Source organism: Sphingomonas sp. AC522, assembly GCF_979258125.1.
Window position 1 is genome coordinate 221759 of sequence record NZ_OZ409836.1, and the last position, 222107, is coordinate 443865.

Genomic DNA, 222107 nt, shown 5'->3' on the forward strand with positions numbered 1-222107 from the left:
GCACGACCAACAAGGATTATTGGAGCGACTGCGATGGCTGAGAACAAGACGCAGGCCACCCAGGTCAGCGTCGACGATTTTCTCGAGCAAGTGGCGCATCCAGTGCGGCGCACGACGGCAAGACAGTGCGCGCGCTGCTGGAGCGGGTGACAGGCGAGCCGGCGGTGATGTGGGGGCCGACGATCGTCGGCTTCGGCAGCTATCATTACAAATATGCCAGCGGGCATGAGGGCGACATGTGCCGGATCGGCTTCTCCCCGCGCAAGGCGGAGCTGGTCTTCTATGTCGGCGGCTTCCCCCAATATGACGAACTGCTCGCGCGGCTGGGCAAGCACAAGCGGAGCAAGGCCTGCCTCTACGTCACCAAGCTCGCCGATGTGGATGCTGCGGTGCTCGAGGAAATCGTGACCAAGAGTTGGGCAGCGTCGGCAGGCGCGGGCCATTGCGCAGTCTGCTGAGGGTCAGATCCCCGCATACCATTCGTACGCGTTCGAATCCTCCCAGAAGCCGCCCTTGCCACCCTGTATCCCGGCGAGCGAGTCCACGGCTTCGACGCGCATGACATATTTGGCGTGCTTGTAGCCAAGCTGGCGCTCGACACGCAGGCGGACAGGGGCGCCGTGGCCGATGTCGAGGTAGCGGTCGTTCAGCGCCCAGGCGAGGATGGTCTGGGGGTGGAAGGCGTCGATCAGATCGATCGATTCGTAATAGGGGCTGGCGCCGTAGCGATCGGCGCAGTGGAAGACGATGTAGCGAGCGGTGTCGCGGAGGCCGGCCAGCTGGAGCAGCGTTTCGAGCCGGGGGCCCTGCCATTTGCCGATCGCGCTCCAGCCCTCGACGCAATCGTGCCGCGTGATCTGCGCGCGCTGGGGGAGCGACTGGAGCTGGGCGAGGCTGAGGCTGAGCGGGCGCGCGACGAGGCCGTCCACCTGCAAGCGCCAGTCGGCGAAGCGGTTTGCGGCGAGGTCGTTATATTCGGGGGTGTTGGGATTGTGGGTGCCGTTGACGCGGAAGCGCGGGCTCATCTGATCGGCGCGATATTGCTTCGCCAGCGCGGCGCGGCCGGTGACCGAGCGCTGGAGGAAACGGTGCGCGTCCTCGGCCGAGAGCAAGGCCGGGTTGTCGGTGAGCGAATCGCACCCGGCGAGCATTGCCGCCCCGGTGCCGAGGATGACGCTGCGCCGCGTGATCATTCGGGCACCCTCCACCAGCCGGTGATCATCGAGCGGACTTCGTTGATCGTCCCGGCGAGAAAGACGAGTGCGAGGTGGATGACGATGAAGGCGCTCATCGCCGCCATCGCGATGAAGTGAATCGAGCGCGCCGATTGCCGGCCGCCGAACAGATCTACCAGCCAAGGCCACATGCCGGGTGCCAGGGCGAGGCCGGTGAGGATCAGCAACGGAGTGAGGATGAAGAGCACCGCGACATAGCTCAGCTTCTGGAAGACATTATAGGCGCGCGGATCCCTGGGATCGTGGAAGCGCAATGCCAGATGCTCGCGGGCATCGTGGGCCAGAACGGCGGGCGAAAGTTCGGCGGCGCGGATGCGAAGGTCGCGCTGGATGTGGCGGTTGATGAGGCTCAAGACCATGTAGACCAGTAGCCCGAAGGCCAGCACCAGCGCGAAGAACAGATGCCAGTGCCGCGCGCCCGCGAGGCTATAATGCGAGGGGATGGTCAGCCAGCCGGGAAAGCGCGGCAATTCGAGCCATGCGGGATCGAAATTCGCGCCATAATGCCCCCAATAGAGCCGCGGATGCGCGTTGAAGATCATCAGCCCCGACCCGATCAGGACGATCACCGCGAGCGCGTTGATCCAATGCCAGATGCGCGTGATCAGCCGGTGGCGAAAGACCTGCATGCCGATCTCCTAGCGCATCAGCTATAGGCGCGCACGAAGAACACGATCGTCGTGCTGCCGGTTACCAGCAGCGTCCAGGCGCGCACCAGCCATAGCGGCAGCTTCTTGCCCAGCTTCGCGCCCAGCCAGCCGCCGAGGATCCCGCCCAGCAGCATCGGCAGGCAGGCCCACCAATGCACCAGCCCGACTGCGACGAAGACAAACGCCGCGGCCAGATTGGCGATCGCGAGCATCAGCGTGCGGATCGCAAACAAGGATCGCGGATGCGCGCCGGCAAGCAATCCATAGACCGCCGTGGTGATCAGCCCGACTCCGCCGCCGAAATAGCCGCCATAGATGCCGAGCAGGCTCTGCGCCGTGATGAGGGTGGGCCGGCCGATCGTGACGCGTGCGTGCAGCCACTCCGACGCGCTCTTGCCGAACAGCATCACCGCGAAGGCGAAGAGCAATAGCCAGGGGATGATCAGGTCGAATGCGCGGCTGGGGGTGAGCGCGAGCAACACGCTGCCCACCAGGCCGCCGGCAAAGGTGATTACCGCGAGCGTCGGCACCGAAAGCCCGCCGACCGGGGCAAGCTCGTCGCGATATTCCCAGGCGCTCGCCCCGGCCCCTGGCAGCAAAGCGGCGTTGGAAGTGGCATTGGCGACGTTCGAGGGAAGACCCAGCGCGATCAGCGCGGGCAGGGTCGCGAAGGTGCCGCCACCGGCCAGCGCATTCATCGCGCCGCCAAGCACGCCCGCGCCGGCTGCCAAGGCGAGTCCGGCAGTGTCGATCACATCATTCGGCGGCGGCGAGATGCCATAAGGGGGGCTCCTCGAGCCCGCGTAGCCGCTCTTCTTCCTCGTGCATATAGTCGCGGGTCATCGGAATCGCGTCGCGGCGCTTGACGAACTGGATCTGCCAATTGACCAGCCCGCCATAGCGGAACGCCGCCTCTGCCCCCGCCAGATAGAATTGCCACATCCGGAAGAAGCGCTCGTCATACAGCGCGATCATCTCGTCCTTCGCGGCGCAGGTGCGGTTGTACCATTCCTCCAGCGTATAGCAGTAGTGATAGCGCATCGCCTCGACATCGGTGACGATCAGCCGGTGGCGCTGGCTCTCGGTCACGAGCTCCGAAAGCGCCGGGATATAGCCGCCGGGGAAGATGTATTTGCGCGTCCAGGCATCGGTGGTGCCCGGCCCGCCGGCGCGGCCGCAGCAATGCGAGAGCATCACGCCATCGGGCTTGAGCAAGCGGCGGACATTCGCGAAGAAGCCCGGATAATGCACCGTGCCGAGATGCTCGATCAACCCGACATTGATGATCCGGTCATACTCGCCGGTCAGGTCGCGATAATCCATCAGCTCGAACTTGACGCGATCCGCCACGCCTTCCGCCTCGGCGCGCTCCTTGCAGAAGGCGATCTGATCGGGCGCTAGCGCGATGCCCAGCACGTCGACATCGTACATCCGGTGGAGATACAGCGCGAGCCCGCCCCAGCCGCAGCCGATATCGAGCACCTTCATGCCGGGCTTGAGATAGAGCTTAGCTGCGACATGCGCCTTCTTGTCGAGCTGCGCCTGCTCCAGGCTGTTCGACGTGTCGTGGTAATAGGCCATGGTGTATTGGCGGTCGGCGTCGAGGAACAGCTCGTAGAGCCGCCGCGTGAGATTGTAGGTGTATTCGGCGTTGCGCTTCGAGCGCGCCTTCCAATTGACCTGGTCGATGCGGCCGAGCGTGGCATCGAGCATCTTGCGCCACTTGCCCTTGGGCTGGAAATGGCCGGGCTGCTCGAACGGCCCGTTCATGTGCGCGAGCAGGATAACTTCGCGGATATCGCCCTGCTCGACGATCAGCCGGCCATCCATCCAGGCCTCGCCGAGCCCGAGCCGCGGGTCGCGCATGATGTCGGACGCCACCTTGGCGTCGGCGAACCGCACGGTCAACGGGCCGTGGCGCGGATGCGGCGCCCCATATTGATGACGCGTGCCGTCATGCTCGATGACAGTGAGCTCACCCTCGCGGATGAGCCGGCGGAGCATCTTGTCCATCAGCCACATGAGCGAAACATATCCGCTGGTGGGTTCAGCGCAATAGCGTAACGACTTAGCCCAAAGCGGCGAGCTTCTCTTCGGACTGGCGATCGAGCTCGGCGCGGCTCTTCTTCTCCGCCGCAGTCTTGAGCTGGCCGCATGCCGCATCGATATCGCGCCCGCGTGGAGTCCGCGTCGGTGCCGAGATGCCGGCTTCGAAGATGATGTTGGAGAAGGCGCGGATCCGCTCGGGGGTCGAACATTCGTAGGGCGCGCCGGGCCAGGGATTGAACGGGATCAGATTGACCTTGGCGGGCAAATCATAATGCTTAAGCAGGCGGACCAGCTCGCGCGCATCGGCGTCGCTGTCGTTCTTGTCCTTGAGCATCACATATTCGAACGTGATCCGCCGGGCATTGTTGGCGCCGGGATAGTCTGCGCAGGCCTGGAGCAATTCCTCGATCCCGTATTTGCGGTTGAGCGGCACGATTTCGTCGCGCACTTCCTTGGTGACGGCATGGAGCGACACCGCGAGGTTCACGCCGATTTCTTCGCCAGCGCGCGCCATCATCGGGACGACGCCTGAAGTGCTCAGCGTGATGCGCCGCTTCGAGAGCGCAAGACCGTCGCCGTCCATCACCAGCTTGAGCGAATCGCGGACGTGATCGAAATTGTAGAGCGGCTCGCCCATCCCCATCATGACGATGTTGGTGAGCATGCGGCCCTCGGGCTGGCTCGGCCATTCACCGAGCGCATCGCGGGCGAGCATGACCTGGCCGACGATTTCCGAAGGTTCGAGGTTGCGCACCAGCCGCATCGTGCCGGTGTGGCAGAAGCGGCAATTGAGCGTGCAGCCGACCTGCGAAGAGACGCAAAGCGTGCCGCGATCCGCATCGGGGATGAAGACCATCTCGTAATCCTGCCCGTCCGGCGAGCGCAGCAGCCATTTGCGCGTGCCGTCGGTGGAGACCTGCGCCTCGATCACTTGCGGGCGCGAGATCACGAAGCGATTGGCCAGCCAGGGCTGCATCGTCTTCGAGATGTCGGTCATCAGCGAAAAATCGGTGACGCCGCGATTGTAGATCCAATGAAACAGCTGCTTGGCGCGCAATTTGGCCTGTTTCGGCTCGAGCTGCGACGTCTCGAGCGCCATGCGCAGTTCGAGCTTGGAAAGGCCGAGCAAGTCGATGCGTCCATCGGGACGCGCCAGACGGGCGCGCGGAACGGGCACGGGATCGATGTGCCCGGGAATGGGCATGAGGGCGGCCGACTCTGTCTGCATGCGCAGGCATATAGCGGATTCGGCTGCACTTTTCCACCCGGCCTTTGCGTGGCACCCCGACGCGCGTAGGATGACACCGGTTGACCATGGGAGAGCCAAGATGCGCGGTTGGGCGATTCTGACACTGGCGGCGGGCTTGGCGGCATGCTCGGGTGCCGAAAACAGCGAGCAGGCGAACGGCGTGCTGGGACAAGGGCCGCAGACCAACATCTCCGAAGTCGCCACGGCCGATCTGCCTCCCGAACTTGCCGCCGAGGTGCGTAAATGGGTGCCGGGCATCACGGTGACCGAGGCCGAGCGCAAGGAACGCGAAGGCCGCGTTTATTATGACGTCGAGGGCAAGCGGCCCGACGGCAGCGAAGTCGAGCTCGACATGCTACAGGAGGGCAGTGGCTGGAAGCTCGTGGAAATCCAGCGCGACCTGGCCTGGAAGGACGTACCCGCCCTCGCCACCGCCGCTGCCAAGCCGCCTTTCGCGCCCGAGCGAGTGATCGAAAGCACCCAGACCGACGGCAGCGTTATCTACGAACTGTTTGCGCCGGGCCGAGAGGACGAGCCGGCGATGGAAGTGCGGGTCAAGGACGGCAAGGCCGAATTGCTCAAGACGCGCTGGGCGCATTAGGATTCGGACCCATGGCGCTATCAGCGCCCCGCGCAGCCGATCCCCGCGGCATCGATCGCCGTCGCCGCGCCTTTCAGCGCATAGGTGTCCGCGAAAGGGGCGCCGTTCGCAGCCACCGTCTCGACGCTCATCGAGCGGCCCGAACGGATTGCCGAGACGATCGCCGCATCGGTGCGCGCATCGGGGCCCCAGGCATCGGCAGCGCCCGCCTTCAACTCGAAGCGCCGCTCGCCGATCGACAGCGTGACCCGGGCGTTGGCGGCGCGCGCGCGGCTGAGGCGGATGTGGAGCTGATTGCGCACCCGGTCGCGCGGCCAGGTGGCGATGCTGGCAAAGGGCTGCGGGTCGGCATGCTTCTCGACCGGCTTGGCGATGGCGAAGCAGCGCAGGGGGGAGGCGTCGCGAAACGCCCCCCAGCCCTGATAGGTGCCGAGTGCCTCGCGCGGGAGCAGCGCTAGGACCAGGGCAAGCGCGATCATGCGGGCGCGGAATCCCGCCCGGTGCCGGTATGGACCAGGGTCTCGACGCCCTTTTCGATCATGACGATCGATCCCTGCGGCAGATCGGGCGCCACCGGTGCATCGAATTGGGGCATCACGTCGCGGCCGGTCATCACGCCGCGCAGGATCCGGCTCGACATGCCGTGCATGATCACCAGCCGGTCGCCAGGGTCCTGATCGGTGTCCGAGAGCCAGGACGAGACGCGGATCGCAATCGCGTCATACCACTCGCCGCCCGGCGGCGGGCGGGTGTAGAGGCCCTGCGCGAGATCTAGGAAACCATTCTCCTCGCTGGCCAGGTCGGCATAATAGCGGCCGCTCCATTCGCCCATGCCGATCTCGATCAGCCGGTCGTCATGCTTGGCCTGGTGCCAATCCAGTTCGAGATGCTCGGTGATGACCGCCAGCGTCTGGAGCGCGCGCCCGGCGCTCGACGACCATAAAGTCAGTTTCGGCTTGGGGCCGAGAATCGCGCGCAGTGCTGCGCCCATCGCATCGGCCTGGGCAAAACCGGCACGGGTCAGCGGCGTATGCGGATGATGGCCCTGCATTCTTCGCGCGAGATTGAACACCGTCTCGCCGTGGCGCGCGATGAAGTCGCGGCCCAGTCGCTGGGAAGGATCGTGCGGCGCTTGTGGCTTGGAATCCATGGAGGCTCTTTCAAGCCCCTGTGGCCGGAAAGCAACGCCTTTCCTTGTTGTCTGAGGTTCATGCAACAGGCCGTCGGGAATGCCTATTTAGCTTCTGACCCGCGAGTGTTGCGGGCCAAGTCGAGTACCCAAGGAGTTAGTTATGCGTACCAAGATTCTCGCTGCCGCACTCATCGCCTCGTCGGCGCTGGCCGCTCCGGCCTTCGCGCAGGACGCCGGTTCGAGCTTCACCGGCCCGCGCGCCGAAGCGATCGTCGGCTGGGACCGCGTCGAGGACGGCGCAGCCAATGGCGGCGGCCGTGACGGCGTCGTCTATGGCGGCCAGATCGGCTATGATTTCCAGGCCGGCAGCGCAGTCTTCGGCGTCGAAGGCGAAATCACCGGCGCCACCACCCGCGCGACCGATTACGGCGTGCTCGCCGCCGGCGACCGCCTGCGCGTGAAGGCTGGCCGCGACCTCTATGCCGGCGCGCGCGTCGGCTTCACGGTCGGTGACCGGGCGCTGGTCTATGCGAAGGGCGGCTACACCAATGCCGGCTTCGAAACGCGCTATTCGACCGGCACCACTTCGATCGGCGGCAAGGACAATGCCGATGGCTGGCGCCTGGGCGCGGGCGGCGAAGTCAAGCTGACCGACAAGGTCTATGCCAAGGCCGAATACCGCTTCTCGAAGTATGAGGACGATTCGTCGGGGATCGACGCCAAGCGCCATCAGGTCCTTGGCGGCGTCGGCGTCCGCTTCTAAGCGCAAGAAGACAGTAAATTAGCTGTTGAAGGAAGGGCCGGGGCGCTTGCTCCGGCCCTTTTTGCCGTTAAGGTCAACCCCCAAATCTAGGCCCAGCTCAGCTGGATTCGGGCAGTTTCGGCCCCGGGGGTTTTCAAGATGAAGGCGACGATCGAACGCGCAACTCTGTTGAGGGGCCTCAGCCACGTCCAGTCGGTGGTCGAGCGGCGCAACACGATACCCATTCTCTCCAATGTGCTGATCGAAGCGCAGGCCTCGGGCGCGCTCCGCCTGATGGCGACCGATCTCGATCTGCAGATCGACGAGACGATCCCCGCCGCGGTCGATCAGCCCGGCGCGACGACGATTTCGGCGCACACCTTTTTCGACATTGTCCGCAAGCTGCCGGACGGGTCTCAGGTCGAGCTCGCCGCCGCCGAGGGCAAGATCACCGTCACCGCGGGGCGCGCGCGCTTCAACCTGGGCACGCTGCCACGCGACGATTTCCCGATGATCGCCGAGGGCGAACTGCCGACCGCGTTTGAGCTCCCTGCCGAGACGCTCAAGCAGATCATCGACAAGACGCGCTTCGCAATCTCGACCGAAGAGACGCGCTATTACCTCAATGGCATCTTCCTGCATGTCGCCGACGAAGCTACCCCGATGCTGCGCGCCGCCGCGACCGACGGCCACCGCCTCGCCCGCGTCACCGTGCCGCGCCCCGATGGCGCCGAATCGATGCCCGACATCATCATCCCACGGAAGTGCGTCGCCGAGTTGCGCAAGCTGCTGGACGAAGTCGACGGCTCAGTCGGTGTGTCGCTTTCGGCTTCGAAGATCCGTTTCGACATGGGCCAGGCGATCCTGACCTCGAAGCTGATCGACGGCACCTTCCCCGATTATTCGCGCGTCATCCCGACAGGCAATGACAAGATCCTCAAGATCGACCCCAAGAGCCTGATGGAAGGCGTCGACCGCGTCTCGACGATTGCCACCGAGAAGACCCGCGCGGTCAAGATGGCGCTCGACCGCGACAAGGTGACGCTGTCGGTGACCAGCCCGGAGAACGGCGCCGCGGCTGAGGAAGTGCCCGGCGACTATGCCGCATCGGGCTTCGAGATCGGCTTTAATAGCCGCTATCTGATGGACATCCTCGCGCAGATCGAAGGCGATCTGGTCGAGGTGCACCTCGCCGACGCCGCGGCGCCGACGCTGATCCGCGAGAATGACGCGTCGCCCGCGCTCTATGTGCTGATGCCGATGCGGGTGTGACGCACCACTATTGACATTGATGTAAGTAGCGCGTAGTTGAGTCGCATGGCTACGCAACCTGCACCCGCGCCGTTCAACCCCGGCATGCCGATGAAGCGCGAATGGGGCACAGCGCTCGCCGCGTTGCGGCGGCTGCTTTCGAACGGGGATGACACCGAGCAGGTGTTCCGGATCATGCGCGCGCTCAACGGCGATGTGACGCAGCGCAATTACCGCAAGCTGCTGACCACCTCTCAAGGCGGCGCGATTGCATATAATCGCGTCGAGCTGGCCGAGCGGCTGACCGATCGCGCCTGGATCGACAGCTTCGCAGAAGGCACGGTCGGCGCCGCCTATCGCAACTTTCTCGACACTACGGGCTATTCGGCCGACGGGCTGGTCGAAGTCAGCATGACCGAATTCGCCAATGCGCAGGTCGATCATCCCTATACCTGGATGGGCCGCCGTGAGCGTGACATCCATGATCTCTGGCACGTGATCACCGGTTACAAGGCCGATGAGCATCTCGGCGAAGCATGCCTGGTCGCCTTTTCCTATGCGCAGACCGGCGGGCTTGGCTGGGCGTTCATTGCGGCGGGCGCGGCGCTGAAGAGCATCCGCGTGACCGGCAAGCTCGATTTCTTCAAGGCAGTGACCGAGGGCTATCGCCACGGCAAGCAAGCCGGCTGGCTGCACGGCGAGGATTATGAGGCGTTGCTGGCTGAGCCGCTCGACGCGGCCCGCCGCCGGCTGGGCATCGCCGAACCGGTCAAATATCGCGTCGCCCAGGCCAGCCTCGCCGCGGCAGGCCTTAAGGGGATTTAGGGCAGCGGCGTCATTTCCATCGCGGGCATCGGGCCCATCGTCGACATGAACTCGGCGGCGCTGCTCACCGGAGCGGGCAGTTCGAAACGCTTGGGATCGATCTCCGTGGTCGCGACCGACTGAAGCTCGATCAATTTATCGATGCGCAGCGGCGCACCCTTGGACAGCAATTCGAGCGCCTGGGGAGCGAAGCCGGATGTTTCGGGAATGAGCAGGCCCAGCAGCGGCAGCGCCGATTCGAGCGTGCGCCGATAGATTGCGGCGATCGGCGTCAAAGCGGGGTCGGCACTGATGACGAAATCGAGCATTTCGCCCGGCCTGCCATCCTGCTCCTTCTCGGGTCCGAAACTCCACAGCGATCCCTTGCGCTCGCCGACCGTCACGTCGCCCTTGGCCTGCAGCACGAACTTTTCGACCCCCATGCCGCGCACTGCCTCGGCTGCCGCCATGTCCGCCATTGCGCTGCTCAGAAACGTGATAAAATCGACCAGTTCGACGACCTTGGTTTCGCTTCCGGGCCTTGTCACCACGATATAGTCGCTGTCGTCGCGGCGGATGATGCTGATCTTGCCCTCGATCCCGATCCGCGAATTTCCGCCATCGTCGGATTCAACGAGGAGCACCTCTTTTCCCGCCGAATAGCGCGCAGTGACGTCGGCGAGCGCCGGCAGCGGCAGCAATGCGAGGATCGCGGCGAAGAAGTGGAGGCGCATGGTCAATCCTTTGCGGGCTGGCGGAGGCGGTTGCGAAGCGCATCGCGGCCGAGCAGGGGCTCGGGCAATGCAAATCGGGCTGCGGGTATCGGGGCCTTGTCCAGGCGCTCGAGGCGGAGGATCTGATTGAAGCGCAGCACCGCGCCCTTGGCAAACAGATCGAGCATCGCTTTCTCGAAATTGCCCGGCCCGCCTTGGATCGCGCTGTTGCGAGTGATGGCGAAGCGCGTCTGCAGCGCCAGTGCCCGGCCGAGCGGCGCGAGCGCGGGATCGCTGCTCACCGCGCCTTCGAAGGAAGCGAGCGAGGGCACTTCGCGCGGATGCCCTTTCCAAAGCGTGCCCTTGATCCCCGCGACGGTCTCCGATCCTGCCTCGCTCAACGCATATTCGGGCTGGGCGCCGGGGGTCAGCGCGGCGCTCTTGTCTTCGCCGAACACTGCCAGGGCATCCTCGACACTGGCGCTGAAATCGCCTGCGGCATCGTGGAGCACGACATATTCCTTGCCGCCCTTGCGCAGGAAGATCGTGTCACCCGCTGAGACGCGCGCGTCGCCATTCGCGGCCGCCATCGCGACCAATGCCGGCTGGCCCTCGCGGACATAATGCGCAGTCATGTCCTCGGGCTTTGCCGACGAGCAGGCGCCGGCGAGCAACAGGGCCGCGGCGGCCAGGCAGATCCGGATCATGCGGCACTCCCCTTTTTCAGGCGCGATCATCCGCCAAGCGCTGTCCGGCGGCAAGGGGGTGCGCTAGGGAGGCCACAATGGCCGTAACCCGTCTCGTCCTGACCGATTTCCGCAACCATGCCGATGCCGTGCTGACGCCCGGCCCGGGCTTTGTGGTGCTGACCGGCGAGAATGGCGCGGGCAAGACCAATGTGCTCGAAGCCGTCTCGCTGCTGGCGCCGGGGCGCGGGCTTCGCCGCGCGGCGCTGGGCGAGATGGCGCGGCAGGGGGGCAATGGCGGATTCGGGGTGGCGGCGCGCCTCGATGACACCGAGATCGGCACCGGGGTTCAGCCTGGTGCGCCAGAGCGGCGGCTGGTGCGGGTCAACGGCGCGCCTGGCTCTGCCACAGCGCTGGCCGAGTGGTTGACCGTGCTGTGGCTGACCCCCGCAATGGACCGGCTGTTCGTCGAAGGCCCGGGCGAGCGACGCCGCTTCCTCGACCGGCTGACGCTGGCGCTGGCGCACGGCCATGCCCACCATTCGGCGCGCTATGAGGCGGCGATGCGCCAGCGCAACCGGTTGCTTGCCGCCGACGAGCCCGCCGATCCCGATTGGCTCGCCGCACTGGAGGCGCGGATGGCGGAGCATGGCGGCGCGGTCGATTCGGCACGGCGCGAAGCCATTGCACTGCTCGGCGAACGACTGGCGGCACAGCCCGAAAGCGTCTTTGCGCGCGCAGGGATCGCGCTGGAGGGCTGGCAGGGCGATGCCGCGCAGCTGGCGCGCGAGCTTGCCGAAGGCCGCCGCCGCGATGCCGCCGCGGGCCGGGCGCTGGCAGGTCCGCACCGGGCCGATCTGATCGTCACGCATCTTGGCAAGGGGCAGCCCGCAAATCTTTGTTCGACCGGCGAGCAAAAGGCGCTGCTGCTCGGGCTCGTCCTTGCCCATGCCGAGCTTGTCGCCGAGCGTACCGGCCGCGCGCCGATCCTGCTGCTCGACGAAGTCGCCGCGCACCTCGATCCGGGCCGTCGCGCCGCCTTGTTCGAGCGGCTGGCGGGCGCGGGCCAGGTGTGGATGACGGGTACCGAACCCGAACTGTTCGCCGCGGTCCCCGGCGATGCCACGCGCTATCAGGTGGCCGGCGGCGCGATCGGCTGAGCGGGTCTTTCGCGAGGCGGCGCAACGCGCTAGCTTGGCTGCATTCAAAGCAGAAACAGGGGTCTGCACATGCGTTATCTCATCGGGTTCGCCATTGCCGCCGCAGGTCTGACCGCCACCGGCCACGCCCAGCCGCAGGCCAAGGGCATCCTCGTCTATCCGGCGATGCGCCATGCCGGAGTCGCTTATGCGGTCCGCACGGGGGACAATGGCAAGATCGTCAGCTGCCAGCCAGTCGACGGCAAGCCCGACCAGGCGTCGCAGACGCTCGCTTGCGCCGCGCTGACCGCCAAGGGCGTGCCCGCCGCCGTGGTTCCTGCGCGCGCCACCAACAATCCCGGCGACTGGGTCACCTATGGCGATTATCCCAATACGGTGATCAAGACCAAGCGCTCGGGCACGCTCCAGTTCGTCTATGAAGTCAACGAGCAGGGCCGCATTTCGGCCTGCGAGGTCTTCGAGACTTCGGGCGTCCCTGAGATCGACACGGCGGTCTGCGCCTCGATCACGGCGCGCGCGCGCTTCACGCCAGCCAGCTACAAGGGCGCGCCGGTCGCCGCGATCGGCACCAATTTCTTCACCTACGAGATCCCCGGCGAAAAGTGACGCGCCGGTGCGTAATGGCGCTGCTGTCCGCGGCTGGCAGTCTGCTGCCCGCGGCCTCGCACGCCCAGGATATGCTCGGCTATCCGGCAATGCTGGAGGGCGGCGCTCAATACGCAATCCGAGCCGGTGACGGGAGTAAGATCACGCAGTGCGATCGCGTGACGGGGGAACCGGCGCCGTCGCTGGACGAAGCCGCTTGCGCCAAACTGACTGCCAAGGGCTTGCCTGCCGGACTGGAGCCGGCGAAATCGCTGACCAGTCCTCGCGACTGGATCACGTTTAGCGACTACCCGCAGGCCGCGCTTCAGCGCCGCGAAAGCGGCACCGTCGAATATCTGATCGAAGTGGATATTCAGGGGCGGGTGCGCGATTGCATTGCCCGGATATCATCGGGCAGCAAGACTATCGACTGGGCGGTTTGCCACGCGATCAAAACACGCGCGCGATTTTCACCCGCCACATATCGGGGCAAACCTGTACCAGCCGTGCTTGTCGGCCGGGCCGGAATGTGGATCCCCTGACAGGACCGCGAAACCGCCCATTTTGCTTTCGTTTCGGGGCTTGCGACCCTATATGCTGGGCATGGCAAAACCCGACGACACAACTCCCGAAAACATCCCCAACGCGAACGCTTACGGCGCAGACTCGATCAAGGTCCTCAAGGGCCTCGACGCAGTGCGCAAACGGCCTGGCATGTATATCGGCGACACCGATGACGGATCGGGCCTCCATCACATGGTGTTCGAGGTTTCGGACAATGCGATCGACGAGGCGCTGGCCGGGCATTGCGACAAGATCATCATCCAGCTGAACCCGGACGGCTCGGTCTCGGTCGAGGATAACGGCCGCGGGATTCCGACGGGCATCCATAGCGAGGAAGGCGTTTCGGCGGCCGAGGTCATCATGACCCAGCTCCACGCTGGCGGTAAGTTCGAGAACACCAGCGACGACAACGCATACAAGGTTTCCGGTGGCCTGCACGGCGTCGGCGTATCGGTGGTCAACGCGCTCTCGGAGTGGCTCGACCTCAACATCTGGCGCGACGGCGATGAGCATTACATGCGCTTCGCGTTCGGCGACGCCGTCGCCCCGCTTAAGGTGATCGGGCCGGCAGAAGGCAAGAAGGGCACGCGCGTGACGTTCCTGGCTTCGCCCGCCACCTTCAAGATCACCGATTATGATTTCGAGAAGCTCGAGCATCGCTATCGCGAGCTAGCGTTCCTGAACTCGGGCGTGCGCCTGTTCCTGCGCGACGCGCGGCATGAGGAAGTCAAGGAAGTCGAGCTCTATTACGAGGGCGGAATCGCCGCCTTCGTGAAGTATCTCGACCGCAACAAGATCGCACTGATGCCCGATCCCGTCGCGATCGCCGGCACCCGCGACGACGTGACGATCGACGTCGCGCTTGAGTGGAATGATTCCTACTACGAAAACGTCCTCTGCTTTACCAACAACATCCCCCAGCGCGACGGCGGCACCCATCTGGCCGCTTTCCGCGCCGCGCTGACCCGTACGCTCAACAATTATGCCGACAAGTCGGGCGCGCTGAAGAAGGAGAAGGTCTCCCTCACCGGCGACGACATGCGCGAGGGGCTGACGGCGATCGTCTCGGTCAAGCTGCCCGATCCCAAGTTCAGCAGCCAGACCAAGGACAAGCTGGTAAGCAGCGAAGTCCGGCAGCCGCTCGAATCGCTGATGGCCGACAAGCTCGCTGAATGGCTCGAGGAAAATCCGCAGACCGCGCGCCAGATCATCCAGAAGGTGATCGACGCAGCCGCCGCGCGCGAGGCCGCCAAGAAGGCGCGCGAGTTGACCCGGCGCAAGGGCGTGATGGATATCGCCAGCCTGCCCGGCAAGCTCGCCGACTGCCAGGAGCGTGACCCGGCCAAATCGGAGCTGTTTCTGGTCGAGGGTGACTCGGCCGGCGGATCGGCCAAGCAGGGCCGCGACCGCCATTTCCAGGCGATCCTCCCGCTACGCGGCAAGATCCTCAACGTCGAGCGCGCGCGTTTCGACCGGATGCTGTCGAGCCGCGAAATCGGCACGCTCATCCAGGCGATGGGCACCGGCATCGGACGCGACGATTTCAACCTCGAGAAGCTCCGCTACCACAAGATCGTCATCATGACCGACGCCGACGTCGACGGCGCGCATATCCGCACGCTGCTGCTGACCTTCTTCTATCGCCAGATGCCCGAGATCATTACCGCCGGGCACCTCTATATCGCCCAGCCGCCGCTCTACAAAGCCACCAAGGGCCGCAGCGAAGTCTATCTCAAGGACGATAGCGCGCTCGATCAGTATCTGGTCGATGCCGGCGTCGGCGGCACCGTGCTCGATACGCAGGGGCAGCAGCGCACCGGCCAGGATCTGCGCGAACTGGTCGAGCATGCCCGGCGGATGCGCACGCTGATGCGCTATGTGCCGCGGCGCTATTCCGCGGACATCATCGAAGTGCTGGCGCTCGGCGGCGGGCTCGATCCCAATGCCACGCGCGAGCAGCGGGCCGCGAGCCTGACGACCGTCGTCACGCGCCTCGACGCCGCCGATCAGGACGCGCGCTGGAAGGGCCGCGTCACCGAGGATGGCGGCTATCATTTCGAGCGGCTGTGGCGCGGCGTAACCGATCATCACATCGTCGAGGCCGCGTTCCTGGTCTCGGCCGAGGCGCGCAAACTGCATGCGCTCGCCGTCGAGCAGGCCCCGGCCTATCTGCTGCCCTCCAAGCTGATCTCGGCCAAGGGCGCCGTCACCGAAGTCGAAGCGGCGTTGGCCGCGGAAGCAGTGCTGGCGACGGACGGCGAAGAGCCCGAGGCTCCTGTCACGGCGGCCAAGGGTGAGAGCTTGGTCTCACGCCCGAGCCAGCTGCTCGATGCGATCCTCGCCTTTGGGCGCAAGGGCCTGGCGATCCAGCGCTACAAGGGTCTCGGCGAAATGAATGCCGAGCAGCTCTGGGAAACCACGCTCGATCCGCAGAACCGCTCGATGCTGGTGGTGCAGGTCGATCAGGCCGACGTTGCCGACGCGATCTTCACCCAGCTGATGGGCGACGTGGTCGAGCCGCGCCGCGAGTTCATTCAGGAGAATGCGCTCAGCGTCGCCAATTTGGACGTATAACGCACTGACTGAGAACTGACTCAATTTATTGCGGATAGACGGCAATTTATTGCGGAAAGTCCTGCAATCTATTGCGAGATTTAGAATTGAGTTATTCTTCCTCACTGGAGAACGGCTCGGGATCGTGCGTCGCACCGATTAGGCCCTCATGTTCCGGGATATAAAAGGCCGGCTCATAGACTTCTTCCTTCGGCCAGTATCCGTGGCCGCGAAGTCGAACGATCCTGTCGTCCCTGTATAGCATTGTCCCGAGCACCATTTCCGGGTCCTTGCCCGCGATTTCGACGCCGGCTTTGGCTAGCCGTTCGAAAAGGTCCCTTCTGGAAAGCGGTCTGCCGAATTTACGAATGATTTCCAGCGCCGCGCTGGCGACATCGCGGCGGTTCGGGTTCTTCGGTCGCGATGCAGGTATAGCCTCCGCGCCCGCCATGCTGCGCCACGACCCGATGAAACGCTCGATTCGGCGAAGTTCCACGGCGTCTGCGCGAATCTCGGTCTGAATGGCGGTAATCCGCTCCATCGCCCCATCGATGGCAGCTCGCAGCTCGGCTGCCCGAGCAACGGCATTCCTGAGCGCCAGATCGTCCGCGTCTTCCATTTCTTATCCCTACACGTTCAACATACAGATTCAACTTGTATGTAGCTACAACTCAAGATACAAAAATGGTTGCCGGAGCGACTCGCGCCGGTCCGGTCGGGCGTAGCCCGACCGGTGGCTTGAACTGCTGGTTCACGCAACGGGAGCGCTTGGTCCCGTAGAAAGGTCGTCCGGGATGGAAGTCCCCGTCCGTGTCGAGGGAGTGCGGCTGCTACCAACTCTCCCGACGCGATGGCTCTTGTTATAGAGCGCGACCGTCGCGCGCGGCCCGGGGCCGCGCGCGATCTCACCTAGCAGTTTCTGACAGGGGCGTCAGCCCCCTGCAACCGCGATCCGCCGATGGAGGCAACTGGCTTGAACGACGATGATTGGCAGAAGGCGATGAACGCCATCTCGGAAGTCGTGATGAACCGGCCGTTGCCGATTCGCGCCTACGACCAGATTTACATGCGCGCCGGCGATATGGTGCGTCAGGCCATACGCGTCGGTGAGTGGGCGAAGGGCCGCCGAATTGCTTTCATCGGCGACGGCGACGGAATAGCATTGTCGGTCGCCGTGCTCACGAAACTCGGCATCGTGGAGGGCGGCCCTGAGCGTATCAAGGTCTTCGATTTCGATGAGCGCATCGTCAATTCGGTCCGCCGGCTCGCCAACAAGGAGCGACTGCCTGGCGTGGAAGCGGAACTCTACAACTGCCTCGAACCATTCCCTGAGAAGGGAGCGTTCGACCGGTTCTATACCAATCCGCCTTGGGGAGAGAGCAACGATGGCAACAGCGTGGTCGTCTTCGCACGTCGCGGCATCGAGGCAATCGGCTACCGGGGCGAGGGCATGATCGTGATCGCTGACGATCCCGAGCTCGAATGGCCGAGCAAGGTGCTGCAGAAGGTTCAAGTTTACGCGATCGGGCGCGGGTTCTACGTGGCGTCGATGGAATCGCGCCTGCACGGTTATCACCTGCCGGAGGCGGAGCACCTACGATCATGCAACTTGGTCGTCGGTTCCGTGCCCGGCGGCGCCCGGGTGCATGCCGAGGACACCATCGAGCAGACTTTGCTAACCAACTTCTACGGGCGCTCCAAGGAGCCGAGGGTGCGATACATCAAGGACCGGTCGCGTCCGGACTATGACCGGGCGCTGGAGCAGGACTACACACTTGAGAAATGGGAGAACGAAAGTTGAGCGTGCTTGAAGCCGGAGCCGGACTGGTCTTCATGCGGGTTGGATCGCATGCTGGCGAGACGCTTGATGAAATCATCGAGCGCAAGCGGGCAGAGGTCGCTCAGGTGGGCCATGCTTTCTGGGGATACGGGGGTCTGAACTGCCATCCGCGAACGGTGGTGCAACCTTATGCCGAGGACGTCGCTCGGCAAGGCGGCGTAGTAAGGCTTTGCCTGGAGGAAGTGCCTCCTTCCAGGGAGACGTATTGGGCCGAGGATGAGCCGGCGCGCGAGTGGTCGATCGACGGCATCAACTTCAAGCCGCTGCCGCCGGGCATACGAGTGACCGGTTCGCGATACGCCTTCGTAATCACCGACCTCCGGGAGCAGAGCTTCGAGCTTTCGCTTACGAACGCCCGGGTCGCTGCCGGGCCAAGTCGTGGGAGGCTCGGTGCGAAATACGTGGAGCCAGTTGGCGGTCGCGTCGACAAGGCTGTGCTGCAGGTCGAGGATGAAAGCGGCGAGATTGAGCCGGGCGGAGGTGTCCAGACCGTTCCGATCTCCTTCGTCGCAGACCTATACCGACCCTATGCGGTTTTCCTGAGATAATCGCCGAATGGAGGAGCTGAAGATGACCGATATACTGAAGCCGGGTTCCGGCCTCCTCTACATGAAGGTCGGCATGCATGCGCAGGAGAGCCTGGACGAAATCGTCGAACGCAAGCTCGCTGAGATCGCGAAGAACGGGATCGCGACATGGGGGTATGGCGGCTCGTCCTGCCATCCACGCACTATGGTGCAGCCGTTCGCCGATCGCCATGCGGCCGCAGGGCGGCCCATCCACCTGGTCATGGAGTCGGTGCATTCGAAGCATGACCATTTGCCGGTTCGGGCTTCACACTGGTCTACCGACAACTTGAAGTGGGACGAGATTCCCGATGGCATTAACGCGCTCGGTTCGAAGTTCGCGCTGGTCATAGGCGACCTGCGCGTCGAGCAGTTCGAACTGCCGCTCGATCAGACACGCGTCGCCCTGGGGCCGAGTGAGGGCAAGGTCGGGGCGCTCTACATCAAGGGCCAGTGCGACAAGGCGTGCCTCGAGGTGGTCGCCAATTCGCCGCCGCCGAACGTCGATCGCAAGCAGGTGAAGTCGATCGGGCTCGTCGCGGAGCTGGTCGCGCCATACGCCGTGTTCCTGCGATAGGAGTCAGCGAACTCGCTGTCAGACTGGAAGGCACCGGCCTTCGCATAGCGCAGCGGGTGCCTGTTTGCGCAGATCCTCGACGTAGCTTTCAAGTCCTGGTCGAGGATCCGTTCCTGCTGGCGACGCGCACCCGCACGCCGAGAGCAGCGACTTGTCGACGAGCGGTTCGGCGCATACTGCGGAACGCACGGTTTCCGGCCCGAGCGAATCCGCAAGCGAACCGAGCAGTTGCTCAAGGCATGCGATCCGGTGCGGTGGAACGGGCGTGACCATGCGGCCGATCGCCCGGATCGCACGCTTGTCCCCCGTAAGCATGAGCGGCGCCGCTCTCAGGATGAGAATCGCTAGAAGCTGGCTTTCGCCACCATCGATCGCCAGATCAGCCGTCCGAGCCACCACTTCGAGCTCCGCCGCCAAGGCGGTTTCGTCCGCCGTGGGTTCGACGTCCTCCAGCAAGGGCGCGATCAGAGCGAGTTCCTCGGCGGCCGCTGCCCCATCGACTATCCTTCGAGCCTTGCCGATGTGCGAGGCGAGCATGTAGCGCGCGGCACCCAACACTTTTGGGCGCAGGCCGGCTGCACTCAGGTGCGTGAGCGTCGCGTCTGCGAGGCGGTAGGATATGGTCTTCAAGAGAACGTCGGTGTCGACGAGGGCCTCGTCACTCATCGGGAAGTCCAAGGACCCGTTGCAGGTAGCCCCTTGCCTCGTCGCCCAGCTCATCCAGGTCGAGTTCGAGAGCAGCTTGCTGGTTGGCTTCCCGGGCGGCGTTGGCGGGCTGGCCTTGAAGGCGCTGGCAAGCGGCCGTCGAGCGTGCCCAGTTGCCAGTGCGGAATCCATCGCAGAGCGCGATGGTGGCCGCATCGATGCCCTCAACGGCCCCGACGTCGGCTGCGGCGCGTGCGAGCTGTCCGGCTGAATAATCGTCCGTGCTGGTGGTGATGATCGGTTCGGGCCGCCCTGTGAGGAGCTCGAGCGCGTAAGCGTCGGCGTCACGCTCGTCCTGGTTCTTGGCTCCGCCCGACAGCGGATCGTCCATGTCCAGATATGCGGGCTCGCTGTCGAGGTGGCCCAGCATCACATGGCCGAGCTCATGGGCGATCGTGAAGGCCGCCTTCGCATACAGAGTGTCGTCGTGTGCCACCAGGATAGCAGCACGGGCCCCCTGCCCGGAGGCCATAGCGTGCATTCGCTTAGCCTGAAGGGGAGTGACCTGCAGGTAGACAAGCGGGATACCCATCCGCCAGCAGACTGCCGCGATTGACTGGAAGGACGGAACCGCTCCGTTCTCGAGCATGAACGCGCGCAGTCGTGCGGCGGTGACTTGAGGTGGCGCTTCTCCCGCAGGAGTGGCCGCCATAAGAAGGCGGGTCACCGACTGGCCGAAGGATATGATGGCCATCTGCTCGGACGCGTCGGCGGCGGTGAGCGACTTGAACCGCGCGCCGACCGTCCCTGCGAAGCGCACCTCATCGCTTTCAACCAGCGCCCTAGGATCCAGACCGAGAGCCCTTGCAAGCGTGAAGCGCAGCTCGTTTCTGGCGGACACCGATGCTTCCGCCGCATCGGTCCACCACTGTGGCCAAGCGGCGTCGATCATCGGCTTTGCCAGCCCCGATCGGCGCAACTGCCGCCTTAGATTTCTCTCGTCCGGACCCATCTGTCTCCCGCCGGCGCCGCTATACGACTTGGTGCGCGGGCGCAAATCCGCGATCGTTGCGCGCGAATAGCGTTGGAGGTCGGGGGCGCTCAACGCCTTGCCCGATCTTCAACTGTTCCACGAGCGCGATCCACCTGTCGCGGTTCAGGTCTTCGACGCCGTCCAAGCGGTCGAGCAGCGAAGTCGCGGCCGTCGAGGGAAGCCGGACGGAGTCCGTCAGGCGCACCCAATAGCCGCCGGTGAGGGTGGCTCGTAGGTTGGCCCGATAGCCCGCAACATCGCTTGGTCGCGGGTCGACGAGCCGCAGCATCGCGGTCACCTGCGAAGACCCGACCGGGGCCCCCCGCCCTCCTACGTTGCGGAACGCGCTGGGATCGAACGGACCGTGGTCGTGCAGCGAGAGCGGCTCGTCGGTGCGACACATCAGCGCGTAATGTGAGCGCGCACGTGCGTCCGCCGGGTGAGCCCTGCTCGTTATCAGCGCCCCCTGGGGAAGGACCTGCTCCACGCCGAACTGGTCGATGTAGCCTCGCCATAGCTGCAGCTCGGCCGGCTTGACGTCCTGCGGCTTCGGCTTCGACTTCATGATGGAGAACACCACGTCGATCGGGACCCGCTCCCGCGCGAGTCGCGCCGGTTCGCTGCCGGGCGCGTTGCCCACGCCCCAGAAGAACACGCCGTCGCCCGCCTGCCGCTCGAGCTCCTTGCGGGCGACAATCGCCTGCAGACCTTGGCCTGCTTCCGACTGCATGCGCGACCAGCAGACGATCTTCAGATCATCGTGGCGGAGTGCGTATTGCCGCTCAGGATCGTAGAACATCGAACCTCCCTTAATTATTCCCGATTATGGCATATCGGCTGGATGATCCAAAGCAATTAGATCAAAATGCGTGTTTTATCTGGACTAAAGTGCAGATAAATGTTCCCAATTAAAAATGACGGCGGGCCGGCCCCCTGCGTGGAACGCATTCCCCGCACAGAACGCGCGCGTGTGGACCGAGCCGTTGGTCCTCGCGACGAAAGACCGCGTCCATCTTCCAGTCAGTGTTCGCAACCTGCTGCCCTTCAAGGGTCCGGGTCGTCTTGTTGCCGATCTCTTCCACGACGGAATGGCCGAGTTGCGTTCGTTAGCCGATGCACAGGCCGACATCGATCGGCTCACCACGGCGGCCGGAATGGATGATGCGCTGGCGCTCGCGGCGATGGACAGGTTTCAGCTTGTGCCAGTGACGGCGGAGGGCCGGATGTCACTGTCGGTAACGATTCAGCTCCATCTCGAGGCGATCGAAACGTCCGTCGTCAGGCTGCTCATCGAGTCCGAACGCTTGTCATTGATCTCCGAGCGGCGCTGGCGTGAACAGAGGGCAGCGAGGATGGACCTCACGCAGCGCGCGCTTGGTCGAGTGTAGGCTGAAGCTGGTCGTTCGACCCGCTAACGACCTAGGCGTGGCGCCATCCAGGTCATGCCGAGATACAGGGCAACCGTGAGCGCGCAGCCCGCTACCAGCGCCAGCCAGAACGGCCAACCGTGGCGCAGCAAGACCGGAATCAGGAGGAACATCGGGAGCGAGGGGAGCACATACCAGAACGTGGCTCCGGCGTGGGCGGCCATGTTCTCCGCGTCGGGCTTGTCATGCCAGAGCCAGATCATCCCAAGCACGGAGATGAGCGGCAACGAGGCGACTAGCGCCCCCAGACCCGGCTGGCGCTTGGCGATCTCTGAAACGGCCGCGATTATGGCGCCCGAGATCAGTGCCTTCGCCACCAAGTAGAGCATCAGCGCACCTCGATAGTCAGATGGCCGAGTTCGTGAACCGGCTGCAGGCGGCGGCGAATGGTCTCGCTGTCACGGACGCCCGTTACGCTGACGATCGCGGCATGCGCGTCCGGTCCTACCCGCCAGACGTGGAGATCGGTGATTCTTGCGTCACCTGGGGCCTCGATCAGTTCGCGCACTTCGTCTGCGACGTGGGCGTCCGTAGTGTCGAGCAGGACTGCGGCGGTGTCGCGCATGAGGCTAAATGACCAGCGTGCGATGACGATCGCCCCGACGATTCCCATCACCGGGTCCATCCAGACCCAGCCGAGATAGCGTCCGGCGAGCAGCGCCCCGATGGCTAGCACCGAGGTCAGCGCGTCGGCGAGGACATGGACGTAGGCGGAGCGCAGGTTGTTGTCACCGGCGTGCCGGTCATGGTCGTCGCCGTGGCCGTGGTCATGACCGTGATGGTCGTGACCGTGACCGTGGTGGTGATGGCCACCTGACAGCAGGAAGGCGCTGGCGATGTTCACGCCGAGCCCGACCACGGCGATGACGGTGGCCTCGCCGAACGCAACGGTGATCGGTTGGAACAGCCGCAGCACCGACTCGATGCCGATGCCGAGCGCGACCAGTCCCAGAATCAGCGCTGAGGCGAAGCCAGCGAGGTCACCCACCTTGCCCGTGCCGAAGCTGTAGGTCGGGTTGCGGGCGTGCCGCTTGGCATAGGCATAGGCGGCAGCGGCGACGGAAAGCGCCCCCGCGTGGGTTGCCATGTGGAAACCGTCCGCGAGCAGCGCCATCGAGCCGGTGACGTATCCGGCGATGATCTCACCGACCATCATCAGGGCGGTGAGCAGAACGACCCACCGCGTCCGCCGCGCGTTCTCGTCGTGAGAGGCGCCTAGAAAGACGTGCTCGTGGGCGAAAGTATCGCTGTCTTGCAGGGTCGCCACTGTAATTCCTACTTCGAGTAGCGACGGATGACCGTCAGCAGTTCGTCGGCGCCGGCGGCCCGCTCGGCGTCGTCCAGGCCCGGGCGCGAGACGTGTGCCTCAAGGTGCTCGGCGATGATCTCGTCCATGAGGCCATTTACCGCGCCGCGCACGGCAGCGACGAGGTGCAGGATGTCCGAGCATGACGAATCCGACAGCAAGCCGCGCTCGACAGCGCCGACTTGTCCCGCGATCCGCCGGACACGGGCGACCAGGTCTGCATTGGTATGGGTCAGGTGCGACATACCCATACCCCCTATGCCTATAGGATCGGTATTGCAATCATTGTGCCCGGGTCACTGCTGCGGGGCTAGTAGGCAGCGGTGGCCCGGCTGGTGATATCGCTCGCCGGATCAAACGGCTTTGCCGCCGACTTCCGCTCGGAATAGCGATCGATAAGCTGCGCGGCGTGCGGCCGCATCAGCACGGTGAAGCGCACCAGCTCCTCCATCACGTCAACGATGCGGTCGTAGTAAGCCGATGGCTTCATTCGGCCGGCTTCGTCGAACTCCCTGTAGGCCATCGCAACGGACGACTGGTTGGGTATCGTGAACATCCGCATCCAGCGACCAAGCAGGCGCAGCGTGTTGACGGCGTTGAAGGACTGCGATCCGCCCGAGACCTGCATGACGGCCAGCGTGCGGCCCTGGGTCGGGCGGCGGCCCTTCATCTCGAGTGGCAGGTGATCGATCTGCGCCTTCATTATGCCAGTGATTTGCCCGTGGCGCTCGGGGCTGCACCATACCATGCCCTCGGACCAGAACGCGTGCTCGCGCAGCTCGTGGACGGCGGGATGGTCGTCGCCCGGCACCTGGTCGGGCAGCGGCAGGTCGGACGGGTCGAAGATGCGCGTCTCGGCACCGAACATCTGGAGAAGTCGCGCCGCCTCCTCCGTCGCCAGGCGCGAGAATGATCGCTCCCGCAGCGAGCCGTAGAGTAGCAGGATGCGCGGCGGCGGTTGGTTGTCGCCGAGGCCGACACCCGGGCGGCTGATGACGTAGGCCGGATCGAGCGCCGGAAGCAGCTCGGCGTCGGTCAACGGACGTAGTCGGCTCATGCTAGATCCTTGACGAGATAGGCTGCGCTGCCCGGGCACAGCGACGAGAACTGTGCGCTCGCGGCGATCGCCGGCGGTGCGTCCTCACGGTTAGCGGGGCGGTATCCCCGGGCGCGGAAGAATTCCGCCACGGTGGTAGTGAGCAGGTGGAGGCGTTCCACGCCATCGCGGCGCGCGAGCGACTCGACGTGGGCGACGAGCAGACCCCCGTGGCCTTGGCGCTTGCGGCTCGGGAGCACGACCAGCGAGCGCAGCAGGCGGTCGGCGCCATCGGCCTCGAGACCAACGAAGCCGATCAGGCCCTGTTCGTCGGTCAATTCAAAGAAGGACCGTCTGGGCTGGTCGAGGTCGTCGGTTGGCAGCTGCGCCGCATCGAGGGCCAGGCGCAGCACGTCGTGGGCACCTAGCGCGATCGGTGCGAAGATGGTGCGGCTCATGCGGTTCTTGCCTCATACCAGGGCCTTGTTCGCTTCACGATCGCGACGACTGAGAGCATCACAGGCACCTCGACCAGCACGCCGACCACGGTCGCGAGCGCGGCGCCGGACTTGAGGCCGAACAGCGAAATCGCGGCGGCGACCGCGAGCTCGAAGAAGTTAGACGCGCCAATCAGCGCGGCCGGCGCGGCGACGCACCAGGCGACGCCGAAGCGCCGCGACAGCCAGTATGCGAGGCCCGCGTTGAAATAGACCTGGATGAGGATCGGGATTGCGAGCAGCGCGATGACCAGCGGCTGCGCAATAATCTGCTCGCCCTGGAAGCCGAACAGCAGAACGAGCGTCGCGAGCAGGGCCACCAGCGATATCGGACCAAGCCGCGCCTGGACTTTGTCGAGGGCGAGCGTGCCGCCGGAGGAGAGGATGAGCCGACGCGCGATCTGGGCGATCACGACCGGGACGAGGATGTAGAGGACGACCGAGATCAGCAGCGTGTCCCAAGGCACTGTGATCGAGGCGACGCCCAGCAGCAGGCCCACGAGCGGGGCGAATAGGAAGATCATCAGCACGTCGTTCAGCGCCACCTGGCTGAGCGTGTAGGTCGGCTCTCCGCCGCAGAGATTCGACCAGACGAACACCATGGCGGTGCAGGGCGCGGCCGCCAAGAGGATGAGGCCCGCGATGTAGGACGGGCCCTCGCCTGCCGGCAGCCACGGTGCGAAGAGCCAGCCGATGAAGACTGTTCCCAGCAGAGCCATTGAAAAGGGCTTCACGGCCCAGTTGATGAAGAGGGTTACCCCGACACCCTTCCAGTGCTGACGCACGCTGCTGAGCGCTCCGAAGTCGATCTTGAGCAGCATCGGTATGATCATAAGCCATATCAGGGCGGCGACGACCAGATTGACGCGCGCCACTTCGGCGGAGGCGATCGTGGTGAAGACGGTGGGTAGGAATTGACCCAGCACGATGCCCGCGACGATGCACAGTGCGACCCATAGCGACAGCCATCGCTCGAACATGCTGATCGCGGGCGGCGGGGACGCGGCGGCCGAGACAGTGCCCATCAGCCGAGCCTCGTGCCGCTCTCGTCGATGACCCGTTCGCCGTCCTCCTTGGCGAACGCTCCGCGCTGCTCGGCAGCGATCAAGTCGAGGACCTCTTCCGATGGGCGGCACAGCCGGACGCCGAGGGGCGATACGACGATCGGCCGGTTGATCAGGATCGGATGCTCCATCATCGCGTCGATGAGGGCGTCGTCGCTGACCGTCTCGTCGCCCAGGCCGAGTTCGGCGAAAGGCGTGCCTTTCTCGCGGAGCAGTTGCCGTGGCGTCATCCCGCTGCGCTCGATGAGTTGCTGCAGCATCGCCCGCGACGGCGGGGTTTTGAGATACTCGATGACATGGGGCTCGATACCGGCGTTGCGGACCATCGCGAGCGCGTTCCTCGAAGTGCCGCATTCCGGGTTGTGGTAGATGATAAGGTCGACGTTCATGCCTGGGTCTCTCAACAGCAGGGGAGGAGTTCGGCGATCAGCGGCTCGCACAGTTCTGCGCGGCCATCGCAGCAGTCCTTCACGAGGAAGAGGGTGAGCGCCTTTAGGCCGTCGAGGTTCGCGCGGTAGATGACATGCCTGCTGCGCCGCTCGGTTCGGACTACGCCGGCGCGCTCGAGGACGGCCAGGTGCGCGGACATTGTGCTCTGGGGCACGTTGAGGGCGTCGTGCATCTGCCCTGCCGGAAGGCCTTCCGGTTCACGGCGCACCAGCAGGCGGAACGCGTCGAGACGCGTGGGGTGTGAAAGCGCCCCAAGCGCGCTCAATGCCGAATCTGTATCCATATAACCGGTTTAATGGATATAAAGCGCTATGCAATAGGCACCTCGACACCGAACGGTGCGCGGAGCTTTCGCACGGGTGTCGGCGCACCCTGGCCCTCAGCCACAGTCGCCAAATGCGCCGCTCCGGGCGGAGGTCATTGCACGCTTGCCACCCGTGTCGTATTTCATCGACGATGAAGGCCAGCAGATTTCCATGGCGCTCTGTGCGCAGTTTGGCCTTGGCCGCGTTCGCGCTTGCGATGCTTGTGCGCATCGGGCCCCTTTGCGAACCCGCAGTTGGCGCGACGCCGGCAGCCATGATGGCCATGTCGGTCGGCGACTGCCCTGATGCGCCTGTGCCAGCGTCCTCTCAAGATCACCAGGCGACCATGTCCTGTGCGACAGGCTGTCCCGTTCTGCCCGTCGGGTTGGGGAGCGCGCTGGTGGCTGAAGCCGGCGCGTCGGTCAAAGTCCCCATACCCGACGCAATTCAGCTTTTCGGGATTACCGGCGGGCCCTCGCCACCCCCTCCGCGCTCGTGATTTGGTTCGAAAAAATCAAACACGTCGATTGGAGTAGTTACATGACGAAGTTCAAAATTATCGCGGCCGCGCTTGCCCTGTCCATTCCGGGTGCGGCCTTCGCTGCGGCCGGCTGCTGCGCCGGTATGGCATGCTGCAAAGAAGGGACGGACTGCTGTAAGGACAAGGATGGCAAGTCCTGCTGCGACGGCATGAAGAAAGATGCCGGCGGCAAGGATGCCCCGGATAAGCATGCGGCCCACGATATGTCCAAGATGGATAAGAAGTAGAAGACTGCGACGGGGGGCGTGCGCGCCCCGTCGCTACCTCGAGTGCTGGCGGCAGATGCATTAGTCCGAAGGCAGCTCAGGCGGCGAGGCTGATCGGGTGTCCGTCGCAGGGGTGAACCTCAGCCGTGACATGCGGGTGTTCGTGCTCGCTCGCGTGATTGTGGTGCATGCCGTTCAGCCTCCGTGCCGCGCAAAGACGCGTCGCCCGCCCGGCCCGAAGGCCACTACCACATACGCCTGCGCCTTCATCCCCGGCATCTCCATGCCGGGGGAGCCCATCGGCATGCCGGCAACGGCGAGACCGGTCACGCCTTTGGGGCGCGCCGCCAGCACGCGCTTCATGTCGGCGATGGGGACGTGACCCTCGAAGGTCATGCCGTCGATGACTGCGGTGTGGCACGACGCGAGGTCGGCGGGGACGCCTCGCGCCTTCTGGAGGGTCATGCGTTTAGCGTCGTCGATCATGCGAACGGCCCGGCCGAACTGAGCCTTTACCTGCGCGGCCCACTTTTCACAGCACCCGCAGCCCGGATCGCGGTGGACGAGCACTGGGTCCGCAGCAATCGCAGCGACAGGAACCGCAAGCACGAAGGCGGCGGCGAGCAGGCGGAATTTGGTCATAGCCGGTTCCTAGGTTGAGCCCCTCCGCCGGTAAAGGCGGAGGGTGCCGAAGCAGTTACTGCGCGCGCTTTCCGTGCGTGCGAAGCCAGGTGTTAAGTTCGCTAATCTCGCGGGTTTGCCCGGTGATGGACTTGTTGGCCATCATCCGCACGTTACGGTCCCTGGTCTCCCGCAGCACGATGCGCGACATCGCGATTGCCCCGCGATGATGCTCGATCATCTTGCGAATCCATGTCTCGGTGGCGTCGGCACCTACGGCGGACATCATCTTCTTGTGCATGTCCATTTCGGCGGGCGGATAGGGGTTGGCCGGGGTCGGATGCATCATCTGGCCCATGTCCATTTTGGAATGGTCCATGCCCTGCATCCCGCCGCTCTGGGCGGCGGCGGGCACCGCCAGCGTGAGGGCGGCGACGACGGTTGCGATTGCTAGGTTTCTCATAGGTAATTGCTCCTGCGACGCCCCCGCGCTGCCCTAATTACGCGCTCACGCGCCACCGCCCTCGAAGAAGGTGGAAGAAATCCGACGCGCACGAGGAGGCTCGGCTATTTCTTCGCCAAGATCGCTTTCATCTGGTCGATCTCCTCGCGTTGCGACTTGATGATCTGACCGCACAGCGCCTTGAGTTCAGGATCCGACAGCGAGGCTTCCTTGCACATCAGGATCGCACCGGAGTGGTGGGGGATCATTGAACGAAGGAACTCGGTGTCGCCGATGGTGGTCTGGCTGCGGATCAGCGCGAACGAGCCGAAGAACGCGAGGAAGGACAAAGCGAGGATCGTCGCGTTCGTCGGCTTCGAAGGGAACATGTCTCGCATGGCCACGATCATGAGAACCACCATCGGGGCCACCATCATGACTGTCATGTAGAGCATGTTCAGGTTGTTGAAGAAGCTGCCGAGCCCGTCGATCATCACGAACATGACGAGATACATGATCACGCCGCCGATCGCCGTCTGAACGGCCAGGCTTACGTAACCGTTGGACATCCGCATTGTCTCTCGCATTTTAGATCTCCTGTTGGGTCAACCGTGATCGGACCGGTCGTCTTGTGCGGCGCATTCCGATACCGAGGTTGGGATCAAAACCACGTCCTCACGCCGGCGACGAAGCTGAAGCCTCCCGTCTGGTCTCCCCGCCGGCGCGTGAAACGGGCGGTGTCGCCGAACTGCCTCTCCCAGGACACGCCGATGTAGGGCGCGAACTCGCGCGACCGCTCGTATCGTAGGCGAAGGCCTAGCTCGAGATCGGTCAGGCCGGCGCCGATGCCGTTCTCGGGCACGTCCTGGGCCGAGAAGTTCGCCTCCACCCGGGGCTGGAGAACGAGATTCTGGGTGATGCGCTGGTCGTAATAGGTCTCGGCCCGGGCGGACACATCGCCCTTGTCCGACAGGAACAGCGCGCCTTCGACCTCGAACCAGTATGGAGCGAGACCCTCGATCCCAATCGTGGCGTAGGTGCGCGATGGGCCCGGTTTGAAGTCGTGGCGGATGCCGCCCTGGAGGTTCCAATACGGATCGATGGCGCGGCTGTAGAGCGCCTGCACCTCTACCCGCTCGATCGCATCGCCGAAGGTGCCTTCGCCTTCGCTCTTGAGCCAGAAGCGGTTGATGTCGCCGCCGATCGAGGCCTCGCCGTCCCAACGGTAGCCGTCACGGCCCGGCCGGGCCTGGTATTCGGCCAGGTTGAAAAGCACCTGATAGTAGGTCATTCCGCCGTGTTCTTTACGCAGCTGACGGTCCGCCCTGCCCATGGGCTCGGCGCCCCAATAACGCGATGCGGCGAGGCCAGGCTGCGGCGCGGGCGCTGGAGCGTTGCCGGGCGCGAGGTCGGTTCCGACCGGCACCTGGGGCATGTCGGGCATCGTGGCCATGTCGCTCGGCATCGCCTGGCCGGGCGGCATCGACGAGATGTCGTGCCCGGCGTGGGAATCCTGCGCCGGCGCATTGGATGCATCCATCTCCATGCCCTGCATCCCGGACATGTCATGGCCGGCGTGCGGGTCGGCCGCCGGGACTCGGGGCCGCTTGGCAGGTATAGCCCTTGCCGATGCTTTCGTTGTCCGTGGCTTGGGTGCCACCCTTCGTGTGGCTGGCTTCGCCGTCGGCTTTGAGGCGGGCATCTTCATGCCCGGCATGTTGCTGTGGTCCATGGTCTGCGCCGTGGCGGGAGCCGAGAGGGCCAGGGCGCCGATCCCGGCGAGGAGAAGCGCCTTCATGCCGCTTCTCCCTCCGGTGAGCGAACCTGGACGATGCTCATCATTCCCGCGTGCATGTGGTAGAGCATGTGGCAGTGGAACGCCCAGTCACCGAGGCTGGCGGTGACGTCCCAGCTGACCTTGCCGCCGGGCTGGACCATGACGGTGTGCTTCCTGGGGCTGTAGTCGCCGTGCCCGGTGACCAGTTCGAAGAAATGGCCATGGATGTGGATCGGATGGCCCATCATGGTGTCGTTTATCAGCGTCACGCGGACCCGTTCACCCGTCAGGAAAGGGATCGGCGCCTTGATCTCGGACAGCTTCACGCCATCGAAGGCCCACATGTAGCGCTCCATGTTGCCGGTGAGGTGAATCTCGAGCTCACGCGACGGCGCCCGCACGTCGGGGTTGCGATCGAGGGACACCAGGTCGCGATAGGTGAGCACGCGGTGGCCGACATCCTCGAGCCCCTGGCCTGGGTCGCCGGTGCGGTCCATCGGCATTGGTGCGATGGTCTGCACGCCCGGTCCCTTCCTGACGCCCGGCGCCTTCGAGAAGTCGCGCATGTTCATCGGGCCCATGTCCATGCCAGCCATATCGCTACCAGACGGCGAGCCGGGCGCGGTCTCCATGCCGGGCATCGGAGCTCCGGACTGCATCGCGCCATGATCCATGCCCGACATCCCGCCGGCCGTCGCGCCGTTCGCCGAGGGTATCTGACCGGGTTTCGTCGCATTGTTGCTCATGCCCGGCATGGCACCGTGGTCCATCCCGGGCATCGCCCCGTGATCCATGCCTTTCATGGAATCGCCGCTGGACATGTCCATGTCCATGTTCATGTCCATCCCCATGTCTTTCATCGAGGCCACCGGCCGCTCGCGCAGCGGCGGCACCTCGGCGGCCATTCCCTCGCGGGGAGCCAAGGTCATCCTGGCCATGCCAGACCGATCGACGCTTTCACCGACGAGCGTATAGGCGCGCTCGTCCGTGGGCGTGACGATGGCGTCGTATGTCTCGGCGACGCCGATCTGGAACTCGTCGACCTCGACCGGCCGGACGTTCAATCCGTCCGCCTGCACGATCGTCAGCTTCAGGCCTGGGATGCGGACGTTGAAGGTTGTCATCGCCGATGCGTTGATGATGCGCAGACGCACCCGCTCGCCTGGGCGGAACAGCCCGGTCCAGTTGTCCGTGGGCCCGTGGCCGTTGACCAGGTAGGTGTAGGTCGAACCCGTGACATCGGCGATGTCGGTCGGATCCATGCGCATCTTGCCCCACTCCATGCGCTCCTTGAGCGGCTGGTCCTCGCCCTTCAGCAGGGTCTCGAGTGTTTGCCGCTGACGGTTGAAGTAGCCGGCCTGCTTCTTGAGCTTCAGGAAGATGCTGTGCGGGTGGAGAGGGCTGTGGTCGGAGAGCACGATGACGTGCTCTCGGTCAGATGCGATCGGATCGGGGCCAGCGGGATCGATGACGATCGGACCGTAGTGACCCATCTGCTCCTGCAGACCCGAGTGGCTGTGATACCAGTAGGTGCCCGCCTGGACGATCGGGAACTCGTAAGTGAAGGTCGAGCGCGCCGCGATGCCGGGGAACGAGATGCCGGGCACGCCGTCCATCTGGAACGGCAGGATGAGGCCGTGCCAGTGAATCGAGGTCTCCTCGTCGAGTACATTCTCGACGTGCAGCCTGACGTTCTGGCCCTCGCGCAGCCGGATCAGGGGGCCAGGCACGGTGCCGTTGATGCCAATGGCGTGGCTCCGGCGGCCCTCGATGGTCATCATCTGGTGGGCGACGCGTAGACGAATGTCTTCGCCCGAGACGGTCGGAAGCGCCTTGACGATGCCGGCGGATACCGGCTGCGCCCAGGCGGGCATGTGGGAGGTCAGGGCCAGTCCGGCGCCGCCGAGGCTGGCGCTGCGGAGTAGTCGCCGCCTGTCGATTATCGTTCCCATCTGTTCCTCACTCATTCGGCGCTGTCGTCGTTGCTGTCTGCTACGCGCGCATCCGCTCCAACCCTCACCGGGGCGCCGGCATTGTTCAGATGGGGTCTGACACTGTGTCAGGGTCAAGAGCTTGCCAGGCCATGCCTAAACGGTCTCAAATTTGGGGCGCGACGCGAGCTTCGGTAATTAGTGCGCGAGCATCTCATGCAGCTTGATGCGGGCCCGCCGCAGGCGGGTCTCCACCGCCTTTTCCGTGATCGACAGCACCATCGCGGTCTCGGCCTGACTCATCCCTTCGACGGTGTGCAGCACAAGCGGCTCGCGCAGCGAGGCGGGCAACTCCGTGATGGCTCGGCGCAGCCGTTCAAGTTCCTGGCGGTCTGCCGCCTGGATGTCGTGGCCGGGCTGGTCGTCGGCCAGCACGTCAGACATCTCCTCGACGGGTCGTGCGAACCGCAGGAAGCGGCGGACAGCGCGCCGTCGGGCCCAGTCGCGGCATTTGTTGAGGGCGATGGCGGCTAGCCAGGCCCGCATAGGCCGCGCCCCATCGAAGCGGGCCATCGCCCGGTGGGCCGAGATGAAGGTCTCTTGGACGAGGTCCAGAGCCTCGTCCGTATCGGCCACATTGCCGGCGATGAGCCTATAGACTGCGCTCCGGTGGCGCCGCACCAGCTCGGCGAACGCCAGGTCGCGGCCAGCGACGGATAGCGTCGCCAGTTCTCCGTCGGAAAGAGTGCTGTAGTCCAGGCTCACCGTGCGTCGGCGGTCAGCGCCTTCACCACCGCGTGGTCGAAGGCGGCCGCTTGGTCGGGCCGCAGGATCTCTCGCATCGCGAAGATGTGCGCGAGCGTCTCCTTTTGGAGCTCCCCCATGGCCTGGTGGCAGGCGTCAACGGCAGCGGTGACGCGCGGGCCGTTGCCGTGCTCCGCCTCGATGGCGTCGGCCAGCCGCGCATTGTCGGCGCGCAGCTCGAGCTCGAGGGCCTGCCGGCGGACAGCGAACCGCTGCTCAATTGCGGTCAGCTTCGCCTGCTGCTGGGCGTCGAGGTTCAGGTCGTGGTGCAGCAGTTCGTGCAGCTCGGTTCCCTGCACGGGTCGCTCCGGGATCAACGTCCGGCCGATAAAAACGCCAGCTATCGCGGCGATAAATGCGATTACGGCAATGCCAATGGCCCAGCGGTAAGCCCTCATTGACTGGCCAGCAACAGGGTCGATGGAGCAAGCGGGCTAGATGCGCCGAACGGCGAAAGCGAGGGCGTGGAAGCCGTGGCCGGCGTTGGTCGAGAAGAGAACGTCCCGAGTGCGACCGCGCCGATCGCCGCGATCGCCGCAAGGCGAGGTCCGACGCCTGCACGGGGTGCGACATGCGCATGGATGCGCGCGAGCACGGTATCCTCAATGCCGTCGAGGCCGGGATGATCGGCGTGTGCAGCCATGCGGTGCAGCGCCGTGTCGAGATCGGAATTCATACTTCGGCTCCACATGGACTAAATGCATTACGCGCCGCCGCGCGATGGCCCTCGGAAACCGCACTGTAACCGTTCTGAAACCCGGAACGAAGACCCCGGCGTGCAGCTGGTGAGGGTTGCGCCGCGCTCGCACGTATTGATCCAAGTCGGCAACCAGCCGCTTTCGGAGTATCGCAATGCGTAGCAAACTTTTGACAATCGGCATCATTGCCGCCTTCATGGCCTCCCCCGCGCTGGCTCATCCCAAGCTAGTCACTTCCACTCCGGCAGCAAATGCCGTGGTTAAAGCCGCTACCACCATCCAGCTCAGTTTCTCCGAGCGGCTCGTCCCCCAATTTTCGGGGGTAGATGTGGTAATGACGAACATGCCGGGGATGAAGATGAGCGGCCCGGCGAAGATGCAGGCACGCAGCTCGATCGGTGCTGACCGAAAGTCGATAATGCTGACGTTCGCCAGGCCGCTGCCGCGTGGCAGCTATAAGGTAGACTGGCATGTCGTGTCCGCCGATACGCACCGGGTAAACGGCAGCTACGTGTTCAAGGTGGCTTGAGATGGACCCGCTCGGCGTCGCCGTCAGGTTTGGGCTCTGTCTCGATCTGATGGCTGCATTCGGGCTTGGGGCGTTCGGGCTACTCGGACCGCGCGGGACAGCGGAGGCGATGCCACTGCGCGCGGTCCTGCTGGCGAGCGGCATCGCCGGCATTATCTTGTCGACGATCGGGCTCTTCGCGCTCGCAGCTTCGATGGCGGGCGTATCGATACTCGAGGTCGATCGCGAGACGGTCTCGATGCTCGTCACCGAAACCGCGACCGGCACCGCCTGGATTGTGCGAACGATCGCCTTGGCGGGGGTCGTCGCTGTCACGCTGTCGGACGGACAACTTAAGCCCGCCCGCTTAGTCGCAGCGGCAGTTGCCGGCGGAATTGCGTTGGCTACGCTCGCCTGGACGGGACACGGCGCGATGGACGAGGGGGGTATTGGCTGGCTACACCTCCTGGCCGACATTGCCCATCTGCTTGCGGCTGGGGTGTGGATCGGCGCGCTGCTCGGCCTTGTGCTGCTGGTGACGCGGCGCCGTGCACTGATCGACGAGGTCCACCTCACACTCACCCACCGTGCGCTCCACGGTTTTTCCACGACCGGTGGCGTCATCGTCGCTACGATCGTGGTCAGCGGCCTCGTCAATTCCTGGCTCTTGGTGGGTTGGGCCGGTCTGCCACTCCTACCATCGACGTTGTATGGACAGTTGTTGCTAGCCAAGCTCGCGCTCTTCCTCGGGATGCTGGTCCTCGCGGCTGCGAATCGGTTCAGGCTGACGCCCGGTCTGCAGCGGGCGGCGGAAGGCGGCGATCATGGAGGGGCCATTCTCGCGCTCCGCAAAAGTCTTGCGGCAGAGGCGGCGTGCGCAATTGCGATCCTGGCCCTTGTGGCATGGCTTGGAACGCTCGAGCCGCTGGCAGCGATGGCCCCGTAACGCAGAGCTAGCCTGCTATTCCGAGCGTAGGCGCGGGGTGTTGCATGCCCGCGCGTAGTTATCTGTGCGGGCTAACGCTTTTTGGGCTTGACCCTGACATGATGTCAGACCCCATATGAGTTGCGCTGGAGGATCGACATGACCGACGAAGCGCAAGAACACGATGATGGACACAAGCCGGCGAAGAGCGGAGGCTGCTGCGGCGGCAAAGCGCCTGTCGCGCCGGCAGAAGCGGACACGCCGAACGCTGCCTGCTGCGGCGGTGGCCCTGACGCCGCCGGTGATCATCAGGGCGACGGCGACAAGACTGCTGCTTCGCCTGCCTTTGAAGGCTCCGTGAAAGATCCGGTCTGCGGTATGTTCGTGGACCCGGCCAAGACGCAGCACCATGCCGAGCACGCCGGTCACGAGTATCATTTCTGCTCGGCGGGATGCCGCACGAAATTCATTGCCGACCCGGACGCGTATCTCGGCGGGCGCGTGGAGCCTAAGGCATCGCCGGGTGCGATCTGGGTTTGCCCGATGCATCCGCAAATCCGGCAGGAGGGGCCGGGCACGTGTCCGATCTGCGGCATGGCCCTTGAGCCGGAGGAGCCGAGCCTCGACGATGGCCCAAACCCAGAGCTAGTCGATTTCACCCGCCGCACCTGGATCGCCGGGGCACTGACCGTGCCGCTCGTCACCATCTCAATGGTGGCGGAGCTGCTCGGCATGCAGTTCGTCTCCCCATCCGCATCACCGTGGATCCAGCTCGCGTTGACCGCACCGATCGTGCTCTGGGCCGGCTGGCCCTTCTTCGAGCGCGGCTGGATGTCGCTGCGCACGCGACATCTCAACATGTTCACACTGGTCGCGATCGGAGTTGGCGCGGCTTTCGCCTACAGTGTCGTCGCCACGCTCGCGCCGGGGCTGTTCCCCGGCTCGTTCAGGATGCACGGGGTGGTGCCCGTCTACTATGAGGCGGCCGGCGTGGTCGTGACACTCGTCCTGCTCGGGCAGGTGCTCGAGCTCCGGGCCCGTGCCGCGACGGGTCGCGCGATCCGCGCCCTCTTGGATCTGGCTCCGAAGACGGCGCGCCGCGTGCGTGCCAACGGTTCCGAGGAGGAGATCGATCTTGGGCATGTCGTCGCCGGGGACCGCCTGCGGGTGCGCCCTGGAGAGGCGATCCCGGTCGACGGTGTGGTCGTCGAGGGCCGCTCACCGGTCGACGAGTCGATGCTGACGGGCGAGCCGGCGCCGGTGCTGAAGGAGAGTGACGCCGATGTTACCGGTGGCACCGTCAATGGCACAGGATCGCTCCTGATCGAGGCGCGCGCCGTGGGATCTGACACCGTGCTCGCGCGGATTGTGAAGATGGTGGCCGAGGCGCAGCGCAGCCGGGCGCCGATCCAGGCCGTCGCCGACCGCGTGTCCGGCTGGTTCGTGCCCTTGGTCATCGCGATAGCGATCGCTACCTTCGTCGTATGGAACCTGGTCGGTCCTGAGCCCCGGTTCGGGCATTCGCTCCTCAATGCGATCGCGGTGCTCATCATTGCCTGCCCATGCGCGCTTGGCTTGGCGACGCCGATGTCAATCATGGTCGGCACGGGCAGAGGCGCGCGCGCCGGGGTGCTCATAAAGGATGCCGAGGCGCTCCAGCTCATGGAGAGGGTCGACACGCTTGTCATCGACAAGACCGGCACGCTGACAGAGGGGCGTCCAACCCTGGTTGCGGTCGAGACTGCGAACGGGTTCGACAGGAAGGATGTGCTAGCGGCCGCCGCAGCCGTCGAGGCACGTTCGGAGCACCCGCTGGCCCAGGCGGTGGTCATCGGTGCACGCAACGAGGGCTTTGAAGCAGGAACGCTGGAAGAATTCGCATCGCAGACCGGGCGCGGCGTGACCGGGCGCGTGAATGGTCGCATGGTCGCTGTCGGCAACGTCGCTCAGATGGTCGATGTGGGCGTGGACGTCTCGTCGCTGGAGGACGCGGCGGACCGCCATCGGGGCCAGGCCGCTGGAGTGATGTTCGTGGCGATCGACGGCGTGTTCGCGGGCCTGCTGGCAGTTGCCGACCCGATCAAGGCGTCGGCGCGGATGGCGATCCAGGATCTGCGCGCGGAGGGCCTGCGCATCGTCATGCTCACCGGCGATGCCGAAGGGACGGCGCGAGCTGTCGCTGATGCGATCGGCGGCATTGATGAGGTTCATGCCGGGCTCAAGCCGGAGGACAAGGCGCGCATCATCGGCGAGCTCAAGGCCGCCGGCGCTAAGGTTGCGATGGCCGGCGACGGCATCAATGATGCCCCGGCGCTTGCGGCGGCGGATGTTGGCGTCGCCATGGGGACTGGAACGGATGTCGCGATCGAGAGTGCAGGCATGACGCTGACGAAGGGCGACTTGGCGGCGATGGTGCGCGCGCGACGCCTCGCCCGCGCCACGATGCGCAACATCCGGCAGAACCTGTTTTTCTCGTTCCTATTCAACGGCATCGGCGTGCCAGTGGCTGCGGGCGTCCTCTATCCGGTGTCGGGCATCCTGCTGTCGCCAATGATCGCGGGCGCGGCGATGGCGCTGTCGTCCTTCACGGTCGTCGCCAACGCGCTGCGTCTCAACCGGGTGAAGCTATGAAGATCGGGCCGGCGTCCGAGGCCAGCGGCGTATCGCAGCGCATGATCCGCCACTACGAAAAGATCGGACTGGTCCCGTCTCCGTTGCGGCGGGATAGCGGCTACCGGGACTATTCCGACTCCGACGTCCACCGGCTGCGGTTCATCGCGAATGCCCGCGACCTGGGCTTCCCGATCGAGGAGATACGCAAGCTGCTCGGGCTGTGGGGCGATGGAGCGCGGGCGAGCGGCGACGTTAAGGCGATTGCGACCGCACGGGCCGACGAGCTTGGCCGCAAGGCGCTAGCACTCGAGGCAATGCGCGTCGCACTGCTCGACCTCGCAGCCCGCTGTCATGGTGACGACCGACCCGATTGCCCAATCATCGACGACCTGGAAGGTCGATCAAAATCGCTGGCCTAGGGCCGCTGCGGTCTCATGCCGCTTCGAAGCGCTCCTTGAAGGCTAGCAGCCGCAGAGCGTTGAACACGACGACGAGTGTCGAGCCTTCATGCGCAAGCACGGCTGGGCCGATGCCCAGGCCGAAAATCGTCGCCGGCAGCAGCACCCCGACGACGCCTAGACTGATGTAGACGTTCTGCCGGATGATGCGGCTGGTCTGGCGGCTGAGCCCGACCGCGAAGGGCAGGTGCGATAGGTCGTCTGCCATCAGCGCGACATCCGCCGTCTCCAGCGCGACGTCCGATCCGGCGGCACCCATCGCGATGCCGACGGTAGCGTTGGCCATTGCCGGCGCGTCATTGACGCCGTCGCCGACCATCGCGACCTTCGCCTCGGCCTTCAGCTTCTTGATCGCGTCAACCTTGTCCTCCGGCATCAGGTCGCCCCAGGCCTCATCGAGTCCAACTTTCTTGGCGATAGCGTCGGCGACGCGCTGATTGTCGCCGGAGATCATGATCATGCGGGTGATGCCGAGATCGCGCAGCCGCTTCAGGGTCGCCACTGCCGCCTTGCGCGGGGTGTCCATCAGGCCGATCGCGCCGAGATACCGCGAGCCCAGACGCACGACCATCGTCGTGCGCCCGCTCCCCTCGAGCCGGGATATCGATTCTCGCAAGGCGGCCGGGAGAGGCTCACCGCTGACCTCGCCGAACAGCTTGGGGCTGCCGATATGGACCTCCTTTCCCTCGAAGGTCGCCTCTACGCCGCGCCCGGTGATGCTGCGCAGGTCGCTAGCGGCGGGCACTGCGACATCGCCCAGACGCTCGCGTCCGTCCTTGGTGATGGCGGCGGCCAGCGGATGGTCGCTGAGGGCCTCCACCGCGACGGCCACGCGAAGCAGTTCTTCCTCGGTGACGCCGTCCGCAGCGACCACGTCGGTGATGCGCGGGCGCCCCTCGGTAAGCGTGCCAGTCTTGTCGAAGGCGATCGCGCTCAGAGTGCCGAGGTTTTCGAGCGGGCCGCCGCCCTTGACCAGCACGCCGCCGCGCGCGGCGCGGGCGACGCCCGACAGGACAGCGCTCGGCGTGGCGATGGCGAGGGCGCACGGGCTCGCTGCGACCAGGACCGCCATCGCCCGGTAGAAGCTGTCGCGGAACGGCTCATCTACGACGACCCAGGCGAACAGCATCACGACCACGAGGATCAGCACGGCGGGCACGAAGATACGCTCGAACCTGTCGGTGAAGTGCTGGGTCGGCGACTTCTGCGCCTCTGCCTCGCCTACCATCTTGACGACCTTCGCCAGCGTGGTGTCGCCCGACAGGCGCGTCACCTGCACCTCGATCGCGCCGGAACCGTTGATGGTGCCCGCGAAGATGCGGCTTTCGGTTGCCACCTTGTCGGGCTGTGCAGCCGCAGCGGCCGCGTCCGCGACCGGCTGTTTGTCGACGGGCACGCTTTCGCCGGTCACCGGCGCCTGGTTGACGCTGGAGGTGCCGACCACGACGAAGCCATCAGCGGGCATGCGCTCGTTTGGCTTCACCACGACGGTGTCGCCGACCTTCAGCTCCTCGACCGGGATCTCGGTCGTGCCGCCGTCGCGTCGCACCAGCGCCGTCTGCGGCGCGAGCTCGGCGAGCGCCTCGATGGCTCGCTTCGCGCGGCCCATCGCGTAGTGCTCCAGCGAGTGGCCGAAGCTGAAGAGGAACAGCAGCAGTGCCCCTTCCGCCCACGCGCCAAGCGCCGCTGCGCCAGCAGCGGCCACCAGCATGAGCGTGTCGATCTCGAACTTGCCGCCGCGCAGAGATGCGAAGGCCTCTCGAAGCGTAAAGACGCCGCCGAAGAAATAAGCGGTGACGTAGAAGCCTATCGGCACCCACTCAGTCGCATCCGTCAGCTTCTCGATGGCGAAGCCGATCGCGAGCAGCGCGCCGCAGATCAGCGCGAAGTAGAGTTCGGTGTTGGCGCCAAGCAGGCCGCCATGTGCGTGCGCGCCTCCGACGGTCTCGACGCCGTGTTCGTGCCCGGCCTCCGCATCGATTTCGGCGGGAGCCCCGGGGGTGTCAGCAGCCTTTGCTTCTCGCTGCTCTTCGGCGTGCTTGTCGACCAAGTGTGTGGTTCCTTCGGTAGCGTGGTTTGGGCCGGTTTCGTTTTCGGTCATCCGATCAGTTCCTCGAGCACCAGCAGGCCGAGGAAGCCGGCGAAGAACATTGCACTGATCAGCGGCGTGTCGGGATCCGCGTGCGCCTCGACCAGAAGCTCCTCGGTGACAAGGTAGAGCAGCGCCACCAGACCGAAGCTCAAGAATCCGACAATGATGGCGGCCGGCAGCTCGGCGACTGAAAGGCCGATGGAGGCGCCACCCGGCAGGAGCAGAGCGATGGCCGCGACGATCATGACGATCTTTGCCTTGGAGCGGATCGTTTTGCCCAGCTCGGTCGTCAGCGTCAGGCCCAGGAATAGCACCTCGAGCGTGAGCGCGATGGTCAGCAGCACGCCGGCCCTCGTGCCGGCAACGAAGGCCAGGCCGAGGACCAGGCCATCGATGGCGATGTCGATCGCGACCGCGCCTAAAAGCGCCGCCGGCCCCTTGAACTGGGCCTCGAACGTCTTGAGCCCGAGCATGGCCGCGACTCCGAGTGCGCCGCCGACAAGTGTCGCTATCGGCGAGTTCCCGTGCATGACTTGGGGAAGTATCTCGGTCGCGGCCGCCGCGAAGACGACGCCGGCCGCCAGATGCTGCAGCGCGCTTGTCACGCGTTTGCCTGGCGGCCGAGTGACGGCGGCGATCGACCCCAGCACGGTCGCGAGCAGTGGGATGAAGGTGTAGTTCAGCATGGGCATGGAAGATTCCTCCGTGTCGGCCACGCGGCAGGGGATGCCGAACGCCACACCGGCCAAGGCACCCCTAAGAGGTTGCGGAAGCTGATGCGGCGCGGGGGCGTCATGCCTTGATCGCCGTAGCGATGAGGCTGCTGTCGCCTCCCAGGACTTCGACTGCTTCCAGCGTGATCAGCCCGATCCCGTGCACGTCTGCAAGCGAGGCGGCGAATTCCCGGAGCCGGGCATCCTCGTCCACGATTTCGATGACGAGCGACTGGTCATCCTCAAGGAAGTGCTTTCGATGCTGGTGAGCGGAGTGCCCAAAGCCGAACAGGGCCTGAAGCACGGTCGCGCCCGCCATTTTCGCATCTCGTGCGCGAGATGCGACTTCCTCGAATAGCTTGCGGTCCCCGAAATACGCCGCCTCGTCGGTGTAGATGCGCAGCAGCTTGAAGTGATCCGACATTGGACTTCTCCTGTTCAGGCCGTGGCCGGTTCATCATGCTTGGGGGACCGGCGCCGCTGCCCGATGCGCTCGCCCAGGCCCAGGATGACCTTGGCTAGGGCGGGCAGCACCAGTAGCGTGAGGATTGTCGCGGCGATGAGGCCGCCGATCACGACCATCGCCAGCGGCTTTTGGACCTCGGCGCCGGTGCCGTGGGCCAGCGCCATCGGCACGAACCCGATGGCGGGAACGAATCCGGTCATGATCACCGGCCGCACCCGTTCGAAGGTTCCCTCGATGATCGCCCTGCCGAGTTCGACGCCATCCTCGAGCCGTTCGCGGATCGAGGACATGACGACGAGCCCGTTGAGCACCGCGACGCCGGCGAGGCAGATGAAGCCGACCGCCGCCGACACGGAGAACGGGATGCCGGTCATCAGCAGCGTGAACACGCCGCCCGCTAGACCCAACGGCACTGCCGCGAACACCGCCGCCGCCCGCGCGAACCCGCCGAGCGCCATGTAGAGCAGCCCGAAGATGATCGCGAAGCACAGGGGCACCACGATCGCCAGCCGGTCTGACGCCGCCTGCAGGTTCTGGAACTGACCACCCCATTCGAGATATGAACCGGTCGGCAGCGCCACCTTCTCCACCTTTGGCAGCGCCTCGGCGACGAACGACCCGACGTCGCGTCCACGCACGTTCGCCTGGATCACGACGCGGCGCTTGCCGTTCTCGCGGCTGATCTGGTTCAGTCCCTCGCTGAAGCGGAACTGCGCGACTTGGGCCAGTGGCACCGAGCCGCGTTTCTCGCCTGCCTCCTGCGGCAAAAGCACGGGCAGATTGCGCAGCGCGTCGAGATTGTCCCGCGCTTCCATTGGGACGCGGACGGAGACGGCGAAACGCCGATCGCCTTCGAATACCAGCCCGGCCTCGCGGCCACCCATCGCCGCCGCAACCGTGTCGGCGACGTCCTCGACGGTGAGCCCATATCGCGCGATGGCCGCACGGTCGAAGCGGATGTCGAGCGTCGGCGAGCCGGTGGTTTGCTCGGCCTTCACGTCGGCGGCGCCCGGCACCGACTGCAGCGTTTGGACGATGCGTGCGGCCGCCGCGCCCATCTTGTCGAGATCATCGCCGTAGAGCTTGATCGCAACGTCGCCGCGCACCCCCGCGATCAGTTCGTTAAAGCGCAGCTGGATCGGTTGGCTGACTTCGTAGGAATTGCCGATCTGGGCGCCCGACACCTTCTCGATGCGCTCGAGCACATCCTCCTTGGTATTGACGCCCGCAGGCCATTGGTCCTGCGGCTTGAGGATGACGAAGCCGTCCGAGATGTTCGACGGCATCGGGTCGGTCGCGACTTCGGCGGTTCCGGTCTTACTGAACATCATCGCAACTTCGGGCAGGCTGGTGATGGCGCGCTCGACGCCGCGCTGCATTGTCAGCGACTGCTCCATCGAAACCGAGGGAACACGGCTGGACGCCATCGCCACATTCTTCTCATCGAGCTGGGGTATGAATTCCTGCCCGAGGAAGCCGAACGCGATAATCGCCGCACCGAAGAAGGCGAAGCCTGCGCCGATGAAGGGCCACGGCCGCGCGACCGCCTTGTCGAGGATCGGAGCGTAGCGGTCCTTGATCTTGGCGACGACCCAGACTTCCTTTTCCGCCACCTTCCCACGGATAAGCAGCGCGACCATCGCCGGCACGAATGTAAGCGCCAGGATGAACGCCGCAGCCAGCGCGAGCATGATGGTGATTGCCATCGGCGAGAAGGTTTTGCCCTCAACTCCGGTGAACATCAGCAGCGGGGCGAATGCGAGGAAGATGATGGCCTGGCCGAAGACGGTCGGCTTGATCATCTCCTGGCTTGCCCGCATCGTCTCCTCCAGCCGCTCGCGCAGCTGCAGCAGTCGGCCCTCGCGGTGCTGCCGTTCGGCGAGTCTGCGGAGGCAGTTCTCGACGATGATGACGGCGCCGTCGACGATCAGGCCGAAGTCGAGTGCGCCAAGGCTCATCAGGTTCCCGGGCACGCCGAAGAAGTTCATGCCGGTTGCCATCATCAGGAACGAGAACGGGATGATGAGCACCGCGATGAGTGCCGCACGCCAGTTGCCTAACAGCAGGAACAGCGCGGCCGCGACGAGGATCGCGCCCTCGATCAGGTTTCTCTGGACCGTGCTGACGGTGGCGTTGACGAGCACCGAGCGATCGAGGGTTGGCGTGACCTTGATGCCGGGCGGCAGCGACTTGGAAACCGCCTCCATCCGCTCGGCGACATCGCGGGCGACGACGCGGCTGTTCTCCCCGATCAGCATCAGCGCTGTGCCGACCACGACCTCGTGGCCGTTCATGCTGGCGGCGCCGGTGCGCAGGTCGCCGCCGATCTTGACGGTTGCCACGTCCTTGACTGCGACGGGGACACCGCCGCGCGTCGCGATGATCGCGTCGGCGATCTCGCCGAGATTGCCTATGCGCGCGTCGGCGCGGACCAGGAACGCTTCGCCGCCACGGTTGAAGTAGTTGGCACCGACCGCGAGGTTGGCGGCCTCGAGCGCCTTGGCGAGTTCCGAATACGACACGCCGTAGGTGCTGAGCTTGGTGGGATCGGGCTCGACGACGTAGGTCTTTTCGAACCCGCCGATCGAATCGATGCCGGCGACGCCCTGGACGGTGCGCAGCTGCGGCCGGATGATCCAGTCCTGCACGGTGCGCAGATACGCGGAGCGCGAAACGTCGTCGCTCAACCTGTCGCCCTCCGGGGTGAGGAAGGTGCCGTCGCGTTGCCAGCCAGGCTTACCCTCATCGATCTTTGCGCCCTTGCCACCGGGGTTGGTGAAGTCGACGGCATACATGAACACCTCGCCGAGGCCGGTCGTGACCGGGCCAATCTGCGGCTGCACGTCGCCCGGCAGGCTGTCGCGCGCCTGGGCGATACGCTCGCTGACCTGCTGGCGGGCGAAGTAGAGGTTGGTGGAATCGGTGAAAATCGCCGTGACCTGGCTGAAGCCGTTGCGCGACAGCGAGCGCGTCGTCTCCAGCCCGGGTATGCCGGCTAGCGCGGTCTCAATCGGGAACGTCACGCGCTTCTCGATCTCGATTGGCGACAGGCCGCGTTCGACGGTGTTGATCTGCACCTGATTGTTGGTAATGTCAGGCACGGCGTCGATCGGCAGCTTAGTGAGCTGCCAAAGGCCGAGCGCCGCGATGGCGATGAAGAGGGCGACGACGGCCCAGCGCGCCCGGACGGACAGCGCCATGAGGTTGGCGATCATGAGATCAATGCTCCTCGCCGGCGGACTTGCCGAGCTCGGCCTTGAGCAGGAAGGCGTTCGTGGTCGCGATCGTCAGCCCCGGCGTGAGCCCGGACAGGATCTCGACCCGGCCAGCGCTGCGCTGCCCAGCCCGCACTGGGGTGGCTTTGAAACCTTGCGGCGTTCGAACGAACACCACGTCGGCACCATTCACCGACTGGACCGCTTCCTCGGGCACCACGATCGCCGTGGTTGATCCGCCTCGGCTTGGCATCAATCGCACACGGACGGCCAGACCAGGCTGCAGACCCGCGCTCGGGACATCGATCACCGCCGTTGCCGAGCGGGTTTCGCCGCTCAGCGTCGGGGTCACTGACCTAACCCGCGCCTCGATCGTCCGTCCCTCGGATAGCTCGATGACGGCGCGGTCGCCGGGTGCCAGCCGCGAGGCATCGGCCGGTCCGACTGCCGCCTCGATCTGGATCTGGCGGGGGTCCGAGATGCGGAACAGCTCAGTCTCGGGCGCGACGAAGGCGCCAAGCCGGACGGAGGTCGATGTCACGCGGCCCGAGATCGGGCTCGACAGCACGACGCCGCGTCCATCGCCGGTGACCCTCGCGGCGCTGGCAGCAGCTTGCGCCCGGCGGGATTCGGCAGCAGCCACCGCCGCCTCGGCCTCGGCCCGTTCGAGATCGACGCGTGGCGAAACCTTCTGCTGGTAGAGGTAGCGCTCACGCGCCAACCCCTTCTGCGCGAGGACGGCTCGGGCGTTTGCGGTGCTGCGTTCCGCCGAGATCTGGGCAGCGTCGCGGCTCTCGACGATGGCGAGCGCCTCGCCGGCGCGGACGGGATCGCCAAGACGCTTGAGGACCCGGGTAACCGCGCCTCCGGCACGTGCTGTGACGATGGCCTCGCCCGTTGGCGAGGCAGTGACCACGGCCTGGCTCACGATCTCGGTCGCCAGCCCGCCCGCACTGATGCTTTCGGTCGCGATGCCCGCGTCCTTGATGGCCGCCGCCGCGATCGCGACGGTGTCGGTCGATCCCTCCTCTTCGTGCTCTGCGGCGGCTTCGGTGGCAGGTGCGGTTGCGCCGTTCCCGGTCAGGCGGGCGATGCCGAAGCCGCCGGCAGCGGCCGCGAGCGCGATGGCGGCTGCTCCTGCGAGCAGTTGACTGCTGAATCGTGTCATCGGTGATCTCCGGAATTCTGAAGGTCGACGGGCGCGGGGCTGATAAGCCTGCGCAGCCGGGCCTGGGCGTCGTGGTATGCGGCGAGCGCGTCGATGGCGGCGGCTCGCGTCTCCGCCAGCGTCCGCTCGGCGTCGAGCAGTTCGAGCTGGCTGAACTTGCCCGCTCCGTAGCCGGTGCGGGCGATGCGGGCGGCTTCGAGCGCCGCCGCCAGCGCTGGCCCGTTGGCCGAACGTGCTGCGGCCTCGGCGTTCGCGACGTCGGCCTGCGCGCGCGCGATCGCCTGACCGGCATCAAGTGTGGCCAGTCGGCGGCGTGCATCCGCCTGATCCCGCTCGGCGCGCGCGACGCTGACGGCCGCGCTGCCATTGTTGAAGAACGGCAGGGGGATCGAGACGCCGAATACCGCCGCTTGGTCGCCGGTGTCGGAATAGCGCCGCGTGCCAGCGGAAAGCGTCACGTCGGGAATCCGCTGGGAGCGTGCCAGCCGCACCTGAGCGTCGGCCGTCGCAAGATCGGCGGTCGCCGCCGCCAGCGCGAGAGTCCCGTCGAGGTTGATGGCCGCAACAGGGCCGTATGTAGTCGTTCGTTCGAACCAGGCGGTGTCCAGTGAACCGCTCACGGGTTGGCCGAGCAACCCCGCCAGGATCCCACGGGTCGTTTCGACCTCCCGTCGGGCGCGTTCGACCGCAGTCCGTGCGTTGATCTGCAGCACCGCTGCGCGCTGCTCGTCTATCGGCGAGGCCGCGCCCACCATTACGCGGTCCGCAGCGACGCGCAGGCCTTCGTTGGCGATCCTCACCTGTTCGCCGGCCACTTCGAGCCGCCGTTCGGCTGTGACCGCCTCGATATAGGCTTGGGTGACGCGCAACCGCAGGTCGGCGAGCGTCATCGCCGCTTCCAAGCGTGCGCGGATGCCGCGCGCGTCGGCTACGGCGATACGAGCGGAACGCTTGCCGCCAAGTTCGATGGGCAAGGCGAAGCCGAGTGTTGTCTCGGCTTGGTTGAATCCGCGATACGGTCCGGTCCCGGTGACGTTCTCGGTCTCGACCGAGAGCTCGGGATTAGGCCGCAGGCCCGCGACAGTGCGATTGGCCTCGGCCGCGCGCACGCCGGCGGCGCCGATGTCGGTGGATGGAGATGCGGCGCCTGCCTGGCGCAATGCCTCCTCGAGCGAAAGGGAGCCATCGGCTACGGCCGGTGGCGAAGTCTGCGCCTGCGCGATGCTCGCGCAGGACGACGCGGCCAGGACGGCCGCGATGAATCGATGCATCTATTGAACTCCTGACGAACGACGTCGAGCGGGAGCTTCTCAGCTCCCGGCTTGGCGGGTCGTCAGGCTTGCGGAGGCCTCAGCGCGGGGTCGCCGCCGGTGGTGACGTAGCGCGCGGTGGCGTGCGCTGGCGCGACGGAACTATGCGCGGGCAGCTGGAAGCCGAGGGCGTCGTCGAGCGCCGCCGCGACATGATGGCCGTGGCAGCCGCCGTGGTGATGGGGATAGCCCTTCTCGGCATCGGCAGGGACTTGGTCTGCGTCCCCGTCGACATGATCGACATCGAGCGCCGCCGTGACTGTTGATTCGACGCACGCCGGCGGTTCCATGGCGTGCGCGACCGATCCACCCGCAAGCGAGAAGAGGACCGCCACGCAGGCGAACAAGGCGATGAGCCGATGCATCAGGTGCGACCGTAGCATCCCGGCGTGCTCTTCGCCACTGCGATGGTCATTCGGCCGCCATCGACGGCGCTGACGTCCGCAGCTCTGCCAGCGCCTGCGCGATGATCTGGGTGCCGCCCCATAGGCCGAGACCGGCCATGATTCCGGCGACTGCGAGATCGGGCCATGCGGTGCCCGTGCCGAACACGCCCGCCGCTGCGGCGACGACAGCGAGGTTACCGATGGCGTCGTTGCGCGAGCATACCCAGACGGACCGCATGTTGGCCTCGCCCGCCCGGTATCGGTAAAGCATCAGCGCGACGCCCGTATTGGCGGCAAGCGCGAGCACTCCGACAACGCCCATCGTCTCGGCCTGAGGCACGCCGCTGCCGAAGGCCGCGACCACGGTCGTGACCAGCACGTAAAGCCCGAAGCCCAGGATCGTGGCGCCTTTCACCAGCGCCGCTCGCGAGCGCCACTGCATCGCGAGACCGGCGACACCCAGACTGATGGCGTAGTTCGCCGAGTCGCCGAGAAAGTCGAGCGCGTCCGCCTGCAGCGCCCGGGACCCGGACGCGACGCCCGCGACTATTTCGCCAGCGAACATGGCGAGATTGACCGCCAGCGCGATCCACAACGCGCGCCGCCATCCTGGATTGGCCTTCGCGGGCGCATCTGACTGACAGCTGTTACAGACCATGATTGAGCATCGCATCGTGCGTCATGGAGCGTCCATGCACCCTCTAGTGACTACAGGGTCAAGAGGTATGTGGCGCAAGCGCACGGGGCTATCGCGCCGATGCCGCAGCGCGGCGCCGGTTCAAGAGGAAGCCGGCACAGACTGCGATCAGCATCACCGCCTGAGCGCCGAGGGACTGCAAGGTCGGGAAGATACCGAGCGCGGTGATGCGGGGACCGTCACTGAGGGGCGCGATGTCGATGATCCCGGCTTCCTGGAGGGCTGCGACCCCCTTGCCGGCGAGGACGACCGTAAGCACCGCCATGAGCCAGGCGCTGTAGGAGAAGAACTTCGCGATCGGTAGGTCGCGGCTGTAGCGCAGCATCGCCCAGGCGATCACTCCTAGCAGCAGCACGGCCGAGGCGGCGCCGGCGAGCAACATTCCGCCATTCCCTTGGGTCCAGAGCGCCGCGTAGAACAGGATCGTCTCGAAGACCTCGCGATACACGACGATGAACGCGAGGCCGAAGAGGAACCATGCCGACTGGCGCGACAGCGCCTGCGACATCTTCTGGCTGATGTAGCGCTGCCACTGGTCGGCTTGCGCCTTGCCATGCATCCAGATGCCGACGGACAGCAGGACGATCGCCGCGAAGAGGGAGCCGAAGCCCTCGGTGAGTTCTCGGCTCGCACCGCTGATGCCGATGACGTAGGTCGCCACCGCCCAGGTGAGGGCGCCAGCAACCAGCGCGCCGATCCAACCGCCGTGGACGTATGGCAGCACCTCGGTTCGATCGGCTTTGCGCAGGAAGGCGATCATCGCGACTACGATCAGGAGCGCTTCCAGACCCTCGCGAACGAGGATGGTGAACGCGCCGAGGAAAGTTGAGGCGCTGCTTCCGGCATCAGGTGACAGCGCGGCTTCGGCGTCGTCGAACAAGCTGTCGAGGACCTGGACCCGTATCGCCACCTCATCGGCCGGGCGGCCTTGCTGAAGCGCGGCTCGGAACTCGCCCATCGCGCCTTCGATGTTCGCCATCAGCGCGGAGTCGCGGGCGGTGAGAGTGGGTTCGACCGGCTCGAACCCGTCCAGGTAGGCGGACAGCGCCAGGTCCCGCGCCGATTGCAGGTTGCCGGCGCGATAGGCCGCTAGGCTTTGTGCGAGCTTCGTCCGGGCGATCGTGAGCGAGCCGGAGCTGGGCTGGACCACCGCTCCGGGATGTAGCCGGAGATACGCGATGACCGCGTCCGCCTTTGCTTCGCCGATTTCCCCCGCGAGTGTGCTGGGCGTCAGTCCAGCAAGCGCGGTCAGATCGGGTATGTGCTGCCGGAGGCTGGCTTCCGCTTTCCAGATGCGTTCACCCTCGGCCGAGAGCGCGCCCGGAAAAGCGAGGTGGCCGGCATGGAAGGCGAGCGCCCATCGGTCTTCCGCAGGCAGCGATGCGAAGCTCGGCATGGCGGTGCCGTCGATCCCTTGCTCGATCACCTGGTAGAGGGCGAACGGGCTTCTCTGGCGCGCTCTGGCGACATCGGTAAACGCGATCGGGGGCGTCGCGAGCTTGGCGGCGTCGGGGCCGCGTCCATCGCCGTTGGCACCGTGGCAGCTTGCGCAGTTCTGCTTGAACAGCGCGGCGCCGCGCGTCAGGTCCGGCGCGCGAGCCGGCGCGAGCGGTATGGGATATGCCTTCAGCAGCGTGCTCGCCATGGCGCGCGTCAGCTGTGCGACGTCCGCCGACGAGGCCTTCGCCGCGACGAGGGCCTTGAGCCGCGCGCCGTCGGCGAGGAGGCTCGTCCTGGCCGCCGTCGGGGGCAGCGACTGCAGGCGTTCGGCCACCGAGGCCGCGAATTCGGTCATCTCGGCATATTCCGCCGCGTTCGTGACGCGTCCGGCGTTGACCGCGCCGCCATAGTCGACGGCCATATAGTCGAGCAGCCGCCACGCGGTCGGCACGTCGGCGCTCTGTGCGAAGGCGGGTCCGCCGAGGACCAGCAGCAGGAACATGGCGAACAGTGCCGATAGCCGAGACAGGGCGTTCCCGGCGCAGCGTAGACCGGTCGCAAGTGGGTCGTGGATTGATGGATGCATCCCCGCTCGATAAACCTTGCAGCGGCTAGAGGGTCAAGCGTTTTGCGAGCTAGTTGCAATAACTTGCGCGCCAGCTTCTACGACGCGCCGGGTTATGCATCTGGTCCCAATGTCTCGATGATGCGGCAGTCGGATATGGTGCCCTGGCCGCATTGGACGATGAGGCTGTCTAGCTCGGCGCGCAACGTCGTCAGGTCGGCGAGCTTGCGGTCGATCGCGGCGAGGTGCTCGCGGGCGATCACGTCGACCGCCGCGCACGATCTGTCCTTCTGGTCCGCCAGTCCCAGCAGCGCCTGAATCTGCTCGAGGGAGAAGCCGAGTGAACGGGCGCGGCGGATGAAGCTGAGCCGCGCGAGGTGCGCCGGCGAATAGGCGCGGTAGTTGCTGGCAGTGCGCTCAGGTGCCGGGAGCAGGCCTATCGTCTCGTAGTAGCGGATCGTTTCGACCTTCGTGCCCGTAGCCGCCGCGAGTTTCCCGATGCTGAGCGAAGGTTGTGGCAACGACCGTTCCCCGTGTTTTACGCCTCCTTGTAGGGCCCGTCGCCGTCCCGGTCGATTGGCGTTCCAATTTGTCGCGTAGCGGGTTCGGCCGGCGGCTACACACGCCGCCGGCCACCCTTCCGGGCACTTCGGGACCTTCCACAAGTCCATCCGTGGACCCGGAGGTGATAGGATTGGGCGAATCTTTTCCAGATCTTTTCGGAATCTTTTTGGAAAGGGCGTCAGTACTGGACAGGTCACCAATGGTTTTGGCGCTTGCAAGAAGTAAGTTCGCGCGACGGGCGGCGACGGCGTCGCGGGCGTCCCTCATGCGCCGCTACGCTCCAGCGACGCCCTCCTGCAGCGAGCTTCCCCCCGACGGCCACGCGCGGTATCAGTCGGATTTGAAATACAGGGTGGTAATGGATGACCGAGCGTTGGGTGGGATTCGTGGTCGTTGGAGACTCGGTGACGATCGTCGACTGTGAGATCCCTGATGACGGAGACGCTCCTCTTGCCATCGTCGCGGATGACACTTGGAAAGTTCAGAAGGGCGACCGCGCGGAGGCGTATGATGTAATGTATAGGCGCTGCGCCAATTATCTAAAGGAGAACGGGATCGCGGAAGTGGTGGTGAAGGCCAGTGCTTTGACCATGGGGTCCACGAAGCTCGGCCACATGACCAGCGCCGAGCTGCGCGGGGTCATCATAGCGGCGTCGGCATCGGCCGCTTCCGTGCGGACGATCGCCAAGGCCCTCATCAGTCGGACCTACGGCGACCGCAAGATGGACGAGTATCTTCAGGACGACGATTTCTGGGCGGAAAAGACCACGGGGGGATCGCTGAGGAAGAACAGCCGCGAGGCGGCCATGATCGTCATCGCGGCGAGGAATGCGCGATGACGGGCCTGGTATCCGGTCTTCAGCTCGGGCCCCTGCTCGGTGCGGGCGCGTTCGGGCAGGTCCATCTTGGACAGGACGATGCCCACGGCCAGGTGGCGGTCAAGGTGCTCTCCCGCAAGGCGGACTGGGATGACGGCAAGTGGGACGCTTGGAAAGCGTCCTTCCTCGCGGAGGCGCAGAGCCTGTCGCGCGCGACGCACGACCATGTGGTGAAGGTCCATCACATCGTCGCTGCCGATGACGGTGAAAGCGTGCTGTTCTGCATGGCGTTCTGTCCGGGGGGGAGCCTGCAGGCCCCTTACGAGCGGGGCCCGCTCGAGACATCGGCGGTGCGCCGGGTCGGCACGGACGTCCTGCTCGGACTGTCGGCTCTCCATGCCCGGGGGATGATCCACCGTGACATCAAGCCCGCAAACATCCTGCTGGATGCCCGGGGAAATGCGCTGATCGGCGATTTCGGTCTTGTAACGGACGATATCGCCTTCGGCTACGCGGCGGACGCCGGCTATTACGACCACTTGGCATTCGAGTTCTGGCACGGGAGGGGAACCAGCGTTCGCACCGACATCTGGGCGCTCGGCGCGACGCTGTATCGCCTGCTGCACGGACGGGTATGGTATGAGGAGTCGCCCAGTCCGAAGGATCTGATCCAGCACGGGGGCTTCGCCGATGGCCTGAGGTGGCTGCCGCATGTGCCAAAGCGGTGGAGGCGGGTCATCCGCCAGATGATGGAGGACGACACCGTCAAACGCTACCAGACCGCCGAACAGGCCTTGGGGGCTTTAGGCACGCTGCCGATCACGCCTGCTTGGAAAGCCACCGTTACTCCGGATCTCGTCCGCTGGGAGTTCGACTCGGGCAAGCGGCTGAACGTAGTCGAATGGAAGCGCCTAGCCCGCGCGAACGAATGGGTCGCCTGGAGCGAACCAGTGGCTGGGGCCAACGGACGAAGGAAGACCTTGGGTGGATCCGGTGGCGTCGTGTCGTCGAAGCGGGCGATCCAAGAGCTGGAGCGCTACCTGGGCGCTTAGCGGTCGCGCAGCGCCCGGGGGAGCAGGTGCGATCCTTCGAAGCCGCCGGCCGGAATAGGCGTCAGTCCGAAGGTCGCAGCGGCTGCACTTCGACGATCCTTAGAGCACTTCGTGCAGAACGCCCGAGCAGCGACGACGCCCTGACGGGGTCGCCAGAAGCGGCCGCAGTTTCTGCATCTGGGCATGCCTAGGGTCAGATTTGGTGATCTATTCATGGCTCCACCATCAACCCACTCTGCGCATAAGCGGTGAACAAAACGTGAATCGTTTGACGCGCGATGTCAAGTTTTGGTGTAAGGCGCAATGACGCCGGAAGTGGAGATGGCGGCCTGAACAGGCGCTCCGCTCGCCGAACGTCAAGCTCCTTGCCTGGAGGACCACCTCGGCGCCGACCGACCTCCGCGCGACTGCCGAGCATCGGTTCCCGATCGAGCTTGCTCGACCCAGTGCAAGTCCTCGCTCGGGGTGCCGCAGTCGGACCGGGCTGGCCGGGTTCATCCCGCCTTCCGGATGCCTTGGCTAGAAGATCTACACTTGTTGAGATCGTCCTGCAGGTGGCCGCAGACCTCGGCGCACCCATCGCAACAGTCCTTGATGAGGAAAACCGTGAGCTGGCGGACTGCATCCGGCAGCGCGCTGTAGATGATGTTCCTTCCAGCGCGACGGGACGTCGCAAGGCCCGCTTGGGAGAGGATCGTGAGGTGTGACGACATGGTGTTGGCCGGCGTCCCCGTCTTTTCGGCGAGGTCGCCTGCTGTCATGCCTTCGCCGCCTGCCCTGGCGAGGAGCGAGAACACTGCTAGCCGGGTCGGTTGCGCGAGAGCGCTCATCACGGTGATCGCTTTTTTCATTTCCATAGCTCTAGAGTAAACGAACTGTCGCTGGAGGCAAGGCCGCTTTCCTCCGGTTTGCTGCGGTTCGCGACTTCGACTCATTCTGAGCCATAAGCGCGATATAGTTCGACATTTCTGGAAGGGTTGTATTATTCAAACTCTGTAGCTACTATAGGGTTATGGCCGCCTCCGCCGCTGAGGCAGCCGTCAATGGAAGCTAGCGGCAGGGAGTAGAGAGATGAACGCCTCCACCATCATCCGCGATGGCTTGAACCGCCCTGAATCCAACATGCCCTCTTTCGAGGATCCTCTCGAGCCCGATGCGCCCGACGACTTGAACGTCCCGGCCACGCGTCGGGGCCTGATCCGTCTCGCGATGGTCTCCGCCGAGGCGGGCGCTCGGTTCCAGCGGGAGGGCGACGGCGGCGATCCGATGGCATGGCTGCTCGCCTCGCGGCGGCTGTTTCATGGTGCTGCCGCGATCGAGGCTTGCCTGAACCGCGAGGACTTCGTGCGCGCGCTCGTCCTGCACGGCATCCAGATCGGCCTCGACGCCGATCCCGACGAGATGGACGAGTTGATCGGCGACGAGGCCCGCGACGACGCGGTCGCAGCTGGACCCAAGGCATGGGTGGTCCATGATGGAGGGGGCGATCGCTCGTCCCGCCGCCTCTTCACGTCCGTCGTGGTGCAGGAGAGCGACACGGCGACGGTGCATGCGTTCGCCGCCACGATGGCGCGGACGGCAGGTGAGGCTCGCGAGGGGTTGGTCCGCCGCTATGGCCTTAGGCTGGCCGAGCAGGCGCAGGTCTTCGACGGGTTCGACCCCAGCGGCCCCCTTGCTGGCGCGTTGGTTTCGGAGGCCATGGCGGACATGCTCGCGCAGATCGCCTCCGACCCCGCCTCCCCCCTCGCGGACGGCCTGGAGGTCGCGATCGAGCAACGGTTCGCGGCGTGATGGGCTCAGCCCTCATCGGCGTTCCTGTGCAGGCGGATGTCATCGCGCGGGCGCTTGCCCGTCACGAGGATTACCGCGTCATGCGGCGTTTGGGTCCCATGGACCGGAACCAGGGCGGCGGAGTGCGGCCCGGCATGTTCATCGGGTGCGCCATCGACGTGGAGACGACGGGCCTCGACTACCGACAGGACGCCATCATCGAGCTTGCCATCCAGCGATTCTGGGCGGACGATCTCGGAAGGATCGTCGTCACCGGAAAGCCGCAAAGCTGGCTCGAGGATCCGGGTATGCCGATTTCGGACGAGATCACCCGCTTGACCGGGATCACGGCGGCGGACGTGGCGGGAAAACGGATCATCGACGCGGTGGCGGCGTCGATGATCGCCGATTGCGATTTCGTCGTAGCGCACAATTCGGGTTTTGACCGGCCCTTCGTCGAGAAGCGTCTGCCGGCTGCTGCGGGCCGGCCATGGGTATGCTCGATGCGCGATGTCGACTGGCGCGGTTTCGGCTTCGAGGGGCGCGTGCTGTCTCATCTCCTGTCGCAGATGGGCTGGTTCTATGACGCCCACCGGGCAGAGACCGACGTGACCGCGCTGCTCCATCTGCTCGACTATCCGCTGGATGTCGGGGGCACGGTCCTGCGCGCGGCGGTGCGTGCCGCGTCCAGACCCACCTGGTCGGTGGAGGCGGCGGGTGCCCCGTTCGCCGCGAAGGATCTGCTCAAGTCCCGTGGATACCGCTGGGACGCCGAGGAACGGCTCTGGTCTCGCGAGGTGACGGACGATGCGCTGGACGACGAGGTCTGCTGGGCAGGACTGGAGATCTACGGCGGCCTCACCTCCCCCCGCGTTCGGGAGGTCACCTGGACGGACCGTTACGCGGTTCGCTGAACGGGCCGACTTTCCGCAGGCGCAAAAAAGGAGCTTTTGAATGGTGGATGGAAAAGAAACGCCGGCGCCGCCCAGCCGCACGTCATTCGCGCCCTATCTCATGGATGCACCGATCGAGGGTGCGCCGGCGAGCGTCGCGCTTGTGCGGCAGCTCCGTGGACGCGGAGGCGAGCAGGTCGCCGGCCCGGTCGTATGGAGCGTGCCGTTCCACACTGTCGAAGACGCTCGGGCTCGATACGCCTGGATGCTGACCAGGCCCGAGCGCTGGCAGGTATGGGGCCGGATGGCATCGATACTCGACAGCGAAACGCTCGCCGAGTTCGTGGCGGACGAAGCCGCCCGCGACGCGGCCAGCTTGGCCAAGGAGATCGAGCGGCAGCGCGAGGAGGAGCGCCGCAGGGACACGATTTCACTCTGGCCGGCGGAGGTCGATGGCCGGCCGACGTTGATGATGCAGCGGGGGGACGAGACGGTGCCGTTCCTGGTTTTGCGTCTCGATCAGAAGGCCGAACGCGACCGCGTCTTTGATTGGGCGCGGTGGCAGGCCCTCTCCTACCACGACTGGCGGGCACATTGGGAGGCGCATGGCTCGATCGCCCTCGAGCGCCTGATCCTGGAGGGGATGCTGCGCGACGAGAGAAGGATCAAGGCGGCTGGCCTTGGCGCGGGCGGCAGGCGTCCGCTGAGATTTTGGCGCGGCGCTACGAATGGCGAAAGTTGAGCCGATGAGCGCGCGGATTTCGAAGATCACTCCGGTTGCGAGGATTGAACCATGGCAGATCTGATGATCGTCCCTGCCGAGGGAAGCGGCTGGGAACATCCTTGTCCGACCGTGGTGGTCGGCAGCGGCTGGTCGCGTCGCAAGCTGCCGCTCGGTCTGGACCGGCCGGTGGAGTTGCGCGGCGGGGACAGGCTCACGCCCGACGGTATGGCAACGGCCCTGCCTTTGGACTGGTGCGCGCCTTTGCTGGATGTCGTCGTGGAGGAATGCCGCTCCCGGCTCGAAGCCGGCGACGTGTGGTTCCAGTTACCGCCTTTGGCCCTCGAGGGTCGGGCGGGATCTGGGCGTGGCCACGTGGCGCGGCAGATCGCGCGGTATGCGGGTGTGCCCTTCTTGCTGATCGACATTGCCGGCGAGGCCGGGGTGCGCCGTCTTCGGGACGCCAGCGTGGCACATTCGGTCGCCCTCCCCAACTCCGTGGTGGTCGCGATCGCTTCCACCTGCTGCGCGAACCCCGTTGTCTACGTGACGGGCGCCGACGGGGCCACGGGTGAGGCGCTCGGCCTGCTTGCCGCGATGGTCGACGCGCTGGTGGGGGCCCGCTGGGTGGAGGAATCGATCGAGGCGTCGGTGGACCTGAGCCATGTCACCTGGCTGGTGGAGACGACCGATGTCGGTGGTCTCCCGCTCCAGCTGGCGTCGAGACTGCGCACCGTCGGGGTTACCAGCGACCTTGAGGCTGGCGAACTGGTGCTGCTTGGGCTGCTCGACGAAGTGGTCGCGGAGCTGGGGTGCAGCCCTCCCGACCGAGGGACATACGAATGGTTGCGGGACCGGCTGGAGCATTACGAGTGGCGCATTCACCGGGACGTCGCGGCGCTCCGCGCCCACGTCGTGGCTGCTTGCAGCAGATAGTTCGCCTTTGTCGGGGCGCGGCAGCGACCGCAGAATTGATTCACGGTGGTGAGGAGGAAGAACATGGATGGAACGCGGATCATGGATGAACAGGCGGCGACGGCAGGGCGGAGCTCCCCTGTGTCAGGTCGACGTGTGTCGGTCCTCGTGAATGGTCGGAAGTGCGAGGTTGAAGGAGATGAAGTGAACTTCGCTCAGCTCGCCGGCCTCGCATTTCCCAAGGTCGCCCCTGCGGCAGTCCGGACGTTCACCGTTGCCTTCACGCGTGGACCGGCCGCCCGCCCGGAAGGCTTCGTCACGCCGGGCGAGCGCGTGCATGTCATCGAGGATCAGCGGTTTGTCGTCGTCGTCGCCGATCAGTCGTAGCGCCGACCTGCAGCGGCTGCGGGACGAGGGATATGTGTTGTCCCTCGTCTCGGGCATGCTTGCGGTCGATGACGTCCCTTTCGTGGACGAGCGCCGGAACGTGCGGCGTGGGCGGCTGCTCGTCTGGCTCGAGTTGGCGGGCGACCGGACCACCCGACCTAAGTGGCATGCGGTCTGTTTCCTGGGGGGCATCCCGTGCGACAATCTGGGACGCCGGCTGCCGCAATGCCACGCCGGCGGGCGCGACCCGGCGCCCGGCGTCCGGGCCGACGCGCTGCTGTGCATCCACCCGGCGGGACGCGAGTTCGCGGATTTCCACGAGCTCGTCACCACCTATGTCTCCCTCCTGACTGGACATGCGCAACGACTGGATTCCGAGGCAACCGCGCGCACCCCCCGTGCCGTGCGGTCCGACGAGCGCGGCCCGTTCGCGTATCTCGACACCGCCTCCTCGCGGGCCGGTATAGCACATCTCTCCGAGCGCCTCGCCGGCGGCAGCGTCGGCATACTCGGTCTCGGCGGCACGGGGTCGCATGTGCTCGACCTCGTTGCGAAAACGCCGGTCGAGGCGATCCACCTCTACGATCACGACGTCTTCCTCCAGCACAACGCCTTCCGCGCGCCCGGCGCGGCGTCTGTAGATGACCTTACCGCGCGGCGGTCCAAGGTCGATCACTTCGCCCAGGTCTATTCCCGCCTGCATCGCGGCGTGTTCCCGCACCGCGTTAAGCTGGACAGCTCCAATCTCCATCTGCTCGACCGGTCCGACTTCCTTTTCATCTGCGTGGACGATTCTGCGACGCGTCGGCTTGCGGCGGTCTATCTCGAGAGCGGCGGAAGGAGCTTCATCGACGTCGGTCTCGGTCTGCAGCTATCCGGGACGGGAGTGTTCGGACTGGCTAGGGTAACTCTGAGCACGCCGGGCGCGCGGCGCCCCGAGCACCGCTGCGCCCAGGAGGCGCCGGACCTCGCCCACCCTTACCGGACGAACGTGCAGGTCGCGGATTTGAACGCGCTCAATGCCGCGCTGGCCGTGATCCGGTGGAAGCGGCTGAGGGGCTTCTACGCCAGCGAAAGGGACGAGAGCCTGTCCGTCTACTCGATCGGATCGAACGACATCGTGAACGAGGACCATCGGCCATGAGCGGGATCAAGTCACCCTTGGGCGCGACTCGGCTCCAGACGCGGAGCTTGGACCTCGACCCGGCTTTGCACGCCAGTGCCCCCGTGTTGCCGTTATCCGATGCCGTCCAGTCGGATGGCGAGGTCAAGGAGTGCGGTGGGGGGCGCCGTCGACTCGCGAGCGTCCTGGTCCCGCAGTCGCTCGAGCCGGCCTTCGTTGTGGACACTTACTGCGATCCCCAGCATGCGCTCGAATTCCGCACGGGGCATGGCCTCCATGGCGATGGCGCTCGCGGCATCGACCCGCAGCGTGGGTCCGGACGGTCCAGCAAGGTAGCGTGCGGTCAGGATCGGAATGCCTGCGAGCCGGGGTCCCGTCGCGCGCACTGCCCGGCGGCCCGAGCCGGGCCGCTCGGTCTTGGTGAGCACGGCCTTCGTGCCGAACCGGGCGAGGAGCCTCTCGATGCTTCGCCATGCGGCGCGATCTTTGTCCCAGTCCGCCTGCACGGTTGCGGGCGGCGCGGCTGTAGGCGCGACGTCGCTGAGATATCGCAGGGAACGGGCAAGCGATCGCGCCGCTTGGGGCGCCCAGGGACCTCCGTCGTCCAGTGCGTGGTCGAGGACTGCGCCCGTTGCCTCGTCTACGGTTACCACCGCCAAGGGGATTTCTGCCGGCGAACCCGTCATTCGCACCGGCACGCCCAGCGCCAGGCGGTCGACGAACAGGCTTCCGAGCGGCTGCGATTCCCTTGCCAGGCCCGTCGCGGCCACCCAGCCGCCACGCTCGTCCACGTGACGGCGCAAGCGGCGGGTCAGCGTGAGCCGGGAGGGACACGCGAGCCCGGCGAGGCCGCAGCGGCGGCGGACCTCGATCGCGAGTTCGAGCGCGGTGACCGTCGCGAGATCCGCGAGCAGGAACGAGATGGCCGAGTCGACGATGTTTACCACCTCAGCGGGGAGTTTGTCGGCGAGTCTTCGCGGTGTCGGGGAGTAGCCGCGCAGCGCATATCCCACGCCGTGCATGCGCATCGCGGCGGCGATTTGCCGCACGCGAGCGGGCGTCAGCTTCAATGCCGTCGCTGCACGGACGACGGTCGCGCCGTCGGGGACGTCGACCGCCGCGAGCGGGGACAGGATGTGGATCCTGGAGCGCGCTTCGGCCCAATAGCGCGGGTCGAGACGGACGACCTCTCGGTCCACCCCGTCCTTTGGCTCCGTCAGCGCAGTGCCACTGTTCATATGGCAATTTCCTCAAAGCCCTTGCAGTTGCCGTCAGGCGACGTGCATCCCTCCTTCCGCGCTGTCGCCGGACAGGCCGACGGCGCGGGGCTTCACCGGCCTGCGAATGGGGGGTATTCGGATCCCAAATTGGAGATCTGCGATGAACGACGACCAGCGGCTGCTGGAACAGGCGCTGGGGAGGCTGGCCGAACTGCGGATCGAGCGCGCGCGCCTTCAAGAGACGCTGGACGAAATCGACCGCCAGATAAGGGCGCTGGAGGACCATGCCACGTCCGAGGCTCTGCGCCACGCCGGATTCTTTGCGCCGCCGGGCCCGAGGGACGGTCAGCGGTATGGAGACGTGCGCAGAGAGGTGATCCGGCTTTTGGCAGGATCGGTCCAAGGCCTGGAGTCGGCGATCGTCGGTCGCTTGGTGCGCGACCATTTTGGAAAGCGGGTTTCCAACAGATCCCATCTCACCACTCTCTACCGCCTGCGGGACGCTGGACTCGCGAGCAAGGACGGCGACAGGTGGCGGCTGACGCATGCCGGCGTGAAGGAGGCCCTGGGCTTGCCATAACCACGACGACATGCGTGCCCATCCACATGTTGTATAAGCAACATGATGTGATACATGTGCGTAATCTTTCACCAGGAGTCGCCCCCATGGTCTCGTCGTGGTTGGGAAGGGTTCACCCGCCCGTCCCCATTTTTCTTCGGACCGCGTCGGCTGCGATTGTCGCGCAGGCGTTCGCGCGGGGCCTGCGATGACTCGCCCGCCTAAAAAGGCCCGCGCCCCGAGGCGCCTGCTCACGCGGCGAAGGTCCGGCACGGCGACGGGGCAGATGAACTCCGTGCGCGACGGCTCCGCTCACGTCTTTGAGAGCCGTCCGGAGCTTTTGGTTCTCACGATCCTGGATTCTGACCAGTCCGTGGCGCACTTTCAGGCCCAGCCGGAGACGTTCGCCCTCCCGCAAGCCCGGCGATACACGCCCGACGTGCGTATCGACTTCCGTAGCGGCCAGCGCCTCTATGTCGACGTCAAGCCGGTCTTCCGGCTAGTGCGAGACCCCGATTTCGACGGGCGCCTGTCGGATATCGTGGCGGCTTGCGCAGCCCGTGACGCCAGCTTCGAGGTCTGGACCGAGGCCTTTTACTGGGATCGCGCCCGCCTGCGGAACGCCAGCTTACTGCGGCACGCACGTCGTCGCAGCGAGCCGCTGCACATCGACATGGTCCGCGTGCTTCTGGCGGGCAGGGCGCGCGCGCTGGTGGAGATCGAGAGGGAGCTGGGATTGGGAATCGATGGTAGGTTCGCGGCGCTTGCGCTGTGCGCGACTGGCGAAGCCACGTTCGCGAAGGACGCTGTGATCGGGCCGGAGACGATCCTCCGCTTGGCACGGGAGATATTCTGATGGGTGTGCCACTTAAATTCGAGGTCGGGCACACCGTGCGCTCGTCCGACGTCCATGGTCGGGAATTCAAATACTACGTGCGCAAGGTCCGTGAGGACGGCTGGATGTTTGAGCCATACGACCGGCCTGGCGAGCTCGAGTTTCATAGCGGCGAGAGCATCTTCGAAGTCTATTTCGCCGGTCGTCTGCGCTATGACGGGTTCGACCCCGCCGGCCTCACTGAGGCTCGCCGTGCGGCGATGGAAATCGCCTACGAGAATCAGCGGCCGGAACGTCGCCTCCGCGCGGAGCGCAGACTGGTTTTCGTCCGCGCGATCGAGAAGGCGATGCGAAGCGGCGATCGCAAGGGCGTTGCGCTGGTGGATGCTGCTAAGGACGTTATCAGGCTGCGGGGCGACGAGTGGCGGCGCGAGGACCAGAAGCGGTTCGACCAAGCATTCGCGGTGCGCGTGGCTAAGGGATTGACCGCCCCCGGCGACTGCGCCGAAGTCGCCCAGGTCATGAAGGTGCCCGGCGAGCGGACGGTCTGGACTTGGGTCAAGGACTACGTAGCCGCCGGTCGTAGCATCATCGGCCTCGTGCCCGGTGCCGTCGGAAATCACGGCTCGCACCTCGCCGCTGAAAGCGAGGCGGTCGTCCGGGCGTTTATCGAAAGCCATGTGTCTTCGGATCAGCTCTTGCGGCTCGGCGCCGCCTACAAAAGATACCGCAAGCAGGAGTTGAAAAAAGAGCAAACTCCCGTCGGTCGGGCGGCGTTCATCCGGCGCGCGAAGGCGCATTTGGGCAGCAAGCGCATCGATGCCCTGACTTATGGCAAGCGTGACGCCAGGCGCCTGCACGCGGTCTCGCAGGCGGTTGAGGAGCCGTTCTGGGTGAATCAGCAGTCCGAGGTGGACCACGTCCTCTTCAACGTAAACCTCGTCGATGACGCCAGTGGAGTTGTGCTGGGCCGGCCGTGGATGTCAGTTGTCAGGGAGCGAATAAGCGGCGCGCCTAAGGGCGTGCACCTGTCGTTCCTCGCGCCAAGCTGGCCCACGCTCTCCCGCGCCTTGGCCCATTCGGTATGGCCCAAGGACCTGTCCGGATATCCTGACGTGAAGGGTGAATGGCCCCAGCACGGCATCAGCGACGAGATCATCACCGACCGAGGCATGGACATGATCTCGCACGCGGCCCGAGCCTCGGCCGCCAGGATGCTGTATGAGATCATCAACCTTCCCTCCTACATGCCATGGCTGAAGGGCGGCATTGAGCGCTGGAACCGCACCGCGAAGTGGGCAGTTCTGACCTACGCCGAGGGCATCGCCTCGTTCAAGAACCCGGACTATGACGGCCGGCGGTTGGCTCGGATGAGCGTCGCGGAGTTCAAGGCCGAGTTTGTGAAGTGGCTGGTCGAGGAGAACCTCGGCGAGCCCCGGGGCGCTCTGAACGGCCTGACCGCGAACCAGGTTTGGCTCGATGGCATCGCTCTGCACGGCGCACCGCGCGCGGTCACGGATCCGGCGCTGCTCCGCCGCTCGACGTGCATCCCAATGATGCGGACCATCCAGGGCTACGGCATCCGCGTGCTCGGCTATGAATTCTGGTCCCCCGAGCTCCAGGGGCTTCGCGAGCGCCTCGGCCACGCGCACAAGTATGAGGTCCTAATCGATCCCTACAACCTCGGTTACATCGAGGTGCTCGATCCGCATGGCGACTGGATCGTCTGCTTCAACAAGCGCCAGGACCTCTCCGCCGGCGTCACCTTGTATCAAAGCGAAATGCACTTCAGGCACGCCGGTGATCTGAAGCGGGGCGAGGCCGTCACGTATGACGACCTTGAGCGTGCGAAGCAGCATTGCGAGCAGGACAGGGACCGTGTGCAGGCCGTTGGCCGCAAGATGCTGACGCGCGGTGTCCAGAACGTCCTCGGCCGATATTTGGACATCGGAGCGTTCATGACCCCCGTGAACCTCGCGCCGGTGGCCCCGATCGCCCTTCCCGCCCAGATTCCCGGATGGATGGTCGACAACGGCGTCTATCGCCCGGTGATCCCGGGCCAGGTGCCGCAGAACGTCGTCAATGGATCCGCTCCTCCCGGTGCGATCCTCCAGGACCTCGCACCGGTCGCCCGCGCGGGCGCCACGCCGGCGCTGAAACCGGTGCCTGGCGGCGCCGTTTCGCTGCCGGACCTAGATGCCGCGTTCGCCCGCCGGCTCGCGGAGTCTCGCCGATGAGCCCTCCAGCCCTGCGCTTGGTCCGGACGCCGCTCGAGAGGGTGAAATCACTTCTCGTGCCACATGCGCAATATGAGGCCGGACTGGAGCGCCTGCTTGAACTCATGCGCTGTGGCGCTCCGGAAGTCGTTTTTCCAAGTGCCGACGAGCCTGCAGGGCGGATCGACTTCACCGGGGATGCGGATAGCTTGGAGGAGGATGGCTCGGATGAGGATGGCCCGCCCGAGAAGTCGTGTCTCCTGATGATCGGGCAATCCGGCACCGGCAAGACGCGGCTCCTGGAGACGCTGCAGATGCGGCCTGAATTCAAAAGTGTGGTGGGCGGTCTCGATGGCGACGTGCGCCCGATCGTATCCATCCGGGTTCCCGATCCCCCGACCCCTAAGGGCGTCATCCAGGAATTCTGCAGCGAGTTGAACGTGCCCCAGCCGAAGGGATGGACCCTCCGCGAGCTCGCTTGGTTTCTGCGGACCACGCTTCGCGATCTCGGCGTGCGTCTGCTGCAGATGGACGAGGCGCATGTGTTTGTAGATGAGCTGACGGCGCGTCAGGTGAAGATCAACGCGCGGTTCCTGAAGTTCCTGGTTGTGCACAGCGGCGTTCCGATCGCGCTCGCCGGTGAGGAGCCGTTGGAGGGGTTGCTCGCATACCCGGCGTTGAGGCGGCGGATGTATCCGCCAGTGCGGCTGCGACCTTACGGATGGTCTGCGGCCTCCGAGGCGACCGAGTTCCGCCTTCTGATTAGCGGGCTGGAGGCTGAAGTGGGCATGCCGGACCAAATCGAACTCGAGCCTGGCGGGAATCGAGCCGGCCGCCCGGCTCTACTACGCGAGCAAGGGTATCGTTGGGCTACTTGCTCAGCAGTTCATAGAAGCTGAGGTCGTCGCACGGGAGAATCGCGCCACGGCGCTCACCTTGGATCACTTCGCGAGCGCATGGGAGAGGTGGCGGAAGTCCGATCCCGTAAATTCGGCGGATCCGTTCAATTTCCACGCGAACGACGAATATGACCTCGACAACCCCTATTCCTGCGCTGTCGACCATTTCCGGACGCTTTGGACCAAACGCCTCGCCGATGCGGCCGTCCAGGCCGACACCTCCGGCTCAACGTTGCGCGGCCGCCGCCCTTCCACGCCTAAGCTCAAGGGATTCATGTCGTGATCGGGCCCCTCTCCCGCCGGGTCCGCGCGAAGCCGGCGGAGCCGGCGCACGCTTTGCTCGCGCGCCTTGCCCTTCGGAACCGCACTACTCTCGACGGGGTGGCGAGATACGCCGGAGCCGACGCCGACGGCCTTCGCCGGGGCGAGGGTCTCGACAGGCTCGGAGCGATCGCGGGGGTGGATGTCGACGCGCTTCGCCGCTGCTCGCCGGCGAGGGCCTCATCGTGTCGCACGGTCACGCTGGGCTGGGCGACGATGATGCTCGGCGATTGGACCACGGCGTCCAGGCGGCGCTGCCCCGAATGCCTGGCCCAAGACCGGCTTTCCGCACTCGGGTCGGGCGAGCTGCCGGAATTCGCCGTCTGGCAGCGCCCCGAGTGGGACGTGAGGTCGGTGTTCACGTGCGTTGCGCATGGCACGCTCCTCACCGACCGCTGTCCCACGTGCGGCTCTACTGTGCACTGGAGCGTGGACTCGGCAGATCGTTGCCAATGCGGAGCCGACCTTTCGATTGCCGATCCGGCTCCTGCCGAGAGCGCGGTGGACGCCGTCTTCGTGGCGGCGATCCGCTGCGAGCGGCCGCTGCCTCCGCAATTGGCGAACCTGCCCCTGGGCCAGTCATCCGGTTTCCTGGAGCGTCTCGGGTCACTGTCGGGTGGTTGGCATGCCGCTCGACCGGCGGGATCGATGGCCGAGCGGGTCATCACGCGCGACCGGGGCTGGTCGCTCCTGCGCGCGGGGGCGAGCGCGATCGATGCGCGGCTGAACGGCATCGTGGAGCAGGCTCCCGGCAAGCGCGGACTTCACGAGGCCTATGGCTGGCTATGGGGGACTTGGCTCGGCGTGCCGTCCCCCAATCCGCTGGTGGCGTGGCTCGCGGCCCTCGTGCGCACCAATGCGGTTCGTCATGGCGTAATTGCCCCCTTTGAGGGCGAAGGAGGAACGGTCTCGCTTCGCGAGGCGGGCGCGATGTTCGGGGTCGGCCATGCGCGCGCGCGCCGGATCGTGGAGGAGCTTGGGCTGGTTCATCCTGCCTCGCGCCAGGGCGTCGCGCTGGCACTTGACCGTGCTGCGGTGACGGCGGCGGCTCGGTCGATGGACCGGGTTCTAAGCAAGCAGGAGGCGGGAAGGCTGCTTGGGGTCGGCCGAACGCAGTTCCGTGCGCTCGCTGCGGCGGGCTGCGTTCCGTCGGCGCCGTGCAGCGCCGGTTCCGACGTTGCGCAGGCTTACGACCCGCCGGAGCTTCTCGCCTTCGTCAATCGGCTCGCTGGTGACGCTCCTTTCGTTTCGGCCATGCCATCCGAATGCGCCGGGTTGCCCGACGCTTGCCGGTTCGCCTCGGTGCCGCTGGCCAAGGCGGTCCAGGCTCTGAAGGCTGGCCAGCTGGTTCCGACGGCCCGTTCCGCTGCACCGGGACTGCGCGGCATTCTCGTGTGCACCCGCGACGTAGCGAAGCTGCGTCGGGAGAGGGTGACGATCGCGTGGGCGGCGCGGCGGTTGGGGCTGCATTACGAAGCGGCGCGGGCGCTGGCCGCATCCGGGGTCCTCGGTTCCGATTGTGGGCTGATCGATGGATCGGTCGTCGAGCGGTTCCGCCTAGCCCACGTCACGGCCGCCCAGGCAGGCGATCCCTTCGGGTTGAGTGGTGGGGCCGCCGCCCACCGTCTGGCGGCGGCGGGTATCGCGCCGCGCTTCGGCCCACCGGCGTGCCGACAGACGATCTACGATCGGGACGAGGCTCATCTGGCGTTGCGTCCGTCCGAGGGAAGAGCGTGAAGCCCGACATTCCTATCCAACCCCTCGGACTGCGAGTCCGCCACAAGGAGGGAGAAGGTGCATACAGCCTCGCCCTGCGACTTGCCCACCGCCTCGGTTATTCCCGGTTTTCGCATTTCGCTGCGCGCGTTGGCCTGCCCAAGGAGCCGGGGATGGTCGCAGCGGAGGTCGGGCGCGTGTCTGCCTTGTCTGGGGTGCCGCTTGAACGACTCGAGCAAGGGACCATCGCACGTGATGGTGACTATAGGCGCTTCGGACTAGCGAAGGTGGCTAGGAGGTTGGTGCGTCAGCGTTCACGGATCTGCCCCGAGTGCCTTGCCGAGGACCGGGCCCAGCCGGCGCCGGGTGAGAGGGCGGAGGACGCATGCTACCTCCGTGAGCACTGGCGCTTCATCTTTATCCAAGGTTGCGAGCGCCACGGTCGCGAGCTTTTGAGCCATTGTCCTGGGTGCACCGAGCAGTTGCGCTTTGAGGACTGCCCGTTTTGGCGCTGCCCGTGCGGGATGGATCTCACTGGCGTGGCTACCCCTAGGCTGAGCAGCGCGCAGGAGGAGTTTCTTGAATGGGCTTTGGGGCGTCTGGGGGTCGGGCCTTCGACCAATTTGCTCGTCGATCTGGCCGAGGTTGATCTCGGTGCCTCATTGGACTTGCTGCGATGCCTGGGACTCAGCGCTATGGGTGGCCGAGATAGGGCGGCGGTTCCGAGCACCCCTCCTGTCGATGGGCTCCCGGCGGTTCTGATCGCGGGATTCGACGCACTTTCCGATCTCCCGCGATCGTTCGAGCGATTCCTCGACGGGATCGCGGTCCTCGAGGACGACCGACAGCTCGGCGCCATTGGCATATACGGTAAGAGGTTCGTCGATTGGTTCCGCAGAAGCAAGGCGATGCCCGTGATTCTGAATCCGATCTTCGAAGCGCACTTGGCAGAGCGCAATCGGCATATCCGCTACAAGGATCGAACAGGCTGGCTCCCCCCGCAGAGCCTGCGGAGGGAACGACGGCTTGAGCGCCTCACGCTGGAGCAGCATGGGAGGCTGGAAGGCGCGGTTGGTTGGCCGCCGGGTGGCGAGCGGCCGCGACGCACTGACGTAATCGCCGCGCTAAGGCCTTCAGGCGAGATCTTCGTCGGCCGTATGGCCGCTGCCCGCCTCAATCTTTATTTGAAGACATTCGACGCGCTGGTGAAGAGGGGACAGATCGCGCCGGCATGGGGGCCATTCCATTCGACCCCGACCTATTTCTACCGCGCCGATCTCGATGAATGGCTAGGGCGTCTGCTCTGTGGCGCGCGCGATGTGCATGTCCGGCCTGATGGATACTTTACGATCGAGGAAAGCACACATCTGACGCGCCTTTCGGCGCATGCGTTGATCGAGCGATTGTTGCTGGAAGGGCCTGGGATAGCCTTGAAATGGACTGCCGGTAGCGGTGCGCGGGCTGTCCTTCTGCCGCGCGCTTGGCTGGGGCGTCCGCCCACGCTGGTGCCCGATGGCGCGCTTGGGATGGCACAGGCGGAGACGGCCTTGATGCTGGGCAACGACGCACTTCGTTCAGTGCGGGACGATGGACTTATCTCGATGGGGAAAGTGGGCAGAGTAAACTACGTGTTGCCCGAGGACATCAGCGCCTTTCGCGCACAGTTCGTTTCGCATTCGGAACTTGCTAAATTGGCGAGGATGAGTTGCCAGGCGTTGCGCGCGCGCGTCACTGCGCTCGGGCTCGCGCCGCTGCCCAGCAATCATTACTCCGTCTATGACCGCGCGGAGGCAATCGCCGCGTTGGCGGCGTAGGACTCTCGCCTGACCTAGTAGCCGTCACCATCGAAAAAATCGCAAGAAAGTAGTGCTGGAATCGAGAAAAATCGCAGCAATTTGCGTGCAAACCCCGAAAACATTTGAGGTGCGCTTTTCGCTAAGTGACTGTTACTCGACTATTTCGCTTCGCAAGAAATTGAGTCATCTATCACTGACCTCTGCCTCCCGGCTTGCTAGATAAAGCGAGTCGGGGAGCAAACCATGACGGAAGATGCGCAAGCGCAAGACGAGCCGTGCACCATTTCATTGGGCGCATTGCTCCTCGTCGTGCCGCCCATCTTCCTGTTCATCCTCGGCGACGTGCTGTTTCTTTATATCGGCTGGCAGGGCGGTGGCGACGCGCCGCTCGCAACTGCGCTGGCACAAGGCCGCGCCGAAGCCGCCGCAAGACTGTACGTTCTTACCGGCTTCCTGGCCGTGGTCGGCGTAAGCTTCTTCGCGCTGCTTTCGATGGGCGCCGATCTCAAGCGGCTCTTCGGCAAAAAGGGCCGCCGCCGCCTGATCACGGCCATGGCCTGCGGAATCGGGATCGCCGGAATCTATTTCGCGAACTGGGGTCAATTGGTGCCGATCCAGCAATATGTTGGCGGCACGCTGCTCCAGACGACCACGAACCAATATCAAAAGCTCGAAAGCTGCGTCCCCAAGGTCCAGCCAACTCCTGAACCTAGCGCCTTCGCGACGCCCAAGCCGGCGCCCGTGCCCGCGCCGCTCGAGTGTCAGCCCGGGAAACCCGGCAGGTATGGCGATCAGTCGCTCTATGATCGCTTCGCGACGATCATGAAGGCGATGCGGATCATCCTGATCTTCGGTGGCTTCGCGCTGATTGGCGGCGCCATATCCTGTCTCGCCGAACCTCATGAGAAGCTCACCGAGGTCGAGGCGGCGCGCTTCCTCGGCGGACAGCGCCGCCGGCTCAAACGATATATCAATCTGGCAGCCTTGCTGATGGTATGCGGCATGGCGTTCATGATCGCCTGGATGCGGTGGCCGCTCGCGCTGCTGCCCGACGACAAGGTATATGCGGCGCATATCGATGCGCTGGGAGTGTTCTTCGGAGTCACCTATTCGCTGATGATCGCTTCTTATGCCGTGCCGGTCAGCGCCACTTTGAGCGCGCGGATCGCGGCATTCCAGCGAGAGAATGCGGCAACCGAAGAGCCGGACCTGTTCGACAAGACGATGATCGAATCATTCTCTAAGATTCTCGTCGTGCTCGCTCCGGCTCTTGCCGGGCTCGTGCCGCCGGTGATCGATGCGCTGAACGGCCTTGGCTGAGCGACGCTGATCGTTTCGCCGCCCCACCGGCACTGCACGTCCGGTTCCGGCGGGCACGGGCTTGGGTTGATCGGGCTTTCGCGGCATGCCCCGCCGCGGGGAGATTCGGGTGGGGCGTTTCGGAATTCGGCTGACGATGCTGGCAGGCGCCTTGCTGTGCGCAGGCACGGCCTCGCACGCCAGCGCGCCGGGACTGGAAATGTCGATCGGCACCGCGAGCTATTATGCCGACCGTTTCGCCGGCAAACCGACCGCGAGCGGCGAAGCCTATGATCCCGAGGATTTCACTGCCGCGCACCGCACCCTGCCTTTCGGCACGCATGTTCGCGTCACCGACATGGCGAGCGGGCGCAGCGTCGTGGTCCGCGTCAACGATCGCGGACCCTGGGGCGGGGGGCGGCTGATCGACATCTCTCGCGCCGCTGCCCGCGAACTCGGGCTGATCCAGCGCGGCCATGGCCAAGTGCAACTGGATTCGGCCAGCGCCGGCGGGATCCCGCGTCCCGCGCGCTAACGGAACGCCCAGCGAAAGGCGCTGGCGATGCCCGCGGTGCCGGTCCGCACTACCGGCCTGGCCAGGCCCGGTCCCGAAAGCCCATGCATTTCGCGCGCCCAGCCGGGCAGCAGATCGACCGCGGCTTCGAAGATAATCGCCTGGAACGGCTTCATCGTCAGGCTCGGCGCCGGCTGGGCGAGGACGAGGCGGGCGACTTCGCGAGTGCGGGCATCGGTGACCAATTCGCTGCGCATCGACTGGATCAACGCCTCCGCCTCGGCGCGAGTGCGCGGGATCGGATCGGCGCCCAGCGCCTCGGCGATCCGCGCGAACTCGGCGAAATAGCGGTCTTGGTCGGCAATAGGCATGCGTGGCTCGGCATAGCGGATCCAGGCGTTGAGGAAGCACATCGCTTCGGTAACGTGCACCCAGGCGAGCAGCCGGGGATCGTCGGCGGCATAGGGCGTGCCATCGGGCAGAATGCCCTTCACGCGGGTGTGGACTGCGCGGACCTTCTGGATCGCGGCTTCGGCGGCCTCGCGCGAATCATAGCCCGTGACGGCGATGAAGCGGGCAGTGCGCCGCAGCCGCCCGAGCATGTCCTGCCGGAAGGCCGAATGGTCCCACACGCCCGCGAGCACCGCGGGATGGAGCATCTGGAGCAGCAGCGCGGAGACGCCGCCGACCATCATCGTCACGACATCGCCGTGGACGCGCCACGGCACCGACTGCGGGCCAAACAGTCCATCCGGCTGGCGGACCACCGGCTTCTCGCCCTTGGCCTGATCATTGAAGACCCGGCGGACCTGCGCGATCAGCGCGCGCTTGAGAGGATTGGGCGGCATCGCGCTCAAATTAGGGCTTCCCACAGCGTCCACAAGCCGATGGCGAGGAACAACAAGGCCGCGGCGCGGCGCACCCAATCGAAATCGACGCGCGCCAACAGCCGATTGCCGAGCAGCACCACCGGCACGTTGGCGAGCATCATGCCCAGCGTAGTGCCGGCAGTGACTGCGAGCAGATCATGGAAACGCGCGCCCAGAGCGACCGTCGCGATCTGCGTCTTGTCCCCCATTTCGACCAGGAAGAACACGACCACCGTAGTGAGGAAGGCGCCGTAGCGCGGCGTATTCTGCTCGCTCTCGTCCAGGGTATCGGGAACCAGTGTCCATGCCGCCATCGCGACGAAGGACAGGCCGATCGCGATGCGAAACCACGGGCTCGCGAGCCAGCCCGCGGCAACGCTGCCGACCAGAGCGGCGAGGAAATGATTGGCGATCGTCGCCGCGAAAATGCCTGCAACGATCGGCCAGGGCTTGCGAAAGCGGATCGCGAGCACGGCAGCGAGCAGCTGCGTCTTGTCGCCGATTTCGGCAAGCGCGACGAGCCCGAGCGAAGAGAAAAACGCTTCCACATGAATTCTCGGGGTCAGGCAGCACGGACACGACGGCATCGCCCTTCCCGCCCGACCCGAACGGAAAGCCGACGCCATCGGTCTCGCCTGAAAGCGGGTCTCCGCTCTCCGCGCGCGCCACGGTGTCTCCACCGAGCATGTTGACGCTGCGCTCCGCCAAAAAGCCGGCGGCGGCTACTCCCCGAAGGACGCCCGTTCGCTAGGCGACCGCCGCCGATTGGTCAATTCGCACGCTATGATTTCACAGTCGCAATGGTTAATGACGGGTTAGACCCAGCCCCCGGGGGACCTGCCATGCTGAGGACCAAGCCTAGCCGTGCGGTGATCCTTACCGCGTCCGTTGCCCTAATGGCGACTGCGGGCAGCGCACAGATGCAGCCGCTCGGCTCGGGCAGTGTGATGGAGGCGGTCGCGCGGCTCAAGCCCGGCCAATTTATCTGGGCGCCCGAGATCGCTCCCGAGGGTCCGATGCTCGTCATCGTCAACATCGCAACGCAGCGCCTGGTCGCCTATCGCAACGGCGTGCCGATCGGGGTTTCGACCATCTCGACCGGCAAGCCCGGCCACCGCACACCCTTGGGGGTTTTCCCGATCCTGCAAAAAGCGGCGCGGCATCGTTCGAGCAAATATTCGAACGCGCCGATGCCCTATATGCAGCGGCTCACCTGGTATGGGATCGCGCTGCATGGCGGATCGCTGCCGGGCTATCCCGCCTCGCATGGCTGCATCCGCCTGCCGCACGCATTCGCGCCCTTGCTGTTCGGCGAGACCGAGCTCGGCATGACCGTGGTGGTCATCAAGCAGCCTGCCGAGCTGCGCATCGCGCCGACGCCGCAACTGGCGAGCGCCGGCGCGTCCGGCCCGGCAGTGTGGCGGCCCGAACTTTCGCCGAGCGGCCCGGTGTCGATCGTGGTGAGCGCCGCGGACCGGCGGATGGTGGTGCTGCGCAACGGCGTCGAGATAGGCTCCGCGCCGGTGAGCTTCGACGGAGTGGTCGATCGCGTCCAGGCCTATGTTCTGCGCGACGTGATCGCGGGGGATTATCGCTGGGCGAAGGTGCCGCTGCCGGGCCAAGCCTATGCCGCCCCGGCCGCCGACATGCCGGCCCGGGCATCGGGGCGTTTCCAGGGCAGCGATCCCTTTCGCCGCGCGCTGGCCGGGGTAGTCGGGCCGGGGACGACGATGGTGGTGATTCCGGATTCGCTTGGCGTATCGGCGCGCGGCCAAGTCTCTCGCCAGCAAGTGGCAGTGATCGAGAACGAACCGACCGTCGCCAGCTGGCTGGAGGACGAGGAACTTAGCGGCGGTTCGGCCGCCCGATAAACTGCCGCAAGGGGATCGTCAGGCTACCGGATCCCCCGCAGGCGCCTCGGGCGATGGCAGCGCCTTCGGCTGGGTCTTGCTGACCAGCATCGTCGCATTGTCCGACAGCCATTTCGCGAACCGGTCCGAGAATCCGCCTGCCAGCATCCCGATCGCGCAGAAGGACAGGAAATTGTTGTTCCCGTTGAGGATCGCCTCGCTCGATCCGAGCACACCCACGCCGCCCGCGATCATCACGAACACTCCAACTGCGATCAGCCCGCCCAGCAGGATGCGGTTCCAGAAGCTGTTGGTGCTCGAGAAGCTGAGATCGTTGTTGGGGTAGACCAGCAGCACCAGCGTAATCAGCAGCGCTCCGAACAGGCCCGAGAGGAAGCAGAGCGTAATCTGCATCAGCGCCGGCGGGATGTGGGTGAAGCCGAACAGTCCGACAAAGCTCTTGTCGAGCAAAGTGACGATCTGCAGCGCGTTGCTCGCTTTGGATGCCTTGGCGATCGTATCCTGCGCCGAGGTCATCCGCGCGTCGCTGTCGGCGATCGCCATGTCGGCGCTCTGCAGATCGAACTTTATCCGATTGATCCGCTCGGTGAGCTTGGTGGGATCGACGGTCGGATCGATCAGCGCCTGGATATCGTCCTTGTCGCCCGCGGGCACCGTGCCGTCGCGATAACAGCCATAGACTGCCCCCCATTTGGCGAGACCCTGTGGCAGGCCATCGGCATTCATCCGCGCGCAGAGTTGCGAATGCTGGATGCTCTCGGCGATCTGATCGACGCTCGACATGCTCGAATAGAGGCTGGAATCCAGATCGTTGGTGCGCTGTTCGAGCCCGCGCTTCTCGATCTGCAGCGCGGCGCGACGGCGCAATTCCGCGCCGAGGTCCTTCCGCGCCTGCTCCGCGTCGCCCACGGTCTGCCGCGCAACCGAATAGCTGACGCCGGGATCGAGCTGGGACATCACTTGCTGCTGCGCCGAGGCAACGAGCAAAGCGAGCAGGAAGAAGAATGCGATGATCAGCGAGAAAAGCGCGCGCATCACGCCACGCCCCAGGACACTCCAATCCATCCCCTGCCCCCCGGCTATGCGGGCGCGCAATCGGCGGCACCGCTGTCAGAGAGGAGACTATGCCTGCATGCCGGCTTTGACCCGCAAGGAATGGTCCGATTTGGCCGCGGGATACTATCCACGGCTCAAGCCGTTCTACGTTGACCTCGAACCTTATTGCGGTGCAGCAACGAATTATGGCCAGCCTCGCAATCGCAAACAATTCCGATGTCCGCTTCCTCGGCAAGCTGCTGGGCGATGTAATCCGCGCTTATGGCGGCGAGGAGTTGTTCCGGCGGATCGAATATATCCGCGCGACATCGGTGGACCGCGCGCGCGGCGTGGCGGGCGCGGGCGCGATCGACCGCGGGCTCGATCGCCTTTCGCTTGACGAGACGCTCGATTTCACTCGCGGCTTCATGCTGTTCTCGATGCTCGCCAATCTTGCCGAAGACCGGCAGGGCGTGGCGGCCGAGGCCGACGCCGATATGCGCGGCGCACTGGCGCGGCTCGAGGCCGAAGGCATCGGGCATGCGGCAGTGATGAAGCTGCTCGATCATGCCCTGATCGTGCCGGTGCTGACCGCGCACCCGACCGAAGTTCGCCGCAAATCGATGATCGATCACAAGAACCGTGTCGCCGAACTGATGGCGCTCAAGGATCTCGGGCTCGAAGAAACCGAGGATGGCGACCGCATCGAGGAAGCGATCACCCGCCAGATCGCCTTGCTGTGGCAGACGCGCGTGCTGCGGCGCGAGAAACTGGGCGTTGCCGACGAAGTCGAAACTGCGCTTTCCTATCTGCGCGACGTGTTCCTGCCGGTGATGCCCGCGCTTTATGCGCGCTGGGATCGGGCGCTGGGCGAGCGCGCCCCGAGCTTCCTGCGCGCAGGATCGTGGATCGGCGGCGATCGCGACGGCAATCCTTTCGTCACCGCCGAATCGATGCGCCTCGCGCTGGCGAAGTCGGCCGCGGCCGTGCTGGGCTATTATCTGGGCGCGGTCCACGAACTCGGCGCCGAATTGTCGATCTCGACCGAGCATGTCCAAGTCAGCGAGGCGCTGCTGGCGTTGGCCGATGCGAGCCATGACGATGCGCGCAGCCGCGCTGACGAGCCCTATCGCCGCGCGCTTTCGGGCATCTATGCACGGCTTTCGGCGACGCATCAGGCGCTGACCGGGAAGCCCGCCCCGCGCCCGGCGCCACTGGCAGCAGAGCCTTATGGCTCTCCTTCGGAATTCCGCGACGAGCTGGTCACGGTGGCGCGGGCGCTCGCCGATGAGGGCGAGGGCCCGCTGGCGACGGGCGGCGCGCTCGGGCGGTTGATCCGCGCAGTCGAGACCTTCGGCTTCCATCTGGCTACGCTCGACATGCGGCAGAACAGCGCGGTGCATGAGCGGGTCGTTGCGGAATTGCTGAAAGCCGGCGGAGTCTGCGAGGACTATCTAGTGCTTGATGAGGACGCTCGCGAAACATTATTGCGCCGGGAACTCGAAAGTCCGCGCCCGCTGACCAGCCCCTATGCCGATTATTCGGAAGAGACCGCCACCGAGCTGGCGATCGTCCGCGAAGCCGCGGCAAGCCACGCCAAATATGGGCGGGCGTGCATCACCCATTATATCGTCTCGATGGCGCAATCGGTGTCGGACCTGCTCGAGGTCCATCTGCTGCTCAAGGAAGCCGGGCTCTATATCCCCGGCGCCGAGCCGCGCGCAGATGTAATGGCGATCCCGCTGTTCGAGACGATCGCCGATCTCGAAGGCGCGCCGGCGATCATGGAGGGCTGGCTCGCCATCCCCGAAGTCGCAGCGATTGCGGCCAAGCGCGGGCATCAGGAAGTGATGATCGGCTATTCGGATTCGAACAAGGATGGCGGCTACCTGACTTCGACCTGGCAGCTTTCGCGCGGATCGACTGCGCTCGAGCCGGTTTTCGCCAAGCACAATCTCGGCATGCAGCTCTTCCACGGCCGCGGCGGCGCGGTCGGGCGCGGCGGTGGCTCCAGCTTCGCGGCGATCCTCGCCCAGCCCAAGGGCACCGTGCAGGGCCGCATCCGCATCACCGAGCAGGGCGAAGTCATCGCCGCCAAATACGGCACCCGCGCCAGCGCGATGACCAACCTCGAGGCCATGGCATCGGCGACGTTGCTTGCCAGCCTCGAACCTGAAAAGCTCGCGCCCGCCGATGCCGAGCGATTCGCCGCGGCGATGGACCAGCTCTCCGACACTGCGTTCAAGGCGTATCGCGGATTGGTCTATGAGACCGAGGGCTTTCGCGGCTTCTTCCGCCAGGCGACACCGATCGCCGAGATCGCCGGGCTCAAGATCGGCTCGCGCCCCGCCAGCCGCAAGAAATCCGACGCGATCGAGGATCTGCGCGCGATCCCCTGGGTATTCAGCTGGGCGCAGGCGCGGATCATGCTGCCGGGCTGGTACGGGGTCGGCGCGGCGTTCGAGGCATTCGAGGACAAGGGGCTGCTCCGCGAAATGGCGACCACTTGGCCGCTCTTCGCATCGACGCTGGCGAACATGGAGATGGTGCTCGCCAAATCCGACATGGAGATCGCCGGACATTATGCGGCTTTGGTCGAGGACGAGACCCTGCGCGATGCGATCTTCGGCCAGATCCAGAGCGGCTGGCAGGCGGCTCATGACGGGCTGCTACAGATCACGCGCCAGACGCGCCTGCTGGAACGCAATCCCGCGCTCGAAGCCTCGATCCGCCTGCGCCTGCCCTATATCGAGCCGCTCAACCTGCTCCAGATCGAGTTGCTCAAGCGCCACCGCGCCGGCGAGGACGACCCGCGGATCGGCGAGGGCATCCTGCTGTCGATCAACGCGATCGCGACGGCGCTGCGGAACTCGGGTTAATCTGAAGAGGGCGCCCTTCAAAAACGGGGACAGTCCCTATTTCCTGCAAACGCCTTGCCCTGCTCGACCGGCGTGAGTGAAAATAGGGACTGTACCCATTTTTCCCTGACTCGCTACTTCATCACCGGCAGTGTCACCATCGAGCCGCTGCAAACCCGCTGGGTCGCCTTCACGAAGTCCGCTTCGCTGGCCTTGTAGATATTGGGCACGAACTTCTGCGGGTTGCGGTCGATCATCGGGAACCAGGTGGATTGGACCTGGACCATGATCCGGTGGCCTTTCTTGAAGACATGGTCGTGCGACCGCAGCGGCACGTCCCAGGCGATCACCTGGTTCGGCGTGAGGGGCGTCGCCTTCTCGAAGCTCTGCAGATAGCGGCCGCGGCGGACGTCCATCGCGATCGGGAATTGATAGCCGTTGAGTGTCCGCGGATAATCGCCGAGCGCCTGGTTCTTCGCGCGCTCATAATCGTCGGGCAGCACGTCGATCAGCTTGACCACCATGTCGCTGTCGGTGCCTGAAGTGGAGGCCATCAGCTTGGCCGCGACTTCGCCGGTGACGGTCAGGTCGGCTTCCAGTGGCGCGCTGACATAGCTGAGCACATCGGGGCGGTGATCGGCGAAGCGCTGATCTGCGGCTTCCCACCAGCGCCACTCGAGGGAGGGATAGGTCGGCGAGATCGGACGCTCGCGGAATGGCACCGGATTGGCCGGGTCCGAGACATATTCGCGGCATTCTTCGCCCGCGGCCGGCGCGGTGAAGGAGAGGCTGCCGTCGCCGCGTAGGTAGAGATTGGTCGCAGTGGCGCCCGGCGCAGGCCATTTGGCGTAGCTCTTCCACTCCCACGATCCGCTCTGGAACATTTTGGCTTCGGATCTGGGCTGCGTGCCCTTGCCGTGCAGCCAATAAGCGAAGAACGGCGCCTCGATGTCGCGCATGAAATCCACGCCGCTATCCTTGCCGAACGGCACATAGCCGACATTGTTGGCGGGCGTATGCCAGGTGCCGTGCGCCCAGGGGCCGGCAACGATCATGTTCAGGCCCTTGGGGTCCTGTTCCTCCATCTTTTCATAGATCTTCCAGGTGCCGAGCGGATCCTCCTGATCCCAGAAGCCGGCGACATGCAGCGTTGGCACAGTGGTCGCGCCCAGCCGGTCGGTCCAGCACTGGCCCTTCCAGAAGCCATCGTAATCCGGATGCTCGATCATCGCAGTCAGCTGCGGGACGCTGCCCTTGAAATATTTCTTGTCGAGATTTTCGACGGGGCCGAGCTTCAAGAACCAGTCATAGGTGTCGACCGGCTTGTTGCCGCCATAGTCGAAATCCTTGCCCTGGTCGTTGTTCTGGAGCGAGAACAGCCAGTCGGTCGCGTAGGACAGGCGCATCGCGCCATAGCGGTGCAAGTCATCATGCACCCACCAGTCGTTCCACGCCGCCTGCGGGCTCACTGCCTTGAGCGCCGGATGCGGCTTGGCCAGCGCGATGGCGGCGGCATAGCCGGGATAGGAGACGCCCCACATCCCAACCTTGCCGTTATTGTCCTTGGTGTTCTTCACGAGCCAATCGACGGTGTCATAGGCGTCGGTGGCCTCGTCGACTGCCTTGGAGCCCTTGGGTGCGAGTGCCATCGACATGGCGAAGTCGCCGCCCGACTTGAACTGGCCGCGCATGTTCTGGAAGACCATGATGTAGCCGTCCTCGCCGAGGAACTTCCACGACCCCGGCACCGCCGCCGGCGCCTGGCCGGGCACGCCATAGGGCGTGCGCTGGAGCAGGATCGGCAGCTTGCCCGTCTTGTTCTTGGGGCGGAGGATCACCGTTTGCAGCGTGATGCCGTCGCGCATCGGGATCATCACCTCCTCGAAGGTGAAGCCCTGATCGGCGGCGGGCGCGGTGGCTGGCGCGGTTTGCGTGACTGCAGGGGAAAGCGGGACGGCCAGTGCTACGAGTGCAACAGTGGCGAGCAAACGGCGCATTGGTATCTCCAGCGATATAGACGCCGAAGGTCTAGCGGGAGAGCGGCTGGATACAAGCGGCCCAGCCATCAAATTCGTCACCCCGGCCTTGTACCGGGATCCATCCATCCGCGAGCACAAGGCAGGAGGCTCAAGCGGCTCGCCAAGCTGCACCGTGGACCCCGGCACAAGGCCGGGGTGACGGCTCTGTGCGTCCCGGCCTAGGCCGTGCGGTGCTCGCCCTTGATCCAGCGGACTGTGCCCGAGCTGGCGCGCATCACTACGCTTTCGGTGGTCATCTTGCCCTTGAGGCGCTTGACGCCCTGGAGGAGCGAACCGTCGGTCACCCCGGTTGCGGCAAAGATGCAGTCACCGCGGGCGAGCTCGGTCAGGTCATAGATCTTGTCGAGATCCTCGATCCCCCATTTGCGGGCGCGGGCGCGTTCGTCGTCGTTGCGGAACAGCAGCCGGCCCTTGAACTGGCCGCCGACGCAGCGCAAAGCCGCGCAGGCCAGCACGCCCTCCGGCGCGCCGCCCGAGCCCATATAGACGTCGATCGTCGTGTCCGGATCGGTAGTAGCGATCACGCCGGCGACGTCGCCATCGCCGATCAGCATCACGCCGCAGCCGACTTCGCGCAGCTCGGCGATCAGCTTTTCGTGGCGGGGGCGATCGAGCACGCAGGCGATGATCTCGTTGGGCTGGACGCCCTTGGCCGCGGCGATCGCCTTGACGTTCTCAGTCGGCGATTTGGCGAGATCGATCACGCCCTCGGGATAGCCGGGGCCGACTGCGATCTTTTCCATGTAAACGTCGGGCGCATTGAGCAGCCCGCCTTCTTCGGCAACAGCGAGCACCGCCAGCGCATTCGGGCCGGCCTTGGCGCAGATCGTGGTGCCTTCGAGCGGATCGAGCGCGATGTCGATCTTGGGGCCGCTGCCCTGCGCCGCGCCGACCTTTTCGCCGATGAACAGCATCGGGGCTTCGTCGCGCTCGCCCTCGCCGATCACCACGGTGCCGTCCAATGGCAGCTTGTTGAGCGCGTCGCGCATCGCCTCGACCGCTTCATGGTCGGCCGCCTTCTCGTCACCGCGCCCGATCAGCGTCGAGGCGGCAATCGCGGCGGCTTCGGTGACGCGCACCATTTCGAGAACGAGAACGCGGTCCAGGGTCTGGCTGGCGGTCTGCTGCATGTGACGGAAATCCCCTTTGAGTCTTGGGCGCCGCGATAGGAGCGGCGCAAGGCAATGTCGATTCCGCTAACGTTGTCGGCATCGCAATTCGGCCACATCGTTGAGCAATGTTTCCGCCGGGGAGGCTCGTACATGCTGCCGATCATGTTGCTGCTTCAGGACACGACCAACGTTTCCGCCGCTTATGCCGAGTATCGCGCCAAGACGAGCGCCACGGTGCGCTGCGCCCGGCCCAAGGACGATAGCGAGGTCGTGGTCTGCGCGCGGCGCGAGGCCTATCGCTACCAGACGCCGCTCGTGGCTTCGTCGAATCGCGCGAACAATGCCAATGGGCAGGAAGCCATGGTGCTCACGCCCGAGGCGCAGGGCTTTGTCGAATGCGGCAAGGGCGCGTTCATGGTGCGTTGCGGCTCGGTGGGTGCCGGTGTCACGTTCAGTTCAGGCGGCGGCGTCAAGTACCGCCTGCGCGAGACCCCGCCCTGAGGGAGACTTTTCCGCCGAAGGACGTTGAGCATCCGCAACTAATCTCGCCGGAGCCAACGCAATGCTTCTCCTCGCCTTCGCACTCGCCAGCGCGACCATGGGCCCCACGCCCGACGTACAGCGCACCAAGCGCGTGAAGGTCGTCCGCGCGCGTGTCCCGGCCCGCTCGCGGCCCGGCGCGATGCGGATCCCCGTCCGTGCGGTCTCGAAAGATCCCAATGTTCGCTATCGCCTGACCGATCTTCCTTCCGAGAAGGTGGACGGCAAGGATCTCGCGGTGCGCAATACCGGCCTGCCCTGCGGCGTCACCGGCGCGCCAGTCTGTCCCAGCAAGGGCACGGCGCTGGTGAAGACTCCGATCGACGATTAATCGCCGAGAATGTGCATCCACATCGGTTCGCCGGCCAGAGCCTGCGAGCCTCGGAGCTTTTCGAGCGCCTGGGCGATCGACCGTTCGGGCGCTTCGTGCGTGACGATCGCGACCAGCACGCTGCCGTCTGCATTGGCGCCGCGCTGGATCAGGCTCTCGATCGAGACCCCTGCATCGCGCATCGCCGCCGCGATCTCGGCAAGCACGCCCACCTTGTCCGCCACGGTGAAGCGCAAATAAGCCCGTCCGCGCCGCTCGCCGCTATCCGCCGCTTCCTGCGTCGCCAAGGCATCGGCGGGCATTGCGTAAGGGGGACCGAACTCGCCACGGGCAATGTCGATCAAGTCGGCGACCACGGCGCTCGCAGTCGGCCCGTCGCCCGCCCCGGCGCCCTGGAACAACAGCCGCCCGACGAAATTGCCCTCCGCGACCACGGCGTTGGTCGATCCGGTGACGTGCGCAAGCGGATGGCTGATCGGCACGAGGTGCGGGTGGACGCGCTGGAACAGGCCGTGCGGCCCTGAATCGGCAACACCCAGCAGCCGCACGCGATAGCCGAGCGCTTCGGCCTCGGCGATGTCGGCGGCGATGACGTGGCGCACGCCGGTTACTGCGACTTGGCCGAATGCGGGCTGCGTGCCGAAGGCGAGGCTGGCCAGGATCGAGAGCTTGTGCGCGGCATCGACGCCGTCAATGTCGAAGCTGGGGTCGGCCTCGGCATAGCCAAGCCGCTGCGCCTCGGAGAGAATATCGGCGAAGTCGCGGCCCTCGGCTTCCATCTTGGAGAGGATGAAATTGCAAGTGCCGTTGAGGATGCCATAGACGCGGCCGATCACGTTGGCGGCGGCGCCTTCGCGCAGCCCCTTGATCACCGGCACGCCGCCCGCGACCGCCGCTTCGAACTTGAGGGCGAGGCCTGCACTCTCCGCGGCGCGCGCAAGCTCGAGGCCGTGATGGGCGATCATCGCCTTGTTGGCAGTGACGAAGCTCTTGCCGGCCGCCAGCGTGCCCCGCGCCAGCGCCAGCGCCGGTCCGTCCGAGCCACCGATAAGTTCGACGACAACGTCTGCCTTCGAATGCCGGGCGAGCTCGGCGGGATCGTCGATCCAGTCGAACCGGCCGATATCGACGCCGCGGTCCTTGGTCCGGTCCCGCGCCGAGACCGCTACGACCTCAATCCTTCGTCCCGCCCGCCGCGCGATCAGCTCGCCATTGGTGTCGAGCAAGCGAATGACGCCTGCGCCGACAGTCCCCAGGCCGGCCAATGCGATACGAAGCGGTTCGGTCATGCAGTCCCCCTTGAAGCGCCTCCCCTAGCCGGTGCGGAGAGGCGAGGGGAAGAAAGCTTTACTTCTTGATCAGGCCGATCTCGACCAGCCGCTGCTGCAGATAGTCATGCGAGCTGATCGGCTCGGGATAAAGGTTGGGCCGATCCGCTATGCAGCCCGGTAGCGTCTCGATGATGAAATCGGGCGCGGGGTGGAGGAAGAAGGGCATCGAATAGCGGGCATGGCCGCGGCGCTCGGGGGGGGGATTTACAACGCGGTGGGTGGTCGAGGGCAGAACATGGTTGGTGAGGCGCTGGAGCATGTCGCCGACATTGACGACCATCGCGCCTTCGGGCGGCTTGACCGCGAGCCAGCTACCGTCACGGTCGAGCAGTTCGAGCCCGGCCTCCTCGGCACCGAGCAACAGGGTGATGAGGTTGATATCCTCATGCGCGCCGGCGCGGACTTCGGGGGCATTCTCGTCGACCGGCGGATAATGGAGCAGGCGCAGCACCGAATTGCCATCGCGCACGGCATGATCGAACCAGTTGGGCTCCAGCTTCAGATAGCGCGCAATCGCCGAAAGCAGCCGGTCGCCGGCATCGTCCAATGCCTGGAACAGCGCGAGGAAGGTTTCCTTGAACCCCTCGGGCCGGTCGGGCCAGATATTGGCGGGCATGAATTCCTCGAAGCGGTGCCCCTTGGCCAGCTCGCGGCCGACATGCCAGAATTCCTTCAAGTCGACATAGGCCGCGCCCTTGGCGATCTCGGTCTTGAACGGAGTGAGCCCGCGTGCGCCGCCCTGGCCGGGGACGAAATATTGGCGCTTCTCGTCCTCGGGGAGCGCGAAGAACGCCTTGGTGGTCGCCCAGGCGCGATCGACGATATCCTGCGGCACGCCATGGTCTGAGACCATTGCGAAGCCGAAGCGCTGGAAGGATGCGCCGAGCTTCTGCGCAAAGCCTTCGGGATCTGCGGCCTGATCGGCCATCGAGATGAGCGGAACCTGCTCTAGGACGTTGGTGGACATTCGAGTCTCCTGAATGAGACCCGGATAGACCCGCAAGCGCCCCGCGGACAAGCGCGCCGCGCTACGGCAATTGTCCTCAGCCCTTCACTTGCATCCGCCCCTTGGCCTTGTGCTCGCCATCGGCGCTGAGCTCCAGGGTGAACGGCTCGCCATCCTTGGTCGTCCCCGCGAAGCCACTGCCTTTGGCCTCGACCTTGAAGCCTTGCTTGGCGAGATTATCGCGGAACCAGGCCTGGACGGTCGCGAGCGGCGCCGGGCTGTCGAACGCGACGGTGACGTGGCTGTCCTGCTTCTCGCCAAGCTTGTCGCTGCCCACGGCATTGAGTTCGCGGATCGCCGAATTGGGATAGAGCTTCAATCCGTTGACGTCGAAATCCTCGGCAGTGAGGTTGATCTTGGGCAGCTTGCTCGCGATCGACACGCCGGGCGCCTCGATCGAGACCTGCCCATCGGCGCCGGTCTTGATGCTGACATTGCCCTCGCCGTCTCCGCCGCTGAGCGAGATGTTTGTGCCGGCACCGTCGCATGCGGCGAGGGCAAGCGGCGCGAGCAGCAATGCGAAGCGATTCATGGCGGTTTCTCCGTGGGCGTATTATTCGTACAACACACTATAGGTTAGCCACTTTTCGGTCAAGCGGGGGTGACGCGGGCGGCGCGATCCCCCATTGGAGCCGCCATGGACAAGGAGCCGCATTTGAGTGCCCAGAGCGCGGACAAGGCGCCGCTGGGTTTTGCCGAATTCGTCTCGCTGATCGCAGCGATGATGGGGCTGACCGCGCTCGGCATCGATTCGATGCTGCCGGCATTGCCGGCGATTGGCGAAGCGCTGGGCGTCGCCAACCCCAATCACCGCCAATATGTCATCACCGCCTTCCTGCTCGGCTTCGCGATCGCGCAGCTGGCTTATGGGCCGCTTTCGGATCGCTATGGCCGTCGTCCGGTCCTCGCCATTGCGCTGGCATCCTATGTCGTGACCAGTGCGCTCGCCGCGATCTCGGGGAGCTTCGTGCTGCTGTTGATCGCGCGCGCTGCGATGGGCACGGCGGCGGCGGGTGCCCGCGTGGTCTCGGTCGCCCTGGTGCGCGATTGCTATGCCGGCCGGGCAATGGCGCGGGTGATGAGCCTGGCCTTCATCGTCTTCATGGCGGCGCCGATCTTCGCACCCAGCCTGGGCCAGCTCGTATTGTTCGTCGGCAGCTGGCGGCTGATCTTCTGGGGCGTGGCGATCGTCGCGGCGGGCGTCTGTCTGTGGTTCTGGCTGCGCATGCCCGAGACACTGGCGCCGCAGGGGCGGCTGTCGCTCAATCCGTCGCGCGTGCTGGGCGACTATGTGCTCGTCCTGCGCGACCGTTGCGCGATAGGATATACGCTGGCGATCGCTTTGCTTTCGGGCGGCATGTTCGGGTTCATCGGCTCGATCCCGCAGATCATGGACGACGTGTTTCACCGGCCCGAATTGCTTACGGTGATCTTTCCCTGCGTGGCAGGGACAATGGCGGTCGGCGCCTTCCTCAATTCGCGGCTGGTGATGAAGATCGGCATGCGCCGCATCTCGCACACCGCACTCAGCGGCATGATCGTGTTCGCCGCGGTGCACCTTGCCATCACCTGGACGGGGTTCGAGAATCTGTGGTCGTTCACGATCCTGCAGGCGCTGATGATGGGGTGCATGGGCCTGGCCAATGCCAACTTCTCGGCGATGGCGATGGAGCGGATGGGCGAAATCGCAGGCACGGCATCGAGCCTGCAAGGCTTCATCACGACGCTGGGCGGGGCCGTGATCGGCGCGCTGATCGGCCAATCCTTCGACGGCACCACCGTGCCGCTTTATGCCGGCTTCCTGGCGATGGGCCTGCTTTCCTTCGCCATCGTCGCGGTCACCGAACGGGGACGAATGTTTAAGGCAAGTTAGTCCGCAAGGGAACGAGTCCGCCCTTCTCGCCGTTCGCGCAGAGAGACCCGGCGATCCCCGCCTGGGCAGAGCAGAGGACAGGCGATGGGCGGCAATCAGGTTCCCCCGCATCCCACGGACAATTGGGACGAGGAAGGCTATGACGAGAGCCAGAGCGCCGAAATCATCGAGGTGACGCAGGACGGCCCGAGCAACGGCGTGATCCTCACCGACATTCCCCTCGGTCTCGACGATCCCGAGGCGGCGACTGCAGGCGAAGACGATCTGCAGATGGTCGATGACGAGATCGGCGAAGAGGATGACGACGCCGTGCTCACCCCCGGCGCGCAGCGCGAAGATGAGATCCAGGCCGATTTCGACGACGATGAAGTCGACGAGGACGAGCTGGACGAAGAGCTCGACGAGACCGACGACAGCGCCTTGCGCTCCTGAACGCTTGACGCCCCGGGCATGGCGCGACAGCATCGCGCCATGCCCCGCGATACCCGCATCGACGATTACATCGCCAGCCGCGCGCCCTTTGCGCAGCCGATCCTGACCTGGCTGCGCGAGCGCGTCCACGCCGCCTGTCCCGATGTGGAGGAAGCGATCAAATGGTCGATCCCCGCCTTCGTCTATAAGGGCAAGCCGCTGGCCAACATGGCCGCGTTCAAGGCGCACGCTACGTTCGGCTTCTGGCACCGGCAGGAATTAAAGACGGGCAAGGAAGGTTCGGCGATGGGGCAATATGGTCGCGTGGAATCGCTCGACGACTTGCCCGATGCAGCGGCGCTCGAGCGCCAGGTGACGGAGGCGATGGCGCTGACCGATACGGGCGCCACGCCAAAGCGCGCCGCCAAACCGCCGAAGCCAGAACTGCCCGTCCCGCCGGAGCTGGCCGAAGCGCTGGCGCAGGATGCAGCCGCATCCGCGACCTTCACTGCCTTCCCACCCGGCCAGCGCCGTGAATATGTCGAGTGGATCGCGGATGCCAAGCGCCCCGAGACCAAGGCCAAGCGCGTCGCCGAAGCGGTCGAGTGGATGCGCGAAGGCAAGCGCCGCAACTGGAAATACGAGAATTGCTGAATAGCCCGCGATGAGCGAGGCATTCGCCCGCGTTCCGGAGCTGCTCGCGCAGCATCTGCTGCTCGCCTTCGCGGCTTTGCTGCTCGGGCTGGTGGTGAGCTTGCCGCTGGTCGTGCTGTCCTCGCGGAATCGCAGCGTCGCGCGCGTGGCACTTGGCTTTGCCAGCCTTGTCCAGACGATCCCGTCGCTGGCCCTGCTCGCGCTCTTCTACCCCATCCTGTTATGGCTTTCCGCGCTGGTCGGGGGCGGCATCCCGGCATTGGGCTTCCTGCCCTCGCTGCTTGCACTGTCGCTCTATGCGCTGCTGCCGATCCTTCGCAACGGTGTCACCGGCCTCGCCAATCTCGATCCGGCAGTGATCGAAGCGGCGGACGGCGTCGGCATGACGCGCAACCAGCGGCTGTGGCTGGTCGAGACGCCGCTGGTCGCGCCGATGCTGATGGCAGGAGTGCGCACTGCCGCGGTGTGGACGATCGGTGCGGCGACGCTCTCCACCACGGTCGGCCAGCCGAGCCTCGGCGACCTGATCTTCGCCGGGCTGCAGACGCAGAACTGGACGCTGGTCCTTACCGGCTGCATCGCCGCGGCGGGGCTGGCGCTCGCCGCCGACGCGCTGCTGGGGCTGGCGGAATACGGGATTGCGAAGCGCCGGCGCGGGCTGGTGTGGGGGAGCCTGGGCGCGCTGCTGTTGGCGGTGCTCATCGCACTCGCGCCGGCCTGGCCGTCCGCGAAGGGCACCGTCACCATCGGCGCCAAGGGCTTTTCCGAGCAATATATATTGATCCGCGTGATCGGGCACCGGCTCGAGCAGGCGGGCTACAAGGTACGGTACCGCGAAGGATTGGGATCGGCAGTCGCCTTCAACGCGCTGGCGGGGAACGACGTGGACGTCCTCGTCGATTATTCCGGCACGGTCTGGGCAAATCAGATGAAGCGCAGCGAAGTTCCCAGCCGCGAGGCGATCGTGACCGGCGTCGGCGAGTGGGTGATGGCAAAGCACGGGGTTCGCATGCTCGGCTCGCTCGGCTTCGAGAACACCTATGCCTTTGCGATGCGCGGCGAGGATGCGGAGAGGCGCGGGATCCATAGCCTTGACGATCTCGTGCCCCAGGCCGGAGAACTCGGTTTCGCCACCGACCCGGAGTTCCTCGAGCGCCCGGAATGGGCTGCGGTGCGCAAGGCTTACGGCCTGTCGTTCAAGACCGCGCGACCCTATCAGCCGACCTTCATGTATCGCGCACTGGCGAGCGGCGCGGCCGACGTGATCTCGGCGTACAGCTCGGACGGGCGCGTCGCCGCCGACAAGCTCAAGGTCCTCAGCGATCCGCGCGGCGCGATCCCCGGTTATGATGCGATCCTGCTGCTCGCCCCCAAGCGCGCGAATGATGTGAAATTCACGAATGTGCTCAAGGATTTGATCGGGGCCATCCCCGTCGAGCAGATGCGCGAAGCCAATTACATGGTCGATCGCGATGTGGACAAGCGCACTCCCGACCAGGCCGCGCGCTGGCTGGCAAGTAGACTCGCCCGCTGACAATCTGATACCGATACCAAAACGATAAAGGGCCGGGACCGAAACCGGCCGAGCCACAAACGGAGAGTGAAGATGCGCCTGGGTTTCAAGCTGCTCTTATCGACCACCTGCCTGATCGCCGCGCCAGCTTTTGCGCAGCAATCGCCGACAACGCTGTCTGCACCGACCGTAGCCAATCCGGCGAACTGGCCGGCGGCGAAGAGCCAGGGACTGATCGATCCGGCGACCGAGAAGTTCGTCAGCGAGCTGATCGCCAAGATGTCGATCGAGCAGAAGGTCGGCCAGATGGTCCAGGGCGATATCGGCAATGTGAAGCCCGAGGATTTGCGCAAATATCCGCTGGGATCGATCCTGGCGGGGGGCAATTCGCCGCCGCTTTCGGGCAATGACCGCTCGCCGCGCCAGGACTGGATCGACACGTCGCGCGCCTTCGAGAAGGTCGCGATGGAAGACCGGGCGGGCAATCTCAAGATCCCACTGATTTTCGGAATCAATTCGGTCCACGGCAATGCCAATGTGATCGGCGCGACGATCTTCCCGCACAATATCGGGCTGGGCGCGATGCGCGATCCGGCGCTGATCCGGAAGATCGGCGAAGTCACTGCAATCGAAACCGCGGCTTCGGGCATCCACTGGGCATTCGGGCCGACGGTGGCCACCCCGCAGAACGACCGCTGGGGCCGCACCTATGAGGGCTATTCGGAAGACCCCGCGATCGTCGCCAGCTATTCGCCCGAGGTCGTCACCGGGCTCCAGGGCCCGGTCGGCACCGAGCATCGCATCCAGAGCGGGCTGGTCGCCGCGAGCATCAAGCATTTCCTCGGCGATGGCGGCACCACCGACGGCGTCGACCAGGGCGACACCCAGGTGGACGAAGCCACGCTCGCGAGCGTCCACGGTGCCGGCTATCCGCCCGCGATCAATGCCGGCGCGATGACGGCGATGGCGTCGTACAACAGCTGGAACGGCGTCAAGATGCACGGCAACCAGTCGCTGCTGACCGACGTGCTCAAGGGCCGGATGGGCTTTGACGGCTTTGTCGTCGGCGACTGGAACGGCCATGGCCAGATCCCCGGCTGCACCCCCACCGATTGCGCGGCGACCTTCATTGCCGGGCTCGACATGGCAATGGCGCCGGACAGCTGGAAGGGCCTGTTCGAATCGACCGTGCGCGACGTGAAATCGGGCAAGCTGCCGATGGCGCGTGTCGACGACGCCGTCCGCCGCATCCTCCGCGTCAAGGTCAAGCTCGGCCTGTTCGATCCCGCGCGTCCGCTCGAAACCAAAGCCGATGCCATGGGCACGCCCGAGCATCGCGCAATCGCGCGCGAGGCGGTGGCCAAGAGCCTGGTGCTGCTCAAGAACAACGGTGTCCTCCCGCTCAAGGCCAATGCCAATGTGCTGATCGCCGGCCCCGGTGCGGACTCGCTCCAGATGCAGACCGGCGGCTGGACGCTGAGCTGGCAGGGCGACGGCAATCCCAACGAGCTCTTCCCGGGCGCGACTTCGATCTATGCCGGCCTCAAACAGGCTGTCGAAGCGGGTGGCGGCAAGGCAGTGCTGTCGGTGGACGGCAGCTTTACTGCGAAGCCGGATGTCGCGGTCGTGGTGTTCGGCGAGCAACCCTATGCCGAGATGCGCGGCGATATCCGGACCTTGGAATTCCAGCCCGGCGACAAGCAGGCTCTGGCGATGCTCAAGAAGCTCAAAGCCGCGGGCGTACCGACGGTATCGGTGTTCCTGTCGGGCCGGCCGCTGTGGGTGAACCCTGAGCTCAACCAGTCCGACGCATTCGTCGCGGCCTGGTTGCCAGGGAGCGAAGGCGCGGGCGTGGCCGATGTGCTGGTGGGCGATGCGGCCGGCAAGCCGCGCCGCGATTTCCAGGGCACGCTGTCGTTCAGCTGGCCCAAGACCGCCGGCCAGTTCAAGCTCAACAAGCGCGACGCCGGCTACGACCCGCTCTTCGCGCTCGGCTACGGGCTGACTTATGCCAAATCGGGCACGGTCGCGGCGCTTAGCGAGGATTCGGGCATCGATGCCTCGCTGGCCAACACCACGATCTATTTCACTAAGGGGGTCACCCCTGCACCCTTCTCGTTCGCGACCGACAGCAAGGTGACTCGTCGCCCGGTCGACGGGCCGGCGACGCAGGAGGGGGCGCAGCTCTTCACCTGGCCCGCGACCCCCGCGGCGCTGCGCATCGGCGGCGGCGATCTCAATCTGCTGCGCGAAGCCAATGGCGATCTCTCGCTTCAGATCAGCTACAAATTGTTCACGCCTGCGGCGACGGGCAAGGTGCTGCTGCAGATGGAGGGCGGGACCAATAGCGGAGCGATCGACGCGACGAGCCTGTTTACCGGCCAGACCGACACCTGGCGCACCGCCAAGATCTTCCTGAAATGCTATTCGCAGAACGGCATTGATCTGAGCAAGGTCAATGCGCCGTTCGTGGTGACGGCCACCGGCCCGCTCAGCTTCGCGGTAGCGGATATTCGTATCGTCTCGGACCCCAACAGCTCGACCTGCCCCGGCGCGAAATGAGCCGGCTGGTCGAGGGCGGCCGGATCGAGGCGGTCGAGATCGGGCACGGGGCGTATCGCGCTCAGTTGCTCAATCTCGGCGCCACGCTTCGCCGCCTCGACGTGCCCGGGCGTGAGGGCAGGGTCGCCAACGTCACGCTCGGCTATGCCGATCTGGAGGAATATCGCAGCCATCCGCGCTTCTATGGCGCCGTCGCCGGGCGCTATGCCAATCGCATCGGCGGCGCGCGGTTTAGTCTCGATGGCAAGAAATATCGGCTGCCCGCGAACAGCGGCGGCGTGAACAACCTCCATTCGGGGCCACGCGGCTTCGACCAGCAGTTCTGGACGCTCGCGCATCACGACGCGCATTCGGCCGAGTTCACCTTATTGAGCCCCGCGGGGTATAATGGCTTCCCCGGCAACCTTCAGGCTTCGCTCCGCTACACGATGGAGGCGGACGGCCTGTATATGGCGTTCCGCGCTACCACCGATGCGCCGACCGTCGTCAACCTCACGCACCACGCCTATTTCAATCTCGCGGGCGAGGGAAACGGCACGATCCTCGATCACATGCTCCAGATCCCAGCAAGCCGGATCACCCCCGTGGATTCGACGCAAATTCCGACCGGCCAATTCCAGGACGTGACCGGCACCTCCTTCGACTTCCGCACCCCCAAGCCCGTCGGCCGCGACATCGGACACGAGGACATGCAGCTCAAGATCGGCCGCGGCTACGATCACAATTTCGTACTCGACGCGCCCGGCGGCAAACGCCGCCACGCCGCGACTCTCTATGATCACAGCTCGGGCCGCGTGCTGGATGTGGAATCCACCGCCCCCGGCCTCCAGCTCTACACCGGCAACCACCTTGCGGGCGGCGCGACGGGCACCAGCGGCACGCCTTATCCGGCGCGCGGCGGACTGTGCCTAGAGCCGCAGAACTTCCCTGACGCGCCTAACCAGCCCGGTTTTCCCTCGGCGCGGCTAGATCCGGGCGAGACCTACCGCCACGACATCGCGTTCCGGTTCCGAGTGACGGAGGATGCTGCGGAAGCTTTTGCCTGACCTGCTCCCCTCCCTGAGAGGGAGGGGAAGGCCTCAAAGCGTCGGCTTGCCGTCCACGCGGCGCGGGATGCCCGCCTCGCCGTCCTGCAGTTCCACCGGCAGCAGCGCTGCGGGCAGATCCTGATAGGCCACCGGGCGCAGGAAGCGGTCGATCGCCAGCGCGCCGACTGAAGTGCTGCGCCCGTCCGAAGTCGAGGGGAACGGCCCGCCATGGACCTGCGCGTCGGTCACTTCCACGCCCGTCGGCCAGCCATTGGCGAGGATCCGCCCGGCCAGCCGCTCGAGCGTCGGCAGCAGCTTCTGCGCGAGATCGGTATCGCCCTCATCGAGATGCAGTGTCGCAGTCAACTGGCCCTCGATCAGCGCCGTCACTGCCATCATCTCGTCGAGATCGGCGCAGCGCACGAGCAATGAAGCCGCGCCGAACACTTCCTCGGCATGGCTGGGATCGGCAATGAAGTCCTTACCGGTCATCGTGAACAGCGCCGCCTGCCCGCAGGTCGGGCCGCCGGGAACCTGCCCCTGCGCGATCTGGCTCAGCGCCGGCGCCGAGGCCCAGCGCGCCACGCCGCTGGTATAAGCCTTGTGGATGCCGGGGGTCAGCATGACCTGCGCCGGGGCGCCGGACATCGCATCGGTAGCGGCGGTCACGAAGCGGTCGAGCGCCGGGCCTTCCAAGCCAAGCACCAGCCCGGGATTGGTGCAGAACTGCCCCGCCCCCATCGTCAGACTCGCGACGAACGCCGTGCCCAGAGCCTCAGCGCGCGATTCGAGCGCGGCGGGAAGCAGGAATACCGGATTGACGCTGCTCATCTCGGCATAGACCGGGATCGGCACCGGGCGATCGGCCGCGGCCTTCATCAGCGCGATGCCGCCGCCGCGCGATCCGGTGAAACCCACCGCCTTGATCCGCGGATCGGTTACCAAAGCCTGGCCCACCGAATTGCCGGGACCGTTGATCAGCGAAAACACACCCGCGGGCATGCCGGTCTTTTCCGCCGCACGCGTAATTGCGCCCGCGACCAGCTCGGCAGTGCCCGGATGCGCCGAATGGCCCTTCACGACCACCGGGCAGCCTGCAGCCAGCGCCGAGGCGGTGTCGCCTCCGCCCACCGAAAATGCGAGCGGGAAGTTGCTAGCACCGAATACCGTGACCGGGCCCAGCGGCACCATCCGCATGCGAAGATCGGGCTTGGGCGCGGGCGCGCGATCGGGGATCGCATGATCGATCCGCGCGCGCAGATATTCGCCGAGGCGCAATTCGCGCGCGAACAGCCGCATCTGCCCCGAGGTCCGCCCACGCTCGCCGTTCAGCCGGGCCGCGGGTAGGCCGCTCTCGGCATTGGCGCGCTCGGTCAGCGCGTCGCCCAGCGCATCGATCTCGTCGGCAATGGCCTCGAGAAATTGCGCGCGCTTCTCGCGCGGCAGGCCGGAATAGATCGGAAAAGCAGCCTCAGCGGCGGCAACCGCAGTCTCGACGTCGTCGGTAGTGGCCAGGCTGAAGCTGGGCTCGATTTCCTGACCCGTAGCGGCAGCCACTGCGCGGAAGCCTTCGCCATCGCGTTTGACGCGCTTCGAAGCAATGAACAATTCCCCAGTCAGCGCCATTCGATCTCTCCCGGACACGCTACAAGTTAGCGGTAACATGAGCCAGGGATGTAGGGATCGACACGCGCCGGATCAACAGCAGACCGCACGAAGACCATGATGCCCGGAAGGGTCGCGCGCCTCCATCATATCATCGAGCCCGCGATCGACCAATTTTGCCATGGCGTCGTGCGCGCCCTGCGCATCGCGCGCCTCGATCGCCTCAAGCACGCGCAAATGTACGGGGAGCGCATCGTGCGGCGCCGGCAGGCGGTGCTGCTTGAAGGCAGTGGTGATCGCGATCGCCGCGGCGACGCCGCTGGTGAGCGAGACGATGAAGTCGTTGCCCGATGCTTCGAGCAGCGCCGAGTGGAAGCTCTCGTCGCAGCGCCGGCCCTCTTCCGAATCGAAGCCATGCTCGGCAACGCCTTCGAGCCCGGTCTTCATCCGCTCGAGCTGCTCGTCGCTGCGGCGCATCGCCGCCAGCCGCGCGGCATCGGGCTCGACGATCCGGCGAAGCTCGAAGAGATTCTCGATCAGCCCGGCATCGGGCTCGCCGGTAAAGATCCAGCCGAGCACATCGGGATCGAGCAGATGCCATTCGCTGCGGGGGGATACCTGGGTACCGATCTTGGGCCTCGAATGGACCAGGCCTTTGGCGGCCAGGATGCGGATTGCCTCACGGTAGGCAGTCCGCGAAACCTTGAACTGCTCGCTCGCGGCGATCTCGCCTTCCAGGATCTCGCCCGGCTTGAGCGCTCCGGAAACGATGCGGATACCGAGATCGCGTGCCACCGTCCCGTGGAGACGCAGCGAACGCGGCCGCGGCGTCCGCTGCCGGGGCTTTCTCGTCTGCGGCTTGATCTCGGCTTTTGGCATCCGGCTTTCTGGCTGGCGAGCAGGAGGTCCGCTCATGCGACATGTCGTCGCGCGCAGCATTGCCGCAAAGGCGGGATCGGCTGCAACCTTTTCCTCAGCCGCGCTCTACACGCCCAGTGGAAGGAGGAGGAGAATCGAACCTGCAGGGTTCGCAAGGCCGAACGGCCGCCCGAGCTTATGCTAGGCTACTGAACTCAGGGCCTGGCGGAGACGGAGAGATTCGAACTCTCGGTACAGTTTCCCGTACGACGCTTTAGCAAAGCGTTGGTTTCAGCCACTCACCCACGTCTCCGGAACGGCTCGAAGGCGGCGCTATAGCGGCGCCTTTCCGCGCTATCAACCGATAGTAACCACCGGACGCGAAATCGATTCGAGTCGTCGTGTGTTCATTGCGGGGTCAGGCGAGCGCGCATAGCCTCTGCAGGAGGTTTTCAGGGGTTCGGGGAATGCGGATGCGTGCGCGAAACACTTTGCTATGGGCAATGGCCGCGCTGCTCGGCATGGCCGCCACGCCCGCCGCGGCGCAACAGATGACGACGATCGATCCGAACAGCGCGATCGATTCGGACCTCAATACCCCGCCGCCCGCGCAGGATACGCCGCGCGCCGAGGATTATCGCCAGCCGCCGCTCGATTCCGCACCGGCCCAGGACTTGCCCGCACAGACCCCGCCGGCCGTGGATGCTCGCGCCCAGGCGCAGGAGCGCGTCAAAGCTGCGGACACGTTCGACCAGCAGGAGCTTGTCGTCGCCGCCGAGGGCGTATTCGGGAAAGGTGCCTCGGGCCTGGCCGGGATCATCGAGAACATCCTCAAGGATCAGGGCCGCCCCAATGCCTATATCGCCGGGGGCGAGGGCGGCGGCGCGGTCGGGGTCGGCCTGCGCTATGGCAAGGGCGATCTGTTCCACAAGGTCGAGGGACAGCGCCCGGTCTATTGGACCGGCCCGTCGATCGGCTTCGACTTGGGCGGCGACGCCAGCAAGGTCTTCGTGCTCGTCTATAATCTCTACGACAGCCAAGATCTCTACAAGCGCTTCCCGGCAGGCGAAGGCCGCGCCTATTTCGTCGGAGGCTTCTCCGCCGCCTATATGCGCCGCGGCGACGTGGTGCTGATCCCCGTCCGCCTTGGCGTCGGCTGGCGGGTCGGAGTCAATGCGGGCTATATGAAATTCAGCGAAAAGCGCCGCATCGTTCCGTTCTGATCCTCAAGGCCCGCGTTCGAACGCCCCGATCTTTGCCGAGCGCAGCCTGAAATCGAAGCCGTTCTCGCGCGTCCATATCTGCGTGATCCGCGCATGCTGCCAGTCCTTGGCGTTATCGCGCGACATGTCTTGCAGCCAGCCTTCGATCCGCACGCGATCGGGCGTCTCGCCGACGACGCGTTCGAGTCGCAAATGCCGATTCTGCATATGCGCGACCCAGGCGTCAGCGGCGGCGAGGCCCCCGCGAACGAGCGGCTTACCCGGCCACTCCACTTCGGCCTGATCGTAGAACAGATAGGCGATCGCGCTGCCCATTCCGGGATTGGGATTGGCGAACCAATTGCTTTCATACCGGTTCATCGCCAGCGCCCCGGCCGTACGGTCGCCCTCCAGCCGCGTGCACGCGCCGAGACGCGTCACGGTATTTCGGTGCTGCCCGGCATCGAGTAGCGCGCAGGCCGGAAGCAATTCGATCGCGGCCTCAGCCATCTCGAATGCCAAGTCCACTGCCATGCCCTCGCCGCACGCGTCCTGCGTCTTGCGCCGCACGCCGCCGCGCGTAGCCATCTTCGGCGTTGCCGCCTCGACGGTCACGACCCAGCTGTGCAAGCAGATCGGTGCCCGGTTCCTGTCTTCCGCCAGCGGCACAAGATCGCGGTCGAAATAGCGCGCCCGTGCAAACAGCCGACTCCAGGTCGCAGCTGGCACCAGGGCCTGCAGCGTTCTGGGCTTGCCGCCATCCGCGCCAGGGAAGGTCGCCACTATTTCGGCATCCTCGCCCTTTGCCCGAACGAACGCGATCAGCGCCTCGTCATGCCCATAGCCATTGACGAAGAACGCACGGATCGCCTGCGTGCCCTCGGCATCCAGCTTCTCGATCGGTGCCGCGCCAAACAATGCGCGCGTCTTGGCCTGCTGCGGAGCGGCGCAACGGTCGACGCCATTGTCGTCGCCGCATTCGGGGCTGGGGCGCGCGCGATCCGCCTGCGCCGCCACCGGTGCCGGAAACCAGAGCAAGGCGGCCAGTGCGGCGGCGGAAAGGGTCTTCATCAAGTCAGCTCTCCTTGTTGCCCGTCGCGTCACCGGCAAATGCGGCCAGATTTTCCAGCGTTGAGCGCAGGCCCGCAAGGTGATCCTTCCGGCGAATCCCACGCGGCACATCATCGCACGCCACCGTAACCCGCGTGCCTTCGGGCACCGAGTCGAACCGCCAGGTGATCGTCATCGTTCCCGCCATCGACGGATCGTCCGATTCGAAGCGGACGCGTTGCACGACGCGCTGGTTCGGCACCAGTTCGACGAACTCGCCCTCGACCTGATCGCTATCCTCGTCCGTCTTGCCCGGACCTCCGTCCGGATCGTCGTAGCGGAGGGTCATGCGGTATCTGCCGCCCGCGCGTGGCTCGAACAGTTCGACGCGTCCGGTCATTCCCTCGGGCGGCAACCATTGCGCCAGCGCCTCCGGATCGACCAGCGCGGCATAGAGCTTCGCCGCTGGCGCCGCGATCACGCGAAAGGCGGCGTCGGTCCGGCTCATCGTGCGCGCACTCAACCGAACTCCACGCTCTCGAACCGGATCGGCTGACCGATCGCCTGGGTTGCCAGCGCCCCGTCCCACATCACGCGGTTGCCGCGGATCACCGTCCCGATCGGCTTGCCGGTCAGCGCCATCCCCGTGAACGGCGACCAGCCGCAGCGCGACGCGAGCCAGCTTTCCTCCACGGTCCAGTGCGCCTTCAAATCCACCACTGTGAAGTCCGCGTCATAGCCCACCGCGATCCGCCCCTTGCCCGCAATCCCGAACACCCGCTGCGGCCCGGCGCTGGTCAAATCGATTAGCCGCTGGAGCGTCAGCCGCCCCTCGGCGACATGGTTGAGCATCAGCGGCAGCAAGGTCTGCACTCCCGGCATGCCGCTCGGCGAATCGGGATAGGGCTTGGCCTTTTCCTCGATGGTGTGCGGCGCATGGTCCGATCCGATCACGTCGGGCACGCCCTGGCGCAGCCAGTCCCACAGCCCGTCGCGGTGCGCGCTGGAACGGATCGGCGGGTTCATCTGGGCATAGCTGCCGAGCCGCGGATAGGCGTCCTCGCCGGCAAGCGTCAGATGCTGCGGCGTGACTTCACAGGTCGCGATGTCCTTATTCTGCCCGATCACTTCCAGCTCGGCCGGCGTGGTGACGTGCAGGATATGGATCCGGCGCTTGGCGGCGCGCGCCAGCCCCAGGATCCGTCGCGTCGCCAGCATCGCGCTCTCATCGTCGCGCCACACCGGGTGCGAGGAGGAGTCGCCCGGCACCCGCTCGCCCAGCCGGTCCTGCATACGGAACTCGTCCTCGGCATGGATCGCGACGCGGCGATGCCCGCTCGCCAGCACCCGCGCCAAGTTGCCGTCATCCGAGACGAGCAGATCGCCCGTCGAGGCACCCATGAAGATCTTGATCCCCGCCGTCCCCGGTATCTGCTCGAGCTCGGCAAGGCTCTCGGCATTATTGTTGGTCGCGCCGACATAGAATGCGTGGTCGCACCACATCCGCCCCTTCGCGCGGGCAAGCTTGTCGTTCACTGCCTCGGCAGTGTCGGTATTGGGCTTGGTGTTGGGCATCTCGAACACCGCGGTCACCCCGCCGAGAACGGCCGAGCGCGCGCCGCTCTCCAGATCCTCCTTGGCCTCGAGCCCCGGCTCGCGGAAATGGACCTGGCTGTCGATCACGCCCGGCAGCACGTCGAGCCCGGTGCAATCGACTGTCTCGCCCGCATCGCCCACCGTGCCGATCGCCACGATCCGCCCATCGCGCACGCCAACATCGACTTGCGCCGGCCCGCCCGGCAGATGAACCGTCCCGCCCGTGAGCTTGAGATCCATGTTCATTGGCCCGGCCTCTTCCGTTGTGGGTCCGCGCCTCCTACCTGTTCGCCATGCCCGATGCCACCCCGACTGCCCTTCACGACCGCGCTTTGATCCGCGTCAGCGGCGAGGATGTCCGCGGCTTCCTGCAGGGCCTTGTCACGCAGGATGTTGGAAAGGTCGCCGCTGGCGCCCCCCAATGGGCCGGCCTGCTGACGCCGCAGGGCAAGGCGCTGTTCGACTTCATCCTCTGGGATGACGGCGACGACATCCTCCTCGATTGCGAGGACGCGCAAATCGAGGCGCTGATCCGCCGCCTGACGATCTACCGCCTGCGCCGCTCGCTTTATATCGGGCTCGAAACCGCCCGCCACGTCCACTGGTCCCGCGAGAAGCGAGACAGCGCGGCCCGCGACCCGCGACTGAAGGAACTCGGCTGGCGCTGGCTGAGCGACACCGACGGCGCGGACGCCGCGGACGCGTGGCGCGCCCACCGCTTGTCGCTCGGCGTGACCGAAGGCGCAGCCGAGCTGGGCCAGGACAAGACGCTGTGGCTGGAAGCCAATGCCGCCGAGCTGAACGGCGTGAACTTCGCCAAGGGCTGCTATGTCGGCCAGGAAAACACCGCCCGCATGCACTACCGCGCCAAGGTCAGCCGCCGCCTGGTCGTCGCCCCGCTGGGCGAGCCTGGAGACCGCACCCGCGCGACCTATCCCGAACTGGGCCTGATGGTGGAACTGCGCCGCGTGGAGGCGCTCGGCGATGCGATTGTGCCGGAGTGGCTGGCGCCGGCTCTTGCACAAACGGCTTGAGTCCCGGCTTAGAGCTTGAAGCAGTTCTCGCGATGCCACTGAAGAAAAGCAGGATGCGGCCGATCCAATGGTCGTCTGGGCATGAGTATACGGCCCGTCGAGTTAATCAGTCCGTGGATACTGTCGGGATCATTGGTCTGTCGGGACACCAGAATGTCCAGGTCATCGCTGAGACCGATAAGGCCCCGGTCGAACATCCAATGGATCGTGCCTGACAGGGCGAGGCCGTTTCCGATCGCATCCGGACCACCGCTCGCCACCGGCCTAATATGCGCGGCCTCGGCTTCTGCACGACCACCACCGTTGATCAGCCGTAAACCCGTGATCGCGCAGCGTTCATCATAGGCGTTTAGAACGAGTTTCCTGAAAACCCGATCCCGGACGAGCCGCGAGCCTAGCACAGAGGTTCGATCGCGTTCTTGCTGGAACAAGAAGGGAGAGTGCGTGTCGCGTACGCCGGAGAACTCGCTTTCGCCAATCCGGGGGAGAAGCGGGGCTTGGTCGCCCATCGCGACGCCGATGATACGATTGAAATCGGCCGTCGAGATCGCCCTGATCGCCGCCTGTGCCCGGCCCGAGATGCGGCCAGCCTCATTCAACAACCCCTGCTCGATCGGGCCAGCCGGGCCGTTGAAGGCCACGGGCGTGTCGAAGTCGATATATTCGCCCGGCTCGATGAGCGCGTAGTACATTGAGGGATCTTGAGGATCCGGGACAATTTGGCTGATCTTCGCAGCCGCGAAATAGCCCTTGCTGCCGCGGACTTTGACCGGCTCATAGTAAAGGATCCAATCGCCCAGGCATGCGCGCGCCCGGCTTAGATACTGGGCCGGAAAATGATATCGCTCTGAGGGCGTGTCTTTGTAGATCGAATCTGCGCGGTGGATGAAAACACCATGCGCCACTCGTTTACCCCCGCCCCCCGTCGCAACCGGCCCTGTTGTGTCAAAAGCATCAGCAACCGTCGACAAAGAAAAAGGGAGGCCGGTTTCCCGGCCTCCCCAAATCTTGTCAGTCCGTATGGACCGCCCTGGCTCAGTAGCCCGAGCCGGGGCCGTACATGACTTCCACGCGACGGTTCTGCAGTTCGCGAACGCCGTCGGCGGTGTCGACGCGCGGGCGGCTTTCGCCGAACGCTTCGGTACCGATGACGCCACCCGGGATGCCGCGCGAGGTGAGGTAGCCCTTCACCGAATCCGCACGACGCTGCGAGAGACCAACGTTGTAGCTTGCCGAGCCCGAGCGATCGGCGTGGCCAGCCAGCATGACCTGCGCGTTACCGCAGTTCTGATAGTTGCTGATGGCGTTGTCGAGGATCGAGGCCGCTTCCGGCGTGATGTCCGACTTATCCCAGTCGAAGAACACGATGTACGGTCCGGGCGTGCACTGCACCACCACCGGAGCCTGGGTCGGCTCGGGGGTCGGGGTCCATGCCGGTGCCGGGGTCGGCTCCGGAGTGGGCTCGGGAGCAGGTGCCGGCGCGCCGAAGTTGAACGTCAGGCCGCCAAGAATGCTGTGCGAACGGAAACGCGAGTCGGTGCTGCGACCGCTGACATCGACGAAGTTCAGGTTGTCAGCGTTGAAGAAGCGATACTTCAGCGAGATGTCGACATTGTCCGACAGCGGAGCGCGCAGGCCGGCAATTGCCTGCCATGCGAACACGGTGTCCGAATCGTCGAGGAAGTCGTTGCGCACGCTGAAGCCGTAACGGCTCTTCACGCGAGCGACGCCGACGCCGCCGCCGACAAAGCCCTGCAGGCCATCATCGTCGCCGAAATCGAACATGCCGTTGACCATGAAGCTCAGAGCCGAGGTGCGGCCGCCAACATAGTTATAGGTGCCCGCACCATGGATGAAGGTGCCATTCGGAAGCGCGATGACCGACTTCAGGCCCTTAACGTTCGCCTGACGATAACCGACTTCGGCCTCCGCGCGGAAACCGCCGAAATCGTAGCCAACCGTAGCGTCGACGTCCCAACCCGTCGAATGATCGATCGAATAGGCGTTCTTCTGAGCGCCGACGTCGAACTGAATGTCCTCGACCAGCATCGTGCCGCCCTCGACACCCACATACCACGCATCGTCGCGAGCGAGAGCGGGCGTGCTGAGCGCGGTGGTCGCAAGTGCCAGAGTAATGGCGAGCTTCCGCATCTAAAATCCCCTTTCAAAGTTGTCCTTCCGGACAGCGACAAACTCACTACCGAAACGAGAGTTTCCACGCAAGCGCACAAATCCCGGCACTGTTGCATGAACGTCACAGTTTCAGTCCGTATCGACCAGCCCGTGTTCGCGCATAGCATTGAGCACTGCCAGGATCGTGGCCCGCGCTTCGGCATCAACCACTACCCCCCCACTCGGTTCCGCGATGGCAGGGCCGCGCGGACCAATAATTTGCATGCCATCGACGAACAGCCGGCCATAAGCGAAGCCAACTATCCAGTTTCCCTGGGAAAACACTGCAAATCCATCCGTTTCGCCTAGCCACAGCCGCATGCCTTCGCAGGGTTCAAGGAAGCGCCATCCGCCCTCGGTCCAGCCGGCAACCGCCTTCCCGTGCCCCGCCCAATCGCCTTCAGGGGCGTCGCCGAGCAACCAGCATTGCCCAGCTTCCGGTGCTTCGGGCGGAATTTGTGCACCCGCAGCGATGGCATGGCCGTGCAACGCGAGGTCGATCCGAGCCAGCGCCTCATTATGAGACATTTCCTTTTGAGCCTGCCCGGCCGCGAGCAACGGCAGTGCGAGGCGGGATGTGGTCGAATCGGTCATCAGGCTTCTCCAGTCGCTGGGAGTGTCAGGATCGCGGGCGGTGAAAGTCCGTGCGTGCCGATTTGGCGGACGGCGACAGTCAGCGCCTGCGCGCGCTCGGCCGGAGCCAGCACAAAGTGAGGCGAAATCACTTCGCCCATCCGCTGCGACCCGTGGTCGGAGCTGATGCAGACCTGATATCGCTCGCGGTCCTCGATCAGCGGGGCGTCGGTCCCATCTTCCCAGCGCCACCCGCTTCTGCTGCGCCGCACCCAAGTAATCAGGGTGGTGTCATAGGCATGCGGCCGGGCGGCCAGATGCACTGGCGCGGGGGGCACCAGCGCCGCGCCCGAAATGCCCCCCTCCCCGGCGACGCCCTCGCTGCCGTCCGCAACGCCCTGCGCAAGCACCTGCACGGCTCCGCCGATCACCCTCACCGGCAAGTCCCGGACCGCGAGCGTCTCGGGATCGACCAGCACGAAGCGGTCTCCCGCCAACTGTGTCCCTATCGCCGCCTCGGTCCCACGCCGCCCGCGCCACAACCGGCTCAGCCGCCAGCGCGCCGCGCCCAGCAGTTCGGCCCGGCCAAACTGGAGCAGTTCATCCCCCACCATCGCCAGATTGCTGCCAGCATCGAGCGCCGCCGTATCGGCATCGCTCAGTTCCATCTCCACATGCGCCAGTTCGACTTCGAGCGTGCCACGCAAATCCTCGATCCCCGCCGGCCCTGCATCCGGCGGCACCACCAGATGGCCGAGAATTGTGGGGGCCGCAGTCGATCCTGCCGCCGTCCAATGCCCTCCGCCATCGGTGCTGATTAGCAAAGCAGCGCTGCGCCAGTTCGGGCTGGTGCCTGCAGCCGCTATCGCCAGCCGCGGCACGCCGGCCGGCGCATCGTCGAGCATAGGTAGTTCGAAGGCATGCAGGATCGTCTCGCCCAGCGCATGATCGGGCGCACCCAGCACACGACCCCCGCTCGCCGCAACCGCCAGCGCCCCCGGCGCCACCGCCACGCAGTCGAGCGTCAGCACCATCGCTTCGAGCGACCAGCGCTCGACGCGCCAGATCCCCGGCGCCCCGGCGATCGTCACGCGCTCGCCCGGGCGCACGTCCAGCCGGTCCCAGCCAAGCGAGACGCTGCGCCGCTCGCGCTCGGCATCCATCCGGGCCAGCGCACTTTCCGCAATCGTCTTGGCCGCGCCCGCATCGATCGCCGCGGGCAGCTCGAGCCGCGCCTCGCGGCTCCCCGCCCCCGGGCGCACCGCGCGCTGCACCCCCGCCTGGTAATCGCGCGCCGGATCGTAATGCGTCATCGTCAGGCTCCGCGGCGCCGAATCTGCCGCCGCAACCGCGCGTTTGCCGCGCGCGCGCGCCTGCCCCCGCGTGCGCATACCTTTATCCTTGAGCGCCACCGCCGCGCCGTCGCCTCCGATCAGCGTTACCCCGCCATCGCTGCGGAACCACCCACCGCTCGCCCCCGCCAGCGCCTCCGCCACTGCCCGCACGCTTGCCCCATGCGCCGAAAAGCCATGGAGCGGCGGCGTCGCCTCATCACACGCGATCGCGCCCTCGCCGATTTCGCGCAGGATCGCTCCCGCTTCGACAGGCCCTTCATCCGCAGTCACTTCGAAAGTCAGCGAGGGGATGCGGTTGCCGAAATCGGCCAGCTCGAGATCTTCGAACACCGCATACGCAACCCCGCGATGCGCCGGCGCTACGCTCAGCCCTTCGGCGGCCGCGATCAGCGGATCGGCCTCCTGCTCCTCGCTGCCAGGATGCAGGCGAAATCCGGTCCGCGTCTTCCAGTCACCGCTTATGCCGCGCAGCAGCTTCCCGTCCGCCCAGATCCGCCCGACGGCCGCCACTCGCCGCGCCGACAGCGCCACTGCAAAGCTCGCCGTGTAGGAATAGCTGGTCGTCCCCGTCCGCCCCTTGCCCCCGCCGGTGGTGCTGCGATGCTCGACCAGATCGGTCGCCCAGATCACCGATCCCGCCACCCGCATCGTCCCGAACAATTTGGGGATCTGCGTGCCATAGCTGCTCGTCTGCAGCTTGAGTTCGCTCAGTCGCGGCCCTTCGCGCCCCTTGTGCTTGAACAGCACTTCGCGATCGATCACCCCGCCCAGCGTGCCGCCGATCGCCGCGCCCACCGGCCCGCCGATCAGCCCGCCCGCGACCGTCAGCACCAACGTCGCCATCTCAATTCTCCCTATGTCGCCAGCGACCGATCACTGGCCAGGGCGGCGCGCCCGGCCGCTCGACCACGCGCCGCAGCATCGCGTCGGCATGGATGATTCCCGCCCCGCTATCGATCGCCAGGTGCAGCTGCCCCGGACCCGCGCGCAGCAGCAGCAGGTCTCCCGCGCGCCGATCCGCGACCGCTTCAAGCCCGAGCGCAGCAATCACGCGGCCGACCCGCGCCACATCGCCGCTCCGCAACGCGTAATCGCGCGGCACCCTTGCGTCGTAGGCGAACGCCGCCAGCCCGACGCAATCGAGCCCGCTCGTCGGATCGCGCCCATGCAGCCTGAACCGCGCGCCGATCGCCGCGCGCGCCCGCTCCAGGCTCATCCGCCCGGATAGCGTGTCAGCAGGTCGGTCCCCGGCAGATACGGCTCGCCGCGAAAGTTCGGCACATTGCCGAACCGCGCAGCGCAGGTCGCCAGGCTCTTGTCGCACCCTTCGATCAGCTCGACCCGTCCACCCTCATCGAACCGCGGGGCCCGCCGCAGCGTCACCGTCGCGCCCTCGGATCGCGCAACTGCATCCTCCAGCCCCGAATTCGCGCCCCCGAACCAGCGCAGCCGCCCGCCGCCATAGGCATTCGCCTCCGGCTCCCCGGCATCGAGCGTAAGCACTGCGCCTTCGATTCCCGTCACCCGCGCGAACCGCCGCCGCCCCGCCATCGCCACGCGGCACCTTCGGTCGCCAAGTTCCGCCCGGCATTCGGGCGAAGTCTCTTCCACCACCGGCCGCTCGAGCGCCGCCGCCGCGCCCTTGAGCTCGGCAGTAAGCAATCCATCCGTAGTCTCGACCGCGCCGATCGCACCCTCGCCCAGCATCACCCGCGCACCCGGCTCGCGCCAGTCGGTCGCGAACACTTCCACCCGCGCCCCGTCCCAGCGCCCGGCCAGCAGGTCCGCCTCGCCGATCGCCGCGCTGCTCAGCGCCCCGGTCACATCCATACTGTCCGCATCTAGCGAAGCCCCGCGCTCGATCGCGCTCGGTGTCATCCCCGGCGCCGCGCGATAGACCAGCCCTCCGATTATGAGATCGCGGTCATGCGCCGTCAGCCCGATGGTCACCCCGTCGCGCCGCTCGACGCGCCAGCACAAAGCCACGCTGGTCAGCGCTCCCTGGAGCCAGTTCATTCCCGCACCTCGACCAGCGGCACGCTCACAGCAGCCCCGGCGAGAAACGTCGCGCGGCTCACGGTCAGCCGGTCCTCGGCAAAGCGCACCGGCACGTCGAACACGAAGCTCGCCATGACCTCCACGCCTTCCCCAGACGCAACGTCGAGCGTCACCACGCCCCCCGCCCCTAGCGAAAACGCCTCGGTCTCCACGCCATCCAGCAAAACCCGAACCGTCCCGCTCACCGGTCGCGTGATCCGCCGCGTCACTCCGCCATAATGCCGCACCAGCTGGAACCCCGAAGTCTCGCCGTCGCCCACGCCAAGCAACTCGTCCACACCCTCCCAGTCGAACGGATCGCGCAGCCGAAACCCCTTCGCCGGCCCCATCCGCGCCCGAAAGAATCCCAACAACGCTGCGATATCGGCCTCGGAGCGTACCCCCGGCCCCACATCGTAATGCATCCGCGCCTCCGCCCATTCCGCATTGCGCGCCTCGGTCCCACCGGCGCTCGTCACGATCGCAGTGGAGACCTCGGGCGCCACTTCGGCCTCGCGCCCCAGCGCAATCGGAAACAGCACGTCGTCGAACGCGTCCACATCATCCTCCCCCAAATCGAAATGCATGAAGCCGTCGCGGATCACTTGCGGCAGCGCCCAGACGAAGGTCTCGGCCACGCCCCGCCGCCGCGCCGCGTCCGCCGCCGCATCGATATGCCGCCAGCGCGCGCTGGCCTCGGCCGCGAGCACGAACCCGCTCAGATAATGCTGGGCGCCTGCCGCATAGCCGAGCCGCGTCTCCGCCAGCGCCAGCCCGCGCGCGCTCGCGGCCGCATTCCCCGCCGCCGCCCAATCATAATCCTCGAGCTGGAGCACATCGAAGGCAGGCCAGGCCCAGCCCAGCGGCATATTGGCCTCCGGATTGCGCTCCACGGTCGGCACATAGACCAGCAGCAGCACTTCTGCCCCGGCATGCGCGGCCTTCACCGCATCGCGCAAAGCCAGCGTGGAGGCGGCCAGCAATTCCCCCGGATCGCCATCGCCGACCGAAGCATCGTGCACGCACAGGCCCCCATCGGGCAAAGTCCACCACCACGGCTCGCCGATCTGGAACCGCACCGCGAGCCCCGCCGCCTCCGCGAGTCCGCAAAACTCCAGGGCCACCGCGCCCAGATAAGCCATCGCTTCCGGCTGGGCGGGCGAGAGCAAGGCCGAAGGTGGGTCCCACCCGGTCAGCGCCGGCGAACCATCCGCCGCGCGCTGTTTCCAATCCTCCCAGCAATGCTGGTCGAGCAATTCATAGCTCAGCGACCATATCACTTCGTAGCCGAGCGCCTTGGCCCGCACTGCGAAATCCAAATGCCAGGCCGCGCAAGCCGCGTTGAGCGCGCCGCCGCCCAGGCTCGCCAATCCGCCATCGAGCCGGAAATAATGGCTCATCCCCACATAATGCAGGATGCTCCCGCGATACCCCAGATGCGAGATGTTCCGCAGCACCCGTGCCGGCGTCAGATGGTAGCAATCGTCATAGCCATTGGCGATTTGCAGCCCATGTTCAGGGACAACTAGATCGCCGATCGCCAGTACCGAGCCTGGTCCCTCGCAGGTGATCTCGGAAAGCTCGGCCCAAGCCTCCACCGGCCCCAAAGCCGCGTCCGCGCCGCTATATCCCTCGGGCACCAGCGATACGAACATGCGGTCGACATCCCCCGCCCATACCGGGTCCGCCTCGCCGGGAAACAGGAACCCGCCCGCCACATTGGCAAAGTCCAGGCTGACCAGAGCATCCTCGGGCGACCCTTGGGCATAATTCCACAGCCGCACATACCAGGCCCGCGCCGCGCCCCCGGCATCGCGCCCCTCGATGGTCAGCACAGGGCCATTGACCGCATCGAGCCCCAGCAACCCCGAAGACCGCCAACGGAAGCTGAGCCGGCACCCGCGAAAATCGCGCGAGGTCTCATAGGTTAGCAGCGGATGGTCGTGCCGGTCCTCGGCCTCCCAGATCAGCCCGCCAAGCTGGTCCTGCCGATAGAATACCGCATCCACCCGCATCGCATCGCGCGCCGTTGTGGTGACCGACGCCATCATCGGCCGAGGAAAATTGACCGTCCAGAAAGCCGGATCGAAGCGCGAAATCACTCCCTCGATCTGGCCCCGACGCTCCGAGGCAAGCCACCAGCCCATTTTCAATCCCAGTGGTTCATTGTTATTGTGCAGCAGCCCGCCAGAAGGAAATCCGCATGATCGCCGCTGCCACGCTGCTGATCGCGACGCCGAGCTGCGCCGATCAAAGATTTTGCCCAACGCGCGAGGAGATCATTCAAGCGATCCAAGCCCATCAGGGCTCGCAAGAATGGGATCGGCTAACATCGTGGAATGCCGCCCACCCGGGCGAGATTCTAATGACCACCCAGCCGAAACTCCTGCGCGTGACCGACATCTATTGCGAGGCGCCCGGCGGCGAGCCGAGGTCGGCGGCCTGCAAAGCGACCTTTCATTATCCAAAGGGTCGCAGCTTCCGGATTTTCCGCCTCTCCAAACAAGCCGATGGCTGGAAGGTCGAGGTAAGTACCGAAGTTTTCCGCAAGAACTGAGCCTCACTCCACCCCCGCCAACGCCGCCTTCACCGCCCGCGCCACTTGCCGGCTCGACTGCGCCAAGGCCCGCGGCGCATCCCCGCCGCTTGCATTCACCGTGATCGCCACGCGAACCTCCCGCGCTGCGCCGCCGCCAGGCACAGCCACCTGCCCCGCACTGGTCGGCACGAATAATTCCGGCCCGCGCTCGCCCACCCAATACGGCCGCATCGGGCTCACCGGGCCGCCGGTCGCCCGTCCCGGCGCGCCAAACAGCCCACCGACGAGCCCCGCTAGCACCCCGCCGATGCCGCCGGTCTGTCCAGTCACCGAGGCAATACCCCCACGCAAAGCCGCCGCCGCGATGCCGTTCATCACGCCCAGCGCCACCTTGCCGAGATCGTCGAGGCCCAGCTTGCCCGTGCGCACCGCGCGCAGTAGCGCCCCTTCGATCGCCCGCCCGGCGCGGCTCGCGCCCGCTTCCATCGGCCCCTCCAGCGTGCCGCGCATCTCGGCCACGTCGCGCGCAAAGCCCGCAGTGTCCGCGCGCACCGACACGATCATCCGTTCGATTTCTTCATCCATCGGGAAATGCCTCCTTGAGCCGCGCGAGCGTCGCCGCATCCACGGCCTCCACGCCCGCCTCACCCTTCAGCGCATCGATCAGCGCGCCCAATTCGGCCGGCGTCGCCCGCCAGAACAGATCGGGCGCCCAGCCAAACATCACCCCCGCCGCCCCCGCCAGGCGCACGGCAGTCTCGGCAAAGCTCACCGCCCCGCCAATATCTGGCCGATCAGCACCTTGAGCGCCGGCGTATTCGCCGCCAGCCCCCGCGCCGCCACGCCTTCCGAAAACGCGTCGCGCGTCAGCCCCGCGGGCCGCTCGCGCAGGCAATGCCAGAAGAGCGCCACCATTTCGGAAAGCGCCAGCCGTCCCTCCGCCGCCCGCTCCACCAACGCGAACAACGGCCCGACCTCCGCCTCCGCCGCGACCAGCGCCTGGAAGCTCGGCCGCAGCACGAGCACTTCGCCGCCGATCCGAAGCTCAGCCTCGCCGCGCGCACTATTGCTTCCCTGCCTGGAAGGCAGGGGCTGGGGGTGAGTTGAAGTCTCACCGCGACCAACGCCCCCACTCATGCGCTCACCACCGCACCCGAGCTTTCCAGGCTCAGCGTGTACGAACGCTCTCCGTTGAAATCCCCGGCATAATCGAGCCGCGTGACCAGGAACCGCCCGGTCAAGCTCTCGCCGCCCTCGAAGCTCAGCCGGTAATCGTCGAGCACGCCGGAAAGCGCATTGGCCTTCAGCCGCGCCTCGGCCGCCGATCCGGTGAACACCCCCGCCCCGCTCACGCTCACCGAACGCACCCCGGCGCCGGACAGCAATTCGCGCCACCCGCCCGAATCCTTCGAAGTGATCGTCACTGCCTCGCCATTGACGCTCAACTGCGTCGTCCGCAGCCCCGCCACCGTGGCATAGACCACCGGCGTCGCCCCGTTCCCGACCTTGAGCAAGAACGCGCTACCCTTTTCCGCCGCCATATCCTGTCTCCACTAGAGTTCGGTGCGCAGCATCCGCACCCGGAATTCCGAAACCGAGGTCCAGCCCTCGCCGTCGCGGGCGATGCGCGACCGCACGAACACCAGGCTCGCCACTGCCCAGCCGTCGCCCAGCAATTGCGGCATCGCCTCCACGGCCTCCTCGACCGCGCCCGCCAGCGTTCGCAGCCGTTCGGGCCGCTCGCCCACATCCAGCACGCGCACCGCCAGCCGGCCTTCGCGCCCCGCCAGATCCTTGGTCCCCCAATCGGCGAGCACGGCCTCTTCGATCACTGCATAGGGCCGCGCCGCGCGCACCGGCGGACAATCGAATATCCCGCTCAGCCTCTCGGCCAGCGCCGCATGTTCCCCCAGCGCCGACGCCACCGCCGCCTGGAGCAAAGCCTGAACGCTCATCGCAAAAGCCCTCCGATCCAGCGCAGCCGCGTGTCCGCCGAAAGGCCGCGCCCCTCGATCCTGACGTCATTGCCCTCGCGCGAAACCCGCATCTCCGGCGCCGCCTCGGCCACCGCCGCCGCGACCCGAACCGCCGCATCCTCGATGCTTCGCTCGAGCGCCTGCTTCCCTTGGGCCTTCACGCCGCGCGCTCCGGCCGCATCAGCCGCACCCGCCGCCACGGCCGCCACAGCGCACTCACCGCCGCGGGCGGGCTCGCGTCCGGCCTGGCTTCGAACAGATGCGCGATCAGCAGCGTGACGCCCTGCGCGAGGCTCGCGGGCAGCGCGCCCCAATCCTCGGCCACCCCCGCCAGAAACGTCACCCGCACGCGCCCCGCCGCGCCCGGCGCCATGACGCGCACCCAGCCCAGCCCTTCGGCATCGAGGTCGACTGCATAGGCCTCGGGCGCGAACGCAATCGTGTCGCCGTCCGCCGACAGGCCCGTGACCGCGTGGATCGCAGTCACCCCCGCTATAGCCAACGCCTGCCAGTCGCGGCCCGCGGGCAGCACCACCTGCCATTCGCGCGCGATCAGCGCACGCCCCGTAAAGGCCTCGCACAAGGCCAATGCGCTCGCCGCATAGCCTTCGATCAGCGCGTCTTCATTGTTCCCGGATATGCGCAACTGCGCCTTGGCCGCATCGCGCGCAGCCGCCAGCGCCGCCGCCGGAAAGGGCGGAGCATCCATGTCATTCTCCCAGAAAAAATCCTCCCTCGCCGCGGCGAGGGAGGAATGCCCATCAGCTTACGCTAAACTTCAGCAGCTTGATCGCCTCGCTATTGCTCACCATCCCGCCGACGCGCTTGGTCGCGTAGAAGTGCACGAAGGGCTTGTTGCTGTAGGGATCGCGCAGGATCTGCGTCTCGCCGCGCTCGGCGATCAGATAGCCCGCCTTGAAATTGCCGAACGCGATCGACAGCGAATTCGCCGCGACATCGGGCATGTCCTCGGCCTCGACCACCGGATAGCCGAGCAGGCTCGCCGGCTGCCCCACCACAAGCGAAGGCGCCCACAGGAACGCCCCATCGCTGGTCTTGAACTTGCGGATCTTCGCCAGCGTCGCCGAGTTCATCACCCAGCTCGCCCCCTGGCGATACGGCGCCCGCAGCGTCTGGACCAAGTCGATGAGCTTCTCCTCGGGGTTCGAGGCAAAGGCCCCCGCCGCCCCGCTCGCCACATATTGCAGCTGGCCGAAGGTGCGCGAAGCATCCCCCGAGGACGACACCGTCGCGCTCAGGAACCCCTTGGGCTTGTTGGTCCCGTTCCCGCTCACGAACGCCGAGCCCTCTGCCGCGGCAAACTCGCGCGCCACTTCGCCCGCCAGCCATTCCTCCACGTCGAACGCCGCGTCGTCGAGCATCGCCTGGCTCGCCGCCGGATTGGCGAACAACTCGCCACTGGGCGGCGCGACCTCGTTGAAAACGGGCGTGTCGGTCTCGGCCCGCGCACCCGTCTCGCTCGCCCAGCCCGAAGCGAAGCCGCCGCTGGTCACCAGCTTGCGATAGCCGCTCGAGCCCACGCGCACGACATTGGCGATCGCGCGAATGGGCGAGATGCTCTTCAGCGTCGCATCGATCAGCGCATCGATCTCCTGCGGCACAGCATAGCCGCCCGCGGCATCGCTCGCCCCGGACATCGCCTTCATCTCCAGCGCGCCGCCGCCCGAGCGCAGGAACGTCTCGAACGCCGCGCTCCCCGTTGGCCGCCCGCCCATCAGCATCGGCCGCGCCGCCGGCAGCCCCGCCTTCTCTACTGCCTCGAAGCTCTCCTCAAGTGCATCCGCCTTCACTTCGATCATGCTCATTCTCCCGCTCACAAAGAAAAAGGCCCTCCCCGAGAAGCCGGGAAGGGCCAGAATTCGTCTCGATATCGCGCCGGGCGTCCCGGCTGATGCAGTTACACCGTCGCGGGCGCACTCCCCCGCGAACAGCTCTCGATCGCCTCGGCCAGCATCGTCGTGAAGACGTCGTCGTCATCCTCGACTTCGCGCCCGATCGCCTCGAGCAGCGGCAGCAGCGACGGATCGGCGACATAGGCCGCCGCCTCCAGCGCCATCGAATCGACCGTGTCGCCGTCGAGCAATTCGCGCACCCGCGGCAGCGCCAGCTCCGGCGCGCGCATCGCCACGCCGATCAGCGCCTCCAGCCCTGCCTCATGCTCCTCGTCGTCCATCCCCGCCACGAGCGCTGCCAGCGCCTCGGGCGTCTCCAGCTCGGACTGGCCCAGGATCATCAGCGCCCAGTCGCGATTGGCGGGGTCCCCGTCGCGCGTCAGCGCGATCAGCTCCGCCGCCATGGCATCGGCCTCGGCACTGCCGGTAAGCTCGGGCTCGTCGTCGATCAGCCGCTGCAACAGCGGCGAGGGCGGGCGATAGTCTTCATTTTCATCGGTCATGCCGCCCTCTCGCAGTTTGGACAGGTCCAGCGCAAGCGCGATCAAGTCATCCGCCCCCGCGGGACCGGCACTGCCGTCCAGCGATCCCGCTATGACTTGAGTGGCAGTTCAGGCCCGCCGCCCGTCCCGCCAGGCTTGTCGGGCGACTTCTTCTTCGCGGCTTTGCGCGCGCCCGTCCCGGTGCCGCCGCCACGGCCCGTGCCCGTGCTGCCGCGCGCGCCGTCGCCGCCCTTGGTAGTGATCGCGCCCGGATTGCCGCCTGCGCCTTTCTGAGCCACTTGAACCTCCATGATTAGTCAAAGGCCCAACCGCTGGAAGTCGATCTCCGTTCCGCGTGTTTTCAATGACTTAAGTTAGGAATTCGCACTCGCTCACGGATCCTCGCAAGGCCGCAGCGTATTCATCGCCGCAAAGCCCGGAAGTCCCAGCTTGGTGGCAGGTTCCAGCGTAAACGTGCCCCGCCTCACTTCCAGTTCGGCCAGCACTCCCGGCTTCCCTAGCGCATAGGCCTTGCCCTTGACGGTATTGAACAGGTCCGTCGGCGCCACGCCGGAGACCACCACCACGGTCTCGCCCGGAACGCATTTCACCGGATATCGCCCGCCCATGCCCGCGCCCGCCTCGAAATCGGTAAGATAGGGCCGCACCGCATATACCTGGTCCCACGCTTGCGCGCCGGGCGGCAGCACCGGCCCTGCGGCCGCGGCCGCCATCGCCTGCTCCTCCGCCAGCTGATAGCCGAATATGTCGACGCGCTGCACCCATCCCTTGGCATATTCGGCCTGTGCCGGCGTCAGCGTGGATGCCGGGCACCGGTTAGTGCCCGAAGGCGGCGCGGCGGCACATTGCGCCGCGAATGCCGTCTCGGCTTCGCGCTTGGCGCGCTCATTGAACTGGGCGGCATTGGGAAGCTCCCGGCTCGCGTGCTGCCATACCGGCGCGATCCGCTCGACTCGCCTCCCCAGGATGCTCCGCCCCATCGCCCAGCGCTCGGTCGATGTGAGCACGGCGACCGCATTCGCCCGCGAGATCCACAGCATGCCGTGATCAAAGCCCGCGCGCTTGACCAGATCGGCGAAGCGCTTGGATTCCGCGCTCGCGCAATCGGCGCCCGCCATCGCCTTCTCGATCGCGCTCGCCTTCATCTCGGCGGCAAGCAGGCCCTCTCCCGGAACCTGCACCGTCGCCTCGCCGACGCTCGCCTGCAGCGCCGCGACTTCTAGCCTGCCCAGCACATGGCATTTCTTGTCATAGGCCAGCAGCCGCCGCCCATCAATCATCAGGTCCGCAGGCCCGGCCTGCGCCGCCTGTTGCGAATACCCATCCGACGGCGCCAGCGCCGCCGCGGCCAGAGCGAATAACAACACCGCAGCACCCCTTTACAATCCCCGCTCAGCTTCGAGCGCTCCCATGGCGAGATCAAGTGACAAGCACGGTTAGGAAAGCCGCGCTGGCTTTGTCGGATCGCGTCGCTACACCTGTCCCGGCATCGATCCTCGGGGGCTATTATGGCAATGCGTCGAACGGCTTGGGCGACACTTCTGGCAGCTTGCATCCTGGCGACCCCAGGTCTCGCTCAGGATCGGCCGGCCCCCGCCGCGGCCCCGGTGCAACGCGCCGAGCTGTGGAACAGCGACCAGTTCGTCATCCACTCCACCATCCTCGACCGCGACATGCTCATCCAGGTCGTGAAGCCGCTCATGCCGGCAAAGGGCAAAGCGCCCGCGGTCTATATGGTCGATGGCAATCTCTATACCTCCTTCGCAGTGAACCCGATGTTGGGCGCCTTCACCGGCGAGTATGCCCCCGCATATTTCATCGGAATCGGCTATACCGAGCAAAGCGCCCTCCATTGGTTCAGGCAGCGCACCACCGACCTCATCCATGCTCCCGACGTCGACATGGACGATCCCATGCTCAAGGGCGTGCGCAGCGGCGGCGGCGCGCTGTTCCAGCGCTTCCTGGTAGAGGAGCTGCGCCCCGCGGTGGAGCGCCGCTATCCCATCGATCCCGATCGGACCGTGCTGTCCGGAATATCCCTGGGCGGCCTTTTCGCGACCCGCGTGCTGCTCGATCAGCCCAATGCCTTTGGTGCCTATCTGATCGGCAGCCCGTCCATTTGGGCCGAGCCCAGCCTCGTCGCGCGGGCGCGCACCGTACGCCTGCGCAGCGGCACGAAGATCTATGTCTCGGCCGGCGCTTCGGAGGATGCCGAGCAGCTTGCAAGCGCACGGGCCCTCGCCGCCGCCCTGCGCGCGAACCCCTCGGGGGTGGCTGTCACCGAGTGGATCGTCCCCAATGAAGGGCATTCCGGCTTCGCGCCGGCCTTTTTCGGCCAGGCGCTGAAGACGGTCCTGCCGCCATCGACCCCGGCCAAATAGCAGGCGTCGAAGACCCCCAGCCGGCCATGGACGCAGTTGCGACGCTTAGCCGTCCTCCACCGCGTGGACCCGCGCCAGCCTCTGCATAGGGCTCGCCACCAGGCTCACTTCCATCAGGTCCAACGCAGTGATTTCGCGGACCCTCCCCCGCCTGGCCGCACGCACCCGATAGCCGAACGAAAGTCCGTTCACCGCCCCCGCCGCCACCAGCCCCGCCAGCTTTGCATCCTCGACCCGCCCGATCACGCGAAGCCCCCGCGAATCCTCTTCCAGCCACTCGATCTCGCCCACCGGCTTCCCCGAATGCTGCCAAAGCAGCGGCACGAGTCCCGGGACGCGAAACGCCCCGCGACGCACGACATCGCCACCCCGGTCCACTGCATCGAAAACCGCAGCATAGCCGGCGAACCGTATAATAAGCCCCTCCCCTTCAGGGGAGGGGGAAGGGGTGGGGGATGCCTCGCAGAGATCGTCGCTCGCGGCCTGCCCCACCCCAACCCCTCCCCTGAAGGGGAGGGGCGTCCGAGGGCCACCGCTCACTTCAGCCACCCCGGAAAGCCCAGCTTCACCGCCAGCCCCACCAGCACCAGGGCCGCGAGCATCCGCCCGCCCCAGGCGAATGCCGCCTTGATCGCCGATCTTTTGGCGTCGCGCCACGCCCCCAGCAGCTCGCGCAGCTCGGCCATGTCCTTGCCCGCCCCGGCATCGCCGAGCCCCAGTTTCTCCAGCGCCCGCCGCGCGCCCAATTCGCCCGCTTCCTCGATGATCGCGCGCAAGGTCGTCAGGTCCGCACCTTCCTCCTCGGCGTGCCCGATCAGCTGCGCCAACAGCATGTCTTCCTGCATTGCCTGCTCCCAAGTTCAAGATCGTTCCGGCCAGATCGCCGGCGAGCACAAGCCGTCACTCCGGCCTCGTGCCGGGGTCCACCGTGCCGCACGCGCTGAACAGGACCGCATGGCCATCCGCCAGCTGCTTGGTGGACCCCGGAACACGTCCGGGTGACAGTTAGAAAGGACCCCGATTGGGCTAAACCAGCCCGACCATCGCCCGCTTCTCCGCGTCGCTCAGGAAATCCGCCGCGCTCATTTGCCGCCACAGCCGCTCGCGGTCCTCGGCCAGCGCGGTCACGCGATCGAGATCCACGCCCAGGCTCGCATCCGCGAACCACGGCTTCAGCGCCTGGCACAATCCGCCCAGGATGTTCTCTGCCAGCGGCAATATCGCCAGCCGCCACAAGGCACGGTTGGCCTCGCGGTAATTGGCGTAGCTATTGTCGCCGGGCAGCCCCATCAGCATCGGCGGCACGCCGAACGCCAACGCGATCTCGCGCGCCGCCGCCGCCTTGAGCCCGACGAAATCCATGTCGGCGGGCGACAGGCTCATCGCCTGCCACTTCAGCCCGCCCTCCAGCAGCATCGGCCGCCCGGCATTGCCCGCGCCCTGAAATCCCGCCTCCATCTCGCGCTTCAATCGCTCGAACTGCTCGCTCGAAAGCGCCGCCCCGTCGCCGGTCTCATAGACCAGGGCTCCCGAGGGCCGCGCCGCATTGTCGAGCAAAGCCTTGTTCCACCGGGCGGCGGCATTGTGCACCGCCACCGCGCCCGCCGCCGCACCCAGACAGCCCAGCCCATAATGATCGTCGACCGGATTGAACGCCCGGATATGCGCGACCGCCGTGCGTCCCGCGCCATCCTCCGATGCCAGCCGCGCGACATGCGTCCCCACCCGGTAGCGATACGCGACAGGCCAGCCATTCGCGTCGGGCTCCACCGTCACGCGCTCGGGGCGCAACGCGAACAGCTCGATAACGCGGCCGCCGGCGTCGCATATCAATTCCACATAGGCATTGCCGTGGAGCAGCAGATGCGCCGCCACCGTCTCGATCAGCACCTGCCCGCCCGACCGTGCCTGAACCAGAGCCGCGAGCGCGGAATCCGAAGCCCTGAGTGGCGCCCCGGCCACGCCCTCGGCCACCAGCTTCACGGCCCGCTGCGCCACCGGATTGTTGCAATAGGCGTCGCGCAGCTGCCCCTCGTAATTCTGCGGCCAGTCCACCGCGCTCGCCAATGTGCCCCCACGCCCCAATGGCAGCCGCACGCCATCACGCGCGGACTTGCGTCCGAACCATTTCATTGCATTCTCCTGCAGCTAAGGGTTGCGCACCCGCAACGACCCGTGTTCTGTCAGCGTGTTGCGGACCGAAGTTCAGGCCCGCCAGCTTGGGAGACGCCTATGTTTCGCGCCGCCGCTCTGCTCCTGCTGTTCTTCGCCGCCACGCCAGCTGCCGCCCAGGACGCCGCCGTCTCGGCCCGCGTCCTCGAAAAGCCCGACATCCCGGACACCGAACAATGCCGCTTCCGCATGATTCCCGAGCTGGTGCTCATGGACAGCAAGGGTTCCGGCGGCCAAATGGCGGTCTATCGCGTTGCTCCGCGCGAGGGTGGCGACAAGAATTCGCGCTTCTCGCTCGTGGTGTTGTCGGGCGCAGCGGCTCCCAATTGGGAAGGCATCAAGGCCCGCCCCCAGATCGTGCTGGTCAGTCCAGCGCATCACCGCGAACAGGTCACCCGCGCGGTCGTCACCCTCGATGGCAATCTGCTTTCGGTCCCGGTCGCGGCGTACCACAGGAAGGATCCGTTAGGCCCCGGCCCCTGGATCGACCAGGTTACGGTCGAGTCCACCCCGAACAATCCCGGCGGACTTCTGGCGGCGATCGCTCGCGGCTCCATATTGTCGGTGCGTCTCTTTGTGAACAGCGATCAGGTCAGCCAATGGACCTTCGACGTGAAGATGCTCCGCCACGTCCCCGCCGCGCTCAAGGGCGCAGGCTGGACCTGCAAGTAAACGCCTAGCGCTTGCGCCCGAACCAGATCACGTGCCGCGGCCCCTTGCCGTTCGAACGCGCGCGCACCGCGACTTCCTGAACCTCGTAGCCCGCGTCCTTGAACCGCTGCTTGAAGCGTCCATCGGGCGCCGCCGACCATATCGCCAATATCCCGCCCGGCCGCAGCGCCGCGCGCGCCTGGTGCAGCCCGCGCTCCGAATAGAGCCCGTCATTGCCCGCCCGCGTCAGCCCGTCCGGGCCATTGTCCACGTCGAGCAGGATCCCGTCATAGCCCCCCGGGCTCTCGCGGATCACCCGGCCGACATCGTCGATCACCACGTCCACTCGCGGGTCGTCCAGGCAGTCCCCGGTCAGCTCCGCCATCGGCCCCTTCGCCCAGTCGATGATCTTGGGCACCAGCTCCGCCACCGTCACCAGCCCGTCCTTCGCCAGCAGCGGCAGCGCCGCGCGCAGCGTGAAGCCCATGCCGTATCCGCCGATCAGCAGCCGCAATCCGGGCCGCGCCCCCAGCCGCTCGATCGTCATCGTGGCCAGCGCCTCTTCCGAACCGCTCATCCGGCTGTTCATCAATTCGTTGCGCTCGAGCACGATCATATGGTCGGCCCCGCGGCGGAACAGCCGCAGCGGTTCGCCCCCCGGCACTTCTGCCGTATCGATCAGTTCGCGTGGTGTCATGGCATGCCCCTTATAGCGCCTGCACGCGCGGGGCACGCTTTGTTCGCAGCATCAGTTCGCTCAATGCCCAGACGAGTGCGTCCGCCCGGTCTGGCGAGCGCCCCGGCCCTTCATAGCCGCCCCCCGCCTGCAGCCCGCACAATTCGTCCTCGAGCGCCGGAAACGCCCCCGCGTGCCACACCTTGCCCCGCTCATACAGCGCCGCGACCGGCTCGGCCCGCGCGCTCTTGCCGCGGCTGGCATGGACCAGCCGGATGGCCAGCCCCGCCTCCGCCGCGCGCAGCACGCTCTCCACCATCGAACCGCCCTGGTTCTTCTCGGCGATCACCCGCTCCGCCTGCCAGCGCCCCGCGCACCTCGCCACTGCCCGCGCCCAGCCCTCGGGCGAAGCGCCCGCCACGCTGGCATCCTCCAGCACATAGCCCTGCCCGTCGCGCCCCAGCCCGACCGCGACGATCCCGCACGCATCGCCCCTCGCGGCACGCTCGCTGCCGCCCGGCGGGTCCACCCCCACCACCACGCGCACCAGCTCGGGCACCTCGCGCATCCGTTGCCGCTCGATCGTCGCCTTGCTCCACAATGCGCCCGCAACCTCCTCGATCATCTCCCCGTCCAGCTCCTGCCGCCCCTGCAGCGTGCCGCCATATTCGGCCACCATCGCCTCCACGAAGCTCGCCGGCAAATGCGGATTGTCGCGCGTCCGCCCCAGCGTCTCGACAAGGCTCGGCAGCGCCCGCAGCCGCCGCATCAGCCGCGTCGGCCGCGGCGTCGTCGTCACCAAAATCCGCGGCCGCTCGCCCGCGCGCATCGTCATCACCAGATTGTCCCAGGTCGCATCGCCGTTGCGCCATTTGGCCAGTTCGTCGCACCACGCGGCGTGATGCTCGGGCCCGCGCAGCCGCTCCGGCGCTTCCGCCGAATAGACGCTGGCGATCGCGCCATTGGGCCAATGCACCTCGCGCGATGCCTTGTGCCAAACCGGCCGCTCATCCTCGCGCGCCACGCAGATCACCCCGCTCGGCCCTTCGATCATCACCTGCCGCACATCGTCGGCATTCGCCCCCACCAGCGCGATCCGCGCCTGGTCGATCGTGCGCGCCATCTCGCATATCCATTCGGCGCCCGCCCGCGTCTTGCCGAAGCCCCGGCCCGCGCGGATCAGCCACACCCGCCAGTCGCCCGGCGGCATCATCTGCCCGGCATGCGCCCAAGCCTGCCACCGCGCCGCAAACTCGCGCCGCTGCGCCCGGTTCATCGCCCGCACCGCCACCAGCCGCTCGTCCTCGGGCAGCGCCAGCAGGCGCTCGACCATTGCATTGGCCGCCGCTTGCGCCCCGCTCATTGCCCTTCGGCCCGCGCGCGGGCGCGGCGCGCCTCGATCGCCGCCAGCTTCTTCATCAGCACCTTGTCGGTCTCGTCGGGCGTGGCGAATTGCCGGTGCGGCCCGCCGCGCCGCGGCTTGCCCGCGGCGTTGCGGTGCATGCTTAGCAGCCGCATCGCCAGATCGACCGTCACCGGCCCCGACCGCAGCTCGGCGCCGCAGTTGAGCACATCGCCGCTATCGCCCGAAAGCGCATGCCCGACGAGCAGCGTCTCGAGCATCTCATATCCCAGCGCCAGCGCCTCGCCCCAGGCATCGGCAAACTTCGCCTCGCGCCGGCGCAGTGCATAGACCGAGACCGGATCGACCCCGATAAACTCCGCCGATGCCTTCACATTGCAGGTCGCGGCAAGATGATCGAGGAAGCTCTCGCGCATCTTCGCGGTCCAGCGCACCCATTTCCGTCCTTCGAAAGCGCTATAGCCCGCAGCGATCACCGCCCGATGCGTTCCCATCCAAACCCTCCCGCCAAACGAAAAGGGGCCGATGCCCGCCGCATCGACCCCTTCCCTCCACACCATCACGCCGAGACACGAGGCCCAAGACCAACGCGAAGCGTTGGACACAGACTAGCCGAGTGCCGGCCGGCGGGGCGCACCCCGTCCGACGCGGCTTTGCCGCGGCGGCTCTGAAGCCGCCCGGCCCGACTCGCAATTCTGCAGCGTGCCTAAAAGGTACCTGATGAGCGTGACGATGTCAAGTGTTTTTTGCCTATTTGGTTAGCATGAGGCCCAAGGCTAACGCAAAGCGTCAGACGAGGACCAGCCGAGTGCCGGCCGGCGCGCAAAGCCGCGACCGACGACGCGGCTTTGCCGCGGCGGGCGAACCCGCGACGCCGTCGGCTTTGCGCCCATTATCGGCCATTCGGTGAAGGTGTCGGCAACCCCGAAAGCAGCCATTCTCGAGAGAGATAAACTGCCGTGCATAGGTTGCGTTTTTCCATTAATGAACTTGGCCGGGGGAAGCCGGGTTCAACGGCAGAGGGGATGAATGACGGAATTTTCGTTCGAATGCCTGTCGGGCGGGACCGGGGCATTCGATGTCATCTTCATTCATGGTTTGGGGGGCGACCCTCGGGCGACCTGGGCTGCCGGGTCGACCACTGAGTGCTGGCCTGATTGGCTCACTCAGGATTTGCCCGCCGCTAACGTTTATCTGTTGGGCTATCCCACCGATATTATCTCGACATGGCTGACAGGCGAGATGTCGCTGTACGAACGGGCGAAGGCCGTTCTTGACCATTTCGCGGCGCGGGGGCTGGGAAAGCGGCCAATCGCAATTATCGCCCATAGTTTGGGGGGCCTGCTCGGAAAGCAGCTGCTTCGCGCAGGGCATGATGCTCCTGATGAGGATTGGAACTCCATCGCAAAGAGCTGTGAGCTCGTCATGTTTCTAGCCACGCCTCACTCAGGCTCAAGCGTAGCATCAGCACTTGGCTTCGTTCTACCTAAGCTGTCGTCAAAACTGATGAAATTGCTGCAAAACGGCAACGAGCACCTCGACGAACTCAACGAATGGTATCGCAATAAGGCCAACGTTCGGACGGTTGTGTATTATGAGAAGCTACCTACTCGCGGCGTCGAGATCGTTAGTCAGAAAAGCGCGGACCCTGGAGTCGCGGGAGGAATCGCAGTCCCGGTAGATGCAGACCACATCGCGATCTGCAAACCTGCTGATCGCGACGCAACTATCTATTTGAGCACGAAACGGCATCTGGAGAAGATGGCCGCTCGCTGCGCGAGAGCAGCAAACTTCCCGGGCGGTGACACCGCACCGTTTCAGTTCGAGCGTGACGATTATTCAGCCGGAACTGGTGATCGTCGAGATCTTCAACAAAAGCTCATCGACGCTGGCCTGGAGCATGAATACGCGTTGGCGAACGACGCCCAAAACAAGTTCGCTCAGAATTATATGCGTCTTGGCCTGCACACATCCGCGCGAACCCTCAACGACAATTTGCTCGCGGAGGTCAAACAGCGGTTCGAGACGCATGTCTATCACGCGCAAATCTGCAAGGGCGCGCCGGAGGAAGCCGCCCGAGCCGCGCTGCAGAGCGCTGTTGTAGATCCGATCGTAGACAAGTTCGGTGCCACCCATGGTGTGACACCGACAACGGTAATGCAGGCCGTCTATTTCCTGGTCGAACAATGCCATATCCGGTGGGACGCAGCATGATCGTCCGTCAGTGGTATTCGCATTTGGACCCCTACGATACAGTTCGCCGCATGATCGCGCTGTTGAGCCGATGGGCGCGACCCGCGCCGACGCTAGAACGGCTGTTTATTTGCGATTTCTTTCTGGCCAGCCCGGCGCTGCTGCATGACACGCACATGCCAGCGCATATTCGCGACACATTCCGCACCTTCCATATTGCTCGCCCAGCAAAGGAGTTTCTGAGCTATCCTGCAGCGCCTGTGCTATTCGCCAAGATGGAGGGGGTGCAGAGAGAGGCGCTCCAGACTCTGGTTGGCAAAGGTTTGCTCGACCTCTCCCTGTTTCGGCAGGGCCGCGCTGCGCTGGGACAAAGCTTGGCGGAGGCAGTTGCGCCACCTCAGCTCACTGATCGTGAAAATCACGCAATTCAGTTCATCACCCTGTACTTCGCCAGTATCGGAGAGAATGAACCCGGCGCACTGCGTCTAGCTACAGGGCTGCGCCGTGCAGGTGCCTGAGGTCGTCAATTTTCTTGCGCTGAAGCGGCTTGTCGTCTTCGCACAGGCAACGCGCGTCTATGATCAACGATTTCACCCAGGCGTGAATATCATCCGCGGCCAAAACGGCTCGGGCAAATCTACAATAGCTGATTTCATCTTCTTCGTGCTGGGCGGTGAATTCGACCAGTGGAAGGAAAAGGCTAAGCTATGCACCGAGGTCCGCGCCGAAATCGTGACACGGTCGGGCGTTATAACACTGCGCCGCTTTGTGACCACGCGGAAGGAACCGATCTTCGTTTTCTTTGGCCCGATGGACAGCGACGAGGCAAACGTAGCTGAACGCTGGAGCAGATTTCCAATTCAGCGAACCGAGAAGCAGCTAAGCTTCTCTCAGGCACTGTTTCGCGCAACAGGCATTCCGGACGCGCCGGGCAGCGAAGGTTCGAACGTGACTGCGCACCAGCTGATGCGCTTGCTCTATTCGGATCAACGCACCCCCGCGCCACGCCTATTTCGGTTCGAAAGCTTCGATACGCGCGACATCCGGATCGCAGTCGGTGAGTTGCTACTTGGGGTCAATAGCTATGAGCTATACGAAACCCAGATCGAATTGCGCACCGCACGCAAGCAGCTCGAGGATGCCTCAACGCGGCTTGACGCTTTCCGTACCAATCTCCCCCCAAATTTTGGCGCAATCCGGTTCGACCAAATCGCGCGTGAGCAGGCGGATCTGGAAGCCGAGCGAGCTCGGCATCTGGCCGAAATCGATATGCTGGGAGGCATCGACTTAGACGATGAGGATGGAGAACATGCGGCGGCACGTGCGCAGGCTCGCGAAAATCTAAAGCGGTGCCGACGCGAGTTGCGCGAACATGAAGAGAAAGTCGAACAGCTCGAACTTGAGCTCGCTGATCTTGATATCTTTGTCGACCATTTGGAGGAGACGCTTCGTAAGATCAGTGCGACTTCCTCCCTAGCCAAATCCATCGGCTCTATCGAGTTTTCGCATTGCCCGAATTGTCTTACGCCGCTTAACACTCCGGCGGACGCAGACCATTGCATTGTCTGCACCAAGCCATTTGACGCTGAGAAACAGGAGTCCCGCTATCTCGAAATACGGCTGGATACATCCCTTCAGCTGCGTGAATCACGTCAACTCGTCGACGCGAAATCCCAGCTTCTAGCTGCGCGAAATGGCGCACTTCGCCGCTTACGGGCAGACCTTCGAAAGGCACGCGGCGACTTCGTGGCTCGGTTCGAGTTGGCTGGAACACCACGCGAAGCTCGTCTTGCCCAACTTCACAATCGCCTCGGGCAGATAGGCGAGTTGATCAAGCAGGCTATCGGAAAGCGGGATATGGCGGAGCGTTTCCACCAACTCCTCCTAGACCGTGACAGCGCCGAGGGAAGCTTTGCGCGCTTGAACGAGCGTGCCAACGCTTTGGCCGCTCAAGGCGAGGCACGCAAGCGGGCAGCGCTCGGCAGGGTCAGTCGGATTGCCCGATGCATCCTTCGGAGCGACCTTCCGCGGCAGGAGGAGTTCCAAAAGGCCGAAATGGTCACAGTCGATTTCGGTGATGACGCCATTGCAGTCGACGGCGCGATGAACTTTGCTGAAAGCAGTAACGTCATCCTCAAAAACACTGCTCTCCTTGCACTACTAAGCGCTGCGACCCAGGACGCGGATTTCTGGCATCCCCGCTTCCTGCTCATGGACAATGTCGAGGACAAAGGCATGGAGGTGGGCCGAAGCCATCATTTCCAGGAATTGATCGTCAATGAAACGCGGACCGCGATCACGCCCGTCCAGATCATCCTCACGACGTCAATGCCCAATCCAACACTCGAACGACCGGAATTGGTTGTCGGGCCGTCCTATTCTGAGCATCATCAAACATTGAATTTTGGCGGTGTGCCGCCTTGCGATGGCCCTGATCTATTCGGTAGAATTGCCGTACCTCCAGACATGGATGAAGCACTGCTCCATGATGTCGCCAGTGCGTTAGCTGTGGATCCGGAAGTGCTTGCGGAGCACCCCTTCCACATTGAGGAATATACCAGCGACGACGACTTGGTATATAGCTGGCGCCTGATGTGGGAGCACAGTCCGCCGCCGGGCGTAGAAGCATTTGGTGCTCCCGGGCAGCAATGGACAGAAATCTCTCCGCTCGACGACTCACAATATCCGGACTTCGACGAGGAGTATTGACCACTGCGCGCGAAATTGGCCGATGCTGTGAGTACAATCTCGGTCGCTGTCATTCCCGCAAGTTGCTTAGGAATGGCAGCTTCGTGCAGCCTTGATGCTTGAAGCCGCCCGTCGACTTCCGGCCCAACTCCCGCCCCTCCCCCACCCCCTTGCATCCCAACTTCGCATCTGACAGCCTTGATCCCACACGAAAAAGGGGACCCGATCATGTTGCTGCTGCTCTCGCTCATCGCGCATCTGCCGGTTCAGGAGCTCAAGGCGCCGGCCGATCCGGTCGCCGCGGTCGAGGGGCGCTGGATCGGGCAGTGGGACGATGCCGAGGTCGAGATCAAGCAGGGTGTGGCGAAGCTGGTGAAGGCGCCCGCATCGATGCCATGGATGGTGCCGGGCACGGTGCTGGCGCGGCTCAACAATGCCGGCAAGAGCGAGGGGCGGATCCATCGCTTCACTGGCTCGACCTGCATAGAATTCGGCGCATCGAAGGTCGCCAGCGGCTGGACCTATATTCCCTGCGGCACGGTCGGCGCGCATCTCACCACGTCGGTTACCACCTACGAGTTGCATCTGCCGCTGCTGTCGCTCCAGCGGGCGCGAAAATAGGACGTTAGCGGCGGCGGCGGGGGGGGGCCGGCCGGCGGATCAGGCCAGCGCGGCGACCGCGGCGGTCCAGGCGCCGATTTCCGCGTCGTGCCGCGCCGTCACTTCCAGCCCGCTGCCGTCGGTGTCGATCTCGCCTTCCCATTCGAACGTCGCATTGCCGGTGATCGTCACCTGGGCGTCGGCGGCGGCGCTGCCGCGGACCAGTCCGCCCTTGTTGAAGATCGTCACTTCGCGGTCCCAGGGCACGCGCCCGCTCGATGCCGCGGCGAATATCGACGCCGCCATGGCGCTGCCGCAGGCGTTGGTCAGGCCCACTCCGCGCTCGAACGTGCGCACGAACAGATCCTCGCCGCGCGTCTCGACGAACGAGACGTTGGCGCGCTCGGGCAGCAGAGGCGGGGCGGCTTCGCACCAGCGGCCGAGGGCGACGAGTTCCGCTTCGTCGACTTCGCCGACGAAGGCGATCAGATGCGGGTTGGGGAGCGAGACCGCTGTGAAATCGCGGTCGCTGGGCAGGCCGCTGAGCGGGCCCGTCGCGGCGATGCCCATGGCCGCGCGCGCGGTGGTGCGCACGCTGTAGACGCCCGCGGCGATCGGTGCGCCACGCGAGACCTCGGCGCTGCTGGTCTTGAGCCGCACCCGCGCCGCCTCGACTCCCAGCGCCTCAAACCCCGCCCGCGCCACGCAACGCAACCCGTTGAGACAAGTCTCCGCCTCCGACCCATCCGAATTAAACATCCGCATCCCAAAAAAATTCTCTCTATCCCCTTGTAAAAGAAGGAGAATTCCATCGCCACCCACTGGCCCCTCGCGATCAGCAAGCAGGCGCGCAATCGCTGCCCATTCGGCATCGCTCAAGGCGATCCCGCGCGCATCGATCAGCGGGAAATCGTTTCCCGAACCGTGGCATTTGGTGAAGGCGATCCGCATCGCCGCGGGCTCTAGCTCTTCTTGCCGCCATTTCCAACGCGCGGTGCCGCTTCTGCAAGCACCGGACCGCCCATTGCCGCAACCAGCGATTTATCCCGCGCAAGAATGTCAGCAAAGCTGGGCCGCGCATGGATCGCTTGGGCCCAAGCGGCGGTACGCGGCCAACGCGCGCCGTCGATGCCGACACCGATGCAGCCCAAGGTGGCGATCGGGCTGGCGACGGCGATGTCCGCAAGCGTGATGCGGTCCTCGACCAGGAAGCCGCTCGCTGGGATCGTGCCCTCCAGATAGTCGAAGATCGGTGGAAGAAGGTCGCGTTCGGCGGCGTCTGCTGCTTCGTGGTCTGCTTCCTGCTTCAGCACCCGCGGCCGGACGAAGCGGTTGCCGAAGATTGCACCGCCGGCGGCCATCATCAGCGTGTCCGCCAACTCGTCATACCAGATTGTGCGTGCACGTTTGCGCGGGTCGGCGGGAATCAGTTCGGGCTCGGGAAACTTGGCTTCAAGATACGTCACGATCGCCGTCGAATCGGAAATCATGAAGTCGCCATCCTTGAAGCCCGGCATTTTGCGAAACGGGCTCGCTGCCTCGAATTCGGGGCCGCCACGCCCCATGCCCGCCGGGCGTAGCTCGATCTCGAGCCCCTTTTCCGCGGCGAAGGCCATGACCTTGCGAACGTACGGCGACAGTGTTGATCCAAAAACAATCACTTAGCCTCTCCCCTGAACCCTGTTCCGCGCGACAGCGCTGTGCAGCTGTGCCATGGAGCGCGCGATGGAATGGACATTCCTTCTCGCACTCGTCGTCGCGGCGGCCTTTTTTGTGGTTTCGCGGCGCATCCGGTTTCTGGAGCAAGAGCTTCGGAGTGTCGAATCCATGCTTGCCCAGCTCGATCACCGGATAGGCTATGAGCCCGCGGCACGGCTCGAAAAACCCGCCGCGCCGCTCCCGCCCCCCCCGCCCGCAGCCATGGCTGAGCTACCTACTCCACCCGAGGATCCCGCTCCCGCCGAACCGCGCATCAGCCTCGAAAACCTGATCGGCGGACGCCTGCCGATCTGGATCGGCGGCGCGGCGCTTGTGCTCGCTGGCTTTTTCCTCGTCCGCTATTCGATCGAGAGCGGGCTGCTCGGCCCCTCCGCCCGCACGCTCCTTGCCGCGCTCTTCGCGATCGCATTGATCGCCGCCAGCGAAGCCGCCCGGCGCCTACCTGCGCTCGCCGAAGATCCGCGCGTTGCCCAGGCTCTCGCGGGCGCAGGCGTCGCCAGCCTCTATGCTACGCTCTATCTCGCCGCCGCGCTCTATCACCTGATCGCGCCGCTGCCCGCTTTCTTCGCCGTGCTGCTGGTCACCACCGCCGCGCTGGCTCTGTCGTTGCGCCACGGCCCGCCCACTGCCGTGATGGCGCTCGCCGGCGGATTCATGGCGCCGCTCGTCGCTGGGTTCGATGCCGCCGGAATCGGACCGCTACTGGTCTATCTCGCGCTTCTCGTCGCAGCGCTGTTTGGCCTCGCCGTGCATCGCGGCTGGGGCTGGCTGGCGCTCGCCGCCAGCATCGCCGGGTTCGGTTGGGTCAATTTCCTGATCTTCGCGCATAGCGGGCAGATCGGCGACCTCTCTGCAGTCGGCGCCTTCACCATGCTGCTTGCCGCGGGATCGAGCGCCGCGCTCCCCGCCACCGGCCTCACCAATCCATGGCTGCGGCTGGCGCCGTTGATAGCCGGCTTCGTCGAGCTCGTGGCGCTGGCGCCCGCGCTCGATTTCGGCCCGCTCGCCTGGAGCTTCTATCTGGTGCTCGCGGCTGCCACGCTGTTCCTCGCCTGGCGCGATTCGATCTATCTCCCCGCCGCCCCGGCATCGGCCGGGCTGCTGCTCGTGCTCGAGGCGCTGGCCTTGCTCCAACCCGAGACCCGCGCCACCCCGCTCGCCGCCATCGCCGCAACCCTGCTGTTTGCAATCCCGGGCCACTTGCTGGCGATGCGGGCGCGCAGTTGGTCCGCGATCGCCTTGCTGGGCACTGCGGGTCCGCTGCTGGTCGCGCATGCTACCGCGCCTTCGCTGCTTGCCGATTGGAGCTGGGGCATGCTCGAAATCGGTGCCGCGGCGGCCGCCGCCACCCTCGCATGGCGCGGCCGCAGCATCGAGGACAATCCCCCGCTCGTTGCGGCGACGGCGCTTGCCGGATTCCTCGCCGCATTGGGGATGGGGCAGTTCGTCCCGCTGGACTGGCTCGCTCTACCGCTCGTGCTGGTCATGGCCGGGCTCGCCGCCTGGGCGCGCTTCGCCCGCGAGCCGACGCTGTTCGAACTTCCCGCTTACCCCTTCACGGCCGCATTGGTCGCCGCCGCACTCCCGCTCGCGCAATTCGCCAACCTCATCCTTTCGTCGCTGACCGGCGAGCCGCTGCCCTATCGCCTGCTCCCTGACATGGGCGAAGTCCTCCGCCTGCTCGCCGTCCCGACAATCCTGGCGCTGCTGCTGCTCGCTGATCCGCGCCAATATGCCCGCGTACGCCGCTTCATCGCCGCGATTGCCGTGACCGCCGCGATCCTCCTGGTCTACGCGCTCGCCAAGCAGCCGCTCGCCATTGCCACGCCCGAGCGCTTCCTCAGCCTCGGCTTTATCGAGCGCGCCGCGCTGACCCAGCTATGCTTCGCCGCCGGCTGGCTGCTCCTCCGCCGGACGCGCCTTCATGCGCTGGGCAAAGCGCTGCTGATTCTCGGCGTCGCCCGCTTGCTGTGGTTCGATCTGCTGCTGCTCAATCCGGCGATCCAGCCCCAGTCGGTCGGCAGCATCCCCTTACTCAATGCCGCCACGGTTCATGCCGCGCTCGCCGCTGCCTGGCTTTGGACGCTCGCCCCGACTCGCAGCGCGCGCGCCGCAGCCGCGCTATTCACTCTGGTCGCCGTTATCGCCACGATCCGCCAGGCCGCGCATGGCGCCATCCTCACCGGCCCCATCGGCACTGCCGAGAATACCGGCTATTCGGCCGCCCTGCTCGGCGTCTCGCTGTTCTGGCTGTGGCGCGGCATCACGGCCTCGAAGCACGATCTGCGTGTCGCCGGCCTCGCCTTGCTGACGCTGGTGACTTTCAAGGTCTTCCTGATCGACGCCGCCGCACTCGATGGCGTGCTGCGCATCCTGTCTTTCCTGGGGCTAGGCATCGCGCTGATTGGCATCGGCTGGGCGTACAACCGGTTCCTGGGCAAGAAGGCGGCGGCAATCTAGCCTCGCTCAGGCCCGAACTGCTGCTCGAATGGCCGCTTGCACCGCCCCGCCTTGTACGCGCCGTCGAGCGCCTTCCAGTCCTGTTCGACACGATTGTACAATGCCCTGGCATCTGCTCGCGTAAAGCCCGCCGTGCCCAGGACGCGTCCGTCATAGGATATGGTAAAGGTCAGCGGTGCGGACATGGATCCGCTTTTGAGCGCATCGATGAACGGCCCCCTGCTCTCATAACCGGCTGAGCGTAGCATTTCGATAGCGCGCGACAAGCGGCGGGAAGGTCCGGCTTTAAGCCTCAGAAGATCCCCAGAAACTTCTTCCGCTGCTCCTTCCGCTCCGCGCCTGAGCGCTTGCCGCTTTCCGACTTGGCAGTCGTCCCGCGACCGACATCGTCGCGAGCCTGGCCCTTGCTCGTCCGCTGCCCGCGGGCCGAGGCGCCCGCAAGGACCGGGCCGCAATCGGCAGCCTTGGCATCGCCGACATCCACGAACGCGATCACTGCAGCCAGCGGGCTGGCGACGAGGCCAAGCCCGAGCCCGGCGCCCGCGCGGGCGATCAGCTCCGGACTGATCACGCTGATGCTCGGCTGCGAGAAATAGCCGCCAATGCCCACCGGCGATTGCCCGGCGAACAAACTGAACTTCTTGCTGTCCGCGCGGAAGGACAGGTCCAGCGTCTCGTTCTTGAAGCTGAATCCGCCACGGCCGAGCATGACATTCTTCTGCGTGTCGATCAGGATCGGATCCGCCGCGGCGACGCCGTTGCGGACGGTGAAGCCGATCAGCCCGCAATTGATCTGCACTGGCTCCTTCAATTTATTCTCGAACATCTTCTGGACGAAGGTGCCGATATCCAATTCGGAGAGCTGGATGTTCTGCGTCCAGAACGAGCCCTTGGGCAGGATCACTGCGATGCGGCCATTCGAATTGGCCAGCGAATCGCGAACGCTGTTGCCGGTGCCGGTCATCTGCACCCGTGCTTTGAGAGTGCCACTCGTGCCCGATTCCTCGACGCCAAAGCCTGCCAGCAGCACGCCCATCGGGGTGGGCGAGAGCCGGATGTCATATTCGGTGAAGACCGGCTCGCGCCGCGCATTGATGCTGATTTCCGAATTGACCGTGCCGCGCGCCAGGCTGAAATTGAGCGGGTCGAGCTTGAGCAGGCGATCGTCCAGCGTCAGCCCCAGCCGTATGTTGGAGACCGGCAGGCTCTCGGCGCGGACATTGCGTACCCGCCAGTCGACCTTAGCATCGAAATTCTTGAGCGCTTCCACGCGCAGCGGCGCATCGGGCAGGATCCGCGGGGCTCCGCCGACGCGCTGGACGATGCCGGCCTTGCCTGCGGCCGCCTGGCTCGGACTATAGCCGATAAATGGCCCGGCATCGACGATATCAAGCGTCCGCGTTGCCAGATCGGCGGTGAGCATCATCCGCGGTTCGGTCATCGCCACGGTCAGCTTGCCGGAAAGATCGCTCGCTCCGAACCGCCCCTTGAGCCCAGTGAAGCGCCATTCCAGATCGTGCTTGGTAACCGCGGATTGCAGCCGGTAATTGCGCGTGTCGGGAACCGCAATCCCCGCCAGCGCGAAGACGTCGGCCAGGTTCTGCCCGCGCATATCCATCTGCAGGTCAGCGCCTTCGATCTCGGTCGCGCCCGCCAGCGTTCCCGAAACGTCGATCTGCGTGCGCACCGCCTCTGCATGCAGCTTGAGCTGGTTTCGTCCTCCGGTCACCGTTGCATTGGGAGTCAGCAGCGCGCCATTCATCACGAAGCGCGTGCCGCGCACCGTGCCGTTGCCGTCGAACCCGATCGAGCTGGCGAATTGCGTGTCTCGGGCCTCGACCGTGTGCACGCGGATCCCGGCCGCGATCTGCATGCGCGGGTCGATGTAGCGGATCATCGTGCCCTGGACGAGCGCGCGGCGGACCGCGGGAAGCTCGAGCGGCTCGCCCTTCTCCTCGCTGAAGGTCCAGGTGTTGCGCTTGCCGTCTTTGTCCCATTGCAAGTCGACGCGCCCGTCCTGCAGCCCCAGCCAATTGAACCGGTATTTGCTGGTCACCAGGCTCCAGGTCGAGATGCGGCTGTCGATCCGCTTGGCCTCGAAGAAATTGCCGCGCCCGGCCCATTCGGGATTCGAGACGCTCAGCCCTTCGGCGACGAACTTGACGTTGAACGGCGCGAAATAGAGCTGGAAATCGCCCGCCACCTTCACGTCACGGTTGGTCTGCCCCGCGACGATGCGTTCGAATGTGTGCTTGAGGAAGCGCCCCTTGGTGACGAACAGGATCGCCCAGGCGAGCACGATGAGCCCGAGTATCGTGGTAAGCGTCGCGATCGTGGATGCCAGCGGCGTGCCGAGCGTGCGCGCGGGTCTGGGGGTAACGATTTCCTCGGCCATCGCGTTTTAAAGCGCTTGGGCCCAAGGGGTTCCCCGACTCAGGTTGCATCGCAGCGGAGTCTTGGCTATGCGCCCCGCTTTCCTCGATCACTTCAGGAACACGCCCGGCCATCAAGGGCTGCCGCGGCTGTTCGCACGATCGAGATCATAAGGAGACCAAAATGCCCAAGCTCAAGACCAAGAGCGGTGTGAAGAAGCGCTTCAAGTTCACCGCGACTGGCAAGATCAAGCACGGCGTCGCCGGCAAGCGCCACCGTCTGATCAGCCACAATGCCAAATATATCCGCCAGAATCGCGGCACTTCCGTGCTCGCCGATGCCGATGTCGCACGCGTTGTCGCGTGGGCACCGTACGGCTTGAAGTAAGGGAGGCCTGACAAATGGCACGAGTGAAACGCGGTGTAACCACCAAGGCGAAGCACAAGCGGATTCTGGAACAGGCGAAGGGCTATTATGGCCGTCGCAAGAACACCATCCGCATCGCCCGCCAGGCCGTCGAAAAGGCCGGCCAGTACGCCTATCGCGATCGCAAGGTTAAGAAGCGCACGTTCCGTGGGCTTTGGATCCAGCGCATCAACGCCGGTGTTCGCGCCGAGGGCCTGACCTATTCGCAGTTCATGCACGGGCTCAAGCTGGCCGGCATCGAACTCGACCGGAAGGTTTTGGCCGACATCGCAATGCACGAGGGTGAAGCGTTTACCGCCATCATCGCGCAGGCGAAGGCGGCTCTGCCCCAGGCCGCCTGAGGCGACCTGTAGCGACTGGAAACAAGGGGCGTCGGTGGCAACACCGGCGCCCCTTTTCGCTGGAAAGCACTGCATGACCCGACTGCACGCCATGACCGACCACGACTTCGCCTGGCTGCTGGGTAAGACCGAGCGCGGCGATTCGCTAACGTTGTGCGAGGGTGGCATTGGACCAAACGAAGTGACGGCGATGCTGCGCGGGATCAGTGCTGGGATCGCAGCCGAAACCGACCAGCCGGTCGCGTGGATGATCGTCGAGGACGGACAGGTCGTCGGCATGACGAGCTTCACGCGGGCGCGCGACGATGGCCGCTACGACATCGGCTACGGCATGGCACCGGCGTATCAAGGCCGGGGCATCATGTCCGCGGCGCTGGCCGAATTGGTGCGAATCGCGCCGCTGCACGGCCATAACCGCTTGACCGCCGAGACCAGCGTGGACAATCCGGGATCGCAGCGCGTGCTGGAGAAGAACGGGTTCGTCGCCACCGGCACCCGCGACGATCCGGAAGACGGCGCGCTGATCACCTGGGCGATCGACTTACCTCCGACCAAGAGTGCCGCATGACTGACCTTGAACAACTTCGCGTAGACCTGCTCGGCGCAATCGACGCGGCGGCCGGGCTCGACGCCATCGAGGCGCTGCGCGTCCATGCGCTCGGCAAGCAGGGCGCCGTTACCGGCCTGCTCAAGACGCTGGGCGGGATGTCGCCGGACGAGCGGCAAGAAGTCGGCCCGCGCATCCATGCCCTGCGCGAAGCGGTCACCGAGGCGCTGGCCACGCGCAAGGCGTCGCTCGAGCGGCTGGCGCTGGATGCCAGGCTGGCGAGCGAGACGCTCGACATGACGCTTCCGGTCAATTCGACGCCCCCCGGCTCGGTCCATCCGGTCAGCCAGGTGATGGACGAGCTGGCGGAGATCTTCGCCGATCTCGGCTTCGCGGTCGCGACCGGCCCGGAGATCGAGGACGACTGGCACAATTTCACGGCGCTCAACATTCCCGAGACGCACCCCGCGCGGGCGATGCACGATACCTTCTATCTCGCCGGCGAGCACGAGCAGCCGATGGTCCTGCGCACGCATACCTCGCCGGTGCAGATCCGGGCGATGAAGGCGGCGGGGGGCGACAAGCCGATCCGCATCATCGCGCCCGGCCGCACGTATCGCTCCGACAGCGACGCGACCCATACCCCGATGTTCCACCAGGTTGAAGGCCTGGTCATCGACAAGGGAATTACCCTCGGCCACCTTAAATGGACGTTGGAGACCTTCCTCAAGGCGTTCTTCGAGCGCGACGATATCGTGCTGCGCCTGCGCCCCAGCTACTTCCCCTTCACCGAGCCTTCGGCCGAAGTCGATGTCGGCTTCTCGATCGTCAACGGCAAGCGCGTCATCGGCGGCGCGGAAGGCTGGATGGAAGTGCTGGGCAGCGGCATGGTCCACCGCAAGGTGATAGAGGCGGGGGGCTATGATCCCGACGAGTGGCAGGGCTTCGCCTTCGGCTGCGGCATCGATCGGCTGGCGATGCTCAAATACGGCATGGACGATCTGCGCGCCTTTTTCGACGGCGATATGCGCTGGCTCAAGCATTACGGCTTCTCGGCGCTCGACGTGCCCACTTTGAGCGGGGGAGTAGGCGCATGAAGTTCACCCTGGGCTGGCTCAAGGAGCATCTCGAAACCACCGCCACCCTCGATCAAGTGACCGACGCGCTGACTCGCGTCGGTCTCGAAGTCGAAGGCGTCGAGAATCCCGGCGATAAGCTGACCGGCTTCCGCGTCGCCAAGGTGCTGACTGCCGAACGCCATCCGCAGGCCGACAAGCTGCAGGTGCTGACTGTCGACATGGGCGCGGGCGATCCGCTCACCGTCGTCTGCGGCGCGCCCAATGCCCGCGCAGGGCTGGTCGGCGTGCTCGGGCTTCCCGGCGCAGTCGTCCCCGCCAACGGCATGCAGCTCAAGGTCGCGGCCGTGCGCGGCGTCGAATCCAACGGCATGATGTGCTCGACGCGTGAGCTCGAGCTCGGCGACGATCATGAGGGGATCATCGAGCTTCCTGCCGATGCGCCCATCGGCTGCGACTATGCCGATTATGCCGACCTCAACGATCCGGTCATCGACGTGTCGATCACCCCGAACCGCCAGGACTGCATGGGCGTGCGCGGCATCGCCCGCGATCTCGCCGCCGCGGGTCTCGGCACGCTCAAGCCGCTCGCTACCGCCTATAGGATGACCTCCACCGATCCCGTCGCCGGCACTGCCCCGGCGCCCGAGGTTCGCATCGAAGATCCTGAGGGCTGCCCGGCTTTCTATGCGCAGGCGGTGTCCGGCGTGACCAACGGCGCTTCGCCGCCCTGGATGGCGCGGCTGCTGACTGCGATCGGCCAGAAGCCGATCTCGGCGCTGGTCGACATCACCAATTTCGTCTCGATCGATCTCGGCCGGCCGCTGCACGTCTATGACCGCCTTAAGCTCAGCGGCGGCCTCGTCGCCCGCAAGGCCAAGGATGGCGAGCAGGTCGTAGCTCTCAACGGCAAGACCTATACGCTCGATGCGACGATGACGGTCATCGCCGATGACAATGCCGTGCACGATATCGGCGGCGTCATGGGCGGCGAGCATTCGGGCTGTTCGGAGAGCACCACCGACGTATTGATCGAATGCGCCTATTTCGATCCCGATCATATCGCCCGCACCGGCCAGAAATTGATGCTGACCAGCGACGCCCGCACCCGTTTCGAGCGCGGCGTCGACCCTGCGTTTCTCGATACCGGCCTGTCGATCGCAACGCAGCTGGTGCTCGGGCTTTGCGGCGGCACGCCTAGCGCCGTGACTCGTGCGGGCGAAGCGCCCGTTCCGAACAAGGTCATCGCCTATGATCCGGCGCTCGCCGAGACGCTGGGTGGCCTCGCCGTGGCCGAGGACGAGCAGAGGACAATTCTCGAAAGCCTCGGCTTCACGCTCTCGGATTGGCAAGTCACCGTCCCCAGCTGGCGCCGCGACGTCGATGGCGCGCCCGATCTGGTCGAGGAAGTCATCCGTATCCACGGCATCGACCACGTCCCCTCGACGCCGCTGCCGCGTATCCCCGGCGTCGCCCGCCCCACTGCCACGCCCGAGCAAAAGCTCGAGCGCAAGCTCCGCCGCACCGCTGCCGCGCGGGGGCTGCACGAAGCCGTTACTTGGAGCTTCATTTCCGAAGCCGAAGCCTCCCCCTTTGGCGGCGGGGCATGGAGCCTCGCCAATCCGATCAGCGAGGACATGAAGGTCATGCGGCCTTCGCTGCTTCCCGGCCTGCTCGCTGCGGCCGAACGCAACCTCAAGCGCGGCGCCTCCACCGTCCGCGTCTTCGAACTCGGCCGCCGCTATCTCGCCGACAAGGAGCGTCTGACGCTCGGCGTGATCCTCGCCGGTTCGCGCGCTGCGCGCGGCTGGCAGGGCGGCAAGGCGCAGGACTTCACTGCGTTCGACGCCAAGGCCGAAGCCCTCGCGCTGCTCGAAGCCGCGGGTGCCCCGATCGCCAATCTCCAGGTCATGGGCGAAGCGGGCCAAGTCTATCACCCCGGCCAGTCCGCCACGCTCCGTCTCGGCCCCAAGACCGTCCTCGCGGCCTTTGGCATGGTCCATCCCAGCGTTCTCAAGGCCTTCGATCTCGATGGTGATGTCGCCGCGGTCGAACTCTATCTCGACGCGCTGCCCCCGAAGAAGGGCGGAACAGGCTTCATGCGCATGGCCTACACCCCGCCCGCGCTGCAGGCTGTCACGCGTGACTTCGCCTTCCTCGTTCCCGCCGGCCTTGCGGCAAGCGATCTCGTCCGCGCCGTCAAGGGCGCCGACAAGGCAATGATCACGGACGCCCGCTTGTTCGACCTGTTCACCGGCACCGGCGTGCCGGAGGGCCAGAAGTCGCTGGGCGTGGAGGTCATGCTCCAACCCGGCGAAAAGAGCTTCACCGACGAGGAGATCAAGGCGCTGGCCGACAAGGTAATCGCCGCAGCTGCGAAGCTTGGGGCGACACTGAGAGGCTGAACAACAATCGTCACCCCGGCTTCCGCCGGGATGACGAAAATGGAGGAATCGAAATGGCCACCGCACTCATCACCGGCGCGACCTCCGGGATTGGCGAGGCCGCCGCGCGCGCGTTCGTCGGGGCCGGCTGGCATGTCATCGGCACCGGCCGCCGCGCCGATCGGCTCGCCGCGCTCTCCGCCGAACTGGGCGAGCGTTTCCACGCCGCCGAATTCGACGTGCGCGACGAAGCAGCCCGCGACGCCGCGCTCGATGCCCTGCCCGCCGCGTTCCGCGACATCGACCTGCTCATCAACAATGCCGGCCTCGCCCTCGGCCTAGAGCCCGCGCACAAGGCCAAGCTGTCCAACTGGACGACGATGATCGACACCAACATCACGGCGTTGGTCTCGATCACCCACAAGCTGTTGCCCCAGATCGTCGAGCGCGAAGGCGCGATCATCAACCTCTCTTCAGTCGCTGCGACCTACCCCTATCCCGGCGGCAATGTGTATGCGGCGAGCAAGGCCTTTGTCCGCCAGTTCAGCCTCGACCTGCGCGCCGATCTTCACGGCACTGGCGTCCGTGTCACGTCGATCGAACCGGGCATGGCCGAAACCGAATTCACTCTCGTGCGCACCGGCAGCCAGGAAAGCTCGGACAAGCTCTATGGCGGCGTCAATCCGATGACCGGCGAGGACATTGCCGAGACGCTCCTTTGGGTCGCCACCCTCCCCCCGCACCTCAATATCAACAGCCTCGAGCTGATGCCGGTCAATCAGAGCTGGCAGGGCTTCGCGATCCACCGCGAGGGCTAAGCGGTCGCGGCGACCCAGCGCGCGACCAGATCGGCAATTGCGCCAGCTTTGGCTTCGAGCTCGGCCATGTTGCGCAAAGTCACCACGCCGCGATCGGGCGCGCGCCAAACGGCGAGCTCGGCGGGGTCGTCGAACGCGAACCCGTCGCGCCTCACTGTAACGCCGCGGTGCAGGATCACGCGAACGTCGCCGCGCGGCCCGAAATTGAGCGTCACGCGGTCGTCGCCATTCACGGCGAAGCTCGGCGCGTTCCATTTCACATGCTCGCGCAACTCCGGTACCGTTGCTGCGATCGTTTCGCGCAGCCGCTCGGCCAGCGCGCGCTGCGCCGGCCCCAGTCTCGCCAGTGTCGCTTCCACCATTAGCCTACCTCGTCACATTGCGCGAAAGCCGGTATCGCGCCGGCAGACGAGCAGGGAAAGCAACATGATTCATATCGCCTCCGAGCGGCTGACCGCCAGCATCAATCCGTTCGGTGCCGAGCTTTCGTCGCTCCGTGAGCCGGGACAGGGGGAACTTATGACCGATGCGGATCCGGCCTTCTGGTCAGGCCGCGCGCCCTTGCTGTTTCCGATCGTCGGGCGGCTGATGGACGACAAATACCGGCTTGGCAGCGAGGAATATTCTCTGCCCCAGCATGGCTTCGCGCGTCGCCAGATGTTCGAGTGCATCGAGCAGGCTGCGAATCGCGTCGTGTTCCGCCTTGGGGATAATGACGAGACGCGCACCGTCTATCCCTTCGCCTTCACGCTCGACGCCGCCTTCACGCTGACCGGCGCGACGCTGGCGACCGACGTCACTGTCACCAACACCGGCGACGCTGACATGCCCGCCAGCTTCGGCTTCCACCCCGCCTTCGCCTGGCCCCTGCCATTCGGACGCGGCAAGGGCGATCATGTCATCGAGTTCGAGAAAGACGAGCCCGACGAATTGTCCGCGATCGTGCTTGGTGGCTGGATGGACCAGGGCGGCTGGCCGAGTCCGCTGGAGGGCCGCACGCTGGCGCTGAGTGACGGGCTGTTCGAACGCGATGCCCTGGTCTGGGAGAAGCTGAAGAGCCGCCATGTGTCCTATCACTCGCGCACCGGGCGTTCGCTCGACATCGCCTTCGACGCGGACACCTTGGGCATCTGGACCAAGCCCGGCGCAAGCTTCGTGTGCATCGAGCCGTGGCACGGCATTGCCGATCCACACGGCTTTACCGGCGAGATCTGGGACAAGCCGGGGATCCTCCGCTTCGCACCCGGCGAATCGCGGATTTTTAGTATGCAGGTAACTCTGGCAGCATGCAGGTGACGTTGGCGGGTTGAGCCGCTAGAGCGCCGCGATGCCGATTGCCAACGACCGCCGCACCTTCGCGATCATCTCGCACCCCGATGCGGGCAAGACCACGCTTACCGAAAAGCTGCTGCTGTTCGGCGGCGCGATCCATCTTGCCGGCGAAGTGAAGGCGCGTGGGCAGGCGCGGCGTGCCCGCTCGGACTGGATGAAGATCGAGCAGCAGCGCGGAATCTCGGTCACCTCCTCGGTGATGACCTTCGAACGCGAGGGCATCACGTTCAACCTGCTTGATACCCCAGGCCATGAAGACTTCAGCGAAGACACGTATCGCACGCTGACCGCCGTCGATTCCGCGGTGATGGTGATCGATGTCGCCAAGGGTATCGAGAGCCAGACGCGCAAGCTGTTCGAAGTGTGCCGCCTGCGCTCGGTGCCGATCATCACCTTCGTCAACAAGGTCGATCGCGAGGGCCGCCCGATCTTCGAGATCCTCGACGAGATCGCCAATCTGCTGGCACTGGACGTGACGCCGATGACCTGGCCGGTGGGCATGGGCGGCGAGTTTGAGGGGATTTACGATCTGGTCAACCACCGCCTGCTGCTGCCCGAGGGCGGCAGCCGCGAATTCCAGGGCAAGGTAGTTCAGACGACCGGCCTCGACGATCCCCAACTCGACGAGATCCTTTCGCCCGCAGCTGCGGCGCGGCTGCGTGAGGAGATCGAGCTCGCCGGCATCGGCTATCCCGAGTTCGACGCCGAGGCCTACCGCAACGGCGACCTTACGCCGGTCTATTTCGGATCGGCGCTCAAGGAATTTGGCGTCGATTCGCTGATCGATGCCCTTGCGCTGCATGCGCCGCCGCCGCACGCGCTTCCCGCCGAACCCGCCCCCGTCTCGCCCGACGAGCCGCAGGTCACCGGCTTCGTGTTCAAGGTCCAGGCGAACATGGATCCCAATCACCGCGATCGCATCGCCTTCATGCGGCTGGTCTCGGGCACCTTCAAACGCGGCATGAAGCTCACCCCCACCGGGCATGGCAAACCGATCGCGATTCACTCGCCGATCCTGTTCTTCGCCCGCGAGCGCGAACTCGCGGACGAAGCCTTCCCCGGCGATATCATCGGCATTCCCAATCACGGCGTGCTGCGCGTCGGCGATACGCTCAGCGAAAAGGCCGATGTCCGTTTCACCGGGCTGCCGAATTTCGCGCCGGAGATCCTGCGCCGCGTCCAGCTCAAGGACCCGACCAAGACCAAGCAGCTGCGCAAGGCGCTGGACGACATGGCCGAAGAGGGCGTCACCCAGGTCTTTTATCCCGAGATCGGATCGAACTGGATCATCGGCGTCGTCGGCCAACTCCAGCTCGAAGTGCTGCTCAGCCGGCTGGACGCGGAATATAAGGTTGCCGCCGGCCTCGAGCAGGCGCCGTTCGAGACCGCGCGCTGGATCTCGGCGGAGGACCCTGCCGAACTCAAGGCGTTCACCGATCTCAACCGCGGCGCGATGGCCAAGGATCGTGACGGCAACCCCGTCTTCATGGCCAAGTCTGCCTGGGAAGTCGGCTATATCGCCGATCGCTATTCCAAGGTGAAGTTCGCCGCGACGCGCGAGCGCTAATCGACCCAGTCACGCTTGAGGAAGCGGCTGGCGAACAGCATCAGCAACCCCGCCACCAGATACAGGCACAGGCCCGCGGCGATCGCGTAGCGCAGCGCATCGGCCGCGCCATAGGCCGGGGTCAGATGCTTGGAAAGCGATCCGATCACCCAGCTGCCCAGCCCCAGCCCGATCAGATTGTTGATCAGCAGGAAGCTCGCCGAAGCCGTCGCGCGCATGTGCGCGGGCACGAGATGCTGGACGGCGGTGAGCACCGGGCCCAGCCAGACATAGACCAAGGCCTGGGGGATCACGAACAAGGCGAATGCCGCCATCCAGGTCCCGGAAAGCACGCCGGCGATGAACAAGGGCGTCCCCGCGACATAGCAGATCGCCGGCGCCAGCGCGTACCATTTGCGGTCGCGCTTGCCCATCCGGTCGCCGAGCCAGCCGCCGAGCAATATCCCCGCGACTCCGCCGCTGAGCAGCAAGGCACCGAAGAATTGCCCGACCTGCTGGAGATCGAGCCCGAAGCTGCGCATGATCATGCTCGGCAACCAGAAGGCGACACCATAGCCGCACATCGATCCCGCCGCCGCACCGAAGGCAAGCAGCCAGAAGCTCGGCTTGGCTGCGAGGATGCCGAAGACGTGCCAGATCGGCACCTGCCCCGCTGCGCGTTCACGCGGCGGATCGCGGACGATGAGCTTGAAGGGGATCGCCACAACCAGCCCGAGCAGGCCAACGACGACGAACGCCGTCCGCCACTCGACATTCTGCGCGATATAGCCGCCGAGCAGCGCGCCGCCCGCCGAGCCCAGCGGAATCCCGAGCGAATAGATGGAAAGCGCGCGCGCCCGCCGTTCGGCCGGATAGGCATCGCTGATCAGCGCATAGCTTGGCGCCACCCCGCCCGCTTCGCCGACGCCGACGCCCAGCCGGAACAGGAACATCTGCGTGAAATTCTGCGCCGCGCCGCACAAAGCCGTGAAGCCGCTCCACACCGCCAGCGAGATGGTGATCACCCAGGAGCGATTGGTCTTGTCGGCCAGCAAGGCGAAGGGGATCGCCAGCGTCGAATAGAGCACGGCGAATGCCAGTCCGCCCAGCATGCCCAATTGCGCATCGTCGAGCCCGAGATCGGCCTTCACCGGCTGGGCGAGGATGCTGAGTATCTGCCGATCAAGGAAATTGAAGATGTAGACGAGCAGCAACATCGCCAGGACGAGGCCGTTCGATGCTATCCGCGTCGGAGTAGAGGTGGATTCGGTCATCATTATTCCTCGCAGAACAGCGGCTCGGAGGGAAAGCCCTCCCCCGTTGACGGGGGAGGGTTGGGTGGGGGTGACCTCTCCGCGAGCGATTCCGCTTGAGGAGAGATCACCCTCGCCCTCCCACCGCTTCGCGGCGGGCCCCTCCCTCTCCCATCAAGGGAGAGGGGAGCAAGAAAAAGCCGGACGTCATCGACGCCCGGCTTGAAAGTTGGTGCGCGGGAGAAGCTCTTAAAACTTGATCGTTGCCGTGCCGAAGATCTGGCGCGGATTGCCGTAATAGGCAGTCAGCACGCCCTCGGTGCCCAGCGTCGAGACATAGGCGCCGGCCGGAGTGCGCAGGAAATCGCCCGTATCGGGGTTCTGCGCGAGGAAGTTGTAGCCGGCGACGATGTAACGCTTGTTGCCCAGATTACGGCCGTGGATGCCGAAGGAGAGCATGTCGTTGACGTTCCACACCAGGTTCGCGTCGAACAAGGTGTAGCTCGGCTGGTCGAGCATCGGCGTGCGCAGCTCGAACTGCTGCGAAGCACCGCGATACGCAGCCGTGCCGCTGACGGTCAGGGAGCCTTCGCCGATCTGCGCGGTATAGCCGAGCGTCGCGCTCGCGGTCCAATCCGGGGTGTTCTGGATCTTGCGGCGATTGGCCACATTGAGCCCGCGGCTGTCGATAAACGTCAGATACTTGGCGTCCATATAGCCGACCGTCCAACCGAGGTTGAGCGAGCTGCCGTCGCCGCCCAGATCCTTGGCAAGCACGGCATTGCCTTCGAACTCGACGCCCTTGATCCGCGCCTTGCCGGCGTTGGTCGTGATGCCGATGAAGGTCTGGGTGCCGCCCACGGTGGTGCCGATCGAGCCGGGAACCTGGACGTCGGTATAGTCGGACTGGAATGCGGCCAGCGCGACGGTCAGCCGGCGATCGAGCACCGATGCCTTGTACCCGACCTCGTAGCTGGTGACGTTTTCGGGATCGAAGGCGAGGAAGTCATAGACCTGCTGGGCGTTGCACGCCCCGCCGGCGGTGGTGCGGCATGCAGTGGTTTGGCCGCGCGGATCGAACCCGCCGCCCTTGAAGCCCTTCGACCAGCTCGCATAGAGCGTATGGTCGGCACTCGGCTTGAAGCTGACCGAGGCGCGCGGCGTGAACTTGGCGAAATCGGCCTTGCCAGTGAAGTCCGACGTCGTCGCAAACAGCACGCCCGCGCCGTTGAAGAAGGGCGATCCGCCGCCAAGATACGTACGGCGCAGCACCGATGCATCGCGCCGGTCCCAGGTGTAGCGGCCGCCGGCCGACACGCTGAACATCTCATTGAAGTCATAAGTGAAGTCGCCGAACACTGCGACGGTGTCGGTCGCGACGTTGCCGAAGGTCAGCGCCGTCACGCCGCCGGGCAGACGCACGTCGAACACGGTGCGCGCCTTGGCGTCGAGATAATAGACGCCGAGCAGGCCCGAGAAGCCGCCCGTATCGATCAGGAACTGCGCTTCCTGGCTGAACTGCTCGTTATTGTAGAAAGCCGGCACATCGACCTGGACCGCGTTGAGCGCGTCGAAATCGATCGGCGTGGCGCTGTCGTCCTTGCGATAGCCGGTGATCGAGCGGAAGGTCAGCCAGTCGGTCGGTTTCAGTTCGAAGAAGCCGTTGATGCCCCATGCCTTCACGTTCTGCTTGGGATCGAGCAGATTGCCGCGCGAATCGAAGACGTTGGCGAGCACCGGTGTGCCGCTGACGATGCCCGGGATCAGGCGATGGCCGCCGCGGGTGTTGCTCTTGTCGCGAGTGTAATCACCCGAGATGCGGAAATAGGCTTCGTTCGAAGGCTCGAACTCGAGCGTGGCGCGGCCGGCCCAGATGTCCTTGTTATAGTTATCCTGGCCGGTGGTCAGATTGTCGCCAAAGCCGCCGCGCGAAAGGCGGGCGAAGGCCGCACCGACCTTGAACCCCGTATCGCCGATCGGCGCCGAACCGCTGACGACGAGATCGGCTTGATTGTAGCTGCCATAGGCGCCGCGCACCTTCATCGTCGGGCTGGATCCGATCCGGCGCGTGACATATTTGATCGCGCCGCCGATCGTGTTGCGGCCGTAAAGCGTGCCCTGCGGCCCACGCAGCACTTCGATGCGCTCGACGTCATAGATGTCGAGCACGGCGGCCTGCGGACGGTTGAGGTACACGTCGTCGAGATAGATGCCGACGCCCGCTTCGAAGCCGGCCACCGGATCCTGCTGGCCGACGCCGCGGATAAAGGCCGAAAGCGTCGAATTGGTGCCGCGCGATACTTCGAGCGAGACGTTGGGAGCCGATTGGGCGACGTCGGTGATGTCGATCGCGCCCTGCGCTTCGAGCTGCGCGCCGCTGATTGCAGTCACTGCGATCGGAACGTCGATCAGGCTCTCTTCGCGGCGGCGAGCCGTGACCACGACCAGGCCGTCGTCCTCGCTCGCGGCGGGATCCTGCGCTTCGGTAGTCTGCACGGCGGTGGCGGTGCTAGTGTCCTGCGCGAATGCGGGCGAGGCGGCGAGCCCGGCAAAGGCAGCCCCGGCGAACAATACGGTACGGATGGACGGATTATAGCGTGACATCAGGTCTTCCTCCCCAAGTGGCGAACCCGCTCTTTAAGGCGGGTTGTAAGCAATTGCCGGACGCTATACTGAAACCTGAACCGGGTTTCAACTTGGGAATGTTGGGGGAGAGATACGAATGGCGAGCGGGCGTGGCATGACGGCCACATCCCCCCCTTCCCGGGCAGGGCTATCCGGCACCGGCGAAGCCGCCAGCGCCGGCAAGGAACCGCGCACCGAGCGGGGCCGCCGAACGCTGCGCGCGATCCTCGATGCGGCAGCGGAGGAATTTGGCGAGAAGGGCTTTCACGAAGGCTCGATCAGCGGGATTACACGCCGGGCCGGTGTCGCGCTGGGCAGCTTCTACACCTATTTCGATTCGAAGGACGCAGTGTTCCGCGCACTCGTTCGCGACATGAGCGAGCAAGTGAAGGAGCATGTCGGCCCGGCGATCCGCGCCGCACAGGGCCAAATCGAAGCCGAACGCGCCGGGCTCCTGCACTTCATCAAGTTCGCCCGCAGCCACAAGGAAATCTACCGGATCATCGACGAAGCCGAATTCGTCGACCCCGAGAGCTTCCGCATGCATTACGCGACCACCGCCGAGCGCATCCATGCCCGCCTCAACGCGGCTGCCGAGCGCGGCGAAGTCCGCGGCGACATTTCCGAAATCCACGCCTGGGCGATCATGGGAATGAACGTGTTCCTGGGGCTGCGCTACAGCGTCTGGGCCGACGACACCGATCCCGAGCAGATTGCCGACACCATCGCCTCGATGCTGGCGCGGGGCATCGGGGTCTAGCTTCTATATCGTCACCCGGGACTTGTTCCAGGGTCCAGCGTGCTGCACGGGAAAGACAATAGGCTCAAGCATAGCCGGGGGCCGCGTGCTGGCCCCCGGAACAGGTCCGGGGTGACAGTGGAACGTCAAGTAGCGCCCCTTCACCAGACCCTCGCCATGATCGCCGCCGCGATGCAGGACGCACGCGACGATTGGTGGATCATCGGCAGCGCCGCGGTCGCGCTGCACGGCGCCTCCCCGATCCAGGTCCGCGATGTCGATATGTTGCTCACCGTCGCCGACGCCCGGCGCATCCTCCCCGGCCTCGGCGTGCCGCTGACGCCCGGCATCGCCGACCGCCGCTTCCGCTCGGACTTCTACTGCGCCTGGACCGCGCCGCCCGTCCCCGTCGACTTCATGGCCGGCTTCCACGTCTTTGGCGAGAAACTGGTCCCGGCCACCCGCGAAGCCATGAATGTCGCGGGTGCAGTGCTTTTCGTACCCGCGCGAGATGAGTTGATTGCCATGCTGCGGCACTTCGGAAGACCGAAGGACATAGAAAGAGCAAGGTTGCTCGAAGCTTAGCGGGCTGCGGCGAACGTGAACTATCCTCGGAACCCGAGCGAGACGAATAAGTCCATGACGCCTGGGTCTTCGCGCTTTGCCTGGGCCTTGTCTGCCGTTCCCCGCTTGTCGCCAAGCTTGAGCCGCGCCAGGCCGCGCCCGTAAATGGCTCGAGACGCAAAAGGATGACCGCTCGATTCCGGCTGCTTCAGCGCTTCGTCGAAATCCCGTCTCGCCCCGGCGAAATCGCCCAATTGAAGCCGCGCCATGCCTCGATTGATCAGGGAATGCGCCGGCCGCCCGGCTGCAACCGCCGCGTCGCAATAGGGCATCGCATGCGCGAGATCGATGCCGTGCGCGCTGCGCACCCAGCACGACACATTCGGCAGGCTCTGGTCCTCGGGATGCCGCGCTACATTGTCATCATAGTGTGCCAGCAGCGCCTGCGGGCGTCCCGCCGCCGCGTCGATGGTAACGCCGAGCTCATCGAGCAACCGCCCATCGGCAGGCCGAATGTCCCTGGTCTCGGCGAGAGCGGCCTTCAAGCGCGCAAGGGCGCCCGACTCCCTGACCACACGCTTCAAAGCAAGCCATGGCAGCCCGCAGGCCGCGTTTTGCCGAATCGAGATCTCGAGCTCGCCCAGGCTGGTTTGAGCGCCTCGCGGAAACGTACATGGCGCGTCCGTCACTGACGCGACCGCATCCTGGCCCGGGAGACCGGCAAAAAGCAGCAGCGCGATCACGGTCGAGATCATCCGGCCTATTCCTTCTTGGCGAGCGCATCCCGCAACCCGGCCAGCGCGCTGAACGGCCCCACTTCATCCTCGCCGACCACGCCCGCTTCCTTGAGCACCGCCGCCGCATTCGGACTGCGCGGAAACGGATCGAGCGACAGCAGCAGAGTCTCGGCGGCGGCCTCGCCCAGATCGATTGCGCTGCCGGTGTAGAACACCGTGTCGCATTCGTCTTCGCTCAGCTCGACCTCGTCCGGCAGTTCGGCATCGGGCTCGGGTAGGAAACGGATCGCAAAATCCTCTTCGACCTTCACCGGCAGCGGATCCCCGGTCACTGCACAGCTCTGCGTCACGCGCGCCGAAAGATGGCCCTGCGCGATCACGCCGCTCAGGTCGCGATGGATCGCGTAATCGGCGGTCAGCGAATCAAGCGCGGCCAGCCCGAAGCGCTTGGCGAGCGCCGTGCGCTCCTCGGCCTCGGCGCTGACCGTAACGCGATTCTCTCCGGCGCCGATCTGATCGAGGCGATGCGGGCGCGAAAACTCGGGCGCGGTCATGCCGGCAACTCCCCCGCGACGAAAATGTCGATCGGCGCGGCCGCGAATCGTGCGCGCAGCGCCAGCAATTCACGCTCGACATGCGCCAGCGCTGCTTCCTCGGGCGCCGCGCCGCGATAGAGGTTGCGCACCAGCGTCTCGCGGACCGAGCCTGCCGCCAGCCCGTCGCGATAGGCGCCGAGCCGCCCGCCGAGCATGCCCATCATCCGCCCGAGATGCTTGCCGACCACGATGTCGCCAATGCCGATTTCGCGGAGTTGGCCGTCCATATCCTCGATAAAGCATTCGGCGAGCGCCGTGCTCTGCGGCACGCCCGCAGGATCGCTTTCGAGCCGCAACATCACCATGGCGAGCACCGCGGCGATCATGTCGAAGCGTCCGTCGATCGTGTCCGGCACCGCGCCGGCCTGATACCAGTGCGGCGCGCGGCCAAGCGCCACCACCGCCTCGTACAGCGCAGGCGCAGTGCCGCGGTCCGGAGCCCCAAAGAGTCGTGCAAGCAGTCGCATGTGCGGGTTCGTTCCGTCGCTTAAGGGTCTGCGACCTTGTTTGGCCGCATTTTGAAGCATATTGAGGCTATGGTCGCGCGATGCAATGCGCGCTGCCTGCCATTGCCTTGGAGAAACTATGTCGATTCCCGTCCGTGCGCTCGGCGCCGCCTTGCTGGCAGCCGCTCTCGGCACTTCCGCCTGCGCGCCCGTGCGCTCGCATCAGGGTTATGTCGTCGACAAGGAACTGGTCGATGCGATCCAGCCCGGCGTGGATAATCGCGAATCGGTGCTCCAGACGCTCGGCCGGCCGACGCTGACCAGCCAGTTCAACCAGGGCGAATGGTATTATATCTCGCGCGACAGCAGCGGCCTCGGCTTCCAGAGCCCGCGGCCCCGCGAGCAGCAGACGCTGCGCGTGCGCTTCGATGCCAAGGGCAATGTCGTCGCGGTGGACCGCACCGGCACCGAGCTGATCGCGTCGATCGACCCCTATGGCAAGACGACGCCGACGCTGGGCCGCAAGCGCAGCTTCTTCCAGGATCTGTTCGGCAATATCGGCACCGTCGGTGCGCCGGGCGCCTCCCCCACGGGGGGCGGCGGCCAGTAATTTCCTGAAGGTCTGAGGGGTTCGGCCGCGTCGTGATACGCCGACGCGGCCGGTGCCCGTGAGCACGGCCCCTGAAAGGGGAAAAGGGACCAGGCACCAAAACGCGCTGTTAAGCATTTCGGTCCGTCAACGACCCCCGCTTCAGCGAATTGTGAAAATCACCTGGTCGACGACGCGCCCGCCCAAATCGACCAGCCGCAGCCGATGCTGGCCGCGTGGCGCGAGGATCAGCGGTTTCGAATCGGCTGACCCCAGATCCTGATTGTCGAGCATCAGCCGGTGGCCGAGCGCTTCGCCGGTCACCGACACCGCCAGCCGCTGATTGTCGCGCGGAATATCGGGATCGAGCGCATAGACGCTGCCGGCGACTGGATTGACGATGCGCGGACGCCGCGCCGACGCGGGCGCCACGGCAACGCGGGTCAGCGCAGTTCCCGCGATGAAATATTCGCGCCGCGGCTGCTCGATCCTGCGGTCGAACGAAATGTCGCGCTGCTCGATGCCCTCGGGCCGCGCCGGGGCCTTGCCGGGCGTCTGCTGGTGGAGCGCCATCATCATGTCGCGCCACACCGGCGCTGCCCCGCTGGTCCCCGAGACGGCGCGCATCGGATCGCCTTCGAGATTGCCCACCCACACGCCGACGGTGAACCGATCGGAGAAGCCGATGCACCAATTGTCGCGCATCGCCTTCGACGTGCCCGTCTTCGCCGCTGCCCAGAAGGGCAGCCGCAGCGCCGAATCGATCCCGAACGTGCCCGCGCGAGCATTGGGATCGGCGAGCATATCGGCGACGATCCATGCCGCCTGCGGCGTGGTGATGCGACGCGGCCGCTCGCGCTTGTCGGCAGCCGTGATCCGGAGCGGGCTCCAGCGCCCGGCCATGGCAAGGCTGCGAAAAGCTCCTACCTGCTCAAGCAGCGTCACTTCGGCCGATCCCAAAGCGAGCGAATAGCCATAATATTGGCCGTCCTCGACCAGCCCGCGATAGCCGGTATCCCACAGCCGGTCGCGGAACGGATCGACGCCGGTCAACAGCAACGTCCGCACCGCGGGAACGTTGAGCGAGCCGGCCAGCGCGACCCGCGCCGAAACCGGGCCCTTGAATGCCTTGTCGTAATTTTGCGGCACATACAGGCCTGAGGCAGTGTCGAGCTGGACCGGCGAGTCATCGAGGATCGAGGCGGCGGTCAGATACCCCTTCTCGATCCCGAGCGCGTAGAGGAACGGCTTGAGCGTCGATCCCGCCTGGCGGTACGCGGCTGCCCCATCCACCGCGGGCGCCGTCGATTCGCCGCCGATCCCGCCGACATAAGCCAGCACGTCGCCACTGGCATTGTCGACCACCACCACGGCGCCATCGCGGGCGCGGGTGCCGCCCAGCCCCTGAAGTTGGCGCTTTAGCGCGGCGATGGCGACGCGCTGGATGTTGAGATCAAGCGTGGTGTTTATCTTCGCGCCCGGCTTGGTCAGCAGGCGCGCCGAGAGGTGCGGCGCGAGCCCCGGATCCAGCGCCAGGCTGCGCGCAGGGCCGAGCATCGAAGCGGCAGCGCCCGCGAACCGGCTGCAATCCTTGTCATGGCTCAGTGCACAGGCGCGCGCCGCCACCTTGGTCGCTCCCGCACGCGGATCGGGCAAAAGCGCCGCAAGCAGCAGGGCATCGTCGCGGCTGAGCGCCGCCGGAGTCTTGCCGAACAGACCCAATGACGCCGCGCCGATCCCCTGCGCCTCGCCGCGAAAACCGGCGAGGTTTAAATAGGCTTCGAGGATCTGATCCTTGCTCCAGCTGTCATCGAGCGCCGAACCCGCGCGCATTTGCCGCAGTTTGTCGATCAGCCCGCGATTGCCCGGCGCGGCAAGTTCGGGCGCCAGATAGGCCGCAACCTGCATCGACAGCGTCGATGCGCCGCGTGCGCGCTGCCCCGACAGCCGTGCACGCAGCGATCCCGCGGTTGCCAACCAGTCGATCCCGCCATGCGAGCGGAAGCGATGATCCTCCGCCCCGACCAGCACATCGCGTGCAACCGCGGACACATCCTCCAGCCGCACCCAGCTCAGCCGCCGCGCCTGATAATCGACCCGCGTCGAATCGAGCAGCCGCCCGCGCCGATCGTAAAGCCACGCCTCGGAAGGCTGCCAATGCCCGCGCACCGCCGCATAGCCCGGAAGTGCCGGCGGCAGCGTTACCCAATAGAATGCAATGAATGCCGCCAACAGCGCCGATCCGCTCGCGAGCACGATCCGGCGCGGCGTGACCACACCGCGCCACCCGTTTTCGCGATAGGCTGCGCGCACACGCGCGAACCAGCCGTGCAGTCGCTCGGGCGTGTCGTCGATCCAGCGGACGGCCCGCGCTGCCCGCGGGAACCGTCCGCCCCATTCCTTCCAGTTCACCTTTGGGCGACCACCATCGGCTGGTTCGGGATCTGGGCGCGGATCTCGGGCGAGTACATCGCCTCGACGCGCGTTGCGGGCAGGCCGAAGCGCCCTGCCGCGTCGAGCCGCATCACATAGGACACGGTGAAGCTGCCGCGCGGCACCCAGCCATAATAAGCTCGCCAGGCATCGCGTCCGCGCTCGGTGAAGCTAGGCGGCACGCCTTCACTGGTGCCGCCCTGCGCCGCCAGCATTTCGGATTGGCCGCCGAGATTGCCGACGATCGTCGCGCCCGAAGGCACTGGATCGTTGATCACCACCCAATTGCGCTCGGCCGAGGCTTCGACCGTGATCGTGACCTTGACGATGTCGCCGCGCGTCCAGGCATTGGGTGTCAGCTGCTTGACTGCCTCGACCTTCTTGGTCGCCTTGTACCCCGCCATCAGTGGCTGAGTCAGCGGCACCGCCGCCTTGACACGGACGAACGCCCAAGGTCCGGAGCCGCCCGACTGCGTCAACACCAGCGGCGTGCTCTGTGCCGGCAGCGGCAGGCTGAACAGCCGCTGCGGCTCGGCGAGCGGCCAGCTGCGGCTGACGCTCGAACTGCCGAAGCTGGCGGTAGTGATCCCTGCAATCGCTTCTGCCGGATACGCCGCCATGAACTTGCGGGCGGCAACCGTGCCCCAGGCATTAGCGGGCGTGGTGTCCCAATGGCCACGCTGCTGGCGCATCGCGAGGCCGACCATCATCTTGGCGGTATCGTCCTGCCAGCCGGGGCGGCCCATTGTCCCCAGCAGCGCCTTGATCGCCGCTTCGTCGTCCGATGCCATCAGCCACCACGGCATCTTGCCCTTGTCGGAGATGTCGATCCGCGTGCCTTCATAGACCAGCCGGGTGCGCAGCGTCTTCTCGGCATCGAGGCGAAGCTGCTGGCCATTGGCAAGCCCGGAGACCTTGCCAAGCGCCACGGCATAGTCAGCCAGACTGGAGGTCGGCATCTCGCCCACGCCCATTCCGACCTGTCCGACCATGTTGGCAGTCGCCACGCCCGCACGCGCCAGAGCATTGAACGCCCCCAGCCGCTGAAGCCGCACATCACCATAATCCTCGCGCCGCAGACGTCCGTCGAGCACGCCCTTGAGCGCCTCGATCATCTTGCCGCGCGGCCCTTCGGGAAGCGGCAGCCCTGCCTCGGACGCGATCGAGAGGATATAGGCGGTCAGCGCTTCCGAGCCCGGCCAATCGCCGGGGAAGTAGCGCAGCAGGCCATCATTATCGAGATAGGCAGGCATCTCGCCGGTGATCGCGTTCCACATGCCGGTATCGCCCAGCGCGATCGCCTTGGATGCGCGCTGCTCGAGGCAATTATAGGCATAGGCCGCCATATAATCGCGGACCCCCTGGAGCGGCGGCGCGAGCGTGTCGGCTAGGCTGACTTCGACCATGCCGAACCCCGGCAGCGCACCCGTGGGAGGCGCAATCGTAAAGCTCGTGCCCGGGCCGACGCGGGCCAGGCTTGCCGCCCAGGTCTCGACCGGCACTGCGGGGATGACATCCTGCACGGTGGTAAGCTTGTCGAGTGCTTTGCCGTCCTCCGAGCGCGCCGAGACCGTCCAGGTCAGCCGCCCCTCGGCCGGCGGTGCAGTCAGGTTCCACACCACCGGCGCAGCGCCCCCCGCGGGAATCTCGATCGTCAGCGCCTTGCCCGTCGCGACGCGTGGGCTCAGCTCGACATTCGCCGTCACCTTCATCGGCTTGCTCGAGCCATTGCGCAGCGTGAACATCGCGCCGAACTGATCGCCGGTGCGCACCAGCTGCGGCACGCCGGCATAGATCGACAGATCCTGCGCGGTGCGCACGCTCGCCGATCCAGTGCCAAACAATTGCGCGCCGTCAGTGGCGATCGCGACGAGCTTGAACGACGTCAGCGCGTCGTTGAGCGGCACATCGACGCGGGCATGACCGTTCGCATCGAGCGCCACCTTGCCCTTCCACAGCAAAACCGGCTGGAAATTCTCGCGGTTGAGCCCGGAGAGATCGCCGCCACCGCCGCCGCCGGCCTCGACAGCCTTCTTGCCGTAATGACGCTTGCCGACGACTTGCGTCTGCGCAGTCGATGTCAGCACCGAAATAGGACGGTCGCCCATCATCGCCGTCAGCACGTCCCAGCTCTCGTTGGGCGCAAGCTGAAGCAGCGCTTCGTCCACTGCCGCGAAGGCGACGTCCGCGCTCGCCGCGGGCTTGCCGTCGGGGGTCTTGACCGTGACGTCCACCGCCGCGGTCCCGCGTGCGCCATAGCTCGGCTTGTCGGCCTTTACCGCCACGTCGAGCTTATGCCCTTCCCATCCAACCTTCACCTTGGCGATGCCGAGGCGATACGCCGGCTTAGCGAGATCGACCGTTGCGGTCGGCGCGCCGCCATCCTTCGAGAAGAAGGGCACACCCCAATCGCGCGCCATCGACGAGCCCCAATTGCTCCAGCCCGAAACGCGGCCGCGCACTGCCATCACGGAGACGAACACGTCGGGCGCATAATCCCCCGGCATCGGGACTTCGATCACCGGATCCTTGCCGCTGAGCCCCACGACGAAGCTCGAAAGCACACCCTCGCGCTCGACCGTCACCAGCGCGGTCGCGTCGCGGAAGGGCATGCGAACCTGGAACTTGGCGGTTTCACCCGCCTTGTATTCGGTCTTTTCGGGGATGAGGTCCATGCGGTCACCATTGTCGCCGCCGAACCACCAATCCTCGTCGCCCACCAGCCAGGTCGACTGTGTCGCGCGCGCGACATTGCCATTCGCATCCTTGGTGGTTGCCACCGCATAGACTTCGCCCGAGACGCCCGGATTAAGCTGGCAGCTCGCCAGCCCCTGCGCATCGGTGGTCGCCGAGCAGGTCGCGCCCAGCTTCGTGGTCTTCATCTGGTTGTCATAGGCATAGAAGCCGCCGATCAGCCGCCGCCGCGCCGTCAATATCTCGCGGCTGTAGAGCTCGACCGAGATCGACTGGCTAGCGAGCGGCTTGCCCTGGGTGTCGAGCGCGACGAAGCGCAGGCGCAGATCGTCCTGCTTCATCAGCCAGCCATCGGTCTTGACCCCGAGCTGGACCGCCGAGGGGTGTATGAAGATGCGCTTGCTGGCCGTCAGGATCTGGCCGTTGGCGTCCTGATAGTCCATCTCGACCGCCATCGCGGCGATCTGGTCGAGCGTCTGCGGCACTTCGATCGTGGTCCGCGCCGTTCCGTCCGCGCCGAGCGTCGCCGGCAAGGTCTGGGTGGGTGGCAGCTGGACGGTCTCGTCCTCGCCTTCGCCGTCCATCGGCTTGACGCCTTCGGTCATCGCCCGCCCGCCAAAGCTGTACGCTTCATAGCCGTCAGGCTTCCACGACGTGTCGTAATAGCCGACGCGCAATTCGACCGGCAGGTTCGAAGCGCCGCCGCCCGATAGATAGCCGACGAACAAGTCGAGCGGCAGCGAGGTCGGGCGCACCGCGGCCTCCTTCGGGCCGTTCACCGTCGCGCGCATTGTCGGCAGTTTATACTCGTCGATCTTGAACGATTGCTGCGTCCAGATCGTCTTCTCCTCCTCGCCCTGCTTGACCAGCACCTGGACGTCGTAATCGCCCATCTTGGCGCCCGCAGGCGCAGTCCATTCGGTCTCGCCGATGCCGTTGGCGTCGATCGTCAGCGGGAGATCGTATTTGGTGTCCGAGCCGCGATGCGACAGGCGCAGCTGGCCGGTGAATGCCGGCGACATGCCGAAGCCCGAGCCCAAAGGCTTGCGGACGATATGCTTCATGTGGATCGTTTCGCCCTGGCGGACGAGCGCGCGATCGAAGACGGTGTGGAACACGTCCTCGGCATCGCTATAGCCGTAATTGAGGTCGAAATCATAAGGCCGGATGCCCTGGCCCCAATCGGTGAGCGTGAAGCTGAAATCCTCGCCGGCACGCGCCGAGATCATCAGCGGGGCGCTGTTGCCGTTCTCACAGCTGGCATAGGTCTCGGGCTTGGGCAGCCCGGCGGGCACACTCAGCCGCCCCGATGCGTCGCTCTTGCCCTTGGCCAGCAATTGTCCGGTGCAGCTGTCGGTTACTTGCACATCGGCGCTGACGCCCTTGCCGGTATCGAGCGCAGTTACCCAGACCAAGGATTGCTCGCGGCCCCATTTGAAATGGACGCTCATATTGGTGACCAGCGCACCCGCCGCGACATAACGCGGCGCATTCCGGCCGAGCAGCGACTGGCCCAATTGGGGCGATGCGAGCTCGACGATATAGAATCCGGGCTTCTCGAGCGGAATTCCGACGACTTCGAATTCCTTGCCCTTGCCCGGCAGCCCAACCTTGAACGGCTTGCCGGTTGCGGGGGTCAGCAGCGGCTTGGCGCCGGTCTGGTTGATATAGGTGACTTCGTCGCCGTTCTTGACCTCGTCGGACTTGTCCTTCGCGGCGTCGCCGAGCGCGCGCAGCCACTTGGCGATCTCGCCGTCGCCGCCGGCAACCTTGAGGCTCTGCCCGGCCACGTCCATCCGGCTTCCCGCCAGCTCGGCCTCGACGTTGCGCACCGTCACCGGGAGCGTGGGCACGCCCTCCTTGGCTTCGATGATGCCGAAGTCGGCGGCGAACTTCACCAGCGGCGGCGGCGCGTCGAACTTGACGTCGAGCGGGAAGCGCTCGGCATTGGAAAGCTTGCGCCCGCTCTCGTCCGCCACATCGCCGGGCAGGCTGAGCTTGGCAGTGACCGCACCGGGTAGCGGTGCCTTGAACTTGAGGTCGGCGACATGCGCCTTGTTCTTGTCGTCGTCGGCGAAGATCGGAGTCAGCTGCTTACCATCGGGAAGCGTGATCCGCACGGCTTCGGCCTGCGCGCGCGGGATCGGCGCCGAGAAGCGCACCCAGGCATCCTGGACCGGGTTGCACCCCGCCTGCGGATTGACGCGCGAGCATTCGAAGCGCGCCGCGAAGGGCTTGCGCACCGTAAAATCGAAGCGCTGATCGGTCCCCGCGACGCGGCCCGACGGGCTCTTAATGTCCTTGCTCCAGACCAGCGCCATGTCGCGGCCGGGGGGCAGCGGACGGCGGCACTTGACTGCGACCACGCTCGCGAGCGCCGCGGCGCGATCCTCGGCCTTGGCGGGAAGCGCCAGCGGAAGCCCCGAATTGGTCAGGAAGCTCGATACTTCCCAGCGGTCGGCGCCCAGATCGGCGAGCAGCTTGGGCGCAACATCGCCGGACAGCACATCGACCGGGATCTTTTCGCCCACGCCATCCACGGCGCAATAGGCATTGGCTGCGACCGAAGCGCGATCGGGCGCGAGATTCGCGGCGACCAGGAATACCTGATCCTCTTCGATCTCGCTGCCATAGCGGCTGGGCAGCACTTCGCGCGCGATCGGCCCGCCGCTGTCAACGGTGAATTCCGCCTGGCCGACCACGTCGTATCCGCTCAGGCTCTTGAGCTTCTCGCGCCGTGCGAACTTACACGTGATCCCGCCCGGCAGCGGGTTCGCGAATTCATAGACGAAGGTCTGCTGATCGACCCAGCGCCCCTCGCCGCCGACCGCGCATTCGACGACGAACGGCGATGCCGCGCGCGGATCGCCCAAGGGTACCATTGCGGTGTTGAAGCGCGCAGTGAAGCGCTCGATCGCGCCGTTGCCGACGCCGGGAGTCGCCATTTCGACTTGCGGACTATTATCGCCGAACGCGGCGATGGCGCCAAAGGGGGCGGCGACCAGCGCCAATATCCCGAGCCGAGCAACGAGCTTCATGGCAGCCTTATCCCCTGTAGCAGCGCGGGCACCCTAACTCGCACGCGTAACGAGTCCAGCAGCGAATTAACCTTTGTGACTTGATCCCTTTCGGACCCAATCCTTGTTGCACCTCCGTTTCGGATGGTTTTCCCTCCGAATCGGGGGAATTGCCATGGATGTGAGCATCTTGGTGGCGGTAATAGACGCCGCCGCGCGCGAGGCGACGCTGTTCGCGGCGATCTGGTTTCTGGTCGGCGGCCTCGACGATCTGGCCGTGGACCTCATCTATATCACGCGCCGCATGCGACTGTGGCTTCGCCCGCCTCCGGGTACGCCTGCACCCGAAGATACCCCGCTTCCCGGGCGGATCGCAGTGTTCATTCCGGCCTGGGACGAATCGGCAGTGATCGGCGACATGCTGCGCGCCACGCTCACGCGCTTCGATCACAGCGACTATTTGCTCTATGTCGGGACTTACCCCAACGACCGGGCTACGATCTTCGCGGTGGCCGAGGTCGCCGCCACGGATATGCGCGTCCGCCTCGTCATCGGCTCCGAGGCGGGACCTTCGACCAAGGCCGGCTGCCTCAACACTCTCTGGCTAGCGATGCTGCGCGACGAGATTGCCGATGGCGAGACCGTCACTGCAATCGCCCTTCACGATGCCGAGGACGTTGTCCACCCGCTCGAGTTGCGGGTCTATGCGCAGTGGCTCCGGCGCTATTCCGCCGTCCAGATTCCCGTTCTGCCGCTGCCTCATCCGCGCTCGCGCTTCGTCGCCGGCCATTATCTCGATGAGTTTGCGGAAGCTCACGCAAAAAGTCTCGTCGTGCGCCAGGCGCTCGGCGCCGGCATGCCGCTCGCCGGGGTCGGCTGCGCAGTGCGGCGCGACATGCTTGAACAGATTGCGGACATGCGCGGCGGGACGCCGTTCGATGCGACATCCCTCACCGAGGATTATGAGCTCGGCCTGACCATTGCCGCGCTCGGTGGTGAAACCGCACTTGCGCGGGTGGCGCAGCGAAACGGCCAGCCAATCGCCGTTCGTGCCTTCTTCCCCGACACCTTCGGCGCGGCGATCCGGCAAAAAGCGCGGTGGCTCACGGGAATCGCGCTTGCCGGATGGGACCGCACCGGCTGGAGCCGGATCGGCGACTTCGGCGATCACTGGATGCGGATGCGCGATCGCCGCGCGGCGCTGGCCATGCCCGTGCTCGCAACCGCCTATGTAGCGATGCTGATCTGGGGCACCTCGCTCGGCGCACATCTGTTCGTCGGCGACGGCCCGCCGGCCCTGACGCCCTTCGTCGCCGGATTGCTTTGGACCAATATCGCGCTGCTTAGCTGGCGCCTGGGAATGCGTGCGCTGTTCGTATGGCGCGCTTATGGGCCGGGCGAGGCGTTATTGTCGTTGCCGCGGGCATTGGTGAGCAACTTCATCGCCCTGTTCGCGGCGCGGCGCGCAGTGATGCTCTATTTCAGGTTCCTGACCGGCGGCACGACGCACTGGGACAAGACCGCGCACCAATTCCCCGACAATATCGAGCGCGCCACCGCTTGAGTGCACGCGGCCAGCCCTTTCGCTTCCTCGCCGTCGTCGCAGTGGGCTGGGTCGGCGCCCGGATCCTCTTGCTCTGGCCCGAGACCGGCTCGCTGCCCGAGGCGATCAAGGCACTCGTGCCGCCCCGCGCCACGCCGCCACCTGCGCCCGTCCCGATCCCGCCCGTCACCGCACAGTCGAGCCCCCGGACGGCGAGAACATATCCAGCGCGCACCATCGCCGGACGATCTCAATCGCCGACAATATTTCAATTGCACGCCCCAACCGTCGCTGTTGAAGTGGACCAGTATCCTTCAGCCCCGCCAGCGCTGCCGCCGCGACTGGTACAGCCCCTCAACATCGCCTCGGTCGAGCCCCTTCCCAATCGCTGGTCAGCAAGCGGCTGGTTCGTCGCTCGCGCCGGGCGCGGTATCGGCGCCGCGCCTGGGGGCGGGCAACTTGGCGGCGGGCAGGCAGGCGTGCGGATTGCCTATCTCATCGCCCCGAGGCGGCGGATCGCTGCCTTCGCGCGCGTTACGACCCCGCTCGCCGGCCAGGGACGCGAGGCGGCGATCGGTCTTGAATGGCAGCCCACGCTCCTGCCGCTGCGCATCGTTGCCGAACAGCGCTTCGGCCTCGACGGCGGTCCCGGCGGCACGGGGCTCGGCGTGACCGGCGGGATCGACGCGCGCATCCGCGGTATCCGTCTCGAAGGCTATGGGCAGGCCGGCGCGATCTCGCGCCACCGCGTCGAACCCTATGCCGATGGCGCCATCCGTCTAAGCCGTTCCGTAGCTCCTCGGCTGGCACTTGGGGTTGGCGCTTGGGCAGGTGCGCAACGTGACTCACAGCGGCTCGATATCGGACCCTCCGCCACGCTCTCTCTCGGCCAAGTCCGCGTCTCGCTCGATTGCGGCATTATGTAGCAAACGCACCAAGGCGATTACGGGTGTCATCGCCTGTGATGACGTACGCCGCCGTAGGCGGCGCGTCGCGTGATTAGCGGAGCGGCCTTAGCTTGCCTTGGGCATCTTTTGGCACGGATGCTCTTCCAAGCTGGCGTTCTCGTATCCGCCGTATTCAGTCTCAGCGGGCAAGCCGTCCATACGTCTGCAAAAGAAGGTCTTGAAGCGCGCTCCATGAGCCGCCGCATAATCGATGTACCCGATGATGTAGGCCGGATACTCCCGGCGCTTGCGAACCTTGAAGGCCGGAAGATCGAGCGGCGCACCTGGCACGCAGATGTCATTGGAAATGAGTTTGGAAAGCCGGGAAGCCTGAAAGAGCGGCGCGTCTCGGAGAGCATAATAGACCTCAAAATCCGTAGCGTTGGTCTTGCCGATGTTTACGACCTGAATCGTGATCATCGCCCCGTCGCGCGTCCCGAGCGGGGCGGGGTCGGCTCGAACCGCGTTGATGCGGATAATGGCTCGGTCTGCTCGTATGAGCGCCTGTCGTGCGGTCTCAGCGTCTCGCGCTGCACGTTGAGCTACTGCCTTGGCGATAACGTTCGCCTCATTCGTGCCGTCCGCCGCGCGCTTGGCGAAGACGGCAGCGGCGAAAGCAGCAAAAAGAGTAAGCCCGCCGATTATGGTCCCGGCCACGACCCAAGGGTACATCTTCGCTGTCCATACAGCGGACTCATGCGCGGCATCTGCCGCCTTCCACTGGGCGCAAAGGTCGGAGCGACGCTCATCCTTACCCTGCTCGCAGCCCCAATCGGTGTGCTCGGGTTTGTTCGACTCGTTCAGGGCCGCGGCAATATCGCGAAGGGACTGTTCTACATTGGCTTGAGTGTCGGCCTTATGTGCGCCGGGCCGTTCTTGTTGTGGTGGTGAAGCGGCTAAGACTAGCCATCCGAAAGCCGCAAGGACGATGCACCGATAGCCTCTAGGCATTGTATCAAGAACACCGCTGTAAATTTACCCCGGCTGATCTTGTTGCGCACGTTAGGCTCCGTGTCCATCACGCCTATTTCCGCGAGCTTCCCCACTAGCTGCGCATAGGTAATGCCCTTCCTTGCCAGCTCGGCTTTCAGGAGGCGCTTGACCTTATCCTCCCATTCCTTTTCCTTGACCGGCATTGCATCGCTCCGTGATGTGAAATGTCATCATATGCGATACGATTGCCGTTGACAACAGTGCGCAATGCCATCATATTGAGTGCATAAGCACTGGAAACGATGACATGCAACACTTTCTCCTCTCCGCCGCCGCCCGTACCCTGAGCCTCAAGGCCGTCTTTCAGATGGGCGAGACGAAGGCATATGAGACGTTCTGCGAACTGCGCTGGCCTGAGAATGACGGCGAAGCGGTTTGCCCCAAGTGCGGCTGCACCGAGACTTACAACATCACGTCGCGCCGCCGCTTCAAGTGCGTTGCCTGCTATCACCAGTTCAGCGTCACCAGCGGCACGATCTTCGCGAGCCGCAAGCTGTCGTTCACGGATCTACTCGCCGCAATCGCGATCTTCGTGAACGGCGCAAAGGGCGTGTCGGCGCTCCAAGTCAGCCGCGACCTGGACGTGCAGTACAAGACCGCTTTCGTCCTCTCGCACAAGCTGCGCGAGGCTATGTCGCTTGAGCAGCAGAACCGCTCGCTCAACGGCGTCGTGGAAATCGATGGCGGCTATTTCGGTGGCTACGTGAAGCAGGAGAACGTCAAGGCCGATCGCAAGGACCGCCGCCTAGCTCAGAACCGCACCGGCAAGCGCCAGTGCGTTGTCATCATGCGCGAGCGGGGCGGCAAGTCGCTTCCCTTCGTGGTTCGCACGGAAGGCGATGCCGTACCGTTCGTTCGCGATCACGTTGGCACGCTCGCCACGATCCACGCCGATGAAGGCACCGGTTGGGATGCTCTGCACGCCGGTTGGGATACGAAGCGGGTCAATCACTCGGTTCAGTTTATGGACAAGGGTGTCTGCACCAATCAGGCGGAAAGCTACTTCTCGCGCCTTCGCCGCATGGAAGTCGGTACGCACCACCACATCGCAGGGCCGTACCTGAACGCATATGCGCAGGAGGCTTCGTGGCGCGAGGATAACCGCCGCATCGCCAACGGGTCGCAGGCGATGCTTGTTGCTGAGAGCGCGATGGCTTCGCCGGTGTCGCGCAAGTGGGCGGGGTACTGGCAGCGCGCCGGTTGAACATCATGAGAACGCGCAAATAAGGCTATGTCTGTGCCTAAATATGGGCACAGGGCTCCCAGGAGGCCCGTACAGCGGTTTTAGCGGAGTAAGTGGAGCTTGAGCGCATAATCCACAGAAACGGGCGCCCTGAGGCTTAAAACCCGATTCACCACTTGCTGGATTGAGTCGTTTCGGCTAGACGCAAATAAGGGCCGAGAAGCGGCAAACTTCTCGACCCTTGGTTTGATGCAACGACCCCGAAGGTTCGTTGGCTGCGATCGCACTAAGTTTCTACGCTTTTTGTAATACGCAGTCAACGTCCTTTGGGCTTAAATGCCGAAAGGACGGGGTAATGAGCGGATAAAAGCAGCAGCCGATTTAACGGCTAAACGCATTCCTGACAGAACAAATCAAACTTGCGAACGGACCTAGTGCCGCAGGGAGCTTCATTGCGACCTCGCCACAAACCCGACCGTAAAGGAGGCTGTTGAGGCGTGATTTCGCGTCCTCTGCATCATGCGCGCTTATCTCCAGCGCGTAAGAATCGCCACCGTGATTATAGTTCACGAGGAATGTTTTCATAAAAGCAACCTAACTCGATTGGATTAAAAAATGACCTATTGGCTTTATGTGGACGCGAACCGTCAGTGGCGCTGGCAGCTGACAGCCGGAAACAACCGGATCATCGCTAACTCCGGCGAAGGCTATCACAACAAGGCAGATTGCATCTCCGCAATCAACCTTGTTGCTGGCTCTAACGGCGCGCCCATCCGGGAGCGCTAGCGGATCGGGCGCGCGCCGTGCGATGGCGCGCGCCCTTTCACTCTACCTGCGAGACCAACCGCCACCGCAACTCCCCACCGTTCCCGTACCGCTCGCCGGTCACCCGCCCCTGCGTACGCATCTTGTGCAGAGCATCACCAACCCGCTTGCGTACGTTGGTCACCAGCGCCTTGTCAGCCGTATCCCAGCCCCGTTCGCGCACCAGTGCCGTTGCCACCCCTAGCGTCGTTACAGCGCCTTCTTTGCGCAGGCTGTCCATCACGAAGCGGTACAGACCGGTAGTGCCAGCGCCCCGCCGCTGATGCTCTGTCGCGGGTACGTGCAGCGGATCGAACACCCGGATTGCCGCCTCTATCGCAGCTAGCGCGGACTGCTTCACCGCTAGCGCATCGGATGCCTCCGCTATGTCGCCTAGCAGCTCCTTGTGCTTGCGCAGGAGGCCGAACACCGTTTGCTTGTATGAGTCCGTCATACGATGACATTACGCATCGCAGGCGGTTACATCTATCTAGCTCTTGGTGCAGTTGCTACATAATGCCGCTCGATTGGCGGCAACGCATTGCGGGCCGTGCGCGGCCGGGATCGGGGCTGGCACTCACGCTCGGCGGCGATTTCTAGGTCGCCAGCTTTTGCACCGTCGCGCATGACGCGGTATCGCACGGCGCCAATGGACCTGTACCTTCCTATCGCCAACCTCTCGGTCAACGCGCTCGTCATCGCCGCGCTTGGGCTTGGCGTCGGACTGCTCTCGGGGATGTTCGGTGTCGGCGGTGGGTTCCTCACCACGCCTTTGCTCATCTTCTACGGCATTCCGCCGACGGTCGCCGCGGCATCGGCAGCGAGCCAGGTGACCGGCGCCAGCGTCTCGGGCGTGTTCGCGCATTTCCGGCGGGGCGGCGTGGACGTGCATATGGGGCTGGTGCTCGTCGCTGGTGGCGTGATCGGCAGCCTCGCAGGCGCGGCGCTGTTTACGCTGCTTCAGGCGCAGGGGCTGATCGATACCGTGATTGCTGTGCTCTACGTGCTGATGCTGGGTTCGATCGGCGGGCTGATGCTCCACGAATCGCTTGGCGCGATCCGCGTCACGCATGGCCGCGCGCCGGCAAAGCCACGGCGGCGAAGGCACCATCCGCTGGTCGCCATGCTTCCCCTGCGCTGGCGCTTCTATCGATCAGGACTCTATATTTCGCCGCTGGCGCCGCTGATCCTGGGCTTCGCGACCGGCATATTGACGATCCTGCTCGGCATCGGCGGCGGGTTCATCCTCGTGCCGGCGATGCTCTACTTGCTGGGCATGGGCACGCAGGTCGTGGTCGGCACATCGCTGTTCCAGATCCTGTTCGTCACTGCGACGGCGACGATGGTCCACGCCACCACCACCAAGGCCGTCGATATCGTGCTGGCGGCATTGCTGCTGATCGGATCAGTGATCGGCGCTCAGATCGGTGCGCGGTTGGCACAGAAGGCCAAGCCCGAATATCTGCGGCTGCTGCTCGCGGTGATCGTGCTGCTGGTCGCGGCACGGATGCTCCTCGGCCTCGCCTGGCGACCCGACGAGATCTACACGGTCGAGCTGCTGTGAAGCGGCTCGCGCTGATCCTGCTCGCACCGCTGCTGATGGGGCAAGCCAAGCCGGTACTGGTGCCCGACGTTTCGCAGCGCGATATCGAGATCGCCTATTCGTTCACCGGCGCCGAATTGCTGCTGTTCGGCGCGATCCTCTATCCTGGGGGCCGCGTGCCCGCAGATGGCGAGAAGCCGGCGGACATCGTCGTCGTCGTCAAGGGACCGACCCAGGCGGTGCTCGTCCGCGAGAAGGAGAAGGTTGCGGGCATCTGGGTCAATGCCGAGCGGATGCGCTACCGCTCGGCGCCGAGCTTCTTCGCGGTCGCCTCGTCCAAGCCGATTCGCAACCTGGTCGATGAACGCACTCGTGCAATCTACGAGCTCGGCGTCGACAGCCTGCAATTGTCTCCGGCGTCGGGCGCGGTGCCGCAGGTTCAGGACCGGTTCGACAAGGGACTGGTCGATCTGCGCGCGCGCAGCGGGCTCTATTACGAAGCGCCCAGGGCAGTCGAGATCACCGACGGCGTGCTCTATCGCGCCCGGCTCAAGATTCCCGCCCGCGTTCCCGTGGGCCGCTTTACCGCCGAGACCTTCCTGATCCGCGACGGGCGTGTGCTCGCGGCGGCGGTTCGCCCGATCGACATCCGCAAGTCCGGCTTCGAGCGCTTCGTCGCGACCAGCGCGGAAGAACATAGCTGGCTCTACGGCGTGGTCGCGGTAGCGTTATCAATCCTGTTCGGCTGGGGCGCTGGCGCGATCTGGCGTAGATTCTAAAGCTATAGAAACTCATCGGATATTTACTTCCATCCGCCAGAAAGACCCTGACAACGGGGAGCTCTCGATGGAAGGCCAGTTCGGCGCGCGCCAGTTCGACAACGCGACGCCCGTCTCTTCGGACCCGGCGCCCCTCGCGCGCGCGGCGCTCAAGCCCATCGGGGCGGTGCTCGAGATCGCCGGCTCGTCGAGCCAGATTCTGCTCGATCCGCATGAACTCGAAGCACTCGCCAGCCATGCCGACGGCGTGATGGCCAATGCCGGGCAGGTCGGCGCGCAGGTCAAGATGCGCGTCGGCACGACCTGGCTGATCGCCAACGTTCGTTCGCTGCGGCTCGACGGCGACCATATCGCCGCGCAGATCGACTTCCTCGGCGAAGGCGACGAGGAACGGCTGACCGGCAAGCTCTACAAGTTCCGCCGCGGCGTCACCCGCTATCCGACGCCGGGCTGCGCCGTCTTCCCGGTCTCGACCGCCGATCTCAAGCAGATCTACGCTGCCGAGGACCGCGCCCATATCGAGATCGGCCACGTCTACCCGACCAAGGACATCCGCGCCGCGCTCTATATCGATGCGATGCTCGGAAAGCATTTCGCGCTGCTCGGATCGACCGGTACTGGCAAATCGACCGCCGCGGCCCTGATCCTCCACCGCATCTGCGAACGGGCGCCGCAGGGCCATATCGTCATGATCGATCCGCACGGCGAATATGCCAGTGCGTTCAAGACCAATGGCGCACTCTACGACGTCTCCAATCTGGCCATGCCCTATTGGCTGATGAACTTCGAGGAGCATTGCGAGGTCTTCCTGACCACCGAGGGCTCGGACCGCCAGGTCGACGCCGATATCCTCGCCAAATGCCTGCTGCTCGCCAAATCCAAGAACCGGCTGGCGGCCGAGATCGGCAAGCTCACCGTCGATGCGCCGGTACCCTATCTGCTCAGTGACCTGACCCAGATCATCCAGCTCGAAATGGGCAAGATGGACAAGGCGACCGACACCGCCCCCTATCTCCGCCTCCGCTCCAAGATCGACGAGATCAAGGCCGATCCTCGCTACGCCTTCATGTTCTCCGGCATGCTCGTCGCGGACACGATGGCAAGCTTCATCGCGCGCATCTTCCGCCTCCCCGGCGAAGGCAAGCCGATCTCGATCATCGACGTCTCGGGCGTGCCGAGCGAGATCACGTCGGTCGTCGTCGCGGTGCTCAGCCGCATGGTGTTCGACTTCGCGATCTGGTCGCGAGGCGAGCCCAAGCGCCCGGTGCTGCTGGTCTGCGAGGAAGCACACCGCTACGTTCCCAACGAGCGCAATGCCGATGGATCCTCGGTCGGCCGCATCCTCAGCCGCATCGCCAAGGAAGGCCGCAAATACGGCGTGTCGCTCGGCCTGATCACGCAGCGGCCGTCGGATCTGGCCGAAGGGGTGCTCTCGCAATGCGGCACGATCCTGTCGATGCGATTGAACAACGAGCGCGACCAAGCTTTCGTCAAGGCGGCAATGCCGGAAGGCGCGCGCGGCTTCCTCGATTCGATTCCTGCCCTGCGCAACCGCGAATGCATCGCGGTCGGCGAAGGCGTCTCGACGCCCATCCGTTTGCTCTTCGACAATCTCGAGGAAACCAAGCGCCCGGCCTCCGAAGACCCGCTCTTTTCCGAGCTGTGGCGCGATTCGGGCGGCGAGGACCAGATCCTCGAGCGCACGATCAAACGCTGGCGCGCGCAGGGAAAATAAGCGGCGATCGCGGCATATCGGGCCGCGAATCTTCCCAATCTTCGCACTGACCAAGGGGGTGGCTTGGCGGCGGATCGATTTGGGCCGCAAGAGGATGGGCAGGCTGATGGCGACGGATCGGAGTCGTCCTGGGAACATAATACGAACATGGCAGGTTCGACCGCTGTAGGACAGCGCTTTACCGGCGGATTGCTCCCGAGTTGGCGCGCTCGATCGACGCAACCCATTCGCAGAAGAATGAAGAAGCGGGCCCCCGGGTCAAGCCCGGGGAGACGATCAGAGAAGGTCTCTCGGGAAAATCGTCACTGACGCTGAAATGCTGCGTATCCAGCTATCGCCCAAGCGCTAGTCCTCGTCCCGCTCCAGCCCATGGCCGACGGGCACCGCCATCATCGCGCCGAGCCTGGCGCGGAACAGGCCGAGATCGCCGCCGCTCAGTTGCTTGGTCGAACTGAACGAGATCGAGCGCGGGTTCACTGCCACGCCGTTCTTGTACCATTCGTAATGCAAATGCGGGCCGGTCGACATGCCGGTATTGCCGACGGCGCCGATCTGCTGGCCCTTGCGGACGGCCTGGCCGGGGCGGACATAGATGCGGCTGAGATGGCCATAGCCGCTGCCATTGCCGGCGCCGTGCGTGATGCGGATGAGATTGCCATAGCCCGAGCTGCGGCCGGCGACCTGCACCACGCCATCGGCTGCGGCGAAGACCGGCGAGCCCCAGGCGGCGGCGATGTCGACGCCCTTGTGCATGCGGCGATAGCCGAGGATCGGATGGCGGCGCACGCCGAAGCCCGAGGAGAAGCGGCCATTGGCGGGCATGCCCATCATGCCGGTGGTGTTGCCCTTGCCCGCGCCATCGAACCATTCGGTCTTGCCGCTGGTTTCCCAGGGCAGCATCTGAACGTTGTTCGCGCAGCCGCTGACCCCGGCATACATGAGGTTGCCGAGCTGGACTTCGCCGGTTTCCGCGCGCGCCTGGCCCAGGATGATGTCGAACTTGCAGCCCGAGCCGAGCCGCGACACGGGCACGCGGCTGGCGAGCGTCTTGATATAGGCCTCGACTGCCTTGGCCGGCGCACCCGCGGCACGCGCCGAGCGATAGAGGCTGCCGCCGATCGTGCCCTGGATGCGCAGCGGCGTGCGATCGATCGCGATCGGGATTTCCTTGAGGCTGAGCCCGCCACCGGCGCGCGACACTTCGATCTTGAGATCGAAACGCGCACGCAGCGCCAGCTTCTCGAGCGGGCGCGGCTGCGACTTGTCGACGCGGCGGCCGAGCGTCAGATCGAGCATCGTGCCGGGCTGGATTTCGCCGAGCGCCACAGCCTTGGTGATCAGATTGCCGATGGCACTGGCATCGCCTTTGCCGACGCCCGAGCGCTGCAGCGCGCCGAGCAGGGCATCGCCCGAGGCGAGCTTGACGTCGAGATTGATCATCGGCCGTTCGGGCGTGTCGGTGAGCGGCGAAACCAGCTTGGAGGCAGCGACGCGATACCCCGTGGTCGCGCCCATGCCGAGCGGACGGATAGACTGCGCCCGCGTGGCGTCGAACTCGGCGCCGGTCATCTTGGGCGGGACGGTGCCGTAGATCGGATTTTCGAAACCTGGCGCGAGCAGCAAGGTCAGCGCGCAAAGCCCGATGCAGGTGGCGGCGCCGCGATACCAGGTGAGCGTGCCGATCCGCGAACCGAGATCGGGCATGACGTCAAAATCGGAAAAGCGGCGGCGGAATTTGGCAGTGAAAACGTCGGGCGCGGCGATCAGCGCACGCCCGCCGGCGCCGCCCATCGTTCCATTGCTGTCGTCGCTACGCACGAACAAGGCTGAACGCCCCCCAAATACGGTTCGCAAAATAGGCCGCATCCCCCGGCTCTGGGTACAATCACTGTGGAGGCGAGGCCTTAAAGTCAAATTAAGCAGCGCCTCTGGGTGTCCCACCTGCGATGAGTTGTGCGCTAGTGAAGATGAAGGGAGGGCTTTACCAACTTCGCCAACGAAACCAATGTGGTTAACTTACGTAGGTCGCACCGGGGTGGTTGCGATTCATGCGAGTCGCGACGATCTTGCAGATACGATGAGTCAGTTCGCGCGTTCCCCGATCACGGCAGTGCTTGGACCCACCAATACCGGCAAGACGCATCTCGCCGTCGAGCGGATGTGCGGGCACGCCAGCGGCATGATGGGCTTTCCGCTGCGGCTGCTGGCGCGCGAAGTCTATGACCGGGTCGTGCGGATGAAGGGCGAGGCGCAGGTCGCTTTGGTGACCGGCGAGGAGAAAATCCTGCCGCCCAACGCAAAGTGGTTCCTGTGCACCACCGAGAGCATGCCGCTCGACCGGGAGTTCGCGTTCGTTGGCTTGGATGAAGCCCAGCTGGGCGCCGATCCCGAGCGCGGGCATGTCTTCACCGATCGGCTGCTGCGCGCGCGCGGCTTTGCCGAGACGATGATCCTGGGATCGGACTCGCTCAAGCCGATGCTCAAGGCATTGGTTCCGGATGCCGAGATTATCGGGCGCCCGCGCTTTTCGACACTGAGCTATGCCGGCGCCAAGAAGCTTTCGCGGCTGCCGCGGCGCAGCGCGATCGTCGCGTTCAGCGTCGAGGAAGTCTATGCCGTGGCCGAAGCACTGCGGCGGCTGCGGGGGGGCACTGCAGTGGTGATGGGGGCGCTCAGCCCGCGCACGCGCAACGCCCAGGTCGAGATGTTCCAGGCCGGCGAAGTCGATTATCTCGTCGCCACCGACGCGATCGGCATGGGGCTCAACATGGATGTGGCGCATGTCGCCTTTGCCAGCCTGAGCAAGTTCGACGGGCGCCGCCAGCGCCGGCTGACGGTCGCCGAGATGGCTCAGATCGCGGGACGCGCGGGGCGGCATCAGCGCGACGGGACCTTTGGCGCGCTCCACGAAGAAGGGCCCAACGCCTTCGCCCCCGAAGAAGTGCTCAATATCGAAGCGCATCGGGTCAAGCCGCTGGAGCGGCTGTTCTGGCGCGAGGGCGAGCCTGATTTTGCCAGTGTGGACGATCTGATCGCCAGCCTGGAAACCAAGCCTGCGCATGAGGTTCTTCGCGCCGCGCCGCAGGCAGTCGATCTCGCAGTGCTCAAGCGGCTGGCCGACGAGCAATGGGTGCGCGACCGGGTGCGTTCGCCCTTCATGGTTGCGCGGCTATGGGCCGCATGTGGCTTGCCCGATTTCCGCAAACTCGGCGTCGATCCGCATGCGCGCTTCGTCGGGCGGCTGTTCGGGCATTTGAGCGAGGGGCGCGGGCATGTGCCGCACCAATGGTTTGCCGACGAAATCCAGAGGCTCGACAATATGGGCGGCGATGTCGAGACGCTCGCCGGGCGCATCGCTGCCGCGCGCAGCTGGGCCTATATCGCGCACCGCCCGGACTGGCTGGAGGACCCGTTCCACTGGGCCGAGCGCACTCGCGCGATCGAGGAGAAGCTATCCGACGCGCTCCACGCCAGCCTGACGCAGCGCTTTGTCGACAAGCGGACGACGGTGCTGCTCCGCCAGATCGGCGCAGACGCCTCCAACCTGCCGGTGACGATCGGCGCCGAGGGCGAAGTTAGCGTCGAAGAGCATGTGCTGGGGCGGCTGGAGGGGTTCCGCTTCCAGGTCGATCCGGATGCTCGCGCGGCCGACAAGCGGATGCTGCTGGCGGCGGCGGAGAAGAGGCTGGCGGGGGAGTTGCGGACGCGGGGGGAGGCGCTGGCCGGCGCCCTTGATGACGAGCTTTCCTTTTCACCCCGGCAGAGGCCGGGGCCGAGCGCTGAAACCAGCAGCGCTGAGGCTGGGCCCCGGCCTTCGCCGGGGAAAATAGAATGGCGTGGCATCGAGGTTGCGTCCCTCCAACCCGGCGCGAGCCTTGCCCGCCCGAAGATCGTTCTCGATCGCGCGCTGGACGTGCTCGATCCCCCCGCGCGCATCGCAGTGAAGGCCCGCATCCACACTTGGTTCGCCAGCCAGATCGTCAGGCACCTTCCCGTCTTTGCGCAGCTCGACGCCGTCACGCGCGATCCCGGTGCCGGCGCGCCGCTGCGGGCGCTGGCGGGGGTGCTGCTAGAAGCGGGCGGGCTGCTCCCGCGCCGCGCCGCCGCGCGGCTGATCGACTCGCTTGAGCCCGATGCGCGCAAGGCCCTGCGCAAGCTGGGCGTGACGATCGGGACGCTCGATTTGTTCGCTCCCGCCTTGCTCAAGCCCGCCCCCGGGCGGTGGCGGCGCGAATTGATGGGGCTCGGCGATGCGCCGCGCGACGGCGCCACGGTGCTCCCGCGCAATGCGCCGGGCGCCGACTTGCCGCATGGCTTTCGCCCGCTTGGCAGCCAGGCAGTGCGCGTCGATCTGGTCGAGCGCATCGCCCGCGCCGCGCATGACAGCCGAAAGGGACGCAAGCCTTTTGCCCCCGATCCTGCACTCGCCACCTCCATGGGGGTGAAGCCCGAGACGCTGGCGCGGCTGATGGCCCAGCTCGGCTTCCGCACGGCCAAGGGCCGCGAGGGCGAGCCGCAGCGCTGGATCTGGCAGGGCCTGACGCCGGTGGCCGAGGTCAAGCCGCCGCCCGCCGACAATGCCTTTGCGGCGCTTGCAGCGCTTCGCCATGGCTGAGGGCGAGACCATGCGGCTCGACCGCTTCCTGTGGTTCGCGCGCCTCGCCAAGACGCGCTCGGCGGCGCAGGCCATCGCCGAGAAGGGCACGCTGCGGATCGACGGTCGCCGCATCGAGCGCTCCGCCGCGCCGGTGCGCATCGGCTCGGTGCTTGCCTTTCCCTTGTTCGGCAAGGTGCGGGTACTTCGCGTCGAGCTGCTCCCCTCGCGCCGCGGTCCGCCAGCCGAGGCGCTCACCTGTTATCAGGACCTCAGAACTGAGAACGTCTCGCAGGAAGCGCCGATTGATTGACGCAGCGAATCCCCGGGCATAGCAGGGGGCCGTTCGTTCGTTCCAAGGGGCCCGCTTGCCATGACCTATGTCGTCACCGACGCCTGCATCAAGTGCAAGTATATGGATTGCGTCGAGGTCTGCCCGGTGGATTGCTTCTACGAGGGCGAGAACATGCTCGTCATCAATCCGAGCGAATGCATCGATTGCGGCGTCTGCGAGCCCGAATGCCCGGCCGAGGCGATCCTGCCAGATACCGAGAACGGCCTGGAAAAGTGGCTCGAGCTCAACAAGACCTATTCCGAGGAGTGGCCCAACATCACCCAGAAGGGCGATGCGCCGGCCGATGCCGAGGAGCATAAGGGCGAAGAGGGCAAGTTCGAGAAATACTTCTCGGCCGAGCCCGGCACCGGCAGCTAGGCACTATTCCGCGAGCGATTTGATCGTTTCGGCGAACTCTGCGCGGCGCCCCGGATCGGGATCGCGTTCCGAAGCGATCTTCAGCCATTCGATTGCCTCGGGCAGCACACTGCGATCGATGTGCTTCGCGCCATCGCGAACCGTGATCAGCCGCTCGAACACTTCGCGCACGATCAGGCCGGCGGCATCGGCGCGGCCCTTGGCATATGCCACTCGCCACCATCGCGCCGCCTCGACGTGATTCCTAGCAGTGCCGTCGCCGTTCCAATGCATCTGGCCGACCAGGAAGGCGGCGTTGGCCTGGTCCTGCTGCGCAGCGGCGCTGAGCCAGCGGAACGCCGCAGCCGTATCGCGCGGAACGACCTCGCCCATCAGCAGATAGCTGCCATAATCGGTCTGGGCATTGGCGTTGCCCGCCTCGGATGCTTCGCGGCACAGCGACAGGCCCCGCGCGACGTCCATCGGGCCGCCGCTTCCGCTAATCAGCATCGTGCCCAAAGCGCATTTGGACTGCGTCCATCCCAGCGCCGCACCGCGCACGTAAAGCGCTCGCGCGCGTGCTTTGTCTTCGGGGCGACCGCTGCCCTTCTCGAAGCACAGGGCGATATTGTGGGCAGCATCCCCGCGCACCGCCGCCGCCCGCTCGTGCCAATCGCAGCCCTTGGCCGGATCGAGCGTGAAACCAAGCCCTCCACGGATATGAGCCTCGCCGGCAAGCTCGGCCGCACTCATGTCGCCGCCCTCGGCCAGCGCACTCACGCGGCGGGCGAAATCGCCCGGCGGCAGGGATTCCTGGGTAGCGACCAATGCCCGCAATTCCTGTGACAATCCCGGATCCTCAGCAGGAGCGGTTTGCATCAGGAGGAGCAGAAGACTCAGCAGCATTGCCAGACTATGCCGCGCCGGCATGTCGGCTGCAAACGCGGTGCCCCTATGCAACAGGCGCTCGTCGTCGAGTCGCCTGCCAGACCCGAAATTCGAAAATCCCGCGCGCCCATTGCTGCAAATTGCAAAAAAGCTGCGGAAAACCGTAATTTTCCGCACCTGCACAGTGACGCGGGTGTGGTAATTTTATTGCGGGCGTGCTACACAGGCAATGACGAAGGCGAAAAACCGCCTTTGCCCGGAGAAGCATATTCAGTTTGCCCCGATCGCCAGCCCAGCCGTTATCGCGCTCGGGCTGACGCCGCAATCGCCGGGGCAGTTTATTTACGGAAAGGTTGCACGCACATGGCTGCCAAGGCGCTGTCCTTCGATGTCGGCGATTATGTCGTTTACCCCAAGCACGGCGTTGGCCGTGTAATCGAGCTTCAGAAACAGGAAATCGCGGGGATGCAGCTCGAGCTGTACGTCCTCCGCTTCGAAAAAGAGAAAATGACCCTGCGCGTTCCGACCAACAAGGCGGAAAGCGTCGGCATGCGCAAACTCTCCAGCGACAAGACGCTTCGCGAAGCGCTCGAGACGCTCAAGGGCAAGCCGCGCGTCAAGCGCACCATGTGGTCGCGCCGTGCGCAGGAATATGAGGCCAAGATCAATTCGGGCGACCTCGTGTCGATCGCCGAAGTGGTCCGCGACCTGTTCCGCGCCGAGGACCAGCCCGAACAGAGCTATTCCGAGCGCCAGATCTTCGAAGCCGCGGCATCGCGCCTGGCACGCGAACTCGCCGCGATGGAGCAGATCGACGAGCCCGCCGCTTTGGTGAAGATCGTCGAGATCCTCAAGGTCGCAGCCGCGGTCTGGAACAAGGACAAGGTTCCCGCCTGATCGGCGTGGAGTTCGACCCAGAGAAAGGGGCGGCGGGGGCAACTCGCCGCCCCTTTTCTTTGCGGTATGCCTGGCGGGATCGGCCGGTTGTTTCGGTGGAAAGCGGAGACGGGTTGCCGTAGCTTTCCGATGTGAATGCAAAAGCCCTATTCAGGCGCGCGGCCGCTTATGCGATTCCCGCGCTCGCCGCCATTTGGGTATTTTGGACCATGCTGGATACCAAGCACATCCAGGGATGGCACGATTCTAATGACGCGCTTCAGAAAGCGTCCATGCCCTTCTTCCCTTATGCGACATGGGAATTCGCGTTTGCGATAGCCTGCGTGTTTGCCAGCTTCGTCCTGGTCGGATTGCGGCGTCCGGGGCTTGGAGCTGTGCTGGCCTTTGCAACATTGGCTTTCGTCGAAATCATGTGGATCGGCCGGACTCGATAGTCCGGTCTTTCCCTCCGCATCAAAGCGGTGTATTGTGCATGCAACACACATAAGGGAGGACGGAATGCGCTACCTCATGATCGCTCTACTGCCGCTGGCCGCAGGCGCCTGCCAATCCAAATGGGAGAAGGAAGGCGCGAGCGTTCCCGCCAGCGGTCCGGGCGCGACGCGGACCTATGCCGCGAGCGGCTTCACTGGAGTCGATCTGCGCGGCTCGGACGATGTCGACGTCAAGATGGGCAATGCCTTTACGGTGACTGCCGAGGGCGATCCCAAGGTGCTCGACCAGCTCGACATCCAAGTGGTCAACGGCGTGCTGCGCGTCGGGCGCAAGGATCGCAAGGATGGGTGGTTCGGCCATGAAGATCGCGGCGCGCGCATCCATGTCGTGATGCCCAAGCTCGCTTCGGCCAGCGTCGGCGGCTCGGGCAACCTCTCCGTCGAGCGTGCCGAGGGCAACGTTTCGGCGGCAGTATCGGGTTCGGGCAATCTCACGATCGCCGATCTGCGCGGTGGCACTTCGTCGCTCTCCGTCGCGGGATCCGGTGATATCGAAGTTTCGGGCGCAACCGAGAAGCTGGCCGCATCGATCGCCGGATCGGGCGACATCGAATTCGACGCGCCTGACCGCCAACAGCGCCGAAGTCTCGATCGCCGGATCGGGGGACATGAAGGGCGTGGTCAAGGGCGGTGCGGCGGTGTCGATCGTCGGCTCGGGCGATGTCGAGCTGACCGGCGGCGCCAAATGCGCAATCAACACCGTCGGCTCGGGCGAAGCTCGCTGCTCTTGATCCCAGGCTGATTGCAATGCGAGGGTCGGCCATGCGCATGCTCGCCCTCGCTTTGCTTTTTCTGCTGACCAGCGCGGCCGCGCCCGATGTCGAGCGGCGCTATATGGTCACCGGCTTCGATCGGGTTCGCGTTAACGGGCCGTTTCAGGTCGAGATCGTGACGGGCACCAATGGCGCCTCCGCCAAGGGCGCACCCGATGCGCTCGATCGGTTGTCAGTCCGCGTCACCGGCAACACGCTCGTCATCAGTTCGGGCGCGGTCGGGTGGGAGCGCCGCACCCGCGACGCGCCCGAGGCGACGCGGATACGCGTGACCGCGCCTTCGCTCCGCGGGCTTTCCGCCAATGGGGGCGCGCAGGTGCGCGTGGCCGAGATGCGCGCGGCGCGGGTGGATCTGGGGCTCGAGGGAACTGGATCGATCGATGCGGCGGGCATACGTGCGGACGAGGTATTCGCGGTGCATAACGGCATGGGCGTGCTCAAGCTTGCGGGAAACGCAGTGACGACGCGGGTTCGCGGCGGCGTTTCGGGCACGATCGACGCCTCGGCCTTCACTGCCAATGACGCGACCTTGCTTTGGGAAAGCAGCGCGCTGCTGACGATCGGCGTGCGCTATACGGCGCAGGTAACTGGAAATGGGACGGGTCCGGTGATCATCCTCGGCAAGCCATTCTGCACGATCCGCGGGACGGCGGCGGTGACTTGCGAGGGAACCGTCCAGCGGCGTTAGGCGGCGATCGGGAAGCGCAGCAGCTTGGTCTCGAGCGCGACCAGCGCCTGCGCGCCTGCGCCGACGGCGCGGATGATCTCGGGATGGTGCGCGTCGAGCCCGCCGGTGAGCGAGCCGAAGGCGGGGAGGATCAGCTTGGTCTCGGTCGCGACGAAGCAGCGCCGCGCGACCTGCCGCCCGCGCAGCCGCAGCCGCAATTTGGGATGGAAATGCCCCGAAAGCTCGGGCCGCGTCTCGGCCGGCTCGGCTTCGTGGCGCAGCACCAGCCCATCGACCAGCGCCTCTTCCTCGATCGTGCCGCCGCAATGATCGACGAGCAGGCTGTCGTGATTGCCGGTGATCCAGCGCCAATCTAGCTGGGCCGTCAGCGCCGTGAGCATCGCGCGTGCCTGTTCGGGGAGCCGCTCGCACCCGGCGGAATCGTGGAAGCTGTCGCCCAGGCACCAGAGCTCGCGGGCCTCGGTGCGGTCCACCAGCGCGGTCACGTCGCTCAGCGTCGCGATCGAATCATAGGGCGGCAGCATCTGGCCGCGCACGGCGAACCAGCTTGCTTTCTCGAAGTGCAAGTCCGCCACCAACAATGCCCGGCGCGCAGGCCAGTACAGCGCGCCCTCGGCTAAAGCCTTGAATTCATGGCCTGCGAACGAAAGGGGAACCATAAGGCCGCTATCGTTTGCATGTCGGCTCACGTCAACAGCGCTGGATCGGAACTTTGCGTCCGTTGAAATTGATTATGCCATGGTCCTGATCGATCCTGGCAACGGCGTAGGTGCGCGTTTCGGGCTTTACGAGCTTTTGCGGCGCATCGCTTTCCATCGTGAAGCGCTCAGTGATTGCCTCGCGCACCGAATCGCCGGACACCGTCCAGGTCCCCGAATCCTCGCCATATTGCAGCCTGCCATCGGCGCCGTAATGCGCGATGAAGTCGCTCGAGCAACTGGCCTCTGCCGACCAGCTCCCGACCAGCCAGGTCGCCAGTGGCGAGGCGGCAATTGCCGCCGATGTCGCGACGGGCGACGGGGATGGCTCCGCTAAGTTCGTGGCAACATTTTCGATCTGATTTACCACTGGCGCGGGCGCAGGTTTGCAAGCCGCCGTGAGCAAAGCTGCGCCGATCACAAAAATGGAAAGCCCCCGCTTCATCAGCGAACCCTAACCGATTTCACGGCCCTGCTCCAGCGCTCAGGCTTTCGCCATTGCCCCAATCTCGGCCAGAATGCGCACCCAGGAGCGGATACCCTTGTGGAAGCTCTTGAGGTCGTATTTCTCGTTAGGCGAATGGATATTGTCGTCGGTCAGCGCGAAGCCGACCATCACCGTGTCCATCCCCAGGATCTTGGAGATCGAGGTCACCACCGGGATGCCCCCGCCGCAGCCGATCAGCGCCGACTTGCCCCATTCGGCGTCCAGGGCAATGCGCGTTGCCGATAGCGGCGCACTGTCACTGGCCACGCTTACTGCAGGGCTGCCGGGGCCGCGGCCGACGAACTCCGCCGCGCAATCCGCGGGCAGGCGCGCGCGGACATGCTCTTCGAATGCCGCCCAGATCCTTTCCGGATCCTGGGTGCCGACCAGTCGGAAGCTGATCTTGGCGTGCGCCTCAGCGGGGATCACGGTCTTGAAACCCTCACCGGTATAGCCGCCCCAGATGCCGTTGATCTCGGCGGTCGGTCGCGCCCAGGCCTGTTCGAGTACGTCATAGCCCGCCTCGCCCGCGGGCACGCTGAGCCCGACTTCGCCGAGAAATTCAGCGTCGCTAAAGCCTAGCGCATCCCAACTCTTGCGCACATCCGCGCTGACCTCCGGAACGCCGTCATAGAAACCGGCAAGCGTCACACGCCCATCCGCGTCCTTGAGATCGGCGAGGATCTTGCTGAGCAACTGGATCGGATTGCGCGCCGGACCACCATAAAGCCCCGAATGCAGATCCCGACTTGGGCCACGTACGGTGACCTGCCCGCCGGCCATGCCACGCAGGCCAATAGTGAGCCCCGGAGTCTCGGTGTCCCACATCAGCGTGTCGCAGATCAAAGCGAAATCGGCCTTCAGCTCCTCGGCATTTTCATGGAGGAAGGGCTCGAGGCTGGTCGAGCCGGATTCCTCTTCGCCTTCGAACAGGATCGTCACCTTGCACGGTAGTCGCCCGGCGGTCTCTTTCCACGCTCGGCATGCCTCGACGAAGGTGCGCAACTGCCCCTTGTCGTCCGAGGCTCCGCGTCCGACAATCTGGCGGGCGCCGTCGGCCCGCGTCTCGATCACCGGATCGAACGGATCACGCGTCCACAGCTCGAGCGGATCGACGGGCTGAACGTCGTAATGGCCGTAAAACAGCACATGCGGTCCCTCACCATCATGATGCGCGACGACCATCGGATGGCCCGGCGTCTGCGCGACTCGCGCCTCGAAGCCGAGTTCGGTCAGCTCATCTGCCAGCACCTTGGCGGCGCGCTGGCACTCTTCGGCATAGGCCGGGTCGGTCGAGATCGAAGGCACGCGCATCAGCGCAAACAGCCGGTCGAGGCTCTGATCGATATGGCGCTCGGCATAATCCAGCGCAGTCGCGGAGTCGGTCATTGGGCGGAGCTAGGCCTCGCTGCCCTGCGGAGCAAGGTGCGGGGTGGAACCCCGGGTCGCCTTCGCCCATTTCTACTGCGAAGTGAACGGGATAGCATGATGGCGAACGGCTGGGCGCAGGACGGCGCAGTGCAGGATCAGATCGACGACACGGTGGCCGATGCCGTAATGGCGGCGCGCGCCCGGATGCCATCCGGCGAGGCTGCGCTGCACTGCGCCGAGTGCGGCGAGGATATTCCGGAGCCGCGGCGCAAGGCGCTTCCTGGCGTGCGTACCTGCATCGCCTGCCAATCGGCGCGTGACGCCAATCAGCGCCAGGCCGGCATCAACCGGCGCGGGAGTAAGGACAGTCAGCTGCGCTGAGCGGCCGGGTTCGGACCTGCCGGCGATTCAGGGTTTGCGCTGGTAGACCCGGACATGCTCGATCTCGAAGCGTATCGGGAAAATCGCGTCGTCGACTTCCCCGCCCATCGCCCCGCCGATCGCCAGATTGAGCAGCAGATATTGCGGCTTGTCGAACGGCCATTGGGCGCTGCCGGAGCCTTCATTGGCGTATCGGTGATAGGGCTTGCCGTCCACGGCGAGGCTGAGCGCCTCGGGCGTCCAATGCAGTTGGTAGTCGTGGAAGGCACCGCAGGCATCGGCCACGCGGGTCTGGCTGCCTTTGCCATAGGTCCCCGCGGTCGAGCGGGTGTGGATCGTACCGAACACATCGCCCGGGGTCTTGCCGACATGCTCCATGATGTCGATCTCGCCGCCATCGGGCCATTTGGTGGTGGCGCCGAGCATCCAGATGGCGGGCCATGATCCCTGGCCGCAAGGCAGCTTCGCGCGGACTTCGAAAAAGCCATAGGCCCATTCGGCCTTGCTTTTGGTGATCAGCCGCGCCGAGCTGTAACGCTGGCCGCCATGATCGGGGCGATCGGACAGCGTCTCCCTGCGCGCCTCGATGATTAGCCGCCCGCCTTCGATGCGAGCATTCTCCGGCCGGGGCGCCGAATAATATTGGAGTTCCTTATTGTACCAGCCGATCTTGTTGGCGTGTGTATCGTGGCTCCATTTGGCGGCGTCGGGCAGGCCGTCGCTTTCAAACTCGTCGGCCCAGACGAGCGCATAGCCTTGGGGCTGGGCGGCGGCCGGGACCGCCACAGCGAGCGCCGCCGCCGCTATCCAGCGCATCAGCGGACCGTGACGGTGCGGCTCGCGCGCTTGCCATCGGCCGAGCGCGTCCGGACATGGACCGGACCCTTCACCGCCACCGGCCCGGCATAGGCCTTCCATGCGCCGCTGGTGCGATATTCTATGCGCGTGCCGGGATATTCGGCATTGGCTTCGAGCTTGCCGCCGATGATGCGGGCGCCGGGTGCCGTAACGCGATAGGCGATTTTGAGCCGATCGAGCAGCGCCAGTTGCACCGGCATGCGCCCGGTGAACCGGCGCCAATCGGCGAGGATCGCGGCGCGATCGACGCGCGGATCGGCGGGCGCATAGCTCGATCCGGCGACATAGGCCGGCTCCCAGGCGGGGCGATGCCAGGCCCGCTCGGCAAAGGCGATCAGGCGCGGGAAGAGCTGGTAATCGACGCCCGCATCGGTGCGCGTCGTCTCGCTCCACAATTGCGCCTGCAGCCCGGCAATGCCGCGTCCGGCGTCCCGCGGGGTCTTGTCCTCGATCGTCCGCGGCCTTGCGTAGGTGTCTCGGATCATCACGGCGTTGGCGGCGAGATTGTCGGTCATGAAGCCGAATATCTGGAGCGTATCGACGCTGCGCGAAGCCCAGTCATAGCCGCCCTCCAGCGGATGCGAGACATAGGGCATGTCGAGATAGCCAATATCGGGGATCGACAGCACGACGTCCCAGCCATGATTGGCCTGGACATGCGCTTCGGTGACGCCGCCGGTGAACAAAGTGCCCCAGATGTTGGTCTGCACGGCCTTGGGCATGTTCACCGGATTGGTGTGCCCCATTCCGTCGCTCCAGCCGCCGACCTTGAGACCCTTTTTGGCGAGATCGCTCGACACGCGCTCGATGAAATAAGCCGAAAGGTGCTTCGCGTCGCGCCCGGTGGAGGCCATTAGCGGCTTGCATGCCGGCGATTGCGACCACGCGCCGGCAGTCTCGTCGGCGCCGATATGGAAGGTCTTGAGCGGTGCGCCGGCCAAAGCGTGCATCGCAGCGATCTCGCCGACCGCGGTGTCGAGGAAGCGATAGGTCTGGTCGATGCAGACGTTGAGCGTGTTGTCGTTGTAGTTCTGGATGCTGCGATACTGCGTTGTGTCGCCCGGCTCGACGAGGCGATAGGCCTCCGCCTCGGCCTGCTTCCCCGCTGCGGACAGCCGGTGATAGCGCACTTCCATCGATCGGATCGCAGCGCGCGAATGGCCGGGCATGTCGAGCGAGGGGATCACTTCGATCTGCCGCGCCATGGCGGCGCGGACGAGTTCGACATAATCGGTCTGGCTGAGATAGCCGTTGACCGGGCCAATGCCTTCGGGACCGGCGCCAAGCTGGGGCTGGAGGCAGGTTTTCTCCTCCGGATCGTGGCAGCGCTTCGAGCCGACTTCGGTCAGCTCGGGAAGCGCCTTGATCTCGAGGCGCCAGCCTTCATCCTCGGCCAAATGGAGGTGCAGCTTGTTGAACTTGTATGCCGCCATCGCCTCGATCAGCTTGAGCAGCTCCGCCTTGCTGTGGAAGTTGCGTGCGAGGTCGATGTGGAGACCGCGAAAACCGTAGCGCGGCGCGTCCTTGATCGCGAGCGGCCGGAGCAACCCCTTGTCGAACGCCACCTGCTGCGCGAGCGAGCGCAGTGCATTGCTCGCGCCGGCGGCGTCGGCGGCGACGATCACTACGCCGCCCGTGCCGCTGTTCAGCGTATAGCCCTCTGCGGCCAGCCCGGCGTTCGCATCGACACGGATGTCGAGCGGTACCTTGCCGCCGAGCGGCAGGCCCAGCGCCGCGATGGCCGGGGCAAGCTGCTCGCGCGTGATCCCTTCGAGCATGAGCGCCACGCCGCGGCGCAAATCGAGCGGCTGGCCGGCTAATATGCGGGCATCGAGCGGCGTCGGCAGGATTGCGATGTCGGGAGTTGTTGCAGCGCCGCGTTCCGCAAATGCGTCGAACGCGCGCTCGGGCGTCTGCCAGACAGTCTTGTCCTCGCCGCCGCGCGAAGCGAGCTTGGCTTCGTCGGTCATCGGCGCGACGAACGGGAGGGTTTCAAGTCCGGTCTCGCGATCGATTAGCGGACGTGTCGCCTCGATCACGCGGGCCGTGACGCCCTTGGCGGTCAGATAGATATTGGGAAAGGCATAGGCGACCGAATGCTGCGCACCGACGCCGTATAGCTTGACCTCGTAGCTCTTGCCGGGCTGGAGCGTCGTGCCGGGCTTGAGAGTCAGCCGCTGGAGATCGCCGTTGACCAATTCGTGGCGGAAGACATCGCTTTCCACCACCGGCAGACGGTTCACGAAGCTGAAGTAGATCGCAAAGTCCGCAGCGCCGATCCCGGCCGGCAATCGCGCGGGCATGGTGAAGGTGAGCGTACTGAAGAAGCAGCCGTCGGCGCCCGCAGGGCATGTGGCAGGATGATTGTCGACGACTTGAAAGCGCACCCCCATCTGCCGGGCGAGCGCGTCATAATCGGCTTGGGCCGAAACCTGTGTGCGGGGTGCGGGAGCCGCTGCCGTTAGCGCCGCAGGAATCACCGCCGCAGCGACGAGAAGCGCGATGCACCTGCTTCCTGTAAGCGGCATTTGCACGTCTCCCTTGTGTGATTTGGCCTTTAGTTGATACATTGTTGTCATGACAAATACAGCGGGTCAAGCAACGCCGCTCGCCCTGAAGCCGGGGACACACAGGAGAAATATCAAATGCTGCACCGGATTTTGCGCGAGATTGGTATTCTGGTGGTATTATCGCTATGGGCCGCCCTTCCGGCCCGTGCGGCCGACCTCCCGGTGATGGTCGGGTATTTCCCCGCCTTCAAGGGGCTGAGCCGGGTCGCGACGACGCCGATCGCGCATTATACGCATATCAACATCGCCTTCGCCAATCCGGATGCCGACGGCGCGCTGGTCCGGGATGGGGTAATGACCTGCATGTCCGGCGGCGCGAGCGGCAACGTTACCCTGACCGAATTGCGTGAAGCGGCGACGCGGCTGCGCGCGCAGGGTGCTAAGGTGCTGCTTTCGACTGCGGGCGGCGTGATCCCGAAATGCTCGGGCGATTGGGCCGAGCTGCTGGCGTCGGACAAGCGCGAGGCGCTGAAGCGCGAGCTTCTCTCGATCGTCGATGCCGCCGGGCTCGATGGCATCGACATCGATATCGAGGGCGCGTTGCTGACGGCGATCGACCGCGCAGACAATTACACGCCGTTCATCGCGGAATTGTCCGCAGGGCTGAAGGCCAAGGGCAAGCTGCTGACCGTCGCTACCGCATCCTACGAAGGCGGGATGATCCCCATATCGTCGATCCGCTATTTCGACCTGATCATGCCGATGTCCTACGACGCGATCGGCCCGAGCTGGGGCCAGGCTGGCAGCGAGCATTCGACCGAGGAGCAGGCCCAGCGCGACATCGTATTGTGGCTGGCCCGGGGCGTCCGCCCCGAGCGGCTCGCTTTGGGGCTCCCTTATTACGGCTATGGCTTCGGCAAGTACGCGCCGGGCAGCGATTTCCGCTCGCTACTCGCGGCGCATGGCAAGAGCGTGCTGGAGAGCGACCTGATCGGCAAGGCCTGCGCCGGCTGCGATTACATCACCTTCAATTCGCCACGCACGCTGCGCCGCAAGGCCGCGATGGCCAAGGCACAGGCCGGCGGAATAATGGTCTGGGAGATCAGCCAGGATACCGACGACCAGCTGCTCGCGCGGACGATCGCGGAGGCATTGTCGGCAACGCCGAATTGACTAGCGCGCGCAGGTGGCACACGATTGGGCAGAAGGGGAAATATCGACGTGTCACTGATCGAGAGCGTTGGGCGTCTGCAGAAAGACGACCCCACGCCCCTTTATCTCCAGCTCCAGCGCGGCCTGCGCAACGCGATCGAGAATCTCGTGGTGCAGGCGGACGCCGCGATCCCGACCGAGCGCGAGCTGGCGGAAGAGTTCGACATTTCGCGGATCACGGTGCGCAAGGCAGTCGATGGGCTGGTGAGCGATGGCCTGTTGTCGCGCCGCCGGGGCGCAGGCACGTTCGTCGTGGCGCCGCGGATCGAAAAGAACTTCTCGCGCCTGACGTCCTTTTCGGAAGACATGGTCTCGCGCGGGCGGCGGCCGCACAGCGCCTGGGTGAGCAAGAGCGAAGGCGCCGTCACGCCCGAGGAAGCGATGTCGCTGGGCGTGTCGCCGGGCACTTCGGTGTACCGCTTCCACCGCATCCGCTTCGCCGACGATCTGCCGATGGCGCTCGAATTCTCGACGGTCCCGGGATATTGCCTCGCCTCGGTCGAGGCAGTGGGCGCGTCGCTATACGAGGCGCTCGATCATTCCGGGCATCTGCCGGTGCGCGCATTGCAGCGCTTGCGCGCAGTCAACTTCACTGCCGAGCAGGCGGAGCCGCTGGGAGTGGCGGTCGGCGATGCAGGGCTGTTCATCGAACGGCGCGGCTTCCTGGTCGACGGGCGCACCGCCGAATTCACCCAGAGCTATTATCGCGGCGACACCTACGATCTCGTGGCGGAGCTCAACAGCCGCTAGACTGCGTGGTGTGCGAGAAAGGCTTCGTGCGGCGGCAGATCGGCCAATCCTTCAGCAACGCGCTGGCGCAGCACGGCAAGGCGGCGTGCCAGTTCGTCGGTCGGCAAGGTATCGGTCAGCGGGTGATAGTCGCCCGGCCGTAGCCCCTGCCCCCACAGGATCGCGAACCAATTGGTGGGGCCGAAAAATTCGGTCGGCTCGTGGAGGATATTGCCGCTGGTCCGGAATGCGTCGAGGCGCGCCATCAGGCTGTCGGGCAATTGCGTCGCGCGCACATCGCGCCAGAAGGGCGTGTCGATGCCCGAGGACGTCGCATAATGCGCGAGCACGAAATCGCGCAGCAATTCATATTCGTGCGCGCTGTCGGCGTTGTACTTGTCGACCACCGCAGGATCGATGCGGTTCCGGGGATACAGGCCGAGCAGGCGGATGATGCCAGTCTGAATCATGTGGATCGAAGTCGATTCCAGCGGCTCGAGAAACCCACTCGCCAGCCCCAGTGCAACGACATTGCCGTTCCAGCATTTGCGGCGGCGACCGGTCGTGAAGCGCAGCTGGTTGGGCTCGCCGAGCGGCTCGCCGTCGAGCCGCGAAGCCAGCAGTTCCAGTGCGCGATCGTCATCGAGATGGCGGCTGGAATAGACATAGCCGTTGCCGGTGCGGTGCTGGAGCGGGATGCGCCACTGCCAGCCGGCCTCGCGCGCGGTCGAGCGCGTGACGGGAGTGACCGGGCCGTCGAGGCGCGCGCAGGGCATGGCGACGGCGCGGTCGCAGGGCAGCCAATGCGACCAGTCGACATAGCCGGTCTTGAGTGCTCCTTCGATCAGCAGCCCGCGAAAGCCCGAACAGTCGATGAAGAAATCGCCATGGATGTGCTCGCCCGAAACTAGCTGCAGGCTGGAGACATGGCCGGTCTCGCCATCCAGGGCGACGTCGACGATCTGGCCCTCGACCCGCACGACGCCGCGCTTCTCGGATTCGGCGCGAAGGAAACCGGCATAGAGCCCGGCGTCGAAATGAAAGGCATGGTTGACCGGCCCGTGCCGCATCCCGCGTGCGAAACGGCCGGCCCGCGCCGCCTGTGCTTCGAGATTATACTGCCAGGGATCGGCATCGCCGCCTTCCGCCACATGGCGCAGCCAGTGATGGTGGAAACCGACTCCGCTCATGTCGACGCCGAAATAGCCGAACGGGTGGAGATAGCTTCGCCCGGCGCCCGACCAGTCGACGAATTCGATGCCAAGCTTGATCGTAGCCCGAGTGGCGCGGAGAAAGGCGTCCTCGTCGATCTGGAGAAGCTTGTTGAACTCGCGGATCGACGGGACCGTCGCTTCACCGACGCCAACGATGCCGATCGCGTCGGATTCGATCAGCGTGATGCGGTGACTGGCGCCGAATGTCTTGCTGAGCGCGGCCGCGCACATCCAGCCGGCCGTGCCGCCGCCGACGATGACAGTGTGGCGGATGCTCATTTCGTCATCACCTTGGCAAGGGCTGTTTCATGCGTTTCCATCGCTGTAACGTCGGCGCGGATCGCGGCCAGCTGGCCGCGGAAATCGGTCATGACTTGCTGCTCGTCGACGCGATCGACTTGCGGATCCCAGGCGCGCGGCGATAGGCCGAGGCCGAGGAAGCAGGCCTGCCATTCGTCCTCGACAAAGCTGTCCTGATTATATTGCGCGATCATGCCGCGCGCGCCGAACAGACCGATCCGCGCATCGAGCGCGGGGGAGACCGGCCGCTCGCGCGCCGCGTCCCAGAAAGGCTCTCCCCGGCGGCCGTTGAGCGCATAAGGCGCGGCGTCGAAATCGCGCAGCCGATCCTGCCAGGCCGCGAGTTCCTCATTGTAGATACCGGCCTCGGGCATCGTATCGGCGCGGATCGGAAACAGCGAGACGATGTGGGTGATCTCAATCTGCAGCCGGTGCAATTCGGTTCCCGAGATCGGCTCGCTCGCGCCTGCCGCTTCACCGATCGCCACGACATTGCCGATCCAGGGCTTCCGGCGGAACGGCGCGAGCGGAAGGATTTCGGGCGTGCCAGCAAATGGCATGGGCGCCAGTGCTGCAGCTTGCGCATCAGTCATCAGCGCCGAATCATAGGCGATGGCGACGCCGGTGCGACCCTGCAGCGGATAGAGCATGGTCCATCCTGCCCGATGCGCGGAGACGCGGCTGTAGAGCGGGAGGGGGCCGAGCGGCGCGCTCGATCCAAGCAGGATGCGGTTGCAGCTCGACACCGCGCTGTCGGCGGGTTCGTCGCCGCCCAGGGCGGAGAGGATCGTGGCGCCGGCGGTCGCATCGATGAACAGGTCCGCCTCGATTTCGCGGCCGTCGGAGAGCCGCAGTCCGCCCACCGCGCCGTCGCCGGCAAGCGCAGTTGGCGCCGCATCTGGCGTGATCGTGATCCCCTGCCCCAGCGCATGGCTGCGCAACGCCGCGGCATGACGGCGTGCGTCGAAATGATAGCCGTGGGTCGCCGCCGCTCCGCCCGCCGCGTCTGCAACACGGATCCGGCCATTGCGCGCCGCCACCGCCTCGCGGGCGAAATCGGTAAGGCCTGCAGGCAGACCCGCGGCGCGCGCCTTGAGCCAGAATTGCATGAAAGGCAGGCCTGCGATCGGCTTGCCGATCGGGCCGTAACTATGGAGATATTCGTGCTCTCCACCGGAGAAGCCGACATATTGCCGGCCCAGCGCATAGCTGCCGTGGGTAGCGCGCAGCAGCGCAGCGGTGTCGAGACCGAGCAGCCGGTGGAACGCCTGGAGATTGGGCAGACCCGCTAGCACGCGATACGGGGAAACCTCGCCCGGGGTTTCGATCCAGTCGATTTGAAGATCGGCGCGGCCGAACGCGCGCCGCAAGGCGATCGCCGCCATTGCCGGTGCGTTGCCATGCCCTACGACCGTCACACGGCGCGGCTTCATGCCAGGGCTCCGGCGTCGCAATAGCGCAGCACCGCATCGGAATGGGAGGGCATGGTGCCCGCCGCCTCTCGGATCAGCGCGCGAAGCTTGGCCAGCCGCTCGGTCAGCGCGGCCTCGGGCATCAGGTCCGCCATCGCGTCATGCCCGACGGGTTCCACGCCCTGGCCGATGAACACCGATTGCCAGCTCGGCGGCCCGAACAGGCCGTCGCGATATTCGCGAATATGGCCGCGGTGACGGAAGCGCTCGATCTTGTCGGACAGGCTGTCCGGGATCGCCATCGCGCGGCAATAGCGCCAGATCTCTGCATCGTCGCGGGTGGTGGCGCGGTAGTGGAGGATCAGGAAGTCGCGGATGCGATCATATTCCACATCCATCACGCGATTATATTCGCGCTCCAGCGCCGGATCTATCTTGGCCCGCTCGGGCATCAGCGTGAGCAGGAAGGCAATCGACATCTGAACCAGATAGATGCTCGTCGATTCGAGCGGCTCGAGAAAGCCGCTCGCCAGCCCCATCGCAATGACGTTGCGGTTCCAGGCCTTGCGGCGCTTGCACGCCTTGAAGCGCAGGCCGCGCGGGTCGGCGCGCGGCGAGCCGTCCAGCCGCGACAGCAGCAGCGAGGCGGCCTCGTCGTCGGACAGGAAGTGGCTGGCATAGACATAGCCGTTGCCGGTGCGATGCTGGAGTGGAATGCGCCATTGCCAGCCCGCCTCGCGCGCAGTGGAGCGGGTATAGGGCACGAAGTCGGCGGACCGGTCGCAAGGCACTGCCATCGCGCGATCGCAGGGCAGCCAATGCGACCAGTCCTCGATCCCGGTCTCCAGCGTCTGCTCGATCAGCAGCCCGCGAAAGCCCGAGCAATCGATGAACAGGTCACCCTCGATCAGTTCCCCTGATGCCAATGTGACACCGGAGATGTCGCCGCTTTCGGGATGCCGGACGACCGTTTCGATGCGGCCCTCGATGCGCTCCAGCCCGCGCGCTTCAGCCCAGTCGCGCAGATAGCGAGCGTAAAGCGAGGCATCGAGATGATAGGCGTAAGAGAAGGACGCCTTGACGTCCTCGGGGTCCCCGGCGGGGAAATCGAAGCGCTGGGCGTTGCCCGCGGCGATCGCCATGCAATAGTCCGATAGCGATCCGGCGGTTTCGCGCGCGCGCAGCCAGTAGTGGAAGAAATCCGCTTCGCCGATCGGCCGGCCGAACTGGCCGAAGGGGTGCACATAGCGCGCGCCGATATGTCCCCAATCGACGAACTCGATTCCCAGCTTGAAGGTCGCCTGGGTGGCAGTCATGAACTCGGCTTCGTCCACGCCGAGAAGGTCGTTGAAGTCCTTCATCTGCGGCAGCGTGGCTTCGCCGACGCCGACCGTGCCGATCTCGTCGGATTCGATCAGGCGGACCTGATAGCGCTGGAGATCGAGCCTGGCGGCGCATGCCGCGGCGCACATCCACCCCGCGGTGCCGCCGCCGACGATCACGATCCGGAAACGCGCGCCCATTTCACTTCCCTAACAAAAACGTCGCCGGAAGCCAGCCTGAGCCAGCTTCCGGCGAAGGGGAGGCTACATGGTAAGGCGGATACCTGCCTGGATGCGCCGGTCGTTCTTGAACCAGGCATTGGGCTTGAGCAGGCCGCTATTGTCGACCTGCTGCTTGAGCACGGTATCGGTGCCGAGAAGGTTGCTGCCCTGGATGATGAATTCCGCTTGGCGCATGAAGCGGATGCGGAGCGACGCGTCGAGATAGCCCGTTGCATCCTGCCAGATCGGGAAGCCGACGCAGCAATCGATCGCCGTCACCAGATATTCCGAACGCCAGTTATACGCGACGCGCGCCGAGATCGGGCCCTTTTCGTACATGCCGACCAGATTGAACGCGTGCGTCGAGATGCCCTCGAGCGCCTTGGCCTTCACAGCCGTGGCATCGTAGCTGACGCCGCCGCCGGCAGTACCGCCACCCGTCTCGTTGGTTAGGTTGATCGTCTCGATGCCGTTATTGTCGACATAGGTGTAGTTTGCCTGGACGCCGAAGCCACTCAGGAGACCTGGCAGGAAATCGAAGAAGGTCTGGAAGGCGACTTCCACGCCCTTGATCGACGCACCATCGCCATTTTGCGGCCCGTTCACGAGAACGTTGCGCGACACGCCATTGTTGGTGACGTTGAGGTTGTACGTGCCCGACTGGATGTAATTGTTGAACTTCTTGAGGAAGCCGGTCGCAGTGAACGAGCTGGCGCGGCCGAAATAATATTCGAGCGTCACGTCGAACTGATCGGCTTCGATCGGCTTGAGGTACGGATTGCCCGCCTGGCCGCGATAGCGCCAGTTATAGCCGGTGATCGTCGTCCCGTCGGGTCCGAAGATGATGTTCGGATCGGACCGGTCGGCAAGGCTCGGCGACGTGCGCGTGATGGTCGTGAAGTTGCGCAGCAAGCCGACGTCAGGCCGCGAGATCGCCCGCGAATAAGCGAAGCGCGACACCAATTTGTCGGTGAAATCGAGCTTCAGATTGAAGCTGGGCAGGAAGTGGACATGGTCCTGCCGCGCCGTATTCGCGACCGAGGCGCCGTTGTTGAACGCCAGCTCCGCCGCGGTCACGACACAACCCGAGGTCGGGACCAGAGGCAAGGTCGGCGTCAGCGGCGTCGGGTCGAGCGGATTGGGATTATAGCTGCAGGTAAGCTGAGTCGGCGTAAACGCCGTCGGCAGGGTGAGAGCGCCCTGCGTCTTGTTGACGGTGAAGATCAGGCGGCCGCCGATATTGCCAGAGATGCCGATGCCGCCGATCTTGGCGTCCGCGCCACCAAATTTGAGCTTGGCATAGGCCGCAGTCGTCGTCTCGCTGAGCTTGAGGATCTCACTGGGCAGATAGCAGCCATATTCGCCGTTGACCGATTCCCCGGTGCGATAGCCCTGGCCCGAGCAGACCGGATAATATTCGCCCACCCCGATCGACGGACGACCAAGCGCCTTCGCCAGATCCTCGCGGTTCTGAAGCTTGTCCATCGTGAAGAACCGGAATTCGTTATGGTTCATCTGGTTGCCGGCGAAGAAGTCCGACCCGAAGTTGAAGCTTTCGTTCGAGCCAGATCCGTAGATCGGCTTGTCGATGTTGAAATAAGGCGCCTGGGTGTAGGTCCAGTTGTTCGAGATGTTCGCCCAGTTATAGGCGCCCCAGCGCACCGTCTGGTCGCGATCGGCATAGCGCGCGCCGATCTTGAGCGAGTTCAGCCACGGCGTATCGATCTCGTATTCGACATCGGCGCGCAGCGCGATCTCGTTGCCGTTGCTGTCTTCGGTATGATCGGTGATCGCGTAATAATGATAGTTGTTGGCGTTGGTGAGCCCGCCCGGCGACAGGCCGATATTATCGGCGACGGTCGGCGTGAATTCGAGGCGCGGATATTTGCCGGTCAGATCGACAAAGGTGTTCGCATAGCTCCGCGACAGCACCGACGCGTTATAATTGTGCACCTGTGAATCGACATATTGGCCGTCGAAATTGAGGTGGACGCGATCGCTCGGCGACCATTTAAAGTTAAAGGTGAAGTCCTGCGTATATTGCTTGTTGCGCAGCGAGTTCGACGAGGTGTCGACCTGCGGCGCGCGGCGCGAATTAGTGCAGCCTTCCCACGCATAGCAGCGCGGATAGAATGCGCCGCCCGCGGCGTTCATGCCCAAGCCGTTCTCGGCCCCGCCTTCGCCCACATAAGGCTGCGGCGAAGACCACCAGCCCGAGGTGAAATTGCCCTCATTGTCGAACGTGAAGGCCGGCTTGCCCTGCAGCGGCTGGATCAAGCTCGGATCGGTGTACACATAATCGGTCGGCTTGCCGTACAGCTCGAGCAGGTGCCCTGCCGACGAATAGACCGAGTGCTCGCGCCAGCTATTGTCATATTGCGAGCGGGTATATTGCGCCGTCGCTTCCATCGAGCCGTCGGTCGAGCGCCACTGCAGCGCGCCGGCAAGGCCGATGCGTTTACGATCATATAGATTGTCGCGCATGTAGATGCCGTTGGGGATATAGGTCTTGTTGGGGCCGAAAGCGCCCGCAGCATAGATCGCCATGCGATCGAATTGCACGCCCTGGCTGCCAGTCTCGACCTTGCTATAGGCGCCGTTGAGCATGATCCCGAAAGTGCCGGCGCCGGTTTCGAACAGCTTGGTGATCACGCCCGACACTTCGGGAGTGACGCGCTTCGAGATGTCGCCGTAATTGCCCATCACGCCGAGCGAGATGACGTCCTTGTTCGAATCGAACGGCAGGCGCGTGCGCAGATTGATCGTGCCGGCGATGCCGCCTTCGACCATGTCCGCAGTCTGGTTCTTGTAGGTGTCGACGCCCGAAAGCAGCTCGGGCGAGATGTCCTGCCAGCTGAGGCCGCGCGAGCTGTTTGCCGAGAAGGTGTCGCGGCCGTTGAATTCGGAGCGAACCTGGGGAAGGCCGCGAACGATGACGCCCGAGGGCTCTGCCGAGAAGTGCGACGTATCGTCGGTGCCGGCGAAGCGGACGACGGTAACGCCGGGAACGCGCTGGAGCGCCTCGGCGACCGACTTGTCCGGGAACGAGCCGATGTCGTCAGCAGTAATCGAATCGACCACCGTATCGGCATCGCGCTTGCGGTTCTGCGCCGAATCGAGATTGGCGCGCTGGCCGGTGACGACGACTTCGTCTTCCTCGGCTTTTGCGGGAACATCCTGCGCCCAGGCCGGCCCGGTCGCGCCCGCGCTGAGGGCTGCAAAACATACGGTTGCGAGCAACTTCCTGCTCAAGCTGGACGGATTCTGACCAACGCGCATATGCAATTTCCCCCTGTATCGACAGCCGTTCCCGCTGCGTCGCTAATACCAATTCTGATGTTGGTGCAATACCAATAGACTACAAATCGGTTACAGTGTCCATATGAAATGCGATACAAGGTGTCGTAATCGGAGAGGGAGGGGCTGATGTCCGACAATGCGAAGACCCGGCTGGTATCGCTGGACGTGCTACGCGGGCTGACCGTGGTGGGGATGATCCTGGTCAATTCGATGGCCGGGATGAAGTATGGCGCCGAGGCCGAAGTTTACCCGCTGCTGCTGCATGCGAACTGGAATGGCCTGACGATCGCCGACCTGGTGTTTCCCGGCTTCCTGACCATGGTGGGCGTGGCGATCCCCCTGGCGTTTGCCAACGGACGGGATGGCGGACAGACAGGCGCAATCCTGGCGCGGACGGCGCGGCTGTTCCTGGCCGGCTTCCTTCTCTCCAACCTCTATTGGTTCGCCGATATGTCGAGCGGCGATTGGCGATTGTTCGGCGTGCTCCAGCGGATCGGGCTGGTCTATGGCGCTTGTGCGCTGCTGTTCCTCGCCTGCGGGCCGCGTGTTCGCCTGGCGATCATCGCCGCGATCCTCCTGCTCTATTGGCCGCTGACGCTAGCCCCGGCACTGGATGGGCTGCCCAACGACATCTGGGCGCGGGGGCATAACTTCGTCGCCTCGGTCGATCGCGTACTGTTGGGTGCGGGCAATCACATCTATGTGACGGGTCCCGAGGGCTATGACCCCGAAGGCCTGCTCGGCACCCTCCCCGCCATTGCGCACGGGCTGATCGGCGTGGCGATCGGCGAATATCTGCTCAGGCGGCCATCGGGTTCGGCTCGGATGCTGGCGCTGGCCGGCGCAGTCATGCTTGGCGCGGGAATCGCCTGGGGGTTCGTCTTCCCGGTAATCAAGGATATCTGGTCGAGCAGCTTCGTGCTGGTCACGTGCGGGATCCTCACATTGGCGCTGGCGGGGCTCCACGCCTGGCTCGATGGCCCGCGCGCTCACAGCGCCGCGACTCGCGCCTTTACCTTGTTCGGCACCGCCTTCGGGATAAACGCCATCGCCGCCTATGTTGCGCACCAGCTCTCCGCTTCCTGGCCGACGTGGCAGATCATGCTGGTGCCGTACCAGTGGCTGCGAGGCCTGATCGGCGATCCGCTCGCCGCGTTCGTGCCCGTGCTGCTTTATATCGCGCTGCTCTGGCTGTTCGTGGAGTATCTCCGGCGCAAGCGGTGGATCGTCAGGATTTGAGGAGGGCCGGATGAAATACGCACTGGTGGCAATCGCCGCGCTCATCGCCCCGATGGTGCTGGCGGCCACGCCGCAGGACGGGACGATGCTCAATCTCCCGTCCGCCAATTGGAACGTCTATGGCCCTGGCCAGACGCACAAGGCGCACAAGGAAAAGCTGGCCCAGGGCGGCGGTGCGGTGCGTGTCGACATACCGGCCAAGCCCGGCAATGCCTGGGACGTCGGCGCGTCGACCATCATCACCAAGCCGATCCGCAAGGGCGACCGGCTGATATTCGCCTTCTGGGCCCGGCTGCTGTCGGGCGGCGCGGATGGCAAGAGCCGCGTCTCGGCGCACATCCAGCGCAGCAGCGCGCCCTATCACGCAATCATCAGCGGCGAAGTCGAAATCGGCACGGAATGGAAGCTCGTTCATGTGCGTGGAATCGCCAATGCCGACTACCCCGCGGGCGCCGCCAATGCCGCGCTGTCATTGGGCGGCGCGGCGCACAGCATCGATCTCGGTCCGGCTTTCGTCATGCTAGCAAATTAACGATTCCACTGGTCAATACCAATAAGACAACTAAAATACCTATTGTCTGTCGCTAGCCGAGTTCATATAGTTTTCAGCGATGTCCCATGCCCAAACCCGACGCGATAATGCCGCCGCCGATCCAGGCGATACGCTGATGCGTGCAGAGGCAGCCGAGGCGGGCGCAGCGGTTGCCCGGTTTCTGGCCGCAAACCGGGAGGGGCTGGCGCGGATCGGTGCGCGGCTTCGCGCCGAGCCGCCGCAAGTGGTGGTCACCTGCGCGCGGGGATCTTCGGATCACGCCGCGACCTATGGAAAATATCTGATCGAGACGCTGGCCGGCGTGGTCACGGCCTCGGCTGCCTTGTCGGTATCCTCGGTCTATCCGGCAGTTGCGGCTGCAGCCCAGCCGCATCCCGGCCTGTTATGCATCGCGATCTCGCAATCGGGACGCAGCCCCGATCTGCTCGCTGCCGTCGAGGCGCAGCGAGCGCGCGGCGCGTTCGTTATTGCGTTGGTCAATGCGCCGGACTCGCCGCTGGCGCGAATCGCCGATGAAGTGTTGGCGCTGAGCGCTGGCCCCGAACTCTCGGTCGCCGCTACCAAATCCTATATCGTCTCGCTCGCAGCCTTTGCGGCGCTCGTCGCGGCATGGACCGAAGATAGCGACTTGGAGGCCGCGGTCGAGCGCCTGCCCGATCTGCTGCCCCGCGCCTTCGCGCTCGATTGGTCCGTCGCGGAGCCCGCGCTGATCCAGGCCTCGAACCTCTTCGTCATCGGCCGCGGCTATGGCTTGGGCGTGGCGCAGGAGGCGGCGCTCAAGCTCAAGGAAACCTGCGGGCTGCACGCCGAATGCTTCAGTTCGGCCGAGGTCAAGCATGGCCCGATGGCGATCGTTGGCGAGGGCTTCCCGATCCTCGCCTTCGCAGACAGCGATGCCGCGGGCGAGGATGTGCGCGAGACTGCAGCCTTGTTCGAATCGCGCGGCGCATTGGTGTCGCGGGCGGATACCAGGGGCACGGGCAATTTGCCGGCGCTCGCCGAGCATCCAGTGATCGAGCCGATCCTGATGATCCAGAGCTTCTATGCCTTTGCCGAAAAGCTCTCCATCGCACGTGGCATGGATCCCGATCGCCCGCCCTTTCTCAACAAGGTGACACGGACGACATGAAACTGCGCGTCGCCAATGGCGGAATTCTGGTCGGCCGCACGGTATTCGGCGCGGCGACGATCGAGGTCGTGGAGGGCCGCATCGCCGCGATCGATCCGGCGATGGCGGGCAGCCCGGATCTCGATCTGCAGGGCGGCTGGCTGGTTCCGGGCTTTATCGACACCCAGGTCAATGGCGGCGGCGGCGTCCTGTTCAACGATGATATCAGCGTCGAGGGGATTGCCGCGATCGGCGCGGCGCATGCGCGGTTCGGCACTACTGCATTCCTGCCGACGCTGATCAGCGATTCGCCCGACCAGATCGCAGCGGCGCTAGCCACCGTGGATGCCGCGATCGCCGCGGGGGTGCCCGGCGTGGTCGGCGTGCATATCGAAGGGCCCTTCATTAACGTCGCCCGGCGCGGCATCCACGAGGCGGATCATATCCGCCAGCTCGACCCGGCACTGGTCGGCCTGCTTTCGCGCCCGCGCATGGGGCGCGTAGTGTTGACGGTGGCGCCAGAGCGCGTCGGGCTGGCGCATATCCGCATGCTCGTCTCGCACGGCGTGATCGTCTCGGCGGGGCACACCAACGCTACCTATGACGAAGCGCAGGCGGCGGTTGCCGCAGGGCTGACCGGGTTCACCCATCTCTTCAACGCCATGTCCCCCCTCACCCACCGGGCACCTGGAGCGGCGGGCGCCGCGCTCGATGCTCCGGGTTGCTGGGCCGGGCTGATCGTCGACAACGCCCATCTCCACCCCGCCACGGTGCGGATTGCAATCCGCGCCAAGGGCCCCGACCGGATCATGCTGGTGACCGATGCGATGCCAAGCGTGGGCACCAATGCCGCCAGCTTCATGTTGCAGGGCAAGCGCATCGAAGTGCATCACGGCGTCTGTACCTATGAAGACGGCACGCTCGCCGGATCCGATCTCGACATGGCGACGGCGTTCCGCAACACCGTGGAGATTACGGGACTTGCACCGGCCGAAGTGGCAAGGATGTCGAGCGAAGCGCCGGCAGCGTTCCTTGGCCTTTCCGCAACGCATGGCACGCTGGGCGTAGGCAAGCGGGCGGACTGGGTGGTGCTCGATCGCGACTTGCGGCCGCGCGGCACCTGGATCGGCGGCGAGCGTCAGGCCGACATGGTCGAGGAAAGCGCCGCTGCGACAATCTAGACGGCGAATTTGGGGGGAACGCGGCTTGGCCGATCTGATTATCACCGCGCCGGTCAAGGGCTGGGCGGCGCCGCTTGAGGAAGTGCCCGATCCCGTATTCGCCGAGCGGATGATGGGCGATGGCGTCGCGATCCACCCGACCGGAGCTACGATCCACGCCCCGTGTGACGGAACGATCGTTGCGCTTCACGCCGCCGGTCACGCAGTAACGATCGGCAATGCGGCGGGCGCCGAAATACTGATCCACACCGGGCTCGATACGGTGGCGCTGAAGGGCGAGGGCTTTCGCGCGCTGGTGACCGAGGGCGCAGAGGTGCTGCGCGGCGATCCGCTGATCGAATTCGATCTCGATGCCCTGAGCCAGGCCGCGACCAGCCTGATTACGCCAGTGATCGTCGTCAATTCGGACGCCTTCCGCATCGAGCGACGGACGATCGGGCAGATGGTCGGCGTCGGCGAAGCTCTGATGACGTTGGCACCGATCGCAGCCGAAGAGCGCGAATGGGCAGCGGGCGACGGCGAGATCCACCGCCGGACCATCGCAATTCCGCTGGTGCATGGCGTGCATGCCCGGCCCGCAGCTCGTATCGGCGAATGCGCGCGCAGGTTCGAGGCCGAAGTCGAGATCATATCGGGCGAGCGGGGCGCCAGTGTCCGCAGTGCAGTGACGCTGATGGCATTGGGGCTGAAGCAGGGCGACAGTATCGTGATCGAAGCCCGCGGCCGCGACGCGCGCGCGGCGGTGCAGGCGGTCGGCGATCTGATCGCGGGCGGCATGGGCGAGACCGCGACCAAGGCACCGTCGCCCGTTCCTGCCATTCCCAAGGCGCCGGAAGGCGCGCTCGCAGGCATTGCCGCGGCACCCGGCCTGGGGATGGGCAAGGCCGCGTGGCTCTCGGTCGAGATGCCAGAGATCGCGCGCGACGCAGCCGATCCGGCGGCCGAAGGCACCGCGCTCGACTCCGCTCTTTCGCGGGTCATCGCCTATATCGGAGAGGCCGCGGCGCGCGGCACCGAAGAGCAGCGGCACATCCTCGAGGCGCATCTCCTCTTTCTCGACGACGAGGATCTGCTCGCGGCAGCGCGCGGGCACATTTCCGCAGGCCGCAGCGCCGGCTTCGCCTGGAGCGAGGCGATCGCGGCGCAGACGGCGGTGTTGCGCGCCTCGGGCGAGGCCCGGTTTGCCGAGCGCGCGGACGATCTCGAGGATCTGGAGCGGCAGGTGCTGCTTGCGCTTTTGGGACAAGAACCCGGCGGCCAGGATTTCGCGCCCGGCACCATCCTATTGGCGCATGACCTGTTGCCCTCGCAGTTGATCGGGCTGGACTCAGAACGGGTCGCCGGAATCGTGTTGGTCAAAGGCGGCGCAACGTCGCACGTGGCGATCATCGCCGCCTCGATGGGGCTGCCGATGCTGGTCGCGGCCGGGACCCCGCTATCAACCGTGGCAAAGGGCGCGCAGCTGGTTCTCGATGCCGACGCAGGCCTGCTTCACGTCGATCCGCCTGCCGAAGCGCTGGAAGCCCATCGCCAGCGGATCGCCATACTCAACGAGCACAAGGCAGCGGCGCTCAGCGCCGCGAGCGAGCCTTGCCGTACGGCGGACGGCACCCGCATCGAGCTGTTCGCCAATCTCGGCTCGGCGGGCGACGCTATCGCCGCCGTTGCTCGCGGTGCCGAAGGCTCGGGGCTCCTGCGCACCGAATTCCTGTTCATGGACCGGGCATCGGCGCCCGGCGAAGACGAGCAGCACACCAGCTATCAGGCGATTGCCGACGCGATGGAAGGGCGCCCGGTAATCGTCCGGCTTCTAGATATCGGCGGCGACAAACCCGCCCCATGGCTACCGATCGCGCCCGAGAAGAATCCGATGCTCGGCGTGCGTGGCATCCGCGCGACGCTCGCATACCCTGAACTGCTGGAGACGCAGCTACGCGCGATCCTGCGCGTCCAGCCCCCCGGCCAGTGCCGAATCATGGTGCCGATGGTTGCCGGGCTCGACGAACTGCGTGCAGTGAGCGCCGCAGTCGATCGGCTGGGCGGCACGTCGGCGCAAATCGGCGTGATGATCGAAACCCCCGCCGCGGCCGCGATTGCCGATCTGATCGCCGCCGAAGCCGATTTCCTCTCGATCGGCACCAACGACCTCACCCAATATACGCTGGCGATGGACCGCGAGAATTCCGCGGTCGCCGCGGGGATCGATTCGCTTCACCCCGGCGTGCTGCGGCTGATCGCGCGCAGCTGCGAGGGCGGCGCCAAGCATGGCAAGACTGTCGGCGTCTGCGGTGCGCTGGCCTGCGATTCGCTCGGCATTCCGCTGCTGATCGGGCTTGGCGTCAGCGAACTTTCGACGCCGCCCGCCTTCGTGCCCGAGGGTAAGGCGCTGGTCCGCCGCCTCGATCTCGAGCGCTGCCGCGCACTTGCGGCAGAGGCGCTCACTTTGGGATCGGCATCGGAAATTCGCGCGCTGGTCCGCGCCTTCCTGGGGGAACTCGCATGATGCGCAATGCCGTGGAAGCGCTGCAGCCGCTGGGCCGCGCGCTCATGCTGCCCATCGCAGTTTTGCCGGTGGCGGCCCTGCTTCTGCGGCTCGGCCAGCCCGATCTGCTCGACATCGCTTTCGTAAGCGCCGCTGGCGACGCGATCTTCGCGCATCTCGGCCTGCTCTTCGCGGTCGGCGTCGCCACGGGCTTTGCGCGCGACGGCAATGGCGCCGCCGCGCTCGCTGGCGTGGTCTGCTTCCTCGTCATCGGGCAGGGCTTGCGGATTTTCATCGACGTGCCGCCCGAGGCACTCAAGGAAGTCACCGGCGATGCCGTGGCGATGGCGTCGAACGCCTTCAAGCAGGCGGCAGTCGCCAAGCTCGAAGTGCCGATCGGCATCCTCTCCGGGCTGATCGGCGGCAAATTCTACAATCGCTTCGCGACCGTCGCCTTCCCCGAATATCTCGCTTTCTTCAGCGGCCGGCGCTTCGTGCCGATCGCCGCGGGAGTCACCGGCCTCGCCATCGCCGCGGTGCTGGGCGTCAGCTACGAATATATCAGCGCAGGGATGGACAGCGCCAGCCGCGCGATCGTCGATGCCGGCGGGCTGGGGCTATTCGCTTACGGGGTCCTTAATCGCCTGCTGCTTGTCACCGGGCTGCACCATATCATCAACAACATCGCCTGGTTCGTCGTCGGCGATTTCGAAGGTACCACTGGGGATCTGCGCCGCTTCTTCGCGGGAGACCCACAAGCCGGCGCGTTCATGTCGGGTTTCTTCCCGGTGATGATGTTCGGGCTCCCGGCGGCCTGCCTGGCCATGTATCACGAGGCACGCAGCGACCGGCGCAAGGCCGTGGGCGGCATGCTCTTCAGCCTGGCGCTGACCAGCTTCCTGACCGGCGTGACCGAGCCGATCGAATTCACCTTCATGTTCCTGGCACCGGTGCTCTACGTCATCCACGCGGTGCTGACCGGGCTGGCAATGGCGCTGATGGAGGCGCTCAACGTTCATCTCGGCTTCGGCTTTTCGGCCGGTCTGTTCGATTATGTCCTGAACTTCGGCAAGGCGACCAATCCGCTGCTGCTGCTGCCCGTCGGCGCAGTCTATGCATTGCTATATTACTCACTGTTCCGCTTTGTGATCCGCCGCCTCGACCTCAAGACGCCGGGCCGCGAGACCGACACGGTCGCCGCCAAGCCCGCTGCCAATGCGCAGACCGCGTCGCGCGGAGAGGCACTGGTCGCGGCACTAGGCGGCGCTGCCAATATCGAGTCGGTCGATGCCTGCACCACGCGCCTGCGGCTCATCGTCATGGACCAAAGCCGGATTGATGAAGCCGGCCTCGTCGCACTGGGCGCACGCGGGATCATCAAGCCGTCGGCCAAGGCCGTACAGGTCGTGCTCGGGCCAATCGCGGACGCAGTGGCGATGGAGATGCGCGCCGCGATCGGCAATGCCGCGGCTGCGCCCGTCCCTGCCGCCCGCGCCTCGACTCAGGGCGACACAGAACTGTCCTCCGAGCTTGTTCACGCATTAGGAGGCGCCGCGAATATCGCAACGGCCACGCGCCTGCATGGACGCTTGCGCGTGACGCTCGTGGATGCGGCGCTGAGCGATCTGGCAGTCATGCCATCGGGCTACCGCTCGGCGGTGTCGCTCGATGGCAACGTGATTCATCTCCTCGAAAGCCCCCGTTCGCGCTAAAGTGGAGCGTCGCGGCGACCAATCGCCCGCGCCGGCATCGCCTGGAGGTTTGGGGTGGACCAGTTTCTACACGGCACAGTGCACGAAGCGGCGGACGATCTTCAGGCCGCGATCCGCGCCGATCCCGAAATATTGGCGCTCTGGGAAAAACTGACTCCGCTCGGCCGCAACGAGTTCATCTGCTGGGTCGAGGACGCCAAGCAGCCGGCGACGCGCCAGCGCCGCATCGTACGAACCCGCGAGGAAATGCTCGAAGGAAAAAAGCGCCCCTGCTGCTGGGCCGGCTGCATCCATCGCACCGACAAGGCGCCCAGCCGATGGCAGCAAGCCGTCCTGATCGATGCAAAGCAGGCCAAATAGCGCCAGCTAGAACCATTCATAAAAAATGCTGGCGCACCCGACAGGGGTGCAACAAATCAACGATAACAGGCACAAGCGAGGGCTAACCCCTCTCTCCAGGCCCACGGGAACATCGCGAGTCGCGCGCCCAATGGCTACCCCAATAGATGGTGGCCGGAATGAGAAAGCCCCCGCATCGGCTGGCACCGAGGCGAGGGCTGGGAACCGTTTGCGTGGCAGCTCCAGGTTCGTCCCCTTTTACGCCAATCCGTTCGATCCCGCAACGCTGGGGCCTCTGGCGCGCGCGCTAGCGGGTGAGAAGGAACGGAGAATCGCAACCGCCTCCCGCATTGGGAGGGCGGCCCGTGCTTAGGCCCCGTCATACGATTATGATCGCGCCCGAGCCCTTCGGCTGCGGCATCGACGTGCAAGTGCTCCCGCCCCCTAGCGGGGTGGGACACGACCGCGAGTTTCCAAGTGCTCGCGCGGCCCGCGCATACGCCGCTAGCCTGAGCGTCGCCACAAGCTGGCCGGTGCTCGATCTATGCGAGGCCGAGAATGGCTAAGAAGAAGCTGCTCGCGGATAACCGTGCCGACACCCGCGGCGGCGGTTGGGTGGGCCTTCCTCACGTCGTGGTGGATAGCCCCGCCTATCTAGATTTGAGCCTCTGGGCGCGCGCGGTGCTGATCGAGATCGTGCGCCAGTTCAACGGCTACAATAACGGAGAAATTGGGCTTCCGCAGCGCTCGATCGCCGCGCGCCTGAGCACGACGAATTACCGCAAGATCAGCGCCGCGGTTGCCGAGCTTATGGAGCATGGCCTGATCGACGTGGCCGCCGAGGCGCAATGGAAGCAACGGCTCGCTCGCGAATACCGGCTGACCTTCATCACATCGGGCGACCGCAATCACCTTCGCCCGGCCACGAATGAGTATCGGAATTGGTCGCCGGCAAAACAGATCGTCGGTGACGCCGTGTCAGCAGATAGCGCCGTTCCTGCTGACGAGGCATCAGCAAGGCTGCGAAAGCTTGATGACGCGGCGTCAGCAAGGATCGCTCAAAATCGGCTGAAATGCGTTGATGGGCGCAATGTCTCTGCTGACGCCCCGTCCCACCTTATAAGTAAGCCATCCCCTAGCCCGGAAACGGGCGGCCCGAACGGGCATGAAACACCCGAAATATACCCCCTAAATGCCGGCGGCAAAATTTCGGCGTCCGACTTGTCGCCTCAGATGAGGGCGCTCGGCGCACGCATGGCGGCGCAGCGATGACGGGCGGGGCCAGCATAACTCGGGCAAGCCTCAGTGCAGGACCGCCGCATCACACGCGAGCCATAAACCGTAACATCGGCGGCATTGACCGTGACACGCCGGGGGCCGGGAAGAAGGCCAGCGCGGCGCCGCTCACGGACCGCCCCAACCTGAATCTTTCGCAAAACCAGATTAACATCACGGAGTTTCCAATATTGCTTGGCCAACAACCAGCCGGCAGTCGCGCGGCTACGGCAAGGCACACGAACAGATGCGGGCGCACCTGCTGGCGACCGTCATCCTGTGTGAAGAGTGCACCCGACAAGGCCGCACAACCGTGGGCACGATCGCCGACCACAAGATCCCGAAAGCCAAGGGCGGCACCGATGCTCGCTCAAACTATCAACTGCTATGCACACCCTGCGACCTCGACAAGCAGGCGCGCGACCAAGGCAAGACGCGACGGCGCCGGCCACGCATCGCTGAAGACGGATGGCCAGTGGAGGAATGATGATGATCGATAGGAACCATGACGATCCCGGCCATAAGGTCCGGGCGATCGTTGACGATGCCATTGCCGAGCTTCTGCTGCTCGGGATGGAGAGCCGCAACGCCGCCGCCAAGATGATGGCATGCCAGGCAATCCTCAGGATCGACGACAACGAGGTCTGCAAAGAGGTGGAGCAGTTCGCGCACGATAGCGTGTGGGACGTGGACGACACCGACGACGAGCCGGAGCCGGGGGCATGAAACCTAACCGCCTCGCCGGCCTTGGACCGCCCCTTCCAATGGAATTATCGCTAACACAGGAAACGCCTCGCGGGCGCGCGCGCAAAGGTTTTTTGAGGGCGATTATAGCAGCGAAACTAGGCGGCGGTCCTTTGACGAAGGGGGCGGCAACAATGTTGGCCCCGGCGCCCGCTTCGCACACCGCCGCTCAGCCACGCGCAGAATTTTTCCGATTTCTTTGATTGCGGTGCGCACTTTTCAAAAAGGACTCGCAACTTGAACATGACCGATGAAGACCAGAGCATCGCGCACATAGAATTGTGCCGGCGCATCAATCGAAGAGCTGCCGAGCAATGCGTTGCCCGCGGTGTGGCCGCCGAGGATGCGGCTATCGCGGCGATCTACTCGGCGCACGACCTGGCGATGCACGCGGGCAAGACGGAACTCGAGGCGATCGAATGGCTGCGCTCGGCGCTCGACGTGCAGGAGCGCCAGTTGCTCGACAACATGCGGAGGGCACATTGATGGATGCGCGCCGACAAACCGAGGGCGATTGGGAAGACGTGCAGCCGCTCGGCAAGCGCGAGTTAGACCGCCTCTTTGCTGGCAGGATCAACCGCCGCGACCGGATATATCTCTACAAGGTTCTCGATGAGCTTGGCCTGTGCATATTCGAGAACTGAGCCGGTTGCGCGTCTATGCGATGGCGCGACCCCGGCGGCCCGATGCTGAGCGCGTGGCGGTGCTCGCCGCCACCTGTGGGCACGGGAGCGCGAATGCGCAGGCAGCGCGCCTAGCACGGCGCGTATTGCGGACGACCTTGGCCGAGATTGACCGAGACCCCGGTGACCGCGTGATTGCCCTACTGCGCGCGCTGGACCCGGACCCGCTGCAAACGCTGGCGACCGATCCCGACATAGATACGGCGGCATTGATACGCGCCGAGCGTCACTCACGGATGGAGGGGAGAGGCGGACGGCGGCTGCCCGAGGCCAATTGGGCTGCGGAGGATCGGGAGATTGCGCGTTGCGCCGCGGTAACCCTGGCCAAGCGATACGCCCGGATTATTCGGGAGGGCTAAAGTAGCATCCATAAACCGCGTTTTTTGAAATTCAGATGGGCCACGCCTCTCGTGATGATGATCGAGAGGAAACCCAATATGTTGCAGACTCCAAACGCCGCACGCCCGCGTGCAATCCGTGGCGCCGTTCGCGCTGAGACCGACCCCAAAGCAATCCTGGCGCAGCTCAATAACGCCTTCGAGGACTTCAAGGCGAAGTACGATGGCCGCCTCAACGCCCACGAAGCATGGACCGCGGAACAGATCGCGGCGAACGTGCTCAACGGCGGCGCCGCAATCGCGCGGCCGGCGGATCCCGAATACACCCAGGCCTTCGCGAGCTACTTCCGCAAGGGCGATGACGAGAGCGCCGTGAAGGCCGCGAACAAGATCGGCCACCGCGCGCATATCCAGGCAGCGATGAGCGTCGGCACGGCGGACGCGGGCGGCTATCTCGCCCCGGTCGAATGGGACCGCAAGATCAATCAGGCGTTGCTCGCGACAAGCCCGATGCGCCGCATCGCCACAGTGCAGACAACCACGGTGGGCGCATACTCGACCATCTGGAGCGACCGGGTATGGGGTAGCGGCTGGGTCGGTGAGACCGCAGCCCGACCGGAGACCAGCACGCCGGGCCTCGATCCCGTCGAGTTCGCAGCCGGCGAGATCTACGCCAATCCGGCGATCACGCAGCGCCTGCTTGATGATGCTGACTTCAACGTCGAGCAATGGATTGCCGACCAGGTTGATGTCGAGTTTGGCGCGCAGGAATCGATCGCCTTTGTCTCGGGCAACGGCACGAACAAGCCGCGCGGCTTCCTCGGCTACATCACCGGCGGGGCGTCCGCTGACGTTCACCCCGGCGGCAACCTGACCGTTGTGGTAAGCGGCGAAGCCGCGGCGCTGGGCAGCGACGGAACGTCCGCCCTCGATAAGCTGATCAGCTTCAGCTACAGTCTGCCTGCCCCGTATCGGCAGAACGCAACCTGGCTGATGAACAGCCTGACCGCCGCGACGATCGCCAAGTTCAAAGACGGCAACGGCGACCTGATGTGGCGCGAGAGCATGATCGTGGGCCAGCCGGCCACGCTGCTTGGCCGCCCGGTCGAGATCGATGAGAACATGCCGAATATCGCTGCGAACGCTTATCCGATCGCGTTCGGAGACTTCAAGCGCGGCTATCTCATCAACGACCGCACGGGTTCCCGCGTCCTGCGCGACCCCTATACGAACAAGCCTTACGTCATGTTCTACGTGACCAAGCGAGTCGGCGGCGGCGTGGCCGATCCGAACGCAATTCGGCTGCTCAAGATCGCCGCCAGCTAAGCGAACCCACCGGGGAGCCCGAAAAGCTCCCCGGCTGCGGCATTCCGGACCGCCGCATCCCAAACTTCGCTCACCTGCAATTGAAACTTCAGGGGTATCCCATGACGAAAGCTAAACCGAAGCCCGCCTCGCAGGTCGCACGCGCACCCTATGTCTAGCATCGCGCCACTGACGCCGCCCGAGCGCGCGCAAGTTACAAAGGCGGTGGCTGACGCGTATCGGAAACGGGCTATCGACTTCGCGAACGGCGTGACGTGCATTCACCTCCTGCACGCGCAGATGACAGCGTTCGGATATTCGCCGCCGACGATCCCTGATTTTGCTACAGTCATCGGCGCGAAGCGGGCGCTTCGTAAAATGGGGCATCGCACGCTCGAAACGCTTTTGGATTCTATCCTCATGCGCGTCCCGCAAGCCCGGCTGCGCGTGGGCGACGTGGTACTCGTAAAGGGCTCGCCCTTCGACGCCGTGATGCTGAACGCCGGGGGCAACAAGCTCTTAGGCTGGTTTGATGATGGGGCAGAGGGGCTGGTCAATTTCATCCCGACAGCGCCCATGGTGGGGGCATGGAGTCTGATATGAGCGGAGCGCTGAAAACGGTGGGAATGGTGGCCGGCGCGGTGGCGTTGGCTGCAACGGGCGTAGGTTTGGCCCTAGGACCCGGGGCAGCATTGTTCGGCGCGAGCTTTAGTTCGGTGGCGCAGATCGCCGGAGCTGCGGCCACGGTGGCGAATGGCCTGTCCGCCATTCCAGCAAAGAAGCCAGTCGGGCGGCTGGAGATTAAGGGGATGCTACATGACGGCGATGAATATCTGGACGGATGGCAGCGCGGCGGCGTTCCTGCTTGTTGATTCCGCGTTCTATGATGCAGAGGGCAAAATCCTAAGCTTTGGGACGAAGGCCGCGTCGATGAGCGGCGGCGATTATCATGCAGCCATTTCCTTCACAGGCGACCTCGTTCCAGACACGTATTTGCCGCTGCTTTCGTGCGTGCCCCAGACGCACTTGCGCGCCCTGCTGTCCGCTCTACCCGGCGTGATGCGGCAAGTCCTCGAGATAGCCCGACCGCTTTACGATCGCCCCATTTCAACCGGGCTCGTGGTGGCCGCATGGCACGCGCGGGAAGGTGCTAGCGCCTGGTGCCTCGCGAATACCGATGACGGCATTTTCCCGCCGCCGTACCGAGCGTTCGCTATGGCCCGTGTGAACCACTTTCTCACCGGAGGCGGCTCGCATCCGGCATTCACGGCCGACAGGGCACCGGCCGGCGATGAAGCGTTCGCGGTCGCCAAGGATCTGATCCAGCAACAGCGCCGCGAGCCGTTCGACAATGGGGAATACCTGGTTGGCGGTGAGGCCTGGCTCGTTCGGATTGATAGCCGCGGCATGGAACAGAAGTGTGTGGGCGCCTGGTTTGATGACGAAGTGGGAAAACGTTGCGATCCGGAAGCCCTATTCGGCTAATCGGTGCCGCGGAGGTCTCAGGGAGCGGCGGCGTGATATCGGCGTACGCAACGCACACGAAATGCAGCAGGCCAGGCAAGCTCTCGCTTGTCTGGCCCACTCAAACCCCAATGTTATGAAGTAGGCGCCAGCGCGATGTCCTGGTCTAGAAATGCGCGACCGGGCATGTTGAGCGGCATTTCAGCGCTCGTGCCGGTCACAAAGAACCCGGCGATCGGGAGCACGACGATCGAACCCACGACGCCTGCCGTGCCCGTGTCGCCGCGAGTGTCCATATCACCCGTGAGGCGTACGGTGACGCCATTGATCGTGACCGAATTGATATGCAGGCGGATCGCTCCCGACTTGCCCCACATCCCCTTGTTGCGGACTTCCGTTAGAACGCCCTCGACTGGGCTACGCGCGGGGATCACAAGCCGCCCGCCAAGCATGACGTCCTGCGCCACCTCCAAACGGACCAGCCGGCCAACCTTTAGGTGCTTTCCCTTCGTGGTCAGCGGTTCGGAAAGCGCGATCGGGACAGGGGCGCCAGCACGGAGCACGTTGCCGGCAGCCTGCTCGGGAATAAGGGCGGGCGCCTGAGTTGGTGACACCACAACGGCTTGCGTCGGATTGACCACCGGAACCGGCGTAGGATTGACAACTGTCTGGGCGGCAGCCGGCGCCGCAATCAGCAGGCATGCAGCGGCAACAAACTGGTATTTCATGGTAGTTTCCCCCTCTAGCTCAGGCGTTTGCCCGACAGGGGTTTTGGAACTGCCATCGCCAGCGAGTCAACGCCAACGAGATCACATAATCCACATCGGGCCGATCACGCGCGCGCTTCCCCGATCAAGCAGCTAATGGAGGTGGGCGAGAAAATTAGGTTAGTGTGCGGGCCTCTCCGCCGCCACTTTCGCATTCACGCTAGCCGAACCCATAGCCACATACAGTGATATCGAAGCCACCAAGAGCGCAAAGATAGCAATGTAGAGGGAGTAAGCGGCAGGGCCGCGCCATGCTTCGCGCACTCGAAGCTCTGCGTCGATGATGGCCGCGTCATTGCTCGTTGGTGTAGCCTGATTACGGCGCTCGCGAAGATAATCCTCCGGCCATACCTTCACCCGTTCAATCGTAACATTCTGCGGCGGCACAGGGAGGCCGCCAACATGGGTCGGAGGGCGGAGCTTGCGTCTCAATGGTGGGATCATGGTCGTATTGTAGCGGGCTCTCTATTCGCACGGAAGCCGTAGGTAGAGCGATCATGGACGGAGGTGTGGCTACACCGCTGCGCGGAGCGGTCCCCTTGACGGAAAGATGCTCTCGTCTTCCCGACACGATCGCATCGAAAATCCCTCAGCCCGTTCCCGGCTCGATTTCTTCGAAATAGGAACTGATTGAGTGCTTTAGGGCCTGCTTAATGCCGTCCACGTCGTACCCGACGTAATCTTGGCCGAGGGAGCGATTAGAACCTCGCTTGGTAATGGACGCCCGCAGCTTCCCATCTTCTACCCGGACTACAGTCTTATTCACCTCAATTTCGTATGTACTCGTGTCGTGCGGGCGCTTCTTTGGGCCGAAAAGCTGAAATTCGATCGCCGGATTTTGGAAACGATCTGGGATCCAATTTCTAGTGACAACCGGGCGCATGCCTTGCGCTTCGCAGGCAGCCTTCGCTTCCTCAATGATCGGTGTTGCAACCGTCTCGATTAATGCGATGTCCCGATCCCTTTGCGCATCACGCGCCTCACGCTCTCTCGCTTCCATAGCGTCGTGATCCGCTGACTTATCTTCGTGTTCACTGCTCAACCTGCGCGTGAAGTCGTCGAATTCTCCCATCATGCTCGCCCTTTTCTCCAGCACTGGAATGCTGGCTTTAACAGCGTTGTTCTACATGCGCACGCGCGGAAGCGATCCCCTTGGCGGAGGATGCTTGCGCTTGATTCTCGAAATATGCATTGTGATCAGTGGGTGTAGCAGCCCTGACCAGTGATAGGCGCTTACCCGTTGGCGCGGGCGAGTGCCGAAATAGCAGCGTGGATTGGCGTCCACCGCTGAACGACGTTCTACGTCGGGAGCGGTGCGCCATACAATACCCTTTCGAGGGGAAAGCGCTCCACCTGTCTCACTGGCAGGCTGCTACTCTCCCGGCACCACGTCCGCGACGTGGGAACGCAGGCTGTAGCAGGCCGAAACCAGTGAGAACCCGCATGGATATCATCCGCGACCCGCCCGACACTCCCGCTATCATTCAATCAGCCGACGATCCCGCCGGCTCCGATGCTTTGGGGAGTAACGACATGAACATGATGACCACTATCGATGCCGCGCGCGCGACGGTAAAATCGTATCTCGATGAACAAGGGCGCCCGGCAGATCGCCACGGCCCAGACCTCACCCTGGCCCCTTCTGTAGAGGATATGTTGCTGCAACTCCGCGGCGTAAAAACCGGGGAAAATGGCCGCTATTCAATTGCATTCCTCGATGCGGCACTCAGCTCGGGCATCGAGCTCACAGCGGTTACCAACAGGGCGGGCGACGTTGCTGTTCAGTTCATGCTGCCTTGTGACGCACAGGAGGAACTGCGCCAGCCGCGGTACGATGCATTGAAGGCGCATCTAGAAGCTAAGCCCCAACGCCGCCGCGATGTCATCCACCTACTAAACATTCTCGGCCGCTTCTCTGATCAAAGCACGTTTGCTTCGACCGAAGAGGCCATCGCGGCCTATGTTTCGGCTGGCGGCAGGATTTACGTTCACAATCATTACGGCGAAATTTCGTGGGAAGAAATCATGCCGACCACGGAACGATTAAGCCTGCAGGACGCCTGGGCACGTTACCCTCGCCGTCGCCTGCTCCAGCGCTATCACAATACGATGTGGCAGATGGGCGCTCGCGACGCGATGATCGAACTGGTCCGCGAACAGGGCATTCTGAACGAAGAAACCGGCACCTATACGCTCGGCTGACGCCTTGTCCGGTAAGATTACCGCTTGCAATCCGGTAGCGTTACCGACATATACTCCAGTAACGCTACCGGAGAATCACGTGACAGACGATTTCGACGCCTTCGCCCCGTACTTCAGCCAGGCCGACGCGGTGTTGCTAACGCAGGCGGATAACGACACGCTCGATAACTGGGTGCGATATAAACATGTGGTGCCTCACCGCATAGGCAAGCGGCGCATGTTCAGCTTTATGGATCTACTGCGGGTGGACCTAACGTGGACCCTTTCGCGCGCCTTCAAAGCACAGGTGAGCGAGGCCGCTCACATCGCGGGCGAAGCTGCAAAAGGATATCTCGATCATCTTGAGCAGGATCGGTCCGAATTGCTGAATGGCAGCCCTTGGACGCGCATTTTCAACAGGGACGGCGACGCCCACTTCTCTCTAGCGCGGGCTGAGGATGGATCGCTGCGAGCGTTCAAAAGGGGCGATCTTGAAGTGGACTCGGTGATGGTGGTTCTGCCCGTCCAGTTGATCGCCCGCCGGTTGCTGGCTGCTATCATTGTTTGGTCTGGCCATGATGCTGACGGCGGTAACGCCGGCGAAGCGGAGGCGCGATAACAGCGCATGGCTTCCCGTCGCGCCCTGTTCCGTGAATCCGATCTCACTCGCGCCCTGCGCGCGGCGCAGAAGGTCGGCTGTAATGACGTGCGCGTCTATCTGGCGGTCGATGGCGGGATGGTAGTGACAGTCGGCAAAGCTGCGGCCGAAAAGGGACCGAATGGTTTTGATGAGGCGCTAGGGTGAAGCGGTGGCTGCCCACCTACGTAAGTGAGTTCCGCGACCGGCACGGGAAGGCGCGCTATCGCTATCGACGCAAAGGCTTCCAGACCTATTATTTCAAATGCCCGCCCGGCTCTGAAGGTTTCCGCCAGGAGCTTCATGCCTGCGAAACGGGCAAGGCGGCGCCTGCCGTCGAACCGGGTGCTGGGCGCGCTAAGCCGGGGACGTTCGATGACCTGATCGAGCGCTATTACCGCTCGCCCGATTTCCTAGATCCCGGTGAGCGCACTCGAGTTGTCTATCGCGGCGTTATCGAGCGCTGGCGCGAGACTAAGGGCAAAAATGGTGCGCGCTACGGCGAGATAGCCGTGCGCGACCTCCATGCCCAACACGTCGAAAAGATGATGACGAACATGCTTCCGCATAGGACCGCGGCAAACATGCTGCGCAAGCGGTTGAGGGCGCTGATGGCCTTTGCAATTCGATCGGGCATGGCGTCGGGAAACCCAGTGGCAGCGACGCGCCCCTACAAAGTTACAGGCACAGGCTTCCATACTTGGACCGAGGACGAGATCGCTAAATACGAGACACGGCACCCGCTGGGCTCGAAGGCGCGACTAGCGCTGGACCTCATGCTCTGGACTGGTCAGCGCGGCGGTGACGCGCGCGTCATGGGGCCGGGCAATATTCGCCAGAAGCGGTTTGTGGTGACGCAAGAGAAAACGGGCGCGACGGTATCCCTGCCAGTGCTCGCACCATTGTCGGCATCGATCCTCGCAACGCCGACGCAAGGCCTAGTCTTTCTGTTGAGCCAGCACGGCAGGCCGTTTTCCCGCAAAGGCTTTGGCAACAAGATGCGCCAGTGGTGCGACGAAGCTGGGCTGCCGGGCTGTACGGCTCACGGGCTGCGCAAGGCTGCAGCTCGGCGTTTCGCGGAAGCTGGCTGCACTAACCAACAAATCAAATCATGGACCGGGCACACCACCGATAGCGAGGTGTCCAGGTACACGGCAGCGGCGGATCAGGTCGCGCTTTCGGACGCTGCTGCCGAGATGCTGATGGCTAACCTTCGTGAGCGGTTAGCCACCGAAGCGCCTAACATACTGAAAACGGAGGTATAAATGCGACAGATGGCGCACCCGACAGGATTCGAACCTGTGGCCTCTGCCTTCGGAGGGCAGCGCTCTATCCAGCTGAGCTACGGGTGCCTGGAACGCGCGCCTAGCAAAGCGTGGCGGCGCGCGCCAGTGCCTCAGTGCGCAGTGGCGAGCTTCACCGGCTGGAACTCGCCCAGGCCGCAGCTTGCACCCTGGCTCAGCCCCGGCTCATTCAGCACAGTGATGATGTCGACCGAGCAGAGCTGGCCGCCGCTCACCTTGTAGCTGAAACGCTTCTGGTTCGCGAGCTGGGGGCACGAGCCGCCGTCCAGCGTGTTGCGATAGACCTTGCCGCCGCGCATCATGAAATCGATCGTCTGGCCGTCGCGCACTTGAGTCGATTGGACCTGGGTGAGACGGACGCAACTGACCGGGTCGCCAGTAGGCGTGGCTTCGGGGGCCTGGCTGTGATGCTGCCCGGCACTGCCCGGTGCGGCGGCGAGGAGCAGGGCGGAAGCGGCGAGCAGAATGCGCATAAGGCAGTCCTTCTAGCTGGCGCCGGCGGCTCGCTTGGCCGTAGGCGGCGCAGGGGTCTTTGGCTGAAACGGACAAAGATCGCGAACGATGCATCGCCAGCATTCGGGAGTCCGAGCCTTGCAGGTATATCTGCCGTGCAGGATTAACCAGTGATGAGCGTGCAGCCGGAAAGGCTGGGGCACGCGCTTTTCGAGCTTGAGCTCGACTGCGACGACATCCTTGCCCGGCGCGAGGCGCGTGCGATTGGAGACGCGGAAGATATGCGTGTCGACTGCGAAAGTCTCGTGCCCGAAGGCCGAATTGAGCACGACGTTCGCAGTCTTGCGCCCAACCCCCGGCAGCGCCTCCAGCGCGGCGCGGTCCTCGGGCACTTCGCCGCCGTGGCGCTCGATCAGCGCCTGGCTGAGCGCGATGACGTTGCGGGTCTTGGTGTTGTTGAAATTGATCGTCTTGAGGTGCCCCGCCACTTCCTCGGCGCCGAGCGCCACCATCTTTTCCGGCGTATCGGCCTTGGCGAAGAGCGCGCGCGTCGCCTTGTTGACCCCCAGATCGGTCATCTGCGCCGAGAGTACCACTGCGACCAGCAGGGTATAGGCGTTGGAATATTCGAGCTCGGTTTCGGGGTGCGGATTGTCCTCCGCCAGCCGCGCGAAGAACTCGACGATTTCAGACTTTTTCAAACCCCGAGCACCGCATCCATTGCGTAGCGCCCCGGCTTCTGCCTCGCGAGCCACAAGGCCGCCTGGACGGCGCCGCGCGCGAAGATGGCGCGATCGTCGGCGCGGTGGACCATTTCGATGCGCTCGCCATCGGCGGCGAAGATGACCTTGTGATCGCCGACCACCGATCCTCCGCGCAGGCTGGCCATGCCGATCGTTCCCGAAGCGCGCGCGCCGGTAAGCCCCGCGCGACCGGTGACGCCCGCCTCGCTCAGCGTCGTGCCCATGCCCGCGGCGGCCGCCTCGCCCAGCATCAGCGCAGTACCCGAAGGGGCATCGGCCTTGTGGCGATGGTGCATCTCGACGATTTCCACATCCCAGTCGTTCCCCAGCCGCGCCGCGGCCTCGCGCACCAGCCGCGCGAGCAGGCCGACGCCTATCGAGGTGTTGCCGGTCTGGAGCACGGCGATCTCCGCCGCGGCGGCATCGATCGCGTCATGGTGGCGACGGCTGAGGCCGGTCGTGCCGATCACGATCGGCGTGCGCGCCGCGCGGGCGGCGGCAAGGTGCGCTTCCAGTGCCGCCGGCGCCGAGAAATCGACAAGAACGTCCGCCGCGGCCGCAATGCGCGCGGGATCGTCCTGCGCGTCCGCGCCGCCGGCGATCCGCGCGCCGAGCGCAGGCGCTGCGTTCGCGATCGCCTGCCCCATCCGGCCGAGGCTGCCGTAAATGCCGATGCTGATCATGGCCGTCCGTGTCGCACAAAGCGGCGGCGGGGCAACAGGGTTATTTCTTCCTGGCCGGCTTGCGGCCCAACGGGATCTGCAGCCGCACCATCGCCGCGGGTGCGCTCGCGCCGGGCAGCGAGCGTTGCTCGGCATAGACAGCCCCGCGCGCGCCGCCGGGCAAGTTGAACCTCGGCCTGATCGGCTTCTCCGCCCATCGCGCGCCATCGACCGGCCCGGCGCGAAAGCGCGACATGTCACGCGTGCCGTTGATGATGACTTCGTCCGCGCGTTGGGGCGATGCGGTGCGTGTACCGTCATCGTCGGGCGCTGGCAGCATCGGGCGATCCTGGGCGAGCAAGGCGAGGGCGAGAAGGAGCATGCCGCATGCTAGACTGCGATTTGCGGCAGGGGCGTGGCAGGCAGTAAGGCCGCACCATGCGCGAAATCGAAAACATCGTGATCCTCACCGGCGCCGGCATTTCCGCGGAGAGCGGCGTCGCCACCTTTCGCGGGCCGGGCGGGCTGTGGGAGGGGCAGCGCGTTGAAGACGTCTGCACACCCGAGGCGCTGCACCGCGATCCCGAGCTGGTCCACCGTTTCTATGACGAGCGCCGGGCCAAGCTCGCCACGGTCGAGCCCAATGCGGCGCATATGGCGCTTGCGCGGCTCGATGCCGAATGGCCGGGCGGACTGCTGATCGTCACGCAGAATGTCGATGATCTCCACGAGCGCGCCGGGGCCAGGCGGCTGATCCACATGCATGGCGAACTCAAGTCCGCGCTGTGCGCCCTGTGCGGGATCCGGCACGGCTGGGCAGATTCGCTGCCTCCGGAAAGCGAATGCCCCGATTGCGGCGAGCCCGCGCTGCGCCCGGACATCGTGTTCTTCGGGGAGATGCCCTATCGGATGGAAGCGATCGAGCGCGCGATTGCCGATGCCGATCTGTTCGTCTCGATCGGGACGTCGGGTGCGGTCTACCCCGCCGCAGGCTTCGTCCAGACCGCGCGCTACCATGGCGCCGCGACGCTCGAGCTCAATCTCGATCCGTCCGGCGGGAGCATCTGGTTCGCGGAGAGCAGGATGGGGTCGGCGGGGAAGCTGGTGCCGGAATGGGTGGCGGAAGTGCTCACCAATTCACCGTCACCCTGAACGTGTTTCAGGGTCCAGCGTTCCACAAGTGAAGTCATTACTCGTTGCACGATGGATGCTGAAACAAGTTCAGCATGACGAGGAATAAAAATGCGGTGACTAAGCCGCCCGCGTCTCGTCGGAATCATCGGCGATATCGACGATCCCCGTACGCTCGCGGCGATCGACCCGCAGTTCGAACACGTCCGGCCGCGCATGCTGCCCATCCGTGTCCATCGCCCCGAGCCCGCGCGGGATTTCGCCCAGGTCGAGCTCCGCCAGCAATATCTCGGCGCCTTCGCCGGCCTGCGCCAGCACGACGCCGTCTGGGGCGATGATCGCGCTGCGGCCATGCTGGAGCTGTCCCTCGGGCAGGCGGTCGAGCAGCTTGCGCGCCGTTCCATCGCCGCCCGCAGCCTCATAGCCAGCGATCACTTCGTCCTTGTGCTGCACCGTGCCCGCGGCGAGCACGAAGCTGCGGCCTTCATAGGCATAGTGCGCCGATGCCAGCAGCGAAATGTCGTGGAGCGTCGGCCAGGCGGCGATGTGTACGGTCTCGCCGGCGTGATGCATCGCCGCGCGGGTAAGCGGCATCCAATGCTCATCCGATGCCAGCTGGCCGATCCTGCCCCATGAAGCTTCGTGCACATCGAGCGTCGAGCCGTCGCCCAAGCCGAGGAACAGCCGCTCGGACGGCGAAAGCATCAGTTTGCGGTGCCGCAGCACCTTGGCCTTGGGCCGGAACAGGAATTGCGTCGAATAGAGGCTGTTGCGGACGCGCTCATAGCCGCCGACCGAGACCGCAACGCCGGCAATATCGACTGCCCATTGCAGCTGCTGGAAGCGCGGGTCGTCGCCGCGGATCGCTTGCGCGAGCAGCAGCGCATGGAGTTCCTTGGTGCCGGGATGGTCCCAAAGCGAGGTCGCCGGAACGTGATCGAGCCAGGCCGGATATCCGCCGAGGAACGCCTCGCCAAAGGCAATGACCCGGGCGCCCATCTCGATCGCCTCGCGGGCCTTTGCGACCACCTGTTCCATGCCCTGCGCCACCGCAAGCGGCGCGGGACTATCCTGTACGATGGCTACCTTCAGCTTTTCACTCATTCCACCCAGTCCAGCCCTATCTCACGGTAAAGCGAGCGGTCTTCTTGCCACTCCGGCCTTACCTTCACATGAAGATAGAGATGAACATTTACACCCATGATCCGGCTGAGTTCGGCGCGGGCGCGGCTGCCGATCTCCTTTAGGCGCGTACCGCCCTTGCCAAGCACGATCGCGCGCTGGGTCGGGCGCTCGACCAGAATCTGCTGATGAATCTCGACCGATCCATCCTTGCGCTCCGAATATTTTTCGGTCTCGACGGCGCTGGCATAAGGCAGCTCGGCATGGAGCTGGAGATAGATCTGCTCGCGCGTCACTTCGGCGGCGATCATCCGCTCGGTCGCATCGCTGACCTGATCTTCCGGGAAGTGCCACGCGCTTTCGGGCATGGCCTTCGCCAGCGCCGCCTTCAATTCGGGCACCCCGTCGCCGGTGGTAGCGCTGATGAAATAGGTTTCGTCGAACGCGCCTGCCTCATTGAGCTTGGCGGCGTGGCCCAGCAGCCGCGGCTTGTCGGCTACATCGACCTTGTTGAGCACCAGGATCTTGCGCTCCTTGCGGCCTGACAGGCTCTCTAGGATCTGATGAACCTTGGGCCCGATCCCGCCCTTGGCATCGACCACCAGTGCGATCAAATCCGCGCCCTCGGCGCCTTCCCATGCCGCGGCAACCATCGCGCGATCGAGCCGGCGCTCTGGCGTGAAGATACCGGGCGTATCGACGAGCAGCAATTGCGCCTCGTCCTCGATCGCAATGCCGAGCAGCTTGGCGCGAGTCGTCTGCGCTTTGGGGCTGACAATCGCAACCTTCTGACCAACCAGCGCATTGACCAGCGTCGACTTGCCCGCATTCGGCGCGCCGACGACTGCTACGACACCGCAATGCTGGGTCATTTCGCCAGTTTCTCCAGAAGCGCCGCCGCCGCCGCCGTCTCGGCTTCCTGCTTGCTCGTGCCCGGAGCGCTCGCCTCGGCGAGCTTGGGAATGCGCACCGTCACCACGAATTTGGGCGCGTGATTGGGTCCCGAGCGATCGGTGATTTCATATTCGGGCGGCTTGCGATTGTTCGCCGCGGCCCATTCCTGGAGCGCCGATTTGGGATGCAGGGGCGCCTGCGCATGCGCCTCGATCCGGCTTTCCCAATTCCTGCGGATGAACGCGCGCACCGGCGCGATTCCCGATTGCAGATAGAGCGCGCCAAGCAGCGCCTCCATCACATCGCCCAAAACATTGTCGCTGTCAGCGGCGCCATCGTCGCGCGCCTGCTTGCCGAGCCGCAGATGCGGCACCACGCCCACTTCGCGCGCCACGCCTGCGCACATCGCGCCGGTCACCAGCGCATTCAAGCGCCGCGAAAGCGCGCCTTCGGCTTCATTCGAGAAACGCTCGAACAGCCATTCGGCGATCACCAGCCCCAGCACGCGATCGCCCAGGAACTCAAGCCGCTCGTAATTCGCCGCCGCCTGGCTGCCATGCGTCAGCGCGCGCTCGAACGCGGCCAGGTCCCTAGGTTTCTCGCCGAAAGTCTTGCTGATCCACCCCCCGAGATCGGGGCTCAAAAGCCTTCCCCGATCCGGCTCCAGCGCGCCGCGGTGAACCAGGTCCAGGGCAGGAACCAATTGGCGTTGCCATCGGTCGACCAGAAGCTGACCACGGCCTTGCCCTCGAGATTCTGCAGCGGCACGAATTCGATCCCGCCCTCTTCATGGCTGAAGCGGCTGTCGGTCGAATTGTCGCGATTGTCGCCCATCAGGAAAACATGGCCGGCGGGCACTGTGAATACCGGCGTATCGTCCTGAAGGCGCGAGCCCTGGTCGAGCACGTCATAGGTCTTGCCGTTGTCCAGCGTCTCGCGGAAGCGCGGGATGCGGCAGACCGGCTGATTATTCTCCACCACCTGGAACTGCGTCTGGCACTTGGTGAAATTGGGCGTGATCGGCAGCGAGAAGTCCGCGATCTTCTGCTTTGGCACGGCCTTGCCGTTCACGATCAGCTGGCCGGCCACCATCTGCACGGTGTCGCCCGGCAGGCCGATTACGCGCTTGATCCAGTCGGTATTATCGGTCGGCGGCGCCTTGAACACCACTACGTCGCCGCGCGCCGGATCGCCGGCGAACAGCCGCCCCGGGATCAGCGGCAGGCTCCACGGCAGCGAATGTCGCGAATAGCCGTAATTCCATTTCGTGATGAACAGATAGTCGCCGATCAGCAGCCGCGGCATCATCGATTCGCTGGGAATGACGAAGGGCGAGAAGATGAAGCTGCGCACGAAGAAGACGATCGCGGCCAATTTAATCAGGAAAAGGCCCAGATCGCGCCATTCCGATTTGGGTTCGGCGGTCGCGGCGGCGGCCTGCGCCTGATTTTCCTGGCCGGCGGGGACGGCTTCGTCGGAGGGCTTGGTATCCATGGCGTTTGCTCTGCTTGGGGCGGGCGGCGAGGTCAAGCGGGTGAATCCTGCTGGCAGGCGCGGTTACGGGACGATAGGGGCGTGAGCGACAGGAGATGAACATGGCATTGCCCGACTGGTCCAGCATCCGCGCGCTGGCGCCGAGCTCGCTTACCGAGCTGTTCAAGCAGGACGCGAATCGCGTCTCCACGTTGAGCGCAGACGTCGCCGGGGTGCATTTCGACTGGTCGAAAACGCATCTCACGCCCGAGGCGGTTTCGGCATTTTCGGCATTAGCCGAGACCATGGGACTGGCCGCGAAGCGTGACGCGCTGTTCGCGGGCGAAGCGATCAACGTCACCGAAGGCCGCGCCGCCGAGCATAGCGCCGAGCGCGGCGAAGGGGCACCCGACAGCGTCGCGCTGGCCCGGGGCTATCGCGAGCGGATGCGCGGGCTGATCGACGCGATCGAGGCGGAGGCGTTCGGGCCGGTCCGTTCGATCCTGCACGTCGGCATCGGCGGCTCGGCGCTCGGACCCGATCTACTCGTCGATTCGCTGGGCCGCGACACGGACCGCTACGAAGTCGCGATCGTCTCCAATGTCGACGGCGTCGCGCTCGAAGATGCAATGGAGCGCTTCGATCCGAAGACGACGCTGCTCGCGATTGCCTCGAAAACCTTCACCACTACTGAGACCATGCTCAACGCGGAAAGCGCGTTGGCCTGGATGCAGGAAAATGGGGTCGAGGATCCCTATGGCCAGGTCGTTGCGCTTACCGCCGCGCCCGACAAGGCAATCGAATGGGGCGTCGACGAAACGCGCGTCCTGCCATTCTCGGAAAGCGTCGGCGGGCGCTATTCGCTTTGGTCGTCGATCGGCTTCCCTGCGGCGCTCGCGCTCGGCTGGAATGCGTTCGAGGAACTGCTGGAGGGCGCGGCCGAGATGGACCGCCATTTCCGCCTGACCCCGCTCGCGCAAAACGCTCCCGTCCTCGCTGCCTTTGCCGACCTCTATTACACCCAGGCCCGCGGCTGCGGGACTCGCGCGACCTTCGCCTATGATCAGCGGCTGCGCCTGCTGCCCTCCTATCTCCAGCAGCTCGAGATGGAATCGAACGGCAAGAGCGTCACGGCCGAGGGCGAGCCGGTCACGTACCCCACCGCCCCGATCACTTGGGGCGGCATCGGCACCGACGCGCAGCACGCAGTGTTCCAGTTGCTTCACCAGGGCTCGCACCTGGTCCCCGTCGAATTCGTCGGCGTGATCGAGGCCGGCGACGCGCTCGCCGAGGATCATCACCGCCAGCTCCTGCTCAATATGTTTGCGCAGGGGGCGGCGCTCATGGCGGGCAAGAGCCATGAAGACCCCGCGCGCGCTTATTCCGGCGACCGTCCAAGCTCGACACTGCTGCTCGACAAACTCGATCCGCGCACGCTCGGCGCATTGCTCGCTTTCTACGAGCAGCGCACTTTCGTGAACGCCGTGCTGCTCGGCATCAATCCATTCGATCAGTTCGGCGTCGAGCTCGGCAAGCAGATGGCCAAGGCGGCCGATCAGGGCGGGATGGATTTCGATGCTTCAACCGACGACCTGATGCGGCGCGCTTTCGGATGAGCGGCGAAGACTATGTCTATGACGAAGCCAGCGGCGAATGGGTGCCGGCCTCGCAAGCAAGCGCCGTCGAGGCGATCGAAGTCCGCGATTCGGTCGGCAATCTGCTCGCCGACGGCGATCAGGTCACTTTGATCAAGGACCTCACCGTCAAGGGCGCGGGCCAGACGCTCAAGCGCGGCACGCTGATCAAGTCGATCCGCCTGACCGGCGACGCGCAGGAGATCGACTGCAAGTATGAAGGCATTAAGGGCCTCGTTCTGCGCGCCGAGTTTGTCCGCAAGCGTTGAGCCGCGGCCTGGCGCACCCTATCTGCCGTGCCTATTCGATAAGGACCGATCCCGATGGCCGACTATGACTATGACCTCTTCGTCATCGGCGCGGGCTCGGGCGGCGTGCGCGCATCGCGCATTGCCGCGGCGCATGGCGCGAAGGTCGCTGTGGCCGAGGAATATCGCGTCGGCGGCACCTGCGTCATCCGCGGCTGCGTCCCCAAAAAGCTGCTCGTCTATGGCGCGCATTTCGCCGAGGACTTGAAGGACGCCAAGCGCTTCGGCTGGCAGGTTCCCGAATGCGGCTTCGATTGGCCGACGCTGCGCGATAATGTGCTGGGCGAAGTCGATCGGCTCAACGGCCTCTATGCGCAGACGCTCGAGAACAATCATGTCGAGATCATCCTCGAGCGCGCCACCGTCTCCGGCGCCAACCAGGTCACCCTGGCCAGCGGCAAGAAGATCACGGCGAAGTACATTCTTATCGCCACCGGCGCGCACCCGCACAGCCCCGAATTTCCCGGCAGCGAGCACGGCATCACTTCGAACGAGGTCTTCCACCTCGACAAGCTGCCTCGCCGCATCATGATCGCGGGCGCGGGCTATATCGCCAACGAATTCGCCGGCATCTTCAACGAGTTCGGCACCCGGGTGACTCTCATCAACCGCTCGGACGTGATTCTCCGCGGTTACGAGGAGGCGATCCGCGACCGCCTGCTCCATATCTCGCTGACCAAGGGCATTGAGTTCCGTTTCAACTCCGAATTCGAGAGCATCGAACGCCAGGAAGACGGCTGCCTCAAGGTCAAGACCAGCGGCCACGACGCGGTCGAAGTCGATTGCGTCCTTTTCGCCACCGGCCGCATGCCCAACACCATGGGTCTGGGCCTCGCCGAAGCCGGGGTCGAGCTCGACGACAAGGGCGCGGTCAAGGTCAATGACGACAACCAGTCCTCGGTCGACTCGATCTACGCGGTCGGCGACGTCACCAACCGCGTCCAGCTGACCCCCGTCGCGATCCGCGAAGGCCAGGCGTTCGCCGACACCGTCTTTGGCAACAAACCGCACAAGGTCGATTACGAGAACATCCCCAGCGCCGTGTTCAGCCATCCGCCGATGGCGGGCGTCGGGATGACCGAGAGCCAGGCCCGCAACAAGCTCGGCTCGGTCGCGGTCTACACGTCAGACTTCCGCGCGATGAAGAACGTGCTCGCGGGCCGCAACGAGCGCGCGCTCTACAAGATGGTCTGCGACGCCACCACCGGCCGCGTAGTGGGCCTCCACATGATCGGCCCCGATGCGCCCGAAATCCTTCAGGCCGCCGCGATCGCCGTGAAGGCGGGCCTCACCAAGGACGATTTCGACCAGACCGTGGCGCTCCATCCGAGCATGGCCGAGGAGTTGGTACTGCTCAAATAGCCTTCCGCTTCCCTTCCACAGGGAGGGGGCCATTGCTCTATATCCCCTCGTGCCGCACGATCGCGTCCGCTTCGTCGAGCGGCACCTTGTCCGCCCCGCGCGCCAGCCAGATGGTCGCGGCCAGGTCCCACGTCACGTTGCCGACCGTCCGCATGATATCCGGGATCGTCTCGACGGCGACGAGCAATCCGAGTGGGGCCACCGGCGCGCCGATGGTCGACGCAACCGGCGCGATCGCGCTGACGTAGCTGACCGTCCCGGGCAGGCTGACCGATCCCAGCGACGTCAGTGCCGCAACGATTGCTCCGACGGCCAGCGTTGCCGGGCTAAGCGGCACGCCGAACCAGGTCGCGACATAGATCGCCACGGCGAAGTTCATCGCCGGACCGGTCGCGCGGAAGATCGCCACTGCCAGCGGAAGCGTCACCCCCGAGACTGCGACCGGCACGTCCAGTTCGGTTGCGCCCTCAATCATCACCGGCAGGGTGGCAAGCGAGGATTGGGTGCTGAACGCCACCGCCTGGCTCGGCAGGGCGGCGCGGATGTAGCGGCCGAGACGGGTCCGTCCGCCGAATATTGCGACCGGATAGGCGAACAAGGTCACGACCAGGCCCACGCTGGCAACGATCACGATATAATGGATCAGTGCGCCAAAGGCCCCCGTTCCTGCCTTGGCGCCGACGACCAGCGCAAGCGCGAACACGCCGACCGGCCCGATCCACAGCACCCAGTTGATCACCACCAGCATCACGTCGCGCAATGCGGAGAAGAAGGAGACCAGCAAGGTGCGCGCCTCTTGGCCCACGCGGGTGATTGCGAATGCGAACACCAATGAGAAGATGATCAGCGAAAGGAACGCATTCTCAGCCGCCGCCTTGATGATGTTGGCGGGGATGATCGCCGCGAAGAATTCGCCGAGCGGCGGAACTGGCCCGATCTGCTCGGCGCCCGCCAGTGCGGCACGCAGCGCGGCCGCGGACTCCTGTGGGAGCGGCCAGATTTCGAGGAACAGGGGCGTGAGCACGCCGGCGATCGCGGCCGACAGGAACAGCACGGTGACGTAAAGCACGATCGCCCGTCCGGCCAACCGCCCTGCCCGCGCTGCCTCGGCAGTCGCGGTAACCCCGGTCACCAGCAGCGCGACGACCAGCGGCACGATCGTCATCTGCAATCCGTTCAGCCATGCCTGGCCGATCGGCTGGGCCCAATCGGCAACGCTCAGTGCCGCTGCGGCGGAATAGCCGGCAAGCGCGGCGCCGACGATCAGCCCGACGATCAGCGACAACAGAATACGGGTTGGTTGCGACATGCTCGCCCTTTTCAATTTGCGGCGCTATCACTCGCCCCATGCGCATCAACAAGGCCGCGAGAGCTCGGTAATGGCAAGAAAATATTTCGGTACGGACGGAATCCGCGGCGCCACCAATACGCATCCGATGACCGCGGCGATGGCGATGAAGGTCGGCATGGCGGCCGGCGCGCACTTCCTGCGCGGCGACCACAAGCATCGTGTCGTGATCGGCAAGGATACGCGCCTGTCGGGCTATATGCTCGAAAACGCGATGGTCGCCGGGTTCACTTCGGTGGGCATGGATGTCGTCCTGGTCGGCCCGATGCCCACGCCCGCAGTGGCGATGCTCACCCAATCGATGCGCGCGGACATGGGCGTGATGATCTCCGCCAGCCACAATCCCTATCGCGACAATGGCATCAAATTGTTCGGCCCCGATGGTTTCAAGCTTTCGGACAGCGACGAACTGGCGATCGAGGCGATGATCGACGGCGATGTCCCACTTGCCGATTCAGAGCATATCGGCCGCGCCCGGCGAGTCGAGGATGCCCGCGGGCGTTATATCCATGCCGCCAAGATGACCTTCCCCGAGGATCTGACGCTCGACGGGCTCAAGATCGTCGTCGATTGCGCCAATGGTGCCGCCTATCAGGTCGCGCCCTCGGCGCTGTGGGAATTGGGCGCCGAAGTCGTTGCCATCGGCGTCACCCCCAATGGCAAGAACATCAATGACGGCGTCGGCTCGACGGCGCCGACCACGCTCTGCGAAACCGTGGTCGCGTCGGGCGCCGATCTCGGCATCGCGCTCGATGGCGACGCCGATCGGCTGATCCTGGTCGACGAGAATGGCAAGGTCATCGACGGCGACCAATTGATGGCCACGATCGCCGGCGGCTGGGCGCGCCAGGGCCGCCTGGCGGGCGGCGGTCTGGTCACCACCGTCATGTCCAATCTCGGTCTCGAACGGCACCTCGCCGCACAGGGCCTCGGCATGGTCCGCACCAATGTAGGCGACCGCTATGTGCTCGAGAAGATGCGCAGCTCGGGCTATAATGTCGGCGGCGAGCAGAGCGGGCACATCATCCTCTCCGACTATGCCACCACCGGCGACGGCTTGGTCGCCTCGCTCCAGATCCTCGCCGAGATCGTCCGCGCCGGCGCCCCCGCAAGCGAAGTGCTCCACCGCTTCGATCCGCTGCCGCAGATCCTCAAAAACGTCCGCTTCAAAGGCGGCAAGCCGCTCGAGGATCCCCGGCTCAAGGACGCCATTGCCGCCGCCGAAGCCGAGCTGGAAGGCCGCGGTGGCCGCCTGCTCATCCGGGCCTCGGGCACGGAGCCCGTCATTCGCGTCATGGCGGAAGGCGACGAGCCCGGCCATGTCGAGGCCGTGGTCGATCGCGTCTGCGAAGCCGTGCGTCAGGCTGCCGCCTGATGTTGGAAATGCGCCCGGATTGCGAACGCTGCGGCAACGATCTTCCTGCCAAGGAAGCTGGCGCCTTCATCTGTTCGATGGAATGCACCTTCTGCGCGCTGTGCGCCGATGCGATGGATGAGCGCTGCCCCAATTGCGGCGGCGAATTGCTCGATCGCCCGACCCGCCAGGGCGGCGTGCTCCAGCGCAATCCGGCGAGCGGCGAACGGCGCTATCAGGGCTGATGACTCCACGCATCCTCATCATCGCCGGTTCGGATTCGGGCGGCGGCGCCGGCGTCCAGGCGGACATCAAGACCGTCACCATGCTCGGCGGGCACGCCATGACTGCTATCACTGCGATCACTGCGCAAAACACGCTGGGTGTAGATGCCGTCCACCCCGTGCCCACCCAGATGGTCATCGCCCAGATCGATTCGGTGGTCCGCGATATCGGCGTGGACGCCGTCAAGATCGGCATGATCGGATCGGCGCGCACGGCGTTGGCTGTCGCCGAAAAGCTCGAGGAATTACGCGGCGTGCCGGTGGTGTTCGATCCGGTGATGATCGCCAGCTCGGGCGCCGAGCTTGCCGACCAGGCGACGATCGGCGCCTTCGAGCGGCTGATGGCCTGCGCCACCGTCGTCACACCCAACCTGCCCGAACTGGCGGCCCTCGGCGGCGATCCGCATGCGCTGGTCAACGCACATGGCTGCGCGGTTCTGGTCAAGGGCGGCCATGCCGGCGGCGAGCAGGTCACCGACCGCCTCTATTCCGCCGATCCCGAGGACCCGCCCGAGATCGACTGGACCAATCCCCGGATAGACAGCACCAACAATCACGGCACCGGCTGTACGCTCTCCTCCGCGATCGCCTGCGGGCTGGCAGCCGAATGGGACTTGCCCGAAGCCGTCCGCCGCGCGCGCCGCTTCGTGCGGATCGCCA

226 protein-coding genes, 2 tRNA genes and 2 pseudogenes (2 of these 230 running past the window's edge) are annotated in these 222107 nt (G+C 65.3%); 113 read left to right on the plus strand and 117 right to left on the minus strand.

Annotated features, from left to right (window positions below; genetic code table 11):
- Together ACZZZM_RS01135 and ACZZZM_RS01140 are read left to right on the plus strand one after the other, a co-directional pair.
- Positions 1-41: the 3' portion of a tetratricopeptide repeat protein gene (locus ACZZZM_RS01135; protein WP_463593271.1), read on the plus strand. Its footprint begins 1036 nt before the window's first position; the window shows 41 of its 1077 coding nt (coding positions 1037-1077); its start codon lies off the left edge, out of view; the stop codon is at positions 39-41.
- 84 nt (positions 42-125) lie between these two features.
- Entirely contained in the window at positions 126-458 is a 333-nt protein-coding gene (locus tag ACZZZM_RS01140) for a DUF1801 domain-containing protein (protein ID WP_463593272.1), read from the plus strand.
- Between the two features lie 3 nt (positions 459-461).
- On the opposite strand, the gene ACZZZM_RS01145 is transcribed toward ACZZZM_RS01140, so the two are convergent.
- The 5 genes from ACZZZM_RS01145 to rlmN are packed head-to-tail and all read right to left on the minus strand — an operon-like array spanning position 462 to position 5162.
- Positions 462-1193: a molybdopterin-dependent oxidoreductase gene (locus ACZZZM_RS01145; protein WP_463593273.1), complete on the minus strand. Its 732-nt coding sequence runs from the start codon at positions 1191-1193 to the stop codon at positions 462-464.
- Complete coding sequence (locus tag ACZZZM_RS01150) at positions 1190-1864, minus strand: cytochrome b/b6 domain-containing protein (RefSeq protein WP_463593274.1); 675 nt, start codon at positions 1862-1864, stop codon at positions 1190-1192. The genes ACZZZM_RS01145 and ACZZZM_RS01150 overlap by 4 nt, the downstream gene beginning before the upstream one ends.
- A 17-nt stretch (positions 1865-1881) precedes the next feature.
- On the minus strand, positions 1882-2640 hold the full coding sequence (locus ACZZZM_RS01155) for a sulfite exporter TauE/SafE family protein (protein ID WP_463593275.1): 759 nt from the start codon (positions 2638-2640) through the stop codon (positions 1882-1884).
- Position 2641: 1 nt separating this feature from the next.
- Positions 2642-3907 (minus strand): class I SAM-dependent methyltransferase, encoded by a 1266-nt coding sequence (locus ACZZZM_RS01160; protein ID WP_463593276.1) that lies wholly within the window; start codon positions 3905-3907, stop codon positions 2642-2644.
- Positions 3908-3953: 46 nt separating this feature from the next.
- Positions 3954-5162: a dual-specificity RNA methyltransferase RlmN gene (gene rlmN, locus ACZZZM_RS01165; RefSeq protein WP_463593277.1), complete on the minus strand. Its 1209-nt coding sequence runs from the start codon at positions 5160-5162 to the stop codon at positions 3954-3956.
- 100 nt (positions 5163-5262) lie between these two features.
- Between rlmN and ACZZZM_RS01170 the strand changes: the two genes are divergently transcribed.
- Positions 5263-5784 carry a PepSY domain-containing protein gene (locus tag ACZZZM_RS01170; protein WP_463593278.1) on the plus strand — a complete coding sequence of 174 codons (522 nt, stop codon included), beginning with the start codon at positions 5263-5265 and terminating at the stop codon, positions 5782-5784.
- Between the two features lie 20 nt (positions 5785-5804).
- Here ACZZZM_RS01170 and ACZZZM_RS01175 read toward each other — a convergent pair whose 3' ends face one another.
- Both ACZZZM_RS01175 and ACZZZM_RS01180 read right to left on the minus strand, forming a co-directional pair.
- On the minus strand, positions 5805-6263 hold the full coding sequence (locus ACZZZM_RS01175; protein WP_463593279.1) for an invasion associated locus B family protein: 459 nt from the start codon (positions 6261-6263) through the stop codon (positions 5805-5807).
- Positions 6260-6934 carry a histidine phosphatase family protein gene (locus ACZZZM_RS01180; protein WP_463593280.1) on the minus strand — a complete coding sequence of 225 codons (675 nt, stop codon included), beginning with the start codon at positions 6932-6934 and terminating at the stop codon, positions 6260-6262. Before ACZZZM_RS01180 ends, ACZZZM_RS01175 begins: the two co-directional genes overlap by 4 nt.
- 142 nt (positions 6935-7076) lie before the next feature.
- On the opposite strand from ACZZZM_RS01180, the gene ACZZZM_RS01185 reads away from it, so the two are divergent.
- The 3 genes from ACZZZM_RS01185 to ACZZZM_RS01195 all read left to right on the plus strand — a co-directional run bounded on the left by ACZZZM_RS01185 (position 7077) and on the right by ACZZZM_RS01195 (position 9734).
- Positions 7077-7679, plus strand: coding sequence for an outer membrane protein (locus ACZZZM_RS01185; protein WP_463593281.1), 603 nt, complete (start codon positions 7077-7079; stop codon positions 7677-7679).
- Positions 7680-7817: 138 nt separating this feature from the next.
- Positions 7818-8930, plus strand: coding sequence for a DNA polymerase III subunit beta (gene dnaN, locus ACZZZM_RS01190; RefSeq protein ID WP_463593282.1), 1113 nt, complete (start codon positions 7818-7820; stop codon positions 8928-8930).
- A 45-nt stretch (positions 8931-8975) separates the two neighbouring features.
- A complete protein-coding gene (locus tag ACZZZM_RS01195) occupies positions 8976-9734 on the plus strand; it encodes a Coq4 family protein (RefSeq protein ID WP_463593283.1) in 759 nt (252 codons plus the stop codon).
- Here the strand turns inward: ACZZZM_RS01195 and ACZZZM_RS01200 are convergent.
- Both ACZZZM_RS01200 and ACZZZM_RS01205 read right to left on the minus strand, forming a co-directional pair.
- Positions 9731-10447, minus strand: coding sequence for a hypothetical protein (locus ACZZZM_RS01200; protein WP_463593284.1), 717 nt, complete (start codon positions 10445-10447; stop codon positions 9731-9733). The two genes, ACZZZM_RS01195 and ACZZZM_RS01200, sit on opposite strands and share 4 nt — an antisense overlap.
- Before the next feature lie 2 nt (positions 10448-10449).
- Positions 10450-11133 (minus strand): hypothetical protein, encoded by a 684-nt coding sequence (locus ACZZZM_RS01205; RefSeq protein ID WP_463593285.1) that lies wholly within the window; start codon positions 11131-11133, stop codon positions 10450-10452.
- Positions 11134-11210: 77 nt separating this feature from the next.
- Here ACZZZM_RS01205 and recF point away from each other — a divergent pair, with 77 nt between their 5' ends.
- The 4 genes from recF (at position 11211) to gyrB (ending at position 15995) form a co-directional block, all read left to right on the plus strand.
- Entirely contained in the window at positions 11211-12272 is a 1062-nt protein-coding gene (recF, locus tag ACZZZM_RS01210; protein WP_463593286.1) for a DNA replication/repair protein RecF, read from the plus strand.
- 69 nt (positions 12273-12341) lie between these two features.
- Positions 12342-12878, plus strand: coding sequence for an energy transducer TonB (locus tag ACZZZM_RS01215; RefSeq protein WP_463593287.1), 537 nt, complete (start codon positions 12342-12344; stop codon positions 12876-12878).
- Positions 12879-12892: 14 nt separating this feature from the next.
- Positions 12893-13399, plus strand: a complete 507-nt coding sequence (locus ACZZZM_RS01220) for an energy transducer TonB (RefSeq protein ID WP_463593288.1) — start codon at positions 12893-12895, stop codon at positions 13397-13399.
- Between the two features lie 52 nt (positions 13400-13451).
- Positions 13452-15995 (plus strand): DNA topoisomerase (ATP-hydrolyzing) subunit B, encoded by a 2544-nt coding sequence (gyrB, locus tag ACZZZM_RS01225; RefSeq protein ID WP_463593289.1) that lies wholly within the window; start codon positions 13452-13454, stop codon positions 15993-15995.
- 91 nt (positions 15996-16086) lie between these two features.
- Here gyrB and ACZZZM_RS01230 read toward each other — a convergent pair whose 3' ends face one another.
- Entirely contained in the window at positions 16087-16593 is a 507-nt protein-coding gene (locus ACZZZM_RS01230) for a hypothetical protein (RefSeq protein WP_463593291.1), read from the minus strand.
- 354 nt (positions 16594-16947) lie between these two features.
- On the opposite strand from ACZZZM_RS01230, the gene ACZZZM_RS01235 reads away from it, so the two are divergent.
- Genes ACZZZM_RS01235 through ACZZZM_RS01245 form a run of 3 tightly spaced genes read left to right on the plus strand, consistent with a single transcriptional unit; the run spans position 16948 to position 18957 of the window.
- Entirely contained in the window at positions 16948-17775 is an 828-nt protein-coding gene (locus ACZZZM_RS01235; protein WP_463593292.1) for a bis-aminopropyl spermidine synthase family protein, read from the plus strand.
- The gene (locus tag ACZZZM_RS01240) at positions 17772-18362 is read left to right on the plus strand and encodes a hypothetical protein (RefSeq protein WP_463593293.1); all 591 of its coding nucleotides are present in this window, start codon (positions 17772-17774) and stop codon (positions 18360-18362) included. Before ACZZZM_RS01235 ends, ACZZZM_RS01240 begins: the two co-directional genes overlap by 4 nt.
- Before the next feature lie 22 nt (positions 18363-18384).
- Entirely contained in the window at positions 18385-18957 is a 573-nt protein-coding gene (locus ACZZZM_RS01245; RefSeq protein WP_463593294.1) for a hypothetical protein, read from the plus strand.
- Positions 18958-18975: 18 nt separating this feature from the next.
- On the opposite strand, the gene ACZZZM_RS01250 is transcribed toward ACZZZM_RS01245, so the two are convergent.
- The 3 genes from ACZZZM_RS01250 to ACZZZM_RS01260 form a co-directional block, all read right to left on the minus strand.
- Positions 18976-19623 carry a hypothetical protein gene (locus ACZZZM_RS01250; protein ID WP_463593295.1) on the minus strand — a complete coding sequence of 216 codons (648 nt, stop codon included), beginning with the start codon at positions 19621-19623 and terminating at the stop codon, positions 18976-18978.
- Positions 19616-20554 (minus strand): ImmA/IrrE family metallo-endopeptidase, encoded by a 939-nt coding sequence (locus tag ACZZZM_RS01255; RefSeq protein ID WP_463593296.1) that lies wholly within the window; start codon positions 20552-20554, stop codon positions 19616-19618. The genes ACZZZM_RS01250 and ACZZZM_RS01255 overlap by 8 nt, the downstream gene beginning before the upstream one ends.
- Before the next feature lie 79 nt (positions 20555-20633).
- A complete protein-coding gene (locus ACZZZM_RS01260) occupies positions 20634-21434 on the minus strand; it encodes a hypothetical protein (protein ID WP_463593297.1) in 801 nt (266 codons plus the stop codon).
- Positions 21435-21549: 115 nt separating this feature from the next.
- Here ACZZZM_RS01260 and ACZZZM_RS01265 point away from each other — a divergent pair, with 115 nt between their 5' ends.
- Entirely contained in the window at positions 21550-22023 is a 474-nt protein-coding gene (locus ACZZZM_RS01265) for a hypothetical protein (protein ID WP_463593298.1), read from the plus strand.
- Positions 22024-22046: 23 nt separating this feature from the next.
- Here ACZZZM_RS01265 and ACZZZM_RS01270 read toward each other — a convergent pair whose 3' ends face one another.
- The 8 genes from ACZZZM_RS01270 to ACZZZM_RS01305 form a co-directional block, all read right to left on the minus strand.
- Positions 22047-22391, minus strand: coding sequence for a DUF3147 family protein (locus tag ACZZZM_RS01270; protein ID WP_463593299.1), 345 nt, complete (start codon positions 22389-22391; stop codon positions 22047-22049).
- Entirely contained in the window at positions 22391-23329 is a 939-nt protein-coding gene (gene dmeF, locus ACZZZM_RS01275) for a CDF family Co(II)/Ni(II) efflux transporter DmeF (protein ID WP_463593300.1), read from the minus strand. Before dmeF ends, ACZZZM_RS01270 begins: the two co-directional genes overlap by 1 nt.
- Positions 23330-23337: 8 nt before the next feature.
- A complete protein-coding gene (locus ACZZZM_RS01280; RefSeq protein WP_463593301.1) occupies positions 23338-23613 on the minus strand; it encodes a metal/formaldehyde-sensitive transcriptional repressor in 276 nt (91 codons plus the stop codon).
- A gap of 65 nt (positions 23614-23678) precedes the next feature.
- On the minus strand, positions 23679-24425 hold the full coding sequence (gene arsH / locus ACZZZM_RS01285) for an arsenical resistance protein ArsH (protein WP_463593302.1): 747 nt from the start codon (positions 24423-24425) through the stop codon (positions 23679-23681).
- Positions 24422-24862 carry an arsenic resistance N-acetyltransferase ArsN2 gene (gene arsN2, locus ACZZZM_RS01290; RefSeq protein WP_463593303.1) on the minus strand — a complete coding sequence of 147 codons (441 nt, stop codon included), beginning with the start codon at positions 24860-24862 and terminating at the stop codon, positions 24422-24424. Before arsN2 ends, arsH begins: the two co-directional genes overlap by 4 nt.
- The gene (arsB, locus tag ACZZZM_RS01295; RefSeq protein WP_463593304.1) at positions 24859-25926 is read right to left on the minus strand and encodes an ACR3 family arsenite efflux transporter; all 1068 of its coding nucleotides are present in this window, start codon (positions 25924-25926) and stop codon (positions 24859-24861) included. The genes arsN2 and arsB overlap by 4 nt, the downstream gene beginning before the upstream one ends.
- A complete protein-coding gene (arsC, locus tag ACZZZM_RS01300; RefSeq protein WP_463593305.1) occupies positions 25926-26354 on the minus strand; it encodes an arsenate reductase (glutaredoxin) in 429 nt (142 codons plus the stop codon). The genes arsB and arsC overlap by 1 nt, the downstream gene beginning before the upstream one ends.
- Before the next feature lie 11 nt (positions 26355-26365).
- Complete coding sequence (locus ACZZZM_RS01305) at positions 26366-26698, minus strand: ArsR/SmtB family transcription factor (protein ID WP_463593306.1); 333 nt, start codon at positions 26696-26698, stop codon at positions 26366-26368.
- 562 nt (positions 26699-27260) lie between these two features.
- On the opposite strand from ACZZZM_RS01305, the gene ACZZZM_RS01310 reads away from it, so the two are divergent.
- Positions 27261-27488 carry a hypothetical protein gene (locus ACZZZM_RS01310; RefSeq protein WP_463593307.1) on the plus strand — a complete coding sequence of 76 codons (228 nt, stop codon included), beginning with the start codon at positions 27261-27263 and terminating at the stop codon, positions 27486-27488.
- Positions 27489-27662: 174 nt separating this feature from the next.
- On the opposite strand, the gene ACZZZM_RS01315 is transcribed toward ACZZZM_RS01310, so the two are convergent.
- From ACZZZM_RS01315 to ACZZZM_RS01350, 8 genes are all read right to left on the minus strand, one after another.
- Complete coding sequence (locus tag ACZZZM_RS01315) at positions 27663-28109, minus strand: DUF411 domain-containing protein (RefSeq protein WP_463593308.1); 447 nt, start codon at positions 28107-28109, stop codon at positions 27663-27665.
- A gap of 55 nt (positions 28110-28164) precedes the next feature.
- On the minus strand, positions 28165-28551 hold the full coding sequence (locus ACZZZM_RS01320) for a DUF305 domain-containing protein (protein ID WP_463593309.1): 387 nt from the start codon (positions 28549-28551) through the stop codon (positions 28165-28167).
- A gap of 104 nt (positions 28552-28655) precedes the next feature.
- Positions 28656-29099: a DUF305 domain-containing protein gene (locus ACZZZM_RS01325; RefSeq protein ID WP_463593310.1), complete on the minus strand. Its 444-nt coding sequence runs from the start codon at positions 29097-29099 to the stop codon at positions 28656-28658.
- A 92-nt stretch (positions 29100-29191) separates the two neighbouring features.
- Positions 29192-30328, minus strand: coding sequence for a copper resistance protein B (locus ACZZZM_RS01330; RefSeq protein ID WP_463593311.1), 1137 nt, complete (start codon positions 30326-30328; stop codon positions 29192-29194).
- On the minus strand, positions 30325-32259 hold the full coding sequence (locus ACZZZM_RS01335; RefSeq protein WP_463596356.1) for a copper resistance system multicopper oxidase: 1935 nt from the start codon (positions 32257-32259) through the stop codon (positions 30325-30327). Before ACZZZM_RS01335 ends, ACZZZM_RS01330 begins: the two co-directional genes overlap by 4 nt.
- A gap of 177 nt (positions 32260-32436) precedes the next feature.
- Positions 32437-33003, minus strand: a complete 567-nt coding sequence (locus ACZZZM_RS01340) for an RNA polymerase sigma factor (protein WP_463593312.1) — start codon at positions 33001-33003, stop codon at positions 32437-32439.
- Complete coding sequence (locus tag ACZZZM_RS01345) at positions 33000-33440, minus strand: periplasmic heavy metal sensor (RefSeq protein ID WP_463593313.1); 441 nt, start codon at positions 33438-33440, stop codon at positions 33000-33002. Before ACZZZM_RS01345 ends, ACZZZM_RS01340 begins: the two co-directional genes overlap by 4 nt.
- Positions 33437-33718, minus strand: a complete 282-nt coding sequence (locus ACZZZM_RS01350) for a hypothetical protein (protein WP_463593314.1) — start codon at positions 33716-33718, stop codon at positions 33437-33439. The genes ACZZZM_RS01345 and ACZZZM_RS01350 overlap by 4 nt, the downstream gene beginning before the upstream one ends.
- Positions 33719-33894: 176 nt before the next feature.
- Here ACZZZM_RS01350 and copC point away from each other — a divergent pair, with 176 nt between their 5' ends.
- From copC to cueR, 4 genes are all read left to right on the plus strand, one after another.
- Positions 33895-34269, plus strand: a complete 375-nt coding sequence (copC, locus tag ACZZZM_RS01355) for a copper homeostasis periplasmic binding protein CopC (protein ID WP_463593315.1) — start codon at positions 33895-33897, stop codon at positions 34267-34269.
- A gap of 1 nt (position 34270) precedes the next feature.
- Positions 34271-35194 (plus strand): copper homeostasis membrane protein CopD, encoded by a 924-nt coding sequence (gene copD / locus ACZZZM_RS01360; RefSeq protein ID WP_463593317.1) that lies wholly within the window; start codon positions 34271-34273, stop codon positions 35192-35194.
- Between the two features lie 138 nt (positions 35195-35332).
- Entirely contained in the window at positions 35333-37804 is a 2472-nt protein-coding gene (locus tag ACZZZM_RS01365) for a heavy metal translocating P-type ATPase (protein ID WP_463593318.1), read from the plus strand.
- On the plus strand, positions 37801-38205 hold the full coding sequence (gene cueR, locus ACZZZM_RS01370) for a Cu(I)-responsive transcriptional regulator (RefSeq protein WP_463593319.1): 405 nt from the start codon (positions 37801-37803) through the stop codon (positions 38203-38205). Before ACZZZM_RS01365 ends, cueR begins: the two co-directional genes overlap by 4 nt.
- Positions 38206-38218: 13 nt before the next feature.
- Here the strand turns inward: cueR and ACZZZM_RS01375 are convergent.
- From ACZZZM_RS01375 to ACZZZM_RS01420, 10 genes and pseudogenes are all read right to left on the minus strand, one after another.
- Positions 38219-40174, minus strand: a pseudogene (locus ACZZZM_RS01375) (heavy metal translocating P-type ATPase); the annotation flags it as partial.
- 167 nt (positions 40175-40341) lie between these two features.
- Positions 40342-41028, minus strand: coding sequence for a ZIP family metal transporter (locus ACZZZM_RS01380; protein ID WP_463593320.1), 687 nt, complete (start codon positions 41026-41028; stop codon positions 40342-40344).
- Positions 41029-41128: 100 nt separating this feature from the next.
- Positions 41129-41473, minus strand: a complete 345-nt coding sequence (locus ACZZZM_RS01385; protein ID WP_463593321.1) for a DUF190 domain-containing protein — start codon at positions 41471-41473, stop codon at positions 41129-41131.
- A gap of 14 nt (positions 41474-41487) precedes the next feature.
- Entirely contained in the window at positions 41488-44730 is a 3243-nt protein-coding gene (locus ACZZZM_RS01390; protein WP_463593322.1) for an efflux RND transporter permease subunit, read from the minus strand.
- 4 nt (positions 44731-44734) lie between these two features.
- Positions 44735-45898, minus strand: coding sequence for an efflux RND transporter periplasmic adaptor subunit (locus tag ACZZZM_RS01395; RefSeq protein WP_463593323.1), 1164 nt, complete (start codon positions 45896-45898; stop codon positions 44735-44737).
- Entirely contained in the window at positions 45895-47169 is a 1275-nt protein-coding gene (locus ACZZZM_RS01400) for a TolC family protein (RefSeq protein ID WP_463593324.1), read from the minus strand. The genes ACZZZM_RS01395 and ACZZZM_RS01400 overlap by 4 nt, the downstream gene beginning before the upstream one ends.
- A gap of 62 nt (positions 47170-47231) precedes the next feature.
- Positions 47232-47573: a hypothetical protein gene (locus tag ACZZZM_RS01405; protein WP_463593325.1), complete on the minus strand. Its 342-nt coding sequence runs from the start codon at positions 47571-47573 to the stop codon at positions 47232-47234.
- Positions 47574-47619: 46 nt separating this feature from the next.
- Positions 47620-48252 carry a cation efflux transmembrane domain-containing protein gene (locus ACZZZM_RS01410; RefSeq protein ID WP_463593326.1) on the minus strand — a complete coding sequence of 211 codons (633 nt, stop codon included), beginning with the start codon at positions 48250-48252 and terminating at the stop codon, positions 47620-47622.
- A gap of 88 nt (positions 48253-48340) precedes the next feature.
- Positions 48341-50233, minus strand: a complete 1893-nt coding sequence (locus ACZZZM_RS01415; RefSeq protein ID WP_463593327.1) for an FTR1 family protein — start codon at positions 50231-50233, stop codon at positions 48341-48343.
- A 176-nt stretch (positions 50234-50409) separates the two neighbouring features.
- Positions 50410-50817, minus strand: coding sequence for a MerR family transcriptional regulator (locus tag ACZZZM_RS01420; protein WP_463593328.1), 408 nt, complete (start codon positions 50815-50817; stop codon positions 50410-50412).
- Positions 50818-51222: 405 nt separating this feature from the next.
- On the opposite strand from ACZZZM_RS01420, the gene ACZZZM_RS01425 reads away from it, so the two are divergent.
- Both ACZZZM_RS01425 and ACZZZM_RS01430 read left to right on the plus strand, forming a co-directional pair.
- Positions 51223-51699: a hypothetical protein gene (locus ACZZZM_RS01425; protein ID WP_463593329.1), complete on the plus strand. Its 477-nt coding sequence runs from the start codon at positions 51223-51225 to the stop codon at positions 51697-51699.
- On the plus strand, positions 51696-52730 hold the full coding sequence (locus ACZZZM_RS01430) for a serine/threonine-protein kinase (protein WP_463593330.1): 1035 nt from the start codon (positions 51696-51698) through the stop codon (positions 52728-52730). The genes ACZZZM_RS01425 and ACZZZM_RS01430 overlap by 4 nt, the downstream gene beginning before the upstream one ends.
- Positions 52731-53224: 494 nt before the next feature.
- Here ACZZZM_RS01430 and ACZZZM_RS01435 read toward each other — a convergent pair whose 3' ends face one another.
- Positions 53225-53581, minus strand: coding sequence for an ArsR/SmtB family transcription factor (locus tag ACZZZM_RS01435; RefSeq protein WP_463593331.1), 357 nt, complete (start codon positions 53579-53581; stop codon positions 53225-53227).
- Positions 53582-53801: 220 nt separating this feature from the next.
- On the opposite strand from ACZZZM_RS01435, the gene ACZZZM_RS01440 reads away from it, so the two are divergent.
- The 6 genes from ACZZZM_RS01440 (at position 53802) to ACZZZM_RS01465 (ending at position 58560) form a co-directional block, all read left to right on the plus strand.
- Positions 53802-54521, plus strand: a complete 720-nt coding sequence (locus ACZZZM_RS01440; RefSeq protein ID WP_463593332.1) for a hypothetical protein — start codon at positions 53802-53804, stop codon at positions 54519-54521.
- The gene (locus ACZZZM_RS01445) at positions 54521-55414 is read left to right on the plus strand and encodes a 3'-5' exonuclease (RefSeq protein ID WP_463593333.1); all 894 of its coding nucleotides are present in this window, start codon (positions 54521-54523) and stop codon (positions 55412-55414) included. The genes ACZZZM_RS01440 and ACZZZM_RS01445 overlap by 1 nt, the downstream gene beginning before the upstream one ends.
- Before the next feature lie 40 nt (positions 55415-55454).
- A complete protein-coding gene (locus ACZZZM_RS01450) occupies positions 55455-56135 on the plus strand; it encodes a hypothetical protein (protein WP_463593334.1) in 681 nt (226 codons plus the stop codon).
- 51 nt (positions 56136-56186) lie between these two features.
- Positions 56187-57050 (plus strand): hypothetical protein, encoded by an 864-nt coding sequence (locus ACZZZM_RS01455; RefSeq protein ID WP_463593335.1) that lies wholly within the window; start codon positions 56187-56189, stop codon positions 57048-57050.
- A gap of 183 nt (positions 57051-57233) precedes the next feature.
- Complete coding sequence (locus ACZZZM_RS01460) at positions 57234-57416, plus strand: hypothetical protein (protein ID WP_463593336.1); 183 nt, start codon at positions 57234-57236, stop codon at positions 57414-57416.
- Positions 57367-58560 (plus strand): ThiF family adenylyltransferase, encoded by a 1194-nt coding sequence (locus ACZZZM_RS01465; protein ID WP_463593337.1) that lies wholly within the window; start codon positions 57367-57369, stop codon positions 58558-58560. Before ACZZZM_RS01460 ends, ACZZZM_RS01465 begins: the two co-directional genes overlap by 50 nt.
- Before the next feature lie 92 nt (positions 58561-58652).
- Here ACZZZM_RS01465 and ACZZZM_RS01470 read toward each other — a convergent pair whose 3' ends face one another.
- Entirely contained in the window at positions 58653-59777 is a 1125-nt protein-coding gene (locus tag ACZZZM_RS01470; RefSeq protein ID WP_463593338.1) for a hypothetical protein, read from the minus strand.
- A 142-nt stretch (positions 59778-59919) separates the two neighbouring features.
- On the opposite strand from ACZZZM_RS01470, the gene ACZZZM_RS01475 reads away from it, so the two are divergent.
- From ACZZZM_RS01475 to ACZZZM_RS01520, 10 genes and pseudogenes are all read left to right on the plus strand, one after another.
- Positions 59920-60339, plus strand: coding sequence for a hypothetical protein (locus ACZZZM_RS01475; RefSeq protein ID WP_463593339.1), 420 nt, complete (start codon positions 59920-59922; stop codon positions 60337-60339).
- A gap of 265 nt (positions 60340-60604) precedes the next feature.
- Positions 60605-61174, plus strand: coding sequence for a hypothetical protein (locus ACZZZM_RS01480; RefSeq protein WP_463593340.1), 570 nt, complete (start codon positions 60605-60607; stop codon positions 61172-61174).
- Positions 61174-63390, plus strand: a complete 2217-nt coding sequence (locus ACZZZM_RS01485; RefSeq protein ID WP_463593342.1) for a Mu transposase C-terminal domain-containing protein — start codon at positions 61174-61176, stop codon at positions 63388-63390. The genes ACZZZM_RS01480 and ACZZZM_RS01485 overlap by 1 nt, the downstream gene beginning before the upstream one ends.
- A gap of 41 nt (positions 63391-63431) precedes the next feature.
- Positions 63432-64268, plus strand: coding sequence for an ATP-binding protein (locus ACZZZM_RS01490; protein WP_463593343.1), 837 nt, complete (start codon positions 63432-63434; stop codon positions 64266-64268).
- A gap of 37 nt (positions 64269-64305) precedes the next feature.
- Positions 64306-64551 (plus strand): hypothetical protein, encoded by a 246-nt coding sequence (locus tag ACZZZM_RS01495; RefSeq protein ID WP_463593344.1) that lies wholly within the window; start codon positions 64306-64308, stop codon positions 64549-64551.
- Positions 64548-66326 carry a TniQ family protein gene (locus ACZZZM_RS01500; RefSeq protein ID WP_463593345.1) on the plus strand — a complete coding sequence of 593 codons (1779 nt, stop codon included), beginning with the start codon at positions 64548-64550 and terminating at the stop codon, positions 66324-66326. Before ACZZZM_RS01495 ends, ACZZZM_RS01500 begins: the two co-directional genes overlap by 4 nt.
- Positions 66323-66745: pseudogene (locus ACZZZM_RS01505) on the plus strand (TniQ family protein); the annotation flags it as partial. The gene ACZZZM_RS01500 and the pseudogene ACZZZM_RS01505, both read left to right, overlap by 4 nt.
- An 84-nt stretch (positions 66746-66829) precedes the next feature.
- Positions 66830-68119 (plus strand): hypothetical protein, encoded by a 1290-nt coding sequence (locus tag ACZZZM_RS01510; RefSeq protein WP_463596479.1) that lies wholly within the window; start codon positions 66830-66832, stop codon positions 68117-68119.
- Positions 68120-68344: 225 nt separating this feature from the next.
- Positions 68345-69421, plus strand: coding sequence for a hypothetical protein (locus tag ACZZZM_RS01515; RefSeq protein WP_463593346.1), 1077 nt, complete (start codon positions 68345-68347; stop codon positions 69419-69421).
- A gap of 109 nt (positions 69422-69530) precedes the next feature.
- Entirely contained in the window at positions 69531-69935 is a 405-nt protein-coding gene (locus ACZZZM_RS01520; protein WP_463593347.1) for a septal ring lytic transglycosylase RlpA family protein, read from the plus strand.
- Here ACZZZM_RS01520 and ACZZZM_RS01525 read toward each other — a convergent pair.
- Entirely contained in the window at positions 69932-70762 is an 831-nt protein-coding gene (locus tag ACZZZM_RS01525; RefSeq protein WP_463593348.1) for an oxygenase MpaB family protein, read from the minus strand. The genes ACZZZM_RS01520 and ACZZZM_RS01525 overlap by 4 nt on opposite strands.
- Positions 70763-70767: 5 nt before the next feature.
- Positions 70768-71331 carry a TMEM165/GDT1 family protein gene (locus ACZZZM_RS01530; protein ID WP_463593349.1) on the minus strand — a complete coding sequence of 188 codons (564 nt, stop codon included), beginning with the start codon at positions 71329-71331 and terminating at the stop codon, positions 70768-70770.
- A gap of 294 nt (positions 71332-71625) precedes the next feature.
- On the opposite strand from ACZZZM_RS01530, the gene ACZZZM_RS01535 reads away from it, so the two are divergent.
- Positions 71626-72654, plus strand: coding sequence for a L,D-transpeptidase family protein (locus ACZZZM_RS01535; protein WP_463593350.1), 1029 nt, complete (start codon positions 71626-71628; stop codon positions 72652-72654).
- 18 nt (positions 72655-72672) lie between these two features.
- On the opposite strand, the gene ACZZZM_RS01540 is transcribed toward ACZZZM_RS01535, so the two are convergent.
- A complete protein-coding gene (locus tag ACZZZM_RS01540; RefSeq protein ID WP_463593351.1) occupies positions 72673-73719 on the minus strand; it encodes a hypothetical protein in 1047 nt (348 codons plus the stop codon).
- A gap of 176 nt (positions 73720-73895) precedes the next feature.
- On the opposite strand from ACZZZM_RS01540, the gene ppc reads away from it, so the two are divergent.
- Positions 73896-76568: a phosphoenolpyruvate carboxylase gene (gene ppc / locus ACZZZM_RS01545; RefSeq protein WP_463593352.1), complete on the plus strand. Its 2673-nt coding sequence runs from the start codon at positions 73896-73898 to the stop codon at positions 76566-76568.
- A gap of 113 nt (positions 76569-76681) precedes the next feature.
- Here the strand turns inward: ppc and ACZZZM_RS01550 are convergent, their stop codons facing one another.
- Together ACZZZM_RS01550 and glpX are read right to left on the minus strand one after the other, a co-directional pair.
- On the minus strand, positions 76682-78544 hold the full coding sequence (locus ACZZZM_RS01550) for a CocE/NonD family hydrolase (RefSeq protein WP_463593353.1): 1863 nt from the start codon (positions 78542-78544) through the stop codon (positions 76682-76684).
- Positions 78545-78744: 200 nt separating this feature from the next.
- Positions 78745-79716 (minus strand): class II fructose-bisphosphatase, encoded by a 972-nt coding sequence (gene glpX, locus ACZZZM_RS01555; RefSeq protein ID WP_463593354.1) that lies wholly within the window; start codon positions 79714-79716, stop codon positions 78745-78747.
- Positions 79717-79848: 132 nt separating this feature from the next.
- On the opposite strand from glpX, the gene ACZZZM_RS01560 reads away from it, so the two are divergent.
- Positions 79849-80199 (plus strand): hypothetical protein, encoded by a 351-nt coding sequence (locus ACZZZM_RS01560; RefSeq protein WP_463593355.1) that lies wholly within the window; start codon positions 79849-79851, stop codon positions 80197-80199.
- 61 nt (positions 80200-80260) lie between these two features.
- On the plus strand, positions 80261-80569 hold the full coding sequence (locus tag ACZZZM_RS01565; RefSeq protein ID WP_463593356.1) for a hypothetical protein: 309 nt from the start codon (positions 80261-80263) through the stop codon (positions 80567-80569).
- Here the strand turns inward: ACZZZM_RS01565 and ACZZZM_RS01570 are convergent.
- The 3 genes from ACZZZM_RS01570 to ACZZZM_RS01580 form a co-directional block, all read right to left on the minus strand.
- Positions 80566-81858, minus strand: coding sequence for a homoserine dehydrogenase (locus ACZZZM_RS01570; protein WP_463593357.1), 1293 nt, complete (start codon positions 81856-81858; stop codon positions 80566-80568). The genes ACZZZM_RS01565 and ACZZZM_RS01570 overlap by 4 nt on opposite strands.
- 58 nt (positions 81859-81916) lie before the next feature.
- Entirely contained in the window at positions 81917-82867 is a 951-nt protein-coding gene (locus tag ACZZZM_RS01575) for an isopenicillin N synthase family dioxygenase (RefSeq protein ID WP_463593358.1), read from the minus strand.
- 76 nt (positions 82868-82943) lie between these two features.
- The gene (locus ACZZZM_RS01580) at positions 82944-83438 is read right to left on the minus strand and encodes a hypothetical protein (protein ID WP_463593359.1); all 495 of its coding nucleotides are present in this window, start codon (positions 83436-83438) and stop codon (positions 82944-82946) included.
- A gap of 105 nt (positions 83439-83543) precedes the next feature.
- Here ACZZZM_RS01580 and ACZZZM_RS01585 point away from each other — a divergent pair, with 105 nt between their 5' ends.
- The 6 genes from ACZZZM_RS01585 (at position 83544) to ACZZZM_RS01610 (ending at position 90965) form a co-directional block, all read left to right on the plus strand.
- Entirely contained in the window at positions 83544-84779 is a 1236-nt protein-coding gene (locus ACZZZM_RS01585; RefSeq protein ID WP_463593360.1) for a multidrug effflux MFS transporter, read from the plus strand.
- 84 nt (positions 84780-84863) lie between these two features.
- On the plus strand, positions 84864-85211 hold the full coding sequence (locus ACZZZM_RS01590) for a DNA primase (protein ID WP_463593361.1): 348 nt from the start codon (positions 84864-84866) through the stop codon (positions 85209-85211).
- A 39-nt stretch (positions 85212-85250) separates the two neighbouring features.
- Complete coding sequence (locus tag ACZZZM_RS01595; protein WP_463593362.1) at positions 85251-85844, plus strand: DUF1801 domain-containing protein; 594 nt, start codon at positions 85251-85253, stop codon at positions 85842-85844.
- A gap of 10 nt (positions 85845-85854) precedes the next feature.
- Positions 85855-87378 (plus strand): ABC transporter permease/substrate-binding protein, encoded by a 1524-nt coding sequence (locus ACZZZM_RS01600; RefSeq protein WP_463593363.1) that lies wholly within the window; start codon positions 85855-85857, stop codon positions 87376-87378.
- Between the two features lie 72 nt (positions 87379-87450).
- Positions 87451-89919: a glycoside hydrolase family 3 protein gene (locus tag ACZZZM_RS01605; RefSeq protein ID WP_463593364.1), complete on the plus strand. Its 2469-nt coding sequence runs from the start codon at positions 87451-87453 to the stop codon at positions 89917-89919.
- Entirely contained in the window at positions 89916-90965 is a 1050-nt protein-coding gene (locus tag ACZZZM_RS01610; protein ID WP_463593365.1) for an aldose epimerase family protein, read from the plus strand. Before ACZZZM_RS01605 ends, ACZZZM_RS01610 begins: the two co-directional genes overlap by 4 nt.
- A gap of 33 nt (positions 90966-90998) precedes the next feature.
- Here the strand turns inward: ACZZZM_RS01610 and ACZZZM_RS01615 are convergent, their stop codons facing one another.
- The 3 genes from ACZZZM_RS01615 to ACZZZM_RS01625 form a co-directional block, all read right to left on the minus strand.
- Positions 90999-92573, minus strand: a complete 1575-nt coding sequence (locus tag ACZZZM_RS01615; RefSeq protein WP_463593366.1) for an aldehyde dehydrogenase (NADP(+)) — start codon at positions 92571-92573, stop codon at positions 90999-91001.
- A 72-nt stretch (positions 92574-92645) separates the two neighbouring features.
- On the minus strand, positions 92646-93347 hold the full coding sequence (locus ACZZZM_RS01620; RefSeq protein ID WP_463593367.1) for a FadR/GntR family transcriptional regulator: 702 nt from the start codon (positions 93345-93347) through the stop codon (positions 92646-92648).
- A 286-nt stretch (positions 93348-93633) separates the two neighbouring features.
- Positions 93634-93723 (minus strand) — tRNA-Ser (locus tag ACZZZM_RS01625).
- Between the two features lie 154 nt (positions 93724-93877).
- Here ACZZZM_RS01625 and ACZZZM_RS01630 point away from each other — a divergent pair.
- Positions 93878-94633 carry a DUF1134 domain-containing protein gene (locus tag ACZZZM_RS01630; protein WP_463593368.1) on the plus strand — a complete coding sequence of 252 codons (756 nt, stop codon included), beginning with the start codon at positions 93878-93880 and terminating at the stop codon, positions 94631-94633.
- 3 nt (positions 94634-94636) lie between these two features.
- Here ACZZZM_RS01630 and ACZZZM_RS01635 read toward each other — a convergent pair whose 3' ends face one another.
- From ACZZZM_RS01635 to ACZZZM_RS01645, 3 genes are read right to left on the minus strand one after another with little or no spacing between them, the layout of a single operon-like run.
- The gene (locus ACZZZM_RS01635; RefSeq protein ID WP_463593369.1) at positions 94637-95683 is read right to left on the minus strand and encodes a hypothetical protein; all 1047 of its coding nucleotides are present in this window, start codon (positions 95681-95683) and stop codon (positions 94637-94639) included.
- 4 nt (positions 95684-95687) lie between these two features.
- Entirely contained in the window at positions 95688-96170 is a 483-nt protein-coding gene (locus tag ACZZZM_RS01640; RefSeq protein ID WP_463593370.1) for an SRPBCC domain-containing protein, read from the minus strand.
- Positions 96171-96181: 11 nt separating this feature from the next.
- Positions 96182-97504: a dihydroorotase gene (locus ACZZZM_RS01645; protein ID WP_463593371.1), complete on the minus strand. Its 1323-nt coding sequence runs from the start codon at positions 97502-97504 to the stop codon at positions 96182-96184.
- Between the two features lie 47 nt (positions 97505-97551).
- Between ACZZZM_RS01645 and ygfZ the strand changes: the two genes are divergently transcribed.
- Entirely contained in the window at positions 97552-98292 is a 741-nt protein-coding gene (gene ygfZ / locus ACZZZM_RS01650) for a CAF17-like 4Fe-4S cluster assembly/insertion protein YgfZ (RefSeq protein ID WP_463596357.1), read from the plus strand.
- Positions 98293-98300: 8 nt separating this feature from the next.
- Here the strand turns inward: ygfZ and ACZZZM_RS01655 are convergent, their stop codons facing one another.
- From ACZZZM_RS01655 to ACZZZM_RS01685, 7 genes are all read right to left on the minus strand, one after another.
- Positions 98301-99197 (minus strand): HNH endonuclease, encoded by an 897-nt coding sequence (locus ACZZZM_RS01655; protein ID WP_463593372.1) that lies wholly within the window; start codon positions 99195-99197, stop codon positions 98301-98303.
- Positions 99198-99327: 130 nt separating this feature from the next.
- Positions 99328-100443, minus strand: coding sequence for an OmpA family protein (locus ACZZZM_RS01660; protein WP_463593373.1), 1116 nt, complete (start codon positions 100441-100443; stop codon positions 99328-99330).
- A gap of 111 nt (positions 100444-100554) precedes the next feature.
- Positions 100555-101058 (minus strand): DUF2793 domain-containing protein, encoded by a 504-nt coding sequence (locus ACZZZM_RS01665; protein ID WP_463593374.1) that lies wholly within the window; start codon positions 101056-101058, stop codon positions 100555-100557.
- On the minus strand, positions 101058-103235 hold the full coding sequence (locus tag ACZZZM_RS01670; protein ID WP_463593375.1) for a phage tail protein: 2178 nt from the start codon (positions 103233-103235) through the stop codon (positions 101058-101060). The genes ACZZZM_RS01665 and ACZZZM_RS01670 overlap by 1 nt, the downstream gene beginning before the upstream one ends.
- Position 103236: 1 nt before the next feature.
- Entirely contained in the window at positions 103237-103608 is a 372-nt protein-coding gene (locus tag ACZZZM_RS01675; protein ID WP_463593376.1) for a peptidoglycan endopeptidase, read from the minus strand.
- On the minus strand, positions 103605-104408 hold the full coding sequence (locus ACZZZM_RS01680) for a DUF2163 domain-containing protein (RefSeq protein WP_463593377.1): 804 nt from the start codon (positions 104406-104408) through the stop codon (positions 103605-103607). Before ACZZZM_RS01680 ends, ACZZZM_RS01675 begins: the two co-directional genes overlap by 4 nt.
- Positions 104405-106576 (minus strand): DUF2460 domain-containing protein, encoded by a 2172-nt coding sequence (locus ACZZZM_RS01685; RefSeq protein WP_463593378.1) that lies wholly within the window; start codon positions 106574-106576, stop codon positions 104405-104407. Before ACZZZM_RS01685 ends, ACZZZM_RS01680 begins: the two co-directional genes overlap by 4 nt.
- 56 nt (positions 106577-106632) lie before the next feature.
- Here ACZZZM_RS01685 and ACZZZM_RS01690 point away from each other — a divergent pair, with 56 nt between their 5' ends.
- Entirely contained in the window at positions 106633-106986 is a 354-nt protein-coding gene (locus ACZZZM_RS01690) for a hypothetical protein (RefSeq protein WP_463593379.1), read from the plus strand.
- 3 nt (positions 106987-106989) lie between these two features.
- Here ACZZZM_RS01690 and ACZZZM_RS01695 read toward each other — a convergent pair whose 3' ends face one another.
- The 11 genes from ACZZZM_RS01695 to ACZZZM_RS01745 form a co-directional block, all read right to left on the minus strand.
- A complete protein-coding gene (locus ACZZZM_RS01695; RefSeq protein ID WP_463593380.1) occupies positions 106990-107553 on the minus strand; it encodes a tail tape measure protein in 564 nt (187 codons plus the stop codon).
- The gene (locus ACZZZM_RS01700; protein WP_463593381.1) at positions 107546-107740 is read right to left on the minus strand and encodes a phage tail assembly chaperone; all 195 of its coding nucleotides are present in this window, start codon (positions 107738-107740) and stop codon (positions 107546-107548) included. Before ACZZZM_RS01700 ends, ACZZZM_RS01695 begins: the two co-directional genes overlap by 8 nt.
- Positions 107737-107994 carry a gene transfer agent family protein gene (locus ACZZZM_RS01705; RefSeq protein ID WP_463593382.1) on the minus strand — a complete coding sequence of 86 codons (258 nt, stop codon included), beginning with the start codon at positions 107992-107994 and terminating at the stop codon, positions 107737-107739. Before ACZZZM_RS01705 ends, ACZZZM_RS01700 begins: the two co-directional genes overlap by 4 nt.
- A gap of 107 nt (positions 107995-108101) precedes the next feature.
- Positions 108102-108509 carry a phage major tail protein, TP901-1 family gene (locus tag ACZZZM_RS01710; protein WP_463593383.1) on the minus strand — a complete coding sequence of 136 codons (408 nt, stop codon included), beginning with the start codon at positions 108507-108509 and terminating at the stop codon, positions 108102-108104.
- A gap of 12 nt (positions 108510-108521) precedes the next feature.
- Positions 108522-108923 carry a DUF3168 domain-containing protein gene (locus ACZZZM_RS01715; protein ID WP_463593384.1) on the minus strand — a complete coding sequence of 134 codons (402 nt, stop codon included), beginning with the start codon at positions 108921-108923 and terminating at the stop codon, positions 108522-108524.
- Positions 108920-109105, minus strand: a complete 186-nt coding sequence (locus tag ACZZZM_RS01720; RefSeq protein ID WP_463593385.1) for a hypothetical protein — start codon at positions 109103-109105, stop codon at positions 108920-108922. The genes ACZZZM_RS01715 and ACZZZM_RS01720 overlap by 4 nt, the downstream gene beginning before the upstream one ends.
- Complete coding sequence (locus tag ACZZZM_RS01725) at positions 109102-109653, minus strand: head-tail connector protein (RefSeq protein WP_463593386.1); 552 nt, start codon at positions 109651-109653, stop codon at positions 109102-109104. The genes ACZZZM_RS01720 and ACZZZM_RS01725 overlap by 4 nt, the downstream gene beginning before the upstream one ends.
- 52 nt (positions 109654-109705) lie before the next feature.
- Positions 109706-110764 (minus strand): phage major capsid protein, encoded by a 1059-nt coding sequence (locus ACZZZM_RS01730; RefSeq protein ID WP_463593387.1) that lies wholly within the window; start codon positions 110762-110764, stop codon positions 109706-109708.
- Positions 110765-110862: 98 nt separating this feature from the next.
- On the minus strand, positions 110863-111360 hold the full coding sequence (locus tag ACZZZM_RS01735) for a lyase (RefSeq protein ID WP_463593388.1): 498 nt from the start codon (positions 111358-111360) through the stop codon (positions 110863-110865).
- A gap of 89 nt (positions 111361-111449) precedes the next feature.
- Positions 111450-111638 (minus strand): hypothetical protein, encoded by a 189-nt coding sequence (locus tag ACZZZM_RS01740; protein WP_463593389.1) that lies wholly within the window; start codon positions 111636-111638, stop codon positions 111450-111452.
- Between the two features lie 93 nt (positions 111639-111731).
- Entirely contained in the window at positions 111732-112727 is a 996-nt protein-coding gene (locus ACZZZM_RS01745; RefSeq protein WP_463593390.1) for a hypothetical protein, read from the minus strand.
- A gap of 240 nt (positions 112728-112967) precedes the next feature.
- On the opposite strand from ACZZZM_RS01745, the gene ACZZZM_RS01750 reads away from it, so the two are divergent.
- Positions 112968-113741, plus strand: coding sequence for an alpha/beta hydrolase (locus tag ACZZZM_RS01750; protein ID WP_463593391.1), 774 nt, complete (start codon positions 112968-112970; stop codon positions 113739-113741).
- Between the two features lie 45 nt (positions 113742-113786).
- Here the strand turns inward: ACZZZM_RS01750 and ACZZZM_RS01755 are convergent, their stop codons facing one another.
- The 3 genes from ACZZZM_RS01755 to ACZZZM_RS01765 form a co-directional block, all read right to left on the minus strand.
- Positions 113787-114119 carry an HK97 family phage prohead protease gene (locus ACZZZM_RS01755; RefSeq protein WP_463593392.1) on the minus strand — a complete coding sequence of 111 codons (333 nt, stop codon included), beginning with the start codon at positions 114117-114119 and terminating at the stop codon, positions 113787-113789.
- A gap of 158 nt (positions 114120-114277) precedes the next feature.
- The gene (locus ACZZZM_RS01760) at positions 114278-114586 is read right to left on the minus strand and encodes a DUF6127 family protein (protein WP_463593393.1); all 309 of its coding nucleotides are present in this window, start codon (positions 114584-114586) and stop codon (positions 114278-114280) included.
- 181 nt (positions 114587-114767) lie between these two features.
- The gene (locus ACZZZM_RS01765) at positions 114768-115874 is read right to left on the minus strand and encodes a phage portal protein (protein WP_463593394.1); all 1107 of its coding nucleotides are present in this window, start codon (positions 115872-115874) and stop codon (positions 114768-114770) included.
- Between the two features lie 99 nt (positions 115875-115973).
- Between ACZZZM_RS01765 and ACZZZM_RS01770 the strand changes: the two genes are divergently transcribed.
- Complete coding sequence (locus tag ACZZZM_RS01770) at positions 115974-116585, plus strand: hypothetical protein (protein WP_463593395.1); 612 nt, start codon at positions 115974-115976, stop codon at positions 116583-116585.
- A 4-nt stretch (positions 116586-116589) separates the two neighbouring features.
- Here ACZZZM_RS01770 and ACZZZM_RS01775 read toward each other — a convergent pair whose 3' ends face one another.
- The 3 genes from ACZZZM_RS01775 to ACZZZM_RS01785 are packed head-to-tail and all read right to left on the minus strand — an operon-like array spanning position 116590 to position 119097.
- Positions 116590-117261 (minus strand): spermidine synthase, encoded by a 672-nt coding sequence (locus ACZZZM_RS01775; protein WP_463593396.1) that lies wholly within the window; start codon positions 117259-117261, stop codon positions 116590-116592.
- 10 nt (positions 117262-117271) lie between these two features.
- A complete protein-coding gene (locus ACZZZM_RS01780; RefSeq protein ID WP_463593397.1) occupies positions 117272-118603 on the minus strand; it encodes a DNA-packaging protein in 1332 nt (443 codons plus the stop codon).
- Positions 118600-119097 carry a hypothetical protein gene (locus tag ACZZZM_RS01785; protein WP_463593398.1) on the minus strand — a complete coding sequence of 166 codons (498 nt, stop codon included), beginning with the start codon at positions 119095-119097 and terminating at the stop codon, positions 118600-118602. Before ACZZZM_RS01785 ends, ACZZZM_RS01780 begins: the two co-directional genes overlap by 4 nt.
- 535 nt (positions 119098-119632) lie before the next feature.
- On the opposite strand from ACZZZM_RS01785, the gene ACZZZM_RS01790 reads away from it, so the two are divergent.
- From ACZZZM_RS01790 to ACZZZM_RS01805, 4 genes are all read left to right on the plus strand, one after another.
- Positions 119633-120817: an ABC-three component system protein gene (locus ACZZZM_RS01790; protein ID WP_463593399.1), complete on the plus strand. Its 1185-nt coding sequence runs from the start codon at positions 119633-119635 to the stop codon at positions 120815-120817.
- The gene (locus tag ACZZZM_RS01795) at positions 120814-121314 is read left to right on the plus strand and encodes an ABC-three component system middle component 5 (protein WP_463593400.1); all 501 of its coding nucleotides are present in this window, start codon (positions 120814-120816) and stop codon (positions 121312-121314) included. Before ACZZZM_RS01790 ends, ACZZZM_RS01795 begins: the two co-directional genes overlap by 4 nt.
- On the plus strand, positions 121301-123505 hold the full coding sequence (locus ACZZZM_RS01800; RefSeq protein WP_463593401.1) for an ATP-binding protein: 2205 nt from the start codon (positions 121301-121303) through the stop codon (positions 123503-123505). The genes ACZZZM_RS01795 and ACZZZM_RS01800 overlap by 14 nt, the downstream gene beginning before the upstream one ends.
- A 207-nt stretch (positions 123506-123712) precedes the next feature.
- On the plus strand, positions 123713-124105 hold the full coding sequence (locus ACZZZM_RS01805) for a hypothetical protein (protein WP_463593402.1): 393 nt from the start codon (positions 123713-123715) through the stop codon (positions 124103-124105).
- A gap of 39 nt (positions 124106-124144) precedes the next feature.
- On the opposite strand, the gene dapF is transcribed toward ACZZZM_RS01805, so the two are convergent.
- Positions 124145-125035: a diaminopimelate epimerase gene (gene dapF, locus ACZZZM_RS01810; protein ID WP_463593403.1), complete on the minus strand. Its 891-nt coding sequence runs from the start codon at positions 125033-125035 to the stop codon at positions 124145-124147.
- Between the two features lie 11 nt (positions 125036-125046).
- On the minus strand, positions 125047-125745 hold the full coding sequence (locus ACZZZM_RS01815) for a glutathione S-transferase family protein (protein WP_463593404.1): 699 nt from the start codon (positions 125743-125745) through the stop codon (positions 125047-125049).
- Positions 125746-125809: 64 nt separating this feature from the next.
- Between ACZZZM_RS01815 and ACZZZM_RS01820 the strand changes: the two genes are divergently transcribed.
- Positions 125810-128263 (plus strand): DUF2339 domain-containing protein, encoded by a 2454-nt coding sequence (locus tag ACZZZM_RS01820; protein WP_463593405.1) that lies wholly within the window; start codon positions 125810-125812, stop codon positions 128261-128263.
- Here ACZZZM_RS01820 and ACZZZM_RS01825 read toward each other — a convergent pair.
- Positions 128260-128448: a hypothetical protein gene (locus ACZZZM_RS01825; protein ID WP_463593406.1), complete on the minus strand. Its 189-nt coding sequence runs from the start codon at positions 128446-128448 to the stop codon at positions 128260-128262. The genes ACZZZM_RS01820 and ACZZZM_RS01825 overlap by 4 nt on opposite strands.
- Before the next feature lie 107 nt (positions 128449-128555).
- Positions 128556-130658, minus strand: a complete 2103-nt coding sequence (locus ACZZZM_RS01830) for an AsmA family protein (protein WP_463593407.1) — start codon at positions 130656-130658, stop codon at positions 128556-128558.
- Positions 130659-130819: 161 nt separating this feature from the next.
- Between ACZZZM_RS01830 and rpmI the strand changes: the two genes are divergently transcribed.
- From rpmI to ACZZZM_RS01860, 6 genes are all read left to right on the plus strand, one after another.
- Complete coding sequence (rpmI, locus tag ACZZZM_RS01835) at positions 130820-131023, plus strand: 50S ribosomal protein L35 (protein WP_019369717.1); 204 nt, start codon at positions 130820-130822, stop codon at positions 131021-131023.
- Positions 131024-131037: 14 nt separating this feature from the next.
- A complete protein-coding gene (gene rplT / locus ACZZZM_RS01840) occupies positions 131038-131403 on the plus strand; it encodes a 50S ribosomal protein L20 (RefSeq protein ID WP_463593408.1) in 366 nt (121 codons plus the stop codon).
- Between the two features lie 91 nt (positions 131404-131494).
- The gene (locus ACZZZM_RS01845) at positions 131495-131971 is read left to right on the plus strand and encodes a GNAT family N-acetyltransferase (protein ID WP_463593409.1); all 477 of its coding nucleotides are present in this window, start codon (positions 131495-131497) and stop codon (positions 131969-131971) included.
- Complete coding sequence (gene pheS, locus ACZZZM_RS01850; RefSeq protein ID WP_463593410.1) at positions 131968-133047, plus strand: phenylalanine--tRNA ligase subunit alpha; 1080 nt, start codon at positions 131968-131970, stop codon at positions 133045-133047. Before ACZZZM_RS01845 ends, pheS begins: the two co-directional genes overlap by 4 nt.
- Positions 133044-135431: a phenylalanine--tRNA ligase subunit beta gene (gene pheT / locus ACZZZM_RS01855; RefSeq protein WP_463593411.1), complete on the plus strand. Its 2388-nt coding sequence runs from the start codon at positions 133044-133046 to the stop codon at positions 135429-135431. The genes pheS and pheT overlap by 4 nt, the downstream gene beginning before the upstream one ends.
- Before the next feature lie 53 nt (positions 135432-135484).
- Positions 135485-136228 carry an SDR family NAD(P)-dependent oxidoreductase gene (locus tag ACZZZM_RS01860; protein WP_463593412.1) on the plus strand — a complete coding sequence of 248 codons (744 nt, stop codon included), beginning with the start codon at positions 135485-135487 and terminating at the stop codon, positions 136226-136228.
- On the opposite strand, the gene ACZZZM_RS01865 is transcribed toward ACZZZM_RS01860, so the two are convergent.
- A complete protein-coding gene (locus tag ACZZZM_RS01865) occupies positions 136225-136590 on the minus strand; it encodes a DUF1801 domain-containing protein (RefSeq protein WP_463593413.1) in 366 nt (121 codons plus the stop codon). The two genes, ACZZZM_RS01860 and ACZZZM_RS01865, sit on opposite strands and share 4 nt — an antisense overlap.
- A gap of 64 nt (positions 136591-136654) precedes the next feature.
- Between ACZZZM_RS01865 and ACZZZM_RS01870 the strand changes: the two genes are divergently transcribed.
- The gene (locus ACZZZM_RS01870; protein WP_463593414.1) at positions 136655-137524 is read left to right on the plus strand and encodes an aldose 1-epimerase family protein; all 870 of its coding nucleotides are present in this window, start codon (positions 136655-136657) and stop codon (positions 137522-137524) included.
- Positions 137525-137555: 31 nt separating this feature from the next.
- Positions 137556-139127 carry a peptide chain release factor 3 gene (locus tag ACZZZM_RS01875; RefSeq protein WP_463593415.1) on the plus strand — a complete coding sequence of 524 codons (1572 nt, stop codon included), beginning with the start codon at positions 137556-137558 and terminating at the stop codon, positions 139125-139127.
- Here ACZZZM_RS01875 and ACZZZM_RS01880 read toward each other — a convergent pair.
- The gene (locus ACZZZM_RS01880; protein WP_463593416.1) at positions 139124-140380 is read right to left on the minus strand and encodes a spinster family MFS transporter; all 1257 of its coding nucleotides are present in this window, start codon (positions 140378-140380) and stop codon (positions 139124-139126) included. The two genes, ACZZZM_RS01875 and ACZZZM_RS01880, sit on opposite strands and share 4 nt — an antisense overlap.
- A gap of 228 nt (positions 140381-140608) precedes the next feature.
- Positions 140609-142963 (minus strand): TonB-dependent receptor, encoded by a 2355-nt coding sequence (locus ACZZZM_RS01885; protein WP_463593417.1) that lies wholly within the window; start codon positions 142961-142963, stop codon positions 140609-140611.
- A gap of 136 nt (positions 142964-143099) precedes the next feature.
- Here ACZZZM_RS01885 and ACZZZM_RS01890 point away from each other — a divergent pair, with 136 nt between their 5' ends.
- Both ACZZZM_RS01890 and ACZZZM_RS01895 read left to right on the plus strand, forming a co-directional pair.
- On the plus strand, positions 143100-143744 hold the full coding sequence (locus ACZZZM_RS01890; RefSeq protein WP_463593418.1) for a TetR/AcrR family transcriptional regulator: 645 nt from the start codon (positions 143100-143102) through the stop codon (positions 143742-143744).
- A 117-nt stretch (positions 143745-143861) separates the two neighbouring features.
- Positions 143862-144308 (plus strand): hypothetical protein, encoded by a 447-nt coding sequence (locus ACZZZM_RS01895; RefSeq protein ID WP_463593419.1) that lies wholly within the window; start codon positions 143862-143864, stop codon positions 144306-144308.
- A gap of 20 nt (positions 144309-144328) precedes the next feature.
- On the opposite strand, the gene ACZZZM_RS01900 is transcribed toward ACZZZM_RS01895, so the two are convergent.
- Genes ACZZZM_RS01900 through ACZZZM_RS01910 form a run of 3 tightly spaced genes read right to left on the minus strand, consistent with a single transcriptional unit; the run spans position 144329 to position 146087 of the window.
- Positions 144329-145042, minus strand: a complete 714-nt coding sequence (locus tag ACZZZM_RS01900; protein WP_463593420.1) for a hypothetical protein — start codon at positions 145040-145042, stop codon at positions 144329-144331.
- Positions 145043-145047: 5 nt separating this feature from the next.
- Positions 145048-145578 carry a YceD family protein gene (locus ACZZZM_RS01905; protein ID WP_463593421.1) on the minus strand — a complete coding sequence of 177 codons (531 nt, stop codon included), beginning with the start codon at positions 145576-145578 and terminating at the stop codon, positions 145048-145050.
- Positions 145575-146087 carry a ubiquinol-cytochrome C chaperone family protein gene (locus tag ACZZZM_RS01910; RefSeq protein WP_463593422.1) on the minus strand — a complete coding sequence of 171 codons (513 nt, stop codon included), beginning with the start codon at positions 146085-146087 and terminating at the stop codon, positions 145575-145577. The genes ACZZZM_RS01905 and ACZZZM_RS01910 overlap by 4 nt, the downstream gene beginning before the upstream one ends.
- Positions 146088-146205: 118 nt before the next feature.
- Here ACZZZM_RS01910 and ACZZZM_RS01915 point away from each other — a divergent pair, with 118 nt between their 5' ends.
- Positions 146206-146676: an outer membrane protein assembly factor BamE gene (locus ACZZZM_RS01915; protein WP_463593423.1), complete on the plus strand. Its 471-nt coding sequence runs from the start codon at positions 146206-146208 to the stop codon at positions 146674-146676.
- Positions 146677-146817: 141 nt separating this feature from the next.
- Here ACZZZM_RS01915 and pbpC read toward each other — a convergent pair whose 3' ends face one another.
- Positions 146818-148914: a penicillin-binding protein 1C gene (gene pbpC / locus ACZZZM_RS01920; RefSeq protein WP_463596358.1), complete on the minus strand. Its 2097-nt coding sequence runs from the start codon at positions 148912-148914 to the stop codon at positions 146818-146820.
- Between the two features lie 149 nt (positions 148915-149063).
- A complete protein-coding gene (locus ACZZZM_RS01925; RefSeq protein WP_463593424.1) occupies positions 149064-154820 on the minus strand; it encodes an alpha-2-macroglobulin family protein in 5757 nt (1918 codons plus the stop codon).
- A 154-nt stretch (positions 154821-154974) separates the two neighbouring features.
- Between ACZZZM_RS01925 and ACZZZM_RS01930 the strand changes: the two genes are divergently transcribed.
- Entirely contained in the window at positions 154975-156363 is a 1389-nt protein-coding gene (locus ACZZZM_RS01930) for a glycosyl transferase family protein (protein WP_463593425.1), read from the plus strand.
- Positions 156360-157268 (plus strand): hypothetical protein, encoded by a 909-nt coding sequence (locus ACZZZM_RS01935; RefSeq protein WP_463593426.1) that lies wholly within the window; start codon positions 156360-156362, stop codon positions 157266-157268. The genes ACZZZM_RS01930 and ACZZZM_RS01935 overlap by 4 nt, the downstream gene beginning before the upstream one ends.
- 87 nt (positions 157269-157355) lie before the next feature.
- On the opposite strand, the gene ACZZZM_RS01940 is transcribed toward ACZZZM_RS01935, so the two are convergent.
- Both ACZZZM_RS01940 and ACZZZM_RS01945 read right to left on the minus strand, forming a co-directional pair.
- Positions 157356-157961 carry a hypothetical protein gene (locus tag ACZZZM_RS01940; protein ID WP_463593427.1) on the minus strand — a complete coding sequence of 202 codons (606 nt, stop codon included), beginning with the start codon at positions 157959-157961 and terminating at the stop codon, positions 157356-157358.
- 230 nt (positions 157962-158191) lie between these two features.
- On the minus strand, positions 158192-158425 hold the full coding sequence (locus ACZZZM_RS01945; RefSeq protein ID WP_463593428.1) for a DUF6471 domain-containing protein: 234 nt from the start codon (positions 158423-158425) through the stop codon (positions 158192-158194).
- 104 nt (positions 158426-158529) lie between these two features.
- Between ACZZZM_RS01945 and ACZZZM_RS01950 the strand changes: the two genes are divergently transcribed.
- Both ACZZZM_RS01950 and ACZZZM_RS01955 read left to right on the plus strand, forming a co-directional pair.
- Positions 158530-159486 carry an IS1595 family transposase gene (locus tag ACZZZM_RS01950; RefSeq protein WP_463593429.1) on the plus strand — a complete coding sequence of 319 codons (957 nt, stop codon included), beginning with the start codon at positions 158530-158532 and terminating at the stop codon, positions 159484-159486.
- Positions 159487-160080: 594 nt separating this feature from the next.
- On the plus strand, positions 160081-160251 hold the full coding sequence (locus ACZZZM_RS01955) for a YegP family protein (protein ID WP_463593430.1): 171 nt from the start codon (positions 160081-160083) through the stop codon (positions 160249-160251).
- 37 nt (positions 160252-160288) lie between these two features.
- Here ACZZZM_RS01955 and ACZZZM_RS01960 read toward each other — a convergent pair whose 3' ends face one another.
- Positions 160289-160723, minus strand: a complete 435-nt coding sequence (locus ACZZZM_RS01960) for a hypothetical protein (protein ID WP_463593431.1) — start codon at positions 160721-160723, stop codon at positions 160289-160291.
- A gap of 195 nt (positions 160724-160918) precedes the next feature.
- Here ACZZZM_RS01960 and ACZZZM_RS01965 point away from each other — a divergent pair, with 195 nt between their 5' ends.
- The 3 genes from ACZZZM_RS01965 (at position 160919) to ACZZZM_RS01975 (ending at position 164326) form a co-directional block, all read left to right on the plus strand.
- On the plus strand, positions 160919-161833 hold the full coding sequence (locus ACZZZM_RS01965; RefSeq protein ID WP_463593432.1) for a sulfite exporter TauE/SafE family protein: 915 nt from the start codon (positions 160919-160921) through the stop codon (positions 161831-161833).
- Positions 161834-161868: 35 nt separating this feature from the next.
- Positions 161869-162591 carry a TIGR02186 family protein gene (locus ACZZZM_RS01970; RefSeq protein WP_463596359.1) on the plus strand — a complete coding sequence of 241 codons (723 nt, stop codon included), beginning with the start codon at positions 161869-161871 and terminating at the stop codon, positions 162589-162591.
- Positions 162592-162658: 67 nt separating this feature from the next.
- Positions 162659-164326, plus strand: coding sequence for an ATP-binding protein (locus tag ACZZZM_RS01975; RefSeq protein WP_463593433.1), 1668 nt, complete (start codon positions 162659-162661; stop codon positions 164324-164326).
- Positions 164327-164671: 345 nt separating this feature from the next.
- Here the strand turns inward: ACZZZM_RS01975 and ACZZZM_RS01980 are convergent, their stop codons facing one another.
- A complete protein-coding gene (locus ACZZZM_RS01980; protein ID WP_463593434.1) occupies positions 164672-166144 on the minus strand; it encodes a peptidoglycan DD-metalloendopeptidase family protein in 1473 nt (490 codons plus the stop codon).
- 259 nt (positions 166145-166403) lie between these two features.
- On the opposite strand from ACZZZM_RS01980, the gene ACZZZM_RS01985 reads away from it, so the two are divergent.
- From ACZZZM_RS01985 to fdxA, 3 genes are read left to right on the plus strand one after another with little or no spacing between them, the layout of a single operon-like run.
- Positions 166404-168941 carry a helicase-related protein gene (locus ACZZZM_RS01985; RefSeq protein WP_463593435.1) on the plus strand — a complete coding sequence of 846 codons (2538 nt, stop codon included), beginning with the start codon at positions 166404-166406 and terminating at the stop codon, positions 168939-168941.
- On the plus strand, positions 168934-169233 hold the full coding sequence (locus ACZZZM_RS01990) for an RNA-binding S4 domain-containing protein (protein ID WP_463593436.1): 300 nt from the start codon (positions 168934-168936) through the stop codon (positions 169231-169233). Before ACZZZM_RS01985 ends, ACZZZM_RS01990 begins: the two co-directional genes overlap by 8 nt.
- Before the next feature lie 60 nt (positions 169234-169293).
- Entirely contained in the window at positions 169294-169632 is a 339-nt protein-coding gene (fdxA, locus tag ACZZZM_RS01995) for a ferredoxin FdxA (protein ID WP_463593437.1), read from the plus strand.
- Between the two features lie 3 nt (positions 169633-169635).
- On the opposite strand, the gene ACZZZM_RS02000 is transcribed toward fdxA, so the two are convergent.
- Positions 169636-170517, minus strand: a complete 882-nt coding sequence (locus ACZZZM_RS02000; RefSeq protein WP_463593438.1) for a tetratricopeptide repeat protein — start codon at positions 170515-170517, stop codon at positions 169636-169638.
- Positions 170518-170862: 345 nt separating this feature from the next.
- Between ACZZZM_RS02000 and ACZZZM_RS02005 the strand changes: the two genes are divergently transcribed.
- From ACZZZM_RS02005 to ACZZZM_RS02020, 4 genes are all read left to right on the plus strand, one after another.
- Entirely contained in the window at positions 170863-171396 is a 534-nt protein-coding gene (locus tag ACZZZM_RS02005) for a CarD family transcriptional regulator (protein WP_294091557.1), read from the plus strand.
- 131 nt (positions 171397-171527) lie between these two features.
- Positions 171528-171830 carry a hypothetical protein gene (locus tag ACZZZM_RS02010; protein WP_463593439.1) on the plus strand — a complete coding sequence of 101 codons (303 nt, stop codon included), beginning with the start codon at positions 171528-171530 and terminating at the stop codon, positions 171828-171830.
- A gap of 64 nt (positions 171831-171894) precedes the next feature.
- Positions 171895-172632, plus strand: a complete 738-nt coding sequence (locus ACZZZM_RS02015) for a GIN domain-containing protein (RefSeq protein ID WP_463593440.1) — start codon at positions 171895-171897, stop codon at positions 172630-172632.
- 20 nt (positions 172633-172652) lie between these two features.
- The gene (locus tag ACZZZM_RS02020; RefSeq protein ID WP_463593441.1) at positions 172653-173351 is read left to right on the plus strand and encodes a GIN domain-containing protein; all 699 of its coding nucleotides are present in this window, start codon (positions 172653-172655) and stop codon (positions 173349-173351) included.
- Here ACZZZM_RS02020 and pdeM read toward each other — a convergent pair.
- The 3 genes from pdeM to ACZZZM_RS02035 form a co-directional block, all read right to left on the minus strand.
- Complete coding sequence (gene pdeM / locus ACZZZM_RS02025) at positions 173348-174010, minus strand: ligase-associated DNA damage response endonuclease PdeM (RefSeq protein ID WP_463593442.1); 663 nt, start codon at positions 174008-174010, stop codon at positions 173348-173350. The genes ACZZZM_RS02020 and pdeM overlap by 4 nt on opposite strands.
- 31 nt (positions 174011-174041) lie before the next feature.
- Entirely contained in the window at positions 174042-174419 is a 378-nt protein-coding gene (locus tag ACZZZM_RS02030; RefSeq protein ID WP_463593443.1) for a hypothetical protein, read from the minus strand.
- A 114-nt stretch (positions 174420-174533) separates the two neighbouring features.
- Positions 174534-175925 (minus strand): M20/M25/M40 family metallo-hydrolase, encoded by a 1392-nt coding sequence (locus ACZZZM_RS02035; protein ID WP_463593444.1) that lies wholly within the window; start codon positions 175923-175925, stop codon positions 174534-174536.
- 99 nt (positions 175926-176024) lie between these two features.
- Here ACZZZM_RS02035 and ACZZZM_RS02040 point away from each other — a divergent pair, with 99 nt between their 5' ends.
- Positions 176025-176288 carry a TraR/DksA family transcriptional regulator gene (locus ACZZZM_RS02040; RefSeq protein WP_463593445.1) on the plus strand — a complete coding sequence of 88 codons (264 nt, stop codon included), beginning with the start codon at positions 176025-176027 and terminating at the stop codon, positions 176286-176288.
- 27 nt (positions 176289-176315) lie between these two features.
- Here ACZZZM_RS02040 and ACZZZM_RS02045 read toward each other — a convergent pair whose 3' ends face one another.
- Together ACZZZM_RS02045 and ACZZZM_RS02050 are read right to left on the minus strand one after the other, a co-directional pair.
- Entirely contained in the window at positions 176316-177104 is a 789-nt protein-coding gene (locus ACZZZM_RS02045; RefSeq protein WP_463593446.1) for a glycoside hydrolase family 16 protein, read from the minus strand.
- Positions 177104-179674 (minus strand): family 20 glycosylhydrolase, encoded by a 2571-nt coding sequence (locus ACZZZM_RS02050; RefSeq protein ID WP_463593447.1) that lies wholly within the window; start codon positions 179672-179674, stop codon positions 177104-177106. Before ACZZZM_RS02050 ends, ACZZZM_RS02045 begins: the two co-directional genes overlap by 1 nt.
- Positions 179675-179791: 117 nt before the next feature.
- Between ACZZZM_RS02050 and ACZZZM_RS02055 the strand changes: the two genes are divergently transcribed.
- Both ACZZZM_RS02055 and ACZZZM_RS02060 read left to right on the plus strand, forming a co-directional pair.
- A complete protein-coding gene (locus ACZZZM_RS02055; protein WP_463593448.1) occupies positions 179792-180829 on the plus strand; it encodes a glycosyl hydrolase family 18 protein in 1038 nt (345 codons plus the stop codon).
- Positions 180830-180877: 48 nt separating this feature from the next.
- The gene (locus ACZZZM_RS02060) at positions 180878-181618 is read left to right on the plus strand and encodes a GntR family transcriptional regulator (RefSeq protein WP_463593450.1); all 741 of its coding nucleotides are present in this window, start codon (positions 180878-180880) and stop codon (positions 181616-181618) included.
- Here the strand turns inward: ACZZZM_RS02060 and ACZZZM_RS02065 are convergent.
- The 4 genes from ACZZZM_RS02065 to ACZZZM_RS02080 all read right to left on the minus strand — a co-directional run bounded on the left by ACZZZM_RS02065 (position 181615) and on the right by ACZZZM_RS02080 (position 189319).
- The gene (locus ACZZZM_RS02065; RefSeq protein WP_463593451.1) at positions 181615-183090 is read right to left on the minus strand and encodes a tryptophan halogenase family protein; all 1476 of its coding nucleotides are present in this window, start codon (positions 183088-183090) and stop codon (positions 181615-181617) included. The genes ACZZZM_RS02060 and ACZZZM_RS02065 overlap by 4 nt on opposite strands.
- A complete protein-coding gene (locus tag ACZZZM_RS02070) occupies positions 183087-184544 on the minus strand; it encodes a tryptophan 7-halogenase (RefSeq protein ID WP_463593452.1) in 1458 nt (485 codons plus the stop codon). Before ACZZZM_RS02070 ends, ACZZZM_RS02065 begins: the two co-directional genes overlap by 4 nt.
- Positions 184541-186046, minus strand: a complete 1506-nt coding sequence (locus ACZZZM_RS02075; RefSeq protein WP_463593453.1) for a tryptophan halogenase family protein — start codon at positions 186044-186046, stop codon at positions 184541-184543. The genes ACZZZM_RS02070 and ACZZZM_RS02075 overlap by 4 nt, the downstream gene beginning before the upstream one ends.
- 63 nt (positions 186047-186109) lie before the next feature.
- The gene (locus ACZZZM_RS02080; RefSeq protein ID WP_463593454.1) at positions 186110-189319 is read right to left on the minus strand and encodes a TonB-dependent receptor; all 3210 of its coding nucleotides are present in this window, start codon (positions 189317-189319) and stop codon (positions 186110-186112) included.
- A gap of 174 nt (positions 189320-189493) precedes the next feature.
- Between ACZZZM_RS02080 and ACZZZM_RS02085 the strand changes: the two genes are divergently transcribed.
- The 17 genes from ACZZZM_RS02085 to ACZZZM_RS02165 all read left to right on the plus strand — a co-directional run bounded on the left by ACZZZM_RS02085 (position 189494) and on the right by ACZZZM_RS02165 (position 203811).
- Entirely contained in the window at positions 189494-190606 is a 1113-nt protein-coding gene (locus tag ACZZZM_RS02085; protein WP_463593455.1) for an acyltransferase family protein, read from the plus strand.
- A 10-nt stretch (positions 190607-190616) separates the two neighbouring features.
- Complete coding sequence (locus ACZZZM_RS02090; RefSeq protein WP_463593456.1) at positions 190617-191138, plus strand: carbohydrate binding domain-containing protein; 522 nt, start codon at positions 190617-190619, stop codon at positions 191136-191138.
- A gap of 79 nt (positions 191139-191217) precedes the next feature.
- Complete coding sequence (locus ACZZZM_RS02095; protein ID WP_463593457.1) at positions 191218-192288, plus strand: SIS domain-containing protein; 1071 nt, start codon at positions 191218-191220, stop codon at positions 192286-192288.
- On the plus strand, positions 192285-193448 hold the full coding sequence (nagA, locus tag ACZZZM_RS02100; protein WP_463593458.1) for an N-acetylglucosamine-6-phosphate deacetylase: 1164 nt from the start codon (positions 192285-192287) through the stop codon (positions 193446-193448). Before ACZZZM_RS02095 ends, nagA begins: the two co-directional genes overlap by 4 nt.
- A 25-nt stretch (positions 193449-193473) precedes the next feature.
- Complete coding sequence (ptsP, locus tag ACZZZM_RS02105) at positions 193474-195951, plus strand: phosphoenolpyruvate--protein phosphotransferase (protein WP_463593459.1); 2478 nt, start codon at positions 193474-193476, stop codon at positions 195949-195951.
- Entirely contained in the window at positions 195951-197642 is a 1692-nt protein-coding gene (gene nagE, locus ACZZZM_RS02110; RefSeq protein ID WP_463596360.1) for an N-acetylglucosamine-specific PTS transporter subunit IIBC, read from the plus strand. Before ptsP ends, nagE begins: the two co-directional genes overlap by 1 nt.
- A 54-nt stretch (positions 197643-197696) precedes the next feature.
- Positions 197697-198002 carry a YdeI/OmpD-associated family protein gene (locus tag ACZZZM_RS02115; protein ID WP_463593460.1) on the plus strand — a complete coding sequence of 102 codons (306 nt, stop codon included), beginning with the start codon at positions 197697-197699 and terminating at the stop codon, positions 198000-198002.
- Positions 198003-198539: 537 nt separating this feature from the next.
- Positions 198540-199253: a hypothetical protein gene (locus ACZZZM_RS02120; protein WP_463593461.1), complete on the plus strand. Its 714-nt coding sequence runs from the start codon at positions 198540-198542 to the stop codon at positions 199251-199253.
- A gap of 250 nt (positions 199254-199503) precedes the next feature.
- Positions 199504-199743 (plus strand): HNH endonuclease, encoded by a 240-nt coding sequence (locus ACZZZM_RS02125; protein ID WP_463593462.1) that lies wholly within the window; start codon positions 199504-199506, stop codon positions 199741-199743.
- Between the two features lie 2 nt (positions 199744-199745).
- Complete coding sequence (locus ACZZZM_RS02130) at positions 199746-199982, plus strand: hypothetical protein (RefSeq protein ID WP_463593463.1); 237 nt, start codon at positions 199746-199748, stop codon at positions 199980-199982.
- 255 nt (positions 199983-200237) lie between these two features.
- On the plus strand, positions 200238-200486 hold the full coding sequence (locus ACZZZM_RS02135) for a hypothetical protein (protein WP_463593464.1): 249 nt from the start codon (positions 200238-200240) through the stop codon (positions 200484-200486).
- Complete coding sequence (locus tag ACZZZM_RS02140) at positions 200486-200644, plus strand: hypothetical protein (RefSeq protein WP_463593465.1); 159 nt, start codon at positions 200486-200488, stop codon at positions 200642-200644. The genes ACZZZM_RS02135 and ACZZZM_RS02140 overlap by 1 nt, the downstream gene beginning before the upstream one ends.
- Positions 200645-200781: 137 nt before the next feature.
- Positions 200782-201042 carry a hypothetical protein gene (locus ACZZZM_RS02145; RefSeq protein WP_463593466.1) on the plus strand — a complete coding sequence of 87 codons (261 nt, stop codon included), beginning with the start codon at positions 200782-200784 and terminating at the stop codon, positions 201040-201042.
- A gap of 78 nt (positions 201043-201120) precedes the next feature.
- Positions 201121-202347: a phage major capsid protein gene (locus tag ACZZZM_RS02150; protein ID WP_463593467.1), complete on the plus strand. Its 1227-nt coding sequence runs from the start codon at positions 201121-201123 to the stop codon at positions 202345-202347.
- 150 nt (positions 202348-202497) lie between these two features.
- Positions 202498-202929 carry a DUF6950 family protein gene (locus tag ACZZZM_RS02155; protein WP_463593468.1) on the plus strand — a complete coding sequence of 144 codons (432 nt, stop codon included), beginning with the start codon at positions 202498-202500 and terminating at the stop codon, positions 202927-202929.
- Positions 202926-203198: a hypothetical protein gene (locus ACZZZM_RS02160; RefSeq protein WP_463593469.1), complete on the plus strand. Its 273-nt coding sequence runs from the start codon at positions 202926-202928 to the stop codon at positions 203196-203198. The genes ACZZZM_RS02155 and ACZZZM_RS02160 overlap by 4 nt, the downstream gene beginning before the upstream one ends.
- The gene (locus ACZZZM_RS02165; RefSeq protein ID WP_463593470.1) at positions 203143-203811 is read left to right on the plus strand and encodes a hypothetical protein; all 669 of its coding nucleotides are present in this window, start codon (positions 203143-203145) and stop codon (positions 203809-203811) included. The genes ACZZZM_RS02160 and ACZZZM_RS02165 overlap by 56 nt, the downstream gene beginning before the upstream one ends.
- A gap of 113 nt (positions 203812-203924) precedes the next feature.
- Here ACZZZM_RS02165 and ACZZZM_RS02170 read toward each other — a convergent pair whose 3' ends face one another.
- Positions 203925-204518: a hypothetical protein gene (locus ACZZZM_RS02170; RefSeq protein ID WP_463593471.1), complete on the minus strand. Its 594-nt coding sequence runs from the start codon at positions 204516-204518 to the stop codon at positions 203925-203927.
- A gap of 628 nt (positions 204519-205146) precedes the next feature.
- Positions 205147-205632 carry a hypothetical protein gene (locus tag ACZZZM_RS02175; protein WP_463593472.1) on the minus strand — a complete coding sequence of 162 codons (486 nt, stop codon included), beginning with the start codon at positions 205630-205632 and terminating at the stop codon, positions 205147-205149.
- Between the two features lie 368 nt (positions 205633-206000).
- Here ACZZZM_RS02175 and ACZZZM_RS02180 point away from each other — a divergent pair, with 368 nt between their 5' ends.
- From ACZZZM_RS02180 to ACZZZM_RS02195, 4 genes are all read left to right on the plus strand, one after another.
- The gene (locus tag ACZZZM_RS02180; RefSeq protein ID WP_463593473.1) at positions 206001-206759 is read left to right on the plus strand and encodes a hypothetical protein; all 759 of its coding nucleotides are present in this window, start codon (positions 206001-206003) and stop codon (positions 206757-206759) included.
- A 79-nt stretch (positions 206760-206838) separates the two neighbouring features.
- On the plus strand, positions 206839-207357 hold the full coding sequence (locus ACZZZM_RS02185) for a hypothetical protein (RefSeq protein WP_463593474.1): 519 nt from the start codon (positions 206839-206841) through the stop codon (positions 207355-207357).
- Between the two features lie 6 nt (positions 207358-207363).
- Positions 207364-207543 carry a hypothetical protein gene (locus ACZZZM_RS02190; protein WP_463593475.1) on the plus strand — a complete coding sequence of 60 codons (180 nt, stop codon included), beginning with the start codon at positions 207364-207366 and terminating at the stop codon, positions 207541-207543.
- Positions 207540-208640: a site-specific integrase gene (locus ACZZZM_RS02195; RefSeq protein ID WP_463593476.1), complete on the plus strand. Its 1101-nt coding sequence runs from the start codon at positions 207540-207542 to the stop codon at positions 208638-208640. The genes ACZZZM_RS02190 and ACZZZM_RS02195 overlap by 4 nt, the downstream gene beginning before the upstream one ends.
- A 10-nt stretch (positions 208641-208650) precedes the next feature.
- Here the strand turns inward: ACZZZM_RS02195 and ACZZZM_RS02200 are convergent.
- From ACZZZM_RS02200 to ACZZZM_RS02220, 5 genes are all read right to left on the minus strand, one after another.
- A tRNA-Arg gene (locus ACZZZM_RS02200) sits at positions 208651-208727 on the minus strand.
- A 44-nt stretch (positions 208728-208771) separates the two neighbouring features.
- The gene (locus ACZZZM_RS02205) at positions 208772-209152 is read right to left on the minus strand and encodes a hypothetical protein (protein ID WP_463593477.1); all 381 of its coding nucleotides are present in this window, start codon (positions 209150-209152) and stop codon (positions 208772-208774) included.
- A gap of 12 nt (positions 209153-209164) precedes the next feature.
- Positions 209165-209833 (minus strand): endonuclease III, encoded by a 669-nt coding sequence (gene nth / locus ACZZZM_RS02210; protein ID WP_463593478.1) that lies wholly within the window; start codon positions 209831-209833, stop codon positions 209165-209167.
- Complete coding sequence (dapB, locus tag ACZZZM_RS02215) at positions 209830-210558, minus strand: 4-hydroxy-tetrahydrodipicolinate reductase (protein ID WP_463593479.1); 729 nt, start codon at positions 210556-210558, stop codon at positions 209830-209832. The genes nth and dapB overlap by 4 nt, the downstream gene beginning before the upstream one ends.
- Positions 210559-210598: 40 nt before the next feature.
- The gene (locus ACZZZM_RS02220; protein WP_463593480.1) at positions 210599-210919 is read right to left on the minus strand and encodes a hypothetical protein; all 321 of its coding nucleotides are present in this window, start codon (positions 210917-210919) and stop codon (positions 210599-210601) included.
- Positions 210920-210975: 56 nt separating this feature from the next.
- Between ACZZZM_RS02220 and ACZZZM_RS02225 the strand changes: the two genes are divergently transcribed.
- A complete protein-coding gene (locus ACZZZM_RS02225) occupies positions 210976-211689 on the plus strand; it encodes an NAD-dependent deacylase (RefSeq protein WP_463593481.1) in 714 nt (237 codons plus the stop codon).
- Between the two features lie 99 nt (positions 211690-211788).
- On the opposite strand, the gene ACZZZM_RS02230 is transcribed toward ACZZZM_RS02225, so the two are convergent.
- From ACZZZM_RS02230 to lepB, 4 genes are read right to left on the minus strand one after another with little or no spacing between them, the layout of a single operon-like run.
- Entirely contained in the window at positions 211789-212772 is a 984-nt protein-coding gene (locus tag ACZZZM_RS02230) for a nitrilase-related carbon-nitrogen hydrolase (RefSeq protein ID WP_463593482.1), read from the minus strand.
- Entirely contained in the window at positions 212769-213662 is an 894-nt protein-coding gene (gene era / locus ACZZZM_RS02235; protein WP_463593483.1) for a GTPase Era, read from the minus strand. Before era ends, ACZZZM_RS02230 begins: the two co-directional genes overlap by 4 nt.
- Positions 213659-214327 carry a ribonuclease III gene (gene rnc / locus ACZZZM_RS02240; RefSeq protein ID WP_463593484.1) on the minus strand — a complete coding sequence of 223 codons (669 nt, stop codon included), beginning with the start codon at positions 214325-214327 and terminating at the stop codon, positions 213659-213661. Before rnc ends, era begins: the two co-directional genes overlap by 4 nt.
- Positions 214324-215178 carry a signal peptidase I gene (gene lepB, locus ACZZZM_RS02245; RefSeq protein WP_463593485.1) on the minus strand — a complete coding sequence of 285 codons (855 nt, stop codon included), beginning with the start codon at positions 215176-215178 and terminating at the stop codon, positions 214324-214326. The genes rnc and lepB overlap by 4 nt, the downstream gene beginning before the upstream one ends.
- Before the next feature lie 101 nt (positions 215179-215279).
- Here lepB and pgi point away from each other — a divergent pair, with 101 nt between their 5' ends.
- Genes pgi through gorA form a run of 3 tightly spaced genes read left to right on the plus strand, consistent with a single transcriptional unit; the run spans position 215280 to position 218461 of the window.
- Entirely contained in the window at positions 215280-216773 is a 1494-nt protein-coding gene (gene pgi / locus ACZZZM_RS02250) for a glucose-6-phosphate isomerase (protein ID WP_463593486.1), read from the plus strand.
- Positions 216770-217060, plus strand: coding sequence for an alkylphosphonate utilization protein (locus ACZZZM_RS02255; RefSeq protein WP_463593487.1), 291 nt, complete (start codon positions 216770-216772; stop codon positions 217058-217060). Before pgi ends, ACZZZM_RS02255 begins: the two co-directional genes overlap by 4 nt.
- A gap of 54 nt (positions 217061-217114) precedes the next feature.
- Positions 217115-218461 carry a glutathione-disulfide reductase gene (gene gorA / locus ACZZZM_RS02260; protein WP_463593488.1) on the plus strand — a complete coding sequence of 449 codons (1347 nt, stop codon included), beginning with the start codon at positions 217115-217117 and terminating at the stop codon, positions 218459-218461.
- Between the two features lie 37 nt (positions 218462-218498).
- Here the strand turns inward: gorA and ACZZZM_RS02265 are convergent, their stop codons facing one another.
- Positions 218499-219770, minus strand: coding sequence for a dicarboxylate/amino acid:cation symporter (locus tag ACZZZM_RS02265; protein WP_463593489.1), 1272 nt, complete (start codon positions 219768-219770; stop codon positions 218499-218501).
- 70 nt (positions 219771-219840) lie between these two features.
- Between ACZZZM_RS02265 and glmM the strand changes: the two genes are divergently transcribed.
- The 3 genes in view from glmM to thiD are tightly spaced (each overlapping or abutting the next) and all read left to right on the plus strand, a layout consistent with a single transcriptional unit that may run on beyond the window.
- On the plus strand, positions 219841-221184 hold the full coding sequence (gene glmM, locus ACZZZM_RS02270; protein WP_463593490.1) for a phosphoglucosamine mutase: 1344 nt from the start codon (positions 219841-219843) through the stop codon (positions 221182-221184).
- Positions 221184-221408, plus strand: a complete 225-nt coding sequence (locus ACZZZM_RS02275; RefSeq protein ID WP_463593491.1) for a DUF1272 domain-containing protein — start codon at positions 221184-221186, stop codon at positions 221406-221408. Before glmM ends, ACZZZM_RS02275 begins: the two co-directional genes overlap by 1 nt.
- Positions 221408-222107, plus strand: partial view of a bifunctional hydroxymethylpyrimidine kinase/phosphomethylpyrimidine kinase gene (gene thiD / locus ACZZZM_RS02280; RefSeq protein WP_463593492.1) — the 5' portion only. It continues 458 nt past the right edge of the window; the window shows 700 of its 1158 coding nt (coding positions 1-700); its start codon is at positions 221408-221410; its stop codon lies off the right edge, out of view. The genes ACZZZM_RS02275 and thiD overlap by 1 nt, the downstream gene beginning before the upstream one ends.

Excerpts from the sequence above, each read along its gene's own strand:
- ACZZZM_RS01665 (WP_463593374.1), bottom strand. The coding sequence starts at position 101,058 with ATGACCGATTCGACCACATCCCGCCTCGCACTGCCGTTGCTCGCGGCC.
- ACZZZM_RS02180 (WP_463593473.1), top strand. The coding sequence starts at position 206,001 with ATGGATATCATCCGCGACCCGCCCGACACTCCCGCTATCATTCAATCA.
- ACZZZM_RS01200 (WP_463593284.1), bottom strand. The coding sequence starts at position 10,447 with ATGCGCCTCCACTTCTTCGCCGCGATCCTCGCATTGCTGCCGCTGCCG.
- ACZZZM_RS02095 (WP_463593457.1), top strand. The coding sequence starts at position 191,218 with ATGTCCCATGCCCAAACCCGACGCGATAATGCCGCCGCCGATCCAGGC.
- ACZZZM_RS01260 (WP_463593297.1), bottom strand. The coding sequence starts at position 21,434 with ATGTTCTACGATCCTGAGCGGCAATACGCACTCCGCCACGATGATCTG.
- ACZZZM_RS02020 (WP_463593441.1), top strand. The coding sequence starts at position 172,653 with ATGCGCATGCTCGCCCTCGCTTTGCTTTTTCTGCTGACCAGCGCGGCC.
- ACZZZM_RS01610 (WP_463593365.1), top strand. The coding sequence starts at position 89,916 with ATGAGCCGGCTGGTCGAGGGCGGCCGGATCGAGGCGGTCGAGATCGGG.
- ACZZZM_RS02155 (WP_463593468.1), top strand. The coding sequence starts at position 202,498 with ATGTCTAGCATCGCGCCACTGACGCCGCCCGAGCGCGCGCAAGTTACA.
- arsC (WP_463593305.1), bottom strand. The coding sequence starts at position 26,354 with ATGAACGTCGACCTTATCATCTACCACAACCCGGAATGCGGCACTTCG.
- ACZZZM_RS01185 (WP_463593281.1), top strand. The coding sequence starts at position 7,077 with ATGCGTACCAAGATTCTCGCTGCCGCACTCATCGCCTCGTCGGCGCTG.
- ACZZZM_RS01405 (WP_463593325.1), bottom strand. The coding sequence starts at position 47,573 with ATGCATCGGCTCATCGCCTTGTTCGCCTGCGTGGCGGTCCTCTTCTCG.
- glmM (WP_463593490.1), top strand. The coding sequence starts at position 219,841 with ATGGCAAGAAAATATTTCGGTACGGACGGAATCCGCGGCGCCACCAAT.
- ACZZZM_RS01640 (WP_463593370.1), bottom strand. The coding sequence starts at position 96,170 with ATGAGCCGGACCGACGCCGCCTTTCGCGTGATCGCGGCGCCAGCGGCG.
- era (WP_463593483.1), bottom strand. The coding sequence starts at position 213,662 with ATGACCCAGCATTGCGGTGTCGTAGCAGTCGTCGGCGCGCCGAATGCG.
- ACZZZM_RS02000 (WP_463593438.1), bottom strand. The coding sequence starts at position 170,517 with ATGCTGCTGAGTCTTCTGCTCCTCCTGATGCAAACCGCTCCTGCTGAG.
- ACZZZM_RS01430 (WP_463593330.1), top strand. The coding sequence starts at position 51,696 with ATGACGGGCCTGGTATCCGGTCTTCAGCTCGGGCCCCTGCTCGGTGCG.
- ACZZZM_RS01485 (WP_463593342.1), top strand. The coding sequence starts at position 61,174 with ATGGGTGTGCCACTTAAATTCGAGGTCGGGCACACCGTGCGCTCGTCC.
- ACZZZM_RS02015 (WP_463593440.1), top strand. The coding sequence starts at position 171,895 with ATGCGCTACCTCATGATCGCTCTACTGCCGCTGGCCGCAGGCGCCTGC.
- ACZZZM_RS01860 (WP_463593412.1), top strand. The coding sequence starts at position 135,485 with ATGGCCACCGCACTCATCACCGGCGCGACCTCCGGGATTGGCGAGGCC.
- ACZZZM_RS01600 (WP_463593363.1), top strand. The coding sequence starts at position 85,855 with ATGAGCGAGGCATTCGCCCGCGTTCCGGAGCTGCTCGCGCAGCATCTG.
- ACZZZM_RS01525 (WP_463593348.1), bottom strand. The coding sequence starts at position 70,762 with ATGCCGCCCAATCCTCTCAAGCGCGCGCTGATCGCGCAGGTCCGCCGG.
- ACZZZM_RS01765 (WP_463593394.1), bottom strand. The coding sequence starts at position 115,874 with ATGAAATGGTTCGGACGCAAGTCCGCGCGTGATGGCGTGCGGCTGCCA.
- gyrB (WP_463593289.1), top strand. The coding sequence starts at position 13,452 with ATGCTGGGCATGGCAAAACCCGACGACACAACTCCCGAAAACATCCCC.
- ACZZZM_RS01915 (WP_463593423.1), top strand. The coding sequence starts at position 146,206 with ATGTCGATTCCCGTCCGTGCGCTCGGCGCCGCCTTGCTGGCAGCCGCT.
- dapF (WP_463593403.1), bottom strand. The coding sequence starts at position 125,035 with ATGCGGATCGCCTTCACCAAATGCCACGGTTCGGGAAACGATTTCCCG.
- ACZZZM_RS01910 (WP_463593422.1), bottom strand. The coding sequence starts at position 146,087 with ATGCGACTGCTTGCACGACTCTTTGGGGCTCCGGACCGCGGCACTGCG.
- ACZZZM_RS01580 (WP_463593359.1), bottom strand. The coding sequence starts at position 83,438 with ATGAATCGCTTCGCATTGCTGCTCGCGCCGCTTGCCCTCGCCGCATGC.
- ACZZZM_RS01875 (WP_463593415.1), top strand. The coding sequence starts at position 137,556 with ATGCCGATTGCCAACGACCGCCGCACCTTCGCGATCATCTCGCACCCC.
- ACZZZM_RS02005 (WP_294091557.1), top strand. The coding sequence starts at position 170,863 with ATGGCTGCCAAGGCGCTGTCCTTCGATGTCGGCGATTATGTCGTTTAC.
- ACZZZM_RS02205 (WP_463593477.1), bottom strand. The coding sequence starts at position 209,152 with ATGCGCATTCTGCTCGCCGCTTCCGCCCTGCTCCTCGCCGCCGCACCG.
- arsN2 (WP_463593303.1), bottom strand. The coding sequence starts at position 24,862 with ATGAGCCGCACCATCTTCGCACCGATCGCGCTAGGTGCCCACGACGTG.
- ACZZZM_RS01690 (WP_463593379.1), top strand. The coding sequence starts at position 106,633 with ATGATCGCCGCTGCCACGCTGCTGATCGCGACGCCGAGCTGCGCCGAT.
- rlmN (WP_463593277.1), bottom strand. The coding sequence starts at position 5,162 with ATGCAGACAGAGTCGGCCGCCCTCATGCCCATTCCCGGGCACATCGAT.
- ACZZZM_RS01385 (WP_463593321.1), bottom strand. The coding sequence starts at position 41,473 with ATGTCGGATCACTTCAAGCTGCTGCGCATCTACACCGACGAGGCGGCG.
- ACZZZM_RS01595 (WP_463593362.1), top strand. The coding sequence starts at position 85,251 with ATGCCCCGCGATACCCGCATCGACGATTACATCGCCAGCCGCGCGCCC.
- fdxA (WP_463593437.1), top strand. The coding sequence starts at position 169,294 with ATGACCTATGTCGTCACCGACGCCTGCATCAAGTGCAAGTATATGGAT.
- ACZZZM_RS01725 (WP_463593386.1), bottom strand. The coding sequence starts at position 109,653 with ATGGATGCTCCGCCCTTTCCGGCGGCGGCGCTGGCGGCTGCGCGCGAT.
- ACZZZM_RS01320 (WP_463593309.1), bottom strand. The coding sequence starts at position 28,551 with ATGAGAAACCTAGCAATCGCAACCGTCGTCGCCGCCCTCACGCTGGCG.
- ACZZZM_RS02225 (WP_463593481.1), top strand. The coding sequence starts at position 210,976 with ATGCGCGAAATCGAAAACATCGTGATCCTCACCGGCGCCGGCATTTCC.
- ACZZZM_RS02065 (WP_463593451.1), bottom strand. The coding sequence starts at position 183,090 with ATGAGCATCCGCCACACTGTCATCGTCGGCGGCGGCACGGCCGGCTGG.
- ACZZZM_RS01270 (WP_463593299.1), bottom strand. The coding sequence starts at position 22,391 with ATGCTCTACTTGGTGGCGAAGGCACTGATCTCGGGCGCCATAATCGCG.
- ACZZZM_RS01975 (WP_463593433.1), top strand. The coding sequence starts at position 162,659 with ATGGAAGGCCAGTTCGGCGCGCGCCAGTTCGACAACGCGACGCCCGTC.
- ACZZZM_RS01195 (WP_463593283.1), top strand. The coding sequence starts at position 8,976 with ATGGCTACGCAACCTGCACCCGCGCCGTTCAACCCCGGCATGCCGATG.
- ACZZZM_RS01220 (WP_463593288.1), top strand. The coding sequence starts at position 12,893 with ATGGCGCTGCTGTCCGCGGCTGGCAGTCTGCTGCCCGCGGCCTCGCAC.
- ACZZZM_RS01230 (WP_463593291.1), bottom strand. The coding sequence starts at position 16,593 with ATGGAAGACGCGGACGATCTGGCGCTCAGGAATGCCGTTGCTCGGGCA.
- ACZZZM_RS02175 (WP_463593472.1), bottom strand. The coding sequence starts at position 205,632 with ATGATGGGAGAATTCGACGACTTCACGCGCAGGTTGAGCAGTGAACAC.
- ACZZZM_RS01535 (WP_463593350.1), top strand. The coding sequence starts at position 71,626 with ATGCTGAGGACCAAGCCTAGCCGTGCGGTGATCCTTACCGCGTCCGTT.
- ACZZZM_RS01870 (WP_463593414.1), top strand. The coding sequence starts at position 136,655 with ATGATTCATATCGCCTCCGAGCGGCTGACCGCCAGCATCAATCCGTTC.
- ACZZZM_RS01250 (WP_463593295.1), bottom strand. The coding sequence starts at position 19,623 with ATGAGTGACGAGGCCCTCGTCGACACCGACGTTCTCTTGAAGACCATA.
- ACZZZM_RS01575 (WP_463593358.1), bottom strand. The coding sequence starts at position 82,867 with ATGTCCACCAACGTCCTAGAGCAGGTTCCGCTCATCTCGATGGCCGAT.
- ACZZZM_RS01160 (WP_463593276.1), bottom strand. The coding sequence starts at position 3,907 with ATGTGGCTGATGGACAAGATGCTCCGCCGGCTCATCCGCGAGGGTGAG.
- ACZZZM_RS02035 (WP_463593444.1), bottom strand. The coding sequence starts at position 175,925 with ATGACCGACTCCGCGACTGCGCTGGATTATGCCGAGCGCCATATCGAT.
- dnaN (WP_463593282.1), top strand. The coding sequence starts at position 7,818 with ATGAAGGCGACGATCGAACGCGCAACTCTGTTGAGGGGCCTCAGCCAC.
- ACZZZM_RS01865 (WP_463593413.1), bottom strand. The coding sequence starts at position 136,590 with ATGGTGGAAGCGACACTGGCGAGACTGGGGCCGGCGCAGCGCGCGCTG.
- ACZZZM_RS01475 (WP_463593339.1), top strand. The coding sequence starts at position 59,920 with ATGAACGACGACCAGCGGCTGCTGGAACAGGCGCTGGGGAGGCTGGCC.
- ACZZZM_RS01615 (WP_463593366.1), bottom strand. The coding sequence starts at position 92,573 with ATGGCGCTGACTGGGGAATTGTTCATTGCTTCGAAGCGCGTCAAACGC.
- ACZZZM_RS02040 (WP_463593445.1), top strand. The coding sequence starts at position 176,025 with ATGGCGAACGGCTGGGCGCAGGACGGCGCAGTGCAGGATCAGATCGAC.
- ACZZZM_RS02070 (WP_463593452.1), bottom strand. The coding sequence starts at position 184,544 with ATGAAGCCGCGCCGTGTGACGGTCGTAGGGCATGGCAACGCACCGGCA.
- ACZZZM_RS02125 (WP_463593462.1), top strand. The coding sequence starts at position 199,504 with ATGCGGGCGCACCTGCTGGCGACCGTCATCCTGTGTGAAGAGTGCACC.
- ACZZZM_RS01795 (WP_463593400.1), top strand. The coding sequence starts at position 120,814 with ATGATCGTCCGTCAGTGGTATTCGCATTTGGACCCCTACGATACAGTT.
- ACZZZM_RS01990 (WP_463593436.1), top strand. The coding sequence starts at position 168,934 with ATGGCTGAGGGCGAGACCATGCGGCTCGACCGCTTCCTGTGGTTCGCG.
- ACZZZM_RS01425 (WP_463593329.1), top strand. The coding sequence starts at position 51,223 with ATGACCGAGCGTTGGGTGGGATTCGTGGTCGTTGGAGACTCGGTGACG.
- ACZZZM_RS01395 (WP_463593323.1), bottom strand. The coding sequence starts at position 45,898 with ATGACACGATTCAGCAGTCAACTGCTCGCAGGAGCAGCCGCCATCGCG.
- ACZZZM_RS01350 (WP_463593314.1), bottom strand. The coding sequence starts at position 33,718 with ATGAATTCCGATCTCGACACGGCGCTGCACCGCATGGCTGCACACGCC.
- ACZZZM_RS01630 (WP_463593368.1), top strand. The coding sequence starts at position 93,878 with ATGCGGATGCGTGCGCGAAACACTTTGCTATGGGCAATGGCCGCGCTG.
- pheS (WP_463593410.1), top strand. The coding sequence starts at position 131,968 with ATGACTGACCTTGAACAACTTCGCGTAGACCTGCTCGGCGCAATCGAC.
- ACZZZM_RS01470 (WP_463593338.1), bottom strand. The coding sequence starts at position 59,777 with ATGAACAGTGGCACTGCGCTGACGGAGCCAAAGGACGGGGTGGACCGA.
- arsH (WP_463593302.1), bottom strand. The coding sequence starts at position 24,425 with ATGAGCCGACTACGTCCGTTGACCGACGCCGAGCTGCTTCCGGCGCTC.
- ACZZZM_RS01955 (WP_463593430.1), top strand. The coding sequence starts at position 160,081 with ATGACCTATTGGCTTTATGTGGACGCGAACCGTCAGTGGCGCTGGCAG.
- ACZZZM_RS01390 (WP_463593322.1), bottom strand. The coding sequence starts at position 44,730 with ATGATCGCCAACCTCATGGCGCTGTCCGTCCGGGCGCGCTGGGCCGTC.
- pheT (WP_463593411.1), top strand. The coding sequence starts at position 133,044 with ATGAAGTTCACCCTGGGCTGGCTCAAGGAGCATCTCGAAACCACCGCC.
- ACZZZM_RS01510 (WP_463596479.1), top strand. The coding sequence starts at position 66,830 with ATGGATCTCACTGGCGTGGCTACCCCTAGGCTGAGCAGCGCGCAGGAG.
- ACZZZM_RS01965 (WP_463593432.1), top strand. The coding sequence starts at position 160,919 with ATGGACCTGTACCTTCCTATCGCCAACCTCTCGGTCAACGCGCTCGTC.
- ACZZZM_RS02150 (WP_463593467.1), top strand. The coding sequence starts at position 201,121 with ATGTTGCAGACTCCAAACGCCGCACGCCCGCGTGCAATCCGTGGCGCC.
- ACZZZM_RS01315 (WP_463593308.1), bottom strand. The coding sequence starts at position 28,109 with ATGACCAAATTCCGCCTGCTCGCCGCCGCCTTCGTGCTTGCGGTTCCT.
- ACZZZM_RS01775 (WP_463593396.1), bottom strand. The coding sequence starts at position 117,261 with ATGACACCACGCGAACTGATCGATACGGCAGAAGTGCCGGGGGGCGAA.
- pgi (WP_463593486.1), top strand. The coding sequence starts at position 215,280 with ATGGCATTGCCCGACTGGTCCAGCATCCGCGCGCTGGCGCCGAGCTCG.
- ppc (WP_463593352.1), top strand. The coding sequence starts at position 73,896 with ATGGCCAGCCTCGCAATCGCAAACAATTCCGATGTCCGCTTCCTCGGC.
- ACZZZM_RS01805 (WP_463593402.1), top strand. The coding sequence starts at position 123,713 with ATGTTGCTGCTGCTCTCGCTCATCGCGCATCTGCCGGTTCAGGAGCTC.
- ACZZZM_RS01540 (WP_463593351.1), bottom strand. The coding sequence starts at position 73,719 with ATGGATTGGAGTGTCCTGGGGCGTGGCGTGATGCGCGCGCTTTTCTCG.
- ACZZZM_RS01670 (WP_463593375.1), bottom strand. The coding sequence starts at position 103,235 with ATGGCGACGTTGGTGCTGACGGTCGCGGGCGGGCTGATCGGCGGGCCG.
- ACZZZM_RS01215 (WP_463593287.1), top strand. The coding sequence starts at position 12,342 with ATGCGTTATCTCATCGGGTTCGCCATTGCCGCCGCAGGTCTGACCGCC.
- ACZZZM_RS01150 (WP_463593274.1), bottom strand. The coding sequence starts at position 1,864 with ATGCAGGTCTTTCGCCACCGGCTGATCACGCGCATCTGGCATTGGATC.
- ACZZZM_RS01560 (WP_463593355.1), top strand. The coding sequence starts at position 79,849 with ATGCTGCCGATCATGTTGCTGCTTCAGGACACGACCAACGTTTCCGCC.
- ACZZZM_RS01940 (WP_463593427.1), bottom strand. The coding sequence starts at position 157,961 with ATGTACCCTTGGGTCGTGGCCGGGACCATAATCGGCGGGCTTACTCTT.
- ACZZZM_RS01680 (WP_463593377.1), bottom strand. The coding sequence starts at position 104,408 with ATGAACTGGCTCCAGGGAGCGCTGACCAGCGTGGCTTTGTGCTGGCGC.
- ACZZZM_RS01985 (WP_463593435.1), top strand. The coding sequence starts at position 166,404 with ATGAGTCAGTTCGCGCGTTCCCCGATCACGGCAGTGCTTGGACCCACC.
- ACZZZM_RS02085 (WP_463593455.1), top strand. The coding sequence starts at position 189,494 with ATGTCCGACAATGCGAAGACCCGGCTGGTATCGCTGGACGTGCTACGC.
- ACZZZM_RS01450 (WP_463593334.1), top strand. The coding sequence starts at position 55,455 with ATGGTGGATGGAAAAGAAACGCCGGCGCCGCCCAGCCGCACGTCATTC.
- ACZZZM_RS01960 (WP_463593431.1), bottom strand. The coding sequence starts at position 160,723 with ATGACGGACTCATACAAGCAAACGGTGTTCGGCCTCCTGCGCAAGCAC.
- ACZZZM_RS01455 (WP_463593335.1), top strand. The coding sequence starts at position 56,187 with ATGGCAGATCTGATGATCGTCCCTGCCGAGGGAAGCGGCTGGGAACAT.
- copC (WP_463593315.1), top strand. The coding sequence starts at position 33,895 with ATGCGTAGCAAACTTTTGACAATCGGCATCATTGCCGCCTTCATGGCC.
- ACZZZM_RS02050 (WP_463593447.1), bottom strand. The coding sequence starts at position 179,674 with ATGCCGCTTACAGGAAGCAGGTGCATCGCGCTTCTCGTCGCTGCGGCG.
- ACZZZM_RS02090 (WP_463593456.1), top strand. The coding sequence starts at position 190,617 with ATGAAATACGCACTGGTGGCAATCGCCGCGCTCATCGCCCCGATGGTG.
- copD (WP_463593317.1), top strand. The coding sequence starts at position 34,271 with ATGGACCCGCTCGGCGTCGCCGTCAGGTTTGGGCTCTGTCTCGATCTG.
- ACZZZM_RS01735 (WP_463593388.1), bottom strand. The coding sequence starts at position 111,360 with ATGACCGATGAAAATGAAGACTATCGCCCGCCCTCGCCGCTGTTGCAG.
- ACZZZM_RS01885 (WP_463593417.1), bottom strand. The coding sequence starts at position 142,963 with ATGTCACGCTATAATCCGTCCATCCGTACCGTATTGTTCGCCGGGGCT.
- nagE (WP_463596360.1), top strand. The coding sequence starts at position 195,951 with ATGCGCAATGCCGTGGAAGCGCTGCAGCCGCTGGGCCGCGCGCTCATG.
- ACZZZM_RS02055 (WP_463593448.1), top strand. The coding sequence starts at position 179,792 with ATGCTGCACCGGATTTTGCGCGAGATTGGTATTCTGGTGGTATTATCG.
- ACZZZM_RS01790 (WP_463593399.1), top strand. The coding sequence starts at position 119,633 with ATGACGGAATTTTCGTTCGAATGCCTGTCGGGCGGGACCGGGGCATTC.
- ACZZZM_RS01330 (WP_463593311.1), bottom strand. The coding sequence starts at position 30,328 with ATGAAGGCGCTTCTCCTCGCCGGGATCGGCGCCCTGGCCCTCTCGGCT.
- gorA (WP_463593488.1), top strand. The coding sequence starts at position 217,115 with ATGGCCGACTATGACTATGACCTCTTCGTCATCGGCGCGGGCTCGGGC.
- ACZZZM_RS01175 (WP_463593279.1), bottom strand. The coding sequence starts at position 6,263 with ATGATCGCGCTTGCCCTGGTCCTAGCGCTGCTCCCGCGCGAGGCACTC.
- ACZZZM_RS02120 (WP_463593461.1), top strand. The coding sequence starts at position 198,540 with ATGGCTAAGAAGAAGCTGCTCGCGGATAACCGTGCCGACACCCGCGGC.
- ACZZZM_RS02255 (WP_463593487.1), top strand. The coding sequence starts at position 216,770 with ATGAGCGGCGAAGACTATGTCTATGACGAAGCCAGCGGCGAATGGGTG.
- ACZZZM_RS01435 (WP_463593331.1), bottom strand. The coding sequence starts at position 53,581 with ATGAAAAAAGCGATCACCGTGATGAGCGCTCTCGCGCAACCGACCCGG.
- ACZZZM_RS01465 (WP_463593337.1), top strand. The coding sequence starts at position 57,367 with ATGTCATCGAGGATCAGCGGTTTGTCGTCGTCGTCGCCGATCAGTCGT.
- ACZZZM_RS01265 (WP_463593298.1), top strand. The coding sequence starts at position 21,550 with ATGACGGCGGGCCGGCCCCCTGCGTGGAACGCATTCCCCGCACAGAAC.
- ACZZZM_RS01590 (WP_463593361.1), top strand. The coding sequence starts at position 84,864 with ATGGGCGGCAATCAGGTTCCCCCGCATCCCACGGACAATTGGGACGAG.
- ACZZZM_RS02045 (WP_463593446.1), bottom strand. The coding sequence starts at position 177,104 with ATGCGCTGGATAGCGGCGGCGGCGCTCGCTGTGGCGGTCCCGGCCGCC.
- ACZZZM_RS01930 (WP_463593425.1), top strand. The coding sequence starts at position 154,975 with ATGGATGTGAGCATCTTGGTGGCGGTAATAGACGCCGCCGCGCGCGAG.
- recF (WP_463593286.1), top strand. The coding sequence starts at position 11,211 with ATGGCCGTAACCCGTCTCGTCCTGACCGATTTCCGCAACCATGCCGAT.
- ACZZZM_RS01830 (WP_463593407.1), bottom strand. The coding sequence starts at position 130,658 with ATGGCCGAGGAAATCGTTACCCCCAGACCCGCGCGCACGCTCGGCACG.
- ACZZZM_RS01445 (WP_463593333.1), top strand. The coding sequence starts at position 54,521 with ATGGGCTCAGCCCTCATCGGCGTTCCTGTGCAGGCGGATGTCATCGCG.
- ACZZZM_RS01380 (WP_463593320.1), bottom strand. The coding sequence starts at position 41,028 with ATGCCCATGCTGAACTACACCTTCATCCCACTGCTCGCGACCGTGCTG.
- ACZZZM_RS01325 (WP_463593310.1), bottom strand. The coding sequence starts at position 29,099 with ATGTCCAACGGTTACGTAAGCCTGGCCGTTCAGACGGCGATCGGCGGC.
- dapB (WP_463593479.1), bottom strand. The coding sequence starts at position 210,558 with ATGATCAGCATCGGCATTTACGGCAGCCTCGGCCGGATGGGGCAGGCG.
- ACZZZM_RS01685 (WP_463593378.1), bottom strand. The coding sequence starts at position 106,576 with ATGGGCTGGTGGCTTGCCTCGGAGCGTCGGGGCCAGATCGAGGGAGTG.
- ACZZZM_RS01900 (WP_463593420.1), bottom strand. The coding sequence starts at position 145,042 with ATGATCTCGACCGTGATCGCGCTGCTGCTTTTTGCCGGTCTCCCGGGC.
- ACZZZM_RS01255 (WP_463593296.1), bottom strand. The coding sequence starts at position 20,554 with ATGATCGACGCCGCTTGGCCACAGTGGTGGACCGATGCGGCGGAAGCA.
- ACZZZM_RS01585 (WP_463593360.1), top strand. The coding sequence starts at position 83,544 with ATGGACAAGGAGCCGCATTTGAGTGCCCAGAGCGCGGACAAGGCGCCG.
- ACZZZM_RS01400 (WP_463593324.1), bottom strand. The coding sequence starts at position 47,169 with ATGCATCGATTCATCGCGGCCGTCCTGGCCGCGTCGTCCTGCGCGAGC.
- ACZZZM_RS01770 (WP_463593395.1), top strand. The coding sequence starts at position 115,974 with ATGTTTCGCGCCGCCGCTCTGCTCCTGCTGTTCTTCGCCGCCACGCCA.
- ygfZ (WP_463596357.1), top strand. The coding sequence starts at position 97,552 with ATGCCCGATGCCACCCCGACTGCCCTTCACGACCGCGCTTTGATCCGC.
- pdeM (WP_463593442.1), bottom strand. The coding sequence starts at position 174,010 with ATGGTTCCCCTTTCGTTCGCAGGCCATGAATTCAAGGCTTTAGCCGAG.
- ACZZZM_RS01480 (WP_463593340.1), top strand. The coding sequence starts at position 60,605 with ATGAACTCCGTGCGCGACGGCTCCGCTCACGTCTTTGAGAGCCGTCCG.
- ACZZZM_RS01780 (WP_463593397.1), bottom strand. The coding sequence starts at position 118,603 with ATGAGCGGGGCGCAAGCGGCGGCCAATGCAATGGTCGAGCGCCTGCTG.
- ACZZZM_RS02220 (WP_463593480.1), bottom strand. The coding sequence starts at position 210,919 with ATGCTCCTTCTCGCCCTCGCCTTGCTCGCCCAGGATCGCCCGATGCTG.
- ACZZZM_RS01180 (WP_463593280.1), bottom strand. The coding sequence starts at position 6,934 with ATGGATTCCAAGCCACAAGCGCCGCACGATCCTTCCCAGCGACTGGGC.
- ACZZZM_RS01925 (WP_463593424.1), bottom strand. The coding sequence starts at position 154,820 with ATGAAGCTCGTTGCTCGGCTCGGGATATTGGCGCTGGTCGCCGCCCCC.
- ACZZZM_RS01825 (WP_463593406.1), bottom strand. The coding sequence starts at position 128,448 with ATGTCCGCACCGCTGACCTTTACCATATCCTATGACGGACGCGTCCTG.
- ACZZZM_RS01305 (WP_463593306.1), bottom strand. The coding sequence starts at position 26,698 with ATGGATACAGATTCGGCATTGAGCGCGCTTGGGGCGCTTTCACACCCC.
- ACZZZM_RS01170 (WP_463593278.1), top strand. The coding sequence starts at position 5,263 with ATGCGCGGTTGGGCGATTCTGACACTGGCGGCGGGCTTGGCGGCATGC.
- ACZZZM_RS01335 (WP_463596356.1), bottom strand. The coding sequence starts at position 32,259 with ATGGGAACGATAATCGACAGGCGGCGACTACTCCGCAGCGCCAGCCTC.
- ACZZZM_RS01205 (WP_463593285.1), bottom strand. The coding sequence starts at position 11,133 with ATGATCCGGATCTGCCTGGCCGCCGCGGCCCTGTTGCTCGCCGGCGCC.
- ACZZZM_RS01565 (WP_463593356.1), top strand. The coding sequence starts at position 80,261 with ATGCTTCTCCTCGCCTTCGCACTCGCCAGCGCGACCATGGGCCCCACG.
- ACZZZM_RS02130 (WP_463593463.1), top strand. The coding sequence starts at position 199,746 with ATGATCGATAGGAACCATGACGATCCCGGCCATAAGGTCCGGGCGATC.
- ACZZZM_RS01945 (WP_463593428.1), bottom strand. The coding sequence starts at position 158,425 with ATGCCGGTCAAGGAAAAGGAATGGGAGGATAAGGTCAAGCGCCTCCTG.
- nagA (WP_463593458.1), top strand. The coding sequence starts at position 192,285 with ATGAAACTGCGCGTCGCCAATGGCGGAATTCTGGTCGGCCGCACGGTA.
- ACZZZM_RS02275 (WP_463593491.1), top strand. The coding sequence starts at position 221,184 with ATGTTGGAAATGCGCCCGGATTGCGAACGCTGCGGCAACGATCTTCCT.
- ACZZZM_RS01785 (WP_463593398.1), bottom strand. The coding sequence starts at position 119,097 with ATGGGAACGCATCGGGCGGTGATCGCTGCGGGCTATAGCGCTTTCGAA.
- rplT (WP_463593408.1), top strand. The coding sequence starts at position 131,038 with ATGGCACGAGTGAAACGCGGTGTAACCACCAAGGCGAAGCACAAGCGG.
- ACZZZM_RS01310 (WP_463593307.1), top strand. The coding sequence starts at position 27,261 with ATGACGAAGTTCAAAATTATCGCGGCCGCGCTTGCCCTGTCCATTCCG.
- ACZZZM_RS01730 (WP_463593387.1), bottom strand. The coding sequence starts at position 110,764 with ATGATCGAAGTGAAGGCGGATGCACTTGAGGAGAGCTTCGAGGCAGTA.
- ACZZZM_RS01905 (WP_463593421.1), bottom strand. The coding sequence starts at position 145,578 with ATGACCGCGCCCGAGTTTTCGCGCCCGCATCGCCTCGATCAGATCGGC.
- ACZZZM_RS01635 (WP_463593369.1), bottom strand. The coding sequence starts at position 95,683 with ATGAAGACCCTTTCCGCCGCCGCACTGGCCGCCTTGCTCTGGTTTCCG.
- ACZZZM_RS01145 (WP_463593273.1), bottom strand. The coding sequence starts at position 1,193 with ATGATCACGCGGCGCAGCGTCATCCTCGGCACCGGGGCGGCAATGCTC.
- ACZZZM_RS02190 (WP_463593475.1), top strand. The coding sequence starts at position 207,364 with ATGGCTTCCCGTCGCGCCCTGTTCCGTGAATCCGATCTCACTCGCGCC.
- ACZZZM_RS01345 (WP_463593313.1), bottom strand. The coding sequence starts at position 33,440 with ATGAGGGCTTACCGCTGGGCCATTGGCATTGCCGTAATCGCATTTATC.
- ACZZZM_RS01280 (WP_463593301.1), bottom strand. The coding sequence starts at position 23,613 with ATGTCGCACCTGACCCATACCAATGCAGACCTGGTCGCCCGTGTCCGG.
- glpX (WP_463593354.1), bottom strand. The coding sequence starts at position 79,716 with ATGCAGCAGACCGCCAGCCAGACCCTGGACCGCGTTCTCGTTCTCGAA.
- ACZZZM_RS01415 (WP_463593327.1), bottom strand. The coding sequence starts at position 50,233 with ATGTTCCTGCTGCTGGTCCTCGGCGGACCCGCCTTCGCACAGAGCGCC.
- ACZZZM_RS01245 (WP_463593294.1), top strand. The coding sequence starts at position 18,385 with ATGACCGATATACTGAAGCCGGGTTCCGGCCTCCTCTACATGAAGGTC.
- ACZZZM_RS02230 (WP_463593482.1), bottom strand. The coding sequence starts at position 212,772 with ATGAGTGAAAAGCTGAAGGTAGCCATCGTACAGGATAGTCCCGCGCCG.
- lepB (WP_463593485.1), bottom strand. The coding sequence starts at position 215,178 with ATGGATACCAAGCCCTCCGACGAAGCCGTCCCCGCCGGCCAGGAAAAT.
- cueR (WP_463593319.1), top strand. The coding sequence starts at position 37,801 with ATGAAGATCGGGCCGGCGTCCGAGGCCAGCGGCGTATCGCAGCGCATG.
- ACZZZM_RS01890 (WP_463593418.1), top strand. The coding sequence starts at position 143,100 with ATGACGGCCACATCCCCCCCTTCCCGGGCAGGGCTATCCGGCACCGGC.
- ACZZZM_RS02265 (WP_463593489.1), bottom strand. The coding sequence starts at position 219,770 with ATGTCGCAACCAACCCGTATTCTGTTGTCGCTGATCGTCGGGCTGATC.
- ACZZZM_RS01515 (WP_463593346.1), top strand. The coding sequence starts at position 68,345 with ATGACGGAAGATGCGCAAGCGCAAGACGAGCCGTGCACCATTTCATTG.
- rpmI (WP_019369717.1), top strand. The coding sequence starts at position 130,820 with ATGCCCAAGCTCAAGACCAAGAGCGGTGTGAAGAAGCGCTTCAAGTTC.
- ACZZZM_RS02165 (WP_463593470.1), top strand. The coding sequence starts at position 203,143 with ATGACGGCGATGAATATCTGGACGGATGGCAGCGCGGCGGCGTTCCTG.
- ACZZZM_RS02075 (WP_463593453.1), bottom strand. The coding sequence starts at position 186,046 with ATGGGCGCGCGTTTCCGGATCGTGATCGTCGGCGGCGGCACCGCGGGG.
- ACZZZM_RS01970 (WP_463596359.1), top strand. The coding sequence starts at position 161,869 with ATGGGGCAAGCCAAGCCGGTACTGGTGCCCGACGTTTCGCAGCGCGAT.
- ACZZZM_RS01645 (WP_463593371.1), bottom strand. The coding sequence starts at position 97,504 with ATGAACATGGATCTCAAGCTCACGGGCGGGACGGTTCATCTGCCGGGC.
- ACZZZM_RS02160 (WP_463593469.1), top strand. The coding sequence starts at position 202,926 with ATGAGCGGAGCGCTGAAAACGGTGGGAATGGTGGCCGGCGCGGTGGCG.
- ACZZZM_RS01950 (WP_463593429.1), top strand. The coding sequence starts at position 158,530 with ATGCAACACTTTCTCCTCTCCGCCGCCGCCCGTACCCTGAGCCTCAAG.
- ACZZZM_RS02170 (WP_463593471.1), bottom strand. The coding sequence starts at position 204,518 with ATGAAATACCAGTTTGTTGCCGCTGCATGCCTGCTGATTGCGGCGCCG.
- ACZZZM_RS01695 (WP_463593380.1), bottom strand. The coding sequence starts at position 107,553 with ATGGATGAAGAAATCGAACGGATGATCGTGTCGGTGCGCGCGGACACT.
- ACZZZM_RS02140 (WP_463593465.1), top strand. The coding sequence starts at position 200,486 with ATGGATGCGCGCCGACAAACCGAGGGCGATTGGGAAGACGTGCAGCCG.
- ACZZZM_RS01845 (WP_463593409.1), top strand. The coding sequence starts at position 131,495 with ATGACCGACCACGACTTCGCCTGGCTGCTGGGTAAGACCGAGCGCGGC.
- ACZZZM_RS01820 (WP_463593405.1), top strand. The coding sequence starts at position 125,810 with ATGGAATGGACATTCCTTCTCGCACTCGTCGTCGCGGCGGCCTTTTTT.
- arsB (WP_463593304.1), bottom strand. The coding sequence starts at position 25,926 with ATGGGCACTGTCTCGGCCGCCGCGTCCCCGCCGCCCGCGATCAGCATG.
- ACZZZM_RS01760 (WP_463593393.1), bottom strand. The coding sequence starts at position 114,586 with ATGCAGGAAGACATGCTGTTGGCGCAGCTGATCGGGCACGCCGAGGAG.
- ACZZZM_RS01550 (WP_463593353.1), bottom strand. The coding sequence starts at position 78,544 with ATGCGCCGTTTGCTCGCCACTGTTGCACTCGTAGCACTGGCCGTCCCG.
- ACZZZM_RS01605 (WP_463593364.1), top strand. The coding sequence starts at position 87,451 with ATGCGCCTGGGTTTCAAGCTGCTCTTATCGACCACCTGCCTGATCGCC.
- ACZZZM_RS01660 (WP_463593373.1), bottom strand. The coding sequence starts at position 100,443 with ATGCGGAAGCTCGCCATTACTCTGGCACTTGCGACCACCGCGCTCAGC.
- ACZZZM_RS01675 (WP_463593376.1), bottom strand. The coding sequence starts at position 103,608 with ATGAGCCTGGAGCGGGCGCGCGCGGCGATCGGCGCGCGGTTCAGGCTG.
- ACZZZM_RS01410 (WP_463593326.1), bottom strand. The coding sequence starts at position 48,252 with ATGGTCTGTAACAGCTGTCAGTCAGATGCGCCCGCGAAGGCCAATCCA.
- ACZZZM_RS01365 (WP_463593318.1), top strand. The coding sequence starts at position 35,333 with ATGACCGACGAAGCGCAAGAACACGATGATGGACACAAGCCGGCGAAG.
- ACZZZM_RS01570 (WP_463593357.1), bottom strand. The coding sequence starts at position 81,858 with ATGACCGAACCGCTTCGTATCGCATTGGCCGGCCTGGGGACTGTCGGC.
- ACZZZM_RS01715 (WP_463593384.1), bottom strand. The coding sequence starts at position 108,923 with ATGAGCGTTCAGGCTTTGCTCCAGGCGGCGGTGGCGTCGGCGCTGGGG.
- ACZZZM_RS01880 (WP_463593416.1), bottom strand. The coding sequence starts at position 140,380 with ATGACCGAATCCACCTCTACTCCGACGCGGATAGCATCGAACGGCCTC.
- ACZZZM_RS01440 (WP_463593332.1), top strand. The coding sequence starts at position 53,802 with ATGAACGCCTCCACCATCATCCGCGATGGCTTGAACCGCCCTGAATCC.
- ACZZZM_RS01710 (WP_463593383.1), bottom strand. The coding sequence starts at position 108,509 with ATGGCGGCGGAAAAGGGTAGCGCGTTCTTGCTCAAGGTCGGGAACGGG.